This window comes from Burkholderia lata (assembly GCF_902499025.1).
Lineage (GTDB): Bacteria > Pseudomonadota > Gammaproteobacteria > Burkholderiales > Burkholderiaceae > Burkholderia > Burkholderia lata_C.
Genome location: NZ_CABVPW010000002.1, coordinates 1 through 229,117, shown reverse-complemented (window position 1 = coordinate 229,117; position 229,117 = coordinate 1). Strand labels below are relative to the sequence as shown.

Genomic DNA, 229,117 nt, shown 5'->3' with positions numbered 1-229,117 from the left:
CTTCCATGATCCATGTGTTCCTGTAATGGCAGCGATAACCGGGTCGCCGTAGCCGAGGGCGGGGAGGATCGCTCACTATACGAGCCGTTCACTACCGAGGAAAGCCAGCCATGACCCAGACCCAAGCTGTCGTCGCTTTGATCGACGATTATTTCAATTTGGCTTATGAGCCGAAGAGCCGTGACTTCGACAAGATCTTTCACCCGAGCTGCCGGATTCAGTGGGTGGATGAAGGCGAATTGCGCACCCTGTCGTCGCAGGAGTATGGGGCACTCGTCAACGGGAGGCAGAGTCCTCGATCGACCGGCGCGCCCAGGGACGAGGCGATCCTGTCGATGGCGCATGTCTCGGACGGCCTTTCAACAGCTACCGTGCGGGTGCGGATCGGAAACAGGCTGTTCAACGATCACTTCGTCATGCATAAGGTAGAGGGCAACTGGCTGATCGCCACCAAGGCATCCGCCGTGGTGCGTACGTTCGACTGACGCGATATGCGGCGGATGCGCATCAATGTCCGGATTCGTGAGCGCGCGACAGAATGCACGCAAACACCGGCGAACAAAAAACCCGGGAAACACTTCGATTTCCCGGGTTTTTTACGCCATCGAACATTGACTGACTTGAAACGGGTGCCGGGGACCGGACTCGAACCGGCATCCCTCAAACATGCCCCTCGTGCTCGATCGCCCCGCCGTGCGTCGTCCTTGCCGCGACCCTGACCGGCGCCCCTGACAACCTCGCCGCCCGCTTCGCCCACATCGCCGTCAATATCGGCACGAGAATCGCCGTCACAAGGCAAGCCGTCGCGACGATCGCCGTCGCGGCCGGCACCATCGGCTTGAACTTCGGAATCATCTCGCCGATGATCGCGGGGTTCGCGACCGCGGCGCCGGCCGTCGACGACGCGGCAAGCCCGGCGGTGCCGTTGCCGCCCCCCAGAAGCTTGTCCGCGAGCATCAGCGGCACACCCGTCACGACGATCACCGCGAGCCCGAGCGCGATGCCCGGCAGCCCGCTCTTCGCGATCACGTTGAGATCGATGCCGTTGCCGAGCGCGAAGCCGAAGAACGGGATCAGCGGATGCACGCAGCGCCCGAACAGCTCGCGCAAGTCCTCATCGAGGTTGCCGAGCGTGAAACCGATCAGGAACGGCAGCACCGCGCCGACGAACAGCCGCGTCTCGAACACCGCGACACCGGCCGCGCCGAGGATCAGCATGCTGACGAGCGGCCCCGATTCGATCGACATTAGCACGAATGCGCCGGCTTCCTCCTTGCTGCCGTACTGCTGCATCACGGCCGCATAGAGGCCGCCGTTGGTCATGTCCATCGACGTCGTGATCGCGAGCAGCGACAGGCCTGCGAACAGGCCCGTGCGGATGCCGTCGTCGGGGATGAACTGCGCGGCGATCACAGTCGCGAGCCACGCGACCACGAGCTTCGTCGCGAGCAGCGTGCCCGATTTGCGCAGCACGACGCCGGTCGCGCGCAGGTTGATCGTCGCGCCCATGCAGAAGAACCACACGGCGAGGATCGGCACCGTGCCCGCGATCAGGCCGTTGGTGAACGAGCCGAAGTACTTCCCGGCGTTCGGTGCGAACGTGTGCACGCACGCGCCGAGCAGCATCGGGACCAGCATGAGCCCGCCGGGGATGCGATCGATGGCCTGTTTCAGCTTCACGTCTCCTCCGTGGACGTCGATGCGTCCCGTTGTCGAATGATGTCTGCTGACTGACTATAGGATACGAATCGGAACGGTGGTCCATTTTTATTGATTGGGTGGGTAGTCGTATACCCGGATAGGCATAGATGCATGATTGAAAAGGGAATATCAGGCGCGGTGAGCCGAACGAAAAATTCGGATCGACGTTCCGAATTTCATGAATCTATGCTTCAATTCATCGTATGACCGCCGTCGGCGCGCATGCCGGCGGCGTACTCATCCCCACGGAGAACCGGCATGGAAGTGCGGCAAGGCATCCACAGCGAACACGCGAAGACGCTCGATACGGCCGGCCTGCGCCGGCATTTCCTGATCGAGAACGTCTTCGCGCCCGACGCGCTGTCGCTCACCTACAGCCACATCGACCGCATCGTCGTCGGCGGCGCGTGGCCGGCCACGCGGCCGGTCGAGGTGCCCGCATCGCTCGGCGCGTCGATGGGCGTGAGCCATCTGCTGGCGCGGCGCGAACTGGGCGCGATCAACATCGGCGGGCCCGGCTGGGTCGAGGTCGACGGGCAGCGTCACGCGGTGGGCACCGAGGAAGCGATCTACGTCGGGCAAGGCGGGCAGGGTGTCGTGTTCGGCAGCGACGATCGTGCGCATCCCGCGAAGTTCTACCTGAACTGCGCACCGGCCCACACCGCGTATCCGACGCGCACCATCACACTCGCGCAGGCGTCGCCCGACACGCTCGGCGATGCGGCCACAAGCAACCGCCGCACGATCTACAAATTCATCGTGCCCGACGTGCTGCCCACCTGCCAGTTGTCGATGGGGATGACGAAGCTCGAGCCCGGCAGCCTGTGGAACACGATGCCGTGCCATACGCACGAGCGCCGGATGGAGGTGTATTTCTACTTCAACCTCGCCGATGACGCAGCCGTGTTCCACCTGCTCGGCGAGCCGCAGGAAACGCGCCACGTCGTCGTGCACAACGAACAGGCGGTGATCTCGCCGAGCTGGTCGATCCATTCGGGCGTCGGCACGCAGGCCTACACGTTCATCTGGGGGATGGTCGGCGAGAACCAGGTGTTCAAGGACATGGACCCTCTCGCCGTTGCCGACCTGCGCTGACACCATGAAACGCGATACGTCCGATCTTCCTGCCGCCGATGCGCGCACCGCGCCCGCCGGCCTGTTCGACCTGACCGGCAAGGTCGCGATCGTCACCGGCTGCAACACGGGGCTCGGCGCGGCGATGGCCGTCGCGCTCGCGTCGGCGGGATGCGACATCGTCGGGGCGAACCGGTCGGTGCCCGACGAGACGTCGGCGCGCGTCGAGGCAGCCGGGCGACGCTTCGTCGACGTGCGTGCCGATCTGTCGACGCTCGAACCGGTCGAGCGGATCGTCGGCGGCGCGGTCGATGCGTTCGGGCACGTCGACATCCTCGTCAACAACGCCGGCATGATCCGCCGCTGCGATGCGCTCGAATTCACCGAAGCCGACTGGGACGCCGTGATCGACGTGAACCTGAAGAGCGTGTTCTTCCTGTCGCAGGCCGTCGCGCGGCAGATGGCGCGGCAAGGGCGCGGCGGCAAGATCGTCAACGTCGCGTCGATGCTGTCGTTCCAGGGCGGCATCCGCGTGCCGTCGTACACGGCGTCGAAGAGCGGCGTGCTGGGGCTGACGCGCCTGCTCGCGAACGAATGGGCCGCACGCGGCATCAACGTGAACGCGATCGCGCCCGGCTACATGGAAACCGACAACACCGCGCAGTTGCGCGAGGACAGTCGGCGCAGCGACGCAATCCTCGGCCGCATCCCGGCCGGCCGCTGGGGCGTCCCCGACGATCTCGCGGGCGCGGCCGTGTTTCTTGCCTCGCGCGCGTCGGACTACGTGCACGGTCACACGCTCGCCGTCGACGGCGGGTGGCTCGCGCGCTGATCGCGGCGCGCGGCGGACGCGTTATGCTCTTCCGATTCGCACTCACGGATTCACGGACATGACAGCAACGCCCAGGCAACGCAAAGGCGAGCAGGCGAACCACGGAGCCGAAGCCGACCCGTCGGCGGCCGGCGGCGCGGAGAAGGCCGACTCGGTCGCGGCCGTCGGCAAGGTCTTCACGATCCTCGCTGCGCTCGGCGATCGCCGCGAGATCGGCATCAGCGAACTGTCGCAGCATCTCGGCATGTCGAAGACGACGGTGCATCGCTTCCTGCAGACGCTGAAGACGCTCGGCTACGTCGCGCAGGAAGGCGAGACCGACCGCTACCGGCTGACGATCCGGCTGTTCGAACTGGGCAGCAAGGCGCTGGAGAGCGTGGACCTCGTGCGCGAGGCCGATCTCGAGATGCGCCGCATCGGGCAGTTGACGCGCGAGGCCGTGCATCTCGGCGCGTTCGACGAGGACGCGATCATCTACATCCACAAGATCGACGCCGATTACGGGCTGCGCATGCAGTCGCGGATCGGCCGGCGCAATCCGCTGTACAGCACGGCGATCGGCAAGGTGCTGCTCGCGTGGATGACGCCCGGCGAAGCGCGCACGGTGCTGGCCGGCGTCGAGTTCAGGAAGTCGACCGCGAAGACGCTCGCGTCGGCCGATGCGGTGATGAGCATCCTGCCGCATGTGCGGCAGCAGGGCTATGGCGAGGACAACGAGGAGCAGGAAGATGGCCTGCTGTGCGTCGCGGTGCCCGTGTTCGACCGTTTCGATCGCGTGATCGCGGGATTGTCGCTGTCGTTTCCGACGATGCGGTGCGGCGCGGATACGAAGGCGCATTATGTCGCACTGCTGAAGGAAGCCGGGCAGGCGATTTCCGCGCGGCTTGGACATCGCCCGGAGGCGGCTGGTGTCGAGCAGGCGACGGTCGCGCAGGATTGAGCACGTGCCGGTCGCGAACCGGCATTACGAAACGACAATACGACGTTATCAACGGATCATGCAGATGAAAATGACGATGCTCGCCGGCATCGCGATGCTTGCGATCGGCGCGAACGGCGCGCAAGCAGGAAACGCAGTGGACTGCGCAAAGCTCGACGCGGCCACGAGCGGCCCGGACGACAACTTCCGGCCGCCGGCGTCGGGCACGGTCATCGGCGCGGGGCGCGCGTACTTCTACTCGGCGCCCGACGCGGAATGCATGACGAAGCGAATCTTCATCATTCCCGGCGATTCGGTGACCGTCTACAAGCCGCACGGGCGCTGGTACAACGTCATGTACATGAACGGCAAGACCGGCGAGGACTTCGAAGGCTGGGTCGAGCAGGACCGCGTGCGCCTCGAGTAGCAGCCGACGCGTATGCGCCGGCGGCAACGCCGCTACACCGACGCCCACGCAAAACCCTGCTTCAAGTGCTCCACGCGCTGCGGCCGCTGATACAGATACCCCTGCGCATACTGAATCCCGACCGTATGCAGCGCGCGATGCTGCACTTCCGTTTCCACGCCCTCGGCGATGATCTTCAGGTCGTAGTGGTGCGCAACCGAGGCGATCCCTTCGATCAGCCCGGCACTCCCGCCGTTCAGTTGCGAGACGAACTGGCGATCGATCTTCACGTAGTCGAACGGAAAGCGCGACAGCATGTCGAGATTGCTGTGATGCGTGCCGAAATCGTCGATCGCGAACTTCGCGCCTTTCGCTCTCAGCGCATGGAAGATCGCGGTGGTCCGCGCGTTCTTCTCCAGCAGGATGCGCTCGGTGACTTCGAGCACCAGCGTAAAGCCGGGCGGTAGCGCGCGGATCGCCTCCTCGACGACGGACACGAACCGCGTGCGCTCGAGATCCTTCGGCGCGATGTTGACGGCGATGCGCAGCGGCGCGCACGGCGTCAGCGCGGACAGCTCCGATACGGCTGTCCGCAGCACGAATTCGGTCACTTTCGGCAATACCGCGCTCGATTCGACCTGCGGGATGAACACGGCCGGGCTGATGGCCCCCCACTTGGGATGCTGCCAGCGCAGCAGCGCCTCGACGCCGACGGTCCTGCGCGTCTCGACATCGACGATCGGCTGGTACACGACATGGAGTTCGTCGCGCCTGAGTGCGTTGCGCACCGCCTTCAGCAACAGCCGGCGCGGCGCCATCGCGAGCAGGTAGGCCGCCATCACGAGGCCGTCCGCCAGCAGCACGATCGTGATGCCGATCAGCCGATCGTGCTGCCGGACCTGCGACGCATAGTGCGCGGATGCGGCAACCCGCACCGTGAACGGCCAGCGGGGCGACACGATCGTGCTTCCGCCGGTGGGTTCGGTGGCCGACTCCGGCGTGAACTTCCCGTGCTGGTCGAGATGGCCCGAACCCGCGATCGACAGCGTCGCGGTTTCCGTCCCGTAGCGGGCGCCGTGTGCGAGCGCGTCGGCTACGTAGTCACCTTCGATCAGGTAGAGCACGCCTGCGCCGGGCGCGGTGGCGTAGAACACGGGCAACACCGGGATGCCTTGCTGGAACGGTGTCTGGCGCAGCAGCGTGACGAGCGTCGAGCCCGGTTCCGGCTCGTGGGTGTACGCATCGAGCGGCAAGTCGATCGCGCCCAGCGCCGACGAGCACATGACGCGGCCGTCGTGCACCAGCGCGACGGCGCGCAGGTAGCGCAGGCGCGTGCCGATCTCGGCGAGCGTGCGGAATACCGCCGGGCATGGCCGCCCGACGAGCGCGGTCAGTTCGTCCACATGTCGCAGGCGTGCGCCGTCCAGGATGCGGTCCACCGATGCGACGATGTCGTTCGCGATGACACGTTCATGCTCGGTGACGGTATCGCGCGCATAGCGGTCGGCAAGCGCGATCGCGAATGCCGGCACGAGCACGCAAACGATTACGGCGACGAAAAAGGCAACCCGCGGCCATGCGCCGCTGCGCTGGAAAACTGCCTTCGAGCCTGGCGTGAACGCTGACATTCCCGCGGTCGCCTTTGGTGTTGTGTGTATGGAGAGGCGAGTCGAACCGGTCGATACACCCACGGCGCGCATGCGTCATGCCCGGGTTCGGGTCATGCGCTGTGCGTACCGGTATCACAATGCAATCGATGCGACGGTCGCGACGGGCATCTGCGGCAGACCCGTTGCAATCGGCCAATCATGCCGGAGGCTTGCGTCTGGAAACATGCGTATATGGCGCATGTATATTGACGTAGCACACCGAAAAAACCCCCGGCCGCATGGTCTTGCGGCCGGGACGAAAAACACCGTCTCTTGGCACGAGGATGGTGCGCGGCAAGTATAAGATGTGATGAGAGATTACGAAATATTGTTATTCAACTATTAGTGTATTTTTGTCATTGCGTCTCGACACGAAAGATTCTTTCAGGACGCAGTTTCGTCGACTTGCCGGCGGCGTTCGCGCGGTTGCCGCGCGGTACGGTCGCGCTTCTCGCTGATGGTTCGGAATGGAAGAAAATACCGTGCCCACGGTCATCGTGACCGATGGTGCAGCCGCAGCGGACGGCGGCTCGCTATGGATCCAGGTTGCCGTGAACGGGCAAGCCCGCCACTATTCGCTCGACCGCGCGCTCGCTTCGCGCGGTACGCCGCGCTACAACACCATCAGCGGCACACATGGGCCGCTTTCGAAAGGTCAACGAAAGGAGTTGCTCGCGCTGCTGCGCAGCATTGCCGATCCCGCGATGTGGGCCGGCATGGTCGGCACGTTCGTGCAGGTGCTGCAGGCGTCTGAAGACGAATGAACGATGCGGCGCCGGCGCGTCGCGCGGGCCGCGTTCAGAAATCGTTGCGCATCTTGCGTAGCAGGTCGCCGCCCGACTGATGCGTGTCCACCGCGGTGAGGACATCGGTCAGGAACCACGGCAGGTTCAGTTGCGTATTGGAATCGCTGACGCATACGCGGATCGGCGGCGCCTTCGATGGCGAGCGGGCGTCGGGCGTGGCGTCGCGGGACGGCACGCAGTTTCTGGCGTGCGCTTGAACGGGAGCCGGCTCGGCGCTGCCGGCGGGTGTGCCGGCGGCGGCAGGCAAGCTGACGGCGGCAAGCAGGGTCAGGACAGCGACAGGGGCAACGCGTTTCATGGGATTCTCCGGCGATGCTCGTTCGACCGCACGGGCGGGCACGAGTTCGTCGGCGGCACGCTGGTGCGCCGCGCTCAGCCGCGCGCGACGTTCGCTGGCCGCGCAGGTTGCCGGCTGCGCCACTGCTGCGGCGATTCGCCGGTCCAGCGCCGAAAGGCGCGCGTAAAGGCGCTGTGTTCCGAATAGCCGAGCAGCCACGCGACTTCCGCGAGCGTCAGCCGCGGATCGTTCAGGTGGTCGATCGCGAGCCGCCGCCGCGTGTCCTCGCGCAGTATCCGGAAGTTGAGCCCGAGTTCGGCAAGGCGCCGATGCAGCGTGCGTGACGACACGTGCAGGTCCGCGGCGATCTGCTCGATGCTCGCTTCGCCTTGCGTCAGCAGGCGCGCGACGGCTTCGCGTACCGACTGTTCGAGATCGTCCGTCTGCCGCAGTTCGGCAAGCAGCGCGCTCGCCTGGCGTTCCATCATCTGCAGCAGTGCGTCGTCCGGTTGGCGCAGCGGCTGCATGAGCAGGTGCAACGGGAAGGCGAGCCGGTTCACCGGCTGGCCGAACCGCACCGGGCAGCCGAAATAATCGATGTACGGTTGCGCGTCGCCGGGTGACGGGTGCACGAAGCAGACCTCGTCGGGCCCGTGATGCGTGCCGGTGATGTTGCGCGCGAACTGGACGATGGCCGTCAGCGCCACTTCGTCGACGAGCGGGCCGAGCGGCTCCGGCGCGTCGTGCCATTCGATCGCAACCGACGTCGCCTCGACCCGCACTTCCATGCGCGCGACGTTCGCGATCAGGTGTTCGTATTGCTGCCAGCGCGCGAGTGCGGCGCCGGCATCGCGGCACGCATGCAGCGCGTAGCCGAGTGCGCCGAGGTGGGCGGGCGTGATCCGCTGGCCGACATGCAGGCCGAGCAGCGGATCGTCGAGCGCGCTGACTGCGCATTCGAGCAGGCGCCGCCAGTGCGCGCTCGCGTACAGCGTGAGCCCGCGATCGTCCTCGGGCGGCCGCGCCTCGCCGAGCACGCGCGGGGCATCCTTGCCCTGTTCTGACAGATAGTCGAACAGCAGCCGCACGTAGGTGCTCGAGTAGTAGACGCGCTGCGTCGATAGCGGGGAGGCGGCGGGCATGGCGGAAAGTGTCAAGTAATCGTCGGCAAGTGTCAACGCGGGGCGACCCGGGCGCGACCATACTGCCGGTCAGTTCTTGATCGAGGCCGTGAACATGCCGACCGAGTTGATGACGTGGCTCCATGCGTTCCTGGGTAACGACGTGGACTGGAAGCAGGTGCTGCTGATCGGCATGACGCCGGTGTTCCTGATCGCGTTCGCGATCGAGTACGCGGTGATGACCGGGCGTGGCCGCCGTGAGCCGTTTCGCTGGAAGGAGATCGTCGCGAACCTGTCGCTCGGCGCCGGCTATCAGGTGGCGGAGACCGTGATGGGGCTCCTGTTCACGGGCGCGATCTTCGCGTGGGTCTATCGGCACCGCTTGTTCGATGTGCCGGTGAACGGCTTCACGATCGTGCCGATCTTCGTCGTCGTGGAGTTCTGCTACTACTGGTTTCATCGCACGTCGCACCGCGTGCGCTGGTTCTGGGCCGCGCACGTGCCGCATCACAGCGGTGAAGTGATGAACTTCACGACGGCGATGCGGCAGTCGCTGCTGAATGCGTTCGTCGGCGTGTTCGTGTTCTACCTGCCGCCGGTGTGGCTCGGCGTCCCGCCCGCCGTCGTGCTGTTCCTGCTCGCGGTCGATCTCGCGTACCAGTACTTCGTGCATACCGAAGCGATCGGGCGGCTGCCGCGCTGGTTCGAGTACGTGTTCGATACGCCGTCGAACCATCGCGCCCATCACGGCCGCAATCCGCGTTACATCGACAAGAACTACGGCGGCGTGCTGATCGTCTTCGATCGCCTGTTCGGCACGTATGTCGAGGAGACGGAGCCGGTCGACTACGGGATCACGCAGCAGATTCGTTCGTACAACTTCCTGGTACTGAACCTGCACGAATTCGTCGACATGTGGCGCGACGTGTTCGCGTCCGGGCCCGTCCTGCAGCGGCTCAAACACCTGTGGATGCCGCCCGAATGGGAGCGGCCGGGGCATCGGCCGATCCATACGTGGAGTGTCGAGCGCAAGGGCGAGGATGAAGCAGGCCGGGTCGAAAGGGCCGAGCGCGGGACATCACCGCGCATGCCCCATTTTTAGTTGATCCGTGGCGAGCGATTGCGGAAGTAAAGATAGGCGAGGCCAAGCGGCGCAATAAAAATGGCGAGGTACCAGCACAGGAACATGGTCATGAACTTGACGATGAGCATCAGTACTGCGTTCACGAAGAACATATTGCGTCCGACGATGTAGTTCACGACGCTTTCGTAGACAAATCGGGCGTACGGGTAGAGGAGGCAACTGACTGCCATGAAACTCAAGATGAGCGCGAGCAGCCCGCCCGGCACGCTTTCTTTCCCGAAGTTGGAGATGAAGATGAATAGCGCGGGAAAGATCAAGCTGAAAAGAAAGTTGCGGATATAGTAGGCGCGCGTGAGTCCACCAAACGAGCGTGCAATGATTGAATGCATGTCATTCCCGATCAAAATTCAGAGTAACGACCACGCGCGCTAAAACTTTATAGATCACGAACACCTATTTTTATTGATTGCGGTGTTCGCGATTAGCGGTTATCGGTATTGATGTATTCGGCGCATTGTTCGGCAATCAGGCGTCACTGATACCCGTAACACTGCTTCAACCCCGCGTAGTCGTAGAAGTGACTGCCCGGCGCGATTTTCGCGCCGTCGCACGCGGCCTGGAAATCCGTTTCGCGCTCGTTGTACAGCATCTTCACGATGAGCCGCGACCCATTGCGATAGACATCCCATTGCATGTTCGCGGCCATCGGCGACACTTGATCGCCGCGCCACGGATTGTTCGCATACGTGTAGGTCTGCGCCTGCGGCGTCGGCACGAACACGTTCTTCAGGTTCATGATCGACGCGAACGGAATCACGATCTCCGCATGCGTGAAGCGCAGCTTCGCGGCGCGGGTCAGGTCGCCGCGCGCGATTGCATCGACTTCACCGAAGAAATCGTCCTGCAGCACCTTCGCCATCCGGTACGTGACGGGGTTCGCTTCCTGGAGGCCGGGGCCCTTCTGGTAGTAATCCTCGGCGTCCTGCAGATACGCGAGATACTGCGCCTGCTCCGCGCCGATGTACTTCTCCATCGTGACGCTGCCGGTTTCCGCCGTCATCGCGGGCGCGACCTGCAGCAGGTTGTACAGCACGTTCACCGCATCGACGGCCGTCGCGATCTTCGTCTTGCCGTCGCCCTTCAGCGTGTTGGTGAACTTGCCGTCCGCCGACGTGAACGCATAGGTGCCCGTGTTCGCGAACGTGTAGCCGTCGGTGCCGAGCTTCGCGATGAAGGCCTGCGACACCAGCGCGGACAGCACCGTTTGCGCGACGTCGGCCGCCTTCGGCGCGGCCTTGATCGCGTTGAGCTTCGCGGCCACCGCCGAGTCGTTCGAATAGGCCTGGTACGCCTGGCTCGCCTGGTAGGTCGCGTAGTACGGATTGCCGGTATCGGTCACGAGATCGGTGGCCGGCTTCAGCGAGTGGAAATACAGCAGGAAGCGGTTGGTGCCGGCCGGCTGCGCGACCGGCGCGTTCGCCGGATAGCCGGACGGCGCGGCGGGCAGCGTGATCGCCGGGGCCAGCGCGGGCTGCGCGGCCACGAGCGACGCGGAGAAATACGTCGAGCTGTCGACCGCGCGATCCTGGCCCGAGTTGACGACGACGACCTGCCGGTTGCCAGCCGAGAACAGTGCGGGCAGCCGCTGCGCGAGACGTGCGGCGAGCTGCTGGTGTTCGCGGATGCCGGTTTGCGTGAGGTTGCCGTATCCGGGCGTCGAGATGCCTGACACGCCATACCCGAGCAGCGCATTGGCCTTCATCATCGCGTACGTGTCGGCCTTGAGCTGTGCGCCGAGCGCGGTCAGCGCGCCGTCGGCGTCGGCCTTGACCAGCATCGCGTAGATCGCGCCGTCGTACTTGAAGCCGGACAGCCCGCGCGAGCCGTGGCGCGCGACGAGTTCGGTATAGACGGGCGCGTAGCCGGCGGGCGGCGCTTCGTACGTCGCGGCGTCCTGCTGCGGACGGTACGGCGTCTTCGTCTGGTAGTAAGTCGCGGGTGTCGGCGTGGGCTGGGGCTGCGGCTGCGGCTGCGGCTGCGGTGCGGGCGTCGAGCCGCTGTTGTCGGCGGAGGCCGCGGGCGGTGTCGAGTCGTCGCCACCGCAAGCGGCGAGCAGCAGGCAGGTAATCGCGAGGGCGGTGGCGGTGCGGGTCGGGCGTGTCATCGTGGCGTGCAACGGGCGGGACGAGGCGGGTTCGCGTCGTCCCGTCTCCGGGAGTGATCGATCAAGCCCGGAAGTGTTGCAAGCGACTTTGACAGCAGAATGTCAGGATTTGGTCGGGCAATCGTCGGATTGCCGCCGGATTGCGGAGGGCCGGCCACCGCCGGCCCGTGTGCCGGCGTTCAGTGCAGGCCGGCCGATGCGATCGAGCGCACGGTATCGGTGATGTTCACGCAGCGCGACAGGCCGAAATGCTCGGCTTCGCGGCGCTCCGGTTCGCTGCTCGCAATCGCCACCGCGCGTTCGGGCGGCACGCCGAGTGCCTGCAGCGCAACGTCGAAAGGATGCTGATTTGATCCGGAGTCCTGCTGATTGGCGTCCGTGACGACGACCGAGAAGCGGTCGAGGTTCGCGCGGCCGAACTGGCCTTCGAACATGTCGCTGAGCCGTGCGGCCGGCAGCGTCGTGACGAGACCGAGTCGATATCCTTCTTCCGATGCTCGGTCGAGCCACTGGATGATCGCGTCGCGTTGATGGCGCGATTCGTGCGAATCCGGTGTTGCTTCGATTTGCGCGAATGCTGCGTCGAGACGGGTGACGATGGCTTCGATAACCACGGTGATTCCTCTTCAGAGACGTGATGATCCGTTCGCCGACGGGAATGCCACACACCTTAGCGTCGATCCCGAAATCGCGACCAATTAATATTTATATCCGACCCATACGATTCGACTAATGAATGGGGTGGCGAGCCAATGTGGGCGCGGGATGCGTGTCGCACCGCATATTCCGCGCGAATCGCATCGCATCGACGGCCTTCGATGTGATGCACCAGATTCGCGCACGCAGTGAATGCACCGCGCAAGTGCATATGAAAAAACGGCACATCGAGCGATGCACGCCCGATATGCCGTCTTGCGATGCCGCGTGTGAATCGACGTGATCAGTGCAGCTTGATCGACGGCTGGTTGCGGCTTTGCAGCCAGTGGCTCAGCGACTGGAACAGCGCGCGCTTCACGCCGACCACGCTGAACAGGTGCTTGCGATACAGGAACTTGTACAGGCCGATCGCGGCGAGTCCGTCGACGATCAGCGAACGCGAACGCACGCTGATGTCGGCCTGGTACACGGCGCCAGCATGCCCGAGCGACACGACGGTGCCCGCATCGCGGAACGTGAAGCCGGCCACCGGCTTGCCGGCGACGCGGCGCGCGAACGCGTTGACCAGATACACGGCCTGCTGGTACGCGACCTGTGCGCGCGGCGGCAGGAAGCCGCTCGCGCCGGCCGTCGGGCAGGCGGCGCAGTCGCCGAACGCATACACGTGCGGGTCGTCCGGCGTCTGCAACGTGTCGGTCACGATCACCTGGTTCGAACGATTGAGCGCGATGTCGCCGATCTGCCGCAGGAACGCGGGGCCTGCCACGCCGGCCGCCCAGATCGTGATGTCGCTTGCGAGCCGTTCACCGGTCGAGGTCGTCACGGCGTCCGCACCGACTTCCGCCACGCGGGTATCGGTCAGCACGTCGACGTTCAGCGCGCGAAGCTGCGCGTGCATCTTGCCGGACAGCCGCTCGTCGAGCGCCGGCAGGATGCGCGGGCCGCCTTCGATCAGCCGGATGTGCACGTCGCGTGCGGACACCAGCGCCTTGAAGCGGTACGTCGTCAGTTGCTGGATCGCGTCCCGCAATGCCGCTGCCAGCTCGACACCCGTCGCGCCCGCACCGATCACGTTGATGCAGATCGGCGCCGCACGCCGCGCGGGCTGCTGTTCGGCCTGGTGATTCGCCTTCGTGCACGCTGCGAGGAACTTCCGGCGGAAATCCTCGGCCTGGTCGAGGTTTTCGAGCGGCAGCGCGTGGCGTGCCGCACCCGGCACATTGAAGAAGTTCGTCACGCTGCCGACGGCGAGCACGAGGTCGTCATAGCCGAGTTCGCGCTGCGGCAGGATTTCCGTGCCGTCCGTGTCCTGCACGGCCGCGATCGTCGCCGTGCGTGCCGCGCGGTCGACCTGCTGCAGCGCGCCCTGCACGAAGCGGAAGCCGTGGCGCTTCGCCTGCGCCGCGTATTCGATCGTGTGCGAGGCCGGGTCGCGATGGCCCGATGCGGCTTCGTGCAGCAGCGGCTTCCAGAAGTGCGTGGGGTAGCGGTCGACGAGCACGACTTCGGCTTGCCCGCGGCGTCCGACCGTATCGCCGAGACGCGTGGCGAGGTGCAGGCCGCCGGCGCCGCCGCCGACGATCACGATGCGCGGCAGGCGCGGTGCGCGGTCCGTTGCAAGGTTGGGCGTGGTGTTGTCCATGGTGGGCTCCCGCTTTAATGACGATTCGGATGACATTGCTCAAGAACCGACGATATAGTTTCGAACCCACTCGAACAATTTAATGTTTATAAGCGACTCATATGTATTCACTTATAGGAAAGACCGCGACGTTCCGGCAGCTGAAGGCGCTGGACATGATTGCGCGGCTCGGCAGCGTGTCGCGAGCGGCCGAGGAACTGAACCTGACGCAGCCGGCTGTTTCGCTGCAGGTTCGCCTGCTCGAGGAGGCGGTCGGCGCCGCGTTGCTGCAGCGGGTGGGGCGCGGCGTGCAGCTCACTGCGGCCGGCGAGATCGTGTCGCGCTATGCGCGCGAGATCCTGCATCTGTGGAGCGAGGCCGGCGACGAAGTGGCCGCGCTGACGGGCGATCTCGGCGGCACGCTGCGGATCGGCGCGATCACGACGGCCGAGTACCTGATTCCGCCGTTGCTCGTGAAATTCACCGCGACGCGTCCGCATGTGAAGACTTATTTCAAGGTTGGAAATCGCGACGACATCATCCGCATGCTCGCAACGCATGAAATCGATCTCGCGGTGATGGGCAGCGCGCCGAAGGAGCTGCGCACGCATGCGGTCGAGTTCGCGAAGCATCCGATGGTGTTCGTCGCGGCGCCCGGCCATCCGCTGATGCAGCGCAAGCGCGTCGCGCTGAAGGATCTCGAATCCGCGCACCTGCTCGTGCGCGAACGCGGCGCGGGCACGCGCTCGACCGTCGAGAGCCTGTTCAAGAACGCGGGCTACCGCTTCCATGTGGGCTCCGAACTGTCGAGCAACGAGGCCATCAAGCAGATGGCCGAAGCGGGGCTCGGCGTGGCGTTCCTGTCGTTGCACGCGTGTGCACTCGAACTGCGTACCGGGCTGCTCGGGCAACTGCCGTTTCCCGGCAACCCGATCGAGCGCGAATGGTATGTGGTCACGCTCGCCGACCGGCGCATTTCACAGGTCACGGGGCTGTTCCGCGATTTCCTGATCAAGCAGGGCGCACCGGTGATCGACGGCGCGACGGTGGCGCCGCACGAGCGGCGGCGCAAGTAGGCGGCGCAAGCAGGTGGACAATGTCGGCCGCCCGGCCGGTCAGACGAGCCCGAAGTCGTCGTTGCTGTCGGGGATCGACGCGAGCAGCCGTTCGAGCCGGTACCAGCCGACGATGCGCAGGCACCATGCGGCGATCGGGGTGCGGGCGTTGCGGGCGCTGGGGCCGGATGACGAGTGGGTGGGGGTGGCGGGCGACGGCGCGGTGAGCGCGGTGCGCTGCGCAAGGCAATGGGGCATGACGGTCTCCGTAGGTGTCGGATGGGGCCATCGTAAGCGGCGCGACGCCCGCCGGCGCACACGCAAGGATGGCCTAGAGCAGGAACGGATGATCTTTTTCTGCTCGGCCCGGGCGCGTACCGGGCAGGCCGGCAGGCGGCCCGAAAACGCGTCACAATGCGCGTTCGACATCCCGATCCACTGGAGGAAGGCCATGAGCGATGCGATTCTCGCGGCGCCGACGGACAACGGCGTCCCGGTCAGCCTGCGCTCCAGCCGCGGGCTCGGCTGGCAGGGCTTCGGCGCGTCGCTGCTGGAGATTCGCGCGGGTACCTACCGGATTCCGGCGGCCGAGCATCACCGGATCGGCGTGCATATCGGGCCGCCCGTTCGCGCCGATTGCGTGTGCGACGGCGAGCGCGTGTCGCGCATCCAGGCGCACGGCGATGTCGACGTGATTCCGGCCGGCCTGCCCGGCCAGTGGACCGACAGCGCCGACTGCCGGATCCTGCATATCGCACTCAGCGACACCTTCGTGCGGCGGACCGTCGAACAGCTCGAGCTGAAGCCGTCGCAGGGGCAGATCCGCCGCCGGCTGCAGGTGCGCGATCCGCGCCTGCAGCACATCGCGTGGGCGATGGCCGCCGAACTCGAAGCGGAAGACGCGTCGGATCCGCTCTATGCGGAAAGCCTGTGCACGGCGCTCGTCGCGCGGCTGGTCGACGGCCAGCCGGCGTTTCGCGAGCGCCGCCGCACGCTTGCGCCGAAGGCGGCCGCGCGCGTGATCGACTACGTCGAAGCGAACCTCGACCGGCGCATGACGCTGGCCGAACTCGCGGCGCTCGTGTCGATCAGCGTGCCGCATTTCAAGGTGCTGTTCCGCGAAACGCTCGGGATGCCCGTGCATCAGTACGTCGTGCGGCGCCGGGTCGAGCGCGCGAAGGCGTTGCTGCTCGAGGGCCGGCTCAGCATCAGCCAGATCGCGCTCGAAGCCGGGTTTGCCCACCAGAGCCACATGGCGAACTGGATGAATCGCGTACTGGGCGCGACGCCGACCGAGATTGCACGGTCGGGGGCGCGGGGCGGGCTGCGGCTCGCTTATGACGGCGATGAGGACGCGAAGCCTTCGCGTCGCTAGCCTCGGCATCGTGACGGGTGGGCGGGCCACTGCGCGATCCGTGCGCGGTCCCGCATCCCGTCATCCTTTCCTGCTGTATTCATCTCTCCCTGCGCGCCGTTCCCTCCGCCCAACCCGACAATCACCTCACTTTCATCCCCCCAGGAGCGAATCGTGTTCGTGATCTTCGGTGCATCCGGCAACGTCGGCCAGTCGACCGTGACGGCCCTACGCAACGCCGGCCATCCCGTGCGCGCGGTGTTGCGCGACGCACGCCATCGTGAGCGTTTCGCGCAGCTCGGCTGCGACGTCGTGATCGCCGAGCTGACGGACGCGAACGCGGTCGCATCGGCAATCGACGGCGCGCGGGCCGTGCAGATCCTGTGCCCGGTGCCCGTCGCCGATCCCGATCCGGCCGCGACAATGACGCGGACGATCGACGTGGCGACCGCCGCGCTCGCCGCCAACCCGCCGCCGGTGCTGCTCGCGCTGTCGGACTACGGTGCGGAGCGCGACGGCAATACGGGCATCACCCGGCTGTTTCATCACTTCGAGGAGCGGCTGAAGGCGATCCCGACGCACCTGACGCTGCTGCGTTCGGCCGAGCATCTGCAGAACTGGACGCGGATCCTGCCGGTCGCGCTCGGCACCGGCGTGCTGCCGAGCTTTCACCATCCGGTCGGCAAGGTGTTCCCGACGGTCTGGGCGCCCGATGTGGGCGTCGTCGCGGCGCGGCTCTTGCTCGATGCGCCCGAAGGCGGCAACGGGCCGCGCATCGTCAGTGTCGAAGGGCCGCGGCGGGTGAGCGTGACGGCGATCGCCGATACGCTCGCCTCGGCGGCCGGCCGGGCAATCGTCGCGCATGAGCTGCCGCGCGACACCTGGACTGCGACGCTGCTGCGCGCGGGCCTCAGCGAACGCCATGCGCAGTTGATCGTCGATCTCTACGACGTGCATAACGCCGGGCAGATCGACGTCGAGGAGGGCGTGTCGGAGCGGCTTTACGGCACGACGACGCTGACCGATGCGCTCGCGCAACTGGTGCGTCAGCACGCGCGATGACAGTGGCGGCGACGCGCGTGGCGCATCACGCCAGTCGCCGCACCTTGTTCAGTACCGCATACGAAAGCGACCCGATCACGATCCCCCAGAACGCGGAGCCGAGCCCGAGCCACGTCATGCCCGACGCGGTCGCGAGGAACGTGATCAGCGACGCCTCGCGGTGGTTCTCGTCATCGAAGATCCCGTGCACGTTCGCGCCGATCGCACCGATCAGCGCGAGCCCCGCGAGGATCGCGACGAATGCCTTCGGCAGCGCGAAGAACACCGTGACGATCGTGCCCGCGAACAGCCCGCCGATCAGGTAGATCGCCCCGTTCGCGAGCCCGGCGACGTAGCGCCGGTCCGGGTCCTCGTGCGCGTCCTTGCCGGTGCAGAGCGCGGCCGTGATCGCCGCGACGACGATCGTGATCCCGCCGAAGCACGCGACTACGAGCGACATCACGCTGGTCGCCGTGATGATCGGCCGTGCGGGCGTGTGATAGCCGGACACGCGCAGGATCGTCATGCCCGGCAGGAACTGGCCGGTGAGGCTGACGACGACGAGCGGCAGCGCGAGGCTGAGCGTCGTGCCGAGCGTCCATTCGGGCGCGATGAAGATCGGGTGCGCGATGCTCGCCGACACGTTGCCGAGGTGCGTCATCCCGAGCAGCGTTGCGAGCGCGGCGCCCGTCAGCAGCACGAGCACGATGCTGTAGCGCGGCAGCAGGCGCTTGAAGATCACGTAGGCCGCGATCATCCCGAACGCGAGCGCAGGCTGCTCCGACGCGGCGGCGAACGCATGCGTGCCGAACGGCAGCAGGATGCCGGCCATCATCCCGCACGCGATGCCGCGCGGAATGTGGCGGACGAGCCGGTCGAAATAGCCGGTCACGCCGATCACCAGGATGATCAGCGCGGCCGTGAGGTACGCGCCGACCGCCTGGTTCAGCGTCAGTTGCGGAAACAGGCCGACGAGCAGCGCGGTGCCGGGCGCCGACCATGCGGTGATGACCGGCACCTTCAGCTTCCAGCTCGCGAACAGGCCCGATACACCCGCGCCGATCGAGATCGCCCAGACCCACGACGACACCATCGCATTGGACGCATGCGCCGCCTGCGCGGCCTGGAAGAAGATCGCGAGCGGGCCCGCGTAGGAAATCAGTACCGCGAGAAAGCCCGCGGTAATCGCGGAAACGGACCAGTCGTTGCCGATCGCGCGGATTGCGCCGGGCGGGGTATTCGGTTGCATCGTCGTGGGGGAGTGCGGCGCGCGGCCGGGGGCAGAGCCGGGGCGAATGATTGTTGGAAGCCCCGGACGAGCCGTCATTCTGGGCATTGCCGGCGCAATTGGCAATGCGCGGGTACGAGCAGGAGTGTCGGCGTTTCGTAAGGAATGCGCAGCGGGACGGACGAATCGTCGGCTTCGCCGAACGTCACGTACTGATCTGCAACACCTTGTCGACCACCACCACCTTCACGCCACTCCCCGTCGACAACGACGCCGTGCCCTGCTCGAACGGATGCACGGGTGCATCGGTCGGCGTCCACGCATGGCGCGCCAGCAGTTCGCGATACCCGCCGCGAATCACGAAGCCGCCGCACTTCTGCGCATACGCGTCGCGACGCATCCGGTACGCGCGCGGCAGGTCGTACCACGGCAGCTTCGGCAGGTCGTGATGGACGAGGTGATAGTTGTTGTTCAGGTACAGCAGTCGCATCGCGAAGCCGGCTTCATTGATCGCGATGCGCGCCTTCGGATGTGGCGCAGCGCGGTGCTCGTACAGCGAGCGGATCATCGCGATCGACAACGCGGGCCACGTGATTGCGAGCAGGTAATACCACCACGGCACGCCGATGGCCCATTGCAGCCACGCGAGCAGCGCCACCACGCAGGCGACGTGCGTCGCCCACATCGGCAGATAGCGGAAGTCGCCACGCCGGAATGCGGTGAATGCGTCGACGCCCATCGCGGCGATGCTCAGCGGCGGCCCGGCGATGAAGCGCCCGACGAAGGTCTTGCGTGCGAGCGTCAGCACGCGGCGCCAGCGCGGCAGCCGCGCCCAGTGTTCGCGCGTGACGTAGTTCGTTTCGGGATCGACGCCCGGCACGGTCAGGTCTTCGTCGCGGTGATGGTCGAGATGCGTGTCGCGATACAGCGTGTACGGATACCAGACCGTCAGCGGCGGATAGCCGAGCAGCTGGTTCACGCGCGCGGAGCGCGTCGGGTGGCCGTGCAGCAGCTCGTGCTGCAGCGACAGGTGCCACGCGCCCAGCAGGATCAGCGGCGGCGTCGCGGCCGCGAGCGACAGGGTGCCGTCGCGCACGAGCAGCAGCACGGCGAGCCAGCCGCCGTAGATCGCGACGACCAGCAGCCAGGTCGGCCACTCGGTGCGGGCGGTGAAGCGGGTGTCGAGCGCGGCGATCGCACGCGCGTGGTCGACGTCGAAGTATTCGGCCATGGCGTTGAGGCGGGATTGAAAACGGGCAGTGCGGGGAACAAGCGGTAGAACCGGTGCGCTCGGCCCAGGTGCGCAGGTGTCTCGCGGATCACGGTCGGCCTGTCCGTTATCACGTGCGAAGGCGATGCTCGGGCAGGCATCAGGACGGTACCGGGATCACGCCGCGCGGCCAACCAATCGATTCGGATTTGCTTATCGTCGCTTGGCCGATAAGCTTCAGGCGCACCGCGCCACGTTCGGCCCCCGTTTTGCCGGGATCGAACGGGGTTCCGCTGGGCGAGCGTCGATGCGTAGAATGCCCGCATGAGCCCCTGGATCGCCGCCCTGCCGATGTACAACGTGACGCCGCGCCACGACGCGCTGTGGCGCGCGCTGCTGAGCGATGCGCTCGATGCGTTCGCGAACGCGGGCGGGCCCGCCGATGTCGCGCTTCCCGACGCACCGTTCGACGACCTGCATGCGCTGTGGCGGCGCGACGATCTGCTGCTGTCGCAGACCTGCGGCTACCCGTACCGGATGCTGGGCTTGCGCGATGAAGTGCGATTGATCGCGACCCCCGTGTTCGATGCGGACGGCTGCCACGGCGCGCACTACCGCAGCGTGCTGGCCGTGTCGGCACGCGCGCATGCGGGCGGCGCGACGACGCTTGCCGCATGTCGGGGGCTGCGGGCCGCATTCAACAGCGGCGATTCGCACAGCGGGATGAACGCGCTCCGGCATGCGGTTGCGCCGCATGCGCGCGACGGACGATTCTTCGGTTCGGTTGCGGCGCTCGGCTCGCACCTGAATGTGCTGCGTGCGCTCGCTTCGAGGGAAGCCGATTGCGCGGCGATCGACTGCGTGACGTTCGCATACGTGCGCGACGCGCTGCCCGAATTGCTGAAGGACATCCGGATCGTCGGGATGACGGCGCTCGCGCCGGGGTTGCCGTTCATCGCATCGCGAGCGCTCGAAGCCACACAGGTCGCTGCGTTGCAGGATGCGCTCGACCGCGCGGTCGCGGCCGATGCGGAACGGGCACGCGTGTTGCGGCTGAAGGGATTCGAACGGTTGTCGCCAGCCGACTACGACGCGATTGCGCGGTTCGCGGAGGACGCGGCCGCGCACGGATATCCGGAACTGGCGTGATGCGGGGGTAATGTGAGGGAATGCAGGGCGGCGCGGAACGGTGCGACCGTCCGCGCCGCGTTCCATCACTCTTCGTCCATCAACCGGACCTTGACCCGCTTGCCCTTGATCTTGCCCGCATTGAGCTTGCGCAGCGCGTCGCGCGCCACGCCGCGCTCAAGCGCGACATAGGTCGAGAACTCGGTCACGTTGATCTTGCCGATCTGCTTGCCGTCGAACCCGGCGTCGCCGGTCAGCGCGCCGAGCACGTCGCCCGGGCGGATCTTGTCCTTGCGCCCGCCGAGGATCTGCAGCGTTTCCATCGGCGGCGTCAGCACGCCGTCGTCGGCCGGCGTCAGTTCCGCGAGCGGATGCCATTCGACGTCGCGCTTCTGCGCCTGCTCGATCCCGCCGACGCGGCCCATCTCGTCCATGCTCGCGAGGCTCAGCGCCCAGCCGTCCTGATCCGCGCGGCCGGTGCGGCCGATGCGGTGCACGTGCACTTCGGGGTCGGGCGTCACGTCGACGTTGATCACCGCCTCGAGCTGCGCGATGTCGAGCCCGCGCGCGGCGACGTCGGTTGCCACCAGCACCGAGCAGCTGCGGTTCGCGAACTGGATCAGCACCTGGTCGCGCTCGCGCTGGTCGAGCTCGCCGTGCAGCGCGAGCGCGTGGAAGCCCTGCGCGTGCAGCACGTCGAGCAGGTCGCGGCACTGCTGCTTCGTGTTGCAGAACGCGATCGTGCTCACCGGCCGGTAGTGGTTCAGCAACTGGCCTACCGCATGCAGCCGCTCGTCTTCCGTCACTTCATAGAAGCGCTGGCGGATCTTGCTGTTGTCGTGACGCTCTTCGAGCTTGATTTCCTTCGGGTTGCGCAGGAACTGCTGGCTCAGCTTCGCGATGCCGTCCGGATAGGTCGCGGAGAACAGCAGCGTCTGGCGCGTGGTCGGGCACATCCGCGCGACCTTCGCGATGTCGTCGAAGAAGCCCATGTCGAGCATCCGGTCGGCTTCGTCGAGCACCAGCGTATTCAGCGCGTCGAGCTTCAGGTTGCCGCGATCGAGGTGATCCATGATGCGGCCCGGCGTGCCGACGACGATATGCGCGCCGTGCTCGAGGCTCTGCGCCTGCGGGCGCATCGGCGTGCCGCCGCACAGCGTCAGCACCTTCACGTTTTCTTCGGCGCGCGCGAGGCGGCGCACTTCCTGCGCGACCTGGTCCGCGAGTTCGCGGGTCGGGCACAGGATCATCGCCTGTACGTCGAAGCGGCGCGCGTCGAGGCGCGCCAGCAGCGCGAGCGAGAACGCGGCGGTCTTGCCGCTGCCCGTCTTCGCCTGCGCGATCAGGTCCTGGCCGGCCAGCGCGACCGGCAGGCTCGCGGCCTGGATCGGCGTCATGTCGACATAGCCGAGCTGCGCGAGGTTGGCGAGCGTGGCAGGCGTCAACGACAGCGCGCTGAACGGCGTGGCGGTCGGCTGGGTCATTCCAGGTCTCCGAGGTAGGGGCGGCCTTCCATCTGCTCGTAGACGACCTTGCCTTCGTCGTCTTCGAAGCGTTCGAGGTAGTTGCGCGCGCCGCACAGCGGGCAGCGGAACAGCAGCCCCTGGCCTTCGTCCTTGATGACGACGTCGGACTGTTCCCACTGCGTGCCGCAGCTCTGGTTTCGGCAGGTAAACACGGTCTTTCTCCAGCTGAATTCGGTTGATGGCGCGCCCGGGCGGGCGCGGCAACGGCGGGCGGCGCTCGCGCGGCTCGGGCGCGGGCCGCACCGGGCGTCGCTTGTATGCGTCGATGCGGATGATGGATCGGGCGGCGACTGGGTCGCGCGTGCCGCAATTCTAGCGGAAGCGGGCGACCGGCCGGGCGGTTTCGCCCGCTACCCGCCAAGAAAAACGGCCGCCCCGGAGGGCGGCCGTGTCAGGCGGCGCGACGGTGTCGCGCGGCGCTCGGCGCGTTACAGCGCCATGTCGGCCGAGGCCTTCGCCGGGCGGGCCGGCGCGGTGCCGGTGGCCTGCGACGGCGTGCTGACGTCGATCTTCGGCGGCGGCGACAGCTGCAGCACGTCGCTGGTGTACGTCCATTCCTCGACGACCTTCGCCGGGCTGTCGTTCAGCTTCGTGCCGTAGCTGGGCACGATCTGGCGGATCTTCTGCTGCCACTCGGGCGTCGCGACCTTGTCCTTGAACACCTTCTTCATCAGGTTCAGCATGATCGGCGCGGCCGTCGACGCGCCCGGCGATGCGCCGAGCAGGCCCGCGATGCTGCCGTCCTGCGACGCGACGATCTCGGTGCCGAGCTTCAGCACGCCACCCTTCACCGGGTCGCGCTTGATGATCTGCACGCGCTGGCCGGCCTGCCACAGGCGCCAGTCTTCCTTCTTCGCGTTCGGGAAGTATTCCTTCAGCGCGTTGAAGCGGTCGTCGTCGGACAGCATCAGCTGGCCGGCGAGGTACTGGACCAGCGGGAATTCGTCCACACCCACGCGCATCATCGGTGCGACGTTGTGCGTGTTGGTGCTCTTGAGCAGGTCGAAGTACGAACCGTTCTTCAGGAACTTGGTCGAGAACGTCGCGAACGGCCCGAACAGGATGATCTTCTTGCCGTCGATGATCCGCGTGTCGAGGTGCGGCACCGACATCGGCGGCGAGCCGACCGACGCCTTGCCGTATGCCTTCGCCAGATGCTGCTTCACGACTTCCGGGTTTTCCGTCACGAGGAACGAGCCGCCGACCGGGAACGCGCCGTAGTCCTTCGCCTCGGGGATGCCCGATGCCTGCAGCAGGTGCAGCGCACCGCCGCCCGCGCCGATGAACACGAACTTCGCGTCGACCGACTGCGCCGGTTCATCCGAGTGCAGCTTGACCCACGTCACGTGCCACGTGCCGTCGGCATTGCGCGAGATCTCGCGCACTTCGCTCGACAGCGACAGCGTGAAGTTCGGTTGCGTCTTCAGGTAGCCGACGAACTGGCGCGTGATCTCGCCGAAGTTCACATCGGTGCCGATCGGCGTCCACGTTGCCGCGACCTTCTGGTTGCGGTCGCGGCCTTCCATCATCAGCGGCACCCACTGCTTGATCTGGTCGTAGTCTTCCGAATACTGCATCCCGCGGAACAGCGGGCTCGCCTGCAGCGCTTCGTAGCGCTTCTTCAGGAAGCGGACATTGTCGTCGCCCCACACGAAGCTCATGTGCGGCGTCGAGTTGATGAACGAGTGCGGGTTCTTCAGCACGCCCTGCTTGACCTGCCACGCCCAGAACTGGCGCGAGATCTGGAACGACTCGTTGATCTCGATCGCCTTCGAGATGTCGATCTTGCCGTCTGCCTTCTCCGGCGTGTAGTTCAGCTCGGCAAGCGCCGAGTGGCCGGTGCCGGCATTGTTCCAGCCGTTCGAGCTTTCCAGCGCGACGCCGTCGAGGCGCTCGACCATCGTCATCGACCAGTCAGGTTGAAGCTCGTGCAGCCAGACGCCGAGCGTCGAGCTCATGATGCCGCCGCCCACCAGCAGGACGTCGACCTTCTTCGTATCGGCGGCATGCGCGGACGACGCGGCGACGCACAGCGCGAGCGCCGACAGTATTACCCGTAACGTTTTGATCACAGCAGATCCCTTTTTCAACTTGGATGCATCGGTTTGCCAGGCCGCCCGGCACGGGTGTCGATCGCGGAGAAACGCGGATCCGGAGATCCGGATCGCGAATCCGGAATTCCGGATCGACGCCGCGCGCCGTTGCATTTGCGCACGCGAAACCGTCGGGAAGGACACCTTCGGATCGGCTTCCTGCGGGCAGGCAAGCGCCTGCGTCACAGTGGCGCACAACGCGCCCGGGCCCTTGCGGCAAGCCTGAGCGGAACGCGCTTCAGGCTGCGTGGAAAGAGGCCGCGCGCGACGCGTTTTGCGGGGGCGGGATGGCAAGGGGCGCGTAATGTAACCGAACTCGTTTGCTGTGTCACAAACGAAAAATACCGTTGTTTTCGTGGGGTTTTTTGTGTGTCCGGGTTTCCGGAATGACGGTCGCGGGAACCGGGAAAGCTGGGGATAACTGCGCGGGATCGGGAGGGTATTTCGAGGGGTGCTGCGTCGTGTCGCGGCAGCGCGCCGCGACACGAACGCGTGACGTCAGGTCACTTTACTTCGCGGCGGCGTTCCGGCAGAACTGGTCGTACGCTTGCGCCGAATTCGCGAAGCCCTTCTGTTTCGCGAGTTCCCACGGGCGCTCGCATTGTTGCGTTGCTTCGCACCACGAATAGCCGGCCGACGGGATGCAGCCGTGCGCATCGCGATCGCTGCCGGGCATCGGCGGTACGGCCGGCGCCGACGATTGAGCGGGCGACTGAGCCGGCGGCGTGGATGGCGCGGCACAGGCGCTCAGTACAAACGCGCAGGCCAGCGTGGCGGCCAGCGAAGCGGAAGGGATGAAACGCTTCATAGGGTAGTGCTCCATGGGATGAGTTTCGGAGAATCAGAGGACGGCCTGTACGTTCGCCGCATCGTTCAGTCGCCCGGCACCGGCACGCGCGACGAGAACTTCACTTCGCGCAACGCGAGGCTCGACTGGATCGACGACACCCCGGCCTGCTTGCGCAGCACACGCTCGACGAATTCCGCATACGCGTCGAGATCGGCCGCGACGACCTGCAGGATGTAGTCGGCCGCGCCGGTGATCTTGTGGCAGGACGTCACTTCGTCGTGACGCCGCATCACGTCCTCGAAGTGATCCGAATCCTGGTCGGAATGCATGTTGAACGTCACCTGCACGAACGCGAACACGTTCATGCCGAGCGCGCGCCGGTCGAGATTCGCCTGGTAGCCGGTGATCACGCCCTCGTCCTCGAGCCGCTTGCGGCGGCGCCAGCACGGCGTGACGCTCAGCGACAGCTTCTCGCCGAGCGTCGCGTTCGACAGCGCGCCGTCGTCCTGCAGCAGGCGCAGCATGGCGCGGTCGACGCCATCCAGTTCGGCCGAAGCGCGATTTTTGCTCATTTCAGGAATTCCGTAGGCGGTTTTCTCAAAATTGTATAAAAGCCGCGCGTCGAAAGCAAAGCTATTGCCGGTTGCCGTCAATAAACTGTTGCCACCCTCACTGCAACGGTCAACCATGCTCACGGTCTACAGCAGCGATCACCAACTGCATCGCGGCGTCGAACTGAAGGACGGCGCGATCACCGATTCGTTCGAAAACCCCCTTCGCGCCGAAACGGTGCTTGCGCAGGTGCGTGCCGCCGGCCTCGGCGACGTGATCGCGCCGAAGCCGTTCGACCGTGCCCACTACGCGGCCGCGCACAGTGCGCGCTACGTCGATTTCCTCGCCGGCGCGTGGGACGAGTGGACCGCGACGGGCCGCACCTGCCAGGCGCTGCCGCTCGTGTGGCCGGTGCGCGCGATGCCGGCTGCCGCGACGCCGCCCGCGTTCATCGACGGCAAGCTCGGCTTCTACGCGATGGACGCCGGCGCGCCGATCAACGCCGGCACGTGGGATGCCGTGAGCGCGAGCGCGAACTCGGCACTCACCGGCGCCGACCTGCTGTCGAGCGGCGCGGCGCGCGCGGCGTTCGCACTGTGCCGCCCGCCCGGCCATCACGCGGGCCGCGAGTACATGGGCGGCTATTGCTACCTGAACAACGCGGCGATCGCCGCGCAGCACTGCGTCGCGCAGGGCGCCGCGCGCGTCGCGGTGCTCGACGTCGATTTCCACCACGGCAACGGCACGCAGGACATCTTCTACGACCGCGCGGACGTGCTGTTCGCGTCGCTCCACGGCGAGCCGCCGGTGTCGTACCCGTACTTCTCCGGCTATGCGGACGAGCGCGGCATCGGCGCGGGTGAAGGGTTCAACCTGAACCTGCCGCTGCCGAAGGGCACGCTGTGGGACACCTACTCGGCCGCGCTCGACCACGCGGCCGCCGCGATCGCCGCGCATGCGCCCGACGCGCTCGTCGTGTCGCTCGGCGTCGATACCTTCGAGCACGACCCGATCAGCCATTTCCGACTGCGTTCGCCCGACTACCTGCGCATCGGCGCGGCGCTCGCGCGCCTGAACGTGCCGACGCTGTTCGTGATGGAAGGCGGCTACATGGTCGACGAGATCGGCATCAACGCGGTCAACGTGCTGCTGGGATTCGAAGGGCGCGCGTAACGCGCGGCGCTGACCGTTTCAACGGCGGCCGTGCCCCGTGCCGGCCGCCGCAACCGTGGAGCAAAGGCATGACGCGATACCTGGATGTGACGAGCGTGTCGACGCTCGTGGCCGAAGTCGGGATGACGCAGATCCTGACGACGATGGCCTCGTATATCGAGCAGGACTACCGGCGCTGGGAGACGTTCGAGAAGACCGCACGCCTCGCCAGTCATTCGACCGACGGCGTGATCGAGCTGATGCCGACGTCGGACGCGCGACTGTATGCGTTCAAGTACGTGAACGGCCATCCGAAGAACACCAAGGCCGATCTGCTGACCGTGATGGCGTTCGGTGTGCTGGCCGACGTCGATACCGGCTATCCGCTGCTGCTGAGCGAGATGACGCTGACGACGGCGATCCGCACTGCCGCGACCTCTGCATTGGTCGCACGTTTTCTCGCGCGCGCCGATGCGCGTTCGATGGCGCTGATCGGCAACGGCGCGCAGAGCGAATTCCAGGCGATCGCGTTTCACGAGATGCTCGGCATCGACGAACTGCGCGTGTTCGACATCGATCCGGCGGCGACCGACAAGCTGATCCGCAACCTCGCGCCGTTCACGGCGCTGCGCGTGATCCGCTGTGCGTCGGCGGCGGACGCGGTGCGCGGCGCGGACATCGTGACGACGGTCACGGCCGACAAGACCAACGCGACGATCCTGACGCCGGACATGATCGAGGACGGGATGCACGTGAACGCCGTGGGCGGCGATTGCCCGGGCAAGACGGAGCTGCATGCGGACGTGCTGCGGCGCGCGCGTGTCGTCGTCGAATACGAGCCGCAGACGCGCATCGAAGGCGATATCCAGCAGATGCCGGCGGATTTCCCGGTGATCGAGTTCGCGCGGATCGTGTCGGGTGCCGAAGAAGGCCGCGAATCGGATGCGCAGGTGACGGTGTTCGATTCGGTCGGCTTCGCGCTCGAGGATTTCTCGGCGCTGCGCTACCTGAACGCGGCGGCACGCGAACGCGAGATCGGGATCGAGCTCGACCTGATTCCGGCGCCGCGCGATCCGAAGGACCTGTACGGCGTCGCGACGCGCGGCGAGCACGCGGTGCTGCCGGCCGGGATGGGCCGTGCGGTGCAGGACGCGCTGCACCACTGACCGCAACCGATTCGTCATCCGAACCACAACACGTCCCGCATTGCACGGGGCTCACAAGACTGACCAGGAGACAGACATGTTTCGACATTCCATGACGGCATTCGCGGCAGCGGCGGCGCTCACGTGCGCGCTGTCGGCGCACGCGGACGAGATCGTGCGCATCGGCCACGTCGCGCCGCTGACCGGCGCGATCGCGCACCTCGGCAAGGACAGCGAGAACGGCGCGCGCCTCGCGGTCGAGGAAATCAATGCGAAGGGCCTGACGATCGGCGGGAAGAAGGTCACGCTGCAGCTCGACGCGCAGGACGACGCGGGCGATCCGCGCACCGCGACGCAGGTCGCGCAGCGGCTCGTCGACGACAAGGTCGTCGGCGTCGTCGGCCATCACAACTCGGGCACGTCGATCCCGGCGTCGCGCGTCTATCGCGACGGCGGCGTCGTGCAGATCTCGCAGGCCGCGACCAACCCGACGTACACGCAGCAGGGCTTCAAGACGACCTATCGCGTGGTGGCGACCGACGCGCAGCAGGGGCCGGCGCTCGCGATGTATGCGGCGAAGAACATGGGCATCAGGACGGTGGCCGTGGTCGACGATTCGACCGCATACGGGCAGGGCCTCGCGACCGAGTTCGAGAAGGCCGCGAAGGCGGCCGGGATGAAGGTCGTGTCGCGCGACGCGACCAACGACAAGGCGATCGACTTCCGCGCGATCCTCACGAAGATCAAGGGTGCGAATCCGGACGCGATCATGTACGGCGGCATGGATGCGACCGGCGGCCCGCTCGCGAAGCAGGCACGCCAGCTCGGCATGCGTTCGAAGATCCTCGCCGGCGACGGCGTGTGCTCGACCGACCTGCCGAAGCTCGCGGGCCCGGCGTCCGACAACGTCGTGTGCTCCGAGGCCGGCATCGCGCTCGAGAAGATGCCGGGCGGCGCGGCGTTCGCGAAGCGCTACGAGGCGCGTTATCACCAGCCGATGCAGGTGTATGCGCCGTTCTCGTATGACGCCGTCTACATCATCGTCGACGCGATGAAGCGCGCGAACTCGACCGATCCGGCGAAGGTGCTGGCCGCGATGCCGGCCACCGACTACAAAGGCGTGATCGGCGAGACGAGCTTCACGCCGCAGGGCGACCTGAAGCACGGCGCGATCTCGGTGTTCACGTACAAGAGCGGCAAGAAGGCGCTGCTCGATATCGTGCAGATGTGATGTGACGTTGCGTTGACGTCGCGGGGGCCGCGAAGCAGGAGGTGCTTCGCGGCCTTCGCCGTTTACAGCGCGCGCGTTTGCGCGCGGTCGGCGCGACGCTCCGCGTCGTGCACGATGTGCAGCTCGCGCGTGCGGATCGGCAACGCGCAGTGCGCGTCGGCGAGCGTCTTGCGCACCTGGCGCGCGAGGCGCCAGCGCATCGCCCAGAACTTGTCGGTGTGCGTCCATACGCGCATGTTCGCGACGACCGTGCTGTCGTCGAAGCGCATCACCATCACGTCCGGCGCGGGATCCTGCAGCACGTCGGGATCGGCCGCGGCCAGCGCGCGCAGCGCGTCGAGCGCGCGATCGATATCGTCATGCACCGACACTTCCACTTCGAGATCGAGGCGGCGCGTCGGGTTGCGCGTGTAGTTGCGGATTGAGCTGCCCCACAGTGCGCTGTTCGGCACGTATTCGCAGATGCCGTCCGGCTTCGTCAGCCGCGTCATGAAGAGCCCGACCTCGTCGACGGTGCCCGCGACGCCCGTGCCGCCGTCGATGTAGTCGCCCACCTTGAACGGCCGCAGCAGCAGAAGCATGATGCCGGCCGCGATGTTCTGCATCGTGCCTTGCAGCGCGAGGCCGATCGCGAGGCCGGCCGCGCCGAGCACCGCGACGATGCTTGCGGTTTCGATGCCGAGCTGCGACAGCGCGCCGACGATCGCGACGATGCGGACGCCCCACGCGGCGACGTCGCAGAGGATCGGCCGCAGCGTGTCGTCGACGCGCTCCTTGTTCGAGAGCAGGCGGTTCAACCAGTTGCCGATGCGTTTCGACAGCCACCAGCCGGCGACGAGCAACGCCAGGCCGGCGCATAGCTTGATGGAGAGTGTGGACAGCGCGTTCCACAGGAACGTCCAGCGTTCCGGGTGCAGGTGATCGAGCAACATGACGGGATTCCGGTTTGAAGAAACAGTGCGCGACGCGTGGCGTGCCCGCCGTGGTCGCGGCAGGCTTGCGCTCATGCGCCGGCAGCGTTCGACTGTACAGGGGGCATGATGGTTCGCGCGAATGAGTGGGGTCGAATGCCGCATAGCCGTGCCGCCAGGCCGTGAAATCGCGATTTCGACTTAGTACGAAGCGGCTTTTCGATCAAATGAGACTAGTCCTATTCAGCCGCTTCGATCGCGCCGATACACTCGTTTTCACGTTGCCGGGTCGCGACGATCGTTCCTCCGCGATACCCGGTTCTTTCCCGATTTCATTGACAGACAGCGAGTGACGACGTCATGCGGTTAGACCTGCGTTTCCGTCTCGCACGCGAACAAGGTCAACCCGCACAGCGCGGCGTTCACGGTTTCCCGATGCGCCGCGCGCTGCTGCGCGGTGTCATCGCGGCGGCCTGTGCGGCCGGCGCACCGGGTGCGGTGGCACACGCGTCTCATGACGCCGCGCCGTTCTCGCCCGCGATGGCCGACCTTGTCGACGTGCCCTTTTTCAACGCCGCGCGCACGACGTGGGGCGGTTTGCATGCATCGACGGCCGCGCCGCTCGACGTTGCCTATGCGTCGCATGCGTTGTCCGTGCCGACGGCCGGCGATCGCGACGACCCCGTTGCGCGCTTCGGTGCCTGCGTGGCTTACCGCGTGCTGTGCGACGCGGCGCGCGGGGCGGTCGAACGCGCGTACGCGTCGAGGTTCGATTACGGTCTTGCGTCAGCGTTGCCTGCAGCGGGCGAGCAGGCCGCGTTCGCGCGGCGTCCCGTCGATCTTGCCGGCGCCGAGCCGTTCGTGCTCGCGGAAGCCGAGCGCGGCGCGCGGGCCGGCGCGATCGTCGGCAGCCTGCACGCGTCGCTGGCGCGCGCCGATCTGCCGGCCGGCGTTACCGCGCAGATCACCCGCATGCTCGCCGGTCGCATCGACCTGAAACAGCGCGGTGCACTTGGCGACACCTTCCGCGTCGCATACGAACCCGACGGCAACGCCAGGCTGCCGGGCGGCGTGCGCGTGACGGCGCTCGAGCTTCGCTTTCGCGGCCGGCACGTCGCGGCAGTGTGGTTTGCGCCCGATGCCGGCTCGCCGGGCGCCTATTACGACCTCGGCGGCGTGCCGCTCGCCGGCGCGCGGTTTGCGATGCCGGTCAGCGCAACGCGGATCAGTTCGCCTTTCGGGACGCGCGTGCATCCGGTAACCGGCGCGCGCCATGTGCATTCCGGCGTCGATCTCGCGGCGCCGGCCGGGCGCGCGGTTCACGCGTCGGAGCGCGGCGTCGTGACGTTCATCGGTACCGAGCCGCGCGGCTACGGCAAGTACGTGGTGATCCGCCATGACGGCGGCTATGCGTCGTACTACGCGCACCTGTCGGCATTCGAGCCGACGCTGCGAACCGGCACGCGGGTCGAGCGTGGCCAGCGGGTCGGCGCGGTCGGCAGCACGGGAACGGCCACCGGGCCGCATCTGCACTTCGAGGTCCGGCGGCATGCGCGTCTCGTCGACCCGGTCGCGCTGGTACAGGCAGGCAAGGCGGCGAAGCTGAAGGGCGAACGGCGCGTCGCGTTCAACCGCGTGGTGCTCGACGCGCGCACGCGCCTGGCGTCGGCTGCGTGGTCGCAGCCGGTGGCAATGGCGCAGCCTGCCGGATCTCGGGCTGGTTGACGATTGGCGAGGTGCGGGCCGCGACGCGCCACGTCGCGGCCGATCAGGGCCAACCGCTTACACAGCGGGTTCGACAGGCAACCAGATTTCCAGCACGCCGGCGCCCGTTACCGGATCGTAGTCCGCGCTGTAGCGCTCGAACTCGGGCGCGTCGACCGCCTTGAATCCCGACGTCGGCAGCCAGCCGTTCCAGATGCTGTAGATCGTTTGATACAGCGTGGAAATATGCCCGACGTGTTCGAAGACCGCATACCGCTGCGGTTCCAGTTCGACGTAGCGCAAGGGGGCGGTCAGCCGGTCGCGGCTGGTCACTTCCACGCCCGCGATGTACTCGAAGCTGCCATCCGCATCCGGGTTGCAGCACACACCGTAGGTCACGCAGTCGACCTGGCCGGGAAGGGTACCGATGTATGGGATGAACGCTTGCCACAGCGCCGGAATGCCTTCGTTGGTCTCGAAGGTGTAGCGGTCGCTCATGCCGGCGATCAGCCGCTTGCCGGCAGTTTCGAAGCGTGACGGTACAACGTCGATGATCTTCAGTTCTTTCATGCGAAGCGGCTCCACAAGAGACAACCCGTCGAGAGTGCGCCGTGCCCGCACGTCTTCGGGCGTCATGCCGAAGAGATCGCGGAAGGCGCGCGTGAACGCCTCATGGGAACCATAACCGGCATCGAGCGCCACATGCAGGATGTCCGGCGCGCCTTGCGCCAGCGCGCGCGCCGCACGCGTGAGCCGCCTCGACCGCACATAGCGCATCACCGGCCAGCCGGTATTCATCGAGAACAGCCGCGAGAAGCCGAAGCGCGTCATGTCGCAACCGGCGGAAATCCTGTCGAGCGTCAGTTCGCGGTCCAGCTCGGTTTCGATCAACCAGAGTGCTTTTCCAACCGGATTCATGGTGTGCCAATGAGTGTGTCGGGCGGACTATAGGGTATCGGCGGCGGAGGCATTTGATCGTTCTTGCGGGCCGGCGGATGCACGCGACCATCTCCCTCCGACGAAAAAGGAACGGATGGCGCGACGGGTGACATTGTCGCCGTCCTGCGCTACGCTCCCAACTCCGATACCCCGAGTCGCAATAGCATGTCGTTCATCAGCACCGGCGTCGAGTATGGCCTGCATTGCCTGCTCTATCTCGCCGACACTTCCACCGGCGTGCGCGACGCGAGCGTGCGCGACCTGGCCGAGATGCAGGGCGTCTCCGTCGATTACGCGGCCAAGCTTTTCACGCGTCTGGCGAAGGCCGGGATCGTCGTGTCCAGCGAAGGCATACGCGGCGGCTTCGCGCTGGCGAGGCCCGCGCGCGACATCTCCGTGCAGGACGTCGTCGAAGCGATCGACGGCGACAAGCGGCTGTTCGACTGCCGCGAAGTGCGCGGCCAGTGCGCGGTGTTCGAAGGCGAGCCGCCCGCGTGGGCCACGCGCGGTACCTGTTCGATTCACGCGGTGATGCAGGCGGCGGAGCGGGCGATGCGGGAGGAACTCAGGAAGCAGTCGCTCGCCGATCTCGCCGGGCAGGCCTGGGCGAAAGCACCGGCCGGATACGGCCCCAAGGTGGTCGGCTGGTTTGCCGATCGCGCGGCCAGCCGCGGCGGCGAGCGCTGATCCGCGTCGCGCCGCGGCGGATCGGCACGGTACGACGACACGCGGGGCGCCTCTCTCGCACTCCGCGCATCGCGCAGGCCAATGCGCCGCTCAGGCCACGACGATCCGCAGCGGATCCGCGGCGGCCAGCGCTTCCGCGCGATCCGCACGCGGCGGATAGATCCATTCGGAATTGATCCGGTGCTTGAGCTGCTTCGCTTGCGCACCCGTCAGCTTCACTTCGCGATCCCAACCTTCCGTATAGACCGCGCCCCACGGGCCGAGATCGAGGCACGTCACATACTTCGGCTGGCTGTACGGGATCGGTTCCAGCCCCAGCAGATCGGCTGCCACGTTGTGTCCCGCCGAACGGCCCAGGTTCATCGCGTGCTGGCACGACATCATCGTGTGGTTGCCTTCGTCGTCGGTGGCCGCATACGCGACGTCGCCCGTTGCGTAGACGCCCGGCACGCCTTCGACCGCCAGATTGCGATCGACGTGCAGGCGTCCCGTCGCATCGCGGCGGCCCGGAACCTGTTCGGTCAGCGTGCTGGCGCGCAGGCCGGCCGTCCAGATCACCGTGCTCGACTCGATCCGCTCGCCGTCCGCTGTCGTGATGCCGCCCGCGTCGACCGATGCGACGCCGGACCCGAGCTTCCACGTCACGCCGAGCGTGCGCAGCGCCTCTTCGATGACGGGGCGCGGGCCCGCGCCCAGATCGGGGCCGATGGCGTCGTTGCGCTCGACGATCACGACCCGCACGTTCGCCTGCTCGCCGAGCGCGGCGCGCAGGCGGGCCGGCATTTCCGCTGCCGTCTCGATGCCCGTGAAGCCGCCGCCGGCCACGACGACCGTATCGCGTGCCGTGGAGGCCGGCTGCAACGCCAGATCGCGCATGTGCGCTTCGAGTTCGACGGCTTCGTCGGTCTGATCGACGCTGAACGTATGCTCCGCGAGGCCCGGAATCGCGGGGCGGAACAGGCGGCTGCCGGCCGCCAGCACGAGGCGGTCGTAGCCGAGCGTCGTCGCTTCACCGTCCGTGCGCAGCACGTCGGCGGTCCGGCGTGCGACGTCGATGCGCTCGACCGTGCCCTGGACGAACGTCACGCCCACCACGTCGAAGATCTCGCCGAGCGGCGCCCGGAAGTTTGCCGGGCCTTCTTCATAGAGGCGCGGACGGACGTGCAGATGGGCGTCGGGCGCCACCACGGTGATCTCCACGTCGGTCCGGCCGTGCGCGTCCAGCACACGTGCCGCGCTCAATGCACTCCACATGCCGGCAAAGCCGGCCCCGATAACAAGAATTCGTTGTGCCACTGTTCCACTCCGGTTGATTGATGCACGAGGTCGGTAGAACACCGACTTTGTCTGCCGCATCGATGCGCTCCATAACTACGATTCTATGAGTCGTAGTTATGGAGCGCAAGTCCTGTGTTCGGAATGGCGTGTCGATCAATCAGGGCGCGACCCGACGAAGGGCGGTGCCGGGAACGGGAAATCGCAGCGAGGCCATGGCGATCGATGCGGTGGCGTCGCAGTACCGCGATCGGGCGCAGTCGATTCGGTTAGGCCGATGGGTGACAGAGGCGGGACGCGTTTGCAGCGTCAGGTCCGACGTGCCGAAGCGAATCGCCACGCCGGGCGGCGTGGCGAGGGGGCTGCGTGACGCTGCTTAGCCCAGCGGCCAGTTCAGGAACACGATGCCGTCGTTGTAGTCGTCGTCGGTGCCGTCCTCCGAGCCGACGATCCCGAAGTACGTCTTCTTGAAGAGGTCGACCTGCCGCGAGCCGAGCCGCGACGGCTTGCCGTTCGCCATCACGATCACGCGCACGCGCCCCTTGCCGGAGTCGAGCACCTTGGTGCCGAGGTTCTGGTCCTGCACGCCGGCGCCCTTGAACGTGGCGGCCGGCTTCGGGTTGTCGTCGACGTAGATGTCGATCGTCTGGTCGTTCGCCGCGTTGGTGAGCGCGGTGACGCCGAACTTGATGTTCGGCGGCAGGTTGAACGTGCCGTCGCGCTCGCCGCCGCCGCCGATCGTGCCGCTACCGGTGCTACCCGTGCCGCCCGGGTTGCCGCCCGCGCCGGTTTCGCCGCTTCCGCTGCCGGGCGACGACGATTGCGCGGCGGTGTCGCCGATCGCGGACAGGCTCGCGTACGAATCGATGTGCATCGCGCTGCCGCGCACGCTTTTCCACTGGCCCTTCACGAACGTGACGCCGGTGCCGACGTCGATCGTCGCGACGAGCGTGAACGGCATGCGCCCGGTGGCTTCGGGCACTTTCGACGAATAGGTGAAGCAGCCGTCCGCGACGACGCCCTTGTCGGTCGCGATCGCGAAATAGATGCCGGGGAAGTTGTTGCCGGTCGCGTACGGCGTCGGCACGTTGAGGATGACCTGCAGTTTCCCGTCTCGAATCTTTGCCTTGGCGATGTCGATGTACAGGCCCGGGATGTCGACGTAGGTTTCCGATGTCGCCACGGGGGCGCTGACGATCGAAGCCGAAAGGAGGGGCATGGATGTCTCCGTTGGTAGGGCGGGTTTCGATGCAAAAGGGGGGCGGTGCCGCCGAAGGCGGCGCGCAACCGCCGGCCGGCCCGGAGGCGGCCGGCGGTGGTGAGTGGCCCGGTGCACGTCAGGTCAGCCGATCGGCCACTGGAGCACGACGATGCCGTCGTTGTAGTCGCTGTCGTGGCCGTCTTCCGACACGACGATCCCGAAGTTGACCGTGTACGGCGAGCCGTCCGATTTCTTGCCGTTGATCGGCGCGAGGCGCGCGTCGGTGGCCGACGGCTTGCCGTTGACCGTCACTTCGAAGCGGATCTTGCCGTTGCCGGAATTCAGCGTCGCTTCACGGGTGCCGTCGCGCGTCGTCAGCTTGTGATACGCGGCGGGTTCCTTGCTGTCGCCGATAAACAGCTTGATGTGCTGCTGCTCGGCGGCATTCGCGAAGAAAATCGCGCGGAAATCGGTATTCGGCGGAATCGAAAACTCGCCGGCGCGATTGGATGACGTTTGAGAATCGGCCATGCTTTCCTCCTGAGGAACGATGGGTAGGGCTTCGAGTGTTGTCGCGCAAACGTTTGCCGTTTGAAATGCGACATACTGAGCATGCCGAAAAATAAACAAGAAAATATTCGCCGGGGAATGGCCATTGTTCAGTAAATCGAAAACGACGGTTAATCGATTTAATGAGGTGTGTTTAATCGAAGATATTTCGATATATTCAATAAACTATATCGATGTGTGTATCGCTTTTCTGAATGATGCGCGGTTGCGCGGGCGGGGCGGGCTGGCAGGCGGGGGCAATCGGGCTTCGGCGCGGACGCTCGGCGTTCGCATATGGCAGCGTTGGTTTCAACATCAGCATCTCGGTCGTGGCCGCGCCCACCGGCCACCACCGAACGCCCACACCGAAACCCGATTGATTGCAACAGGAGGGGGTGCGGCACCGGCGAAGTACTTTGACCAACTCACTCCGAACGTGAACAGGGCCCTCACCGGCGCCGCACCCGTGAAGGATATCGACGGGGCGGCGCGCCGCCTATCGGACAGGACTGATTCCGAGCGATCAAATTCGGCGCCATTTACATTCCGCCCGTTGACAGCCCCCATCCGCCTGTGATTTGATTTCGGCCATGCAAGCCGCCCAGCTCCTCTTCTCGCTACGACTACTAGCCCGTTTCTCCGGGCTGGGTCTGCGGCTGCGCGCTTTCCATCTGCTTCTTTCCTGAAGCGCCAGATTTCCCCCGCATCACCGACCTGGCCCCGGTTGTCGACCGGCGCCTGAGATCGTCCTTCTTCCGAATCGCTCCGCTCCGTCCCGGTCGCTCAACCGCCAAGGCTGTCGTTCGCCGTACCGCTTTGCCGTTGTGCCGCTTTCACCCGTTTTACCGCTGCGCGCAGCCTGCCACCCGATCGATGGCCACCGCGCCGCGGATTACCGACAAACCGACCGAGGACCGAACATCATGATGCTGAAGAACCCCGCCACGAAGTACCGACCGTTCACGCCCGTCAACCTGCCGGACCGCACGTGGCCGACGCGCACGATCACGCAGGCGCCGATCTGGATGAGCACCGACCTGCGCGACGGCAACCAGGCATTGTTCGAGCCGATGGATGCGGCGCGCAAGATGCGGATGTTCAAGACGCTGGTCGCGATCGGCTTCAAGGAGATCGAGGTGGCGTTCCCGTCGGCGTCCGAGACCGACTTCAACTTCGTGCGCGAGCTGATCGAAGGCGGCCACATTCCCGACGACGTGACGATCGAGGTGCTCACGCAGGCGCGCGACGACCTGATCGAGCGCACCTTCGACTCGCTGCGCGGCGCGAAGCGCGCGATCGTGCACCTTTACAACGCGACCGCGCCGGAATTCCGCAAGATCGTGTTCGGCCTCGACCGCGACGGCGTGAAGACGCTCGCGGTGAACGCCGCGCGCACGATCAAGCGCTGCGCCGACGCCGCAACCGGCACGCATTTCACGCTGCAATACAGCCCGGAAACCTTCACGGCGACCGAGCTCGATTTCGCGAAGGAAGTCTGCGACGCCGTGTTCGACGTCTGGAAGCCGACGCCGGAGCACAAGGCGATCGTGAACCTGCCGGCCACCGTCGAAATCGGCACGCCGAACTTCTACGCGGACCAGATCGAATGGATGCACCGCAACCTCGCACGCCGCGATGCGCTGATTCTGTCGGTGCATCCGCACAACGACCGCGGCACGGCGGTCGCGGCGGCCGAGCTCGCGGTGATGGCCGGCGCGGACCGGATCGAGGGCTGCCTGTTCGGCAACGGCGAGCGCACCGGTAACGTCGATCTCGTCACGCTCGCGCTGAACCTCTACTCGCAGGGCGTCGATCCGGGCCTCGATTTCTCGCAGATCAACGAAGTCGCGCGCACGGCCGAGGAATGCACGCAGTTGCCGATCCACCCGCGCCATCCGTATGTCGGCGACCTGGTGTTCACCGCGTTCTCCGGCTCGCACCAAGACGCGATCAAGAAGGGCTTCGCGGTGCAGCGCCCCGATGCCGTGTGGGAAATGCCGTACCTGCCGATCGATCCGAGCGATGTCGGCCGGACGTACGACTCGATCATTCGCGTGAACAGCCAGTCGGGCAAGGGCGGTATCGCGTTCCTGCTCGAGCAGAGCCATGGCGTCGCGTTGCCGCGCCGCCTGCAGGTCGACTTCAGCGCGGCCGTGCAGCGCCTGACCGACGACAGCGGGCTCGAAGTGACGAGCGCGCAGATCTGGTCGCTGTTCCAGCAGGAATATGTGGAAGGCGATGCGCCGCTGCGTTATGTCGGCCATGAACTGACCGAGCGCGACGGCCGCGAGACGATCGTGCTGACCGCCGACGTGCACGGCGAGCGCCGCGTGCTGCGCGGTGAAGGCAACGGCCCGCTCGATGCGCTGATGCACGCATTGCGTACGCCGCTGCGGATCCAGCACTACGAGGAGCGGGCGTTGTCGCAGGGCGCCGACGCGAAGGCGATCGCGATCGCTGAGCTTTCCGGCACGGGCGTGCGCGGCAGCGCGTTCGGCGTCGGCATCGACGCGAACCTGACGACCGCGTCGATCCGCGCGGTGATCAGCGGGGTGAACCGCGCGTATGCCCGTGCGGATGAGGTTGTGCAGGCAACGTTCTTTGGTGCGCAGCCGGCGGTGCAGGCCGTCGCGTAAGCGGATCGAGGCCCGGGCGGCGTGGCCGGCCCGGGCTTCGTTCCTTCAGGTCACGGCGCGCATGCGCGCGCCGTCAGGGCAGCAGCCCGAGCATCGCGGCCTTGGTGGCCGCATGCGTCTTGTTCATCGCGTCGAGCTTCACGACGGCGTTCTGCAGGTGGAACTTCACCGTCCGCTCCGCGATCCCGAAAATCATCCCGATCTCGTAGGCCGTCTTGCCGTCGGCCGTCCATGCCAGCACCTCGCGCTCGCGCAGCGTCAAGCCGCTGCTGGTCGGCGCGATCGGATCGACGAGGCGCGGCATCAGGTACGCGTGAGCGGCATGCGCGAGGCTCGCACACGGGGCGCGCAGCCGCGAGATCTCGTCGGCGTCGAGCGGCGTCGTGTCGCGCACGAGCGTCAGCACGCCGAGGTTGCCGGCACGATCGTAGCCGCCGTTCGACCAGCCGTAACGCATCCCGAAGCATGCCGCGTCGTGCCAGAACGCGGTGTCGCCCGGTTCGTCGAACGCATTCCACACGACCGGCCGCGGCTGGCTTGCCACGCGCTTCATGATCGGGTCGATGGTGACGTACCCGAATTTCACATAACGATGTTCCCATTCGGGTGGATGATTGCCGACGATCTGCATGTCGGGCCGGGCGAGCGGCAGGGTGCGGCGCAAGCCGTAGACGCAATATCGGAACCCGAGCGCCGCCGCGGCGGCGGCGATGGGCGGAAATGCGGCTTCCGCCGTGGGTGCGCGCTGTAGTGCGTCGAAACAGTCGTGCAGTATTGTCAGGTCCATCGGTGTTCCTCGTCGGTGTGGGCGGGCCGTGCATTGCGGCCCGCGCGTATCCTGTTCAAAAGGACAGTTTTTAAGCGAAGCCGACGCCGGTTTAATGGCGGCTGTTCGCGTCAGGTGCCTTTTCGTACGGATGCCTGACTCCGTCGTTTCAAGTGTTGCGGTACCCCTCTGGTTTCGTATCAGGACGATCGACCATGACCAGCGTTCAAGACGTGCCTTTCCTCGCACGCGCCGGTGCGCGCGCGTTCGCCTTCGGCGGGATCCGTGCGATCGAACCGCCCGGCGCGTCGGCCCCCGACCGCGCGCTTGCTCACGAGTATGCACCGCACGCGCATCAGGCCGGGCAACTATTGTTTACGACGCGCGGCGTATTAGTACTCGACGTCGAAGGCCAGCGCTGGATCACGCCGCCGCTGCGCGCGATCTGGATTCCGGCGCGCACCGTCCATGCGATGCGCGTGGCCGACGACGTGCAGCTCTGCTCGCTCTATCTCGGCGACGCGCTCAGCGCGCGGCTGCCGGACGTGCTGTGCGCGTTGACCGTGTCGCCGCTGCTGCGCGAGCTCGCCACGCGCGTGTCGTATCCGCTCGACAGCAGCCTCGACCACGACCCGCTGGCGCGCCTGTTCGCCGACGAACTGCACGAGCTCGCGCAGACGCCGCTCACGCTGCCGCTACCGCGCGACCGGCGCCTGCTGAAGCTCTGCGAGCGGTTGCAGCGCGAGCCGCACTGCGAGTTGCCGCTCGACACGCTCGCACGCGACGCCGCGCTGAGCGCGCGCCACCTGGCGCGCCTGTTCCGCAGCGAGACCGGCATGAGCGTCGCTGCCTGGCGCCAGCAATTGCGGCTGTCGATGTCGCTCGCGTTGCTGGCAAGCGGCATGCCCGTCACGCAGGCCGCGCACCAGGTCGGCTATCGCAGCCCGACCACGTATGCGGCCACCTTCAAGCGCGCGTTCGGCGTCACGCCGAGTCAGTACCTCGCGGTGGCCGAAGCGGCGGCGCGCTGAACGCCGCCGCCGCAACCGCGTTCAGCGCGCGGCCGGGCGCGGCACGACTTCGAACGCATGCTGGACCGCGTGCACGATCCGGTCGACGTCCTCGCGACCGATCACGAGCGGCGGCGCGATCGCGAGGCGGTTGCCGAGCGAGCGGATCAGCACGCCCGCATCGCGCGTCGCGTCGGCGAGGGCGGCCGCATAGCCGTCCGACGGATCGATCGATTCGCGCGTCGCCTTGTCCTTGACGAGGTCGATGCCGACCAGCAGGCCCTTGCCGCGTACGTCGCCGACGGCCGGATAGCGGTCGACGAGCGGCTGCAGCCGCTCGAGCAGGTACGCGCCTTCGCGCGCCGCGTTGCCGGCGAGATCTTCGTCGACGATGATCTGCAGGTTCGCGAGCGCGGCCGCGCAGACGATCGGGTGGCCCGAGTAGGTGTAGCCGTGCATCAGCGTGCCGATGCCGCCCGGGTTGGACGCGAACGCGTTCTCGATCCGGCGGTTGACGACGGTCGCGCCGAGCGGCAGGTAACCGGACGACACGCCTTTCGCCAGGCACATGATGTCCGGCGCGACGCCCCAGCCGCGGCTGCCGAATGCCGCGCCGGTCCGGCCGAAGCCCGTCACGACCTCGTCGGCGATCAGCAGCACGCCGTGGCGGTCGCACACCTCGCGCACGAGCGGCCAGTAGTTCGCGGGCGGCACGATGATGCCGCCCGTCGCCTGCACGGGTTCCGCGATGAAGGCGGCCACGGTGTCAGGCCCTTGAAACAGGATCTCGCGCTCGACGAGCGACGCGCACAGCCGGCCGAGCTCCTCGGGATCGTGCGTGAACGGGTTGCGATAGATCCACGGCGTCTCGACGTGGAAGCAGCCGGCGAGCGTCGGTTCGTAGTTGCGCCGGTAGACGGTGTTGCCGGTGACGGAGCTGCCGCCGAAGTGCGAGCCGTGATAGGCCTGGCGCAGCGCGATGAACTTGGTGCGCTCGGGCTGTCCGGATACCTTCCAGTACTGGCGCGCGATCATCAGCGCGGCCTCGACGGCGTCCGAGCCGCCGGAGCCGAAGATCACGCGGCTCATGTCCTCGGGCTGCAGCATGCCGACGAGGCGTGCCGACAGCTCTTCCGCGCGCGGATGGCTGAATCCGGCGAAGACCGGATGATATTCGAGCTCGTCGAGCTGGCGGACGATCGCTTCCTTGATCTCCGGCCGGCCGTGGCCGACGTACACGTTGAACAGCGACGCGACTGCGTCGAGGTACGGCCGGCCCGTGTCGTCATACAGGTAGCAGCCTTCGCCGCGCGTGATGCGCACCGGCGGGCGCGATGCGGCGAGGGGATGTTGCCGGGGATGCCAGAAGCGCGATTCAGAGTAGGACATGAAAGGACTCCATAGTGATTCGGTTGGGCTGGGCAACAGGGCGATGCAGGTGACGTTCAGCCGGAGAGCGCCACCGATTGAAAGTCGAGCCGGCTTTCGAGCGTGCCGAGCGTCGCGAACGGTTCGTCGAGCGCGACGCGCATGAAAGTCAGGAACTGTTCGACGTGGGTGTTCAGCGCGTTGCGGCTGTAGTACTGCGGGCTCGCGTCGAAGTCGAAACGCATCGGCTCGCCGTTGCGGCGGTCGGTCAGGTTCACCATCAGGTCGTCGGTGGTGCCGACGGAGAGGTTGTGCGACGTCGCCGGGCAGTCGCCGAAGCGCAGGTCGTAGTCGAACGCCATGATGTTGATCTCGGGACCGAATACGCCCTGACCGTTGTCGAGCGACGTCAGCTCGCGGTGCAGGTCGCCCATCCGGTAGCGTTGATGCTGGCGCAGCGCGGTCATCTCGCGGTTCGCCTGGTGGCACAGATCGTCGAGCGTATGGCCCGGCTCGACGTGCAGGCGCAGCGGCAGCATGTTCGCGCACTGGCCCGGCGTGCGGCGCTCGCGCGCCGACGTGCGCGCCATCGCGGCGACCGACAGCACGATGTCGTGCGCGCCGGTGTTCAGGTACAGGTACGCGGCGCTCAGCGCGGTGACGAGCCGCGGCACTGTCGACGTGAAGAGTCGCTTGGCGACGTCATCGATGCGCGCGCTCTCGATGAGGGTTGCGATGCGCGTCTCGCGCAGGTCGGGCCCGTCGCCGCGCTCGGGGGACAGCGCGGGGCCGGCGAGCGTGACCGTGCGCGGCTGGTCCGCGAAGCGCTCGAGCCAGTAGCGGCGGTCGTGTGCGAATTGTTCGGACGCACGATACGCGTCTTCGTCCAGCTGCAGCTCGGCGAGCGATGCGAAGCGCGCGGGCGGCGCCGTGACACCCTTCACGAACGCGCTGTACAGCTCGGCGGTGCGTGTGACGATCAGGCTGGCCGCGTAGCCGTCGACGAGGATATGCGCGTAGCTCTCGAACCAGTAGTAGCGTTCGGGCGCGACGCGGTACAGCGTATGGCGGAAGAACGGCCCGCGTGCGAGGTCGATCGCGCCGGTGCAGTGCTTGCGCATGTCGGCGAGCGCAACGTCGTGCGCATCGGCCGTGCCGGCGAGGTCGACGTATTCGAGCGTCCAGTCGTCGGCGATCGCGGCGTCGAGCACGCGCACGGGCGTGTCGCCCTGCAGGACGATGCGCGTCGTGTGCAGTGTCTGCGCCTCGCGGATCACCTGCCGCAGCGCGCGTTCGAACGCGCCGGTGTCGAGCACGCCGCGAATTTCCACATACTCGGCCGCATAGATATGCGTCGACGGGACGGGATACGCGAGCGCGGCCTCCCAGAAATCGCGCTGCGGCGCGGACAGCGGCAATTGATGCGTCGAATGGGTCACGTCGTTCTCCTGGAAACCTTATTCCGGTGGATGAATTGGATGCGCGTATTTGTTTAACAAAAAATACTTATTCGCATCGTGCATTCAATTTTCGATGAATCGCAATTCTTATCCTAGACAGCTGGATTTGAGGCTGTCAATTCCATGCGGCTTTTTTGGTAATTCTTGAAATCCTTTCTGGTAAAGGCTTTGGTGGGTGTGCGCGCGGTCTGGTCTGGAAAGAATATGAGAATGTCCGTTTTGAATAGGCGACAAATTGTGAGCTTATTTAGCATCGGTGCCTGAAATTGCTGCGCGGGCCGAATACGGCATGCGGGCAATTCGCCGGAAACGGTTTCCGGCGACGGAGGCCGGCGCGGTTGGCCGGGGCGAGCGCACATCACAAGGAGAGTGCCGTGAATCAACTGGAAGGGCTGGAGCGAAAAATCGGCGAGCAGCACGAGCGGCTCGCGCATCATCCTGTGTTCGGATCGATCCGCACCATCGACGAACTGCGCGTGTTCATGGAATGGCACGTGTTCGCCGTGTGGGATTTCATGTCGCTCGTGAAGCGGCTGCAACTGGACCTGACGACTGTCGCGGTGCCGTGGGTCGCACCGCGTAACGCGAACGCGTCGCGCCTCATCAACGAGATCGTGCTCGGCGAGGAATCGGACGAAACGCCGAACGGCCACATGAGCCACTACGACCTGTACCTGCACGCGATGCGCGATGTCGGTGCGTCGACGTCGCGCATCGAGGAAATGGTGTCGCTGGTGCGCTCGGGCTTCTCGGTGTCGGCCGCGCTGAAGGCCGTCGATGCACCGGAGCCGGTGATCCGCTTCGTCGAGGCGACGATGGTCGCATGCACGTCGGGCGCCACGCACCAGGTGCTGGGCAATTTCTTCTACGGCCGCGAGAACGTGATTCCCGACATGTTCCGCACGCTGCTCGACGAATGGAAGATCGAGCGCTCGTCGATTCCGCTGCTCGTGTATTACCTCGACCGCCATATCGAAGTGGATTCGGGCGAGCACGGCCCGGCGGCGCGCGCGATGATCCGCGAGGCGGCCGACGGCGACGCGGCGAAGCTCGAGGAAGCGCTGCAGGCCGGGCTCGATGCGATCGACGAGCGGATGCGCCTGTGGGACGGGCTGCTCGCGCATCTCGGCCAGACCCGCAACGTGGTGCCGGCATGAACGCGCGCGGGCTGTCCGAGCGCATCGTCGATTTCGCCGCGCTCGATTGGGAGCACCCGGCGGCCTTCGACGACGGCATCGACCAGGTCGTGCTCGTCGATACGCTGGACGAGCACGCGAAGCGCGGCATCCGGACGCGGATCGTCCGGTTCGATCCGGGTGCGGGCACGCGCGTGCCGTTCCTGCACGACTACCACGAGGAAGTGCACCTGATCGACGGCGACCAGAGCCTGATCGATGTTGCGACGCGCGAGTATCGCGCGACCTATCGCGAAGGCAGCTACTTCGTGCGTCCGGCCGGCACGCCGCATGGCCCGTTCCGCAGCGACGCGGGCTGCCTGTTGCTCGAAATCCATTACTACGGTTCCCCGGAGGGCACGCGATGACCACCGCCGTGACATACGTGAGCCACGTCGATCGCTGGGAGGCGCGCGCGACCGTACGATCGCGCCCGCGACGGATCGTCGAGGACGACGAACTACGCTACTACCCGCTCGAACGCCAGCCGTTGTGCGCGCACCCGGCGATCGTCGACGCGGGCGATGCGGTACGCGACTTCGTGCTGCTGCAGAGCTTCTACAAGTACATCCAGGACGTGATCATCTTCGAGACGGAGATCGTCAACGCCACCGCGTTGCGGATCGCGCGCGGCCGCTTCGCGCACCCGTTTCCGTTCGCGTGCCGGCAGGACGCGATGACCGTCGTGATCGACGAGGATTACCACGCGTACGTCGCGATGGACTACCTGCGGCAGGTCGAGGACGCCACCGGCATCGCGCCGCTGCCGCCGAACAGCGAGATCGAGCTGTCGCGTGCGATTCCGCGCGCGGTCGAGCGGGTCGGTGCGCAGTACCGCGACGGCATGGAGCTGTTGTGCGTTGCGATCTCGGAGAACACGGTCACGGCGGAAGTCGCGGCGTTTTCGCGCGACGCGACGCTGAAGCGCTCGGTGAAGGGCGTGATGGCCGATCACCTCGCGGACGAAGGCCGTCACTCGGCGTTCTGGATCAGTCTCGTGAAGCTGTACTGGTCGGAGATCGATGAACCCGCGCGGCTCGCGCTCGGCGAAGGGCTGCCGTGCTTCCTGCGCGAATACCTGAGCGCGGATCTGCAACTGCAGTTCGATCGCCGCCTGATCGACGCGCTCGATCTCCCGGCCGCCGAACGCGCACGGATCGCGGACGACATGGTCGGCGCGTATCCGATCACGAGCCAGCATCCGATGATCGTGAACATCCGGCAGTTCTTCCGGATGAGCGGCCTGCTCGATCACGCGCCGACCCGCGCGGCCCTGTCCGACTACCTGTGAGTCAAGTCGATGAAAGCGATCATCTTTGCGATCGGCGGCCAGACCCGTCTCGCCGCGCGGCTGGCGGCCGAACTCGAGGCGACCGGCCATACCGTCCATATCGCCGACGGACGTGACGGTCCGTTGCGCGACGCGGCCGATGCGCTGCTGTTGCCGGCGCCGGCACCTGACACGTTGCGCAACGCGGCCGAGTGGTCGATCGTCTGCGGTGCGCCGGACCCTGCCGTGCATTGCGCACAGGCGCGGCCGCTGCATTGCGAGATCGTCGCCGATGCGTTTCCGCCGCGCGAGGTCCGCGTCGCGTGGCTGACGGAAGCGGCGCCGGGCGACACACGCGTGCTGGCCGACATGACGCTCGCGTTCGGCGAGGCGCTCAACGGCGCCGATCTCGCGGACGAGATCGCCGCGTGCGCGGTCGACCTGATGCTCGAAGTCGCGAGCGGGCTCGCGCGCGAGCTGGGCGATCCGCACGACGCGCCGCGCGCAACGCCGCCCGGGCCGGCCGACATCGCGCTCGATCTCGAGCGGCTGGCCGGCTGGCACGCATCCAACGACACGGCTGCTGCGTGGCCGTGCGAACCGTCGCTACCGGAACTCGTGTCGCGCGCGGCGGCCGGGTCGCCCGACGCCTGCGCGCTCGTCGCGGCCGACGGCCAGTTGACCTATCGCGAGCTCGTCGCACGCGCTCGCGACGTCGCCGCGCGCATCGCCGCACGGCCTGCCGTGCCGCGCGTGGTTGCCGTCAGGCTCGACAAGGGCGTCGCGCTGTATCCGGCGATCCTCGGCGTGCTGGGCGCCGGTGCAACCTGCGTGCCGCTCGATCCCGCGTTTCCGCCCGAGCGTGCCCGCACGATCCTGCGCGAATCCGGTGCGCAGGCGCTCGTCGTCGGCGGCGCGGTCGATCCGGCGCTGCTCGACGGATTCGACCTCGACGTGATCGACTGCGGCACCCACGCGGAAACCGACGCTGCAACCGATGCGCAGGCCGCCGCGTGGCCGCTCGAACGCGATGCCGGCCGCGATGCGCGCTGCGCGATCGCGATCTACACGTCGGGCTCGACCGGCGTGCCGAAGGGCGTGATGCTGTCGCACCGGAACCTCGTGCAGTTCTGTCACTGGTATCGCGCGCACGTGTCGCTCGATGCGTCGTCGCGCGTGCTGCAGTTCTCGACGGTCGCGTTCGATGCATCGCTGCTCGACATGTTTCCGACCTGGCTCGCCGGCGCGACGCTGGTCGCACCGACCGAGGTGCAGCGCCGCGAACTCGATGCGCTCGCGGCGCTCGTCGCCGACGCGCGTATCACGCACGCGTTCCTGCCGCCCGCGCTGCTCGCGGCGCTGCCGGACTGCGACTGGCCCGCGCTCGCCCATCTCGTGACGGGCGGCGACGTGTGCGACCCAGACACGATCGCGCGCTGGAGCGCGAACCGGCGACTGCACAACATCTACGGGCCGACCGAATGCACGGTGCTCGCGACGACGAGCGAACTGCGCGCCGGCGACAGCAACCGGCGCATCGGCCGGCCGATTGCGAACGCGCGCTGCCATGTGCTCGCGGCCGACGGCCGTCCGGCGCTCACCGGCGAGGAAGGCGAGCTGTGCATCGCCGGCGCGGGCGTCGGGCTCGGCTACCTCGGCAGGCCCGACCTGAGCGCGGAGCGCTTCGTCGCCGATCCGTACGGCACGCCGGGCGCGACGATGTACCGGACGGGCGACATCGCCAGTTGGGAGCCGGACGGCACGCTGCGCTACGTGGGCCGCCGCGACGCGCAACTGAAGATCCGCGGCTTTCGCGTCGAACCGGGCGAGATCGAGACGGCCGCGCTGGCGGCGGGGCTGTACCGCCAGTGCGCGGTGGTGCCCGACGAGCGCAAGCGTATCCGGCTGTTTGCCGCGAAGCCGGTCGACGCGGCGGCGACGCCCGACGCGCTGCGCGCCGCGCTGGCCGCCGCGCTGCCCGACTACATGGTGCCGTACGACGTGACGGCGCTCGACGTGCTGCCTGCGACGCCGAACGGCAAGATCGACCGGGCCGCGCTGGCGCGCCTGCCGGTGTCGCGTGCGGGGAGCGACACGCGCGATGCGCCGCGCGGCCCGCTCGAGACGCGTCTCGCCGAAATGTGGTCGACGCTGCTCGAACTCGCGCCGGAAGAGATCGGCCGCGATGCATCGTTCTTCGAACTCGGCGGCCATTCGCTGCTGGTGTCGCGGCTGATGCTGGCGGTGAAGCGTGAGCTGGGCGGCAACGCGGCACTCGCGCGTTTCATGGAACGGCCGACGGTCGCCGCGCTCGCGGGGCTGCTCACCGACGAGACGGTCGAGCGCGGCGCGAACGTGCCGGCGCGCGTGCACGACGATCGCCGCCTGCCCGACGACGTGCGGCTGCCGGCCGGCCAGCCGGCCGGCGACGGCCCGGGCGCGGTGTTGCTGACCGGTGCGAACGGGTTCCTGGGCAGCTTCATCCTCAGCGAGCTGATCAGCCGCACGAACCAGGTCGTCTATTGCGTCGTGCGCGGCGACGACGACGCAAGCGCGCGCCGGCGGCTCGACGAAGCGGCGTTCGTCAACGGGCTCGGCCATCTGTGCGGGCATCCGCGCGTGCGGGTGCTGCGCGGCGATCTCGGCGCCCCGCGCCTCGGGTTGTCGGACGCGATGTGGCAGACGCTCGCGGCCGAGGTCGGCGCCATTTATCACAACGGCGCACACGTGAACCACGTGTACGACTATCCGTACCTGCACGCGGAGAACGTCGGCTCGACGCTCGAGCTGCTCCGTCTGTGCTGCAGCGGCCGTCGCAAGGCGCTGCATTTCGTATCGACGCTATCCGCGGCGAGCGCGACGGGCCCGACGGGCCGCCTGATCGAGGCGGCTCCGTCGGAGGCCGGCCCTGCTTTCGTCAACAACGGCTACAACCTGACGAAGTGGGTGTCCGAGCATCTCGTTGCCGAAGCGGCTGCGCGCGGGATCGACACGACGATCCTGAGGCCCGGCAACATCACGGGCCATTCGCGCACGGGGCTGTGCCAGCCGGGTCGCAACCGGATCCTGCTGTTGCTCAAGGGCGCGGTGCAGCTCGGCTTCGCGCCGCTCGCGAGCGAGGGCGGCCTGTTCGACCTGAGCCCGGTCGATTTCCTGGCGCGCGCGATCGTCGCGTGCACGCTCGACGCCGCCCGCACCGAGCGCGTGTTCCATCTGCACAACCCGCGCCCGCTCGATTGGGCCGGCTACCTGCACGCCCTCGCGCGCCGTGGCTATCCGCTGCGCTTCGAGGCGCCCGAGGTGTGGCGTGAGCGGCTGTTGTCGATCGACGAATCGAATGCGCTGTTCGACGTCGTCGCGTTTTATCTCGACGACCGGCAGGACGATATCGGCGACATGGCCGTGATCGACCACGCGCGCACCGAGGCGGCGCTGCACCGGCTCGGCGTCGCGTATCCGGACAAGGACGAGCGGCTGCTCGAAGCGCATTTCGGCTATCTCGCCGAATGCGGATTCATGCCGCCGCCTGCCGAACCGGCGCCGCGCGCGAACGACGCACGCCGCGACGCCGAGCCCGAACCCGCGTGGTGAAGACGTATCCCAGTTTGATCAATCGCTGTCATCGCATCATTCATCAAGGAGGCATCATGCTGCAACGTACTGCAACGCAACCCCGTCCGTCCACGCTCGTCTATGCACCGCAGACGCCGATCCTGTCCGGCTCGGCCGAACTCGACGTGCCGGCCCGCGACGCGTGGCGCGTGGTCGGCGATTTCGCAGGCTTCTCGCGCTTCATCACGGGGCTCGACCATACCGACATGATCGGCGAAGGCGTGCGCTCGCTGCGCATCAAGCGTTTCGCGGACGGCAACGTCGTCGTCGAGCAGCTCAACAGCCACGACGACGACGCGATGGTGATGACGTGGAGCCTGATCCACACGTCGTTCGACATCGGCAATCTGTGGGCGCTGATGCGCGTCGAGCCGCGCGGCGATCACGCCTGCACGGTGACGTGGGACATCGCCGGTGAACCGTCGCATGGCGGCGCCGAGCGCCAGCCGGAATTCGACGCGTTCGTCACCGGCTTCCTCGACATGGCGATGACGAACCTGCGTGCATTGTTCAAGCCGCAGTAATCGTGCATCGACCGCCGGCGCGGCGCCGCTACGCGGCCGCGCCGGCCCACGCGCCGGCCTTGCCCGGTGCGTGGCCCTGTTTCCCCACCGGTTGCGCGCACGCATCGTCGTGCACCTGCGCGAATGCGTCGCGCAGCGCGGCCTTCATGAAGTCGACCCATGCGCGCGTCTTCGCGTCGAGATGCTGGCGCGACGCATACACCAGGAATACGCCGATTTCCTCCGCCTGATAATCGGGCAGCACGTGCACGAGCGCGCCCGAGCGCAGGTCCGCCGCGGCGACGAAATCCGGCAGCAACCCGATCCCCGCCCCTTCGCGCACCGCGATCGCCAGCGACGCGGCGACGTCGGCCGTCATCGACGGATCGACGTCGATCGTCTGCGCTTGCCCGCCGTTCCACAGCGTCCAGATGCGCTCGTGATAGGCGGGCGCGACGAGCTGCACGCAGCGGTGTTGAACGAGCGCGCTTGGCGATTCGGGCATGCCGTGCGCATCGAGATACGCGGGCGATGCGCACAGCACGCTGCGGATCCGGCCGACGTCGATCGCGATCTGCTCGGAACTCGGCAGGCTCGGCATCGCGATCACCGCGACGTCGTAGCTGTCGCGCACCAGCTTCGGCAGGTGCGGCGCAAGCGTCAGGTCGACGCTGACGTCCGGGTAGCGCGCCTGGAATTGTCCGATGAGCGGAATCACGAAGTGGTTGGCGATGCTCGCGCTGCAGTGCGCGCGCAGCCGGCCGTGCGGATGCACGCGCGCGTCGCGCGCCTCGCGCTCGCTCGCGTCGACGGCAAGCGTGATGTCCCGGGCGCGGGCGAGATAGCGCTCGCCGGCTTCGGTCAGGCACATCGAACGCGTCGTGCGGTTCAGCAGCCGGATGCCGAGACGATGCTCGAGCGATGCGACGAGCCGGCTGACGTGCGCGGTCGTGATGCCGAGCCGTTTGCCGGTCTCGGTGAAGGTGCCCGCGTCCGCGAGCGTGACGAAGGCCTGCATGCTTTGAATCAGATCCATCGGGGTAGCGGAATCTCCGGCCGGCCGTGTGGCGATGCCGCTACTGTAGCGACGCCCGCGAGACGTCGCGCGCGCGCATCAGCGTTCGATCGTCGCGAAACGGACAGTCGGTGCGCGATTCAGCGCCGCCGGAAGTAGTCGCTCGGTGCGACGCCGAGCGCCTTGCGGAACATTGCCGCGAACGCGCTGGGGCTGTCGTAGCCGTGTTCGAGCGCGAGTTCGAGGATCGGCGTGCCGGCGGCGAGGCGCGGCAGGCTCAGCAGCAGCCGCGCGTGGCGGCACCACGCGCCGTGCGTCATGCCCGTCTCGCGCTTGAATGCACGCGCGAGCGTGCGCTCGTTCATGTGTGCATCGCGCGCCCACGACTGCAGCGTGACGACCGACGACGGCTCGTTGATGAGCCGCGTGCACAGCGCGACGAGCGCGGGATGGCGCGGCATCGGCACATGCAGCGACAGCGGCGGCGCGATCTCGATCTCGTCGAGGATCAGCGCGAGCACGCGACCCGTGCGGTGCGACAGATCGTAATCGGCGGGCAGGTCGCAGGCCGTCACGATCAGTTCGCGCAGCAGCGTGCCGACTTCGATCACCCGGCATTCGTGCGGCAGGCTCGGCCGCACTTCGGGGCTGACGAACACGGTGCGCATCTGCACGTCGCCGGCCGAGCGGATCTCGTGCTGCGTGCCGCCCGGCACCCACACCGCGCGGCCCGTCGGCACGACCCAGCTGCCCGCGTCCGCGTGCACGATCATCACGCCGGAAATCGCGTGGATCAGCTGGCCCTGGCGATGCGAATGCGGCGGGTACGACATGCCGGCCGGCGAGTCGGACGCGACGATGGCGATCTGCTTGTCGCGCGCCTGGCGCTCGAGTGCGATGAAGAAATTTTCCAATTGATCTGAATTGTCCTTTTCTCGACGACGAATGCGCTTTACGCGCGAGATCGACCACGCAGGTCGAAATTACCATGAACCCATCGTTTGTTCGACTTTTCTTGCCACCCGATGCGCGTTCCGTCCATTCCGTCCGCTTCGTCCGTTTCTTCCGCTTCCGGCGCGCGCCTGCCGCGCGCTCGACGCGCCACCTGTGCGGCCATGCTGCTGGCGTCGGCCGCGCTTGCCGCGTGTTCGGTCGGCGAGCCGTACCGGCCGCCCGCGACCGATGCGGCGCGCACCGGCCCGTTCGACGCGCTGGCCGACGTGCCGGCCGCCGCGGCCGGCGAGCCGCCGGAGCGCTGGTGGCGGCTCTACGACGACCCTGTGCTCGACGGTCTCGTGCGCGACGCGCTCGCGCAGAACCGCGATCTCGCGGCGTCTGTCGCGCGGGTCGAGCGTGCGCGCGCCGTGTTCGACGAGGCCGGCGCCGCGCGCCTGCCCGAGACGACTGCCGGGTTCGGCGTCGACTACGGCAAGCACGCGCCCGACCAGATCGTGGCGGCGGCCAAGGGCACCGATGCGCGTACGCGCTGGGGTTACGCGCCGTCGTTCTCGCTGTCGTGGGAGGTCGATCTGTGGGGCCGCGTGCGCCACCTGGTCGACGCCGCGCGCGCGGATGCCGATGCGGTGCAGGCTGCGTCCGACGCGATGCGCGTCGTGGTGGCCGCCGAGACGACGGCCGCGTATGCGCAGGTGTGCGCGTACGGCGAGCGGATCGACGTGGCCCAGCAGTCGGTCGGGATCGCGGACCGGCTGGCCGCGCTGACGGCGAAGCAGCGCGCGCACGGGCTCGTGTCCGACCTCGAAGTGGCGCGTTCGCGCGCGTTCGCCGACGACACGCGCGCCGATCTGCCGGCGCTCGTCGGCTCGCGTCGCGCGGCGCTGTATGAACTCGCGGTGCTGACCGGGCGTGCGCCCGGTGCGTTGCCCGACGCCGCCGCGCACTGCCGCACGGCGCCGGTGCTCGCGCGGCCGTTCCCGGTCGGCGATGGTGCGTCGCTGCTGCGACGCCGCCCCGACCTGCGCGAAAGCGAGCGCCAGCTGGCCGCCGCGAATGCGCGGATCGGCGTGGCGACGGCCGAGCTGTATCCGTCGATCTCGCTCGGCGGCTCGGTGAACTGGCTGTCGACCGGCAGCGATCCGTCGACGCTCGGCGACAAGTACGCGATCGCATGGGGCGTCGGGCCGCTGATCACGTGGCGCTTTCCGAACCTGGCGGCGAGCCGGGCGCGACTCGCGCAGGCGCGCGCCGACGACACGCTCGCCCGTGCGCAATTCGATGCGCAGGTGCTTCGCGCGCTGAAGGAAACCGAGCAGGCGCTCGCGCAGTACGGCGCCGCGTGGCGCCGCCGCGCCGCGCTCGAAACCGCGCGCGCCGAGCATGCGCGCGCCTATCGCCTCGCCGAGCTGAACTACGAGGCCGGCGCACTCGATTTCCTCGGCGTGCTCGATGCGCAGCGCAGCCTCGTCGCGGTCGATTCGGCGCTGGCCGAGTCGACGCAGCAGGTCGCGCTCGACCAGGTCGCCGTATTCAAGGCGCTCGGAGGCGGCTGGCAACCGTAGCCGCCGCGTTCGCCGCGCACCTGTCCGTTCTCTTGCACGCCAACTTACCATTCCGATCATGAGCACGACTGCCGTACCCGAAAAAACCAAAACCGCCCGGTTCTCCCGGCGCCAACTGATTGCCGCGGGCGTCGTGTTCGCCGTCATCGCGCTCGCCGTGTTCGGCTGGCACTGGTGGACGGTCGGCCGCTTCATCGAGGGCACCGACGACGCGTATGTCCGCGCCGACGTCGTGACCGTCAGTTCGCGCGTATCGGGCTATGTCGCGCAGGTCGTCGTCGACGACAACCAGCCGGTGAAGCGCGGCGACGTGCTCGTGCGGCTCGACGATCGCGACTATCGCGCGAAAGTCGACGACGCGCAGGCCGCCGTCGCGGCGGCCGATGCGACGCTGCAGGCCGAGCAGGCAGCGGCCGCGACGCTCGACGCGCAGGTTGGCCAGCAGCGCAGCCAGATCGCGCAGGCCGATGCCGACGCGGCTGCCGCGCGCGCCGAAGCCGTGCGGCGCGACGCCGATGCGACGCGCTACAAGCAACTGCTGGCCGAATCGGCTGCGAGCGGCCAGCGTTGGGAGCAGGCTCACGCGGACGCGCTGAAGGCGCGCGCCGAGCTGGCCCGCGCGGGCGCGGCCGTGCGCGTGCAGACCGATCAGCAGACGGTGCTGCAGCGCCGCCGCGAGCAGAGCACGGCGGCGATCGCGCAGGCGCGTGCGCGGCTCGCGGCCGCTCAGGCCAAGCTGGCGCTCGCGCAGCTCGATCTCGACCATACGGTGATCCGTGCGACGCGCGACGGCAGTGTCGGCCAGCGCGCGGTGCGGGCGGGCCAGTACGTCGAAGTCGGGATGCCGCTGCTCGCGGTGGTGCCGCTGAGCGACGTGTACGTCGTCGCGAACTTCAAGGAAACGCAGCTGGGGGCGATGCACGACGGCCAGCCCGTCGAGATCGCCGTCGACACCTATGCCGGCCACACGCTGCACGGCCGCGTGATCGGCCTCGCGCCGGGCTCCGGCGCCCAGTTCGCGCTGCTGCCGCCCGACAACGCGACCGGCAACTTCACGAAGATCGTGCAGCGCATCCCGGTGAAGATCCGTGTCGATGCGCCGCCGGCCGGTGTCGTGCTGCGGCCCGGGATGTCGGTGATCGCGCGCGTCGACACGCGCGGCACGCAGGGGGCCGGCTCGTGACCGCTACGACCGCGCAGGCTGCGCACGAAGATACCGTTTCGCTGCGCGCGTGGGTCGCGGTGCTCGGCGGCGTGTTCGGCTGCTTCATGGCCGGCATGAACGTGCACGTCACCAACGCGTCGCTGCCCGACATCCGCGGCTCGCTCGGCGCGAGCTTCGAGGAAGGCTCGTGGATCACCACGGCGTACCTGGTCGCCGAGATCGTCGTGATTCCGCTCACCGGCTGGCTCGTGCAGGTGTTTTCCGCGCGGCGCGTGCTGCTGGTTGGCGCGACCGGGTTTCTCGCGTTCTCGCTCGCGTGCTCGATCGCACCGAGCATCTCGACGATGATCGTCGCGCGGGCGCTACAGGGCGCTTTCGGCGGCGTGCTGATTCCGCTGTCGTTCCAGCTGATCGTCACTGAATTGCCGTCGTCGAAGCACCCGCTCGGGATGGCGTTGTTCGCGATCGCGAACAACGTCGCGCAGGCGGCCGGGCCTTCGGTCGGCGGCTGGCTGACCGACATGTATTCGTGGCGCTGGATCTTCTACCTGCAGATTCCGCCGGCGATTGCGCTGGTCGCGGCGATCGGCTGGGCGATCAAGCCGTTGCCCGTGCAGCTCGGGATGCTCAGGCGGGCCGACTGGTTCGGGATCGCGACGATGGCGATCGGGCTGAGCGCGCTGCAGATCGTGCTGGAGGAGGGCGGACGCAAGGACTGGTTCGCGTCGAACCTGATCGTGGAGCTGTCGATCGTCGCGGCGGTGGGCCTCGTCGCCTTCATCGCGATCGAGCTGCGGCGCAAGGAGCCGTTCATCAACCTGCGCCTGCTGGGCCGCTACAACTTCGGGATCGCGAGCCTGATGCAGTTCCTGTTCGGCGCGGTCGTGTTCGGCGTGGTGTTCCTCGTGCCGAACTACTTCGCGGAACTGCACGGCTACAGCGCGCGCGACATCGGGCTCGCGATGATTCCGTACGGGCTCGTGCAATTCGCGATGTCGTTCCTTACGCCGCCGCTGATGCGTCGCACCAGTCCGCGCACGACGATCGTGCTCGGCTTCGTGCTGGTCACGGCCGGCTGCCTGATGAACATCCACCTCGACGTCGACGCTGCGTCGAACGTGATCGTGCCGTCGCTGATCGTGCGCGGGATCGGGCAGTCGTTCGTCGTGATCGCGCTGGCCGTGATGGCCGTCGACGGCATCGAGAAGGCGCAGCTCGGCTCCGCGTCGGGCGTGTTCAACATGGTCCGCAACGTCGGCGGCGCGATCGGCATCGCGGTCATGAGCCAGATCGTCGTCGAGCGGCAGAAGCTGCACGCGATGCGTATCGGCGAGGCGGTCACGCCGTTCTCCGAAGCGTTCCAGGAGCGCATGGCGATGCTCGCGCGGCTGCTCGCGCGCGTGCATGCGCCGCGTGCGGACGTGCTGCCGGGCGGGTCGGTGTCCGGCGTGCACGAGATCGCGCTCGGGCTCATCAACCAACGCGTGATGCGCGAGGCGCTGTTCATGGCGTACAGCGATACGTTCCTGATCGCCGGGATCGCGATGATCGGATGTACGGCGGCGGCGTTCGTGCTGAAGGGGAAGAAGAAAGCGTGATGGGGACAGACGCCCGATATTGAAGCCTGCCATACCTGACAGGCGAAGTATTTCAACAATGGGCGTATCGTTACCGGCTCGGGCCGGGTACCCGCCCGGCGTCGATCAGGGTGCGGACCGATCCGCACCGCCAGGCCGGCCCGTGTGGCCGGCCTGTCATTCGTGGCGGCCCCGGCGTCAGGGGCGAACCCAACCGTGTTTCGGGCCGCCCGTTCTCCGAAGTCCCTGTCCATTCAACCGGCTCGCTGCCGGACCCATCGCGAGGAAAGCGTCATGACGAAACCCGATTCCCTGAAAGGCAACATCAAGGGCCAGGCCCAGGCCGCGGATCGCCACGACCTGGAGCGGCCGGATGGCGACAGCGCACTGTGGGCGCGCAGCCTCACGACGCAGCGCGTGGCCGACCTGTTCCGGACCTTGCCGGGCCTGCCGGGTCACTGGATGCAGCTGCAGATGCAGGTCAACGCCGGGAATCGCCATTTCTGCGGCGGCCAGACCGGCCATCAGACCACCGAAGAGGGCAAGGTGCTGATTCGCTGGATCGCCGATGCGGTGATCAAGGCGGCCGAGCGGGCGCCGTTCGATTTCAACCTGCAGCAGCTGCGTTTTACCGCAGACATGGGTTGGCTCAAGCTGCATCGGGTCGGCGGGCGCGTGCTGGTGTTGTCGCGTCCCTGAGCGGCACGCATCGTGCATCGACCGTAGATCGGCCCCGCAAGCAAGCAGCCGTTTGATCACGCGCGCGTTCGCGATGTCGATGAAGAATGCGCTGTCCATCGGCACGATCAGGCATGCCATGTGCGACAGGTCGCGCCACGCGGTGACGGCCTGCATGTTCGCAATCGCCGCGGCCATTTCAGCACGAACGCCATCGGCACGCCGAACAGCAGGATCCAGCGCACCGTGTAGTACACGAGCACGTTCGAGTCGAACAGGAAGAACAGGAACGGCAGCGGCCACAGCACGGCTCGCAGCGGCAGCCACTTGCGGGCGCGCTTGCCCGTGTTGTTCTGCACGACGAGCAGCAGGGCGGGAATCACGAACGCCAGTACGAATCCCGCGATGCCGAAGTTCACCAGGAATTCTCCCGGCATGCCGAACAGCAGCGTCGTCTTGTCGAGCGCGGTGCGTTCGAGATCTCGAACGATGTCGGATTTCTCCAGCGCGAACGTATCGGGCCGATCGCTCCACAGCGCGCTCGGGACGACCGACGCAACCGCGCCGACGAAGCTCCGCCCCATCGGAAATTCGTAGCCCGGTTGCGTGACCGCGTCGATCGCGAGCGTCTGCACGTCGAAGCGCGACAGGTCGCGGAACAGGAACGCGCTGACCGGGCCCATGCTCAACTCGAGATCGCGCTGCTCGGCAAACCGCTGCGACAGATTCGCGACGTCGTCGTAGCCGAGACCGAACTTCAACGGCATCAGCAGCAGCCCGACCAGCGCCACGCCGATGCCGGCGGTCCGGATCGTGCGTGGGCCGATTCGCGCGACGAACGCGTGATGGACGAACAGCGCGAACACCAGCACGAAGACGATGCCCTGACGGCTTCCAGCGATGCCCGACGAGAGCCAGCCCAGCACGCCGAGCTGAACGAACGCCACGGCGGTGAGCAACGTACTGCGGCGGCGGCGCATCGTCAGGCAGACGAAGACCCACAGCGGCGATGTGTTGGCCAGCGCCTGGATCACGCCCAATCCGCGAAACGGATCGTTGTCGGTGCCGGTTTGCTCGACGCGCGTGTCGTACAGTTCGGCGATCCGCGCATAGCCGCCCAGCTTGATGTAGATGAACACCAGCGCGCCGAGCGACAGCAGTGCGAACAGGTACGCGAGTCCGCCCGCGCGCACGCCCGGTTCGAAGTGCCACTCGGGTTCGCGAAGACGGCTCGCATACGCATCGAGCGTCAGCTTGACCACCAGCACGCCGGCGATGCTCAGGCCGTACCAGAGCGCGACGGCCAGGCTGTCCTGCGGCAGCAGGCGAAGATAGATCTCGTCGCCGGCCAGCAGCTGCCAGAGCGGAAACACGCCCAGAAAGAAGAACAGGAAGATCCGGAACCAGCGCACGGTCGGGTTGCTCGGCCGGATGCCGGCGATGGCCAGCAGCAGCGCGCCGTTCAGCAACAGCAGCATGCCGTGCATGCGCTCGGTCAGCAGGAGCGTCACGACGATCGCCGCGAGCGTGCCGACGACGAACGTCGTTCCGAGCACGCTCCAGCCGCCGCGTTGGCCGTGCGCGCCGAGGGGCGAGCGCCGCGTATTCATCGCGAAGGCGCGCCGGTCGCCCAGCCGCTGTAGCAGCCGTACAGGCTGCTGAAGTCGTGTTCGGTGATCGCCAGTTCGCCGGTGCGATCGATGACGACATGCCCGTCGCGAACGAGCGTGAACCTCGGCTGCCCGGGCAGGCTCGGGACGTCGACGAACGAAATCCCGGCGGGCAGCGTCCGGTGGTCTTCGCGCCCGTCCTGGCGGATGGTCAGCCGCGCGGGATGCGTCAGGAACACGCACGCGAAAACGCGATCGACCAGCGGCCCCTGCGGCATGCTCGGCGGCTCGTTGGTTGGCGCTACCGGGCCGTCGGCGTCGATCTCGCCTTGCGCGGCCGGAGACAGCCGATAGAAATAGAACAGTTCGTCGCGCACGATCGGTGGCGGGCTGCCGGTCTTGAACCAGTGGATGTAGTGGCGCGACGCGCGCAGGTACCCTTCGTGGCTCAGGATCGGTCCGAAACGCGCGCTGTAGACGACGGACTGCCGGGCGCCGCCGGTCGGCACGACGTACGTCGATTCCGCCCAGTCGTTCCAGGTCACGATCTGCACCCAGGTCGCGCGCGACTCGATCGCCGCGCGCCATTCCTCGGCCATGCCGGCAAACCCGTCCGTCTCGAATGCACGGTAGTTCGTGCCTTGCGGCAGGCCACGGTAGTACGGCGTCACCGGGGCCATGAAGACCTTGTCGGCGTTGTGCAGCGCCGGGGCCAATGCGCGTGTGGAGCGGGCCAGCAGCGACGGCGAGCCGGCCGCGCCGAAGTAGAAATAACCGTCCGCCGGACCGATCCGCTCGACGATGTCGGCCGCCACGTTCGCATCGATTTCCCGTTCGCCGGTGCTCGGGAACAGGTGCGGAACGAAATAGGCGCCGAGGCGCCGCGCCGTTTCCAGCAGCGACGGCGCGTGGGCGCCGTCGAGCCCGCCCAGCGCGTACGCCGACAGCAGGGGGCGACCGTCCACCATCAACTGCGCGCGGCGCCCGCGGACGGTCCGGACGATGTCCTCGAGTTCGTCCTGGGCGCGACCGTCGGCGGACACGAACAGCGTGAATGCGCCGTCGAACCGGTCGGCCGCATCGTATATCGTTTCGACCCGCCGCTTGTAGTAAGGCTCGAACGCACTCCAGCCGCCGCAATTCAGCGCGAAGCCGTCGATGCCGGCTGCCATCGCGTCCTGCATCTCCCGTGCGTACTGATCGGGGCCGGCGTTTTGTCCGCTTCTCGGCCACGCGACCATGTAGTGCGCGAACACCTTGCGCGTGATCGGGGCACCGCTTGCTTTGGCCGTACGTGCGCGAAGCAGCTCGCCCGGGGCCAGTGCAGCGGCGACCGTCGTCGTGATGAAGGATCGTCGTTTCATGGAAGCTCCTGTTCAGTGCTCGCCGGCCTGGCCCGTTGCAGGCAGCGAGGTGGCTCGAGTGGCGTGACGCGTCAGCAGCACACACGACGACGTCAGGATGACGAGCGCTGCCGTGCCGACGCCGCAGATCGCACCGTAGACGCCGAATTGCCGGCCGAGCGCCGCAACCAGCGCGAGCGTGAGCGCGGCCTCGAATGAAGCCATCTTCACGAACGCGTGCCGGCTGCGCGCATACAGCCACAGCGACAGGATCCGGCAGAGAAACACGAGGCAGGCGCCGAGCAGCACGGCGAACACGAATGCAAACTGATGCGCCCGGCTGCCGGGCGACTGAACCGGAAACAGCCGGACTTCCAGCAATGCGTACGACGCGGCGGCCAGCGCGACACCGCACGCCAGCAGGCCTGCCGTGAGCTTGCGGCCGAACCCGGCTCCTCCGATCAGCCGCAACACACGCCCGCCGTTTCCGCTGATCGCCAGCGAGAACGACTGCCCGAAGTTGAAGGCCAGATTGTTGAAGCCCTTGGCGACGCGATACAGCGCGGCGCCGGCCGGCCCGACCACGGCGGAAACGATCAATACATCCAGGTGCTTGGCGCCCGACAGCACCGCGTTCGCATACCAGCTGCTCAGCATTTCGCCGCGTGCCTGCGCGATGAAGTCGCGATACCAGCCGAGCCCGACGCGCGCGCGGGCCTGATGGCGGTCCGGTTCATGATCGCCCGCGTCGCGGCGCCTCAGCCACAGGTACGCGGCGAGCAACATCGCGCCATACGCGGCCTCGACCAGCAGCAGCAGGTCGGGAAGATGGTTGCGCACGCCCGCGCATTCGGCGAGCAGCGCGATCACGCCCAGGCGCGAAAACGCCGAGATCGTCGAGATTGCCAGCACCACGCCGTTGCGCCTCGTCATCCTGAAGAACCCGAGCGCGAAATGCGACAGCCCGTAGCACACGGGTGCGATCACCAGCATCGCGGCCGAGTTCGGCAGCGCGATCGAGCCGGTCCTGCCGATCACTGCGCATGCTGCGCAGAACAGCGCGGTCGAGCCGATCGCGCTGACGCAATCGAGCCGCAGCAGGCTCGGAAACCGCGCGCGGATGCGGTCGATCGTATAGATACGCGCGGATCCGAAGTTGAACACGTCGATGGCGACGTAGAACAGCGCCAGCAACGCATACGAGCGCCCGACCAGGACGGGATCGAAGAGATGCAGTGCCAGCGCCGCCACGGCGAAATTCACCAGCGCGGGCAAGCCGGCGCTGGCGACGACGTGGATCAGGTCGGCGTTCAGGCGGCGCATCGTTCGATCAGGTAACGACAGTACGCGTCGTACTTTTCCTGCAGCGCCGAACGAGAGAAACCGGCGACCTTCGCTTGCTGGCGGGCGCTCATGTCGACGAGCCGGGACGGATTGCGCGCGATCGCCTCGATCGCGGCCTCGATCGCATCGACCGAGCCGGCCCGGATCTGGTCGCTCGCCGGCAGCACTTCCGGGATTCCGCCCACGCACGTACCGAGCACGGGTGTGCCCACCGCCATCGCTTCGAGCATCGCGCGCGGCATGCCTTCCTGCAGCGACGGCAGCACGAACAGGTCGTGTTCCGCGACGGTCGCGCAGGCTGTTTCCGACGACACCTGCCCACGAAACACCACCGCGTTCGCGATGCCCAGCGTGTGCGCCAGTGCCTCCAGTTCCGCGCGCAACACGCCGTCGCCGACGAGCGTGAGGACAACGGCCACGTGCTTGCGCTTCAGGCGCGCCACGGCGTCGAGCAGCGCGACGTGCCCCTTGCTCCGGTTGTGCATCATCGATACGTTGATCAGCCGCAACGACCCGGGCCGCGCGAGCGAAGCGGGATCGCGCGCGGCAAAGAGCCCGTCAGGCAGGAATGCGTCGCTGAAGCCGAACGAAGCGGCGCGCGTGCGGGGCGGATATTTTTCCTGCAGATACGCGTCCGTCACGTAGCGCACGCTTTGCGCATGCCGTGCGGCGAATGCGGTCGAGCGGCAATGAAGCGATTTCGCGACGCGGCGCAGCGGATGGTTCGACGCTTCCCTGCTGAAGTAGTCCTCCGGATCGGCCACGATCTCCGCCGAAAACGGCTTTCTCATGATCCAGCACAGCAGCAGCGCGAGCGTCGCCACGTTGCCGGGAAAACGGATCATCAGCGTTTGCGCGCCGCGGATCGCGCGGGCCAGCCGTGCCGCGGTGCGCGGCAAGCCCAGGAGCCAGTTGCGGCCGCCGCGAATCGCACCGAGGTCGACGAACGACGTATTCGGCCCGGTCACACGCGAGCCGATCGGCCGTGCCTGCGGAAACGCGCGCGCGACGATCCGAACCGCAGCGAAGTGCGGCGCGAACCGGCCCGCGAACTTCTCGTGGCCCATGTGGGGACTGTAGATTTCGCGGTCGACCCGCGAAAAATTACCGTCCATCACAAACGTGATGGAACTGCTCGATTTCATGACGGATCCTTTTCACCATCTCGTTGTAGCGGCTCGTGCCTTCCGCGTGCATCGCCTGCCAGTACGCGCTGTCGTCCGCCGCGATCTCGCGCGCCAGCGCGGCGACACGATCGGCGTCGAAGTCGCTGGCGTGCGCGACGTAGCGCGACAAGCCGAGGTCGTCGTAAGCGGCGTGGCCCTTTCGTTCGTAGGCGATATGAATGCTCGGCACGCCGGCCAGCACGCTTTCGAGGCTGCCGTGCAGACGGACGGAGACGACCACCGGGCGCTCGCGCGCCACGAGCGTCACCAGATCGTCGACTTGCCCGATACCGAACGTGTCGCGATAGAACGTGTCGTCGCCGTTGCCGCGGCCACGGCTTTGCAGCGCGAATCCCGCTTCCGGTAGCAGCCGCGCGAGACGGCGCAGGTTGACGACATAGTCGTCGCGATACGGCTTGCCCTTCAGGTCGCGAAACACGAACCGGATCGGGCGGACATGTTCGGCACCGCGCTGCGCATCCGGCGCGCTGCGCGGCGCACGGCCGATCTCGAGCACGACGAGATCGCCGGTGCGGATGCCGTGCGGATGCGCGAGCTCGTCGACGCTCTGGTCGTCGCGCAGGAACACGACGTCGACGCAACGCCGCACCAGCGCCGCCAGCAAGCGGCCGGGCAGCGACTTCAGCGGACCGATGCTCTGCGGCAGGTAGACCGACCGCTTCGCGCGCCGCAATGCCGTGCAGGCCAGCTGGCTGCCGTGCGCGATCAGCGATTTCCAGCCTTCGATGCCGCTCGACGCACGCAGGTAACCGCCCCCCACGCCGAAGAACAGCGCGGGCCGCGCACGGCCGATACCGCGCACGGATTCGATGCAGAAGCGGGCCAGCGACCAGAGGCGGACGTTCGTATCGTCGAGATAGCCGTCGAACGAGGCCGGATCGAGACAGACGATCGTGACGACGTCGTTGATACCGGCGGCGCGGATCGCCTTCAGGCTCAGCTTGACCAGCAGGCCATCGCCGCTGTTTCGCGAGCTGTACGCGTGCAGGAGGTAGACGTCAGGCTTGTTCATAGATCCGCATCAGCGATTTCAGGAAATGTTCCTGTCTGAAAGTCTGGTCGAACACGTGCCGCGCGTTGTCGCCCATGCGCTGGCAGCTGTCGTCCGTCAGGCGGTTCAGGTTGTCGGCGAGGCAGGGCCCGGTGAGCTCGGTGAGGATGATTCCGTTGTAGCCGTGGATCACCTGCTCGGGCAGCGAGCTTTCGCCGGATACGACGAGTACTTTGCCGGCGCGCATCGCCTCGATCGGCACGAGGGCGAGCCCTTCCCAGCGGGACGGCACGATCACGACGTCCATGGCCTGCATCGCGGCCCTCGTTGCCGCGGCGTCGACCCAGCCGTGGTACACGATCCGCGGATCGTCGGTCCGACCCGTCTCGACGCCGCCGCGCACCGCCATGCCGTACACGTTGATCTCGATGCCGGGTTTCAGTGCCGGCAGTGCATCGAGCACGATGTCGAATCCCTTCTGGTAGTCGAGACGCCCGAAGTAACCGACGCGAATCGTCGCGCTGCGGGACGGACGGTTGGGGACCGTCCCGGCGTCGTCGCTGGCGATGCCCGTATAGACGAGATCCACCTTCGACATCGGCATCCCGTACTTGCGCGCGGCCCGCAGTTCTTCCAGCGACATGCAGACGATGCGATCGCACCGGCGCGCCAGCAGGCGCTCGACCGCCGCATAGCCCAGCCGTGTCACGGTGCCGACGTCCTTCTTCAGGAACGCCCACGCATGCGGTGTGTACAGGACTTTCGCGCGGCGATGCCGGAGCAGGCGCACGTACACGCCGGGGAACGTGCTGTGGCAATGGATCACGTCCGGATCGACGGCCTTCAGCAACGCGCGGACCTCGCGCGCGACCCGTGGGACGCGCGCCGGATGGCGGGTCGACCGGTAACCGATCAGCGTCAGTCCTGCCACGCCGGTCGTGCCGGACATCTTGTCGGGATCGCAGATCAGCAGGACTTCGTTGCCCAGCGCAATCTGCTCGCGGGCCAGTGCGCCGACGTAGGTGGCGATGCCGCCTACCCAGGTTTCCACGACGTGCACGATCTTCATGACGCCTCCCGCTGTTCGCGCGACCGCCGGCGGGTGGCGGCACGCGCATCGTCGTTTGTTTCGGTGGAGCCGTATGGCGCATAGCGATACGCGCCGTAGCGGGAGCGATAGCCGAAGGCGCGCGTATCGACACCGTTGAAGAGGACACCGAGCAGGCCCGACGAGACCCGGTTCAGTTGCTTCGACGATTCGGCGATCTCGCCGATCGTCGTCTGTCGGGCGCGCGTGACGAGGAACGTCGTCGCGCAATGCGGTGCCAGGATGCTGGCGTCCGACACGGCGAGAACCGGCGGCGTATCGATGATCACGACGTCGTAGGCGGCGCTCATCTCGTCGAGCAGGCGGAGTGTCGGTTCGCCCAGCAGCAGCTCCGACGTGCGCGACGACGCGGTGCCCGTCGGGATGAAATCCACGCCCTCCGACACGCGTCGCACGGCGCCGTGCAGCGACACGCTTCCCGTCAGCACGTCGGACAGCCCCGGCAAGCTCGGCACGTCGAAGGCTTCGTTCAGGTGGCCGCGCCGCATGTCCGCGTCGACCAGCAGCACGCGCTGGCCGGCGGCGGCCATCACGGCTGCCAGGTTGGCCGACACGAACGATTTGCCGACGCCGGGGCTCGGCCCCGTCAGCATCACGCGGTTGTTGTCCGCGTCGAGCAGCGCCAGACCGAGGGCCGTGCGCAGGCTTTTCAGGCTTTCGATGGAAGGGTCGTACGGGTTCTCGTCGGCGAGCAGCGACGGCACGTACCCGCGTCGGGCGGCCGTGGCCGCCGCCGCGCGCTGCGCCGCCGAATCGGGGATCGTGCCGTAGACGGTCACGCCGGTGCGTCGCTCGATGTCGCTTGCGTCGGTCACGCCGCCGAAGAGCGATTCGCGCACGACTGCCGCCGTGATGCCCAGCATCACGCCGAGAATGGCGGACAGCGCGAGAATCAGCGCCTTGCGCGGTTCGACCGGTTCTTCCGGCACGGGCGCGTGGTCCACTTCGCGCACGTTGCCGACCTTGCCGGCCGACACCAGCTTGAGCTGCTGGATGTTGTTCAGCACACCGACGTACATTTCGTTTCCGACCTCGACGTCGCGCCGCAGCCGCAGCTCGTCCTGCTCGATATCGGGGAACGCGTGCAGGCGTGCCGACAGCCCGTCGATCTTCTGTTGCGCGCCGTCGATCTGCCGATCGAGCGCCTGCATGTCGGGATGGCCGGCCGCGAACCGCGTCGATGCTTCCGCGCGCTTCTGCTGCAACGCGAGCAGTGTCGCCTGTGTGGCGATGCTGTCCTGCAGATAGGCCTGCGCCTCGATGCCGAGATTGAAGGTGCCGCGCTTGCGGCGCATCGCGTTGTATTTCGCCTCGGCCTGCTCCAGGTTCTGCTTCAACTGCGGCGCGACGTTCTCGAGAAAGGCGAGCGACTTCTCCGCTTCCGCCGATTTCCGCTTGACGTTCTGAGCCACGTACGCGGTGCCGATCGTATTGAGGATGTTCGCGACGGTGTCCGGGTCTTCACCCTTCAGCGACACGTTGATGACGTTGCTCTGCTTGCGGATTTCCGACACGTTCAGGTGCTTTTGCAGCTTCTGCAACGTCTTGAGTTCGGAGTGACGCTCCACCCGGAACGCCGCACCCGGCCGCGCATGGAGCGTATTCACGCGGATGCGGAACGTGCCGCCGGCCTGCGTCGATTCGACGAGCTGCCCGAGCGCGCCTTCGATCGGCTGGTCGAGATCGCCGTTCTCCAGCCGGAAGCGGCCGTCGGGCAGCGCGGTCAGTTCAAACGATTCGCCTTCGAGCGCCTTAGGGACGTCGAGCGTGCCGATGTCGATCGATTCGTTGCCCCAGCCGTAGCCGCCGAACCCGAGCAGCCCGGGACGGGACAGCCCGTGCGCGCGGCCGGAGATCGCCTTGCCGACCAGCGGGAAGCGCTTCGGTGTCGCGTCGATATACAGCCGCAGGTTCTCGACGGCGTGGCCGACGACCATTCTCGACTTGAGGATTTCGATTTCGGCGGCCGCCTGGATCTTCGCGTCGAAGAGCGACGACACGCCGCCGAGCAGTGAATCGGCCGATCCCGTGTTGTCTTCGACCTGGATCAGCAGATTCGACTCGTAGACCGGCCGCGCCAGCAGTGCATAGGCGGTGCCGGCGGCGAACACGAGCGCCGCCACGCCGGCCACCAGCCAGCGGTTCGTCAGTATCAGGTCGGCGTAGCGCACGAGTTCCGGTTCGTCGCCGAGGTCTGTTTCGGGTAACGGGCCGGATGCCCGATTCATGAAAATTCTGTTCATTGTTCAACACTCATTTCAGCGCCACGAACTTCGGCACCCACGCGTCCACACCGCGTTCGATCTGGGAATAGGCGTGCCGGAATGCCTCGACCGGCTTCATGTACGGATCCGGCACATCCAGGCCGCTTTGCTTGTCGAGCTGGAACACGCGCCCGAGCGCAAACGGATAGCGCTCGACGATCGCGCGCTTCTGGCGGGCCTCCATCGTCAGGACGACGTCCGCACCGCGAACCAGTGCCGCGGTGAGCTGTTGCGCACGGTGCGCGGAGAGGTCGATTCCCGACTCGGCCGAGACGGCCATGGCGAAGTCGTCGGCCGGTTCCCCGACGAGCGCAGACGTGCCGGCCGACGCGACTTCGACGCCCGGCAGTCGCAAACGCAGCAACCCTTCGCCGATCGGGCTGCGGCAGATGTTTCCGGTGCAGACGACGAGAACGCGGCGAATCATGTTTGCTCCGGCTTTTGTGGCGCGTGGGTCATGGCGAGGGTCCCGGGTCATTTCGTGACGATCGCGCCGGTGAGGCCGGCATTGATCGCCGGCAGCAACAGGTTCAGCACGCGGCTGGCGCGCACGAGGCTGTTGCTGTCCACATAGACGACGTCTTTCGGTTGCAGGTCGAACTGATTGGCCAGCACCATCGCGACAGGCGAGCGTGCGTCGAGGTGGAACACGCGCGGCGCGTCGCTCGTCGCGCCGCGAATCACGTAAAGCTGAGCGGCGTCGGCGCTTGCGCTGTTGAAGCTGCCGGCCTGCGACAGTGCGTCGCTCAGTGTCAGCCGGCCCGTGCGCAGCGGCAGCGCGGTGGTCGGCCGGCTCACTTCGCCCATCACGTACACGCCGTTTTCCTCGCGCGGCGCCACGCGCAGCAGATCGCCATCGCGCAGCACCAGGCCGGATGGATTAACGCCGCGCGCGAGCATGCCGGGCAGGTCGAGTGGGTAGGACGTGCCGCCGCGCACCAGCTCGAGTCGGCTCTGGTCGGCCGCGGTCGTGAAACCACCCGCGCGGCCAACAGCTTCGTACAGCGTCAGCGGCACGTCATTGACCTGCACGGTACCCGGCGCGCGGACCTCGCCGTCGACGTGAATCTGCTTCGCACGGAACGACGCGACGCGCACCGTGACCTTCGGTGCCACGAAGTAGCGCGCGAGCGCGGTCGAGATCGCCAGGCGCGCGCCGTCGACCGTCAGGCCGGCGACCTGGACGTTGCCCGCATACGGCATCTGCACGTTGCCGGCTTCGTCGATCACGAAGCCTTGCGGCGGATCGGACGGGCGCGCGTTGGTCTGCTGCTGCGGGCCTTGCGCGAGCGCCAGCTCGGGGTGATCCCAGACGGTGACCTGCAGCACGTCGCCCGCGCCGAGCGTATAGGCGGTGGCGCGACCGGCGAGCGCGGCGGCCTGGTTCACGGCGGCGGCGCGTGCGCCGGCTTTCAACTGGCGGATCAGCGTGGCGTTGATTTCAGCGATCGATACCGGCAGCGTCGTGGCCGGCGTGTTCGCATCGCCGCTCGCCACCGGCAGGCTGGCCGCGGCAGGCATCTGCATCCCCGGCGCGAACGCGCAGCTCGACAACGCCGCGCAGCAAAGTACACCGGCGCACGCGCGCACGATGCCGGGCGTGGGTGGCGGAGCGATTGCGGTCGCGCGATGGCGGCGGCCGCCGAAGGAGCGGGAGAAAGAGAACTTCAACGTATGACCTATTGATTCGGTTAGGGCGTCGTGACGACGCGCGTGGCACGCTCAGTAAGCGTTCTGGTGACCGAAGCCGTGCAGCACCGTCGCGCCGATGATTCGCAGATCCAGCGCGAACGACCAGTTGCGCAGGTAGTACAGGTCGTACTCGACGCGCGACTGCATGCTTTCGAGTTGCTCGGTCGCGCCGCGCAACCCGTTGACCTGCGCCCAGCCCGTGATGCCGGGCTTGATCCGGTAGCGGTGGATATAGCCGTCGACGAGCGTGCGGTACTGCGCGTCGTGCTCCACTGCATGCGGGCGCGGGCCGACCACCGACATGTCGCCGAACAGCACGTTGACGAACTGCGGCAGCTCGTCGAGGCTCGTGCGGCGCAGGAACGCGCCGACCTTCGTCACGCGCGGGTCGTCGCGCGTGGCCTGCGCGACCGTGCCGGGTTGTTCGACATGCACGCGCATCGTGCGGAACTTGTAGATGTCGAACGTCTGGCCGTCCGCGCCGCGTCGCCGCTGCGTGAACAGCACGGGGCCCGGCGACGTCAGCTTGATGGCCGCGGCGATCACGAGCAGCAGCGGCATCAGCACAATCAGGACGGCAGCCGCGAACACGCGGTCGAAGATCGCCTTCGCCATTCGCGCGCCGCGCGACAGCGGCGGCGCGGCCAGCGAGATCGCCGGTTCGCCGAGGATGTCCTCGACGCGGCTGCCGAACAGCGCGTGCTTGCTGACGTCGGGCATCAGCCGCAGTTCGACGAAATCGTTACGGAACTCGTCGATCACGCGCGTGATCGCGGCATCGTCGTCGAGCGGCAGCGCGATCCAGATCTCGTCCGCGCACTCTGCACGGGCGGATGCGGCGAACGACGCGAGATCGGTCGCGACGAAGGCGTTATCGCCGAGCGCGACGGCCTGGTCCGTCGTGCGATATGCGCCTAGGAACCGGTAGCGCGATGCGCCGGACGTGCCGAGTGATTCGACGACGCGCTCGAGCCATTCGCCGCCACCGACGATCGCGATGCGCGACGGCGTGCCTGGCACGTGCAGGCTGCGGCGGAATACGACGCTCAGTACGAGCCGGAATGCGACGAGCGCAATCGCGACACAGAACGTCCACCTGAAGAACCACGCGAGCAGCGATACCGTGACGTCCGTTATCGCAATCATTTTCAGGAATACGAAACCTTGAACGACAAACCAAAGCGCGAGCGTTCGAAGGGCATAGCGTGTCGCCGGCCGCGTGCGGCCATCGAGGCCGATGCCGGCGAGTCGCAGCACGAATGCCGCGAGCAGCGCGCTGACCCCGATCAACAGCCATTCGATGCGGAGTGCCGCGAGATTGAAAAGGGAACCTTGATGCACGATCGCCGCAATGACGACGATCAGAAGGGTATCGATCGCGCATACGAAACGCGTGCTGCCAGTTGCCCGCTTGCGCTGCATGGCTGTATTCATTCGGCTTGACCCCTGGTCATTCCGGTCCTTCTGGCGCGGCGTAACTTCATGCGTGTTGTGGGAAACCGGACAGGACATGGTGTTTGAAAATGACAGTTGGCAAGAAAGACGAGTTTATGAGTGGCTCGACCGCTGAACTATGGGACGACGACGGATACGGCCTTCACGGGGCATAGGACAAGAACTAAATCTTTGCCCGTGCCCGAATGCGTCGTCGAGGGCGCGCGATCGCGGAACGCGCGACACAAGCAGGCGGCACGAACGATTCGTGATGCGTCGCGACCGCGACGATCGAGACGGCATCGGCCGTGCTGACGACAGTGACGTGGTGAGACGCGTGTTCGTTCTTCATGCTGTCCGTTCGTCCTTGCCTTCGCATGCGTGTTCGTGGCACATGCCGCGAGCGGCTTCGTTCGTTCGATTGCCGGCATCGCGGCGCGTTGCCCGACGCATTCGAGCAGTACGGCGAGTCTAAGAACGATGACGGTGCATGGCCATCGGACGCGCATGAGAATGGCCGCACAACATGTTCAGACCGGTCCTAGATGGATTCGGACTCCGGAGCGAACGGGTCAAGGATGGTTAAACGACCGGTGGAAGCGGAAAATTTGCAGGTTGCGCGAGCGCGAAACCGTGTGGGGAAACTGCTTGTGCCGATTCGTCGGGAGTCGAGAAATCGACGAACGGGGCGACGCGCGTCAGCGCGTTGCAAGGATGCGGCATGAGATTGACGACGTGCGGGCATCGGCTGGCTGCAAGCGATCTGTCGCCCGCCGGTCGAACCACCCGCCGTGCGCGATTACCTGCGTAGGGCGTGCCGTTGCATCCGGACCGAGATGCGCCGGGAAGACTTCATGCAGCTTGTGCTTGCCTGCTGGCCACGCGGAACGGAGTGGGAAACAAGACGCCGCCGGCGAGAGGCGGCGTTGAAAGCGGAGCAATTTGCTGCGTGTCGATGGCCGGTGAAGTGGCATCGGGCTATCCACCTCGGCATTGTCGTGACGGGCGTCGCGACAAGAACCACGACCGGCCGGATTGGCGCGCTTGCTGCTGGGCGGGCACCCACCGGCTTTCAGGTGGCGAGATCGCGAAGATCCGTGGCGACCGCGTCGAGCACCGGCCGCCAGTCGGCGAAGGTCTGCTGCCGATACAGCGCCGCGCTCGGATAGAACGGGCTGTCGCGCCGGTCGTGTTGCCAGACCCAGTGCGGATTCGCATCGAGCAGCACCCACGTGGCCTGGCCGAGCGCGCCGCTCAGGTGCGCGACCGACGTGCATACGGTAATCACGAGATCGAGCGCGCCGACGAACGCGGCGGTGTCGTCGAGCGTTTTCCATTCGCGCGTCATGTCGGTCACGTCGAACCCGGCCGCTTTCGCGGTTTCGACGTCGTGCTGCGCGCCCGGTTGCAGCGAGTAGAACGCGACGTCCTTCTGCATGCCGGCGAACGCATCGGCGTAGCGCGCGAGCCCGACCCGGCGGAAGCTGTTGCGCTGGTGCGCGAGGCTCCCCGTCCACGCAAGGCCGACCTTCAGCCGCTTTTCGCCGGACAGCGCGTGACGCCATGCGTTGGTCGCGGCGGCGTCCGCATGGAGGTAAGGCACGGACATGAAGAGGGCGTCCGAGTCGAGACCGAGCATCCACGGAATGCTCATCAGCGGCAGTTCGTAGTCGAAGCGGGGCAGATGCTCGATGCGAGTGCTGGTATCGAACACGTCGGCGTGATCGCCGAGGCTGCGCTCGATCAGTGCGCCCATCTGCGGATACGCATTCCACACGAGCCGCCCGCCTTCACGATGCACGCGCTCCGCGAGCAGCGGCACGTAGCGGCTGAACTGCAGCACGTCGCCGATGCCTTGCTCACCCCATACGAGCAGCGTCTTTCCGGCAAGCGATTCGCCGCCCCAGCGCGGCCGGGGAAACCCGGGCAGCGTGCCGCGCAGTTCCCCCGCGCCGTGCCAGCGCGTCTCGTAGTCATTCCATCCCGATGCGAAGTCGCCACGCGCGAGCCGTAGCAGCGACAGGTTGTGACGGTGCGTCGGGTTGTGGGGATCGAGGGCGCACGCGTGCTGCACGTACTGCTCGGCTTCGTCCCACCGTTGCGCTTCCTTGAGCACGGTGGCCGCGTTGTTGGCCGCTCGCGGGCTGTCCGGCGCAAGCGTCACGGCACGGGTGGCCGCGCGCAGTGCGCCGTCCAGGTCGAAGCGGTTGATCCGCGTGATGACCGCGTTGGTCCACGCCTGCGCGTCGTGCGGATCGTCGTCGAGTGCGCCTTCGATGAAGGCGTGTTCCAGGTCGGGATCGCCGGCCGACAACCGGATTGCGAGCGCGAGATTGTTCTTCAGCGACGGCCATGCGGGGGCGAGTTCGAGTGTCTTGCGATACGGCACGATCGCTTCCGCGTTGCGCCCGGCCATCTGAAGTGCATAACCGCAATTGAATGCCGCCCCGGGCGACGCGGGATGCTGTTGCCAGTGCATGAGCGCGAGCTCGGCAGCACGCGCGAGATCGCCGCGCTCGATCAGCGTTTGCGTGGCTGCGGCGACGGACTCGTCGAGCATGCCGGGCGCGGCCTCCGCTTCGATCGATGCGGTTTGCGTCGTATCGGCGAGATCGGCCGGCAGTCGGGGGATGTCGGCGAGCGTGGGCATGTCGTGCGTGGTGATCTGCATGTGAGTTCTCTCCGGAAAGCCGTTCGCGCATCGGGCGGCGATCGGCTGCATCGTGAATCGGGGAGGGCTGACAACACTTCGCAACGCGAAGCATGGCGCCGGATGGCATTGCGGGCTGTCGTTCCGGTCGTAGTGGAAGGCCCGGTGCCGTGATGCACTCCACTTTATGCAGGTGCCGCCGGCAAATGAATCGGATAAGTCCTAAACGGATTGAGATACGGGTCGTAGTCGTCCGGAATTCGTGCGCATGTCACCAGGAGGCCTGTTGGGCGTGGCCGTGTAAGCCCAGTCCGATTCACGCGTGGCGAGGGGGCAATGTAAGACCTGTCCGATGGAGATCGATGTCGCCTGCGTCTTTAATGCAAGACATTCGGGGCCGGGATGGTCGGCTTCAGCTTGATTGGGAGGGCAGACGATGATCGATGCGACGACGACGAACCTGCCTGCGTTGCCGACGGGCGTAGTCGCATGAACACGGATGCCTCTGCTGCGCGAACGATCGAAGAATTCATGCGGATTAGGACCCGGCCGATTGTGCGGCCGCCCGTCGTTCTTCGACAATGCACCGGTCGGGCGGCCGCATGGTATGTGCCCGATACCTCGTATCCGAAGCATGGCTTCGTTCAATGCGCTGCCCGGTTTCGGGCAGCGTCTTTTTCCCGGCCGCATGCACGCGCCGATCGAACCGATTGCGCGATGAGTGTCGCGCGGACACACGTGAATGCCTTGCGGCGGCCGGTGGGCTCGGCCGTTCATCGACCCTTCAGGTCGCAGGTTGGGAGAACGCTGCCTCATGCGAGCGCAGGGCATTCACGTTTGTCTGCGGGCGTCCGCTTCACGTTCCCGACCTGCCGTCGCGCATTCGCTTGCGTGCGGCCATCCCGGCACCGACCCGCTCGTTTGCCGGAAGCGGCCCCGCCGCTTTCCCTGTTGCCGCGATTGCGCGGCTTTTCCACTCCACAATGAAGGACACTTCATGAAGAAGCATCACCTTTCCATCGTATCCACCCTGATCGCACTCGCGTGTGCCGGCGGCATGCCTGCTGCGCGCGCCGCCGGCCCGAAACCCGATTCGTCATTGCCGCCGGGCGTCGAGGCAGTCGTCAACAACGTGCCGATTCCGCACGCCGATATCGACAACGCGATCAAGGTATCCGGCGAAGCCGACACGCCTGCGCTGCGCGCACAGGTCAAGCAGAACCTGATCATCCAGCAACTGATCGAGCAGGCCGCCGACAAGGCGGATTACGGCAGCCGCCCGGAAGTGAACAAAGTCGTGATGCGCGCCCGCACGGTGGCAGCGACCGATCTCTATCTGCACGAGATGGCCCGCCCGCAGCCGGTGACCGACGCGCAGGTCAAGGCACGCTACGTCCAGATCGTCGGCAGCGCCGCGCCGTTCCAGTACCGCGCGGAAGTGATTGCGGTGCGCGGCCCTGCGGAGGCGAACGAAGTGGCTGCGGAACTGAAGAAGGGCACCGCGTTCGACGTGCTCGCGAAGAAGTACAACACGGCCCCGAACGGTGGCGTTGCGGAGTGGGTCGATCTGCACGCGCCGGCGGCTGAAGGGAATACGGGCGGTTTGCCGGTCGCACTTGCACAGACGATTACGTCGCTGCAGCCGGGCGCCGTTGCGGCCCCGATTCGGATCGGCGATGCGTTTGCGTTCGTGAAGCTCGATCAGAAGCGGAAGACCGTCGTGCCGACGTTCGACGCGTCGAAGAACGTGCTGCGCCAGCAGCTCGAAGCGCAGGCGGATCAGCGGGCGATGGCCGCGCTGGTCGAGAAGCTTGCGGCGCAGGCGACGATTCAGCAGTAAGTCGGTGGTGTGAGAAGGGCTGCCTGGTGTGTCTGACGACGTCCGGCAGGCAGGATGGCAGCCCGCCTTTCGTTCAAGTGGAATTCCCCGCTCGGTCTGGCCGAGCAGGTGTGAGTCTGGCGCGGGTTATGCGCAGACTCCGTGAATGGCTCGCATCAGAAGCGTCCGTATGCGGTCGTGACCCTGATCCGTATCCAAACATTCAAGCGGTTTCAGCCCGGCAAGCTCAGCGTGTGGCAGCTGCATCCATTGGGCGGCCAGCGCTTCGCATTCGAACAATTCAACCGCGAGCTGGAAGGTGTAACGCAGGCTGGCGAGACGATCAGATTCCGTAGGTGACACGCGCGCTGCGTGCGCAAGCTTGCGGAGGATCGATTGGTTCGGGAGGCGGAGCATCGCAGAATCAGCCTGGTCTGATAGGTTGTGACAGTCGTTCACGCTAAATTGAACAGGTGTGGTATCGGAGGGGCTTCGGCGGCGACCGTTGGGCCCGGTCGCAGTCATGCTATCCATTGATGGCGCTACTCCTAACGCTGCCTTATGCGAGCGCCGAGGATTTTCCGGTGCCACACACCGCTTTTCTTGGATGGAAGGTTCGTCACGCAGCAACCGTGATGCCGGCCGAACGCGAGCGTCTCGCCGGTTGCACCACGATTTCCACATGCTGGCCCAGCGACACCAGCGCTTGCATCAGCCGCTCCAGAGAAATGTTCTGGAGTTTGTAGCGACGCACCTGGGACACCTTCGGTTGTGTCATGCCGATGATGGATGCCGCCTCGAACTGAGTCAGGCCACGCTGGTCGATCAGTTCGTTTAGCTTGAGAGCGAGCGCGGCCTTGGCCGTCAGTTCCTGGGCATCATCGAATTCCAGGTCGACAAGCACGTTGTCGGTGCGCTGAGGGTATTCTTTGCGATTCATCACTTATCTCCTGCTCGCCCATGACGGGCAAGCACTGCTTTCAATCGTTTCCTGATCAATTCCACATCCGGTTGCGGTGTGGCAATGCCAGACTTGGATTTCTTCTGAAATGCATGAAGTACATGAACTGCATCGCCGATTTGCACGATATACACCACCCGGAATGCATCGCCACGATGGTCGTCGATCAGCTCGTACACACCGGAAACCAGGCCTTCCCAGGGCTTTGCTGACTCCGGTGTACGACCTGACTGGACGATGAACAGCGCTACACCCATGTCCTTCTGTACCTCAACGGGAAAGGCCTTGAAGTCCTTTTTCGACGCACCTTCCCAGTAAAGCAACTTCCGTTTTTGCTCCATGAATTATATCCGTTCGGGTATATGTTGCAAGAGCCGAAATCGTTGCGACAGGGTTACCTTTCATCGCAGAGATCGAAGAATTGATTGGTCGGCGGATTGCCGGTGGAACGGTATTTTGAGAACGCCCTTCCGCACGCTCGGCATGCTTTATCGCGCGGAGCGTTTGAGCAGTACGGCATGGTGTCATGCCGTTAGCCTGCGGCGCTTGCTTCCGGCGAGCATCGGTGCTCGCTCGTTCCAGGTATTGAAAGTGTGTGGTGCCGAAACTGCTACGGCGGCGGCCGGGTCACACCCGACCGCCGCACCTTTCGTTTCCGTCTACTTCACCAGCCTTCAGACCGAAACCGTGATACCCACCGGCCCCGATTCCCCCGCGGGCCGCACCACGATTTCCACATGCTGGCCGAGCGATGCGAGCGTCACCATCAGCGTTTCCAGCGAAACGTTCCGAAGCCTGTCGCGCTGCTCGGGTGTGACCGCCGGCCGGGTCATCTCGGCCAGCGCGGCAGCCTCGTCCTCACTCAGGCCGCGCGACGCGATCAGCGTATTGAGCTTCAGGACGAGCGCGGACTTGGCAGCCAGCTCACCGACATCGTAGAAGTCGAAATCGGCCGGCACGTCGTCGGGGTATTGATCCGGGTCGTTGTGATTCATTGTGCCTCTCCTGCCATCACCGATTCCAGTTGCCGTCCCGTTGCGGGATCGTCATCGGGGCGTTCGTGCTTCGCACCATGATCGCTGCCCGCATCATCGATCGGCGTAATCACCAGCCGCTTGTGCGATACCTCGATCTGCAAGCGCTGCTCGGGATCGAAACCCGCTGCCTCGATCCACCGGCCGGACAATTTCGTCCACAGATACATGATTGGCGGCGCCATGTCGGTCAGCCTGAGGTGCGGAACGAGACGGCCAGATTGAAAGGACGATTGCGGGGAGAAAAAACAATCGCGGAAATACGTCGGTGCGTTATGATTCGCGCCAGCCATGGTCAACTCCTCGTTGAGTTGGTTGTGGTCAGCGGCCCGCAGGTGTTGTTGTCACCTGCGGGCCGCGCTCGTTTACGCAGCGGATTTCGATCGCTATTCCGTTACATGATTGGCATGTCGAAATGACTGAACCTTCCTCGCGAAAACGTGCAACCACTCTACCGAGATTGACCGCTGTCTGATATCGGTCTTGTACGGTTTTATCGACATTGGCCATTCGACCGATGTCTTGCATGCTTGATGCTCAACGATTCCAGGGCAGTTGCGCCGGCGAACCACTTCATCACTTCATCGCAGATATGTCAGAAAACGTGTCGGCCGGTTGTTGCGACTCGCCAGCCGCACGTCGCACGAGGATTTCTTTCGCGTCGAGCCGGTATCGCTCGAACTCACGCGCGAACGCCGCAGCGTCGCCGGCCAGCGCCAATGCTTCCATCGATGCGCAAAGACCGGAGATGTCATGCTCGCCGATCATCGCGAACGCGCCGCGCATGCTGTGGATCTCCGTGCGGGCAGCCTTCAAGTCACCATCCTGGAGTGCCCGTGTGATCGCGCCATTCGACCGGTACGCAGTGTCGGAAAGCACCTTGTGCAGATCGTGAGGCAATGGTCCATGCCGGCGCGACGGCGGCGGAGAATGCGGCGCCTGTGATGGGCCCGTGTGCTTCGTGATCGCCAGTTCAAGCGACTTCAACGACGTCGGCTTAGCGACAATCTCGTCGATCCCCGCTTCCCGCGCGAGACGCAATTCATCCGGCTCGGCATGCGCCGTCACCGCGAGAATCGGCCGCGCACGGCCTCGCTCACGCAACACCCGCGCAAACGCATAGCCATCGAGCCCCGGCATGTTGAGATCGGTCATCACGAGCGCATAGTCGTGTCGATCGACGAGGTCGAGCGCCTCAGCGACGCTCGACGCAACATCGGCCGGATAGCCTAGGACGTCGAGCTGGTCGTGGATCAGCGAACGGTTCACCGCGTTGTCGTCGACGAACAGCACGCGGGCATTGGGGGCATCCGCGTTCGCGTCGGCGCGCGCGGCGCCCGGACGGTGATCGAGCGGCAGCGGCAGCGTAATGACGAACGTCGAGCCGACGCCCGGCACGCTGTCCACCACGATGCTGCCGCCCATCGATTCGACGAGCTTGTGGCTCAGCGCGAGCCCGATGCCGGTGCCGCCGAAACGTCGCGCGATCGACCTGTCGGCCTGCGCGAACGGTTCGAAGATGTGCGCGAGCTGGTCGGTCGTCATCCCGATCCCCGAATCGCTGACGCGGATCGTCACCGGCGTCGCATCGACCGCCGATGCCGATACGGACAGCGCGACCGTGCCGCGATCGGTGAACTTGATCGCGTTGCTGACGAGGTTCACGACGATCTGCCGCACACGCATCGGATCGCCGACATACGCATGGGCGACGGCCGGGTCGATGTCCACCCGCAGCGCGACGCCCTTCGCCGCGGCCATCGGCTCGAACAGGTCGGCGAGGTCGCGCATCAGTTCGTCGATGCGGAAGCTGGTGGCTTCGAGCGTCATCCGGTCGGCTTCGATCTTCGTCATGTCGAGCACGTTGTTCAGCATGTCGAGCAGCATCCGCGCGGCCGACGTGACCGCATGCAGCCGGCGCTTTTGCCGGCTCGGGTCGGGCGCCTTGTCGAGCAGCTCGAGGTTGCCGAGCATCGCGTTCAGCGGTGTGCGGATCTCGTGCGTGATCGTGGCGAGGAACGTCGATTTCGCGCGATTCGCGCTGCCGAGCGCGCGCTCGGCGTCGGCGCGCGTCGTGATGTCGGAGAAGCTGCACATCAGCGCGTCTCGCCCCTTGTAGCGTGCGCGGACGAAGTTGACGAGCAAGTCGCGCGTGCGGCCGTCGCTCAGCGTGATCGGCAGTTCGACGTCGAGCTGAAATGCGTCGCCGTCCTGGCGCTCGCGATAGCGCGCCAGCAGGCGTTCATGCAGCGGCGGTGAGCCGGCTTCCTTCTCGTAGAGTTCCATCATCCGGTTGCGCAGCAGCACCTGGCGCGAGCCGAGCGAAACGAGGCCGATGCCGAACGGAGCGGTCGCGATGATCGCGCGGCTCATTTGCTCGCTTTCGAACACGCGGCGAGAGCGGCGGAACAGCGGTGCGAACAGTTTCAGGTCGAACATGATGACGAGTGACCACAGCACGACGAGCATCAGCGCGGTCGTGCCGAACTCGCGCAGCATCGCCGGCCAGATCGCGTGCGCGATCATCCGCCACGAATACGCGTAGACGATCGCGAAGCCCGTATCCGAAATCCGGTCGCTGACCGTGAAGATTCCGTCGCGGTAGTTCGCGGTGAGTCGGTCGAAGCCGTGCCGCCAGTCGCCGCTGTCGAGCGCATGACGCATCAGCGCGGCGCCGTCGGTCGATGCATTGGTGCGGTCCGCGCTCAGCAGGATGCGGCCGCTTTCGTCGACGAGCATCGCGACCGTATCGTCCGGCGCGTGATCCATCCGGTCGACGATCACGTCCACGTCGAGATCGCTGACGAAAGTCATCACGTGATCGGGGCCGCCGAATACCGGCTCGACGAGGCGAAACACCGTTTTGCCCGTGAGTGGATCGACCGCGGGCGGCTGCCATGCAATGTGGCGAGTGAGACGCCAATGGCGTGCGATCGCCGGATCGCGCCAATCGGCGACGTCGAATGCGAGCCGATCGATCAGCGCATGCGTGTCAGGTACGCCCATGCGTGCGAGCAGATCGGGATACGGCGTGTTCGGCGGCGGCGTGATCGCGATCACGCGATGATCGGGGCTGTAGGCATAGCCGGTGACAGGGCGTCCGGTCTGACGCTCGGCGGCCGCGATCGAGATCGTCTGGCGTTCCATCAGCTGTACGTAGCGGTCGAATTCGCCGTTGGCCGTGGCGTCGGGCGTGGCCGCGACGAACACCTCGGTCGCGCCGTGCATCGGCGACAGCAAGACATGTCCGTCGCGCCGAAGCGTGTCGGATGAAACCCGCGCATGCGGTGGATGCCCGTTCCACAGCAATTCCGCGTTGATCACCGCGCGGCGCATGGATGCCTGCTTCGCGTCGATTTCGAGCTGGACGAGCGCCTTGTGCGTCGTGAGCAGTTCGCGCCGCTTTGATATGTAGTCGCGCACCGACCCGGTGAGCAGGATGCTCGCCGCGAACAGCATCACGAGCGACAGGAGCACGGCGCCGCCATACAGCGTGAAACGCTGGTAACGGTGCAGCAGGCCCAGGTCGCGCGGCTCGCCGCCGATCGAAGCGAACGGCGCGCTGGCGTCGGCCGGGGACGCGAAGAGATGTCGGATGGGCATGGAGCGAATATCGGTAGAACGATGCGCAAATCAGGAGCCGCGAGCGGTTCGGGCGGCGCGGGCCGCGCGGAAGCCGGGACGTGGGGCGATATCCGTAAGCCGTGTGGTGAGGCAGGCGATTGCGCTGCCGGCTCGGGGAACGAGCGAATTATCGGGATGGCAGGCTGGCGAGTATGTAGGGCAGTCCGAAATAGAAAGCGGAGATGACTAGGACTAGTCCGATTCGGTTCGCTGGGTGCGCGATGCGTTTATACGGCGCACGTGCAGGGTATGTCAAACGGAATGGTGGAAGACGCGAGATCACGCGATGCGATTGGCATACCTGATTGTCAATGAAAGTCAGATTAGGACTGGGCCTACAAAATGAGTCGAGACCTGTCCCGGCGTCTGATTAACGAATTGACAGCGGAAAAATATATTGCCTCATGTGGACGAAGACCGTCCCTCTACTTCTTCTCTTACTGAGGCAATCGACATGAACAAGTCATATCGGACCGTCTGGAATGCGTCGACAGGCACCTGGGGTGCCGCTGACGAACTGGCACGCGGGAAAACGAAAGGATCGTCGCGCGTCGCGCGCAACGCATTTGCGGCCATCGCGCTCGGCGGCGTGATGGTGGGTGGCGCATCGGCGGCCGATGTGCTCGAGTCTGCTGATGCGCTGGACGATGCGAATGGTACGAGCCAGACGGTTGGCGAGAAGTCGAGCACTTCCGCTGACGCGAAGATCGGCAGCCTGACGGTGGACGATTCGACCAACGTCGGCGGCGACGATTCGACCCGTGTCGATTTCTCCCGTGTCGTGAACTCGCCCGCAAGCACGAATGTTGGTGTCATGTCGGACTCGTCCGCAAGCAACAGCATTCAAACGAACGACATTGGCGTGATGGGTGGGCTGGATGGTGGCTCGGTGGTAGGGACGACGAACGTGGCGATCGGACCTGGCGCGTCTGTGAGAATGACGAATACAGCCAATCCTACGAATGCCATCGCCATCGGAAACAACGCCTTGGTGGGTGATGGGCAAGTCGTTGACCCTAGCGGTGGGATCGCTATTGGTGCGTTTTCGCGTGCCGGCGGTGGCGGCTCGATCGTGGTTGGCCAGAGCGCAAGCAACGATGGATCAGGCTCTGTCGCGATTGGCTCTTCAGCCTACTCGCAACGAGGAGTGGCAGTGGGCAGTGCGGCTCGCGGTAGTGGGAACGGCTCGACTGCAGTGGGCAACAGCGCATCGGCGAGCGGTACAAATTCTGTCGCATTGGGGGCGTCGAGCGTTGCGAATCGCGGCAACAGCGTATCGGTGGGTTCCGATGCGATTCAACGGCAAATCGTGAACGTTGCGGCCGGCACGGAAGACACTGACGCCGTGAACTTCGCCCAGATGAACGCCGCAATTGCGGCGAGCGGTGCCAACAACCCCCTCAGCCAGATCCGGAGTATCGGCGCCACGCCGGCGACGGCGGCCACCGACAACGCGATTGCAATCGGTGGCAGTGCCTACGCCAGTAATGCGTATAAGGGCGGCACCCTCGTGAACGGCGGCGCGGTGGCGATCGGCGAACACGCGTCGGCTACGGCGGGCGGGGCCACGGCCGTAGGCGGGTATTCCTATGCGAACACCTTCAGCTCTGCATTCGGCGACATGGCGAGCGCGTCGGGCGAGAACTCGTCGGCATTCGGCTCGTATACCACGGCAAGCGCAAAGGACTCGGTGGCACTCGGCTCAGGCTCGGTCGCAGATCGCGACGGCACCGTGTCCGTCGGCTCGACCCGATTCGCACGCCAGATCGTCAATGTCGCGGCCGGTACGCAGCAGGGCGATGCAGTCAACGTCGCCCAGCTTGCCGGCGTGGTCGGCGCGTTGGGCGGTGGCGCGGCAGTTAACCCGGATGGCACGATCGAGGCACCGACGTACACCGTCGGCGGCACGAACGTCCGCAACATTGGCGATGCACTGTCGAACCTGGACGACCGCACGACGGATCTCGCTGACAGACTCGCGAACTCGGGTCTCATCGATCCGGTGACGGGTGCGCCGATCGCAGCGGTGACGTATGACGATCCGACGAAGGCCAGTGTGACGCTGGGCGGCGCGGACGCGACCGGTACGGTCACGCTGAAGAACGTCGCAGCAGGCGTGGACGATCACGACGCGGTAAACGTCGCGCAGCTGAAGTCGTCGGGCCTCGTCGGCGAAGACAAGGACGGCAACCTGACGTCGCTGGCCGTTTCGTACGACAACACAACGCGCAACCAGATCACGCTGGGCGGCGCGGGCGCGACCACGCCGGTCGCACTGAAAAACGTCGCAAAGGGCGTCGACGGCACGGATGCCGTCAACGTCGACCAGCTGACGGGCGCGACGCAGTCGATTCGTGACGACCTTGCCACCGGCACGCTCGACATGCGCTACATCAAGGTCAATGCGACGGGTGTGCAGGCCAATGCGGCGGGTACGAACGCGGTCGCGATCGGCTCGGGCGCGAACGCGAACGGCGTGGGTGCGCTCGCGCTCGGCACGGGTTCGCGTGCACAGGGCGTGAACTCGGTCGCGCTCGGCTTCAATTCGGTCGCCACGCAGGCGAATACGGTCTCGGTCGGCCGCGCGGGCGCGGAACGGAAGGTCGTCAACGTCGCCAATGGCGATGTGAATGCCGACAGCACCGATGCGATCAACGGCTCGCAGCTGTACGACGCGCTGAATTCCCTCACCAGCACGTTCGACCAGAAGACGCAGCAACTCGCGTCGAACTCGCTGAATTCGATCGGGGTCATGGACGTCACCGATCCGCTCGTCGCGATCGAAGGCGTGCGCGGCAATAACACCGCGTCGCTGAACGGTTCGGACCCGGCGACGACGACGGCAGTGGCCGTTGGCTCGTCGTCGGTGGCGGCCGGTGGCAACGCGGTGGCGGTCGGTCTGCAGAACGTTGCAGGGTCGAACAATGCCGTGGCGATCGGTAGCTTCGCGCAAACGGGCGCGGACTCCGACTACGCGACGGCAATCGGCTCGAACGTACAGGCAACCGGATCGGAAGCGGTCGCGATGGGTGCGAACGTCGAAGCCGGTGCGGACAATGCGCTGGTGATCGGTAGCAACAATGCGCGTGCGATTGGCGCAGGCTCGGTCGCGCTCGGCAATAACGCACGGGTGAACGGTGGTGCTGCCAACAGTATCGCAGTCGGTACGAACGCGGCCGTTGCGACGAACGTGACGAACGCACTTGCGCTCGGCGCGGGTGCGACCGTGGCTGCGGGTTCGAATGGTGGCGTGGCGCTCGGCCAGGGTTCCGTCGCGAACCGCGGCAACGCTGTGTCGGTAGGCTCCGCAGCAACACAACGCCAGATCGTCAACGTTGCGGCCGGTACGGCGGCGACCGATGCGGTCAACGTTAGCCAGCTGTCGAGCTTGACGTCGGCGCTTGGTGGCGGCGCGGCGGTTGGCGCGGGCGGCACCGTCACGCAACCGACCTATACGGTGGGCGGCAAGGATTATCGCAATGTCGGCGATGCACTCGCGGCGCTCGCGGAGAACGGCGGAGCCGACCCGAATGCAGTCGCGTACGACGACGACACGAAGAGCAGCGTGACGCTGGGCGGCACGGCTGCAACGGACGCGGTCGCGCTGAAGAACGTGGCGGCCGGTGCGGTGAACGCGACGAGCACGGATGCGATCAACGGTTCGCAATTGCACGGTACGGCGCAGAGCGTGGCAGATGCGCTGGGCGGCGGCGCAACGGTGGGTGCGGACGGCAAGATCGAAGCGCCGACGTACACGGTCGGCGGTACGGACGTGCGCACGGTTGGCGACGCGCTGTCGAATCTCGACGGCCGAACGACCGCGAACACGGGCGACATCTCGGACTTGAAGGACAAGCTGGCCGACAGCGGCCTGGTCGACCCGGTGACAGGCAAGACGATCGCGGCAGTGACGTACGACAAGGACGCAACCACCGGCGCGGCGAACTTCGATTCGCTGACGCTGGCTGGCGGTGCAAACGGCACGGTGATCCACAACGTTGGCGCGGGTGAACTGTCGTCGACGAGCAAGGACGCGGTGAACGGCTCGCAGCTGTTCGCGACGAACCAGCAAGTGGGCGACCTGAAGGACAAGCTGTCGGAAGGTGGCGTGTTCGACCCGACGACGGGTGAGTCGCTGGCGGTGACGTACACGAGCGCGGACAAGACCGAAGTGAAGCTCGGTGCTGACGGCACGCCGGTGCGCGTGACGAACGTGGCGGATGCGCAAGCCGACAACGATGCGGTGAACCTGAAGCAACTGAAGGACGCAGGCCTGGTGGGTGTTGACCCGACGGACCCGGATGGCGGTCTGAAGTCGCTGGCAGTGACGTACGACAAGGACCCGAGCGGTGCGGCGAACTTCGATTCGCTGACGCTGGCTGGCGGTGCAAACGGCACGGTGATCCACAACGTTGGCGCGGGTGAACTGTCGGCAACGAGCAAGGATGCCGTGAATGGTTCGCAGTTGTTCGAGACGAACGAGCAAGTAGGTAACCTGCGTGACAGGCTGGCCGATAGCGGCCTGGTCGACCCGTCGACGGGCAAGACAATCGCCGCAGTGACGTACGACAACGATGCGAAGAGCAGCGTGACGCTGGGTGGTACTGGCGCGACGACGGCAGTCGCGCTGAAGAACATCGCAGATGGCGTGGACGATCACGACGCAGTGAACGTGTCGCAGCTGAAGGCGGTGGGCAACGTTGTCGACGACGGCAAGGGCAACCTGACGTCGCTGGCAGTGGCGTATGACGGCATCGAGAAGGACAAGGTGTCGCTGGCGGGCGCGGACGGCACGACGATCACGAACCTGAAGGCCGGTGCGGTAAACGCGACGAGTTCGGACGCGATCAACGGTTCGCAATTGCACGGCACGGCACAAAGCGTGGCAGACGCGCTGGGCGGCGGTGCGACGGTGGGCGCGGACGGCAAGATCGAAGCCCCGACGTACACGGTCGGCGGCACGGACGTGCGCACGGTTGGCGACGCGCTGTCGAACCTCGACGGCCGCACGACCGCGAACACGGGCGACATCTCGGACCTGAAGGACAAGCTGGCCGACAGCGGCCTGGTCGACCCGGTGACGGGCAAGACGCTCGCGGCGGTGACGTACGACAAGGACGCAACCACCGGCGCGGCGAACTTCGATTCGCTGACGCTGGCTGGCGGCACGAACGGCACGGTGATCCACAACGTTGGCGCGGGTGAACTGTCGTCGACGAGCAAGGATGCGGTGAACGGCTCGCAGCTGTTCGCGACGAACCAGCAAGTGGGCGACCTGAAGGACAAGCTGTCGGAAGGTGGCGTGTTCGATCCGACGACGGGCGAATCGCTGGCGGTGACGTACACGAGCGCGGACAAGACCGAGGTGAAGCTCGGTGCTGACGGCACGCCGGTGCGCGTGACGAACGTGGCGGATGCACAAGCCGACAACGACGCGGTGAACCTGAAGCAGCTGAAGGACGCGGGCCTGGTGGGTGTTGACCCGACGGACCCGGACGGTGGCCTGAAGTCGCTGGCGGTGACGTACGACAAGGACCCGAGCGGCGCGGCGAACTTCGATTCGCTGACGCTGGCTGGCGGCACGAACGGCACGGTGATCCACAACGTGGGCGCGGGTGAGCTGTCGGCAACGAGCAAGGACGCTGTGAACGGCTCGCAGCTGTTCGCGACGAACCAGCAAGTGGGCGACCTGAAGGACAAGCTGTCGGAAGGTGGCGTGTTCGATCCGACGACGGGCGAATCGCTGGCGGTGACGTATACGAACGCGGACAAGACCGAGGTGAAGCTCGGTGCTGACGGCACGCCGGTGCGCGTGACGAACGTGGCGGATGCGCAAGCCGACAACGACGCAGTGAACCTGAAGCAACTGAAGGACGCAGGCCTGGTGGGTGTTGACCCGACGGACCCGGATGGCGGCCTGAAGTCGCTGGCGGTGACGTACGACAAGGATCCGAGCGGCGCGGCGAACTTCGATTCGCTGACGCTGGCTGGCGGTGCGGACGGCACGGTAATCCACAACGTTGGCGCGGGTGAAGTGTCGGCGACGAGCAAGGACGCCGTGAACGGTTCGCAACTGCACGGCACGGCGCAAAGCGTGGCAGACGCGCTGGGCGGCGGTGCGACGGTGGGTGCGGACGGCAAGATCGAAGCCCCGACGTACACGGTCGGCGGCACGGACGTTCGCACGGTTGGCGACGCGCTGTCGAACCTCGATGGCCGTACGACCACGAACACGGGCGACATCTCGGACCTGAAGGGCAAGCTGGCCGACAGCGGCCTGGTCGACCCGGCGACGGGCAAGACGATCGCGGCAGTGACGTATGACGACGCGACGAAGGGCGCGGTGACGCTGGGCGGCACGGGCGCAACGACCGCGGTCGCGCTGAAGAACGTTGCCGATGGCGTGGACGATCACGACGCAGTGAACGTGTCGCAGTTGAAGGCGGTGGGCAACGTTGTCGACGATGGCAAGGGCAACCTGACGTCGCTGGCGGTGGCGTATGACGGCATCGAGAAGGACAAGGTGTCGCTGGCGGGCGCGGACGGCACGACGATCACGAACCTGAAGGCCGGTGCGGTAAACGCGACGAGTTCGGACGCGATCAACGGTTCGCAACTGCACGGCACGGCGCAAAGCGTGGCAGACGCGCTGGGCGGCGGCGCGACGGTTGGCACGGACGGCAAGATCGAAGCACCGACGTACACGGTCGGCGGCACGGACGTGCGTACGGTTGGCGACGCGCTGTCGAACCTCGACGGCCGCACGACCGCGAACACGGGCGACATCTCGGACCTGAAGGACAAGCTGGCCGACAGCGGCCTGGTCGACCCGGCGACGGGCAAGACGATCGCTGCAGTGACGTACGACAGCGCGGCGAAGAACAGCGTGACGCTGGGCGGCACGGGTTCGACGACCCCGGTCGCACTGAAGAACGTGGCGACCGGTGTCGACGGCACGGACGCAGTCAACGTCGCTCAGATGCAGTCGGGCCTGTCCAACTTGCGCGAAGACCTGACCAACGGCGGTATCGACCTGCGCTTCATCAAGGTCAACGCTGACCAGACGAACGTCGCCGCGATCGCCAACGGTGCACTGGCTGTCGCGATCGGCAGCGGCGCGGGCGCGACGGGTGCGCATGCACTCGCGCTCGGTACCGGTGCGCGCGCCAGCGGGCTGGACTCGGTGGCACTCGGCTACAACTCGGTCGCGACCCAGGCGAACACGGTGTCGGTCGGCCGCGTCGGCAGCGAGCGCCGGATCGTGAACGTGGCGGACGGTAACGTCGGCTTCGAAAGCAAGGACGCGGTCAACGGTGGCCAGTTGTACGATGCGATGAACGGCCTGACGACGTCGGTGAATGCGACGACGCAAAAGGCGATCGACGAGTTCTCGTCGTCGCTCGATGCGAAGACGCAAGCCGCGATCGACAAGATGAACACGAATTCGACGCAGGTGATGGCAGCGTCCGATTCGCTCGTCGCGATCGAGGGCGTGCAGAGCCCGAACTCGGCGTCACTGAACGGTGCGGATCCGACCACCGATACGGCAGTTGCGATCGGTTCGGGCGCAGTGGCTGCAGGCGGTAACGCTGTGGCCAACGGCTTGAACGCGATGGCGATGTCCAACAACGCGACGGCGATCGGCAGCTTCGCGCAAGTTGGCGATGCATCGGATTACGGTGTGGCGATGGGCTCGAACGTGCAGGCGACCGGCAAGGAAGCGGTGGCGCTCGGCGCGAACGTCGAGGCGGGTGCGGACAACGCGCTCGCGATCGGCAGCGGCAACGCGCAGGCGGTTGGTGCAGGCTCGATCGCGCTTGGCAACCATGCCGTCGTGAATGCGGGTGCGGCCAACAGCATCGCGGTCGGCTCCAACACGAACATCGCACGTAATGTGTCGGACGCGCTCGCGCTCGGCTCGGGTGCGAACGTGGCGGCAGGCGCGAACGGCGGCATCGCCCTCGGCGCAGGCTCGATCGCGAACCGTGGTAACGCGTTGTCGATCGGCAGTGTCGGTGCGGAACGCCAGATCATCAACGTTGCGGCGGGTACGCAGCAGACGGACGCGGTGAACGTGGGCCAGCTCGCCGGCGTCACTGACGCGCTTGGCGGCAGTGCGAGCGTGGGCGCGGACGGCAGCATCGTCAAGCCGACGTACACGGTCAACGGCAAGACGTACAGCAACGTCGGCGATGCGATCGTCGCGGCGTCCGAGAGCGGTGGTGGTGCGCCGGCGGAAGGCACGGTTGCCTACGACGACGCGGCGAAGTCCAGCGTGACGCTGGGCGGCGTGGGTTCGACGACACCGGTCGCGCTGAAGAACGTGGCGAACGGCGTGGATGATCACGACGCAGTCAACGTGTCGCAGCTCAAGTCGGCGGGTCTTGTCGGCAACGACGAGGACGGCAACCTGACCTCGCTGGCGGTCGGCTATGACGACGCGACGAAGAGCAAGGTGACGCTGGCTGGCGGCGCGGACGGCACGACGATCACGAACGTGGCGGCGGGCGCGGTGAACGCAACCAGCAAGGACGCGATCAACGGTTCGCAGCTGTTCGGCACGGCGCAGAGCGTGGCGTCGGCGTTGGGCGGCGGTGCATCGGTGAACCCGGACGGCACGATCGGCGCACCGACGTTCAGCGTCGGCGGCACGAACGTCCATACCGTCGGCGACGCGCTGACGAACCTGGACGACCGCACGACGGCCAACACCGGTGACATCGGCGATCTGCGCAAGCAGCTTGGCAGGACCGGCCTGGTCGATCCGTCGACGGGCGAAAGCCTCACGGCAGTCACGTACGACGTCAATCCGGACGGTACGGCGCCGCGCTCGGTCACGCTGGGCGGTGCGGATGCAACGGCACCGGTCGCGCTGAAGAACGTGGCGGACGGCGTGGACGATCACGACGCGGTGAACGTGTCGCAGCTCAAGGCGACGGGTCTCGTCGGCGAAGGCGACGACGGCAAGCTGACGTCGCTGGTGGTGGCGTACGACGACGCGAACAAGGACACCGTGACGCTGGGCGGCACGGATGCGACGGCGCCGGTTGCGCTGAAGAACGTGGCGGCCGGCGCGGTGAATGCGTCGAGCACGGACGCAGTCAACGGTTCGCAGTTGTACAACACGGCGCAGGGCGTGGCGAACGCGCTCGGCGGTGGCGCGACGGTGAACGAGGATGGTTCGGTGTCGGCTCCGTCGATCCATATCGGCAGCGAGACGTATTCGAACGTCACGCAGGCGATCCAGGCGGCGGCGGCTTACGGCGCAACCGACTCGATGGCGGTGAAGTACGACGTCAACCCTGACGGGTCGACGGTGCCGCTGTCGGTCACGTTGGGCGGGCCGGGCAGCACGCCGATCATCCTGACGAACGTCGCGGACGGCAAGAACCAGTACGACGCGGTCAACTACGGCCAGCTGTCCGACCTGCAGTCGAATCTCGAAGGCAAGATCGGCGAGATGGACGGGCGCGTGGGCAAGCTTGAATCGGGTGTCGTCCCTGGCCCGGGTGACGGCTCGGGCGGCGGCTCCGGCAGCGGGGTCGTCGGCGGCACGGGTGGCTCCGGCGACACCAGCGGCCCGATCGTTACACCGAATCCGGGCACCGGCAACGGCAACGTCGCGATCGGCTCCGGCTCGGTGGTCGCGGACGGCGCGAACAACGGCACCGCGATCGGTTCGGGTTCGAACGTCGGCGGCACCGGCGGCACGGCGATCGGCTCCGGCTCGAATGCGAAGGCCGAGAACTCGACGGCCATCGGCCAGGGTTCGAGCGCTTCGGGTTCGAACTCGGTGGCGATCGGTGCCGGCTCCGTGGCGACCGAGGCGAATACCGTCTCGTTCGGCAACGGTACCGACAGCGGCAACCGCCGGCTCGTCAACATCGCGGACGGCGTGAATGCGTCGGACGCCGCGACGAAGGGCCAGCTCGACCGCGCAATGGGCGGCATGCAGAACCAGGTCAACGACCTGTCGCGCAACGCTTATTCGGGTATCGCCGCAGCCACCGCGCTGACGATGATTCCGGGCGTCGATCCGGGCAAGACGCTGTCGTTCGGTATCGGCGGTGCGACCTACAAGGGCTATCAGGCCGTGGCGTTCGGCGGCGAAGCCCGCATCACGCAGAACCTGAAGATGAAGGCCGGCGTGGGTATGTCGAGCGGCGGTAACTCGGTCGGCGTGGGCGCTTCGTATCAGTGGTAACGCGCAGGGCGGGGCGCAAGCTCCGCCCGTCCCGGCTTCCGATCCCTTTCCTTTAATCCGATCTTTATCGTCCGCCTTCGGGCGGACGTTTCACCATGAAAATTTCCACCTTGTTGTTGCGCGCCGCGTCGATCGGCGCAATCGCGATGGCGCTCGGTGCGTGTACGACGCAATCGGGGCTCACCTACGACATCCGCGCGGTATCGATCCCCGGCAAGTCGGACAATGTGTTCCGCGTGAGCTGCGACGGTTTGCTGGGCAGCGTGAATGCCTGTGCGAAGGCTGCCGAGGAATTCTGCCGCGGCCAGGGCTTCACACCGCTCGAGATGATCGACCGCGTGCACAGCCGCGCGCCGATGAAAGATCCGCGTGAAATCACCTTCATCTGTGGCAAGCCGCAGCCGGCACCCGTAGCGGCACCGGCCGCACAACTGCAACCCCAGCCGCAACCCGCGCCGCAGCCGGTCCCGCAGCGCCAGGTGCTGCTGCAGGGCGACGCGAATTTCGGCCTCGACAGCGCGGCGCTCACGCCGCAGGCGAGCAACCAGCTCGACCGCTTCATCGACATCAATCGCGGCATCGAATTCCGCCGCGTGAGCGTGACGGGCTTCACCGATTCGACGGGCGGCAAGACGCACAACCTCGCGCTGTCGGCTTCGCGGGCGCGCAACGTGATGAACTACCTGAGCAGCAACGGCCTGAAGGCGCAGTCGTTCGTTTCCGAAGGCGTGGGCGCGGCCGATCCGGTCGCCACCAACGCAACGGCCGAAGGCCGCGCGCAGAACCGTCGCGTCGAGATCCGGATCGACGCGCGATGATGCGCTGAACGGCGGGCGCCGCTGACGCGCCTGCTTCCTCCGCCCGGCAGATGCCTGAAGCCGCCGGCTCGTCACGAGCCGGCGGCTTTTTTGTGCGTCCGCACAACCCGCCTCAGGGCCGTTGGCCCGATCCATGGATACCACCCCGGTTTCATGCGAAGATAGCGCCCAACTACGATCCACGACGCGCGCAAGCGCCGTCGCCGGCCGGCGCGTGGCAGTTTCCGCCACGACACCAGGCCGCGCAAATCTGGACGACTATGGGAAGCTATCTGATACGCGTGGTACTGGCCGACGACCATCCGGCGATGCTCGCCGGCGTCGAGCACGGGCTGTCGTCGGTGCCGACGATCCAGTTGACCGGCAAGGCCGGCAACTCGACCGAACTGATCCGGCTGCTCGATGCGGGCGCGTGCGACGTCGTGGTGTCCGATTACGCGATGCCCGGCAGCGCGCACGGCGACGGCATCACGCTGTTCTCCTACCTGCAACGCAACTACCCGGTCGCCAAGCTGGTCGTGCTGACCATGCTCGACAACCCGGCGGTGATCGGCGCGCTGACGCGGCTCGGCATTACCTGCATCGTCAGCAAGTCCGATACGGTCGATCACCTGATTCCCGCGATTCACGCGGCCGCGACGGGCGGCACCTACTACTCGCCGTCGGTCGAGAAGGTCGTGCGGACGCTGACCTCGCATTCGAGCGCGCGGGCCGCCGACCAGAAGCGCGAGTTGAGTGCGCGCGAAATCGAGGTCGTGCGCCTGTATGCGTCGGGCCTGACGGTGAACGAAATCGCGGAGAAACTGAGCCGCAGCAAGAAGACCATCAGCACGCAGAAGGCGCGCGCGATGGAAAAGATCGGCGTGGAAAAGGACATCGACCTGCTGCGCTATGCGATCGAGAACGGGATCGTGGCTGCCGCGGGCAGCGAAGGGCGCAGCGGAGAAGCGGAAGGCGCACAGGGCGGCGACCCGGCCTGACCGGGCGCATGTTGTCACGCGCCGCAGGATGGCGGCGCGCAGCGGCCCATCCGCGTCGCGATGCGATGCGTCGGCGCGGGAAAACACATCGGCACCGCGCGGGTGCCGATGCTTTCATCTCAAGGTTTCGGTTTCGTCAGTCCGTTTCGCCGGCAGCCTGTGCCGATGCATACCCGTAATCGGTCACGAGCCCGCATGCGATCGCATAGCGCACGAGATCGACGTCGCGCTCGATGCCGAGCTTCTGCATCGCCGAACTCTTCTGCGTGCTGATCGTTTTCTTGCTGCGATTCAGCTTCTCGGCGATCTCGTTGACCGACAATCCCGACGCAAACAACCGGATCACTTCGACTTCGCGCACCGACAGCGCCGGCGCCTTGCCGGTCACGCTGCCTGCGTTGCGCAGGATCTTGTCCATCGACGGCGACAGGTAGCGGCCGCTCGTATAGGCCGCGTGGATCGCCATCGTCAGGTGGTTCGGCAAGTCCGACTTGCTGACGATGCACGCGATGCCGAGATTGATCAGCGCGCGCAGCGCGACTGCGTTTTCCATCATCGTCATCACGACGATCTTCAGGCCGGTGTGGCGCTTCAGGATCGTCGTGAACAGCGCGAGCCCGTCGCCGTAGTCGCTGCCGGGCATCGCATAGTCGGATACGAGTACGTCGCACGGATGGTTCGCGAGCGCGTCCATCAGTTCCGTCGAATTGTGCGCGGTCGCGACGACCGCGACGGTGTTCGTCGCCGACAGTTCGTAGCGCGCGCCGATGACGATCGCCGGATGGTCGTCGGCGATCACGATGCGGATGGGGAAGGTCTTGTTCATGAGGGTCTCACGCGTTGCGCGGCGCGGGGCGACACGCGTTCGGCGTTGTTGAACGGGGGGGGCCGGCGCTGGGGCGCCGTCGCGGGCGGCGAGACGGCTGGCCGGACGCGACGCCGTCGCGCCGACGGCCGGTGGCAACTCGGAGGAATCGCCACTGGCCGTCGGCCGAAAAGCGGGGGAATCGCTTCCCCCGCTTCGGGTCGACGCTCCGCTTGCGCGGAGCCGTCCGGTCAGAACTCGTAGCCGACTTGCGCACGGATGCCCACGTCGCCGACCGAGGTGACCGACGTCGCGCCGTTCACCAGCCAGTTGCCGTTGCGCGAACGGTAGGTCGCGCCCGCCGCGATGGCCGAGCCGCTCTTGAAGTTCGCGGCGCCGACCGCGACGACCGTCTTGCCCGGCTGCGACGGCGTCATGTTCGGCATCGCCATTGCGGCCGCGATACCTGCATACGCGTTCTTCGCGACGTCGTTGATCGCGCGGTTCGTGTCGTTGAAGCGCTGGTCGACCGATTCCATCGCGCGGTCGAGCTGGCCCTTCGTCGCCGCGTCGGACGCGTTGATGCCGTCCGCGATGTTGACGAGCCGGCGGTTGCCTTCCGCGGTGCCGTCGCCGAACGAGACGGTGTTCGCTTCCGTTGCGACCGAGCCCTGGCCGATCGCGACCGAATTGTTGCCCGAGGCCGTCGAGCCCTGGCCGATCGCGGTGCTGCCTTCGCCCGATGCGACCGAGCCTTGGCCGACGGCCGTGCTGTTGTCGCCCGACGCGACCGAACCGTTGCCGATGGCCGAGCTGTTGTCGCCCGACGCGACGGAGCCGTTGCCGATCGCCGAACTGTTCTTGCCCGATGCGTCCGCGCCTTCGCCGACGACGGTCGAACCGTCGCCCGTGCCGGGGCCGCCAGCACCCGGGCCGCCCGTGCCGGGGTCGCTCGGGCCGGGGCTGGTTTCGAGTTCGCCGACCCGGCCGGACAGATCGTCGTAACGGTTCGACAGATCGTCGTACTGCTTCGCGAATTGCTCTTGCAGTGCGTAGAGCTGGCTGCCGTTGACGGCTTCCATGCTGGTCGCGCTGATCATGCCTGCCGCGACCTGCCGCAGTACCGTGCCGTCCGTGCCGGCGAAGGTCACGGTATCGAACGAGAGGCCGCTGTCGTAGGTGACGGCGCCGACTTCCTTGCCCGTGTAGTCGATGAGGCCGGTCGCGCGCAGTTGCGAGACGGTGACGACGTCGTCGTCGTGCACGCCGTTCGCGACGCCGGTCAGCACGCGCGGGCCGCCGCTGCCGGCGAAGTTGACTACCGAGCCGGCACCGCCTGCGCCGACCGTGATCATGCCGCTTGTCGCGTCCTGCTGAACGAGGCCGACAGTACCGCTGCTGAGCTGCTCGGCAAGGTTCTTGATGCCGCCTTCGTTGCTCGTCACGCGATCATTGAGGTTGGTGACGACGTCGCCGACCGTGCTGACGATCTTCGTGCCGCCGCTGCCGTCGCCGACGGTGAAGCTCGGTGCCGAGAGGGAGCCGTCCGCGTTGACGGTCGAGCCGCCGCCGATCGCCGATGCAACGCTGTCGGCGACCCCGTGCAGTTGCGAGCCGTTGACCGCTTCGGTGCTGGCAGCCGATACGTCGCCTGCCGCGATGCCCGTCAGCTTGCGGTTGCCCGCCGTGCCGGCGAAGTTCACGGCTGCGCCGTCGGTGTTCGCGCCGACCGTGAGATCCGCACCGGCAGCCGATTGCTGGACGAGGCCGATCGTGCCGTCCGACAGTTCGTTCAACTGGTCGTTGATGGTGTCGATCTGCGTCGTGTGCGTCGCGATGGTGGTCTGCGCGGTCGACAAATCCGTTTGCGTCGATGCGAGCGAGACATTGGTGGTCGACAGCTCGGCCTTGGTCGCATCGACAGCGGCATTCGTGGCGCTCAGCTGGCCGAAGTTCACGGCGTCCGAATCGGCGGTGCCGTTGGCGACGCCCGTGAGCTTGCGATCGCCGGCCGTGCCGGCGAAGTTCACGGCAGCGCCGTCGGTGTTGGCGCCGACCGTGAGGTCCGCACCGGCAGCCGATTGCTGGACGAGGCCGATCGTACCGTCCGACAGCTCGTTCAACTGGTCGTTGATGGTGTCGATCTGCGTCGTATGCGTGGCGATGGTGGTCTGTGCGGTCGACAGTTCCGTTTGCGTCGATGCAAGCGAGACATTGGTGGTCGACAGTTCGGCGTTGGTCGATGCGAGCGAGACGTTGGTGCTCGACAGCTCGGCCTTGGTCGCGTCGACAGCGGCATTCGTGGCGCTCAGCTGGCCGAAGTTCACGGCGTCGGAATCGGCGGTGCCGGCGGCGACGCCCGTGAGCTTGCGATCGCCGGCCGTGCCGGCAAAGTTCACGGCTGCGCCGTCGGTGTTCGCGCCGACCGTGAGGTCCGCGCCAACAGCCGATTGCTGGACGAGACCGATCGTGCCGTCCGACAACTCATTCAACTGGTCGTTGATGGTGTCGATCTGCGTCGTATGCGTGGCGATGGTGGTCTGCGCGGTCGACAGTGCCGCGTTCGTCGACGCGAGCGAGACATTGGTGGTCGACAGTTCGGCATTGGTCGATGCGAGCGAGACGTTGGTGCTCGACAACTCGGCCTTGGTTGCATCGACAGCGGCATTCGTGGCGCTCAGCTGGCCGAAGTTCACCGCATCCGAATCGGCGGTACCGGCGGCGATGCCCGTCAACTTGCGATCGCCGGCCGTGCCGGCGAAATTCACGGCTGCGCCGTCGTTGTTCGCACCGACAGTGAGGTCCGCACCTGCAGCCGATTGCTGGACGAGGCCGATCGTGCCATCCGAAAGCTCATTCAACTGGTTGTTGATGGTGTCGATCTGCGTCGTATGCGTCGCGATCGTGGTCTGTGCGGTCGACAATTCCGTTTGGGTTGACGCGAGCGAGACGTTGGTGGTCGATAACCCGGCGTTGGTCGCATCGACAGCGGCATTCGTGGCGCTCAGCTGGCCAAAGTTCACGGCGTCCGAATCGGTGGTACCGGCGGCGACGCCCGCGAGCTTGCGATCACCGGCCATGCCGGCGAAGTTCACGGCTGCGCCATCGGTGTTTGCGCCGACCGTGAGGTCCGCACCGGCAGCCGATTGCTGGACGAGGCCGACCGTGCCGTCGGACAAACCGGCGAGTTGGTCGTTGATCGTTGCGATATCGGCGGTGTGGGTCGCGATATTGCCCTTGGCGGTCGTCATGTCGCTATCAAGCGCAGCAACATGGGCGTTCGTGGTCGACAGTGCCGTATTCGTCGACGCGAGCGAGACGTTGGTGGTCGACAGCTCGGCGTTGGTTGCGTCGATGGCGGCATTCGTCGTGCTCAGCTGGCTGAAGTTCACGGCGTCCGCATCAGCGGTACCGTTGGCGACACCCGTTAGCTTGCGATCACCGGCCGTGCCGGCGAAGTTCACAGCCGCGCCGTCGGTGTTCGCGCCGACAGTGAGGTCCGCACCGGCAGCCGATTGCTGGACGAGACCGATCGAGCCGTCGGACAGGCCGGCGAGTTGGTCGTTGATCGTTGCGATATCGGCGGTGTGGGTCGCGATGTTGCCCTTCGCGGTCGTCATGTCGCTATCAAGCGTGGCGACCTGGGCATTCGTGGTCGAGAGCTCCGTTTGCGTCGACGCGAGCGAGACATTGGTGGTCGACAGCTCGGCCTTGGTTGCATCGACAACGGCGTTCGTGGCGCTCAACTGGCCGAAGTTCACGGCGTCCGAAGCGGCGGTACCGTTGGCGACGCCCGTCAGCTTGCGATCGCCGGCCGTGCCGGCAAAATTCACGGCTGCACCGTCGGTGTTCGCGCCGACGGTGAGGTCCGCGCCCGCAGCCGATTGCTGGACGAGACCGACCGTGCCGTCCGACAGCTCGTTCAACTGGTTGTTGAGGTTGTCGATCTGCGTCGTATGCGTCGCGATGGTGGTTTGCGCGGTCGACAGTGCCGTGTTGGTTGCGGCGAGCGTGGCGTTGGTGGTTGAAAGGTTCGTGTTCGTCGAGGCCAGCGAGGTGTTGGTCGTAGACAGCGCCGTGTTCGTCGCCGCGATTGACGCATTCGTCGTCGAGAGGCCGGCATTCATCTGGCCAAGGTTCACGGCGTCCGTATCTGCGGTGCCTGCCGAAACGTTGACAATCCGGCGCGTGAACGTCGCTCCGTCGATGTTGGGAATACCCGCGCCGACGGAGATGGTGTTCGCTTCATGTGCAACGGAGCCCATACCGAGGGCGACGGCGTTGTTGGCGTCACTGGTGACATGGGTAATCGTGCCGATTGCCACTGAACCCGTACCTTCCACGACCGCTCCCCGGCCTGTCCGCGTGGCAGCACCAATAGCGAGTCCATAGCTCGCGGTAGACGTCGAGTTTGCACCGATCGCGGTGCCCGCGCTGGTTCCTACGGTTGCCCCGTTGCCCAAGGCCGTGGAAGTGCCGCCGAGAGCGCTACTCCCGTTACCGATCGAGATATCGCTGGCCGTAGCGGCGTTCGCTGCCGTTCCGCTGCCTGCCCAGGCCGAGATACCATTGCCCGAACTCCAGCCGCCCGCCATGGTGCCGATCGATCCCATGGTGCCGATTTCGCTCTGATTCACCATCCGGCACACACCTGCATCGTCGACCGTACCGCTCGCCCCGTCCGCCGTCGTGCATACATCCGCCGCAGCCGCGCTGCCGATGACCGCGCCACCCAGCGCGATCGCGATCACGGCCTGCCGCGCCGCACGCGACGACCCCTTCGAATGCGACTTCGCCGTCTCGGCCACGGCCGTCCACGTGCGGGTCGTTGCGTTCCAGATGTTGCGATAGGTCTTGTTCATTTGCCCTACTCCTTACGGTTTGTCAGTTCACAAACCGATGGTAGGGATCGGCCTCGTCCTAATCAGTCGTCCTTGGCTGATTCGAGATAGCGCCTGTGTAGGCCCAGTCCTACAAGCGTGCAGTGGCCTTGCTGGGCAAGGCCCGCGTGTTGATTTAGGGAAGGGGGAAAGACCGACCGGAAACGGCCGGTCGCGTCTTGTTCAGACGGACGGCGCCTGCGCCTTGCGCCGTTGCAGTGCATCCCGCGCAAGGCGTTCAGCCTCCGCGAGCCGGCCATCGAACGACGTCAGATTGCCGCCGTGCGCGACGGCCTGCAGTTCGCCGACCGCATCGGCCACCGCATGCTCGTGAATCGTCGCGAACGCGCCGCGCAGCGAATGCAGTTCGTGACGCAGCTTCGGCACATCGCCATTCGTCACAGCCTCACGCACCGCCGCCAGCGACTGCGTGAGACTCGTGTCGAGCAGCGCATGCACATCGGGCGGCAGCGGCCCTTCCGCGAGATCGACCAGCGTTCGCCGCCCCACTGCCTGCGCGGGCACCGCGTGCGCATGGCGCCGCACGGTTCGGTCGATCGTCTCGAGCAGCACCGGCTTCACCAGCACGGCAACGATCCCCGCTTCCGCGCATCGTGCATGTTCAGCGGCACTCGCGTGTGCGGTGACCGCGACCACCGGCAGATCCGGATACTGCGCACGCAGCACGCGTGCAAGCGTATAGCCGTCCATGCCCGGCATGTTGAGATCGGTCATCACGAGGTCGTAGCGCGTATCGGTACAGCGCCGCAATGCCGATGCACCTTCCTCGGCCGCATCCGCCGCATAGCCGAGCGTGACGAGCTGCCCCTGCAGCAGCGTGCGGTTCACCGGATGATCGTCGACCACCAGCACGCGCGCGGTGACGGCCGGCAGCGCCGCGTCGTCGGCGCGCGCGGCCTCCTGCGTGGCGATCTGCTCGCCGGTCGCCGGCTTCAGCGGCAACGTGACGACGAACGTGCTGCCGTGGCCGGGCTCGCTCTTCACGTCGATCGCGCCGTGCATCATCTGCGTGAGCTGCTTCGTCAGCGCGAGCCCGAGGCCCGTGCCGCCGTAGCGCCGCGTGATCGACGTGTCGGCCTGCGTGAACGGGCGGAACAGCGTCCCGCGCTGTTCGTCGGTCATCCCGATGCCCGTGTCGCTGACGCCGATCGCGATCGGCGAATCCGGATCGGTGTCGTCGCGCAGGTACACCTCGAGCGTGACTTCCCCGTGGTTCGTGAACTTGATCGCGTTGCCGAGCAGGTTGGCCGCGATCTGCCGGATGCGCGTCGGGTCGCCGAGATAGCGCGCAGGCAGCGCATCGTCGACGAACACGTCGAATTGCAGCCCCTTCGCGGTGGCGAGCGGCTCGAACATCGCGCCGGTTTGACGGATCGTCTCCGCAAGATCGAACGGGATCGCCTCGATCGTCATCTGGCCGGCCTCGATCTTCGACAGGTCGAGGATGTCGTTGATCAGGTCGAGCAGCACCGACGACGCGCCTTCGACGGTGTGCAGCCGTTCACGCTGCGTATCGGCGAGCGGCTCGCGGCCGATCAGTTCGAGATTGCCGAGGATCGCGTTCAGCGGCGTGCGGATCTCGTGGCTCATCGTCGCGAGGAACGCGGATTTCGCATTGTTCGCCGCGTCGGCCGCTTGCCGCGCGTTGTCGAGTGCGCGCTCGACATTCTTCTGCGACGTGATGTCGGAGAAGTTGGCCAGCACGACGTCCGCGTCGCGGTAGCGCGTGCGCACGAGGTTGACGAGCAAATCGACCGCATCGCCGCGGGTGGTGGGCAGCGACACGTGCAGGCCGGACTGCCATGCGTCAGTGCCGGCCGAGCGGTCGAAGCGTTCGAGCAACCGCACCGGCAGCGACGGTTCGCCAGCGCGGCGCGCATCGTAGTCGCGCATCGTGTCGTTCTGCAGCAGCACCGTGCCGTCGGCGAGCGACAGCAGCGCGATGCCGGACGGCGCGGCCTCGACGATCGTGCGGTTCAGGTTCTCGCTTTCGATCGTGCGGCGGCGGCGCGTTTCGTCGGGCTTCAGCACGCGGCGGTCGAAGCGCACGAGCAGCCACCACACCAGCGCGATCACGGCCAGCATCAGCGCGGCGTAGCCGCCCGCGCGCAGGCCGAGCGTCGCGAGCAGCGAGCGCAGCGTGAAGGCTTGCACGAGCGTCCAGTCGGTGTCGGGGATCGGCTGGCTCAGCGCGAACAGGCCGTCGCCGTATGCGGTGCGCGGGCCGCCGTTGTTTGCCGCAGCGCGCATGTGTGTGCCGAGGCGTTCGACCGACGCGAGCGTCGCGTCGTCGCTGGCGGCGGTGCCGGCACGCAGCAGCGTGCGGCCGCCTGCATCGGCGATGATCGCGGCGTCGGCCGTGTCGCCGGTGGCCAGCCGCGTGCGCAGCGTGTCGCAGGGCAGCGTCGACAGGAACACGACGCTCGGCGTGTGCCCGTTATAGACGGCGCCGGCGACGCGGAACACATCGCGCCGCTGCACCGGATCGTAGACGGGCGCATGCCATTGGTATAGCCCCGGCGGCGGCGTGTCGATGCCGGCGGCGACTTTCGCGACGAGCGTCTGCGCGTCGGTGGCCGGCGATGCGGTCAGCGGATCGGGCGGCACGGGTTCGGGGATGACGACGCCGAAGCTGCGGTCGGGGCGGTATGCATAGCCGGCGATCGCACGGTCGGCATCGTGCTTCGCGACATACGCACCGACGCGATAGGCCATGTCGCTCGCCATCGCGAGATCGTGCGCGTAGGACATGGCGGGGCGCTCGGGCGACAGGTCGGCCAGCACCAGCGTGGGCGGGAAGGTCGGGCTCCCCTGGATCACGAGCCGGCCGTGCCCGGCCGCGAGCGCGGCCACGCGTGCGGGGTCGGTCGGGCGCGCATTCCACACGGCTTCGTCGTGTGTGACGAGCGTGTCCATGCCCGTCGTGCGCATCTTGAATTCGAACTGGACGAGGAACTGGCGCACCGCGAACGTCGTATAGCGCGTCTGGATCGCCTCGCGCGCCATCGTGTAGAGCATCAGCCCGCTGGCGAGCAGGATCGCGATGGTCACGGCGATGCCGCCGCCGTATAGCAGCGCGCGCTGGCGGCGGCCGGCCGGCGTGGGATCGGCGGACGGGCGGGGGCGGTCGGGTGCGGCGCAGTGGTCCATCGGGAGCGGGGCGGTCGGCCAAGGTGCCCCCATGATAATGGAGTCCGATCACCGCGCAATGGGGCCTGTCAGGCTTGCGAGGGCGCGCGCGGCGCGCGGCGACGCGTTGATCGTTACGGGGCGGGGGCTGCCGGGGCAGGTGCTGTCGGCTCGCAGGTCACGAGCCGGTAGCCGAAGCCGTACATCGTCATCATCTTCACGCCATGCCGCCCGTCGAGTTCGAGCCGGTCGCGCAGGTACGCGACGTGCGTGTCGAGCCGCCGGCTCTGCGACGCGATGAGCGAACCCCACACGAGCTGGCTCACGTGCGCGCGGTCGAGCGCACGGCCCAGGTTCAGGAAGAACGCGGTCGCGATCTGGAAGTGCTTCTCGGTCAGCACGTGCTCGCGACCGGCGACGCGCACGATGCGCGCGGCCGCGTCGAATTCGAAGCAGCCGACCTGCCAGTGGCGATGATGCGTCGCGCGGTGATGCGACCACCTGAGCCAGGTCGCGATGCTCGCGATCAGCGTATCGGCCGGCGACACGTAGGGCAGGTGCTCGTTCGAGCCGGCTGTGAAGCACGCGCTGCGCGATGCGTCGGCATCGCGCTGGCTGATCGACACGATCGCGACCGTGCCGGCAAAGCGCGCGCGCAGTGCACGGATCGCGTCGAGCGTGCGGTGGCAGGCCGTTTCGCACTGCACGATGAACAGGTCGAACGATTGCGTGTCGCAGGTCGCGAGCAGGTCGGACAGATACTCGAAACGCGCCGGACGGTAGCCTGATTTGCGCAGGATGTCGTCGATGCGCAGGCGGTCGTAGCCGTAGCCCGCACGACGCAGGCGATCGTCGAACGCGCCGCGGCTCGGGTGGTCGATCGTCAGGATCGCGATGGAAGTGGAAGGCGTGTCGATCACGATGCGGACGGGTGAAGCCGGCGCGAAGCGGTCGCAGCGCGCGTTCGCGATCGGACGAAGGGAAGCGGGATCATGACCGGACGGGTTCCGGGCGGTATCGGCGCGATGCCGTTCAAAAAAAGTCCCGCCGGGGTGGGCGGGAAAATATCGACTATGGAGCCTGTACTCCCGGAGGCCACGGAGAACAAGCAGGCCGATTGTGGTCGGTTCGGAGTCTGAAGAAAATCAGCCCAGTCTGAAACTGCATGCCGTGCTGCTGGTGAGCGCCATGTTTGGGACGGGTCTGACAGGAAACATAACGGCAATCGGACCACAGGCCGTGCGGACTTGCCGACAATGGAGCGCGTTGTGCGTGGCGGCTGGATTCTCGTGCCGTGTGCCGAGTCTGCCGTGTTCGCCGCCTCGCGTCGACCGTGCGTCGCGTTGCCCGCGATGCATCATCCATTGCCGAATCCGCCCTTGCCCATGAAACCTTCCGTTCGACTCGTCGCGCTGCTTGCGTGGCTCGCGCTCAGCCTCGCCGGCACGGCCTTCGTCGTGTCGCGCGCCGTCGCCGACGCGTACGGCCGCTTCTTCCAGGATTCCAGCATCACGATCCGCCTGCTCGCGCAGAAGGCCGCGCAGCACGAGGCGATTCTAGCGACGCTCGGCGCATCGTCGCTGACGGCGCCGCCAGCCCACATGCTCGACAACCTGCGCGAACGCATGCCGCAGCTCGACGGGCTCGCGTACTGGCGGCACGGCACAGGCTGGCAGGCCGACGGCGGGCCCGCGCCCGTCATGACGCCGCAGCCGAGGCCCGGGAAGCCGTTCGCGCTGGTGTTCGACGGCCCCGCAGCCTACTGGCTGGTGGCCAATTCCGGCTGGGCCGTGCGCGTCGACCCGCGCCAGATGATCCAGCCGGGCGACTGGTCGTCGGCGATTTCATCGGCGGCGCTGGAGCTGCGCGATCGTCGTATCGACTTGCTGTCGCGTGAGTCCGGCAGCGCGCTGCCCGTCTGGACGATGCATCTGGAGAAGCACCTGCCGGCGCAGCCGCAGGCGTTCGTACTGCGCACGACGCGCACGCTGACGATCGCCGATCTCCCGTGGCTGCCGATCGCGCTGTGGAACGCGGTGGCCGCGCTGCTCATCGCGGGTGCGTTGGTCGCATGGCGGTTGCGCGAGGCACGCCGCCGCGAGGATGCACGCGCGCGGCTCGACCGCTTCGGCCGGCTCGACACCTTCGGCGAAATGGCGGCCGGCCTTGCGCACGAGCTGAACCAGCCGCTCACCGCGATCGTCACGCACACGCGTGCAGCCGAGCGCCTGCTGGATCGGCCGGCCGAACACGACAGCGTGCGCCGCGCGCTGCAGACGAGCGTCGCGCAGGCGAAGCGCGCGGCTTCGATCCTGGAGCGGCTGCGTGCGGCGGTGACGTCCGCGTGCGCCGGCCAGCGCGACGCGATCGATCCGGATGCCGTGATGAACATGCTGCTGTTCCTGTACCGCGACGACTGCGCACGCGAGCACGTCGCACTCGCCTGGCACAACGCGGCGCCGCGCGAGCGGCCGTTCGCCGAACAGGTCGCGGTCGAGCAGATCCTGCACAACCTGATCCAGAACGCGCGCGATGCGCTGGCTGGCACACCGCGCGGCGAGATCCGCGTGAGCGGTGCGCGGGTCGGCCGGCATTACCGCTTCAGTGTCGTCGACAACGGCCCCGGCGTGCCGGACGATGCGCTGCCGCGCCTGTTCGAGCCGTTCTTCACGACGCGCACGCACGGGCTCGGCCTCGGGCTGCCGCTGTGCGACACGCTCGCGCAGCGGCAGGACGGCAGGCTGACGGTGCGCAATGTGCCGACGGGCGGCGTCGAGGCCGTGCTGCTGTTGCCGCTGGCCGAGGAGGCTGCATGAACGAAGCGCTTCATTCGACACCGGACGCTTCGGTCGTCGCGATCGTCGATGATGACGAAGCCGTGCGCGACGGCCTCGCGTTGCTGCTGCGCTCCGTCGGCCTGCCGACGCGCTGCTACGCGGATGCGCAGGCGTTCCTCGTCGACGCCGAGGACGCGGCGCTCGGCTGCGTGCTGCTCGACATCCGGATGCCGGGGATGAGCGGCCTCGACGCGCTCGACGAATTGCGCGCGCGCCGCGACCTGCCCGCGATCGTGATGACGGGCCACGGCAACATCGACGCGTGCCGGCGCGCGTTCAAGCGCGGCGCGCTCGATTTCCTGCGCAAGCCAGTGGACGACGACGAGCTGATCGACGCGGTCCAGCAGGCGATCCGCCGGCACGCGGCGCAGCGCGAACAGGGCGCGCACGGCGGCACGGACCCGGCGCGCGCGGCGCGCATCGCGACGCTGAGCATGCGCGAACGGGAGGTGCTCGACGGCATCGTGCGCGGCTGGAGCAACAAGGAGATTGCCCGCGCGCTCGGGCTGTCGCCGCGCACCGTCGAGACTTATCGCGCGAACGTGTTCGACAAGCTGCAGGCCGCGTCGCTGGTCGAGCTCGTGCGCGACTATGCGGCGTTCGCGGGTGTGTCGTCGCCCTAGCGTTTTCATCGCACCTCCGTAGCGCTACGGAGGTGCAACCCGTAGCCGAACGGGTTCAACGATCGCGGCGCGATTCCTACGATGACGGCTTCTCCGACAAGTCATCCATCGTCAAGGAATCGAACTCATCATGATCAAGCGCTTTGCCCTGCCGTCCACGCTCGCCCTGCTGTTTTCGGGTGCCGCTTTCGCCGACACCGTCGCCGCACCGGAAACGAAGAAGGCGGCCGATCTCGGCGACGCCGGCTACTACGCGACGGGCCGCATCATCGGCGCGTTCGACAACGCGGTGAACATGGAGCTGACGAGCCCGCGCGTGGCAAGCCGCGTCGGCGGCCCGGACACCGGTTCGAACGTCACCGGCTCGCTCGGCCTCGGCTACCAGTTCGGCAACGGCTGGCGCGCGGAAGGCGAATACGTGTTCAAGCGCACCAACAACTTCACGAGCTACTGGGCGCCGTTCGACGCGAACGCGAACGAATTCCACGTGTCGGCGCAACGCCTGATGCTGAACGGCTACAAGGATTTCGATCTCGGCCGCGGCTTCTCCGTGTACGGCACGCTCGGTATCGGTGTCGCGATCGTGTCGGCCGACGGCTGGCAGACCAACGATTCGCGCCGCTTCGCATCGAAGACGCAAACGAACCTCGCGTACTCGGCCGGCGCCGGCGTCAGCTACGCGATCAACAAGCGCTTCTCGATCGACCTCGGCTACCGCTATGTCGATATGGGCAACGTCGAGACGGGTTTCAACACGTTCGCGAACCGCATCAACGCGCGTGACGAACAGCTGAAGTCGAAGCTGTCGTCGAACGAAGTGTTCATCGGGTTGCGCGGCCGGTTCTAAGCGCAGGCTCGAAGCGATCCGCGAGGAGGCAAAGGAGATGAAGGACGTCATCGATACCAACGCACCGGACGGGCTGCTGGACATCGTGCCCGTGCGTTTTACCGTGACCGATCCGGCGCAGCACTATCACGTGCCGTTGCTGTGTACGCCGTGGTACGCGTCGGTGTATCGCGGGAGTTGAGCGGCAGGGCAGCGCATGGCAGGCCGTCGGCCCCGCGGGGATTCGACCGTCCGGTTCTCCGCGACGCCGACAGGATGGGGCCATCGCAACGAACCGGACGCTGCAGGACACCGTGCCGATGCGCTTGACGATGATTGACACGACTGTAGGACTGGGCCGATCTCCATGCCGCGTCCGATACGGCCTGGTCCGATTGTCCGGTGGCGGCCCGACGGCGATACTCGAAGCCGACCATTCAACTACAGGAGCACGTACGGATTGCCGCGGCGGAAGCTGCGCGATACGTCGCCGACATCATGAGCATGCAGGACATCACCGGGAATTACGCGATTCCGCTGGCACTTCCGTTCTCGGATGTGCCGCCGCCGTATGGCCGGCGACGTCGGCCGTTCGTGGCGAGCCGGCGCGCGCGACAGCACGTGTTCGACATTTACGGCGCGCACCGTGTGCCGGCACCCGTGCCGGACCGCGGCCATGTCGCCAGGGCCGCACGGCCCGTCAAGATCGTGCGCGCCGAGGATTTCGGTTCGGATAACCGAGCATGGGTGCGCCCGCATCCGCTGCGCCGCCGCTGGCGGCTGACGCTGATGGCCAGCGCGTTGTTCGGCGTCGCATGCGTCGCGGCGACGCACTGGTTCGACGAGCGTCAGCATGACGCGGCGCATGGCGCGTTCTACGAGGCCGCGATTTCGGCCGCGCCGACGGCGGCCGTCGCGGCAGCCGAGGTGGCGCACGCGACCGGTCGGCCGGCGGAGGTGGCGATCGTGCCGGCGGATCGCCCGGCACCGACGGATGCGCGGGTGACGACGGCGGCGCAAGCCGTCTCCGAGGAATCCCGAGCGTTGCATGCCGGCGCGGATGCGTCGGCGAGCGCACCGGTGGCCGTTGCGATGGTCGTCGCGTCGGATGCCGTCGTGGCGGAAGTGGCGGCACCGGCGCCGGCACCGCTTGCGGGCCGTGCATCGTCGGCGGGCAAGCCGGTTGCCGTGAAGTCACGCGCGGCGGCGCAGCCTGCGGTCGCATCGCGCGGCAAGACGGCGCGCGGCACGCCAGCGAGCGCCCGTGCCGGGCAGAACGGAGCGGTTGCGGCTCACGGTGCGGTGGCGCACGCGCGGCAGGCGGCAACGGCGGCCGATGCGCCGCCGGCTGCACCGGCATCGAGCTCGGCGCAGGCGGTCGGCATGACCGCGTCCGAATTCACGCAATGGCTCGCGGCGACGCGGGACACGGCGCGACCGGCGGCAGGCAGCACGGATCTCACGGTCAACTTGCCCGGACACACGCGTCTGACGGAACGCTGACGGGCGCGTAAGGAGCGATGCATCGCGAATGTCGACAGCCCTTCGCTCCCGGTCGGGAGCGAAGGGCTGTTCGGACATCGTGGTGTCGGCCGCGTGGCGCGGCCGCCGGTCAGAACGACTGACCGAGCGCGCGAATGATCAATTCGCTGACATCCACGTGGTCGGGTTGCTTGAGCACCCACATCACGACACGCGCGACGTCGTCCGGCTTCATCATCGCATCGGGCGTCTCGGCCCACAGCGGCGTGTCGACATGGCCAGGCGCGATCACCGATACGCGCACGCCACTGCCGACGACCTGTTGCCGCAGGCTCTCGGCCAGCCCGGTGACGGCCCATTTCGTTGCGGTGTACAGATTGCCCGGATAGACCTTGCGCCCGGCCGTGCTGCCGGTAAACAGAAAATGCCCGCGCCGTTCCGTCAATGCCGGCAGGGTCGCCTTGATCAGCAGCGCGGCACCCAGCACGTTGGTCATCACCATGTCGCGCCAGCTTTCCGGATCGCCGGTCAGCAGGTCGCCGCGCGACGAAAAGCCGGCATTGGCAAACGCGACGTCCAGCCCGCCGAAGCGATCGATGCAGGCCTGCACCGCGTGTTGCGTCTGCTCCCACGACGACGCATCGACGATGTCGCCGGTAATACGCTCGCGTGCCTGCGCATCGAACGAGCCGAGGAAAGCATCCAGCCGCTGGCGCTGGCGACCGGTGACAACCACCCGATGCCCTTCGGCCACGGCCAGTCGGGCCGTGGCTTCGCCGATGCCGCTCGTACCGCCGGTAATGAAGATGGTTTTCATGCGTGTGCTCCGATTGAAGTGTGACGGGTCCCGGGCAATCTAACCCGCATCGGGAAGCCGGTTCAATCGGACCAGTCGGATAAGCAGAGGGGCGATCCCCGCGCGCATGCCGGTTTATTTGGGGGGGCTTGTGCGCGTCCGACGGGATCCGCGCGTTGCGCGTACAAAATCAGACCCGACTGATTTCCCGCACGCCGCGCTTCATCGACAATCGGGGTTCTGCGGCCGGCGCGCCCCCCGTGCGCGCCGGACTTTGAGGAATGTCCTCTTGGCGGCCGGTCTTCTCGACCGGTCGCCTTTTTTTATTCCCTGTCCGTTACCGAGGAGCACGATCGCAATGCCGGTCGGCCGCCTGATCCCTGAAATCTTGTTCGGCTTCACCGGCCTGATCGGCATCATCAATCCGTTCGGCATGGCGTTCGTGTTTCTCGAACGCACGCAATCGCTGACGGAGGCCGAGCGCGCGACGCTGTCGAAACAGGTCGCAACGAACGTGTTCTTCACGCTGCTCGTGATCTTTTTCATCGGCGCGCCGGTGCTGAACTTCTTCGGGATCTCGATGGAAGCGCTGCGGATCGGCGGCGGCTTCGCGGTGGCCGTGGCCGGCTGGTCGATGCTCAACGCGCCCGACGTGCCGGGCGGCGACAGCGCCGCGCAGGGCGACGATCTGCCGAAGCTGATGGCGCGTGCATTCTTCCCGCTCACGGTGCCGCTGACGATCGGCCCCGGCTCGATCGCGGCTGGCATCGCGCTGCATGCGAACCGGGCCCGCACGGCCGCCGAGTATCTGGCGTCGGGCGTGGTGTCGGTTGCGGTCGCGGCGCTCGTCGCGTTCGCGATCTGGCAGATCTACAGCCGCGCGACGACGCTCGCGCGCTATCTCGGCAGCGAGGGAACGAAAGTGGCGATGCGGGTGTCGGCGTTCCTGCTGCTGTGCGTGGGCGTGCAGATCATGCTGACGGGCTTGGCGGCGTTCGCGCAGACGCTGGGCGGGCAGGCGGGGTGAGGGGGCGATAGCGCGTTTGTGCGCGGCCTGTGAAAAGAAGCAGGGCCGAACCTGGAACGGTTCGGCCCGCCGCGTTACAGCAACTTCGCCTGAACGCGCGCGATCCCCTGCTGCGCACAGGCTTCATCGAGATGCCCGCCCGGCGCGCCGCCCACACCGACCGCGCCGATCACTTCGTCGCCGGCCCTGATCGGCACGCCGCCGCCCAGCACCAGGAACCCGTCGATCGCCGTCATCTGCGCGGCGGCCGGGTTCTTCTGCAGGTTCGTGGCGAGCGTGCCGGTCGGCGTCTTCGTCGACAGCGCGGTGTAGGCCTTGCGCTTCGATGCGTCGACGGTATGCAGCCCCGCGTTGTCGCCGCGCAGCACGACGCGTGCGAGACCGCTGCGATCGACGACGGTGACGGCCACGTTGTAGCCGTTGGCGGAGCAGGCCTGCACGGTCTGATGCGCGATTTCGCTGGCGAGGTTCAGCGACAGGTTCTTTTCCTGCAGGACTTGCGCGGAAGCGGCGGTGGTCAGCGTGGCGGCGGCGAGCGTCACCAGGGTCGATCGAATTATCACGTGAACTCCTTATCGAAATGGCAGAAAGGCGAGCGGCGAATCTGCGGTGCACATCGCGTGTCGTGATGACCGGCGCTGCAGCGACCGAACCGCTCGATGAGTCCAGTTTCGACTAGGGAGAGATGAAGCTGAATAGGACGGGGCTTATTTTGGATGCGGCGTGTCGGTAGCGCCAGGCCGAGGCAGTGCGACGCCGCAATGCGGGCAGCACGGCTCATCGCCCACGGCCGGCCGCGTGTCGGCACGCGTGCGCTCCAGCGCCGACGCCACCAGCTCCGCGCCCATGATCCCGGTCGGAAACGCGATGATCCCGTAGCCGAGCAGGATCGCGCACGACGTGATGAGCCGGCCGAGCGGCGTATGCGGCGTCAGGTCGCCGTAGCCGGTCGTGCTCATCGTCACGGCCGCCCAGTACACGCCCACCGGAATGCTCGTGATGCCGTTCTCGGGCCCTTCGACGAGAAAGATCACGGTGCCGAGAATCACCACCAGCACGAACATCCCGCCGATGAACACGAAGATCTTGCGGCGCGCGCGGGTCAGTGCACGCATCAGCATCTGCCCTTCCTCGAGGTAGATCGACAGCCCGAGGATGCGGAACACGCGCAGCAGCCGGAGCAGCCGCACGTCGATCAGCGCATGCAGGCCGGGGAAGAAGAACGCGAGATAGGTGGGCAGGATCGACACGAGATCGACGATGCCGAAGAAGCTGCGCGCGTACTGCAGCGGCTTCGGTGCGGACAGCAGCCGCACCGTGTATTCGGCCGTGAACAGCAACGTGAACGCCCATTCGGCCGCATAGAGCGCGTGGCCGTACCGTTCATGCAGGTCGTGCACGCTGTCGGCCATCACGACGAGCACGCTCGCGACGATCAGCGCGAGCACCACGATGTCGAGGTTGCGGAGGAACGAAGGGCGCTGGGTGCATCGCGCGACGGTGTCGCGCAGCGCGTCGAAGGTGGACTGGATCGGCGTCATCATGCGCCGGAGTTTACGGATGGCATCCGGCAGGGCCAATCGGACGCGTCTGATTTCCGCGTCGCGCTTTCCGCCGCGGTCGATCCGACCTTACGCGTGCAGCGCGTCCATCTGCCGGCGTGCGTTCGCGAGCCCCGCGTCGAATCCGTGCGGCCTCATGTCGAGCCCTTCCGCATAGACGAATTCCACGTCGACGATGCCCATCAGGCCGAGCACGGCACGCAGGTACGGCGTGACCGCATCCGTGTCCTGGCCGACGTGCACGCCGCCGCGGGAACTGAACACGATCGTGCTGATGCCTTCGACGAGCCCCACCGGGTAGGTCTCCGTGTACCGGAACGTCACGCGTGCGCGAGCGACGAGGTCGAACCAGTTCTTCAGCTGGGTCGGCACGTTGAGGTTGTACATCGGCGCGCCGATCAGCAGCAGGTCGCTGCCCTTGAGCTCGGCGATCAGTGCATCGGACAACACGATCGCCCGTTGCGCGCGCTCGCTCGGGTTGGCCGCGCCGCGCAGCGCGTGAAACAGCTCGCTGTCGAGAATCGGCAGCTCGGCGTCGACGAGATTGCGCACGATCACGTCGTCGGCATGGCCGTTGGCCTGGCGCTCGGCCAGGAACGTGTCGATCAGCGCGCCGGTTTGCGACTGACTGCCGTTGATGCTCGATTTGAGGACAAGGATCCGGGCCATGGGAGGTGCTCCGTTGCGAATGTGAGGACTGGAATCGATCCTAGCATTCACTTTTTATCGCCAAAAGCGATAAGATCGACGCACTGTGTAGCGCATTTGTCCCCAATCGCATGCGAAACAACCTGAAGGGCATCGACGTGTTCGTCGCCGCGGCGGAAGCGAGCAGCTTCGCGGAAGCCGCGGAGAAACTGCACATCACGCGGTCCGCGGTCGGCAAGAGCATCGCGCGCCTCGAGGAGCGGCTGGGCGTCGTGCTGTTTCAGCGGACGACGCGCAGCCAGAGCCTGACCGACGAAGGGGCGTTGTTCTACGACCATTGCCTGCGCGCGATGGAGCAGATCCAGGCGGGCGAGGCGCTGCTGGAAACCGGCAAATGGCAGATGAAGGGGCGCCTGCGCGTGTCGATGCCGACGCTGTTCGGTCATCTTTGCGTGGCGCCGATCCTGATCGACCTGGCGAAGGCGCATCCCGAGCTCGATCTCGACCTGTCGTTCAGCGATCGTTCCGTCGACCTGGTCGAAGAGCGTTTCGACCTGGCGGTGCGCGTCGGCACGTTGCCGAACAGCAGCGAGCTGGTGGCGCGCCCGCTGGGCGAGCACCGGATGGCGTTCTGCGCATCGCCGGCCTATCTGAGCCGCTGCGGCGAGCCCACGACCTATGAAGAACTCGAGCGGCACAAGGCGCTGGCCTATACGCGGTTCGGCCAGGTGCATCGCTGGCGCGTGATCGTCGACGGTCAGCGCGAGGAACTGCAGCCCGCCGTTCGTCTGCTGTCCGACGATTTGAGCGCGCTGATGGATGCGGCCGTCGCGGATCTGGGTGTCGCGTGGCTGCCGTACTGGCTGGTGCGCGAGGCGCTGCGTGGCGGCACGTTGCGGGAGCTGCTGCCCGATCGGCCGGGCGTGATCTTTCCGATCCAGGCAGTGTGGCCGTACACGCTGCATCTTCCGCTGAAAGTCCGGGCCGCCGTCGATGCGCTGCTGGAACATCTCCCGGCGCGGCTGGCCGCGGTCGAAGCGCGGATGTGACGCGCGGCGCTTCTGCCTGTCGGCAGGTGCGCGTTACTGGCCGAAGCGGTCCGCCACGGCATCCTTCAGCCGCGCGGCGGTGATCTCGCCCATGTGCGATTCGACGAGATTGCCTTTCGCGTCGAAGAAGAGCGTCGTCGGCAGCCCGCGCGAACCGTAGGTCTTCATCGCGTGCAGCGTGCGATCGAGCAGCACGTGATCGAACCGCAGCCCTTTCTGTTCGAGGAACGCGCGCACCGCTTGCGCGTCTTCGCCCTGGTTGACCATCAGCACCGTCATCCCCGGATGATCCTGCTGCGCTTGCGCGAGGATCGGCATTTCGCGCTGGCACGGCGGGCACCACGTGGCCCACAGGTTCACGACGACCGGCTTGCCCGCGAAGCGTTGCACCGGCACCGGCGTGGCATCGAGCGCTTCGAGCTGCAACGCGGCGAGCGGCGGCGCGCTGTGCTGCAACGTGGCGAGCGTGCCCTGCGCGATCCCCCATGCGGCAACACCGGCGAGCATCCCGGCCATCACCGGGCGACGCAGCGCGGGCAGGCGGCGCAGGCGCCAGCCCGCGAACACGATTCCCGCCGCGAGGCCGATGCGCCAGTCGAAGCCGCCGTCGCCGAGCGCGATGATCGAGCGCGGCGCGGCGGCGTATTCGTGCCACCACTGCGCGACGTAGCCGATACGCGCGGCGAGCAGGCCGAACAGCAACGCATCGAGGATCAGGCTCGACGCGCTCTTGTGGTGTCCGTCCGGCGGGCGACGCTGGATGAAACGGGCGACGAGCCACGCGAGCAGCGCGGCGATGGCTACCGCGACGACGCGGATCGAGAAGGGACCAATGCTCAGCATGAAAGGGCGGGACGTGATCGAGCGGGGCTGGAGAGGGGATTGTCCGCCACGGCGATGAAGCCGTCGACGGTCGTGCGGCGATTCGACAGGTCGCCGCGTATGGGGGTTCCCGTCGAGAACGTAACGGCGCGTTGCGGATTCGTCGGAGGAGGCATGCTCAGGACGCCGTGATTTTCGTGCGAAAGGGCAGCGAATCAGACCCGTCTGATGGTCAGTGGCGCACCGGTTATCAACAATACGCATACCGGCGAGATGTGGTGTCCTCCGGTATCCCGAACAGGGATCTCTCCTTGACGGCCGCTCCTCCCGCGAGCGGCCGCTTTTTTATCGTCAAGCGTGCGGGCGTGAATGCCTGGTGGCGGCCGGTGGGCGCGGCCGCGAACCGACCCATGTCGGCTGATTAAACGGAATAGGACCGCTGCCAGATGCGAGCACCGGGCATTCACTCGCGCACTGCATGACGCCGGCCGACAGCCGGCGGGGACTACCCGATGGAGGAGACACATGACGAACCATGACGCGGCACTCCGCACCGCGCCCCCCGGCGACACCGCCACGACCGCATCGACGGGCCGCTTTGTGCAGCTTGCGCTGCTCGTCTGTGCGGCCGGCGCGATCTATCCGATGCTGTACCTGCGCCAGTTCTACCAGGACACGATGCTGGACCTGTTCCAGATCACGCGCACGCAGCTCGGTTATCTCTATTCCGCACTCGGCACCACCTTCCTCGTCTGCTACCTTCCGAGCGGCTGGCTCGCTGATCGGCTGTCTCCGCGCTGGTTGATCAGCTTCTCGCTCGCGGCGACGGGTGCGCTCGGCTTCTGGTATGCGAGCGCACCGTCGTATGCGACGTTGATGGTGATCTTCTGCGGCTGGGGTGTAACGACGGGCCTGACGTTCTGGGCGTCCGTGATCAAGCGCGTGAAGACGATCGCGCGGCCGAGCGAGCAGGGCCGGTTCTTCGGGTTTCTCGACGGCGGCCGCGGGTTGATCGAAGCGCTGCTTGCGACCGCGTCGCTCGCGCTGTTCGCGTGGCTCGTCGACACGCGCGGCGTGTCGCACGGCGGTGCGTTCCGGCAGGTGGTCGTCGGCTATTCGGCGGTCTGCATCGCGCTCGGCGCGCTGCTGCTGTTCGTCAGGGATGCGGGCGGATCGACGGCGCACGATGCGGTGAAGGCAGAGAAAGGCCACCTTGGCCGCGACCTGCTGACGCTCGCGCGCAATCGCCGGCTGTGGGTGTTCGCGGTGATCGTGTTCTGCGGCTATCACCTGTCGTGGGCGACCTACAGCATCTCGCCGTATCTGCAGCAGAAGGGCGTCGGCATGTCGATCGTCGCGGCCGGTTTCATCGCGTCGCTGAAGCTGTGGATGCGGCCGATCGGCGGAATCGGCGGCGGCTTCATCGGCGATCGCATCGGCACGCTGAACGTGCTGGGTGGCGCGCTGTTCTGCGCAGCGCTCGCGTTCGTCGGGCTGATCGTGTTTCCGTCGCTCGACCAGCTTGCGCTGCTCGTGGGTGTCGTGATCGTGATCGGCCTGCTGACGTATGCGGTGCGCGGCCTGTACTGGAGCGTGCTCGAACGCTGCGACGTGCCGGCGCGCATCACGGGGCTCGCGATCGGCATCATCTCGCTGCTCGGCTATTCTCCGGACGTGTTCCTGCCGTTGCTGAACGGCTGGCTGACCACCGCGTATCCGGGCATGCACGGTTATCAGCTGTACTTCGGCTATGTCGCGTGCGTGAGCGCGGTGGGTGGGGGCGCGTGTCTGCTGCTGAAGGGCATGCTGAAGGACGAACACGCCCGCTGAACGTCGCCCCGCTCGATATCCGCTTCGTCGTCGAAGCGGCGAGCGCCGTGGTGACCGCCCGACGGGCCGCGCATGCGTAGCCCGTCGGGCGTCGACGATTACAGCTTCTTCGCCGGTGCAGCGTCTGCCTGTTGCTGCGCATCAGCCGCCGGTTCGAGCGTCGTCAGCGTCTTCTCGGTGAACTTCTCGTACAGCCAGTTCAGGCGCGTATCGTCCATGCCGCCGGCGATACCGCCGAGCGCATACGAAGCCGACACCTTGAAGCGGTCGATCTGATGATTGTCGGCGTCGACCAGCGTCACGGTGCCGTCGACATGATCGTTGCCCGCCATGAAGCCGAACATGACGGCCGAGAAGCTCGAGCGCACGCGAATGCCGTTGACTTCGACGTTCAGGTGCATGGCATCGGTCGAATCCGCCTTGGCCAGCAGCTTGCGTGCGGCCAGTGCGCTTTCGATTTTCCCTTTCAGGTTCTCGGGGCTGAATTTCAGATTGTCTTTCAGCGCTTCCTGCGCGGCATTGTCGAGCGTGACTTGCACGATCACGGGCTTCGAGCCGAATTTGGACGTCGATGCCGTTGCGATGGCCCCCGCCTGATCGCTGGCGTCGCGTGTCACGCTGCTCGCGCAGCCCGACAGGAAGCCGATCGTCACCAGTGCCAGAGCGGCATGACGGAATACAGATTTCATGATTTGGTCTTTTTTAGTTCGGGTTATTTGAGATGGCTCTGTGGCCGGAGGGCAATCTAACACCGGACGATTCGATTCAAAAGGTCGAATAGATCGACAATCGATTCGGCATGTATTGATCGCGGGGTGATACGCGGATGAAAAACCGGCCGACCGCATTGCGAGAGCGTGCGGGTACGGGCGATCGGGCGTTGCTGTCGCGGCGCTGACCCGCGCAGGCGATCACGGTCCGTTGCCGGACACGGCCCCGCCGAGCCGGTACGCGGTGAAGAACTCGTACCAGGGCGAGCCTTCCCCGACCGGCACATTCAAAGCCGCCGTCCGCCGCTTCAACGCGCCGAACACGTCGTTGATCCGCGCCGTCTGCCCCGCATCGTTGAACGGATAAGGCCGCGCCCGGCCGGCCGCGAATGCGCCGTACGCGATCGCAAGCAGGCGCGCGCTGTCGTCTGTCGACGCGATCGAGCCGTTGATCATTTCCGCGAAGCGCGGCCGGTCTTCGGCGCGTGATCCGGACAGGCACAGGAACACGATCGCCGACAGTTCGTGCAGATCCTTCACCCGCAGCAACGCGGGCAGCCGCGCAACGATCCGCTCGACCGGTTCATCGCGTAACGCGTCGCTGAAGTCGAGCACGGCGGTCATCGGATTCGTGTCCGCTTTCAGGCGATCGAGTGCCGACGATTCGGCCGACGCGCTGGCCCCGTCCGGCGGCGAGGCTGGAGCAGCCCGCAATGCATCGGCCACCTGCTGCGTCCATTCGGGAAAGATCATCCGCACGTTGCCGAACTGTTCGCCGCCTTCCGCGGCCGGATTCCATCGATACACGATCGTGCCGCCGCGAATGAACGGCGAATACAGGTGCTCGGGCGTTTGCGGCAGCGGCCGCCGGTTGATCGGCAGCCACGCGAGCGTCAGCCAGTCGTAGCGGCCGGTGGCGGGCACGGAAGGGCTCGAACTCGCGACGACCTGCCAGGTGCCGCGATTCGCATAGCGGCGTCGCGCGTCGGGCACCGGGACGGTCCGGCCTTTCGCGGTGTCGAAGTAGGTCGTGCCGGTCACGTTCGTGCCGCTGTCCGCGGCCGGCGTGACGGTGGAGATGACCCATGACGCGCCGTCCGCCGCACGGTAGTCGGACGGCTTCAGCGTCGCGACGTCGTGCACCATGCGCGTTTCCGCCGCGACGGGGCTCGGGGGGAGATTGACGGGCGCGGCCAGGATGCTCGGCATGGGATTTCCTCGGAATCGGGTGCGCATCGTCGAGCGGCGGCGACGCGCAACGGCGCAGCTTGTTTTATGTCACTGTAGAACGTCGCAGCCGGAAACGGAAACCGGCTGCGCGGCGCACCGCGCTCACGCGTTCCGCCGCTTCGGCTTACCATGCGCATCCTGAGCCAACGACGCCCACCGGGCGGGAGCGCACATGACCGACACGACAGCCATCACCGAACACTGGACGCAGGTCGCCGACCAATGGATCGGTTGGGCCGGCAAGCCGGGGCACGACGCGTTCTGGAAATACCGCGCGGGGCTCGCGGCCTATATCGGCCGCGACACCGGCCGCGCGCTGGAGATCGGCTGCGGCGAAGGCCGCGTGAGCCGCGAGCTGAAGGCGCTCGGCTACGACGTGACCGCGACCGACGTGGTGCCCGCGATGCTCGACGCCGCGCGTCACGCGGATTCCGCGCATCGCTACGAGCTGGCCGATGCGGCGTCGCTGCCGTTCGATTCAGCCAGCTTCGATCTCGTGATGGCGTACAACGTGCTGATGGATCTCGACGACATGCAGCGTGCGTTGAACGAGGCGCGCCGCGTGCTGAAGCCGGGCGGGACGCTGTTTGTCTCGCTCGTGCATCCGTTCCGCGATCGCGGCGGCTTCGCGGGGCCGCAACCCGATGCGCCGTTCGTGCTGAAGGGCAGCTATTTCGGGCGCGAGCACTTCGATGGCGTGGAAACGCGCGACGGGCTGTCGATGCACTTCGCGGGCTGGTCGCTGCCGCTGCAGGCGTACATGGAAGCGCTGGAAGCGGCCGGGTTCGCGATCGTGTCGCTGCGCGAGCCGCCGCCCGACCAGACCGATACGGACCAGTTGAAGCAGTGGGCGCGCGTGCCGCTGTTTCTGTGGCTCAAGGCGCGGCCGGTGGGTTGAATTTCGCCGGGCCTCAATTCCCCTTGTCGGGATTTGCGAGCAATTCCGAGCGACCAATGACCTCTCTCGCGGTATCGGCCCGATCTGCGTCCGAGAATCCGGCAGCCTCGATGATCGGCGTGAGCGCTTTGAATGCCACCTGTGGTTTGGCGCTCCGCAGCGATCCCATTCCTTCGTTCCATGCATGCAGCATCTGCTTGGCGATCCAATGCCACCGCGTCTCGTTTTTTGCCGCTTCGACAATGTCTTTTCCGGTCGATACGGCGGAGTCACACAGCGCTTCGACCATTTCCCGGTACCGCTTCGGCGGGATGCCGAGGCGGGTGTTGAAAAACCGCTCCAGCGTTTTTCCAGGGGCCCAGGTTTTGCGACCTTCGATGCTCAGCCCGGGCGGATTGTTTGCAAAGCGCGGATAGGCTTCCGTGGTGACGATGTCGTAGGCGGGCGTATAAACGACGTCGTCGATGCCCGAGTAGAGAAGCGCGATGTTCTTGGCGTGGCAGTCCGCGTTGCGCACGACATAGTTTGTGATGAGCTGCCAGCCGAGCTGCTCGGCTTCTCGTCGCCAATTCGCAGCGGCGATGTAGGGTTTCGTTGCGTTGAGGATCTGCTCGGTCGACGGGCGGTACTTTTCGTGCGGAGGCAGGCCGAGCAGGCTGCAGGCGTCTTCCAGGCCGAACGCCGGCTGGCCTTGCCCGTCGATGTCGAATCGATCGACGACGAGCACGCGGCCGTCATCCGACATCGTGGTTTTCGCGACTCGGGCGACGTCGAGTCTTGCCAGCACCTGCATCGAGTAATGCTCGTTGAAGCCCAGGTAGGGCGTTTGCTCGTCGGATCCCTTGATGATGTGCCGGCTCGTGCGTAGCGTTTGCTTGCCGACTGGTGCTTGATCCGACGAGCGTTCGGGGGCAAGGAATTTGGGCACGGCGCCTGAGATTGCGGCGCGCGCGTAGTACCGTACGAGTTCCGCAAAGCGGGCGGTTGTGATGTCCTCGTGCAGCAGGCTCTTCAGGTCGAGCGGATCGAGTTCTCCGCCTGGCGTACCGCCCTCGGGCGCGACGGTGACGCGGCCGATGCCGGAGCCGCCGATGATGGCCAGGAGCGAGAGGTCCGTTCCGTCGAGATACGGGCCGAATTCTTCCCGAATCACCTGAAAGAGAAACCCTTCCGGCAGGTTCTGCCGGAAGAACGGATGCAGGTCACGCGGCCAGACCCAGGCATCTTCACGAACGGGCATGGTCAGGCTGGCAAAATCGCCGTCGTCGGCGTCCTCGGTGTAGCGCAACGCATAGTCGTCCGCCTGTCGATAGAGATCAGCGACGCGTTTGCCTTTGACATGGACGTGAAGGCGCATGTCACGCATCTCCCATCGTGCGTTGCTCGGCCAGCACGTCGTCGAGCGTGCGCACGTGTCCGCGCTTCACCGCTCGAAGGTCATAGCCGGCGGCCTCAAGGAGACGGATGAGCGCAGATACGCTCATGTCCCCTCGCGCAAGCGTTTCCATGCGTGCGAGTGTCGTACGTGCGACGCCAGCGTGCTCGGCCAGCGCTTTCTGTGAAAGCCCCGCTGAGTGGCGAGCATCTTTCAGCATTTCTCCAACATCGGCCAATGTCGTCATTTGTAGCCCCAGGGCATCAAGAATTGCCAGATTGGCTTTGATTGTAGCCCTTCTGCTACAAATTGGCAGATGAGGATTGTAGCCCTAGGGATACAAAAAATGATCCAACGGGCGATTTTGTGTCCCTTGGGCTACCAAATTGGTCGAGGTGACCGTTCCGAGAGGAGATCGCGACATTCCATCAGGCGGGGCGATTCAGGAGGGCGCGCTGATCCGCGTCTCGCCTTCAGCTCAGCGCGACAACTCCTTCCGATAGAGCACGGCTCCCGGTTTTGTCGCGACGGTGTCGTAGAGCCGCATCGCCGTGTGGTTCGTCTCGTGCGTCTGCCAATACACGCGTTCGGCGCGATGCGCACGCGCGGTGTCGTACACGGCTTCGATCAGCGCGCGGCCGACGCCCTTGCCGCGTTCGCTGTCGAGCGTGAACAGGTCCTGCAGGTAGCAGGTCGGCCCGGCGAGCGTCGTGCTGCGGTGATACAGGAAATGCACGAGCCCGACGAGCCGGCCGGCGCGCTCGGCGACGAGCGCATGCACCGGTTCGTAGACGTCGAAGAAGCGCGACCAAGTGAGTTGTGTGACCCGCAGCGGCAGGGCCGTATCGTCGAAGCGGCCGTAGAAGCGGTTATAGCCATCCCACAGGGGCAGCCACTGGTCGTAGTCGTCTTCCGTGACCGCGCGTACGGTCAGTCCGGTGTCGTTGGCGTTCATGTTGGCGGACCTGTCGATGAGAAGAGGGCGCGCCGCCGATCCGGCCGGCGCGTCGCAGGTCTCTACGATAGGAAGTTCGCGGCCCCATGGGTAGGCCCATGCCGACGGCATTTCATGGTGCCACGAGCCGCACAATTCTCACGATATCGACCGTCAGCCAGAACCTGCGGCGATCACGTCGATTGCGCCTAGGGCTGTCGGGTTTGGCCCCTGCGCAACCCTGATGCTCGCGGCGCATTGCGAATCACGGACAGTTCGCTACGGTCAACACGCGAGAAAAAGGTCACGCCGCTTGAGCGCCGACACCCCGTTCGGGATGAACCGACGGCTCGACCGCAATCGCGATTTTTCCTCGAAGCCCGTTGTTGGGACGCTCCAGCAGCGCATGCGCGAGTGGAACGTCGGCAAGGGAATAGACGGCGCCAATGTGTGGCCGCAACTGTCCGCGCGCAATCAACGCACTCAACTCATCCAGCTTGCCGCGATTCTGTCGCGTGAACACGAAGTGATAACTCGCGTTCTTGCCCCAGGCCTGAATGACGTTTTGCGGCTGAGCGATGTCCACGATCGTGACGACGCGGCCAAGCTGGGCGAGCGCATCGGGGCTGCGCGACAGGGTGTTGCCGCCGATGGTGTCGAACACGACATCGACGCCGCGGCCCCCGGTGTTTCGCATGACGGCGTCGACGTAATCGTCCTTTTCGTAGTCGATGACCACATCCGCACCCAGGCTCCGGGCGAACTCGACGTTTGCTTCGCGCACGGTCGTGAACACCCTTGCACCGATGGCTTTGGCGAGCTGGATCGCCACATGGCCGACGCCTCCTGCGCCGCCGTGTACCAGAATGCTTTCCCCAACACGAAGCGCTGCACGCACGACCAGTGCTTCCCAAACCGTTCCGCCGACCAGGGTCAGGCTGGCCGCTTCGAGATGACTGAGCGAAGGAGGCTTCTTCCCGACGATGCTTTCGGCCGCCACGTGGTACTCGGCGTAACTGCCCGGCCCGTCGAAGATCTGCGGGGTGTACCAGACTTCGTCTCCCGGCGAGAAGGCCGTCACACCCGGCCCGACGGCTTCGACCACGCCCGATACGTCGTGTCCGGTAATGGCTGGCAGTGGCACCAGGTCCGGATAGTCGCCCCGTCGGACCTGGTAATCCAGTGGATTGATGGAGGTGGCGTGAACCCGGACCAGGACTTGTCCCGCGTGCGGCACCGGCTTGGGTACGTCACGTAGTTCGAATGATTCCGGGCCGCCAAATGACTTGAGCAACAGCGCTTTCATTGCATCTCCGCGTTTCGGTAAATAGGGATATCGGGAATTATCGATATCATGGGGCAAAAAATTACAGGTCTTTCCCGATGGTCTTGGCCAGCGCGCTGATCGCCGCTTCGTTCCGCTTGTAGTAGGTCCACTGGCCAATGCGCCTGACTTCCACCAGGCCTGCTCGTTGCAGCGTCGCAAGGTAATCGGATACCGTCGACTGCGACAGCCCGACGCCTTCCTGAATACTGCTGACGCAGACGCCCACCGTGTGAACGTCCCCTTCATCCTGCGGCGGGAAGTTCTTCACGGGATCCTTCAAGCCTTGCAGGATTTCAAGGCGTGTCCGGTTCGAGAGGGCTTTGAAGATGTCGAGCAATTCCATGGGGGGCGAGTATATCGAGAATTACCGATATGTCAATGTGAGCGCTGACCGCCGTTCGGTCGAGCCGGCCCGGCTCAGGCACGACACTCAGCATGGCAAGCGCTCCCTGGAACGGAAGTCATCAACCGCTCAACGGTCTTTTTGAACGGAAAGGGCCGCCAGGAACCGTGCAGCACATGCCGCCATCCCGCCCGAACGACACCACGCCATTCCTTTCACTCTGTTAGACTTTTTCGCCCATCGCTGCCATCCGGGCTGCGTCGTACCCGGTTCATTCCGTCATGAACGAAACCCGTGCGTCGCATCCGATCACCGAGGTCTTGCGGGCTTACTGGAAAGCCGATCGCCTGATGTTGCTGACGGTCGTGGCGGTCGTCCTCCTGTCGAGCGCGAGCACGGTTGCCGCGCCTTATCTGTTCTCGCGCCTGATCGACGCGCTGTCGCACCGCGACGTGTTCCACGCGCTGATCCCGGGCTTCGTGCTTTACGCGGCGCTGCTGGGCCTCTCCAGCGCGCTGCAACGCGTGGTGCAGTACCTGGCGTTCATGAGCTCGGAGAATCTGGGCTTCATCACCAGCACGCGCTTTTTCGAGCGCATCCTGAAGAAGACCACGGCGTTCTTCGTCGAGCACAATCCCGCCGAAATCCAGAATGCGAACCAGCGCGGCAGCCGGGCGCTGTCGGTGCTCGTGCTGCTGAGCCTGATGGACCTGATCCCCGGCGCGCTGCAGATCGTGCTGACGCTCGTCACGCTCGGCGCATTGATCAATGTCGAGGTCGTGGCCATCACCGCCGCCTACGGCGCGGTCGCGGTGACGATCGCGATCGTCGGCGCGCGGCGCTCACGCGCGTTCCTCGATCGCGCGATCGAGGCCGGACAGGAGAATGCGCGCTTCGTCGGCGGCGCGATCAATGCGATGGAGACGCTCCGGCATTTCGGCAGCCATCGCTGGATGAACGAACGTTTCTCGGAGAAAGCGCGCGTCGAGCGCGACAGCTGGCGCGCGTATGTGCTGCAGCACGTCCGCTATCTCGTGGTGCTGGGTCTCGGCCTCGCGATCCAGTTCGCGGTGACGTTCTGGCTGCTGCTGCCGCGCCATGCGGCGGGCGCGCTGTCGATCGGCGACATCGTGCTGTTCAACACGTTGCTGCTGCAACTGAACCAGCCGTTCGAAATGATCGCGCGCGCGGTCGACGAGTGCGCACGTTCCCGCGCGGCGCTCGTACCGTTCGCGGCGCTGTGGACGGCGCCCGAGGAGCGGCAGGTGTCGCACGCGTCGGCGTTCGCGCCGCGGGACGGGCGCATCGTGTTCGACCGCGTCGCCTATGCGTACGACAACGGCCGCGGCGTGACCGACGTCGACTTCGTCGCCGAACGGGGGGCGATCACGTTCCTCGTCGGCGAAACCGGTGCGGGGAAATCCACCGTCTTCAAGCTCGCGCTGAAGTCGATCGAGCCGACCGGCGGGCGCATTCTCGTCGACGGCGTCGATCTCGCGGCGATCGATCGCGCCGACTGGTACGGCGCGGTTTCCGTCGTGCCGCAGGATGTCGTGCTGCTGAACGAAAGCCTGGAAGACAACATCCTGCTCGGCCGGCCGCGCGATGCGCGGCGTCTGCGCGAAGCGGCCGCGAAGGCGACGATCCTGACGTTCATCGAGCGCCTGCCGGACGGCTTCCGCACGACGGTGGGCGAGCGCGGGCTGAAGCTGTCCGGCGGCGAGCGCCAGCGCATCGCGATCGCCCGTGCGCTGTACGGCGACCCGACCGTGCTGTTTCTCGACGAAGCGAGTTCCGCGCTCGATGAAGTCACCGAGCGCGACATCATGGAACACGTGCGGCTGCTGGCCCGCGACGTCACGGTCATCGCGATCACGCACCGCCGCTCGGTCATCGGGCCGGCCGACAAGGTCGTGCGGCTCGGCGATGCGCGTGTGCCGGCGTAGCGCTGCACGCCGTCGCCCTTACCCGCGCAGCGGCGGATTGAGCTGCGCGAACGCCTGCTGGCGGCGATACGGGAAGTACGGATAAGGCGCCTCGACCGCGCTCGCCGCGTCGAGCTTCGCGACCTGCGCGTCGGTCAGTGCCCAGCCGACCGCGCCGAGGTTTTGCCGCAACTGTTCCTCGTTGCGCGCGCCGATGATCACCGACGATACCGTCGGGCGCTGCAGCAGCCAGTTCAGCGCGATCTGCGGCACGGTCTTGCCGGTTTCCTCGGCGATCGCGTCGAGCGCATCGACCACGTTGTACAGGCGCGCGTCGTCGACCGGTGGCCCGTAGCTGGCCGTTTCATGCAGGCGGCTGCCTTCGGGCAGCGGCGCGTTGCGCCGGATCTTGCCGGTGAGCCGGCCCCAGCCGAGCGGGCTCCAGACGAGCGCGCCAAGCCCCTGGTCGGCACCGAGCGGCATCAGGTCCCACTCGTAGTCGCGGCCGACGAGCGAGTAGTAGACCTGGTTCGCCACGTAACGCGACCAGCCGTGCCGATCCGCCGCCGCCAGCGACTTCATGATCTGCCACCCCGCGAAATTCGACACGCCGATGTAGCGCAGCTTGCCCGCGCGCACGAGATCGTCGAGCGTCGACATCACTTCCTCGACCGGCGTGCTCGCATCGAACGCGTGGAGTTGCAGCAGGTCGATGTAGTCGGTGTCGAGGCGGCGCAGCGCGTCGTCGACGGCGCGGACCAGCCGCGCGCGCGACGTGCCCGCGTCGTTCGGGCCGCTGCCGGTCGGCAGGCCCGTCTTCGTCGAGATCAGCACCTGGTCGCGGCGTCCCTTGATCGCGGCGCCAAGCACGCGCTCGGATTCGCCGTCCGAATACACGTCGGCCGTGTCGAACAGGTTCACGCCGGCTTCGACGCAGATGTCGATCAGGCGGCGCGCTTCGTCGACGCCGGTGTTGCCCCATGCGCTGAACAGCGGGCCGGTGCCGCCGAACGTGCCGGCGCCGAAGCTCAGGACGGGAACCTTGAGGCCGGAGCGGCCGAGGGTGCGGTATTCCATGGCGGGTTTCCTTGGGGTGATCGAAGTGTCGACGGGCGGCCGCGAGGCCGGCGTTGGCACACTGTATCGCTTGCGGATATTTCGGATAATTGGGCAGACTTCGAAAATATCGTTCGGAAGGGGCGAATAATGCTGCTCGACAATCTCGCGCTGTTCCTGCGCATCGTGGAGAAGGGTGGACTGGCCGCGGCGGGCCGCGAATTCGGGCTGTCGCCGGCCACCGTGTCCGAGCGGCTGACGGCGCTCGAGCGCCACTACGGCGCGGCGCTGCTCACGCGCACGACGCGCGCGATCAGCCTGACCGACGAAGGCCGCACGCTCGTCGACGGCGCGCGGCGACTGCTCGCCGAAGCCGACGAACTCGAAAGCCGCGTGCGACTCGGCGTGCAGACGCTGTCGGGCCCCGTGCGCTTCAGTGCGCCGGCCGATCTCGGGCGCGAGCGCGTGGTGCCCGTCGTCGACGCGTTCCTCGTCGAGCATCCGGGCGTCACGGTCGACCTGCATCTCGGCGACGGTTACGTGGATGTCGTCGGGCAGGGGCTCGATTTCGCGATCCGCCGAGGGGTGCTCGCCGACAGTTCGCTGCGCAGCCGTTCGCTCGGCCGTGCGCGGCGCGTGGTGTGCGCGTCGCCCGCGTATCTCGCGGCGCACGGCACGCCGCGGCATCCGGACGATCTCGCCGCGCACGACTGCATCGTGATGCGCTTCGGGCAGGACCTGTATGCCGAATGGCCGTTCAGCATCGATGGCGAACCCCGGCGCGTGACGGTGCGCGGCCGGCGTGTGGCCAACGACGGTGCGCTCGTGCGCGCGTGGTGCGTCGTGGGGCACGGCGTCGCGCTGAAGTCGCTGGTCGACGTCGAGCAGGATCTGGCGTCCGGCGCGCTCGTCGAAGTCCTGCGCGCATTCTCGCCGGGCGACGTCGATTTGCAGATCGTCTATCCGGGCAACGCCGTGCAGCCGAGGCGCGTGCGTGCGCTGATCGACAGGTTGGCGCAGGCGCTGGGAGGCGCGTAAAGGAACCGGCAGGGTTCACGCGATCCGGCGAGCGTTGCGGCAGTGTGTCTTGCCACGATCGTATCGAAGGCCGACGTGACGATCGGGCGTGCGACGTCGTGGGTTGAAACCGGTGTTCGATCGATTGCATACATTTCGTCATTTAGCTAATATTCGAAACGTTAATCGAGCTCCGCATTCTCATGGACGACGTCACCCGCATCAGCGCACTGGCCAACGAAAGCCGCCTGGCCGTGATGCGCTGGCTCAAGCAGCCGCGCAAGCATTTCCCGCCGCAGCCGCACGGCGATTTCGACGAACTCGGCGTGTGCTGCACGTACATCACCGAGAAGCTCGGCATCGCGCCGGCCACCACCACGCGCCACATGCGCATCCTCGCGGATGCCGGGCTCGTGCAGGCGACCCGCGCCGGCAAGTTCACGTACTACAAGCGGATCGACGGTGCGCTGCAGCAGCTCGGCCACGATCTCTCGCAACTCTGATTCCTACCGAGGCAACCGACATGGACGAACTTGCATTGCTGGCCGACGCCGACCGGCGCGCGCACGCGTATCTGGCCGCGACGAACGAGCGGCGCGCGTTTCCCGATGCGGCCGCAGTGGCCGGCCTTGCGGCGTTCGACGAGCCGCTGCCCGATACCGGCCGCCCCGCCGACGACGTGCTGCGCCTGCTCGACGAGCGCGGCACGCCCGCAACCGTCGCGTCGAACGGCCCGAACTACTTCGGCTTCGTGATCGGCGCCACGTTGCCGGCCGCGGCAGCGGCCGAGCGACTGATGCTCGCATGGGACCAGTGCGCGTCGTCGTATGCGAATTCGCCGGTGGCCGCGACGATCGAGCGCCAGGCCGCGCGCTGGGTCGTCGACGTGCTCGGGTTGCCTGAAGGCAGCGCGGTCGGTTTCGGCACGAGTGCGACGGCCTGCACGCTCGTCGCGCTGGTGGCCGCGCGGCGCGCGCTGCTTGCGCGAAAGGGCTGGGACGTCGACGCTGACGGTCTCATCGGCGCGCCCGAAGTGAAGGTCGTGATCTCCGAGCTCGCGCACATCACGGTGAAGAAGGCGCTGCGCGTGCTCGGTTTCGGGATGAAGCGCCTCGTCGTCGCGCCGGTCGACGCGCACGGCCGCATCGATCCGGCCCAGCTGCCGCCGCTCGACGACATGACGATCCTCTGCGTGCAGGCCGGCGAAGTGAACACCGGCGAATTCGATCCGTTCGCGGCGCTGATTCCGCCCGCGAAGGCGGCCGGTGCGTGGGTGCACGTCGACGGCGCGTTCGGCCTGTGGGCCCGCGCCTCGTCGAAGCGCGCGCTGACGGACGGCATCGACGGCGCGGACAGCTGGACGACCGACGGTCACAAGTGGCTCAACACGCCGTACGACGGCGCGATGGTGATCTGCCGCGACGCGGCCGCGCTCGCGACCGCGATGAACAGCGACGCCGTCTACCTGAGCGGCGCGCAGGACGCGCAGAAGAACCTGAACCTCGAATTCTCGCGGCGCGCGCGCGGCATTCCCGTGTGGGCCGCGCTGCGCTCGCTCGGCCGCGCCGGCGTGGCCACGATGGTCGAGCGGCATTGCGCGCAGGCGACGCGGGTCGCGGACGGCCTGCGTGCCGCCGGCTACGACGTGCTGAACCGCGTCGTGCTGAACCAGGTGCTCGTGCGTGCCGGTACCGACGACGAAACGGCGGCGATCCTCGCGGCCGCGCAGGCATCGGGCGACGTGTGGTTTGGCGCGACGGTGTGGCAGGGGCGGCCGGCGTTCCGGATCAGCGTGTCGTCGTGGCGTACCGAAGACGCGCACATCGATCGTCTCGTGGCCTTGCTGACGCAACTGCGCGGCGTGCACGTGCGCTGAGCGGCAACGGCGCGCGGAGGTTCACTCACGCGCGCCGCGTTCCTCGCAAAAGCGTCGCATCCCCAGCCTCGTCATCGCACCGAGTCGGGAAACGCATGCATCGAGAACTCGAACGCCGCTTCCGCCAGCGCCTCGATCTCCGCCTCCCCGCCTTCGAGATGACCGTCGATCCACAGCATCGCGAAGCCATGCACGAAGCTGCGCACGCCGACGCTGAACGCGCGGATCTGCTGTTCGTCGATGGTGGATCCCACCATCCTGCGGATCGCCTGCGTCGTCACCTCGCTGTTGTCGCGCCGCGCCTGGACGAGTTCGGCATCGTCCCGGTGCTGGACCGCAAAGCCGCCGTACATGAGCCGGAACAACTCGGCATGTGCGTGCGCGAACTTCACATGGGCCAGCCCGCCGGCCCGAAACGCGTCGCGCGCCGACGCGCCGCGTGAGATCTCCGCGGCAAACGCGTCGATCTGCACTTGCGTCAGGCGCCGGAAGCCTTCGACCACCAGCGCGACCAGCAACGCATCCTTGTTGACGAAGTGGCGATAGACGGCCGAATCCGACACGCCCAACTGCGTCGCCAGGTGGCGCACGCTCAACTCCCGCCCGTTCGCATGCTCGAGCGCGGCAAAGGCCAGATCCAGCACGGCCTGCCGCAGGTTGCCGTGGTGGTAGCCCGCTTTCTGATTCCCGGGGTTTCTACTCATTTGACAGTGTTCAATGTCACGTTCGACAATGTTTGCAACTCAAACATTGTCGGTTCTGGCGATGCCCGCCCTTGATACGTTGACGAAGGATATCTGGACTGCATCAGTCCCTCATTCTTTCATGGGGCTGCATGTCGGTACGCGCATGACCGTCGTCCGGCTGTCGTCGGGCCGGCTGCTGCTGCATTCGCCGGTGCCGCTGGACGCCGGATTGCGCGCGGAAATCGATGCGCTCGGCGAGGTCGGCCACATCGTCTGCCCGAACCTGTTTCACCACCTCTATGCGGCCGGCGCCGTCGCCGCGTATCCGCGCGCGGTGCTGCACGGCCCCGCCGCGCTGCAGCGCAAGCGCAAGGACCTGCGCTTCGATGCGGTGCTGACGGAGGTGCCGCATCCGGAGTGGGGCGGCGACTTCGAGCTGCTGACGATCGAAGGCTGCCTGCTGCGCGAGACGGTGTTTTATCACCCGGCCAGCCGCACACTGATCGCCTGCGATCTCGTCGAGAACTTTCACGCGTCGCCGCACTGGCTGACGCGGCACTACCTGCGCCTGGGCGGCGTGCTCGGGCACGTTGGCTGGCATCCGTTGCTGCGCGTGGTCTATCGGGACCGGCGCGTGGCCCGCGCATGCATCGACCGGCTGCTGGAATGGCCGTTCGAACGCGTGGCGCTTGCGCACGGCGACCCGCTGACCGAGCGCGCGCACGACGCGGTGCGGCAGGGCATGGCGTGGCTTTGAATCCATCGATAACGACGCACGATCAGGGAGAGACGGGATGGCAGGATCGAATGACATCGGGCACCCGGCGGCGAAGGCGGCCGCCATCGCGGCGGCGCGTGCAGGCGACGTGCCGGGCGGCCGCCTGCGCACGTGGGCCATCGTGGTGTTCGTGGCGTTTGCCATCGTCACTGTCCTCTACGCGCTGACGGCCATCGCGACCGGGCAGGCGAATTTCGGCGCGGTATCGGGCGACGCGCTGCTGCATGCGCGCGAACAGCTTCGCGCGATGTCGATCGCCGGGGCCGATCCGGGCTGGGGGCAGGTGCTCGGCACCGACGATCCGTTCATCTGGATCGCGGCCAGGCTGACGTCGGCGCGGCTCATGTTCGGCGAGAATGGCTTCTACGACACCGTGCTGTACTACGCGCAGATGCCGAAGGTGAACATCGTCATCCTGTCGCTGCACAACATCCTGGGCGGCACGTGCATGCTGCTGGGCGCGCTGCAGTTCTGGCCGGCGCTGCGCCGCAACTATCCGCGCTGGCATCGCACGGCGGGCGTGGTCTACATGGTGTCGTCGCAGCTCGCGATGATCGGCGCGATGACCTACATGGTGCGCACGCCGGTCGCGATGATGTACGACACGCTGACGTTCGCGACCGGCCTCTGGTTTCTCGCGCTGGGCGTCACGGCATCGCTGTGGATGTCGATCCATCACCTGATCCGCCGCGAGATTGCCCAGCATCAGGCGTATATGGCGATCAACTACGGCTTCCTGCTCACGGCGCCGTTCACGCGCATCGACTGGATCTGGGCCGCGATGGTCTATCCGGACGTCAACCAGAACACGTCCAATTTCTCGGCGGTCGCGGTGCTGATCGCGCAATGCATGCTGTTCGGCTACCTGCTGCTGTGCATGAACCGCTGGTTCCAGAAGTCTCGCCCGGCCACGGGCCGTGCCGCCCCGGTTGTCCCGGCGGCGTTGACGGAGACGGTTGCCAAAGTGGGCGTCGCCGTTCTGTCGGTGTTGAGCATCGCCGCGCTGGCCGCCGTCGTCGATCACTACCTGGTGACGCCCGGCCTCGACCGGTTCCAGGCCGGCAAGGACTGGATTCCGGCCGGACTCGCCGCGTTCCAGGGCAGCGTGCTGCGGGCGGCGCCGGGCTCTCGCTGGCTCTATGCCGCCAGTGCGATCGGCGTGTGCGCGCTCGCACCGTTCCTGCTGCGCGCCGCGTTCATCGGGAAGCCGCAGCCGGCGCGGATGATGCGGCTCGCGACTGCGACCGGCGTGCTGACTGCCGCAAACGGCGCCGTGTTGCTGTACTGGGGGCAACTGCTGGGCGGGCCGACTGCGATCACGTCGTCCGGCGGGACGCCGTTCCAGATGAACGGTGCATTCGAGCTGTTCTTCGCGGTGCTGCTGCTGTGGGGTGTGATGCGTGAGCGTCATGCGCTCGTCAAGGAGTGGAGCCTGTTCGCCGTGCTCTGCGTGCTGGCGCTGCCGAGTTTCTATGCGCTCGTGCCGCTGATCGGGTGGATCTATCTTCAGATCGGCATGCCGGATCTACAGCACTACGTCGACATCACCAGCATCTATCGCATCGCGATCAGCATCGGCCTGATTCTCGCGATGCTGGCGGGCTCGCTTTACGCGGTCTACGGCAGTGCGACGCAGGAGAAATTCGCACGCTAGTCGCGTTTGCGCGAAGCAGGCCGGAGCGGGGCGGGGCGCGTTCGCAAGCGGCGCAGATGCAGAGCGTTCGCGCCATCGCGTCGCCGACGTCCGTTACCGGCCGTCGGCGCTGCCCGTGACCGCTGCGGCCGCCACCTTCAGGCACTCGATGAAATGCAGCGCGGCCGGCGTCAGCAACGCATGCCGCCGCATCACGATCGCGACCGTCAACGCGGGCATCGGCTCGGCAAGATCCAGCACGACGATGCCGCGTGACTTGCGTTCGACGTCGGCGAGCGGCCGCGCGAACACGCCGAGCGCATCCGTCTGCGACACGAGCCCGAGCGTCGCGGCAAACGACGGGCAGTGGACCACCCGCTTCGGCACGTCGATGCCGAACGGCATGAAGATCGAGCGCACCAGATCGTCTCCCCCGTCGCCGTAGCGCGGCACGCACCATTGCGCATCGACGAGCTCGCGCAGCGAGCGGGCGCGCGCGAGCCGATGCCGGCTTCTCGCGACGACCGCGAACGCCGTCCGGAACAACGGAATGCTCGCGAATTCGTCGGGGTCCGGCATCGCGTTCGATAACTGATGCGTGACGATGAAGTCGAGCGAGCCGTCGCGCAGCCGCGCGAGATCCGTCGCGGTCAGCGCATCGTCGACGTTCAGCGTCGCGCCGGGCAGGTCGCGCGAGAACGCGGCGAACGCGCGCGGCAGGATCGTCAGTGCAACGGTCGGACTCACCGCGATCGACACCGAGCCGGTCGTGCCCAGCCGCAACTGCTCGATTTCGTCACGCGTGCGCTGAATCTCCTCGACGATCAGCCGCGCGCGAATCGCGAACGCGCTGCCGTAATCGGTCAGGGCAATTCCCTTCACGCTACGCACGACGAGCGGCACGCCGAGTTCCTGTTCGAGTTCGCGCACGATGCTGCTGATGGCCGGTTGCGTGACGCCGAGTACGCGCGCCGCGCCGCGAATGGTGCGATTCTCGGCGACCGCGAGAAACGCATCGAGCTGCTTGAGCTTCATGAATGACCGATCCGGAGGCGAAGGAAACACGGGGTTCCGGGCGGAACACCGGGTGACAAGAAAAAGTTATCGTCCACAACGAAATCTTGGATTTTTCTTATTGGGTCGAGTGTATATGCTCGGTGCTTTTCAGGAGCGGTCACGATGATTCTCGTAAACCAGCAACGGCTGTGGAATTCGCTGATGGAGATGGCGACGATCGGCGCGACCGCGCACGGCGGCAGCTGCCGGCTCGCGCTGAGCGACGACGACGCGCTCGGCAGGCGCCGCTTCATCGCGTGGTGCGAAGCAGCCGGCTGCGAGATCCGCATCGATCCGATCGGCAACGTGTTCGCTCGCCGGCCGGGCACGGAACCGGGCTTGCCGCCCGTGACGTGCGGCAGCCATCTCGACACGCAGCCGCTCGGCGGCCGCTTCGACGGCGTCTATGGCGTGCTGGCGGGCCTCGAAGCGATTCGTACGCTGAACGAGCACGGCATCGCGACACGGCATCCGATCGACGTCGTCGCGTGGACCAATGAAGAGGGTTCGCGCTTCACGCCGGGGATGATGGGCTCGGCCGTCTATGCAGGCGCGCTGGATCTCGACTACGCGCTGGATCGCCCGTGCATGCAGACGGGCGCGCTGCTGCGCGACGAACTCGAACGCACGGGTTTCGCCGGTCCCGCGCGCGAGCGGCAAATGCCGAAGGCTTATTTCGAAGCGCATATCGAGCAAGGGCCGGTGCTGGAGCAGGCCGGTTTGCCGATCGGCGTCGTGACGGGCGTGCAGGGCATCTACGAACTCGACGTCACGGTGACGGGCTTCGAGTCGCATGCGGGCACGACGCCGATGAGCGTGCGCCGTGACGCGATGGGCGCGGCGGCCGCGATGATCGCCGCGATCGTCGAGCACGGCCACACGTTCGACGCCGATGCGCGCGTGACGGTCGGCCATGTCGCGTGCCAGCCGAATTCGCCGAGCACGATTCCGGGCAAGGTCCGGTTCAGCGTCGACGTGCGCCACCCGTCGCGGCCGGCGTTGCAGCAACTGGTCGCCGACATCGAAGCGATCTGCCTGCAACGCACCGCGCTGCGCGGCACGAGCGTGCAGGTGCAGACGATCGCCGAATACGAGCCGGTGGTGTTCGATGCGGAATGCGTCGAGCGCGTGCGGCAGGCCACGGCTGCCGCCGGTTATCCGTACAGGGAGATGTGCAGCGGCGCGGGGCACGACGCTGTGAACCTGTCGTACGTCGCGCCTTCCGCGATGGTGTTCGTGCCGTGCAAGGCCGGCTTGAGCCACAACGAAGCGGAAGATGCCGATCCGGTGCACCTCGCGCAAGGCGCGTCGGTGCTGGCGAACCTGCTGGCCGATTGCGCGCGCTAGCCGCGTGCGATCGCGGGGCTCGCAACCCCTCTGCAAGCGTGAAAATGTCGGACAATGGCCGCTGCGCGCGCCATGCCGGCGCCGCATTCAACCGAAGCATTCACGCTTGCGAGATCCCCATGTCGACTCCCTTTCCCCGGGAACTGCTGAAGGCCGCCGATATTGCGAAGATGGAACCGACGCGCGCGGTGCATTCGCTGAATCCCAATGCCGTTCGTCTCAAGCGACAACTCAGCGACCTGACCGGCCTGACGCAATTCGGTGTTCATCTGCTCACGCTGATGCCCGGTCACGAATCGGCCGAGTATCACCGTCACCTGTACGAAGAAGAGTTCGTGTACGTGCTGTCCGGTACGGGTGCGGTCACGATCGGCGAGCGCACCGAGGCAATCGGGCCCGGCGATTTTCTGGGCTTTCCGCGCGGCGGTGAAGCGCATACGGTGCAGAACACCGGCGATACGCCGCTGGAGCTGCTCGTCGGCGGGCAGCGGCTCGAACACGACGTCTGCGAATACCCGCGACTCGGCAAGCGGCTCTATGTCGCGGGCGACCTCGAGGACTATGTCGATCTGCCGAAGCAGCGTTGATCACCAATCGTGCATTCACTGTCTCATTCCGCATAAAAACCGAATCAATAACCTCTTGTTTAGATAAACAAAATAAAAATTCGTAAAAACACGGGGTAGAGAAAACACGTTTATTTGGGCACGCTTGTGCGCATTGTCCGTTCCTGGGCGCCGGTATTTCGACATGCCGGCGCGTCTATTTCCAGGTGCGCGAATTCGGAAATAACGACACGCACCCGGGATTTTCGACCGATCGGCCGGGCAAGCGGAATTCATCGAAAGCATCCTGATTTAAAGCTCAGTAGTTCGAATCAACATCCTGATTCAAGAACGATACGGAGACGGGCGATGTCCAGGAACTGGGGGTTGGGAACGGCGCTGCTGGCGCTGTGCGTTGTCTTGGCTTCTTGCGGCGGCGATGGCGATTCGCCGTCGGCGGCCGCTGCGAACATGGCGGCGTCCGCGCAGTCGCAAGGCAATGAAAACGGCAACGGCGGCAACGACAACAGCAACGGCAACGAAGCGTCGAAGAAAAACGCCGACATCCGCGTCGCGCAGTACGTCAATCCGCTGATCGGTACCGACTACGCGACCGACCAGCCGGCCGACCCGGTCGGCTCGGGTCTCGGCGGCGGCACGTTCCCGGGGCCGACGGTGCCGTTCGGGATGATGCAGTGGAGCCCGATGACACCGACCGCCCAATACGACAGCAGCAAGGGCGACGGCTCCGGCTTCTCCGGCGGCTACTGGTACGGCGACACGTCGATCAACGCATTCAGCATCCTGCACCTGAGCGGCACCGGCTGCTGGGCGAACGGCGGCTACCTGAACGTGATGCCGCAGCTCGCGCCCGGCGATGCCGGCACGCCGGCCAGCTTCAGCCACGCGAACGAAACCGCGCAGGCCGGCTATTACGGCGTCACGCTCGGCAACGGCATCAAGGCCGAGCTGACGACGACGCTGCGCACCGGCTTCGCACGCTTCACGTATCCGGCGCTCACGCAGGGCCAGCAGGCGACGATCGCGATCGATCCGACCGTGCTGAACAACCGCGCGCAAGGCACGACGAGCGACACGGTCAGCCAGGTCGGCGACCGCGCGTTGTCGGGCACGATCGCGGGCGGCGGATTCTGCTGGGCCGGGCATGCGGTGCCCGTCTACTACTACGCGGAATTCAGCCAGCCGTTCGCGGCGAAGCCGGCGCTGTCGAACAACAGCCCGGTGACGGTCACGTTCAAGGTCGACAGCACGCATCCCGACGTGATGATGAAACTCGGCATCTCGTTCGTCAGCGAAGCGAATGCGAAGGCGAACCTGCGCGCCGAGAATCCGGAAACGGATGCGCAAGGCAGCCGGAACTGGCGCTTCGACAAGGTGCGCAGCGCGGCGAGCGCCGCGTGGAACGCGCGGCTGAACGCGATCCAGGTCACGGGCGGCAGCGATGCCGACAAGACGAAGTTCTACACCGCGCTGTATCACGCGTCGCTGCACCCGAACGTGTTCAACGACGTGAACGGCCAGTATCCGGATTTCTACGCGTCGAACGGCGCAGCGGCCGCGCCGACGCGTCAGGTCGAGAAAGGCCGCACGATGTACGCGAACTTCTCCGGCTGGGACATCGACCGCTCGTTCATCCAGTTGCAGGCGCTGCTCGATCCGGTGCGGACCAGCGACATCGTGCAGTCGCTCGTGCTCGACGCGAAAGCGTGCGGAGCGTTCCCGCGCTGGGCGTACTTCAATACCGAGACGGCCGTGATGCCGGGCGATGCGGGCTCGATCATCGTCGCGAACGCGCATGCGTTCGGCGCGACGAACTTCGACACGCAGGCCGCGCTGTCGATCATGAAGCGCAGCACCGCGCCGGGCGCCGCGTGCGCCGGCACGCCGGTGATGGGCAGCCGCGCGGACTACGACCGGCTCGGCTACGTGCCGTCGTCGGGCTCGGGCGACAACCAGACCGCATCGAACACGCTCGAATATGCGGTGCGCGATTTCGCGGTGTCGCGCTTCGCGACGGCGCTCGGCGACACGGCGACGGCCGGCACGCTGCTGAAGTCGAGCGGCAACTGGCAAAACCTGTTCGACCAGGGCGCGATCCAGCCGAAGACGTCGGCCGGCGCATGGGTTACCGACGGCACGGGCTTCATGGAGGGCAACTCCGAGCAATACACGTGGTACGTGCCGCACGCTCTCGCCGGCGTGGTCGCGCAGGCCGGCGGTGCCGCACCGGTCGTCAAGCGGCTCGACACGTTCTTCACGCACCTGAACATCGGCACCGTGCAGCCGTATTTCTACGTCGGCAACGAAGTGACGATGGCCGTGCCGTGGGTCTATGCATGGGCCGGTGCGCCGTCGCATACGCAGCGCGTGCTGCACGCGTCGTTCGCGAACGAGTTCGGCACCGGCGCGGCCGGGCTGCCGGGCAACGACGATCTCGGCGCGATCTCGGGCTGGTACGTGTGGGCTGCGCTCGGTCTTTATCCGGTCGTGCCGGGCGTGAGCGGCGTCGCGCTGTCGAGCCCGCAGTTCGAGAAGATCACGGTGCGCGTCGGGCAGAAGGACGGCAGCTACCGCTTGCTGCACATCGTCGCGCCGGGTGCGGGCTCGGGCGACAGCGCGTCGTTCTACGTGAAGTCGCTGAAGCTGAACGGCGCTTCGTACTCGACCGCGTGGCTGCCGTTCGAGCAGATCGCGAAGGGCGGGAAGCTGTCGTACGCGATGACGGCCGACGCGAGCGCCACGTCGTGGGGCACCGACGCATCGGCGATGCCGTCGTTCCCGCAGGCGGCCAGCGCGCCGTAACGGTCAGGGAGATCAACGAGCGGTTCTTGCCAACAGGATCGACGCAGAGAGAGGGAGGGACGAACGGATGAAGCTACGTCATGTGGTGGGTATCGGGTGCCTTGCCGTGTTGTCGGGGTGCGGGGGCGATCAGGGTTCGACGGATGCGAGCGTGCTCGCGCAGATCTCGAACGCGCAGGGCAACCAGAACGACCAGGGCAACCAGAACGACCAGGGCAACCAGAACGACCAGGGCGATCAGAACGGGAACGGCGGTGCAGTCAAGCGGTCGGTGCTGCACAGCGTCGACCCGATGATCGGCACCGCGAATCTCGACATCAATGCGGACTGGAGCAGCGGCGTGCGCGGCCACGGCCACGTGTACCCGGGCGCGACCGTGCCGTTCGGGATGGTGCAGCTCGGGCCGGACACGACCGGCGGCGCGCACACGCTGCCGTGGAACTGGGATCGCACGTCGGGCTACCAGTACGACGATCCGTTCATCACCGGCTTCACGCATACGCACCTGTCGGGCACCGGCATCGGTTCGGGCGGCGAAGTGCGGTTCCTGCCGACGCTGGCGCCGGTCGACACCGCGACGCTGGCCAAGGTCGCCGCCGATGCGTCGATCACCTACAACGCGTCGTTCAGCCACGACGACGAAACCGCGAGCCCCGGCTACTACCGTGTGAAGATGGCGCCGGTCGGCAGCGGCAACACGCCGTGGAACGTGCAGGGCGCAAAGATCCTCGCGGAGATGACGGCCACCGCGCATGCAGGCGTGCATCGCTACACGTATTTCCCGAGCGCGGCCGCGCAGAAGCGCAGCATGATCGTCAGCATCGACAACCCGATCGGCGGCTCGACCGCGAGCGGCAAGATCCAGGTCATCGATGCACAGACGATCGCCGGCTGGGAGATCACGAACAACTGGGCGAACAACAAGCCGACGTATTTCGTCGCGCGTTTCTCGAAGCCGTTCGATACGAAGCACGTCGCGTTCAGCGCCGACGGCTTCAAGGCGTACCTTACGTTCGCCGACGGCAACGACAGCGGCGGCGCGGTCACGGTGAAGGTCGGCATCTCGCCGTCGAGCATCGCGGATGCGCAGGCCAATCTCGCATCGGAAGTCGGCGCGAAGTCGTTCGACCAGGTGCGCGGCGCGGCCGAGCGCGTGTGGAGCACCGCGCTCGAGCGGATCAAGATCAAGGGCGGCAGCGCCGACCAGCGGACGATGTTCTACACGTCGCTGTACCGCACGATGCTCGCGCCGACCGTCTACAACAATGCGGACGGCAGCTACGTCGGCACCGATTCGACCAACGACGGCACGACGTCGCCGCCGACCACGAGCAAGCATGCGAATCCGGGCTTCGACTATTCGTCGACGTTTTCGCTGTGGGACACCTTCCGCGCCGAGTCGCCGCTGATGACGCTGGTGCAGCCCGAGCGCGTCGACGGCTGGGTGAAGTCGCTGCTCACGCAGTTCAGGCAGAACGGCAAGGGTGAGCTGCCGGTGTGGCCGCTCGCGCAGACGGAAACCTTCACGATGGCCGGCCATCCGTCGATCCCGCTGATCGCCGATGCGTACCTGAAGCACCTGACGAGCGCCGGCATCGACGACATCTGGACCGCATTGACGACCACGCAGGGCGCGAGCGCGCACGGTTTCGACCAGTATCGCCAGAGCGGCTACGTGTACGCGGGCGACAACGCATCGGTGTCGACGACGCAGGACTATTCGTTCGACGACTGGGCGACGGCCGCGGTCGGCAAGGCGGCAGGCAAAAGCACGGCCGACTACCGGCCCTACCTGCAACGCAGCCAGAACTACCGGAACGTGTTCAACCCGGTGCCGAACAACGGCTGGAAATTCTCGCAGCCGAAGGATTCGCAGGGCAACTGGGTGGCGGGCTTCGACCCGACGGCGGCGGAGAAGACGGACTTCTCCGAATCGAATTCGTGGGTCGATACGTGGAACATCTTCCACGACTTCCCCGGCCTCGTTGCGTTGCTCGGCGGCAAGAGCCAGTTCATCGCGCAACTCGATCGCACGTTCGATCCGGCCAACCCGCTCACCTTCCTCAACAACCAGGGCTTTCCGGACCTGACCGGCCGCAGCGGCCAGTTCTTCGCGGGGAACGAGCCGGCGAACCACCTGCCGTACCTGTACGACGTCGCGGGCATACCGTCGAAGACGCAGGACCGCGTGCGCACGGTGATGGACGACATGTACTCGCTGACGCTGACGGCCGGCGATCGCGCGCTGTTGAGCGGCGACAGCCTGAAGGCCGCGCTGGCCGACCCGCGCCGCGTGCGCGATGCGGCGATTCCCGGCAACGACGATTGCGGGCAGCTGTCGGCATGGTACGTACTGTCCGCGCTCGGCATCTATTCGCTGAATCCGGTGGGCGGCGTGTTCTACCTCGGCACGCCGCTGTTCGAGGAGGCGACGATCGACATCCCGGTTGCATCGGGAGGCGGGGCAAGCGGCGCATTGAAGTTCGGCGCGACGCGGCGTTTCAAGGTGACCGCGCATACGGCCGGCGGCGGCGCGCCGTCATCGGTCAATCGCTATGTCCAGTCGGTCAGCCTGAACGGCACGCCGCTGCATCGGCCGTACATCACGTACGATGAGATGAAGGCCGGCGGCACGCTCGACTTCGTGATGGGCTCGACGCCGAACGACGCATGGGTCGGCACCTGGAACGGGCAGGATCCGAACAGCGCGCTCGCGCCGTCGCTGGCGCTGGCCGGCAAGTAACCGGCAAACGGCCCGCTTCGACGCGGGCCGTGTTGCTTCATCCGGCGGCGCCGGTCTCGACCGCGAGGCCGGCCGCCTTCCACTCCGGAAATCCGTCTTCCAGTCGCACTGCGTTGAAGCCGCGCGCGCGCAGTGCGGCGACTGCTTCGACCGCAAACACGCAATACGGGCCGCGACAGTAGGCGACGATCTCCGTCCCGGCCGGCAACTCGCTGACGCGCGCATCGAGCTCGGACAGCGGGATGTTCAGCGCACCCGGCAGGTGGCCCTCCGTGAATTCGTCGTTCGGACGCACGTCCAGCAGTGTGACGAGGCCGTCCGCGAGCCGTGCGGTCAGCTCGTCGCGCGACACGGGCTCCAGCGCATCGCGCGCGTGGAAGTAGTCGCCCATCACCTTGTTGACCTCGGCGACGTTGCGCTCGCCCACGCGGCCGAGCGCCTTCATCAGCACGACGACCTCGCTGTCGCCGGCGAGGCGATACACGATGTGCTTGCCGCGCCGCTCGGTATCGACGAGGCGCGCGCGCCGCAGGATCTGCAGGTGCCGCGACGTGTTCGCGAACGTCATCCCCGACAGCGCCGTCAGTTCCTCGACCGACCGCTCGCGCTGCGCGAGGTGCTCCAGCAATTCGAGCCGGTTCGGATGGCCGAGCGCCTGCGCGACCTCGGCGAGGCTCGCATAAATCGCTTGCTTGGGTCCCGTGCTTGACACGTGGCCTCTCCTCGATCAATCATTCATCAAATTGATTGAATGTTACCGCATTCGCGGGACGGAGGCAATTCGATGGTTCTCAGACCCTTCCTGCATCCCGATACGGGAGGCATTTCAACCCTGTTCGGCTGCGGCGGCAAGGCGACCGGCGCGGCAGGGGGCTGATGCGATGGTAAACGTAGCGATAGCGCGCGGCGGGCGCGCCGTGGCGCTCGGGCTGCGCGAGAACTGGCGGCAATTCGCGCTGCTCGTGCTGGTCAATGCGTTCGTCGGCGGGATGGTCGGCATCGAGCGGACCGTCGTGCCGCTGATCGGCGCCGAGCAGTTTCATCTCGAGTCGACCGCGCTGATCACGTCGTTCATCGTCAGCTTCGGGCTGGTCAAGGCGTTCGCGAACCTCGTGTCGGGCCAGCTCGCCGATACGTGGGGACGCAAGCGCGTGCTGATCGCCGGCTGGCTGCTCGGCCTGCCGGTGCCGTTCATGATCATCGCGGCGCCGAACTGGGAATGGGTGATCGCCGCGAACGTGCTGCTCGGGTTGAGCCAGGGGTTCGCGTGGTCGATGACGGTGATCATGAAGGTCGATCTCGTCGGCCCGAAGAGCCGTGGCCTGGCGGTCGGTCTGAACGAATTCGCCGGCTATTTCGCGGTGGGCGTGACCGCGTTCGCGACCGGCTATCTCGCGAGCCGCTACGGGCTGCGGCCGACGCCGATCTATCTCGGCGTGTTCTATGCGATCGCGGGCCTGCTGCTGTCGATCCTCGTCGTGCGCGACACGCGCGAGCATGTGCGGCTCGAAAGCGGCCAGCCGGCCGGCGCGTCCGCGCTGTCGTTCCGCGAAGTCTTCATGCTGACGTCGTTCCGCAACCGCAACCTGTTCGCGGCGTCGCAGGCCGGCATGATCAACAACCTCAACGACGGGATGAGCTGGGGCATCTTCCCGCTGTTCTTCACGACGCTCGGGCTCGGCATCGAGCGGATCGGCATCCTGAAGGCCGTCTATCCGGTCGTGTGGGGCAGTGGCCAGATCGTCACCGGGCCGCTGAGCGACCGCTGGGGGCGCAAGGGGCTGATCGTCGCCGGGATGTGGGTGCAGGCGGCCGCGCTCGCACTGACCGCGCTGACGGGGCAGTTTCGCTGGTGGTTCGTCGCGAGCGTGCTGCTCGGTCTCGGCACGGCGATGGTCTATCCGAGCCTGATCGCGGCCGTGTCCGACGCATCCGAACCCGGCTGGCGCGCGCGTTCGCTGAGCGTGTACCGGTTCTGGCGCGATCTCGGCTATGCGATCGGCGCGCTGTCGGCCGGCCTGATGGCCGACCGCTTCGGCTTCGCTGCCGCGATCCTGGTGGTGGCCGTCGTCACGTTCGTGTCCGGGGGCGTCGTCGCGCTTATGATGCGGGAACGCCACTGACAGGGTTCCCCGATATGGACGCGCCGCTCCCGCCGATGTCTGCCCCGATTCCCGAAACGGAACCTGAAACCGAAACCGTCGCCGAGCCGCGCGCATCGCGCGTGCATCGGCCGGTCGCGCTCGTCACCGGATCGACGTCGGGGATCGGCGCGGCGATCGCACACCGCCTGGTGGCGGACGGCTACGCGGTGATCCTGCATTCGCGCAGTTCGGTCGACGTGGGGCGCGCGATGGCGCGCGAACTCGGCGCGGCCTATGTGCAGGCCGATCTCGCCGACGATGCCGAACGCGTGCGGCTGGTCCGCGAAGCCGTTGCCGTGCACGGGCGGCTCGACGTGCTCGTCAACAACGCGGGCGTCAGCCGCGTGATTCCGCATGACGACCTCGCGGCGGCGACGCCCGACGTGTGGCGCGAGATGCACGAGATCAACGTGATCGCACCGTTCCGGCTCGTCGCCGAGGCGGAGGCCGCGCTGCGCGAAGCGGCATCGCACGGGCGGGCCGGGTGCGTGGTGAACGTCAGCTCGCATGCGGGCGTGCGGCCGAAGGGCGCGTCGATTCCGTATGCGGCGGCGAAGGCGGCGCTCAATCACACGACGCGGCTGCTCGCGAAAACGCTCGCGCCGGCGATTCGCGTCAATGCGGTCGCGCCGGGGCTCGTCGATACGCCGCTCACGGCCGACTGGACGGACGCGCAGCAGCTCTGGCGCGAGCGCGCGCCGATGCGCCGTGCGGCGACGCCGGACGACATCGCGCAGACGGTCGCGATGCTCGTCGCGTCCGACTACGTGACGGGCGAGATCGTGATGCTCGACGGGGGAATGAACCTGACGTGACTCGGTGAAGCGGTGACGGGGAATGCGGCCGCGCAACCGCGCGCAGGTGTCACGCGCGCGATTGCCGCGACCGCTTGCTTGCCGAACGACGCGATCAGCCGAGGCGCGACCGCAGTTGCGCAAGTGCCTGATCGTGCGTGCGCTCGAACTTCAGCGGCGTGACGGCGACATACCCTTCGGCGAGCGCGACCGTTTCCGAGTCCGCATCGTCGTCGCGCGGCGCGCGGGCGAGCTTCAGCCAGTGATATTCGAAGTCGCGCGGGTCGCGCGCCGACACGATCTCGACCCCCTGCAGCGTGCCGGCGCCCTGGTTCGTCACCTTCAGGCCGCGCACCTCATCGGCGGGCCGCGGCGGGAAATTCACGTTCAGGCACGCGTCGCTGTCCCAGCCGGCGGCCACGAGCCGGCGAATGACGTCCGGCGCGTGCGTGCGTGCCGTGTTCCACGGCACCGCGTTGCGATCGGTGAAGGCCTGGCTCAGCGCGATGGCCGGCACGCCGACCAGCATGCTCGTCATCGCGGCGCCGACCGTCCCCGAAAACACCGTTTCGGTGCCGAGGTTCCCGCCGCGATTCACGCCGGACAGCACGATGTCGGGCCGTGCGTCCTTCATCAGGTGGCTGATCGCGATCGCGACGCAATCGCCGGGCGTGCCGCGCACCGCGAAGCGGCGTTCGCCCTTGCGATGCACGCGCGGCGGGTCGTGCAGGCTCAGCGAATGCGACGTGCCGCTCTGGTCTTCCGCCGGTGCGACGATCCACACTTCGCGCGCCAGTTGCATGGCGACCTGTTCGAGCACGTCAAGGCCGGGGGCGTCGATTCCGTCGTCGTTGGTGAGCAGGACACGGTCGAACAGCGGGCGGGTTTCTTGCATCGGGACGATCCTCGCGGAGATGGGCAGTGAGAGGGAGGTGCAGCGTGGCGCAAGCCACAAGGCTAGCATTCCCGCGTGAGGATCGTCGTGTCGCGGGGGCGGCGCGGATGTGAAAACGGGCGCATCGCGCGCCCGTTCGTCGGTGGCTGTGCCGCGGCGTGCGCGGCGGGTCGGAACCGCTCAGCCGAGCAGGTGCCGCAGCAGGCCGGCCGACACGACGCCGACGATGACGGTCGGCAGGATCGAGAGGCGCGTTGCCGCGATCAGCGTAACGGCCAGCGCAAGCAGGTCGGCCGGGCGCGTCGACACGAAGGCCGGCGCGATCACCGAGATCAGCACGCAGCCGGGCACGTTCTCCATCACCGACGCCATCCGCGGGCTCAGCGTGCGATTGCGCAGCAATACGTAGCCGAGGATGCGCGACAGATAGGTGGTCGACGCCATCAGCACGATCGTCGCGACCGTGCTGAAATCCGGGAAATCAGGCATCGCGCGGCTCCCACAGCAGCGCGGCGATCAGCCCCGCGCAGGCGCCGGCCGCGACGTACCACGCGCCGGGCACGGCCAGGTGCGTGGCCGCTGCGACGACGAGGCTCACGAACCACGGTCGGCTCGCCCGCATCCCTTTCCACATCCCGCGCAGCAGCACCAGAAACACGGCCGTGAACGCCATGTCGAAGCCGTACTGCTCGACGTTGCCGATCGTCGGGCCGACCGCCGCGCCGAGCGTGGTCATCGAGATCCACGTCAGGTAGAGCCCGATGCAGATGCCCGCGTAATACGGCACGCTGATGTGCGTGGCCGAGCGCGCCCAGGCGTCGGCGAGCGACATCGCCCAGCTTTCGTCGCACATGAAGAACAGCGCGAAGAACGCGCGGCGGCGCGGCAGGCGGCGGATATACGGCTCGAATGCGGCGCCCATCAGGATGTGGCGCGAATTCACGAGGAACGACATCGCGACGATCAGCGCGATGTGCGGCGGCGATGACCACAGGTGGATCGCCGCGAATTCGGAGCCGCCGCCGAAGTTCATGCCGGTCATCATCGGCACTTCGAACAGGCTCAGCCCTTTTTGCGCGGCCTGCGCGCCCAGCACGAGCGCGAACGGCACGAAACCCAGCATGACGGGTAGCGCCGCGCGCAAACCGCGACCCATCTCGGCGACATAGGCGGGCTTGTCGCGAAGCCCTGACGACGTTGAAACGCTACTGCTCATTACTCCTCCTTCGGGGGAGGAATTGTCTGCTTTTTTGACTCGAATCGGGTTGCGTTGTGGCCAGATTTTTCTCAGAATTTGGCATTGAACGCGTGATACGCGATTTTTTTGGAATCGAATGCCAATGAAACTTGACGCCATCGACCGCCGGATCCTGAGCGCGCTCCAGCGCGACGGCCGCATGCAGAACGTGGAACTCGCGCACGAGGTCGGGCTGTCGCCGTCGCCGTGCCTGCGGCGCGTGCGGCTCCTCGAGGAAGCCGGCGTGATCGAGAAATACGTGGCCGTGCTGAATCCCGCGAAAGTCGGCAAGGGCCTGACGATCTTCACGCGCGTGTGGCTGAAGGGGCAGGACGCGGAATCGGTGAACCGCTTCGCCGAGGCCGTCCAGCAGATGCCGGAAGTCGTCGAATGCCACCTGATGGCCGGCGACTGCGATTTCCTGCTGCGCGTCGTCGCGGCCGACATCGACGACTACCGGCGCTTCCAGATGGAATACCTCACGCGCATTCCGGGCGTGCTGAGCGTGAAGACCGACATTCCGATGCAGAAGGTCAAGCTCACGTCCGCGCTGCCGACCTAGCGTGACGCGGGTGCATGGCCACGCGACGACGGGTCGACGAACGGTCACGGCGCGGTGACAATCGTCCGATAGACTGACGAATCAACGCGCATCGAACTTGTCGCCGGTGATGTCGCGCGACGTTCGATGCGCAAGCAACTAACGGTCAATGCCGAGGCGATCGGGCAGGCGGCGCTGCGCGCCGGGTCGTGCGTCGGCGCGGATGCGTTTCCTCTTGTCGGGCCATTCATGCAGCCAATCAACAATCCGTGGAATTCGCTGGAAATCGTCAAGCTCGTGCTGGGCGTGCTGACGCCGTTGTCGGTCGCGTGCCTTGGCTGGCTCGTCGCGCGCCGGCTGAAGCGGCTCGAACTCGTGCAGTGGACCAACCAGCGATTGATCGAGAAGCGGCTCGCGCTGTACGACGCGGTCGCGCCGCAGCTCAATGCGTTGCTGTGCTTCTACACGTGGATCGGCTACTGGAAGGACATCTCGCCGGACGACGTGATCCGTGCGAAGCGCGACCTCGATCGCACGTTCCACATCTACCGTTACCTGTTCGACGACGACGTGTACGACGCGTATCACACGTATATCCACGCGCTGTTCGACATGCATACGGGCCCGGGCCGCGATGCGCGGATCCGCTCGCTGATCCAGGCGCCCGACGGCGACCGCAGCGTGCACGGCTCGTATGAATGGAAACCGGCGTGGTCCGACCGTTTCGCGACCGCGAATGTCGTGCCGAAGGACGACGTGCTGCGGCACTACACGCAGTTGATGGAGCGGCTGCGCGTGGCGCTGGGCGCGACGCGCTGAAGGCTGCGGCGCCTGCACGCCGCTTCACGCCGGTATCGAAATCCGCCACTGGGTGGCGCGAATACCCACCCTCGCACAGGAAGCAGATGCAGCGGGCTGCGGCCGCTGACATGCTCGCGCCATCTCCACTCGCGCGAGGTCCGTATGGTTGTCGATACCGGCTGCCAGCCGCTCATGATCCGCTCGCCTGAAGCGGGCCGGCGGCGTCTCTTCTCCGTTGAATCTCACGATGCGCATCACATGCCGTTGCCGGTCGAGCCGGCGATCGGCGACATCGTCTTCATCCGCGTGACCGTGCGGCCGTTTCTCGAAGTGGCAAGCGCGACGCGCTCGTGGACGAATCACGTCGGGATCGTCGTCGGCGAGCGCGGCGGCGAGCCGCTGATCGCGGAGAGCACGTTTCCGCTGTCGCGCGTCACGACGATGTCGCGGTTTCTCGCGCGTTCCGATCGCGGTGCGTGCGTGATCGCGCGGCTGAAGCAGCCGCTCGATGCCGCGCAGCGGCGCCGGCTCGTGGACGCCGCGATGCGCCGGATCGGCGTGGTCTACGACACGGGGTTCAATCTCGCGTCGCGCCGGCAGTTCTGCTCGCGGTTTGTGCGCGAAGTCGTGCGCGATGCGACGCGGATCGTGCTCGGCGACGTCGAGACCTTCGACATGCTGCTGCGCCGGAATCCCGACCATCCGCTCGGCTTCTGGAAGATCTGGTACTTCGGCCGGATTCCGTGGCGCCGCCGCACGGTGACGCCGGCCAGTTTGCTGGGGAGCGGGGCGTTGCGGGTGGTGGTGGATACGCGCGCTGGTGACGCAGGATGACGGAGTGGGAATCGGTGATGCCCCTGCCTGCCGACGTGGTGGAATGTAGCGCTTCGATGCGTCGGCTTGCGGGCGCTTCAGGCGAACGAGATCACGAGCCTTTTACCGCAAGCCGCCGCATACTTGCGCAGCGTATCGATGGATGGTGAATGCTGGCCCGTTGCGAGCGCGCGCTCAAGCCGCGTTATAGCCGGTGCCTTCGTGCCCATACGCTCCGCCACATCGGCTTGAGACAGGCCGGCCTCTCGTCGGGCAGCCAGCATTGCGTCGAGCAGTGCGAATTCCTCGCGGTTCAGTCGTTCGAATTCAGCGCGCACCTCGGGGTCGGTCAATGCACGCTCGCGCAGTTCCTTATACGTTGCCATCTCGAACCTCCTTCAATCGACGGCGTGCCGTTTCCAGTTCCTTCTGTGGCGTCTTTTGCGTCTTCTTCACAAAACAATGAAGCATGACGATACGCCTCTCGACGATCGCACAATAAAACACTCGAGCGATACCTTCCGCGCCCTTCAATCGCATTTCGTACAGTCCATTGCCCATCGATTGCGTGTGGGGTTCGCCCAGGTTCGGGCCGTACTGCTCCATGCGGTCAACGAGCGCAAAGAACCGGGCGACGAGTGTCTTGGGTAATGCTGCCACTCCCTCCTCGACACGCTCATTGAAGAACCGTATTTCGTACGCACTGTTCACCATAGTAACAAATATGTTATGTTGATGCAAGAACTGTGGCCAGCCGCGACTGCGGATGAGGGCGGCTGGTCAGACGTGCAGGAGGGTTGGAGTCGCCGTTACGTAAGCTGGGGGCTTCGGCGAGGATGTGTGCGCCCGACTGTTCTCAGGCAATCCGGAATCGGCAAGGTGCGCAATTCGTTGCCGGCGCGTGCTACGCGCGATGGAAGAGTGGTGGGATTAGTTCCGCCCCGCCACCGCCAACCGCGCCGCCAGCCCCACGAACACCGACCCGAGCAGATACTGCGGCAGCTTCGACGGGCGGCGGCGCGCACCGATCCGCTGGCTCAGCCGGCTCGCGGACAGAATGACCGCGCCGTTCACGATGAGGCCGATCAGGTTCAGCACCGTCGCGAGCACGAGAATCTGCACGGCGATCGAACCGTGTTCGGGCCGCACGAACTGCGGAAACAGCGCGAGCACGAACAGTGCCATCTTCGGGTTCAGCAGGTTCGTCGTCAGCCCCTGGCGGAAGATCGCCGCGGTCGAGTGGCGACGCTGCGACGCGACGGGCGACAGGGCGGTCGCATCCGAACGGAACGTCTTCCACGCGAGATACAGCAGATAGGCGGCGCCCGCGAAGCGCACGGCGTCATAGGCGAGCGGCACCGCGACGAAGAGCTGCGACAGCCCGAGCGCGGCCGCCAGCGCGTGGCAGTAGGTGCCGGCCTGGATGCCCGCGAGTGTCGCGAAGCCTGCGCGCCGGCCCTGGCTCACGCTGCGGGACGCGATCAGCAGCATGTCGGGGCCCGGCGTGGCGGTCAGTGCGAGACACGCGCCGGAGAACAGCGCGAGCGTGGAGAAGTCGATCATCGGAGTCCCTTTTGTGGATGCAGCGTAAAAGGGAGGTCAGTTTAAGAGGGCGCCCGAGGCCGGTCAATCGAGCGAACGGACGATGGTCCGGCAGGCCGTCGAGGCCGATCGTCGACGCACATACGCTGCCTTGGGCACGCACGTTAGTGTCCGTCGCTGCTTCAACGGCGCACGCCGATGCAGCGCGTTGCGTGCGCGATCGCCGCATGGCTCAACGCTTGCGGCAGGCCACCTGATAATCGATCACGGTGTTCTCCGACGGTTTGTCCGGCTCGCCGCCCACCGTCGTCACGCCGAGCACGCCGGCCGCGCTCCGGTAGCGCAGCGCGCAATAGCCCATTCCTGTGCCCGAACACGCTTCGGCTTCGATGATGCCGTGCTTCGCGAGCGTCGCCGCGCCGTCCATCGCGTCCGGCTTCTCGCGCGGGCGCAGCGGTTGCCAGCCTTTCGCGATCAGGATCCGGCGCGCGACGTCGAGCGGCTTGCCGTACACGTTGGGCACGACCGCGCGGCCCTGGCAGTAGCTGCTTTCAGCCGCGACGCGGGTCAGGCGCAGGCCGCCGTTTTCTTCGTGGAGTTCGCCGACGGGCGGCGCCGGGCCGTCGCCGCCCCAGATCAGCAGTGCGCCGTTTTCCAGCCGATCGGCCGTGCCGAGCTGCCAGCCTGCCTTGCGCGCCGTGTAGCCGAGCGCGACGAGCGTCGTGCCGTCGAACACGCCGACGTTGCCGTTGCGCGCGAAGCAGATTGCGCTCGTGCCAGCGCTGAATCCGCTCGCGAACGTGACGACCGTGTAGCGGCCGAGCGGCGCTTCGGACGTCACGATCCAGTCGCGCTTCGCGACTTCACGGCCGGCTGCGGTAGTCGTCTTCGCGCGGTATTGCGTGCAGAACGCGTCGAGCGAACCGTTCTCCGGCGAGTGCGGCAGCACGCCGAGCGGCACCAGCGACGCACCGGCGATATCGGAGGCCGTCCGCAGCGGATCGGCCGATGCGGTGCCGCCGAGCGCGGCACACGCAACGGCTGCGATCGAAACGATCGAAGCAAGACGGCGGGCAAACGGCAACGCAACGAAGCGGGACACGCAGGCTGTCTCCGGGGAAAGGGATACGGGCGCGATGATCGCGGGTTTTCGCCCGCGTGTCACGGTCGCGCGCACCGGCCGGCAGCGCACCACCGTGCCGCCGGCGACTCAGCCCTTCGCGACGACGTCGATCCGCAGCGCTTCGCCGCCTGCGACGATCGCCAGCAGGCGATCGACGTTCGGATGCGCGCCCGGGCGGTTGCGTGCGTCGGCCGTATGTTCGGCGAACACCGCGAGGCCGTGCTCGGCGGCTTTCGCGTCGAGCGTGCCGAATGCCTGCTTCAGGTAGTGGTACACCGCGAGCGAGCCTTGCTTGCCCGGCTGGTTCTCGATGGTCGCGACCACGTCGCCGTTCGCGCCGACGAGATCAATATGCGCGACGCCGTCGATGGCCGGCAGCTGTGCGAGGTTGTCCTTGAATACTGGGGTCGGTTGAATCACTGAAAACACTCCGTCGGTTCGGTCATGGGCCAATGAGCATGGCCGGCCGTATCTTATCCGATCGGCCTTTGCGCACCGGCCGCCGCGCGGCTCGCGCCTCGACGGCGGGCCGTGTTTCACCAGCGTCGTCCAGGCGCGCAACTGTGCGATCGACCTCCCCGTTCAGTGCAGCCGCTCCGTCAGGTCGAGCCGTCCGAGGTGACGCCGGCCATCGCGCCGGCCGGTACGCCCGCGTCACGCGAGCGCTCGATGTCGGGGCTGCGATACGCCCGCTCGGGAATCTCGGCGAGCCGCGACGCGTGCACCTGATGCGGCGCGAGGCCGTAGAACTTCTGGAAGCTCATGATCAGCGGCGACCACTTGTCCGGATCGATGCGGTCAGGATCACCGTCCATCAGCAAGTCGGGATGCACGTGCACGCGCTGGATGCGCAGCTCGAACACACGGATAAGACCGCGCACGTCGGGCGCTTCTTCGCCGATCCCATGCGTGGCCGCGACGACCGCTTCCATGTGCACCGGGCATTCGAGCGCGCGCGGCGGCGCGACGGTGTGCGAGGCCGCCTCGGTGAGCCCGGCCGTGCCGAACTTGTCGGGTTCGTACACGTAGCCTCTTGCGCGCTTCCTTTCGGGTACCGGATACGTGCCGGTCGTGCGTGCGATCCGGTCGACCGCGTGCGCCTGCGCCGACGACGGCAGGTTCAGCACGCATTCGCCGGTGCGCAGCAGGTTGCGGGTGGTCTGCGAACCGGCGCCGATGCCGATCACGCCGCGCCAGCCGAGCCAGAACGCGGACGAGATCGGCGCGAGATTGGCGGTGCCGTCCTCGTTCAGCGTGCTGACCAGCACGACGGGCGTGCCGAAATAGAGGATGTTCGGTTCGGTGACGCAATGCGGAGCGTTCATGGTCGGGGCCTTCGTTGAGGGATCAGTCCGCATGCTGATCCTGTCGCGACGGCGCGGCGCTCCGAATCTTGTCGTGTCATTCCGGAAGGGGCGCGGAGACGGCATTTGCGCCCGGCAGGACCGCCCGGCACCGCGTGCGCTTTTCCGCTACAGTAGGAGATCGCAGGCTGCGCCCGCCGCACCGCACGGGCGTGCGCGGCCCTGTTCCGCCAACGCACACGAGGGCCTGATGGATACCGAGCAACGCTACACCGCCGACGCGCCGACGCGCGCGGAAGTCGACGCACTGGGCGGCCCAACCGTCATCGAATTCGGCGCGAACTGGTGCGGGATCTGCGCGGGCGCGCAGCCGGCGATCGTGTCGTCGTTTTCCGCGCATCCCGCCGTGCGGCACCTGAAGATCGAGGATGGCCCGGGGCGCCCGCTCGGCCGCTCGTTCGGCGTGAAGCTGTGGCCCACCTTGGTGTTCCTGCGCGACGGGGTCGAAGTCGCGCGCGTCGTGCGCCCCGCCGACGCGAAGCAGATCGAAGCCGACGGCTTCGCCGCGCTGGCCTGAGGACACGGCGATGCAACAGGCGCTCACGCACATCGGTATCGACACGCGCGGCAGCGGCCTCGTCGAATTCACGTCGCAGGTGCGCGCGTTCGTCGACCAGCAGGCCATCGGTACCGGCCTGCTCACCGTGTTCTGCCGCCATACGTCGGCGTCGCTGCTGATCCAGGAGAATGCGGATTCGTCCGTGCAGCGCGATCTCGAACGCTACTTCGCGACGCTCGCACCCGAGGACGCCACGCGCTACGAGCATGACACCGAAGGCACCGACGACATGCCGGCACACCTGCGCACGGCGCTCACGCAGGTGCAATTGTCGATCCCGGTCGAGCACGGGCGCATGGTCCTCGGCACCTGGCAGGGCATCTATCTGTTCGAGCATCGCCGCGCGCCGCACCGGCGCGATATCGTGCTGCACCTGATCGGCGAGTAAGCGGGCGCGCGCGGCAACACGCGGCACATCGCTAGCGCACCGGCTCAGGCGAGCAACTTCTCGACGAGCGCGCCGAGTTCGCGCAAGTGGACGGGCTTCGGCAGGAATGCGTCGAACACCCGCTTGTTCTCGCGCAGCGCGGCCGATTCATACGCGCTGACACCGAGGATGGCTGGATGCCGGCCGTCGTCGTCCGGTACCGCAACCGCGCGCATGCGCCGCGCGACCTCGAAGCCGCTCAAGTCCGGCAGCTCGAGATCGAGCACGACGATGTCGTAATGGCCCGTCCCGAAGCGCGCGACGCCTTCCTGCCCGGTGCCGCACAGATCGGCGTCGATGCCGAGCGCCGACAGCATGGCGCCGAGCGTTTCGCGCGCGTTGTCGTCGTCGTCGACCACCAGCGCGCGCCGGTCGCGGTGCACGGACGCGTGCGGCAGCGCGAGCGCGTCGCCGGCCGCGTTGCCGGCGGTGTCGATGCCGGGCACTTCGGCCGGTAGCGTCACGACGAATTCGCTGCCTTCTCCCACTACGCTGCGCACGTCCACATGCCCGCGCAGCGTCGTCACGATTTCGCGCACGACGGCGAGCCCCATGCCGATCCCGTCCACGTGCAGCCCGACCGCGTCGTTCGCGCGGTAGAACGGCTCGAAGATCTTCGACAGGTGCTGCTTCGCGATGCCGGCGCCCGTGTCGCGCACGGCGATCTTCAATTGCGGGCCGGCCGGCGCGTCGGCGAGCGTGATCGACACGTCGATCGATCCGCCGAGCGTGTACTTGACCGAGTTCTCGATCAGGTTCGACAGTACCTGGCGCAGCAGCTTGCGATCGGAACGGATCGCGAGACCGTGCGGTTCGACCTGCTGCGCGACCGCGATCCGCTTGGCCGCGATCTTCTCGCGCAGCGGGTCGAGCACCTCGGCGAGCAGCGACGCGATGCCGACGGTTTCCCGTTCGGCGAGCCGCTTCGTCGAGCGCAGCTTGATGTAGTCGGTCAGGTCCTTGACGAGCGCTTCGAGCGACAACGCGGAATTCTGCAGCCGCCGGATCGTCTTCAGGTTCGCGTCCGACTGCGGGCGCGCGAGCAGGATCTCGACCGACCCGCAGATCGCCTGCAGCGGCGTGCGCAACTCGTGGCTGACCATCCCGAGGAACGCGTTCTTCGCCTCGATCATCTCGAACGCGCGGTCGGACGCCTTGCGTTCGGCGTCGAGCGCCGCGTCCTGCCGTTCGAGGAGATCGTCACGCGTGCGCATCGTATAGAACAGCAGCAGGAACAGCGCGCACAGGATCACGCCGAGCACGATGCCGAGGATCAGGATCGCGCGCTGCTTTTCCTTCAGCTGATGGAACGTGAAGTCGCGCTGCGCCATTTCGATCGCGCGGAAATAGTTCGCGAGGCCGTTGACCTTCGGCCAGTACGCATTGACCTCGTCGATCATCTGCTGCGCATTTTTCGGCGCGCCGCGCAGCAACGGCACGTCGTGCTTCAGGCGCGTCATGAATTCGCCGAGCGCGTCGATCTCGTTGCGCGCGCGCGGGATGCGCAGCCAGTATTCGGACACTTCCGACGGCCGCTGCAGAAAGCCGAACGACACCGACAGGCTGTCGAGCTGCATCTGCACGTGCTCGAAGTCGTCGTCCTCGCGCGTCGCGTAGAGGATCAGTTGCCGGTCGAAGCGCGTATAGACGTTCCGGTATTGCGCGGCGGTCCAGAACACGCCTTCGCGCGGCCCCTCGAGCACGCCCTCGTTGACCGAGGTAGCGAGGAGGTCCCACAGCAGGAACGCCCACGCGGCGAACCCCATGATCCACAGCGAGCCGAGGACCAGGATGATTTTTCTATTTTTCCATCGCCCGCGTTTCATTTCACCGTCAGGCCGATGATCTGCCACGCGAACTTGGCTTCGCCGAGCGGCGTCTTCAGTTCATCGGGATACTGGTCGCGCGGGTACATGATCCACAGCGGGCCGTAGTTGTCGTTGCCGAGCACCTTGCCGTTCATCGTCCGCGCGAGGATCACGCCGTAACGATCGACGTCGGACACGGGAATCGTGAACGTGTACTCGTCGACGCAGCGGAACTCGATCTGCGTGCCGTGCGCGCCGACGGTCTTCAGGATGTCGGACAGGCGCGGGCCGGTGAAGGTCGCCTTCGGCGTCCAGCTCGTCGACGTGACGATCGTGTGCTGCGGCAGCGCCATCAGCGCCTGCTCGGAAAACACGTACGCCGCGTTGCCCTGCTGGTTGTGCTTGTCGATCTTGCCGTCGACGGTGAACGTAAACGACGAAGCGGCCCAGGTCGCCGCCGCCATGCCGAGCAGGCAGGCCGTCAGCAGGCTCTTGGTCCAGATGGTCGAAATTCGCATGTCTTGCCCTCGGTCGTGCGGTGGTGGTTTGTCGTTGTGGTCTCAGTTCGCGGCGGCGGCGGCCGGCAGCGTGATCTTCAGTTCGCGCGCCACTTCGGCGAACAGGATCGGCAGGCGCACCGGCTTTTCCTCGCAGCGCGCGTTGTAGTGCGACACGATGTGCGCGATTTCGTCCTCGCTGGCTTCGCCGGTCGAGATCTTGCCGGTCAGCAGGAAGATCGGCGCGCCGCTGTTCTCGCTCGAGCGGATGCCGCGCACGAGTTCGGCGGCCGTCTGGTCGCCGAGCATCCAGTCGAGGATGTAGCCGTCGAAATCCTCGACCTCCAGTGCCTTGCGGAACGCCGCGCCGTCGAAGTACGGGATCGCGTTCACGCCTTTTTCGATGAAATATTCACATACCGTTTCGGCGACGTCCTGCGAATCGTCGACCACGGCGATGCGCGCCGCATACACGTTCGGCTGGGCCGAGCGCAGCTCGATGACGTCGACCGGATACGTGCGGCCCTCGCGCGCGTGCTGACGCTCGGTGATGAGCCACTCGCCCTGCCACTGCAGCGCGACGAAATCCGTCTCGCTCTGGCTGCTGGCCTTGGTCGAGATCGCGGCGCGGCAGCGAAAGCGCCGCGACTCGATCACGAGCGTCGCGTCGATCATCTCGGCGGCGGCCGGCTGCGTGCCCTTGTCGTCGAGCAGGATCGCGGGCGGCACGCCGAAGTGCGTCGCGATGTCCTGCAACTGCGACAGGTTCCACGGGATCAGGCCTTTCATCTTGCGCGTGACGACCGAGAAGCTGAGGCCGAGCACGTTCGCGATCGTCGTGTTGTGACTTCGCGGCGGAATGCCGTTCCGGTTCAATAGGTCGCGCACCTTGTTGGCGGTGATCAGATCGACGTTGGCCTGCTCGCTGTTGGACATCTCGATGGGGTCTCCAGGGGTTTTTGGCGAGGGTGAGCATATCAAAACTGACGTGTCATGCAAGCTTTGAAAAAGCGAATGACCTTGACATGCCTTTTTTCTTCATTATTATTGCTCACCACGTCACTATTGTTTGTCGCGTCATGTTTGGAGATCGATGCCGGCATCAGTCGGTACAGCGAAAAGCGACAACAATGAAGCAGTGACGGAACGATTCGAAGAGAGAACCTGAGAGAGCCTTGGAGTGCGTGTCGGCGTCGGCGGATTGTATCCGTTGCGCCGCGCGCCACCGGGTGCGAGCTCGCGGGGGTGGGATAGCTCGAAGAATTGCGGCGCCAATAAAACCTGAGGAAAGTAACAATGTACCGCCGTTTACTCGCACCGGGGCTGCTGTTGCTACTGGCCGCGTGCGCGCAGGATCCGTCCGTCACCGGCAACACGGTGCGGATCTGCGACGACACAGGTTGTTCCGACCGTCCTAAAGATCAGGTGTCCTATCAAAAAAGGGACGATTCGGAAGATCAGGAAAGCCCGCGCATCGCTGCGCTGAAACAGACCGCGAAGACCCAGCCGAAGGCCGCCTACGACCTCGGCCTGCGTTATTTCCGCGGCGACGGCGTACGCCAGGACAGCTACCAGGCACTCAAGTGGATGCGCGAGGCCGCCGAGCGTGGCGACCTGCAGGCGCAGAAGGCGCTCGGCAGTTTCTACCTGTTCGGCCTCGAGGAAATGGGCTCCGATGCGCGTGAAGCGGAGAAGTGGCTGTCGATCGCGGCCGGCCGCGGCGACAAGGAGTCGAAGAAGCTGCTCGACCTGGCGCGCAAGGCCAAGAAGGAAGACGAAGAAGACTGGAAATGGCGCACGGAATGGCGTGACCGCTATTACGGCTACTGGTACTCGGGCTATCCGTACTACGGCGTCTGGCAGCAGACGTACTGGTACTACTGACCGGGCCTGAAGCAACGGGGGCAGCAGCGGGGAGACCACCATCGCGCGCCAGCCGGGGGGGCTTATCGAAGTTCGCACGAACACATAAGCCGAACAACGACTCTAATCGATCGACAACGACATGAAGACCATCCTTTCCCAACGTCTCACTCAAGGTGCGCTGGTGGCAGCGCTTTGCGCGTCCGTGACGGGCTGCGGCGGCGTGGTGACGCCCGGCGGCCAGAACGCGGGCGTCACCGGTGCCGCTGCGGGCGGCACGAGCGCCGGCGCCGATTCGGGGCTGCAGCGCTGCGCGTCGCCGCTCGGCACGATCGCCGTCGACGACGGCCGCAACGCCGACTGGTGGGGCCCGTTCGGCAGCGCGACCAAGATGACGACGATCGACCCGCTGCTGCGCCTGGCCGTCCAGCAGTCGAACTGCTTCGTGATCACGTCGATCGGCAACCAGAAGAGCGACGCGCGCCTGTCGCGCATCACGCAGCTGCAGCGCAACTCGGGCGAGTACCGCGCGGGTTCGAAGCAGCAGAAGGGCCAGCGTGTCGCGGCCGACTACTACATGGAACCGCAGATCGTCATCAACGATTCGCCGATCGGCGGCATCGGCAGCATGATCGGCGGGCTGATCGGCAACGGTGCGGTCGCGGCGGTGGCCGGCCACCTGCAGACGAAGGCATCGGTCGTCACGCTGACGCTGTTCGACGTGCGCTCGGCCGTGCAGATCGCGGCGTCGGAAGGCAGCTCGACGGCGACCAACTACGGTGCGGCGCTGGGCGGTTTCGGCGGCGGCGTGGGCGGCGCGCTCGCGGGCTTCTCGTCGACGCCGGAAGGCAAGGCGACGGTCGTCGCGTTCATCGACGCGTACAACAAGATGGTTGTCGCACTGCGCAGCTACAAGGCGCAGGACGTCAAGGGCGGCCTCGGCCGCGGTGGCCAGCTCCAGGTCAACTGACGCCCCCGGGCCGGCGGTGCGCCGCCGGCCGATTCGTGATTCGTGACTGTCCGTGCGTGCGGCGTGATCCGCGCGTACCGGCTTCGTTCGTCCTTTTTGCATTGAGGTGATCCCGATGAAAGCCGTTGCTCTGATCGCATTGACCTGTCTGGCGCTGACCGCTTGCGGCGGCGACGATTCCTCGCCCGCGGCGTCCGGTGGATCGGGCACGAGCAACAACGGCGGCACCGGCGGGACCGGCGGCACGGGATCGGGCGGGACGGGAAGCGGTGGTTCGGGTGGCACGGGTGGTTCTGGCGGCTCGGGCGGCAGCACGCTGACGCTGCGCTACGACGCACAGCCGCCGGCGACGGATCAGGCGAGCTTCCTGACGTTGCTCAACGGCGAAGGCGCGAAGGGTTATCGCTATCTGGGCGACTACTACTACAGCGCGAGCAACGGCGGTTCGCGGTCGATCTTCGTGAGCGACGGCACCGTGCAGACCTACACGTACGTGCTGCAGTCGGCGCCGGCCGACATGACGGGCTTCGTCAGCCAGGCGAACGCGCAGGGTGCGAGCGGCTACCGCTACGAAGGGCCGCTCGCTTACGGCTATCTGTATCGCAAGGACGGCGGTTCGTCGGCCACCTATACGTACACGACGACCGGGCTGCCGGCCGACACCAATGCGTTCCTCACGCAGGCGAACGGCCAGGGGCAGTCGGGCTACTGGTTCCTCGGGCCGATGATGGTGGGATCGGTGCAGGCGAACGTGTACATGAAGAACAACGCGTCGAACGCGACCTATACGTACGATGCGCTGGTGCCGACGACGACCGTCGCCGATTTCATCGCACAGGCCAACAGCGAGGGCGCGAAGGGCTATCGTGCGAAGGGCGGGATGCTGTTCGGCAGCACGATCTCGTGGGTCTATGTGAAGGACCAGACGCAGTCGCCGACCTTCACGTATCAGTCGGCCGCGATCCAGACGACCGGCGCCAGCTTCGTCCAGCAGTCGAACACGCTCGGCGCGCAGGGTTCCGCCTATCTGGGCGATCTCGCGCTCGGCACGCCGACTCCTGTGCTGGCGTCGTTCTATTTCACGCCGAAGAACTGCACGGGCTTCCTGTGCACGACGCTGAATCCGCTCACGCAGAACTGAGCGAACGACGCGGCTGCGTCGGGCAGCCGCTTTTCTGTTTATTTTCCGAAGCGGGGCGGGTACCGGTAAGACGGTGTCCGCCCCGCTTGCTTTTGCTCGCCTTCGATCGGGCCAGCGCGCGCCCATCGTTCCGGCCCCTACCGTCGGAATCGGCGCGCAAATATCGTTCAAGTTCAAATCTTCTTTAAAACGATATTGGACATGTACTAAATCGTTCATTCCGGACTGATTTTAGGCAGACCGTTTGGCATGATCGTGGCATTCCAATCGTCCTGGGCCACCTTCCTGCACGACGCCGGAGCCGGATGCGCACGCACGCCGGGATCCGGCGTCGTCGCATCGCGCCATGCCTTACAGTCCGCTCCAGTCGATCCGCCGCTATCAGAACATCTCGGTGTTCGGCGGCGGGATCGTCGTCACGATCCTGATCCTGATCGCCTGCGCGCTCGGGATGGGTTCGATCGTGTACGGCTATCTCGATGGCGAGCGGCACAATTTCCTGACGGGCATGGTGCAGACGCTCAACGAGATCAAGGTGAGCGAGACGTCGTTCCGCAACGGCGTGACCAATGCGCAGCTGATCTGGCGGGAAACGGAGCCGGCGCCCGGCCGCGTGGTCGACGCGTTCTACGAAAACGGCGAACGGGCCGCGATCAAGCCTTATCCGTCTGTCGTGTTCGGCGTGTCGAAGCAGCCCGCCGATCGCACCGAGGTGGCTCGCTATCTGTCGCTGTCCGTGCTGCTGGCGCGCATCTGCGCGGCGAGTTCGATCAATCGCGGGCAGACGCTCGTCGGCTATCACTACAGCACACGCACGAGCCTGCTCGGGCTCGTGCCGAATTCGGGCCCGGGCGGCGGCGCGCTCGCGACGCCGGAAGGCCGTGCGCGCGTGATGGATGCGCTGCGGATCGATTTCGGCACCGCGCCGGCACAGCCGTCCGACGCGACGGGGCGCCCGCACGTGCGATGGCTGCCGCCGTTCATCGATCCCGTATCGGGTGCCGCGCGCATCCGGCTCGCCGCGCAGGCACAGGTCGACGGCGATCCGTTCGCTGTGCTCGTCACCGAATATGCCCCCGAGCATCTGCTGTCGTGGCTGCCCGAGCATCCGGTCGACGGCGTGTTCTTCGTGACGACAGGCGACAACCGGCTCGTTGCGGCGAGCCGCGGCGTGGCCGGCGACGAAGCACGCGCCGGCCGACTGCTGGCGCTCGACGTGTCGCGCGAACGCACCCCATCCGAGCAGGCCGCATTCCGCGACGGCTTCGTGATCTTCCACGGCACGCTCGACGCGACGGGCTGGACCCTTGCGTATGCGCTGCCGTGGACGGACGTCGTCGCGAACGTCGCGCTGCGCGCGAGCCTGCTGCTCGGCGCAACGCTGCTGACGATCGCCATCATGTGGATCCTGCTCGTGCGTTTCCATCGCCGTGTGTTCTCATCCGTCTATGCGCGCTCGCAGCGCGTGTTCGACAGCGAAGCGCTGTGCCGCAGCGTGATCGAGACTGCGCCGGTCGGCCTCGGGTTGATCTCGCGTGCCGACGGGCATTTCATGCTCGTGAGCCCCGCGCTGGCCGAGATGATCGCGCGGCTCGGCAGCGACTACCGCGCGCTGTCCGCGCAGGCCGTCGCGCGCTACGACGCGTTCGTCGCGGGCGGCGCGGCCGGCGGCACGCTGCAGACCGATTTCGTGCTGGCCGATGCGGATGCCGGCGCGGTGCCGCTGCATCTCGAGGTGAGCGCATGCGGCGCGCGCTATCAGGAGATCGACGTGCTGATCGTCGCGGTGGCCGACGTCACGGCACGTCGGCAACTCGTTCAGCAGCTCGAGGAAGCGGTGAGCGCGGCCGATTCGGCGAATGCGGCAAAGTCGGCGTTCCTGGCGGCGATCACGCACGAGATCCGCACGCCGTTGAACGTGATCCTCGGCAATCTCGAACTGTTCGACCGTTCCGCGCTGGATGCGGCACAGCACGGCCGCGTGCAGACGCTGCGCGAAGCCGCGTCGGGGCTGCTCCGGCTCGTCAGCGACATCCTCGATTTCTCGAAGATCGAAGCGGGTGCGATGACGGTCGAGGCGATCGAGTTCGACGTGATCGGCGTGATCGAGCGCACGCTCGGCGCGTTCGCACCGGTCGCGAAGGCGAAGGGGCTGCCGCTGTTCTACGAAATCGACGCGAGCGACACGCAGCGGATGCGCGGCGATCCGACCCGGCTCGGGCAGGTGCTCGGCAACCTGCTGAGCAACGCGATCAAATTCACCGCCAGCGGGCACGTGCTGGTGCGTGTGTCGGTTGCGTCGGCCGGATGCGGCAGCGCCGAGCTGTCGATCGCGGTCGAGGACACCGGCATCGGCATCGCGGGCGCCGATCGGCACAAGCTGTTCAAGGCGTTCTCGCAGGTCGATGCGTCGATCACGCGCCGCTACGGCGGCACCGGGCTCGGGCTCGCGCTGTGCGATCGCCTCGCGGCCGCGATGGGCGGACGGATCGACGTGGCGAGCGTGCCGGGCACCGGTAGCCGTTTCACGTTGACGGTGCCGCTCGGAATCGCGGTCGTGCCGCTCGATGCGCATCCCGCGCGCGGCGTGCGCGTGCCGCTGATCGTCGTCGCGCGCACGGAATGGCAGCACTTCGCGTTACCGCATCTGCGTGCATGGGGCTTCGACGTCGACGCGTACGCGCGCCCGGCGCGGATTCCAGCCGACCGTCGTGCGCGGGCCGCCGCGATCGTTCTGTTCGGCGATTCGGATGCGTGGTCGCGTGCGGAACTCGATACCCTGGGCGGTGGCGGCCCTGTCGTGCTCGCCACGCCGGATGGCCCGCCGCAGGCATACCGGGCGGGCAGGACGATACGCGTGTCGAGTTATGCGCTGGGAGGCTTGAAGGCTGCGCTCGCGCAGGCGATGGCCGACACCGGCGGCCGGGCTGCGCAACGGGCGGCGAGCACCCACGCGGAAGCCGCTCGTCCGCACGCACTGCGCGTGGCGCTTGCCGGCATCGACTCCGTCAGCAGCACGCTCTTGCGGGAGCAGCTCGACGTGCTGGGCTGCGAGGTGCAGACGGCGGGTTCGGCGGAAGCGGCGCTCGATCTGCTGGCCACCGGTGCGTGGCACGTATTGCTGGTGGATGCCGGCCTGCCGGACATGTCGGTCTGCGCACTGGCTCACGCCGCGCGCGATCTCGGCGCGGGTTGCGACGTGGTGGTCGTGACGTCGCATGCCGCGCCCGGCGACAGGCAGCGGTATGCCGACGCGGGAATCGGCTGTGTGCTGACCAAACCGGTGACCCTCGCGCATTTGCGCGGCGCGCTGGCAGGCATCGCTCGACGTCGGCGTGTACCGGGGAAGGGAGCAGGAATACAAGAACGGGGCGTCGCGCGCTTCGCGTACGGCAGTACGACATGAACGCATGTCGATTGCCGTCGTCGGTGACGACGAGGTCCGAAGAATGGAAGGCAGCGCGACGCATCGGCAACGGCGGCGCAGATCAATCTGGTGAGAAGAGGGGGAGACCGTGCGCTACATGGTGAAAGTCTTCGTAATGCTGCTCGATTTCGCTACGCTTCCCGAGAAATCCAGAAGGGACTTTCTCGGCAGGATGAACGAATTCCTGATCATGTCGCCGATGCAGAAGCGGCGCGCGGTCAACGAATGGAAGCAGGCGCTCGAAGAGCGGGGCGAATCGGGCGAGGGTGTGCACCGACCATAGCGACGATCCGGGCGCCGGTGCCCGGTCGATGCTCGGCAGGTTCGCTGCTGCGAGGGGCGTTGCGACAGCAACGGATCGATGCCGCGGCGAGGCATGAGCGGTGCGGCGTAGCGCTTGGGGAAACCGTCGTACGTATCGATGCGTGTCTCGCTTACGTCCATCGCGTCGGCGCCGGACGCGCATGCCGATCGGCAACGCCCGCCGCGTTCGGCCGCCGCAGCCTTGCCCTGCCGGGCGCGCTGCCGGGCGGCGCGACATGCGGCTTGCCTCTGCCGGTTGCCAGATGCTCACGGCCTTGACCACGTTTTATCTTAAAATCGAGTCGCGCTTGCATTCTCCGATGAGCCGGATGCGACGGGTCGAATCGACGGCCTGTCGGCTGGATGGAACGGAACCGGAACGGTGGCCCGCATCCTGCGGCTGTCGGCGAATGCGCGATCAAATGCCTCGGGGAGAAATGGGACGATGGATGAATTCTTTGTGCGAGTGATGGTGGCGGACGACCACCCATCATCCGCGATTGGGATGTCGCAGGCCCTCGCCGAAAGCAGCACGATCCGGCTCGTCGGCTCCGTGTCCAATTCGACCGACCTCGTGACGGCGCTCGACGAGAAGCCGAGCGACGTGCTGGTGGTCGACTACGTGATGCCCGGCGGCAAGTTCGGCGACGGGCTGGTGCTGCTGTCGTTCCTGCAGCGCCGCTATCCGGCGCTGAAGCTCGTGACGATCACGATGATCGACAACCCCAGCGTGCTGCATGCGATCCGCAAGCAAGGCGTCGGCTGCATCCTGAGCAAGTCGGATGCGATTTCGCATCTCGTCGGCGCCGTGCACGCGGCGTACGTCGGCGCGAACTACCTGTCGCCGCATATCAAGCAGTTGCTGGAATCGACGGGCACGACCGATACGGCTCGCCCGCTGACGACGCGCGAGATCGAGGTGGTGCGGCTGTTCGGCGCCGGCTATACGGTGGGCGAGATCGCCACGCAGCTCCATCGCAGCAAGCAGACGATCAGCTCTCAAAAAACGAGCGCGATGAAGAAGCTTGGCATCGTGCGCGATGCCGACCTGATCCGCTATGCGGGCGAAGGCCAGTTGCCCGATGGGCCGGACGATACGCCGGCGGCCGGTGAATAGCCGGTTTGCCGACCGTGGCCGGGCGTCGCGCATCGGCGATCGCATTGCGCGACGGCATGCGATCCGGCTTCCCGGCATCTGCGTATCGGCTGGCTGTGCGCGGTGTACCGCATGCGTGCGTATTCGCCGCGGTTTTCCTGGCCGGTACCAACCATAACGATCCATGCCCGCAAAACTGAAACGACTTCTCGCGCACGCGGCAGCGGTAGGCCGCAAGCCCTTCGATCCGGGCAGGGTCCGGCGGCAGCAGCAAGTGCTGCTGTACGGCGGCGGGAGCGCGGTCACGGCGTTCATTCTCGTTTGTGCGGCGCTGGTCGTCCGGCTCGATGTGCAGGACAGCGTGGCACGGGAGCGGTCGACCTTTCTGCAGCGGGAAGCGCAGTTCTACGCGAGCCTGCAGACGGCAGACCGGGCGCTTACGACGTATGGCATGCAGACGGAGCAGCTCTGGAACCAGGGTGTGCAACCGCCGCCGGAAATGCTCCGGTCCTTCGCGGCGGAACACGGCAGGCTGGTGGTTAGCAACATCACCGGCTGGGCGCCGGTCTTCGCGATGGCCGGGATCATGCCGAACCGGCCGGCCGAGTCCTATGCACGTTATATCGGCGCCATGCTCGGGCAAGTCGATCAAAGCTCGCGCTATCCGGCGCGTCCGGCGAACACCGAGCCGATCGGTGGCTACCTGATCGGGCTCGATGGCCCGTTTCTTGGCGTAGTGGGCGCGGGAATCGTCGCGCGCGCCCGAACGCTCCCCCCCGATACCGACTTGCCGGCGCTGATCGCGGGCCTGATGCCGACCGGCGCGGCGACGCAGAAGCCCGAGTTGCAGGGCCGCACGTTCATGCTCGACCGTCGCTACGACCCGCTCGTCGGTCGCTCCGTCGTGCGGTTCGCGCGACGGCTCGACGATACGGCCGGTCGTCCGTTCGGATGGCTCGTGTTCAACGGCCTGTTCCGTCTCGACGACATCATGTCGCCGCGCTCCGACGACGAGGACGTGGCGGTCGTGGATGCGCGCGGCAGGATCGTTGTCGGGCGGCAGCGCGATCCGGCGATGATCGAACGCGCGATGAACGACACGCGTGCTTCATCCGGTGGGCATGTCGTCGTGCAGCGGGTCGGCACGCGGTTCGTCATCAGCGACCGTTTGCCCGCTTCCGGCCTCGCCCTGATGACGACCTTTTCGTGGCGCAGCGTGGTGAGGGCGACCGCCGTCGGCGTGAGCGTGACACTGGCGGCCGCGCTGCTCGCGATCGCCGCGCTGTGGATCACGATCGTGATGTTCGATCGCCGCGCGCTGCGCCCTGCGAACCGGCGCGCGATCCGGCTGATCGAAAGCGAGGCGTTCAACCGGACCTTGATCCGCACCGCGCCGGCCGGCTTGCTGTTGCTGTCGGCAGCCGACGGCGAAACGATGGTGCGCAACGATGCCGCGCTTGCGTACGACGACGGTGTATCGGGGCTTTCGCTCGGCAAGCGCATCTGGCACGCGTATCGTGAGCGGCATCCGGCCAGCACGAAGGAGCGGCGCTTCGTGATGCAGCAGGAGCTGGCGATCGAGCGTGCCGATCGGGGCATGACCTATCTCGCGGCGCACATCGTCCGCACCAGGTTCCGCGGCGTCGACGTGCTGCTCTGCACGCTGACCGACATCACGGCGCGCAAGCTGACCGAAGACAAGCTGCGCGAAGCGCGCGTGGCCGCGGACGACGCGAACAAGGCGAAGTCGACGTTCCTCGCGACGATGAGCCACGAGATCCGCACGCCGCTCAACGCGATCGTCGGCAACCTGGAGCTGATGGAGCGCGCCGACCTGCCGGCGGTCGAGCGGCGCCGCCTGAAGACGATCGTGTCATCGTCGGATGCGCTGCTGCGCGTGATCAACGATGTGCTCGACCTGTCGAAGGCGGAATCGAACCAGATGGCGCTGGAGCACATGCCGTTCGATCTGCGGCGCGTGCTGCGGGACATCGCGGCGATCTTCCGGCCGCTCGCGGAGGCGAAGGGGCTCGCGCTCGAATGCCATGTCGCGACGGAGCTGGCCGACGGATATGTCGGTGACCCGACGCGTTTGCGCCAGCTCGTGTCGAACCTTGTCGGCAATGCGATCAAGTTCACGGAACATGGATCCGTCGCGATCGACGCGCGGCTCGCGCGCGGCGACGCGAGCGCCGGTTGCGTCGAGATTGCCGTGCGCGACACGGGCGTCGGCATTCCCGACGACGCGTTGCCGACGCTGTTCGACGTCTACATGCAGGCCGACGCGTCGATCTATCGCCGTTTCGGCGGCACCGGGCTCGGCTTGCCGCTGTGCCGCCGCATTGCGCGGCTGATGCAGGGCGAGCTGACGGTCGACAGCCGGGTGGGCGAAGGCTCGACGTTCGTGGCGAAACTGCTGCTGCCCGACGCGTCGGCTGGCTGGCGGGGTACCGAGCCCGAACCGGATGCGGCACACGCCGCGCAAACGCCGGGCCAGCAGGATGACGTGGAGCCGCTGCGCGTGCTGGTGGCCGAGGATCACCCGGCCAGCCGCGCGCTGCTGCGGGATCAGCTCGATGCGCTCGGTCATGACGCGACGATCGTCGAGAACGGCGCCGAAGCGATGCGCGCGTATTTCGAACACCCGTTCGACGTTGTGCTGACCGATTTGAGCATGCCGCAGCTCGACGGCTTTGCATTGGCGAATTTCCTGCGCGAACAAGGCGCGCAGGTACCGGTAATCGCAATGACCGCGCATGCGACCGATGAAGACCGGCGCCGCTGCGCGCAGGTCGGTGTGGCCGAGGTCGTGCTCAAGCCGTTGTCGATCGACAGTCTTGGTGCGGCGCTGCGGCGGCAGGGCGGGCACGGTGGAATGGCGGCTGACGCGGCGGAGCGTGAGGCACGCGAGGCCGGGCCGGCGATGACCGATGAAATCCGGCGGACGTTGCGCGACGCCACGTTACGCTCGCTGGCTGCGATCGAAGCGGCATTGTCCGGCGACGACACGGATTCGCTCAGGGTGGAGCTCCATTCGATGCGCGGCGGCTTCGCGCTGGCTGGAGACGACGCTGCGCGCGATGCATGCGCGATGATGGAAGCAGTCATGGATGCTGACGGCGTAGAGGCGTTCAAACTGCGCTGGCCGGACTTCCGATGCACGATGGAGCGTGCGCTGGAACGGATCGACGGTTAGCGAGGCGAGTGGGTGCCGGGCACAGCTTCAGTTTCGCCGCAACGGGCATCGCCCTGTCGGAGAAGTGGCCGCGTAACTTCGGAAATCTGCGATCTGCTCCGGAAATTCCGGACACAAATGAGTGTGAGTGTTTCGGATGCCGAACGAACGCATCATTGATACGAGAACGTGATCGTACTTTGTGCATTGACCGTGCCGGGCGTGATCTTTGGCTGGGTCTTCACATAACCGGCCGTGAATGACAGCCCGACTCGCCCGCCCGTTTGCTCGGTGGCGGTGCCGACATACCACTGATTGAGGTTCCCTTTCAGCGGCGAATCCGGCCCAAAACTCACCGGAGTCGAAGTGTCCTCGCGGTAGATCTGGATGCCGACGCCCTTTGCGCTCGAGCTATTGGCCAGGCTCAACACGTTGGCCGTATTCAGAGGCGCGGACACATCCGTCATCGTTGCGAAAACCTTCGTGCCCGTGGGCCACTGCACGGCCATCGAGAACGGCGCGGTGCGCATGTCGTCGACTTCATAGACTGGCACGGACGGCAGAACGACCGACTGGTTCGCACCGCTTGTCAGCGTGCACGCCGACGCTTGAACGTTGATCGCTCCTTTAAACGCGACGGGCGAATTGCCCTGCGGAAATCCCGGCGTCCTCACCGTCCAAAGTGTCACGAGCGTCGGAATGTTGAACGAGTAGTTGCCGGTTTTCAACCGCCCGGTAAAGACCAGGGTTGCCCTGTACTCGATAGGCATTTATACCCGACAAAAGCGATCACGGCACGCGAGTTCGAGCGAATATCAGTTGTGCCCGGGCACGTCATTCGTCGTCGCATCCCCAAACGGGAAATGCTCCGCACCGCAACCGCATCGGCCGCGCATGACATGGCCGATACGCGTCCCGACATCGCTACTCCCGAGCACGGGAAGCATCCGTCATTGATAGGAGAACGTGATCGTACTCTGCGCCTTGACATTGCCGGCCGTTACCGTTGGCGCGGTCTTCACGTAGCCGGCCTTGAACGACAGCCCGACGTTCCCCCCCGACTGCGCCGTGGCCGTACCGACATACCATTGGTTGGTATTCCCGTTCGCCGACGAATCCGGCCCGAAGCTCACAGGAGCCGAGGTATCCGCGCGGAAGATCCGGACACCGACTCCCTTTGCGCTCGAGCCGTTGCCCAGGCTCAGTACGTCGGTCGTATTCAGCGGGTTGGACGCATCCGTCATCGTTGCGAAAACTTTCACGCCCGTGCCACATTGCAAGGCCATCGAGAACGGCTGGGACATGGCGCCCCCGTCATCGACTCGGTAGGCGGACACTTTCGGCAAATCAACCGACTGGTTCGCGCCGCTTGACAGCTTGCATGTGGAGGTCTGAACGGTGAAGGTTCCCTTGACAGAGGTGGCCCGGCTACCCAGTTGCTTTCCCGTTGATGACTCCCTCCAGGACAGTTTGAGTCCCGTTATATTCACCGGGTAGGTCCCGGACTTCAACCGTCCGGTAAATACCAAGGTCGCCTTGAACACAATCTTCATGATCTGTATGTTAGGCGCATCTTTCAGCGATCCGAGATCCTGGCTTGCGCTAGTGATAGGAATCCATATGCTTGGCGCAGAATCCACCGTGGCAGCAAAAGCGACTCCGATGCCAGGTACGCCAGTCTCCCAAACCGCATGGTTTTGTCCGTCTTGCTGATAAACGACGTCAGTCAGGGGCGCGGTGCCATCCACCGTCGCCATTACATCAATCCCTGAACTATCGTAGCAAGTATGGCTGTTCGCGGTCTTATTGACACCGACACTTCCAATTATGTCAGTCAGGCTGAAAGAAACGGCCGTGCCTGGAACCTTTGCGTCTTGCGCACCGGATACCACCGCCGACGGAAAGGTTACATTTGGATTGCCCGTGAGCGGCGGGAGGCAGTCCGCCGCATGGGACGATGCGGAAAAAGCTGCGAGAATGAAAAACAGCAGTGCACGGGTGCTCATTATGGATTTCCAAAAAAAGGATTCATCGGGTTCACATCCGCTACCGGTCACTTGCCCCGGGTAGTCGTGTCGCCACGCATGCAGCTCGCCGGCTGCCGCTCGTAAGCCAGTTCCTTGTTCTTCAATGGCAGCGCATAGCCGATCGTGCATTGCTTGTCACCCCAGCGCACGTCGATGCTGCCCTTGTCCTCGATGCCGAACACCAGCAAGCGCGACTGGTTGTCCACCATGCCGAGCAACTTGCCCTTCGCGTCGTACGCCTGCGCGCCGAACGGCACCTTGGCGCCTTCGTCACTGCTCAGCTCGAACTGCACGCGACGGCCCGACTCCGCTTCGAAACGCGTCGAGACGATCGCGCCGCGCGTGGGCACCACGCTCTTCGCGTTGTCGGCGATTTCCGTGTCGGTGCCGATGCTCGACGGATCGAGGTTCAGCCAGTTCTGCCGATACGGTTGCAGATACGGCACGATCGCGTAGCCGCGCCGGTCGGTGCGCATCGTCGGCGAGCCGAACGTCGCGCCGGACACGCCCGGCACCTCGACCACCGCGAACGTCTCGCCCACCGGCTGCGCCGTTGTGATGCCGCCTCGGTGCAACACCACCGAACCGGCCGCACCCACGTCGAGATGTCGCCCGACGCGGTCCTGCGCGAAATTGCCGGTCAGCTTCGCATTCGGCGTGTCCCAGCCTGCGTTGACGCTGCCCGAGCCACCACCGTTTCGGCTGTAGCCCGCCTGCACGCCGTAGTTGATCGTGTTGGCTTCGTTCAGATAGCCCGACACGCCGGTCTGCATGTTGAAGTCGCCGCTCGTCGACGACACCGCATTCGCATAGACGCGATGCGAACTGGACGCCTTGCCCAGCGGAATGCTGACCGACACGTTGAACTGCGTGTCCGGACGCCCGAACGCGCCCGACTCCTGCGTATGCGACGCCGACACGCTGTAGCTGATGTTCTTGTAGCTGTTGCTGTAACCGACCTGGAAACGGCGGCTACGGCCTTCGCCGTTCCAGTACGTCGTGTCGCCCACGCCGAGATACATCGAGCCGCTCGCCAGCGGCTGGTTGACGTTCAGATCGACGCGGCTTTTCTGGCGCATCAGGCGCGGGCTGTACGTGCGATCGAGTTCCTCGACGTGTTGCGCCAGCGTCCGGTAGCCGTCGGTCGAATAGCGGTAGCCGACCATCGTGAACGTCGTGCTGGTCGGATAGAACGTCTTCGAATACAGGAACCGCACACTCTGGCCTTGCCGCGTGCCGGCCGACGTGCGCGACCGGCTGTGCGTAACGTCCAGCGACATGCCGCCGATGCGCGTGTTCATGCCGACGCCGAGGTTGGCCGCCACGTAGTTGTCCGCGGCGAGCACGCCGCCGTAGCCCGTGAAGTTGTCGGACAGGCCATAGATCATCGTGCCCTGCGCAAGCTTCGGCTTCGCCTGCTCCGTGGAGCGATATTGGCCGACCGAGAACGAATAGCGCAGGCTGCCGCGACGCACCATCACCGGCAGGTACGAATACGGTTGCGTAAACGTGCGCACGCGCCCGTCCGACTCGGTAATCCGGATCTCGAGGTCGCCGTTCGAGCCGCTCGGATAGATGTCGGTGATCTCGAACGCGCCGGGCGGCACCGGCGTCGAATAGATCACATAGCCGCTCTGCCGCACCTCGACGATCGCGTTGCTTTCGGCGATGCCGCGCACGACCGGCGCGAAGCCGACTTCACTGTCCGGCAGCATGCCGAGATCGGTGCCGATCTGCGCGCCGACGAAACGCACGCTGTCGAAGATGTCGCCCGACGTGTACAGCTCGCCGGCCGCCGCCTTGCTGCGCAGGCCGCGGATGTCGCGTTCCACGTAGCTGCGGTTGCTGGTGAAACGGCTCTTGGTGCCCTTGCTGCCGGTGAGCGTCGATTCGTTGCGCAGCCGCCAGCCGCCGACGTTCAGGCCGTTGCGCAGGCCGACGAAGTAATACGCGTTGTTGTAGTCGTGACCGTCGTTGCGGCTGTAGCTGACCTGATAGCTGCTATACAGCGCGGGAACGCCATCGTCCCACAGCGATCGATCCACGTAGCCGCGCGACTTGCGCGACACGTACAACTGCGGAAAGCTGATGTTCAGCGACAGCGTATTGGGTTCGAACTCCACCGTGGCGCCATCCACTACGCTCGCCATGTCGACGATCGTCTCGTCGTCAGCGCCGGCGGTCATGCGCCCGTCCTTCTCGAGCCGCGCGATGTTGACACCGGCCGCACGCAGCATCCCGAGCGTCACTCGCGGCTTGACCACACCCTCGGCGTCCGCGAGAAACGCCACGTTGCCGCGCTTGATCAGCGTGTGATTCAGGTAGACATCGACGTCGTAGCTGCCCGGCTGGACCGCGCTGCCTTTCTCGAAGTAACGCAGGTCGACCGGCCCTTCGTCTTTACGCAGGAAGGAATCGTTGAATTCCGCGGCATGGCCCGACGCAGACAGCACGAGCCCGAGCAACGCGAGGCTCGGCACACCGATCTGAGCGGCCATATGAATATCGGCGTCCTTCCTGACGTTTTCCATACCTTTTTCTCTCTTTTGCATCACCTCCTGAGCATTCGCAGCGCGAACACGCCCCTCCCCGAAGCCAGCGCCCCGGGGTAACGAAGATGAATAGGAATACGACGTGTCGAGTCGGTTGCCTCAACCAGCCGTGGTGCTGTCGTGGGATTCGATCGCGCCGTAATCGTTGATCGATTCGAAATGGACCTTCGCGCCTGTGCCAGCGGCGCCGGCCGGCAGATCCTTCACATCGAAGTAGCGCGTCGCGGACGGCGCCACCATCTCGGCTGCCGCTTTGTAGTTGCGACCTCCGCTTTGTACTTTTACCGACGCCAGCGAAATGAAATAAGACGACGGGTTGTTCACTTCGAGCTGCGCCCGGCCATCGCGCTGCACGAGCCGCCAGCGAAGCTGCGCAGGGGCCTGCTCCACCTTGCCCGGCAAACCCGCGGGCCGGTAGAAGAACTTGATGCGCTGACGCACGGCGATCTGCAGCGTGTTGTCGCCCTTGGCCTTCTGCGGAATTTCCTGCACGTTGAGCCAGAACACCGACTCGCGATCGGCTGGCAAGCCCTGGCCGTAATAGAGAATGCGCAGCGTCTGCTGCTTCTCGCCACCGAGGCGAGTCAGTGACGGCGTAATGGCGAACGGTACGTCCACCTTCGCGTCTCCATCGCTCACATCCATCCAGGTCTGGATCATGACGTCGTCCGCTGCCTTGTTCCGGACCATGAGCGATGCTTCCTTGCCCGGCGCAGCCAGCACGACGCGGGTTCCGTCGAGCGTGATGCCTGCGAACGAGGCGCCGGAAGAGAACAACAGCGAGCCAGCCAGGGCCAGCCCGGCAAAGGAGAATCGTTTCATAGGGATTGGAATCCGGTTGCGGGCGGGGAATCGCTCCCCCGCCCAGGGGGAGAGGCTGATTTACTCGTAGGTCAGCGTGAACGGCAGCGTACCGTCCGCGGTACCGGCCACGACGGACTCGGCCTTGCCGCTCAACACATAGCCGGCGCGCATCGCGAGGTCGGCCTTGTAGGTCGGCACATCTTCCGTACCGCCCTTGACCAGCGCTGCGTCGAACGTCTCGTTGGCGCCCAGGTTCAGCAGCGTGCCGTCGGTGGAGTAGATACCGATGCCCACGCCCTTGGCCGTGCCCGTCGTCTTCAGCAGCTTGTTGTTGCCGCCGTCCACGCCCGAACCACCCGTCGGGTCGAAGCGAACCTTGACCGTGGTCAGGCCCTGGGCGGTCGCGCCGCAATCGAGGCTCAGGTTGATCGCCGTACCTGCTGCAATGCCGCTACCGCTCGTGCCGCCGAGTGCGTCCACGCTCACCTTGCCGAGCTTGACGTCGATCGTCTGCGCACCCTTGCCGCCGCCAACGGTCGTGCCGTTGCCGCCGGTGATCGCGCACGATGCCGTAGTGATCTCACCCTTGAAGCTGATCGTGCCGTCTGCCGCGTGAGCCGCGTTCATCGCCACGAATGCCACACCCGCTGCCGCCATCATCATCGTAATTTTTTTCATTTCGAGTTCGCTCAGTTTTAATAAAAAAGAAAATATCCAGCGGAAACTTCCCGTCATGGTGATTTCCGAGAATTATTTATGGATAACTAAATTAAGTGATTTATTTGTTTTCTTGTTCTCCCTTCGAAATCTGTCAATAATGCCTCGACACTCGGGTCGAGGTTCTAAATGGCGCCTGAGCAGTTGCTTCCTGGTGAAGCAATCCAGGTATGGATAACCGATCCAGGTAAAGAAAAATCGCGCACTTGATCAGCGAGATATCAATCCCGGTTCCGAGCTTTTCATCGCATTCGGCGTCTGTACCCTGACTGCTTGTTTTCCCTTATTCAGCCGATGCACGGTCTCGTTGGTCGACAACCGGGATAGATGCAACTGAAAGATTCCGATCTCGCGCGGCGATGGTATCGATCCGTCCGGGCTCTCGTTAGTCCGAATTTCACCGAACGCGCTTGATGTTCGGAGACGGATGGTTGCTTCTCCCCGCTACGCCGTGCTCGCGGCCATCAATTTCGGATCTGCTCCGGACTGGTCTCTGCCGGAGAGCGACAAACATCAGTGTTGAATCAATGGGTGAAATTTTAAAAATCAATGACGCGGAGCGATATATGACAATCTCTGAAGTGACCGTTAAAAGGTATAGGACTAGTACTATATTTTCCGTCGTCGCGAGCATTGATTTGGCGATCAAGGATGTGCCGGATGCGACTGCGCTGTCGAAATTCAGGCTTCTGCCGCTAGAGCGCGACCTGACGCGCACGCTGCTCGATGAGATCTACATTGCGTTGCGCGGGCGCGGGTTGCCGATGAAGGGACGCCGTTGGGGCGGCGCCAGCTCGGGGTCGGTGCGTAGTCTGGTTGACACGTTGGTCGACGCATCGGATGTGTTGCCGGCCCACGCCTTGTTGAACAGGCATGAGCAGGAAGCACTCGGCAATGCAGGCTGCCTGCGCATCATTTGCCGCCCGGCGTGCGTAAAAATGATCGAGGCAACGGCCGGTGTCGCGCAACGTGTCGCTTGCGGTCGTCACGTGCTATTCCGCGATCGGGCCGCCTATCGTCGGATCACGCGTTGTTCCTGCTTGTCGGTCTGCATCCGGCGCGCGAAATGTAAGGGACCGGATGCATCAAGCGAATCGTGAGTCCGCCGCTTGGCGTGACCCATGCATGGTACGGAGGCCGGCATCGCATCACGCGACGCCGGCCTCCGTCCATCCAACCGCTTAGTCCTTCAACAGACCGCGGTTGCTGCCGACCAGCACGACACTCTTGTCACTCGCGAGATTGCCGCTCAGCACCCCGAAGTTGATGCCAGCGAGCGCACCGTAGTTCTGCGTATCGGCGTTGGTGAGCGAGAGGCGGCTATTCGTCGTCGAACGCTCGACGCTGCCGAGGTTGATGCCGACCAGCCCGCCCAGGTTCGAATAACGGCCGCCGGAGACGGTGCCGTTCGACGACGATTTGGCGATCGAACCCACGTTGATCCCGACGAGGCCGCCAACCTGGCTGTACGCACCAGCGTGAACCGAACCGCTGGCGCTCGATGCTTCGACGATACCGCCGGCACGGCCGATCAAACCACCGGCCATGCTGCTGTCGCCGGCTTCCACGTCGCCCGACGCGCTCGATTGCGTCACACGGCCGCCTTCGCTGCGGCCGATCAGGCCACCGACGTCGGATTGCCCGCCTGCCGCGACGTTGCCTGCCGCGCTCGACGCCAGCACGGTTCCGGCGTTATGGCCGATCAGGCCGCCAGCCGTGCTTCTCGCGCCAGCCGTGACGTTACCGGATGCGCTCGAGCGCTCGACGCTCCCCCTGTTGAAACCGACAAGGCCGCCCGCGACACTGTCGAAGCCGGCCTGCACGTTGCCGGATGCGCTCGACGATGCGATCGAGCCGGTATTGCCGCCGACCAATCCGCCCACGGTGCTGCCGTTGCTGCCAACGACTTTGCCCGACGCAGTGGATTTGGCGATCTTGCCGGCGTTTTCCCCGACGAGGCCGCCTGCGTTACCGCCATTGACGGCGGTGACGATGCCTTCGGCCGTGGAGGCGTCGATGGCCCCTTCGTTGACGCCGACGAGACCACCGAGCGCCCCCCGGCCGTTGACCTGCACGTTGCCGCTTGCGGTCGATGCCTGGATGTCGCCGGTGCGGGCGTTGCGGCCGACGAGGCCGCCCGCGCTGCTGTTCGTCCCGGTCACCACGCTGCCTGCAGCCGTTGCACGCGCGATGACGCCCTCGTTCAAACCGACCAGACCGCCTGCGCGGCTGGATGCCCCGGTCTTCACGTTGCCGTTCGCCTGCGAAGTCGTGATGCGGCCGCGGTTCTGCCCGACGAGCCCGCCCGTCGAGCCGGCATTGCCCGCCACGACGTCGCCGTCGGCGCGGGATACGTCGATGTCGCCGTCGTTGAGGCCGACGAGGCCGCCAGCGTTGTTGCCATGACCGGCCGCCACGAAGGCGGACGACGACGAGCCGGTGATGACACCCCCCTTCCGGTTGACGCCGACCAGGCCGCCGACACTGATGTCATTGCCGTTGGCAAGGACGCGGCCTGCGCTCGACGAATGCTCGATCACGCCGCTGTTGACGCCGACGAGGCCGCCAACGCTGTTGCCGCGCGGGGTGCGGACAGTGACGTTGGCGTGGCTGTTGCTGATCTTCGCAGCGGGTGACCACGTCATCGCGTGGTTTTCGCCGACCAGCCCGCCGATCGCGAGGGTTTCCCGATCGCCGTCGACCTGGCCGCTCACGCTCGAGCGATCGATCGTGCCGCTGAAGTTTTCACCGACCAGGCCGCCGATAGTCGCGCGGCCATTGGCGGACACGGTGACGTCGCTCGCCTTCACGTTCGAGATTTCACCGAAGTTCCAGCCAGCCAGGGTGCCGATGGAGACCGGCAAGCCGTAACGATAGGTCAGTGCCGTCGTCCTGATGTCCTTCAACGACAGGTTCGCGAGGCGCCCGAAGTTCATCGCGAAGAGGCCGACCATTCCGCTGCCGGGGTTGGTGACGTTCAGGCGGCTGATCGTGTTGCCGAGGCCGTTGAACGTGCCGTAGAACGAGCCGTATTCGCCACCGATGCTGGTGAAGCTGGTGTGCTTGCCGTCGATACCGTTGCCGAGCACGTAGCGGCCATCCAGATCCGCATCGACGTTGCGCAGATCGGCGAGCGTGTGCAGCACCTTGTAGTCTTCGCCATTCGCGCTGAACGACGCGTTGTCGCCGGACAGCGTGACGATCGCATTGTCGTTCGCGAACGTGTGGCCGTTCTTCGAATTCAGCTCGAGATGCGCGTTGCCGCCCGTGAGTTTCACGGCGTCGTTCACGCGAATCCGGTTCGCCGCGTTCAGCAGCAGGCTCGCATGCTCACCGCTGGCCGACACCGCCTTGTTCAGGTTCACGTTGCCGTTCTTCGCGGTCAGCGTCAGCGCGTTGTCACTCGTCCACGCGACCGGGCCACCCACGGTCAGGTCGCCCTTCGTGTTCGTCAACGCGATGTTCGTCGTGTCGAGGTTGCGCGACAGCGTATCCGCATTGATCGCCGATTCGTCGGCGGTTCGATATCCGCCAATGTTGTTGCCGAGCGGTTTCCCGCCGTTGGTGCCCGCGCCTTCCTTGCCGAAGCCGATGTTGACGTCGCCGTTACCGTCGCCCTTCGCGTTGTTGCCCGAGAGGCCCGAATTGTTGTTGAAACCGCGCGATTTCGGCGTCTTGTCGGCCTCGCCGATATTGGCGTTGGCCGCCTCGATCGTCCACGTACCGGCGGCGTTGCCCGCGCGCGTGTCGACCTGCGTGTTGTTCGCCACGTAGACGTGTTCGCCGCGCGTGGTGACCGACCCGGCCGGCGCGCCGGTTTCGCTCGCGCTCGCGTCGAGCTTGCCGGCGACCTTCACGGTGCCGCCGTCGAGCGTGATCTTGCCGCCATGCGCGTTCAGGCCGCGCGCCTCGATCGTGCCGGTGTTGTTGACCACCGCATCGAGCAGGTTGCCGGCCGCGCGCGCGGTCATCAGCACTGCGCCGCCGTCGGCCTTCAGCAGGCCGCCGTTGGATACCTGCGCATCGACCGCGCCGCTGTCGACCTGCAGGTTCAGCAGGCCGTTGCCGTCGAAGTTGACGGTGAACGCGGTGCCCGCGCCCAGCGCAACGCTGCCGAGCTTCGCCTGGATCGTGCCGTTGTTGGCGACCCGCGCGCCGAGCAGCGCGACGCTGCCGCCGTCGGCGGCGGTGATCGTGCCGTCGTTGACGACGGATTGCGTCGACGTACCGGAGAAACGATAGTTGCCGGCTAGGAAGTCTGCGTCGGACAGATTCTGGGTGGAGGCAACGAGCCCGCCGACGTTGACTTGCGCGCCGGAGCCGAACATCACGCCGTTCGGGTTGACGAGGAACACGCGGCCGTTGGCGGAGATCTGGCCGTCGATGCGGCTGCCGGTGGCGCCGATCACGCGGTTCAGCGCAAGCGACTGGCTGGTCGGCTGGTTGAACGACAGGCGTTCACCGCCCGCCACGCCGAAGTCCTGCCAGTTCGTGATGAGCTTGTCGGTATGCTGGTTGATGTTCATCGTGCGGCCGTCGTCGGAGCGCACGATGTCGGCCTTGCCGGACGTGATCGATTCGCCGGACGGCAGCGCGAAGGCGGGCAGTGCGGCAAAACCGAGCAGCGAGACGGCGGCGACGGCGGCATGCTTGCCGCCGCTTGCCTTGCCGCGTCGGCGTGCGGTTTCCCCTACCGCGGTCCAGCATCGCTGCGCGCTGTTCCATACGAGTGCATAGGTCTTGTTCATCTTGGTGGTTTCCTCATGGTTGAACTGACTCACCGGCAAGCCATCGATATGGATGCCTGATGAATCGAAGGAGGAGAACGGAGCGACCCGGTCTCCCCGATGACGACGGCATCGCGATTGCCGCCCATCGTTGTTGTCCGGCCCGGACGTCACCCCAAGCCGGTCATATCCCGAAGGCAGCTCAGAAATACTGCGCGGCCTGCAACCAGACGCTCGGCGAACGCGTGACCGTCGGTACGTCGTCGGCCGAGCCCAGCGGCCAGGCGGCGGTGACGCTGACTTGCCGGTTCGTGCCGTACCAGCTCACGCCGACCCCGGCCGCCGAAAGCTGGAGCGTGTTGAGTTCGTTGCGCCACGGCTGCTTGTTGATCTGCATCCGGCCGGTATCGACGAAGGTGCTCACCTGCCATCCCGGCGCGGCGAGGTAGCGAAGCTCGGCGCTGGCTTGCCAGCCCTGGTCGCCGCTACCTGCGCCGAGCGCATACGCGCGCACGCCGTAAGGGCCGCCGAGGCTGAATTTTTCGGATGCGTCGAGATTGCGCGACGCAAGCTGCGCGCTGAATTGCGTATGGAGCTGGAGCCGTGCGCCGAGCGATTGCAGCCGCAGCGCATTCAGGTTCAGCTTCGTGAAACGGCCGAACGTCTTCGCGTAGGTGTTCATGTCGAGCGCGTCGTTGCCGCGTGCCCGCCCGATGCCGAGCGTTGCGGAGAACGCCGTGCGGCCGCCGCCGAATGCGTCGTCGTTGCTGTTGCCGTTGACGGTGAACGACCACAGGCCGATGTTCTTGCTGTTGACCGACTCGAACACGCCGTAGTCGTCGTGCAGGTTCTTGTTTTCGTAGAGCACCTGCGCCGTGAGGCTGGCGCGACGGCCGCGCAGCAGCGGCTGCGTGACGAACGCGCTCTGCACGCTCGCGCGGCCGTGGAAGCCGAGCGGGCGAAACTCGCGGCCCAGCCGGTAGTTCATCTCGGAATAGCCGACGCCGATCCGGGTCGAAGCCGGGCCGACCGGCGCCTGGTAGCCCGCGCGGTAGTAGCGCTGGTTCGTGTTGCTGGTGAGGCCGCGCAGCGTGAGCTGATCGCCGAGCCGCAGCGGCGAATTCACGGCGAGGCTGCCGGTTGCGCGGTAGCGCCCGGTGAGCGGATCGCCGAAGTTGTCGAGTTCGAGCGAGCCGGTGGCGAACGGGCCGGGCTCCGCATCGATCAGCAGCTCGGTCGTGCCGGCCTGCCGGCCTGCACGCAGCGTGCCCTTCGCCGCGACGCCGGGCAGTTCGTCGAGCAAGGTCAGCGTGCGTTCGAGATCCGCACCGCGCACGATATCGCCGGCCTGTATCGCGCCGAGCGGTTGCCGCAGCACGCCGTCGAGCACGCGCGAGCGATTGCGCAGCTCGACCTGCCCGTAGCGGCCTTCGATGACCGCAATGCGGACGACGCCGCCCACGATGTCCTGATGCGGCAGGTAGGCGCGGGCCAGTACGTAGCCGTGCTCACGGTAATAGGTTGTGATCCTGCCGGCGGCTTCGTTCAGTGCGGCGAAGTCGAGTTCACGGCCGACGAGATCGACAAGCAACGCGTGCAGCGGCGCGGCGTCGATCGCATGGTTGCCTTCGATGTCGAAGGCGCTGACCGGGATGCGCGGACCGTCGGTATCCGCAGGTACGGTTTCGTCGCGTTGTGCGGGAACGGCGAGATCAGGTGCGGCGGGGGCCGGCAGCGTGGGGCGGACGGTTTCGACGTCGCGCAACGACTGCCCTGCATTGGGCACTTGTGCGTGAGCGAAACCGGGGAGCAACAGCGCGAGGGCGCTCAGGCAGGCAAGGTAGAACGGGCCGGATATCCGGCCGGCGCGCCGGTCGGGCCGACGAAGCGCACGGGGGGCCGCGTGCGGGGCCCGTGACGTGACGCGGGGGAAAGCGGATGCCGGTGCCCTCGGTGGGGGCGTGCCGGACAAGATGATAAGCGGACGAGCGGAGCGGATTTTCGACCTCGGACGAATGGGCCTTCAAGCCGATGCGTGGTCCCTCGCTCCGGCCGTTTGGAATGCCGGGGATGTTACGGAATGGTTCTCTGGACGAATATTGAACAAGTACGAGTCGCTTGTTCCAACTATTCATTCTTGTCGGATTTTTCGATTTAATCGCATTGGAGCGCGTCGAGCGACGCGTCCACGCCTGGAACGCCGGCTCACGGCCCGCGGTGAGTCGGCGTGGGTTCCAGTGCAATTCCGTTACCCGTTCCTGAAGATCTCGTTGTACGCGCTCAATGCCGGGACACCACCGAGATGCGCATACAGCACCTTCGACCCCGGTTCGAATTCGCCGAGCCGTACCTTGTCGATCATCCCGTGCATCGATTTCCCTTCGTAGACCGGATCGGTCAGCATGCCTTCGAGCCGCGCGCACAAGCGAATCGCTTCGAGCGTGCCGTCGTTCGGCAGCCCGTATTCGGGGCCGGCGTAGCGCGTGTCGAGTACCACGTCGGCCGCGGTGATCGGCCGGCCGAGATCGACGAGTTCGGCGGTGTGCCTGGCGATGCGTGTGATCTGCTCGTGCGTGCGCTCGGGCGTGGCCGATGCGTCGATCCCGATCACGCGGTCGGCGCGCCCGTCGGCCGCGAAGCCGACGACCATCCCCGCCTGCGTGCTGCCCGTGACCGAGCACACGACGATGTAGTCGAACTTGAAGCCGAGTTGCGCCTCCTGCGCGCGCACTTCTTCCGCGAAGCCGACGAAGCCGAGCCCGCCGAGCGGATGCTCGGAACAGCCGGCCGGAATCGGGTAGGGCTTGCCGCCCGCCTGTCGCACGCTCTCCATCGCTTCTTCCCAACTGCGGCGAATGCCGATGTCGAAGCCGTCGGACACGAGCCGCACGTCCGCGCCCATCATGCGCGACAGCTGGATGTTGCCGACCCGGTCGTATACCGGATCTTCATAGTTGACCCAGTGCTCCTGCACGAGCACGCATTTCATCCCGAGATGCGCGGCCACGGCCGCGACCTGGCGCGTCTGGTTCGACTGCACGCCGCCGATCGACACGAGCGTATCCGCGCCCTGCGAGAGCGCGTCGGGGACGAGATATTCGAGCTTGCGCGTCTTGTTGCCGCCGAACGCGAGGCCGCTGTTGCAGTCCTCGCGCTTCGCATACAGCTCGACCTTGCCGCCGAGGTGCTCGCTCAGGCGCTTGAGCGGCTGGATCGGCGTCGGGCCGAACGTCAGCGGATAACGGGGGAAACGTTGCAGGTTCATCGGCGTGCTCCGGAAAGCGGTGGACAGGGCGGGAAACGGATTCGTTCGGGTGCGGCCGGCTGGCCGCGTCCCGACGAGAAAAATGATAGGCAGAAGCGTGAGAAATGAGCTTGCGAAATAAATTGCGGTGGCCTACGTTATCGACGATACGAGAACGTCATGAGCAATTTTGAATCGTTGAGCTGGAGGATGACGCAATGAAATTAAATCGAGGCAGTGCATCGCCGGCCGACGCCGCACCGGCGCTCGATCGCATCGACCGCGCGATCCTGCGGCAACTGCAGCAGGACGCGTCGATCTCCAACGTGAGCCTGGCGGCAAAGGTGAAGCTGAGCGCGCCGGCGTGCCTGCGGCGCGTCGAAAGGTTGAAGGAAATGGGACTGATCCGCGGCATCGTCGCGTTGCTCGATCCGAAACCGCTCGGCGCGGGGATGCTGGTCGTGATCGGCTTCGTGCTCGATCGCTCGACGCCCGAAGCGTTCGCCGCGTTCGAGAAGGCCGCACAGAAAGTGTCGGGGTGCGTCGAGTGCCACGTCGTGACCGGCGAATTCGACTACTTCATGCTGGTGCGCACGCGCGACAACGACAGCTTCAACCGGCTGCACGCCGAGCAGCTGCTATACCTGCCGGGTGTGCGGCAGGTGCGTTCGTTCATGGTGCTCAAGGAGATTCTGTCGACGCATGCGCTGCCGTTGTAGGCGTGTGCAAGCGGTAAAGGCGCGACCGACGGATGCGTCGGTCGAGGTGGGGGTTTCAGCGGGTGGGGTGCGCGAGCGGCGTCACGGTGCGCGGGTGGGGGCTGTTTGCTGGCGATGCTCGATGGAATGCGCTTACGTTGTGCCGATGGAGGGCGCTCGACGCCTGAGCGCTCGGACGTTCAGACGCCCCGCACGAAGACAAACGACGCACCGCTCAGCGCTGCCACGGTGCCGCACCAGACTGCTGCTCGATCTTGCCAAGCCGCTCGCGCGCATCGCGCACGATCTGCGCATCGATCTCGCCTTCATCGGCAAGCGCCTTCAACGCGGCAAGCACGATGCTCGCCCGATCGACTTCGAAGAACGCACGCAGTGCCTCGCGCGTATCGCTGCGACCGAACCCGTCGGTGCCGAGCGTCACGTAGCGGCGCGGCACGTACGCACGGATCAGTTCAGGCACCGCGCGCACGTAGTCGGTCGCGGCGATCACGGGGCCTTGCGTCGTGGCAAGCCTCTCTTCGACATACGACCCGCGCGGCGCATCGCCGAGCCGCGACAGCCGTTCGGCTTCCATCCCGTCGCGCTGCAGTTCGCTGAAACTCGTGACGCTCCACACGGCGGCATCGATGCCCCAGTCGTCCTTCAGCATCCGCTGCGCGGCGAGCACTTCGCCGAGGATCGCGCCCGCGCCGAGCAACTGCACGCGCGCCGTTGCGTTCAAATCCGACGGCAGCCGGTGCATGCCCTTCAGGATGCCTTCGCGTCGCGCGACCGGATCGTCGTCGGGCATCGACGGCTGCGCGTAGTTCTCGTTCATGACCGTCACGTAATAGAACACGTCGCGCTGTTGCTCGACCATCTCGCGCATGCCGGCATCGACGATCGTCGCGACTTCGTATGCGAACGCCGGATCGTACGCGCGGCAGTTCGGGATCGTGGACGCCGCCAGATGGCTGCTGCCGTCCTGGTGCTGCAGCCCCTCGCCGCCGAGCGTCGTGCGGCCCGACGTCGCGCCGACGAGGAAGCCGCGCGAGCGCTGGTCGGCAGCGGCCCAGATCAGGTCGCCGATGCGCTGGAAGCCGAACATCGAGTAGTAGATGTAGAACGGCAGCATCGGCAGGTCGTGCACGCTGTACGCGGTCGCGGCGGCGATCCACGACGACACCGCGCCGGCCTCCGAGATGCCTTCCTCGAGAATCTGTCCGCGCGTGTCCTCGCGGTAGTAGAGCATCGAGCCGAGATCCTCGGGTTCGTAGCGTTGCCCGAGCGGCGAGTAGATGCCGACCTGCCGGAACAGGTTGGCCATGCCGAACGTGCGCGCTTCGTCGGCGACGATCGGCACGACGCGCGGGCCGAGCGCCGGATCCTTCAGCAGCGCGGCCAGCATGCGCACGAGCGCCATCGTCGTCGACATCTCGCGGCCCGCCGCGTCCAGCGCGAACGCACCCCAGGCCGGCATCGGCGGGACGGTGAGCCCCTCCGACGCCGCCATCCGCCTTCTGGGCAGATAGCCGCCCAGGGCAGCCCGGCGAGCGTGCAGGTAGCGCATCTCGGGGCTGTCTTCGGCTGGTTTGTAGAACGTGAGCTGCTCGACGTCGAGATCCGACAGCGGCAGCCGGAAGCGGTCGCGGAACGCCTTCAGGTCGTCGACGTCGAGCTTCTTCTGCTGGTGGGTCGTCATCCGCCCCTGGCCGGCCGTGCCCATTCCGTAACCCTTCATCGTCTTCGCGAGGATCACGGTCGGCTGGCCGCGATGGGTCAGTGCCCGTGCATACGCGGCGTGCAGCTTGCGTGCATCGTGGCCGCCGCGGCGCAGGCGGTCGATTTCCGCGTCGGTGAGTTGCGCGGCGAGTGCGTCGAGCGCCGGGTCGCGGCTGAAGAAACGCGCGCGGTTGTACGCGCCGTCGTTCGCGGAGAAAGTCTGGAACTGGCCGTCGACGGTGTCGGCGAACGCGCGGGCGAGCGCGCCCGCATGATCTTGCGCGAACAGCGGATCCCAGTCCGAACCCCACAACACCTTGATCACGTTCCAGCCCGCGCCGGCGAACAGCGCCTCGAGCTCGTCGATCACACGGCCGTTGCCGCGCACCGGGCCGTCGAGCCGCTGCAGGTTGCAGTTGATCACGAACACGAGGTTGTCGAGCCCCTCGCGCGCGGCGAGCGACAGCGCGCCGAGCGATTCGGGCTCGTCCATCTCGCCGTCGCCGAAGAAGCCCCACACCGTCCGGGCGGCCGTGTTCGCGAGGCCGCGATGCTGCAGGTAGCGCATGAAGCGCGCCTGGTAGATCGCGTTGATCGGGCCGATCCCCATCGAGCCGGTCGGGAACTGCCAGAAGTCGGGCATCAGCCACGGGTGCGGGTACGAACACAGGCCGGGCCCGGCGATCTCGCGGCGGTAGTGCTTCAGGTGCGCCTCGTCGAGGAAGCCTTCGAGATAGGCACGCGCATAGACGCCCGGCGACGAATGCGGCTGGAAGTAGACGAGGTCGCCGCCCGTGCCGCGTTCACCGGGCTCGCCGTGCTCGCGGCTGCCGTCGGCCGTTGCCGCGCGGAAGAAATGGTTGAAGCCGACTTCGAACAGGTCGGATGCCGACGCGTAGCTCGCGATGTGGCCGCCGAGCTCGCCGTACGCGCGGTTCGCGCGCACGACCATCGCGAGCGCGTTCCAGCGCAGCGCGGCCGACAGCCGCTCTTCGAGCTCGGCATCGCCCGGGTACGGCGGCTGGTCGTGAGCGGCGATCGTGTTCACGTACGGCGTGACGGCCCCGCGCGCCGCCGCGAGGCCGTTCGCGTGTGCATGCGCGGCGAGCCGGTCGAGCAGGAACTGCGCGCGATCCTTGCCGACGTGCGCGACGACCGCGTCGAGCGCGTCGAGCCATTCGGCGGTTTCTTCCGGGTCGGCGTCGGCGTGCGCGAGGTTCGCGCGCCGCGTGGCGTCGAGTCCGTTCGACAGGTCCGTCATCGCAGGTCTCCCGCGCACCGGTTCGGAGCGGCGCGCAATCAGTGGCAATCGGTCGGATCATGCTACCCGCCGATCCGCAAAATATGCGTCTGATTTCATTGGGAATTCTGCTGTGGATAGTGTAAATATTCCGGCTACGGCCACTCTTCCGGAATATTTCGACCATGAGCGCAAACCCGCGGCGGCTCGACCGCATCGACATCGGCATCCTGAACCAGCTTCAGCAGAACGCGCGGATCACGAACGCGGAACTCGCCCGCGCGGTGAACCTGTCGGCCACGCCGTGCTTCAACCGCGTGCGCGCGCTGGAGAAGCTCGGGCTGTTCCGGCAGCAGGTCACGCTGCTCGACCCGGAGCCGCTCGGGCTGCGGATCAACGTGTTCATCCAGGTCAGCCTCGAGAAGCAGGTCGAGGATGCGCTGCAGCGCTTCGAGGAAGCGATCTCGCAGCGGCCGGAGGTGATGGAGTGCTACCTGATGTCGGGCGACGCCGATTACCTGCTGCGCGTCGTGATGCCCGACATGCGCACGCTCGAGCGTTTCATCATCGAGCGGCTGACGACGATTCCCGGTGTGTCGAACATCCGGTCGAGCTTCGCGCTGAAGCAGGTGCGCTACAAGACCGCGCTGCCGCTGCCGTCGGCGGGGCTGACGCTGGTCGATCCGGACGAGTCCGCTTCCGACTGGAGCTGAACAAGCGTTGACCGGCGACACCGTCGGCTGGCCGACGAAACGGCGACGATTGCCCGACACCGCCGAAAGGGATCGAACAAAACGCGCGCAAGCGCGTCGCACGTTCACGACGCCGCGCGAAGCGATCGCGTATGCTCGTCCGTTCGGTGGCGCAGGTGGCCACCGCAGCCGATTCATTCGTGTGACGACCCATCAACGAGCGAGGGCATCATGGCAAGACAGACGATGGCGGAATACCTGGCGAAGACGCTGGCGGCAGCGGGCGTCGAGCGCATCTGGGGCGTGACGGGCGACAGCCTGAACGGCCTGTCGTTCAGCCTGAGCCAGATCGGCTCGATCCGCTGGATGCATACGCGGCACGAGGAAAGCGCGGCATTCGCGGCCGGCGCGGATGCCGCGTCGACCGGGCGGCTCGCGGTGTGCGCGGGCAGTTGCGGCCCCGGCAACCTGCACCTGATCAACGGGCTGTACGACTGCCACCGTAATCACCAGCCGGTGCTCGCGATCGCCGCGCACATTCCGTCGACCGAAATCGGGCTCGGCTATTTCCAGGAAACCCATCCACAGGAGTTGTTCCGCGAATGCAGCCATTTCGCGGAGCTCGTGACGAACGCGTCGCAGTTCCCGCGCGTGCTCGCGCGCGCGATGCGCACCGCGATCGACGAGCGCGGCGTCGCGGTGATCGTGCTGCCGGGCGACATCGCGCTCGGCGACGGCCCGGAAGAATTGCCGGCGTGGAGCGAATCGGCACCGCCGTCGATCCTGCCGGCCGACGCCGATCTCGACCGGCTCGCGGCGCTGCTCAACGCGTCCGACGCGGTCACGCTGCTGTGCGGCAGCGGCACGCAAGGCGCGCACGATGAAGTGGTCGCGCTGGCCGACACGCTCGGCGCGCCGGTCGTACATGCGCTGCGCGGCAAGCAGTTCGTCGAATGGGACAACCCGTTCGACGTCGGGATGACGGGGCTGATCGGCTTCAGCTCGGGCTATCACGCGATGGAATCGTGCGACACGCTGCTGATGCTCGGCACGGATTTCCCGTACCGGCCGTTCTATCCGTCGAATGCGAAGGTCGCGCAGATCGACTGGAAGGGCTCGCAGCTCGGCCATCGCGCGCCGCTCGCGCTCGGCCTCGTCGGCACCGTGAAGGAAACGATCGCGGCGCTGCTGCCGCGCCTCACGCGCAAGACGCAGCGGCGCTTCCTCGAGAACGCGCTGAAGCACTACGCGGCGGCGCGCAAGGGCCTCGACGATCTCGCGGTGGCCGAGCCGCCGGGCCGCGCGATCCATCCGCAATACCTGACGAAGATCGTCGACGAAGTCGCGGCGGAAGACGCGATCTTCACGGCCGACGTCGGCACGCCGACGCTGTGGGCCGCGCGCTACCTGACGATGAACGGCAAGCGGCAACTGCACGGCTCGTTCAATCACGGGTCGATGGCGAACGCGATGCCGCAGGCGCTTGGCGCGCAGGGCGCGCATCCGGGGCGGCAGGTGGTGTCGCTGTCCGGCGACGGCGGGCTGTCGATGCTGCTCGGCGATCTGCTCACCGCGCGCCAGCTCAAGCTGCCGATCAAGATCGTCGTGTACAACAACAGCCTGCTCGGCTTCGTGTCGATGGAGCTGAAGGCGGCCGGCTATCTCGACACGAACGTCGACCTGAGCCCGACCGATTTCGCGGCGATCGCGAAGGGCGCGGGCATCTTCAGCGTGCGCGTCGAGCATTCGGAGAACGTCGAAGAAGCGCTGCGCATGGCGTTCGCGCATGACGGGCCGGCGGTCGTCGACGTCGTCACGTCGAAGTACGAGCTCGCGATGCCGCCGAAGATCGAGATCGCGCACGCGAAGGGCTTCAGCCTGTTCATGCTGCGCGCGATCCTCAGCGGGCGCGGCGACGAGATCGTCGAGCTGGCGAGAACCAACCTGCGGTAATGCGGTGCCGCGCGCGAGGCTTCAGGCAGCGCGCGCGGCATACCGCATCGACGAATGCGCCGGGGTGCGTTCGTCGTCCGCAGCACGCATTGAGCAACACCAAAACATGGCAATCGAGATTCGCGCTTACGAAGCATCCGACCTGCACACGCTGTCGGCCATCTGGTTCGACGCATCGCTGCTTGCGCATCCGTTTCTCGGCGATGCGCGGCTGCGCGAGCAGCGCAAGCTGATCGAAGAGATCTATCTACCCAACGCGGAGACCTGGGTTGCGTGTCGTGCCGGCGAACCGGTCGGGTTCATCGGCCTGCTCGACGCGTCGATCGGCGGCTTGTTCGTCGCGCCGGCGATGCAGGGCCACGGGATCGGCCGCGCGCTGGTCGAGCATGCGCTCGCGCTCAAGGGCTCGCTCGAACTCGAGGTGTACGCCGACAATCGCGATGCCCATGCGTTTTACACACGGCTCGGCTTCGACGAAATTTCGCGGCGCGACGAGGACGACGATGGTTTGCCGTTCGCGAACATCCTGATGCGCGCCACGCGTTGAGCGTGTGCCGCGCGGCCTGACATTCATCGCGATGATGTGCGTAAGCGCTTGCGCATGCGCTCAGGCCGGCACCGCTTCGCGCCCCGCGGCCACCCACTCGCGCACGGCTTCGACGAACAGCCGCAGCGCCGCCGGCGGATGCCGGTTCGCCGGATAGTAGAGGCACAGCGCGCCGAAATCCTGGCTCCATTCCGGCAAGACCTGCACGAGCCGCCCGGCGGCGACGTGATCGGCCACGCGCGATTCCGTGACCCACGCGATGCCGATGCCGGCCAGCGCGGCGTCGATCATCAGCCCCTGGTTGCCGAGCGTCATCGGCCCGTCGACATCCACGCTGACGCGCTTGCCCTTGCGGATCAGGTCCCATCGATAGAGCGCGCCGCTTTCGAACCGGTAGCGGATGCATCGATGATCCACGAGGTCCTGCGGTCGCGCCGGCGGCGCGTGCCGTGACAGGTAGTCGGGCGACGCCACCGCGACGAAGCGGATCGTGTCGCCGAACTTCACCGCGATCATGTCGCGCGGCACGTCTTCGTGAACCCGGATGCCGGCGTCGAAGCCGTGCTCGACGATGTCGATGAGGCGCGAATCGGTGACGAACTCGACGTGGATGTCCGGATAGCGGGTGACGAACGCGGGCAGCACATGCCGGATCAGCGGGCGCGCCGCGGCTTCCGACGCGCTGATCCGGATCTGGCCGGACGGCCGGTTGCGGGCGGTGGCCGCGTCGTTCAACGCATCCTCGAGATCGGCCACCGCGGGCCGCACGCGCAGCAGCAACTGCTCGCCGGCCTCCGTCAGTGCGACGGAGCGCGTGGTGCGGTTGAACAGCCGCACGCCGAGCCGCGCTTCGAGGTGACGGACTGCATGGCTCAGCGCCGACGGCGATACGCCCAGGATGCGGGCCGCGCCGCTGAAGCTGCGCTGTTCCGCGATCGTGATGAAGGTCGTCAGTTCGCCGATGCCGGTGCGGAGCATTTGTGAATTTTCCTCAGTAACGCATGAAATGGTACGCCGATTGTTGAGCCGTATCCATCAACCTACACTGGCCTCCTCGGCATCCCGTCGATCCTTTTCATCTTCAGCAGGAGAGCGTCATGCAAAAACGCATGCTTGGTAAGAGCGGCCTCGAAGTCTCGGCAATCGGGCTTGGCTGCATGGGATTGAGTTACGGCTACGGCCCCGCGACCGACACCGCGAGCGGCATCGCGTTGATCCGCGCGGCGTTCGAGCGCGGCGTGACGTTCTTCGACACGGCGGAAGCGTACGGCCCGTTCGTCAACGAGGAACTGGTCGGCGAGGCGGTCGCGCCGTTTCGCGACCAGGTCGTGATCGCCACCAAGTTCGGTTTCGAGGACGGCCAGCCGATGAAGGGCGTCGACAGCCGGCCGTCGCATATCCGCGACGTGGCCGACGCGGCGCTGAAGCGGCTGAAGATCGATCGCATCGACCTGTTCTACCAGCATCGCGTCGATCCGAACGTGCCGATCGAGGACGTGGCCGGCACGGTCAAGGACCTGATCCGCGAAGGCAAGGTCGCGCATTTCGGGTTGTCGGAAGCCGGTGAGCAGACGATTCGCCGTGCGCATGCGGTGCAGCCGGTTGCCGCGCTGCAAAGCGAGTATTCGCTGTGGTGGCGCGAGCCGGAGGCGCGGATCCTGCCGACGCTCGAGGAGCTCGGGATCGGCTTCGTGCCGTTCAGCCCGCTCGGCAAAGGTTTCCTGACCGGCGCGATCGATGCGAACACGACGTTCGCGGAGAACGATTTCCGCAATGTCGTGCCGCGCTTCTCGGAGGAGAACCGCAAGGCGAACGCGGGCCTCGTCGACCTGCTCGGCCGGATCGCGACCGACAAGGGCGCGACGCGCGCGCAGATCGCGCTGGCCTGGCTGCTGGCCCGCCAGCCGTGGATCGTGCCGATTCCGGGCACGACGAAGCTGCACCGGCTCGACGAGAACGTGGGGGCGGCCGCCGTCGTGCTGACGGCCGACGATCTCGCCGCGATCGAGGCCGCGCTGCAGCAGATCAGGATCGTCGGCGAGCGCTATCCCGCGCATTTCCAGCAGCGCATCGATCGCTGATCGGGCATCCGGCGGCCGATCTGGCGCGAATTGATCAGTGGAATCAGGGACAATCTTCACGTCGCCTTAAGTTTGCGTTTCCTAGAATCGATTTGAACGTCGCTCTTCCTGCGACGGACCGATTCGTCCAGGAGGATGCGCATGCCCAAGCCCCGTGTCGCCGTAGCCCTGTTCCACGCAGCCATCGGCACGTCGCGGCCGACGGTGCAACCGCTCGAGGGCTGCGCATGATGTGGCCGAACGCGTGGCGTGTCTCGGCACTGTTCGTGCGCGAGTGGGTCGGCCGTCCGGCCTCGGTGGGCGCGTTGTGCCCGAGTTCGCGGCAGCTGGCGCGCGAGATGGCCGATGCGGTGCCGGACGGCGACGGGCTGGTCGTCGAGCTCGGCGGCGGCACCGGCGCGATCACCGCAGCCTTGCTCGAACGCGGCGTCGCGCCACGGCGCCTCGTCGTGGTCGAGCGTTCGCCGGCGTTCGTCCAGCATCTGCGGCGACGCTTTCCGGGTATCTCGATCGTATCGGGCGATGCGCGGCAGCTCGAGCGGCTGCTGCCGCCCGACGCGCGCGTCGACGCGATCGTGTCGTGCCTGCCGCTGCGCACGCTGCCGCGGCAGGACGTGACGGCCATCGTCGATCAATGCCATCGCGTGCTGTCGGCCGACGGCGTGATGATCCAGTTCACGTACGACCTGCGGCCGCCCGGCCGTCATCCGCTCGGCGATTCGGCATTTGTTGCCTGCGGCAGCCGGATCGTGTGGGCAAACATACCGCCTGCGCGCATCGTGACCGTGCGCAGCGCCACCGCCGAACACACGGAATGACGCCGTAGCACGCGGGGCGCCCGATCGTGGCGCCTCGCTTTCTCCTTTCGAAAGTCCTTCGAATCCTTCCAATTAGCATTCATATTGCCGTCACATCAGGTTCCTACCATCGCCTTTCATTTCGAAAGCATCAATGGCGGGGGGAACCGGCAACATGAATCGAATCAAACTGGCGGCGCTGCTGTGCGCGGGCGCCTTTGCACTGGCCGGATGCGGCAGCGACGACGGCCCGACCAGCAGCACGTCGCCCGCGCCCGTGCAGGCGGCGGCGCGCAACGTGATCTTCTTCCTCGGCGACGGCATGGGGATCACGACGATGACGGCCGCGCGCATCTATGCGGTCGGTGAAGACGGCGCGCTCACGATCGACACGCTGCCCGAAACCGCATTCGTGAAGACCTATTCCAACGACGCGCAGGTGACGGACAGCGCGCCGTCGATGTCGGCGTACATGACCGGCGTCAAGACCAACAACGAAGTGATCTCGATGTCGCCCGACACGAAGGCGATGGAGCCGACCGCGAGCCTCACCGGCAACTGCGGCACGAACAACGGCAAATCGGCGACGACGCTGCTCGAGATCGCGAAGGCGAAGGGGCTGGCCACCGGTGTCGTGACGACCACGCGCGTCACGCACGCGACGCCGGCCGCGACATACGCACACGTGTGCCATCGCGACGCCGAGAACGACATCGCCGCGCAGCTCGTGCCGGGCGGCGCGGGCTACAACGGTGCGCTGGGCGACGGCGTCGACGTCGTGCTCGGCGGCGGCACGCAATTCTTCGTGCCGAAGGACGGCGGCGGCAAGCGCACCGATGGGCGCAACCTGGTCAACGAACTGAAGGCGAAGGGTTATGCGTTCGCGCAGAACCGCGACGACCTGCTGGCCGCCGATGCGACGAAGGGCGGCAAGCTGGTCGGCCTGTTCTCGTCGAGCCACATGAGCTACGACCTCGATCGCGGCGCGACGAAGGAGCCGAGCCTCACCGACATGGCGACGCGCGCGCTCGACGTGCTGCAGAAGAACCCGAACGGCTATTTCCTGATGGTCGAGGGCGGCCGGATCGATCACGCGCTGCACGACACCAATGCGAAGCGCGCGCTGCAGGACACGGTCGCGTTCGACAACGCGATCAAGGCCACGATCGACAAGGTGCGCAAGACCGATCCCGACCTGAAGAACACGCTGATCGTCGTCACGGCCGACCACGACCACACGCTGGTGCTGAACGGCTATGCGGCGCGCACCGGCAAGACGGAGGCGGGCAAGCCCGGCGTGCTGGGCGTGCTGCGCAGCTACCAGACGGGCGCGGTCGCGAAGGATGCGGACGGCGCGCCGTACACGATCATCGGCTTCGGCAACGGCGAGAACCGCGTGCAGGGCAGCCGCGCGGGCACCGCGCTCACCGACGCGGTGACGGGCGCCGACGATTATCGCCAGGAGGCGGTCGTGCGCATGGACAAGGGCAACGAGACGCACGGCGGCACCGATGTGTTCCTCGGTGCGATCGGCCGCGGCGCGGATGCGTTCCACGGCGTGATCGAGAACAACAAGGTGTTCGAGCTGGTGCGCACCGCGGTGCAGCTGTGAGCGCCGACCATACGGGTACAGGGGAATACAGGATGTCGACCATCAAGTGCATCGCGGCGGCGCTGGCCGTCGCGGGTTTCGCATGCGGCGCGGCGCAGGCCGCCGGCCAGGCGAAGAACGTGATTTTCTTTCTCGGCGACGGCATGGGGCCGACGACCGTGACGGCGAGCCGGATCTACAAGGTCGGTGAGTCGGGACAACTGACGATGGAGAAGCTGGCCCGCACCGCGCGCGTCAAGACCTTCTCGAACGACGCGCAGACCACCGACAGCGCACCGTCGATGGCCGCGTACATGACCGGCGTGAAGATGAACAACGAAGTGCTGTCGATGTCGTCCGACACGCGTGCGGTTGCGCCGGGCAACGACGCGAACGGCAACAAGACGGTCAACAACTGTGCGCCGGGCAACGGCCAGCCGGTCGCGACGCTGCTGGAGCTGGCGAAGGCGCGCGGCAAGGCGGTCGGCTCGATCACGACGACCGAGCTCACGCACGCGACGCCTGCCGCGACCTATTCGCACATCTGCCATCGCGATGCGCAGTACGACATCGCCGCGCAGGCCGCACCGGGCGGCGCGGGCTACAACGCGGCGCTCGGCGACGGCGTCGACGTGCTGATGGGCGGCGGCCGCAATCACTGGACGCCGTTCGATCCGGTGGCCAACAAGCGCGGGCGTGCGGACGGCCGCAACCTGCTCAACGAGATGAAGGCGAAGGGCTACACGGTCGTGGCGACCCGGGATCAACTCGCGCAGGCCGGCAACGGCAAGCTGGTCGGCCTGTTCAGTTCGACGAGCCATCTCGAGTACGAGCTCGACCGTGTCGCGGGCAAGGGCGAAGGGCCGTCGCAGCCGAGCCTTGCCGAGATGACGTCGAAGGCGATCGACGTGCTGTCGAAGAATTCGAACGGCTACTTCCTGATGGTCGAGGGCGGCCGGATCGATCACGCGCTGCACGGCACCAACGCGAAGCGCGCGCTGGAAGACACGGTGGCGTTCGACGAAGCGATCCGCGTCGCGCTGTCGAAGGTCGACCTGTCGAACACGCTGATCGTCGTGACGGCCGACCACGACCACACGATGACGATCAACGGCTATTCGAAGCGCGGCAACCCGATTCTCGACATCAGCCGCAACTATCGCGACGGCCAGCCGAGCAAGGACGCCGACGGCAACACCTACACGACGCTGGTGTTCGGCAACGGTGCGAACCGGCCGAACGTGCGCGCGTCGGTCGATTCGGCCACCGCGACGAACGAGGCGTATCTGCAGGAAGTCGGCGTGCGGATGGGCAGTGCGGGCTCGGAGACGCACGGCGGCGGCGACGTGATGCTGTTCGCCGATGGTGCGGACGCGAAGGCGTTCAAGGGCACGATCGACAACACGAAGGTGTTCGGTCTCGTGCGCTCGGCGTTCGGTTTCTGAGCGCGGCGGCTTGACGATGAACGGGACGACTCGATGAAACACCGCCTTCTTGGTGCCATGGTGTGCGGGCTGACCGCGCTCCCTGCCTTTGCCGCAGCGGACCTCGACGCCGTGCTGCTGCACGAAAGCCGCACGGTGTCGGCCGACGGCGTGACGCGCACGACGACGTATCGCGAACGGATGGTGCGGCGCGACGGGCATGTGTGGGTCGAACGCGTGCTGCCCGTCGCGGCGGCAGGGGGGCACGGTGACGATCACGACCACGATCACGACGCGGGCGCTCGCGCCGGCGTGCAGCCGGCCGCCGCCCACGCGGGCCACAAGCACTTCAACTTCCAGGCGGCCGCGCGGCACGTGACGTACGACGGCAAGACGGCGCGCATCGAGTACGTGGACGCGGCGAACCGGACGGTTGTCGGCGTGCCGCCGGCCGAGTACGAAACCACGGGCTTCGACGGCTCGTGGGACAACGCGTACTACGTCACGCCGCCGTCGCAGTTGAAGCGGCTCGCGGTGGCGAAGCGCGGCGATACGCCCGGCACCCGCTGGTACGAGCAGGCGGTCGACACGCCCGGCGCGCGCGGCATGAACCGGATCCTGTGGAGCGAGAAGCTGCAGGCGCCGCTGTCGGTCGAATACCGGAGTGCCGACGGCCGCGTGGTGCGCAAGCTGACGTTGACGCCGGCGCCGGCCGCGCGGCGCGAGACGTTGCCGTGGCAGTCGCTCGCCAGCTATACGCGCAAGGAATACGCGGACTATCTCGACTGATCGACGATTTCGATCGACTGTACGCGGGGCTTGCGGTCAGGCCGGCCGGTATCGTCAAGCGATACGGCCGGGCCCTGGCCGATTTTTTCTTGTTCTCCCGGCTACCCGGCAGCGATTGCCGATGGCGCGCTAGAAGCGCGCGCCGTCTGGCACGCGCGTCGACGGCCGCGACGCAACCCGCTTGATGAAGCGGTCGAGCGGTGTCGCATAGCCGCGCCCGATCGCCGTGCTCAGCGCCGCCGACAGCACCAGATACGCAATCAGCAACAGCAGCTTCGCGTCGCCATGCGTGGCCGACGGCGGCCAGAACGTGCGCAGCCCGCCGAGCACGATCAGGTGGAACAGGTACAGCTCGTAGCTCAGCTTGCCGGCCCGGCACAACGGCGCGAGCAGGCGGCCCGGCACGCGCTCCCCGTTGACGCGCGCGCCGATCAGCAGCACGGCCGTGCCGAGCGCCATCGCGGTGACGCCGGCGACATGGCTTTCCGCGATCGGCCACGCGAGATAAAGCGCGGCCATCGCCGCCGCGACGGGCCACTGCACGAGCGGCGCGGCCAGCCGCTGCCAGTTCGCGCGCTCGGCCAGCAACGCGGTGCAGCAGCCGATCGCGATGCCGTCGAACGATGCGAAGTACGCATAGAGGAACCCGCCTTCGTCGCCGGCGTGCGTGAAGCGGTACACGGGCCCGATCGCGGCGATACCCACCCAGAACGCAACCAGCCGCGCATCGCGGCGCAGCCCGATGCACAGCAGCGGGAACGACAGGTAGAACACTTCTTCGACCGACAGCGACCACAGCACGCCGAGCGCGTAGTTGACCCACCCGTACGCGCCGATCAGCACGTTCATCCAGAACGTCAGCGACGCGAGATTCACGAGCCAGAACGACACGGCGATGCCCTCGGGCGCATGGTTCTGGAAGATCGGCACGCCGGCCGCCGCGAGGCCGTTGACGAGCGCGAGCAGCAGGAGCAGGCACGGGACGATGCGCGCGACGCGCGACACATAGAACGAACGCACGTCGACCGCGCCGAGGCTGCCCCAGCGGCGGCGCGCATTCGACGTGATCAGGTAGCCGGAGATCACGAAGAACATCGTCACGCCGTAGTTGCCGTTGCGCGCGACCGCGTGCACCGCGTCCCAGCCGAATACGCGTGCGAGCGCCGTGTCGCGCAGCGAGTAGGGGATGTTGAAGTGATGCAGCAGGACGAGCACGATCGACACGCCGCGCAGCAGGTCGATCCGCGCGTTGCGCGGGCCGGTGCCGAGGGTGGTGGCCGGGGTGACGGCGAATGCGGGCTGCACGCGGTGCCGATGCTTCAAGTGACGCTCCTTCGGATGGGGGGCGGCACACAGTGTATCGACGGATGGCCGTCTGTCGACCTGTTACGGTTGACGGGACGGGCTGGCGCATCACGAGCCGGGATGGCCGGATCGCGACCGGATCTTCGCGGAAATCGTGCCGTCACGACGCCATGCGCTGCTGCTCAATATCCGGCGATGACGTAGTAGATCCCGAGGCACGCCACGGCGATGAGCGGGAGCGCGATGACGATGAAGGCGACTCGACCGATGCCGCGCAGGCGCGCCACGCCGACATACAGGCAGAGGGCCCCGAAAAAAAGCGTCAACGGCCAGTAGATGGCGCCGACAATGACCGGCACGATCCAGAGCGGCAGGTCGATGCCGATGTCACTCATTCCGGCTTCCTCACATCGGCTCGGTGCCGTCCATCGTGGCCCATTCGGCAGGCGAGCGACCCATGAAAAACTGGTTTCGCCACGTCGCAATGCCAAGATTGACCGCGCGGACGCTCACCACGGTGACGAGATCCTGTTTTCGCAGCCAGGCCGATGTGGAAAGCGCTGCGTGCGCGACAGCGGTCGCCCCGGCCTTGTTCAGCAGTGTCGGCGTGTTCGAGAGCACGGTGATGGTGGCGATGGCTTTCGGCATCTGGCCCGCCGGGCCGCTCCCCCGCATGTTGGCGATCCAGACGCCGCTCTGGATCACGCCCGGAACGGTGGCGGTCGCACGCTGGATCTGACGGATATCGGCCATGCGATCGTCGTCGATCAGCCGCGTTGCCGCAAAACGACTGCCGGCGAACATAAGCAGGCCAAGGACGGCCAGGATCGCCCAGTGCTTCCGGCCAACCGGAGTGGCCTCCTCGACGGGGGCCGCGACATGCACGACCCTGCTGGCGGTGAGCAGGTCATGCACGGACTGGCGGCTCGGCCGGTTGAAAACGAACAGGTACAGCAATGCCAGGACCCAGAAGAACATGACCGCGCCGTTTGCGGTGGCGAGCCATTCCATGCCCGGATCGCGAAGCGCGGGCAGGTCGATAAAGCCGATGCCGCCGAGTATCAGCGGAACGGCGATCAGCGTGTACCGTGCCCACGCGCGAACGTACCCGGGACCGGATCCGTCAGGGGCGGCGCTATCGGCAACACGGATCTTCATCACTCGCTTGCCGAGCGACTGGTGCCGATTTCCCCCCTCGAGCAGGCCAAAGTAAATGGAACCGATCAGGAAGCCGATCAATCTTCCCCATTCGCCAATCGTCGAAAGGGCATCGAAGAACAGGATCGCGATCGCCAGCCCGATCAAGCCGAGAAGGATCGAATCGATCGAAAACGCGGCGGTGCGTCGCCAGAAGCCCGCGGCACCGTGCGATTTTTGGTTTTCATTGCGCTCCATTGCCGTGGCCCCCGATGCGTTATGTTCGTCGAGCCGTTTGGGCTCGTGGCGGCGCGCGGCCGCAGGATTGCGTCGGCCGACACCGATCCGATCGTGACTGTCAGATCATATCGACCGGCTTGACGCCCAATTGCAAACTATTGTGAGCAATGCGCAAGCGTGAACGGCCTTCGTGTCGCCTGCGGCTGATCGGCGATCGACCCGAACGCGGTGCGGCGTGCGCTGCCGGACGGGCAGCGCAAGCGCGGCGAGCGTAGCGGCCGGGCGCGGGATCGAGACGGGCGCAAGCGGACATGAAAGGCTGGAAGCGATTGTCGGGGATTTTCGTACGGCCGTCGAACGCGTGGGTCCGGTCGACGCGGTAGCCGCTGTCGCGCCCGCGCGCCGCAAATTGGCGAGGCACCATGAAAAAGCCCGCCGGCAGGCTTGCGCTTGCGGGCGGGCAAAGACACCTCGGGCCAACCGGCGCGGGTGTCGCGTGAAGAACGGAGAACCGGGTTACATCAGAACTTGTGGCGCAGTGCGACGCGCACGGCCACCTGGTTCGACGTCGACGACGGCGCATCGGTACCGGGGATGAACGCGTTGTCGAGGATCGAGTTCGTCTTGTCGCCGGCGATGTGCTGGTACGCGGCCTGCACGTACACGTCGGTGCGCTTCGACAGGTTGTAGTCGGCCATCAGCCCGGCCGAGTGGATCTTCGGCTTCGCGTTGCCGGTCGATGCGTCGTACTTCTCGAGCGACAGCACGTACTGCGCGCCGACCATGAACGCCGGCGTGATCTGGTACGAGCCGTTCAGCTCGAAGTTCTGGTACTTGATCGCGCTGACCGTCGCGCCCGGTGCAATGATCGCGCCCGGATTGCCGAGGTAGCCGTTGCCGGTCGGGTTCTTGTAGTTCGAGTTCGTGTACGCGAAGCCGACCGTTGCCGGGCCGAACGTGTAGTTGATGCCCGCGCCGAACACGCGCATGCGCTCGGCGATGTAGCTCGCGTCGTTCGCGGTGATCGCGCCGGCCGAGCCGTCGCCCGGATGGTTCGCCTGCAGGTACGCGGCGCCGATCAGCAGGCCGTTGTTCTGGTACTGCGCGCCGAAGCTGTACGCGCGGTTGTCCGAGAAGTTCGTGCTGTTGCTGAAGCTGTACGCGCCGCCGAACTGGAAGCCGCCGAAGTTCGGGCTCGCGTACTTCACCGTGTTGTCGAGGCGGAACGAGTTGTCGGTGTTGTCGTTGTCGAACGGGTGCGCGAGCAGGTAGCCGCCCCAGTTGCCGTTCGCGGTGGTCGGCGCGAGATAGTCGACGACGGAGTCGTACTGGCGGCCGAACGTCAGCGTGCCGTACTGCGTCTGGCTCAGGCCGACGTAGGCCTGGCGGCCGAACATGCGGCCGCCCTGGTTGAGCCGGCCGGTGTTCACGTCGAAGCCGTTTTCGAGCTGGAAGATCGCCTTCATGCCGCCGCCGAGATCCTCGCTGCCCTTCAGGCCCCAGCGGCTGCCCTGCGCGTAGCCGCTCGCCATCTCGTAGACGTGGCCGGTGCCGACGTTGTTCGTGTAGTTCAGGCCTTCGTCGATCACGCCGTACAGCGTGACGCTGCTTTGCGCGAACACGGGGGCTGCGAAGGTTGCCGTTACGGCGAGCGCCGTCAGGGTCTTTTTCATTGAGAGATCTCCGGGATATCCAGCTTGTATCGGTTGTCGTGAGCGCGTCCGGCGAGGCGCGCCCCGTCATCCGGGGCGACCCGATGCAGCGCGCGGCGCCGGGTCGCGCAAGGCGCGGCGGCGCGGCAACCGGCAGCGTCGGGTCGTGTCTCCTCCGATGACTCCGCGCATTCTTCCCAAGCCGAAAAGGAATCGAAAGCGAGTAATTTCGATGGATGGGATCGGGTTCGCCAATGGGGTCGCGACAGCCCGTTTCGACAGTCGAAACGGGGTGCGCGGCGCCGCGCCGCAACGCCGGTCGCGCAACGGTCGAACGGGGGTGCGACGCCGCCCGGGCCGGGCCGTTCGCGGGCGGGGAAAATCGGCTGCGAGGCCCGTCCAGTGGGCCTGACGGGGCGACCGGAGATCGATTGACGCTGCCGATTGCAATGATCGGAATTACTCGTTTCCCTAAACAAATTGGCGGCTGAAACATGCAGACTGACCGGACGTGGATGCGTTCACGATTCGCCGGTCGCCGCGCATGCCGCGACGCACAAACAACAGATTCGATTTGGAGACGACCCACCATGCAGATTCGACGACTGAAAACGGTCCTTCTCGCCGCCGCGGCGATCCTGTCCGCGCCTGCGGCCCATGCGGCCGGCGGCGCGTGCGCCGACGGCAAGACGGTCCATTTCGCGGGCATCACATGGGAGAGCGGGTCGTTCGCGACCGAAGTGCTGCGGCAGATCATGGAGAAGGGCTACGGCTGCAAGACGGACGTCGTGCCGGGCAGCACGGCCGCCACCGAAACGGCGCTCGCGCGCAACGACCTGCAGATCTGGGCCGAGCAGTGGACGGGCCGCAGCGAGATCACCGCGAAGGCCGTCTCGTCGGGCGCCGTGAAGCTGATCGGCGACACGCTGCCGGGCGGCACGACGGAAGGCTGGTTCGTGCCCGACTACGTGGTGAAGGGCGATCCGGCGCGCAACATCAAGCCGGTCGCGCCGGGGCTCGTGTCGGTCGACGATCTGCCGAAGTACAAGCAGGTGTTCGCCGACGAGGAGGAACCGGACAAGGGCCGCTTCCTGAACTGCCCGACGGGCTGGGACTGCGAGCGCGTGAACACGCGCCTGTTGCGCGTGCTGAAGCTCGACCAGTCGTACACGAATTTCCACCCGGGCACCGGCGCGGCGCTGGACGCGGCGATCGCATCCGCGTACCAGCGCGGCGCGCCGATAGTGTTCTATTACTGGGGCCCGGCTGCGCTGATGGCGAAATACAAGTTCACCGCGCTGAAGATGCCGGCCTATAACGAAGCATGCTGGAAGACGTTGCGCGACGAGAGCAGCACGCACCAGTGCGCGTCGTCGTACATGGTGTCGCGGCTGACGGTCGGCGTGTCGAAGCCGTTCGCCGATGCGAATCCCGATCTGATCGGCGTCTTCGGCAAGGTGCGTTTCCCGATGGACTTCCTGAACCAGACGATCCTCGAGATGACGACGAAGAAGATCGACGGCGCGGCGATGGCCACGCAGTTCCTGAAGACCCGCCCGGACATGTGGAAGCAGTGGGTGCCGGCCGACGTCGCGCAGAAGATCGCCGGCAGCCTGAAGGGCGCGTAACCTGCGCGCGGCGGCGGGCTCGCGCCTGTCGCCGCCGTCACGCGCCTTCGCGGCGCGACGGAGAATCATCATGAACGGCTTCTTTCTGCACCTGTCGATCGCCGACTGGGTGAACAGCGCGCTCGAAACATTCGTCGCGCAATACGGCGACAGCTTCCATCACTTCAGCGTGCTGGTGCTGCGCTACCTGCTCGTGCCGCTCGAAGGCGCGCTGCGCGTGGCGCCGCCGTGGCTCGTGCTGCTGGTCGTCGGTGCGATCGCGTGGAACGCGACGCGCCGCATCGGCCTCGGCGTGCTCTTCATGCTGCTGCTCTACGCGATCGGCTGCTTCGGCCTGTGGGACAAGCTGATGCAGACGCTCGCGCTGATGCTCGTCGCGACGGTGCTGTCGGTCGCGATCGGCGTGCCGGTCGGCATCCTTGCATCGCGCAGCGCATGGCTGCGGCGGATGCTGCTGCCGGTGCTCGACGTGATGCAGACGCTGCCGAGCTTCGTGTACCTGATCCCGGTGCTGATGCTGTTCGGCCTCGGCAAGGTGCCTGCGATCCTCGCGACGATCATCTATGCGCTGCCGCCGCTGATCCGCCTGACCGATCTCGGCATCCGCCAGGTCGATCCGGACGTGACGGAAGCCGCGCGCGCGTTCGGCACGACGCGCTGGCAACTGCTCGTCAACGTGCAGCTACCGCTCGCGCGGCCGAGCATCATGGCCGGCATCAACCAGACGACGATGATGGCGCTGTCGATGGTCGTGATCGCGTCGATGATCGGCTCGCGCGGGCTCGGCGAGGACGTGCTCGCGGGCATCCAGACGCTCGACGTCGGCAAGGGTACGCAGGCCGGCCTAGCGATCGTGATCCTCGCGATCGTGATCGACCGGATCAGCCAGGGCTTCGGCCAGGAGCGTCGCGCCCGGCGGCGGCTCGCGCAGCAGCGCCGGCAGAAGGGCGCGTCGCGCGTGCCGTACCGGCTGCCGCGCAAGGCGCAGTCGGCGGGCGTCGATTCGAATCAGGCGACGCAGTCGTCGCGTGCATAGGAACGGAGACAGACATGGCGACCATCGACGTCAAACACGTGTACAAGCTGTTCGGGCCGCAGGCCGCGCATGCGCGCGTGCTCGACCTGCTGCGCTCGGGCAAGCGCAAGGCCGACGTGCTGGCCGAAACGGGCTGCAACGTCGGGCTCAACGACGTGAGCCTCGGCATCGAGTCGGGCGAGATCTTCGTGATCATGGGGCTGTCGGGCTCCGGGAAATCGACGCTCGTGCGGCACTTCAACCGGCTGATCGAGCCGACGGCCGGCGAGATCGTGATCGACGGCAGCGACGTGATCAAGCTCGACGCGCACGGGCTGCGCGAGCTGCGCCGCTTCAAGGTCAGCATGGTGTTCCAGAACTTCGGGCTGCTGCCGCACCAGACCGTGCTCGACAACGCCGCGTATGCGCTGCGCACGCGCGGCGAGAAGCGGCACGACGCGGCCGAAGCCGCGCGCAACTGGCTGACGAAGGTCGGGCTCGACGGGTATGGCGATCATTACCCGGACGAGCTGTCGGGCGGGATGCGGCAGCGTGTCGGGCTGGCGCGCGCGCTGGCGGCCGATACCGATGTGCTGCTGATGGACGAGGCGTTTTCCGCGCTCGATCCGCTGATCCGTACCGAGATGCAGGATCAGTTGCTCGAATTGCAGGCGACGCTGTCGAAGACGATCGTGTTCATCACGCACGATCTCGACGAAGCGCTGCGCATCGGCGACCGGATCGCGATTTTGCGAGACGGCACGCTCGTGCAGGTCGGGACGCCGGACGATATTCTGTCGCGGCCGGCGGATGAGTATGTGCGAAGGTTCGTGGAGAAGCGCACGAGCGTGAATTGACGTATCGCAGCGCAAGGCGAAAGGGCGGCACACGCGGTGCCGCCCTTTTGCGTTCATGTGCGCCGCATCTTCTCGCGTGACCCCGTGTCGCCGGTGCCCGCGCCGCGCTTGCCCGCGCGCGGCTCAGGCAGGCGGGATTCGTTTCTTCGTCGGCGAGCCTGCGCTTGAGCGCATCCATTCAAGTTTCTGCGCGACGCACCGTTAATTCCGGCTACGAAAGAGCCTAACGGGACCGCCATGAAAGTAGTCAGCCTGATCTGCGCCGTCGGCGCCACGCTCGCATTATTCGGATGCGGCGGCGGTGACGGCGCATCGGCAACGAGCACGGCCACGCCAACGTCGAATGCGCCGGCCGCCGGCGCGCCTGCAGCCAGCGCCCCGGCCGCATCGACACCGGTCGCCGCGCAGGCCAGACAGGTGCTCGGCTACTTTACCGGCACCAGCGATTCGATGAATTCCGCCACTGCTGCCGCCACACCGATCACCGCCGTGTCGCTGGACGTCATCCTGGTGGCGGCCGACGGCACGCTGAGCGGCACGCTTCCGGCGAACCTCATCGCGAGCGACGCGGCTGCCGGGCGGGCGTCGTACGCGAGCCTCTCCAATTTCGGCGCGACGGACTTCGATCCGGCGATTGCCCACGGCGCCCTGGTGACCAACCGCGCCGCCGCGCTCCAGAACATCGTTGCGCTTGCCAGGACGGCGAACCTGACCGGCATCAATCTTGATTTCGAAGGCATCGATCCTGCGGACCGCGATGCGTACACCCGCTTCGTGACCGACCTCGCTGCGCAATTGCACGCGATCCACTCCACGCTGGTGCTGAGCGTGCCGGCCAAGACGAGCGACGATTCGACCAACACGTGGACGTGGCCCTACGATTACGCGGCGCTCGGCCGGAGCGCGGACCTGATCCAGGTGATGACCTACGACGAGACGGTTCCCGGCCGGGCTCCGGGGCCGGTCGCGGGTAGCGACTGGATGCTGGCGTCGCTGCAATACGCATCCGGACAGATCCCGGCGAACAAGATCCTGCTGGGCTTGCCGGCTTACGGTTACGACTGGAACCTGACTGCCGGTACAGGGACGTCGGTCGCGTACAAGGACACGCCGGCGCTGCTCGCTTCGGCCGGCGCGACGCCGCAGTGGGACGCGGCGACCCAGGCCGCTCATGTCCGCTACACCGCGGCGGACGGCAGCGCACATGAGTTCTGGTACGAGACGGCGCAGGGTATTCAGGCGAAAGCGCAGTTCGCGAAGACGCTCGATCTCGCCGGCGTGTCGATGTGGGCCCTGGGCGATGAAGACCCGACCTTCTGGAGCGCAGTCACGGCAGCGCTCAATTGAGCTGCCGTGAACCGGCGTGAAGCGGTGAGATTGCGCGGCTACGGCTCGATCGACCCATACCGCGGATAGCGCCCGCTTCTGTAATTTTCAGGCATCCTGCATTTCTGGTAACTCTGCATCAGCCGGAACGCGGATTTCTCCCGGTCCGTCTCGTCGCCTTCCTGAAGCCACAGCGCATGGCTTTTCTCCGCGAGCACGATGAGCAGGCGCCGTCTGGCGGCCGACAACGCCGAACGATCCAGCAGGTCGCACACGAGATTGGCCGTGACCACGCCGAACAGCCTGCGGTACTCATGGCAGTCGTTCGACGCGAGCAGTTGCATCGCTTCGGCGAAGGCCGTTTCTGCTTCCTCCACCGATCGCTGCAGCGTGATCGCGGGAAGGGCAAGTGCCGTGATGTAGACGCGATCGTCGGCGTCGAACCTGTCGAGTGACGCATTCACGTCCTCCAGTCGTTCGAGCACCGCATGCTGGCGATCGATGCGCCGGAGCGAGTCGGCCGGTGCGTCGTTGTACGCGTCCACGAGTTGGTCGAGATAGCCCATTCCCGCCTGCCAGTCGCCGAGATGCTCGCCGAAGACGTGCGTCGCGAGCTCAGCCAGTTCGACGAGATCCTGCTCACCCAGCGGGAACGCAAGCCGCTCCCGCAAGCGCGCGGCGACCGCGGTCGGCTGCTTCGTATGGTCCTGCCAGTCCCGTAACAGCGACTCGCGCAACTGTTCGTCGTACGCCTGCGTCGTCTCCATGCGTTCCTCCATTCGATTGCCCGAATGGTAGGAGCGAGGATGGCGTGTGTACAGTGCAGGTTTGGCAGATATATGATGCATTCGGTGCAAATCTGCGAGGAGTACGGCGTTGAACCGGATCGACCTGAACCTGCTGCTGGCGCTGAAAGCGCTGATCGACGAGGAAAGCGTGTCCGGCGCGGCGCGCAGTCTCGACCTGAGCCCGTCAGCGATGAGCCGGACCCTTGCCCGCGTCCAGGACGCGATCGGCGACAAGGTGCTGGTGCGCGCGGGAAAGGGCATGGTGGCAACCGAAACGGCACGTCGGTTGAAGGAGCCGCTCGACCGCATCCTGCAGGATGTTGAGCTGTTGCTCGGCGCACAGCACCGGTCGATCGACGCGCAGCGCGTGTTCAACATCAGCGCGAACGACGGGTTCATCGATTCGTTCGCGGTGCCCATCATCGCGCAGGCGCACGATGCATGGCCGCATGCGCGGCTGCGCTTTCTGCCCAAGCACGAGAAGACCGTGGCGCGCCTGCGCAGCGGCGAGATCGATATCGAAATCGGCGTGATTGGCGAGACCGGTCCGGAAATCATGATCCGCAAGCTGTTCGACGACCGCATGGTCGGCGTGCTGCGAAAGGGCCATCGGCTGGCGCGGCGCCGGATGACGCTGGATGCTTACTTGTCCGTGCCGCACATCAGCGTGTCGCGCAAGGGGCGCTTTCACGGGCCGATCGACGATGCGCTGAGCGAGCAGGGGCGCGAGCGCAACGTCATCGCGGTGGTGCCGAACTTCAAGTCGGGCATCGAGCTCGCCCAGCGCTCGGACTGGATCGCTCACGTGCCCGAGAAGCACACCGCGCAGGCGCGGCACGACGTCGTGACGTTCGACCTGCCGGTCGCGACGCCCGCGCTCGCGATCTCGATCATGTGGCATCCCCGCTTCGAACGCGACGCGGTGCATGCCGGGCTGCGGGATCTGATCGTGAACGTGTGCCGGCAGGTCGTGGAAGCCACGGTGTGAATCGACGTGTCGAAGAAATGCGAGAGGGGCGGCACACCGCGCCGCCTCTCTCGCGTTCACGCAGACCGGGTTCGGGTTCAGTCGGCGCGTGTATCGAATTCGTAGGTGCCGACGTAGTCTACCGACGCATTGCCGGGCGTCGTGGCGATGTTGGGCGAGTACACGCAGATTGCGCTGTCGGCCACGAGGTCGGCAGGAACGGCATGCACCCACGCCGATCCCCAGGAAGCGCCGTTCAGCAGTTGCGGGACAGGAACGGGCTCGTCCGAATGAATGGCCTCGATGCATCCGGGCTCGTAGTCGCGCAGCGCGATTTCCGTCATGAACGCCGAAGGAATGCTGTCGCCGTCCTCGGTGTAGCGTGCGTCGATGAACGTGCGCATGTCGGTGAACGAGTGGAATCGTCCGCTGGACACGAACAGATGAACGGTAACGATCATGGGGTGGCCTCCCCGGAATGAGGTGGCCGGCGGGGAGCGCCGGCACGCGCGCACGATGATACGCGTGGCGCGTGCCGGGTGCTTCAGTGGGCGACCGTCTCCTGCCGGATTGCCTGCGCGCCCGTCATGTCGCCGCGCAACGCATCCGCCAGAATCAGATCCGCGCCCTTCTCCGCGACCATCATCGTCGGCGCGTTGATGTTGCCCGACGTGATGTTCGGGAACACCGACGCATCGACGACGCGCAGCGCCTGCAGCCCGTGCACGCGCAGCGACGCATCGACCACCGACGTCGCCGCGTCGGGCCCCATCGCGCACGAGCCGCACAGGTGGTAGATCGAACCCGACTGCTCGCGGAAATACTGCAGCATGGCTTCATCCGAATCGACCTGCGGCCCCGGCGAGATTTCCTCGACGGTCATCGACTTCAGCGCCGGCGCGCGCATCAGCGCCCGAATCACCTTGCTGCCCTGCACGGCTTCGTCGAGATCCTTCTGCGTGGTGAGCGCGTTGACGTGGATCTTCGCGGCATCTTCCGCGCGGTTCGACGCGATCTCGATCGTGCCGCGGCTCGTCGGCCGGCACGGGTTGAACGCGATCAGGAAGCCCGAATAGGGCTCGGGCTTGATGCTCGCGCGGTCGCTCTTCGGGATGCGGTACGACAGCGGGTTGAAGTAGAGCTGGAGGTTCGGCTCCGGCGCATCGTCCGTGCCGCGGAAGAAGCCGCCCGCCTGGTTCACGCTCATCGCGAGCGGGCCGCGCTTCGTCAGCAGGTAGCGCAGCCCGATCTTCATCTTGCCGAGGAGCGTACCCATCTCGTCGTTCAGTGTCGGACGGTTCGCCTTGAAGTAGAAGCTCACGCACAGGTGGTCCTGCAGGTTGCGGCCGACGGCCGGCAGCGCATGCACGAGCGGCACGCGCTGGCGTGCGAGCAGCGCCGGATCGCCGACGCCCGACAGTTGCAGCAGCTTCGGCGTATCGACCGCGCCGGCCGCGAGGATCACCTCGCGCGCGGCGGCGAGCGTTTCGTCGCCATGTTCGCCCGCGACGACCACGCCGGTCGCGCGCGTGCCGTCGAACGTCACGCGCCGCACGAGCACGCCGGAGCGCAGCGTGAGGTTCGCGCGGCCCAGCGCGGGGCGCAGGTACGCGAAGCTGCTGGAGCAGCGTTCGCCGTTCTTCGTGTTCAGGTCGTAGATGCCCGCGCCTTCGAACTGCGCGCCGTTGAAATCGTCGGTGCGCGGCAGGTTCAGTTGCCCGCAGCCCTTCAGGAATTCGTGGACGATCGGATGCACATCGGCCTTCATCGACGTGATGTGGATCGGCCCGGTCGCGCCGTGATGCTGCGGATCGGTCGTGCCGGCCGCATGGGTTTCGAGCTTGCGGAAGTACGGCAGCACGTCGTCGTACGCCCAACCCGGATTGCCGGCGTTCGCCCAGTCGTCGTAGTCGCTGCGCTGGCCGCGCACGTAGACCATCGCGTTGATCGAGCCCGATCCGCCGACCACCTTGCCGCGCGGGCAGTACAGCTTGCGGTCGGCGAGCTGCGCCTCGGGCTCGCTGTAGTACATCCAGTTGTAGCGCCGGTTGTAGTAGGTCTTCGTGAAGCCGACCGGCACCTTGAACCAGAACGACGCGTCGCGTTCGCCCGCTTCGAGCAGCAGCACCGAGTGCCGGCCCGATTCGCTCAGGCGGTTCGCGAGGATGCAGCCGGCCGAGCCCGCGCCGACGATGATGTAGTCGTAGCTCATGTCTGTCCTTTGCGCTCAGCCCTTCGCGGGAGCGAGATCCTTCACGTCGACGGGGTGTTCGCCCATCTGCAGGTGAAGCCGTTCGCCGGTGTACGGCGTGTGACGGCGCACGACGTCCATGTCGAGTTCGATGCCGAGGCCCGGTTCGTTCGACGGGATGATGTAGCCGTCTTCCCAGCGGATCGGCGTCTTCACGACTTCCGCGTGGAAACCGCCCCACGTCATGATGCTTTCCTGGATCAGGAAGTTCGGCGTGCAGGTCGCGAGCTGGATGCTCGCGGCCGCGCCCACCGGCCCGTTGTACAGGTGCGGCGCGATCTGCGCATAGTGCACTTCGGCGAGCGTCGCGATCTTCTTCGCTTCGAGCAGGCCGCCCACGCGCGCGACGTTCAGCTGCAGGATCGACGCGCCGCCGGCTTGCAGCAGCTTGTGGAATTCGTACTTGGTCGTCAGGCGTTCGCCGGTCGCGATCGGAATCGACGTGTGCTTCGCGACTTGCGCGATCGCTTCTTCCTGGCCGGGGGGCACCGGCTCCTCGAACCACAGCGGGTCGTACTTCTCGAGCCGCTTCGCGAGCCGGATCGCCGACGACGGCACCATTTGCCCGTGCGTGCCGAACAGCAGGTCGGCCTTGCTGCCGACGGCCTCGCGCACCTTGCGGCAGAACAGTTCGCAGCGGTCGAGCACTTCGAGCGACAGCTGGTGGCCCGAGTAGGCGGTGTACGGGCCGGCCGGGTCGAACTTGACGGCCGTGAAGCCGAGCTTCACGTTCTCGGCCGCGCATTCGGCCGCGAGATCGGGATCGTCGTAGTCGTATTCGCCCTTCGCGTTCTTCGGATACAGGTACGTGTACGAGCGCAGCCGCTCATGGATCTTGCCGCCGAGCAGTTCGTACACGGGTTTGCCGGCGGCCTTGCCGATGATGTCCCAGCACGCCATTTCGAGGCCGCTGACGACACCCATCATCGTGAGATCGGGGCGCTGCGTGAAGCCGCTCGAATAGGCCTGGCGGAACAGCCGCTCGACGTGATGCGGATCGCGGTTCAGCAGGTGGCGTTCGAACACGTCGTCGATGATCGGGGCCATCGCCTTCGGGCCGAACGTCGCCGAGTAGATCTCGCCGACGCCTTCGATGCCGTCGTCGGTCTTCAGCTTCACGAAGATCCAGTACATCCCGCCGACATGCGGCGGCGGCACGGCGACGATATGGGTTTCGAGCGAAACGATCTTCATGCGGACTCCTGGATGCGGTTGAGGCGGTACTTGAGGAATGCGGCGGCGCCCGCGCCGCAGAGCGCGATGGCCGCGATATAGCCGAAATAGAGCTGGTAGCCGTGCGCGCCCGGATAGGTCTGCGTCACGTAGCCGTTGATCAGCGGGACGAACACGTCGGGCGAATAGCCGAGTACCGAGATCAGGCCGATCGCGAGACCTGCGCAATGCGTCGGCACCTTGCAGTCGTCGAGCAGCGACCAGTACAGGCCGCGGATCGCGTAGGTGAGGATGCCGATGAACAGCACGAGCACGACGAGCATCGCCTGCGGGCTGTGCGCGGGCGCCGCGATCAGCCCGACGAGCGACAGCGCGGCGAGCACCAGCGCCCAGAACAGTACGGACACCTTCGATACGCGGTCGCCGAGGAAGCCGCCGCCGATGCCGCCGACGGGGCGCATCCACAGCTTGAGCGTCGTGATGAAGCCGGCCGCCGTCGCGCTGAGCCCGAAATTGCCTTCGTGCAGGTACGCGGAGAAGCTGTAGGTCGCCCAGAACACCTGGTAGCCGCAGAACACGATCGCGGCGACCAGCCACAGCTCGGGGATCGCCGCGAGCGTCTTCAGGTCGGTCAATACGTTGCCTTGACGGCGCTTCGTGGCCGCCGCGCGGTCGCCCGTGCGCGACGGATCCTTCACCAGGGCCAGCAGCACGCCGAGCGCGATGCAGAAGAACGCGTACAGGTGCACGACGAGCTTGAAGCCGGCTGCATCGGTGCCGCCGCGCGCTTGCGTCACATAGGCGAACAGCGTGATCGCGATCGTCGCGAGCAGCGCTTCGACGAGCCCGCGGCCACCATCGAGCAGGCCGAAGAAGCGGCCCTGTTCGTCGGGGCCCGCGATCATGTTCACGCGCTTGATCACGGCTGCCCAGAACGTAAGGCCGGTGGTCAGCCCCCAGCCGCCGAAGATCAGCACCAGCATGTCGAACGACGGCCTGGTCGTGTAGACGAGCCCGAGCGCGCCGGTGGCGAGCAGCGAGAAGCAGATCAGCCAGCGCGGCGACAGGCGGTCGGCAAGCCAGCCGCTCGGCAAATAGCTGATCAGGAAGATCGTGCCGAGCGACGAGTACAGGTAGCCGAGCTGCACGTCGTCGATACGGAAGAACTGCAGCATCGTCGGCTGGTACACCTGCCGCAGATACAGCATCGGGTAGATCGCCCCGGCGGCGATCACGAGCAGCAGCAGTTGCAGGTAGCGTTGTGCGCGCGATTGCTGCGACGCATGCGCGTCGAGCGCTGTGTCGTGCAACGCGAGCGACGCGGCGGGCGTCGACGGTTGGGTCGGCATGATGTCTTCCTCCATCAGGCGTCCTCGATACGGAGGCCTGCAGATTTTTTATGTTCTGGTTGGGTCAGGGGCGGCGCGCGCGGCGTGGTGTTTGAGTGCGCGCGCCGGAAACGGTGCGTTGGCGTGACGTCGTCAGTACTTCATGACGACGAGGCGCGTCTGCGTGAATTCGAGCATCCCGTGCTTGCCGTCGTCGCCGCCGAGGCCCGAGCGCTTCCAGCCGGCGTGAAAGCCCTGGTACGGGTCGGCCGGCGTGCGGTTCACGTACAGCTCGCCGGCTTCGATCGCGTTCGCGACGGTCATCGCGGTGCGGTAGTGCTCGGTGTAGAGCACCGACGACAGGCCGAACTGGTGGTCGTTCGCGAACCCGATCGCTTCGTCGATCGTCGTGTAGCGCAGCACCGGCATGATCGGGCCGAAGGTTTCCTCCTGCACGATCTCCATGTCCTGCCGCACGCCGGTGAGCAGCGTGGCCGGGTAGAAGAAGCCGGGGCCGGCGGGAATCGCGCCGCCGGTTTCGAGCGTCGCGCCGGCCGCGACTGCGCGTTCGACCATTCCGTGGATGTGCGCGCGCGCCGATGCGCTGACGAGCGGGCCCATCCGCGTGGCGTCTTCCGCACGGTCGCCGATACGCACGGCCGCCATCTTCTCCTTCAGCAGCGCGACGAAGCGGTCGTGCACGCTGTCGTGCACGTACACGCGTTCGATGGCCGTGCAGAGCTGGCCGCAATGGGTCGTTTTCGACGCGACGAGCGCGGTGGCCGCGCGTTCGAGGTCGGCGTCCGGCTCGATGATCGCGGGCGTCTTGCCGCCGAGTTCGAGCGACGGCTTCGCGATGTTCGCCTTGCAGTAGTCGAGCACCTTGCGGCCCGCGTTGACGCTGCCCGTCAGCGTGATCATCCCGACGGCCGGATGCGTGCACAGCGCTTCGGCCGTTGCGTGGTCCATCGTCAGGATGTTGACGACGCCCGGCGGGAAGCCCGCGTCGTCGGCAGCCTTCGCGATCTCGAACGCGGACACCGGCGTGTGGTTGCTCGGCCGCACGACCACGGTGTTGCCGGCGATCAGCGCGGGCGCGATCTTGCGCAGCAGCGTGTAGACCGGGTAGTTGAACGGGATCAGGCACGCGACGACGCCGATCGGCTCGCGTTGCAGGAACAGGTTCTCGTCGGGCGTGTCGCTCGGGATGATCTCGCCCTCGATCCGGCGCGCCCACTCGGCGTGGTAGCGCGTGATCTGGCCCGCGTAGACGGCTTCGTTCGATGCGTCCTCGACGCTCTTGCCGGATTCCTGCGCGAGCGCCGCGCCGATGGCGGGCGCGCGCGCGGTCAGCGCGTCGGCGAATCGGTGCAGGTATGCGGCGCGCTCGGCGCTCGGCAGCTTGCGCCACGCCTTCTGAGCGGCGGCCGCGGCGTCGACGGCGGCGAGCGCGTCGGCCGGCGTCGCGGCCGGCACGCGCGCGAACGGCGCTTCGGTGGCGGGATTGTGGACGACGATGAACGCGTCGCTTTCCGGGGCGACGAAACGGCCGTTCACGTAATTGCGTTCGGTGCGCATGAAGTGACTCCTCCGATGAATGCAGGCGGATCGCTTCGAGTGGCGACACGCGTGGCACGGGACAGAGGCCATTCTGTTCATGCGTTTAGCGCACGACAAACGACTTATTTACGCGCCGAGCATGAGAAAAATGCACGTTACTCGGCGGATCGGCCGGAGTCGCCCGTCCGGCAAGGCTGCTGCGGCGCGGGTGGGTGGCGGGGCGGGCGAAGGCCTGTCGTATTTTCCGACTGGTCCGAATGCGGCCGGGCGTAGAAGCCGGTAAGGTGTCGCCCGCGGCCGGTGGTCGAAGCCGGCCGGCGACGGTTCGCGCGCTAGGCCAGCGGCACGGGCGGCAGTGGCGACGACGGCTCGAGATGGCGCTTCGCGAGCCACACTTCCTGCTGCAGCCAGTCGCGGAACTGGACGATATGCGGCAGATTCGTCTGCTCGGGCCGCGTGACGAACCAGTACGACTGGTGGCCGTCGACGTGCACGTTGAGCACCTGCATCAGTTGCCCGGTCGCGAGTTCGCGCGCGACCATGTGGCGGTCGGCGATCGTGATCCCGAGGCCGTCGATCGCCGCGCGGATCGCATGGTCGAGCAGGTCGAATTCGTAGCCGCCGCGCGTGTCGACGTCGGCGATGCCGGCGGCCTTCAGCCAGTGCTGCCAGGTCAGGTAGCGCTGGTCGTCGGTGGCGAGCACGTGCAGCAGCGTGAAGCGGTTCAGGTCGATCGGCGCGCCGTCCTGTCGCAGCCGCGCATACAGCGCGGGCGCGCAGACGGCGATATGCTGCTCCTGCATCAGCAGGGCGTTGTCGAAGCCGTCCCATTCGCCGTCGCCGAACCGGATCGCGCAGTCGAGCACGCGCGATTCGCCGAGGCTGTCGTGGATGCGGGTCGTGAGGCTCAGCTCGAATTCGGGATGCGCGTCGCGCAGCCGGCCGAGGCGCGGCATCAGCCAGCGCGCGGCGAAGGTGGGCGGCACGTTCGCGCGCAGGCGGTTCAGGTGGGTTTTTTCCTGCAGGCTGCGCACGGTCAGCTCGATCTTGTCGAACGATTGCTGCAGCGCGCGCAGCAGCACGCGGCCGGCCGCGGTCAGTTCGAGCTGGTGATGGCGGCGCTCGAGCAGGGTTTCGCCGAGCTGGCCTTCGAGCTGGCGAACCTGCCGGCTCACCGCGCTCTGCGTCACGTTGAGCAGTTCGGCGGCGCGCGTGAAGCTGCCGGTGCGGCCGGCCATCTCGAAGGCTTTCAGCGCATTCAGCGCCGGCATCTTGCGTCTCACGGGGCGGTGTCGTGTTTGGTGCGGGATGCTTATTGTAGGCGGGTGGCCGCGGGCGCGGGGACGATGAATGGCGGCGACGGAGGGTGCCGGGGTTTGGCGGTATGGCAGTCGGCGCGCCTTGCTGTGACAAGGCTGCCCGCAGGAGGGCCGGCGGTGCCGGCCGGCAACGATACGAACGATACAAACGAAAGGGACACACATCATGCGACGCCTGCCATCGTTGATCGCGCTGCGATTTTTCGAGGAGACCGCGCGTCACCTGAGCTTCAACCGCGCGGCGGTCTCGCTGTGCGTGACGCAGGGGGCGGTCAGCCGGCAGATCCGGCTGCTCGAGGAAGCGCTCGGCGCGCGGCTGTTCGAGCGCGATCACAAGGGCGTGCGCCTGACCGATGCCGGCGAGCGGTTGCTGCCGTTCATCGGGCAGGCGTTCGACACGATCGAACGGGGCGTCGGCGAAATCGCCGCCACGCGGCCGGGTGCGAAGCGGCGGCTGACGGTGTCGCTGCCGCCGACGTTCGCGACGCAGTGGTTCTCGCCGCGGCTCGGCACGCTCGCGGAGGCGCTGCCCGACGTCGAGCTGTCGATCCGCACGGAGCCGGCCGACGATTGCCATTGCCACATCCGCTTCGGGCGCGCGGCGCGGGCCGGGATGCAGTCGGAGCTGCTGATGATGGAGCGGCATGCGCTCGTCGGCGCACCGCGTTATCGCGGCGATGCGCTCGACGTGCTGCTCGGCCGGCTGCCGTCGCTGCATGTGCTGCACGAAGGCAAGCGCCTGACGCTGTGGGCCGACTGGTGCGAGCAGGCGGGCGTGCCGCTGGCGCGGATTGGCGACGGCATCGAGTTTTCCACGCTCGAACAGGCGATCCGCGCGGCGCGCAAGGGCGCGGGGCTGGCGGTGGTCGACCTGAACATGATCGAGGAAGAGATCGGCGAAGGCAGCCTCGTGCGGCTGTCGCCGGTGCAGCCGATCGGGCCGTTCGGGTACTGGCTCGATGTGGCGCCGGAGAGTGTCGCGGTCGAGCCGGTGGTCGCGTTTGCCGCGTGGTTGCGGGAGCAGGCGGGGAGGAGGGGGTAGGGCGGGTGCCTCGATGTTGAGACGCGGCTGATCTTTCTGTGGAAACAATCGGATCAGTCCGCGCCTGTCGGGCTGTTCTCGCGGTGTTGGCGTCTGTCAACGATCGTTACCGGGAACGGCGATAGTCACGATCGTTGACGGCTTGGGCCATGCGGCTTCGTCGTCGTTGCCGGCTACCGGTCGGGGTCGTGCCCGAAGTGCATGAGTGTTTCCCGGCGCCCCCAGAATTCTATGTCGGCGATCGTTTCGACAGGCATCTGGCACTTCGAGAGATCGATGCGCCCGACGTTGAAGACGGCGCGGCGCGGCGGGGATGCCGGCATGTTGGCCGTCCGTGTGTCGTGCCCGACGGCGGACTTGCGCATGACGCGCGCCAGGCTGTGATGGAGTTCGGTTGCGACCAGCGCGTCGAGGAGTTGCCTGGCTTCGGAGCTGAGGGCGAGGCGATGCCGGGCCGCCGGCCGGCCGCGCTTCGCCGTGGGGCGCGTGATCCGGAATCCGGCGATCGGCGTGTGCTTTGCGTTCATTCGTAAATTCCCTTTTCGATCAAGTATCTTTGCAGCGCCTGCACGGACGTGCCGTGCGGTGTGACGTCGAATGTCATCCAGCGATGTGATCCCGCCACGCGCCAGAAATCTCGGCCGAATCGCGTCGCATAGAGCGCGCGCAGCGACCGGAGCGATCCGTCGGCAAGACCGACCGGGTGCCCCTGGAAATACTGGAACAGCGCCGCTTCATCGCCGCACTTGTCGGGAATGGGCGCGTCGAAACCGAACCGTGGCCATGCGTAATACCCGAATAGCCGGCGGCCGCCCGGTTTTGGCGCTGCCTTCCGGCCCCCTGCTGCGAATGCAATGATTCGAGTGATATCCAACGTATCAGACGCCCTGACGATCCGCCACAGCATCGCCGCGCCGAATCCCGCGATTGCGTGATCGACGAGATCGATTGTCTTGAGTTCGAGTAGGGACGTGTCCGATTCTCGACGGACCGACACGCGGTTTTCGGATCGGATCCAGGTGGGGTTCGTGACCGAGAAGGTCAACTGGCCTCTGCTGTCGAGATAGGCTTGAATGTCCGATCCGGCAGGCGCTCCGCGCAACGAAACGAGCAGTTCGTCGGGGACGTCGCCGTTCACACCAAGCAACGCGGAAATATCCAGATCGTTTCGATCGACCTCGAGCCGATCGTCGAAGTACGACGTTTCGTATGGCAGAACATGACTGAGATCGACAGGTCGAGCGCGCATGGCTTCCGGCAATGAATGGAAAGCCCCCAGCATATCGGCGCGAATCCGGCGGGCGGAGTCCGCCAAACGGCCAATCGCGAGACGGAGCGATCGCCCGTCCCGCCCGCCTTACGACCAGTCGAACGTCAGCAGCGCTACGCGGCTGATCGGCTCGTAAAACAGGAGAATCGAGTCCGCGCCCATCGCGCGGTATTCCCAGCCGGTGACGCTGGCGACGAAGCGAAAGCGCGCACCGTCGGGGCCGATCGGCCGGATGTTGTCGGGATCGCTGTCGTCGACCGGAAAATCCGACGTGCCCGACCAGTTGCCCCAGCCGACCGATCCACCGAGCTGGTCGATCAGGTTGCACGGTTCTTCCTGGCTGAAATCGCGCTCGTCCGGCGCGTACTGGTTGGACGAGTAGAGCACGCCGTATTCGGCGAACCGCTTGCGCGCGGTTTCGATGCTGGCCTGTTGCTCGGCGTAGTGCGCCTCCAGTTCCGCGCGATAGCCCGCGTCATGCGCGCCGGGCGGGTTTTCCAGATAGAAGTAGCGCGGGTCGCCGAGCAGCGTGTAGCGGTTGTCGTCGTCGAGCCGGAACCCGATCCAGTTCGCGCGCAGATAGTCGTTGTGATACGCGGCCGTGTCCTGCCCGACGAGCCCGTCGTACGGCTCGACGGGGCTGAGCAGGTGGATCCAGCCCTCCCACGACGGATTGACCATCGACAGGTCGATCGACACGAGCGGATGCAGATGGCGCGCGAGTGCGGCGTCGGACTCGGCAAAGACGTCGGCGTCTGGCGGGTAGACCTTCAGGCCGGGTTGTGGCGTGACGATGTCTTCAATCATGATCGGTGTCCGCACGGTGAGGGTCCGGTAAGGCTACACGAGTGAAGGCGGAAACCGGATGAATGCCGGTGCCGCAGCAACCCGCCACCCTCGTCAATGCCCCGACGCCTCCTCCAGCGTCAGATGCTTCGTCTCCGGCGCCCACGCGATCGACACGATCATCCCCACCAGCAGCACGCCCGCAAGCGCGAACATCGTCGCGTGAAAGCCGAGCGTCGCGATGCCGACCGGCAGCAGGAACGTGCCGATCGCCGAACCGAGCCGGCTGCACGCGATCGCGAGCCCCACGCCGCTCGCGCGCACTTCGGTCGGGAAGCACTCGGGCGGGAACACGCCGACGAGGTTGCTGAATGCCGACATCGTCAGCGTGAAGATCGCGAAGGCGACGATCATCGCGAGGGCCGCCGACGACGGCAGCACCGCCAGCGCGACGAGCGACGCACACGTCACCGCGAACGAGCCGATCAGGAAGCCGCGCCGCGACAGCCGGATCGTCAGCCAGATGCCGATCAGCGCGCCCAGCACGAGGAAGCCGTTCAGCAGCAGGTCCGCGCCGAAACCTTCGGCAAGGCCGATCGTCTTCAGGATCGTCGGCAGGAACGTGTAGATCGCGAAATACGGAATCACGAGGCACACGAAGAACGCACAGTTGAACACCGTGCGGCGGATCAGGTCGCGCTGGAACAGCCGCGAGAAGCCGCCATGCGCATGCGGCTCCGTCGAACCGTCGAGCATCACGTGCGGCCCGAAATGCTTCGCGACGATCGCACGTGCCTCCTTCTCCCGGCCTTTGCCGAGCAGCCAGCGCGGCGATTCGGGCGTGCCGATCCGCAGCACCAGCACGATCAGCGCGGGCAATGCCGCCGACGCGAGCAGCCAGCGCCACGCGTCGGGCGCGGCGTCGCTGTACGCGAGGCCGAGCACGTTCGCGGCGACATAGCCGATCGTCCAGATCACGCTGAACGATCCGAGCAGCGCACCGCGATGCTTGCGCGGCGAGAATTCGGCGAGGATCGCATGGCCGACCGTGAAGTCGCCGCCCATCCCGAAGCCGATCAGCACGCGCAGCAAACACAGTTCGAGCGGCGACGTGACGAAGAACTGCGCGAACGCGGCCGCCGTGATGATCACGAAGCTCGTCAGGAAGATCTTCTGCCGGCCCATCCGGTCGGACAGCCAGCCGAACACGAGGCTGCCGAAGAAGATGCCGATCAGCGCCGAGCTGCCGATCATCCCCATCCAGAACGCATCGATCGGCATCTGCTTGCCGAGCGCGGCCAGTGCGTAGCCGATCGTGCCGAGCGTGTAGCCCTCGGTGAAGTGCGCGCCGAACGTCAGGCCGGCGATCTTCACGTGGAAACGGTTGAGCGGCACGTCGTCGAGCGCGACGGGGCGGTGCGGCGCGTCGGCGCCGCGCGACAGCGGCAATGCGCGCGCGGAGCCGGATTGAACGTTGGCTTGAGTCAAGCTGCCTCCTGGATTGTTATCGGATGCGCAGCGGCGCGCGCAGGCGGAACGCCGCCGCGAGCGTCGTGCGAGGCGCCGCGCGGCCGGGCGGCGCGCGGCGCGGGTCGACCGCGGGGAGCGGCCGGTGGTCAGCGGCCGAGACCGGCCATCAGCGTGTACTTGAGTTCCACGTATTCATCGAGACCGTACTTCGAGCCTTCGCGACCGAGCCCCGATTGCTTGACGCCGCCGAACGGCGCGACTTCGGTCGAGATGATCCCGTCGTTGACGCCGACCATGCCGCTCTCCAGCGCACCCGACACGCGCCACGCGCGGCCAAGATCGCGCGTGTAGAAGTACGCGGACAGCCCGAACGGCGTGTCGTTGGCCGCGGCCACGGCCTCTTCCTCGGTCGAGAAGCGGAAGCAGCCGGCCACGGGGCCGAAGGTTTCCTCTTCGGCGATCAGCATGTCGGCCGTCATGCCGGTCAGCACGGTCGGCTCGTAGAACGTGCCGCCGAGCGCGTGACGCTTGCCGCCGGTGAGCGCGTGCGCGCCCTTCGCGGTGGCATCGGCCACGTGCCGCTCGACCTTGCCGAGCGCCGCTTCGTTGATCAGCGGCCCCTGGTCGACTTCACCCGCGAGCGCGTTGCCGACGCGCAGCTTGCGCACGGCGTCCGCGAGCTTGCGCGTGAACGCGTCGTACACGCCGTCCTGCACGAGGAAGCGGTTCACGCACACGCAGGTTTGCCCGGTATTGCGGAACTTCGATGCGATCGCGCCTTCGACCGCCGCATCGAGATCGGCATCGTCGAACACGATGAACGGCGCGTTGCCGCCAAGTTCGAGCGACAGCTTCTTCAGCGTGTCGGCGGACTGCTTCGCGAGCAGCTTGCCGACGCGCGTCGAGCCCGTGAACGACAGCTTGCGCACGACGGACGAACTCGTCAGCGTTTCGCCGATCGCGACCGCGTCGCCCGACACGACGTTGAACACGCCGGCCGGCACGCCCGCGCGCTCGGCGAGCACCGCGAGCGCGAACGCCGACAGCGGCGTTTCCTCGGACGGCTTCAGCACCATCGTGCAGCCGGCCGCGAGTGCGGGGCCGGCCTTGCGCGTGATCATCGCGAGCGGGAAATTCCACGGCGTGATCGCCGCGACGACGCCGACCGGCTCGCGCGTGACGACGATCTGCGCATTCGGTTTCGGGCTCGGAATGACGTCGCCGTACATGCGCTTCGCTTCTTCCGCGAACCATTCGAGAAAGCTCGCCGCGTACGCGACTTCGCCACGCGCTTCCGCGAGCGGCTTGCCTTGCTCGCGCGTCAGCAGCTCGGCGAGCGCGTCGCGATTTTCCAGCATCAGCTCGCCCCAGCGCTTCACGCGGGCGCCGCGCTCCTTTGCGGTCAGTGCGCGCCACGCGGGAAGCGCGTGCGCGGCCGCATCGATCGCGCGCTGCGTGTCGTCGGCGCCGCCTTTCGCGACCTTCGCGATCGTCTCGCCGGTCGCCGGGTTCAGCACCGGATAGGTTGCATCGCTCGCGCCATGCGATTCGTGCCATTCGCCGCCGATGTAATGGCCGGTCCTCAGAAATTCATTCATGGTGTGTCGTTCCTTCAGTGCCTCGGTCCTTCAGTCCGCCGCGAAACTGCCCTGCGCCGGACGCGACTCGCGCGCGATGCGCTTGCCGGCCGTGTAGTCGTTGATCAGGTCGCACGGCGTGTAGTTGCGTTCCAGCTCGTGCAGCTCTTCTTCGGTGAGCTGCGTTTCGAGCGCGCCGAGCGCGCTGTCGAACTGCGCGACGGAATCCGCGCCGACCAGCATGCTCGCGATGCCGGGGCGGCTCAGCACCCACGCCTGCGCGATCTGCGCGGGCGGCACGCCGCGCCGCTTCGCGACCTTCGCGACCGATGCGGCGATCGCGAGCGATGAAGCATCGCCGTACATCTGCGCGGTGAAGAAGTCGGTTTGATTACGCGTCGATTGCGGCTCGCAGGTGAGCAGGCCACGTGCGAGCGGGCTGAACACCGATACGCCGACACCCTGGTCGATGCAGTACGGCACCATCTCGCGCTCTTCCTCGCGATACGCGAGGTTCAGCTGCAGCTGCATGTTGATCGGCTTGTCCCAGCCGTTTCGTTCGCAGGCCTGCATGATCTTCGCGAACTGCCATGTGTACATCGTCGATACGCCGATATAGCGCGCCTTGCCTGCACGCACGATGTCGTGCAGCGTGCTCATCGTTTCCTCGACGGGCGTGTTCACGTCGAAGAAGTGCAGCATGAAGATGTCGACGTAATCCATCCCGAGGCGCTTCAGCGACCCGTCGATGCCGTCGAGCACGTGCTTGCGCGAATGGCCGCCGGCGTTCGGATAGCTGCCCATGTCGTAGCCGACCTTGGTCGTCACGACGAGTTCTTCACGGCGCGCGTTGCGCTTCAGGATGCGGCCGACCACTTCCTCGCCGACGCCCGTCGAATAGAAATCCGCGAGATCGATGAAGTTGACGCCGGCGTCGAGCGCGCGGCGCACGATCGGCTCGCTCTGCGCTTCGTCGAAGATCCAGGGCTTCCATTCGGGGGTGCCCATGTTCATCGTGCCGAGACACAGGCGGGACACCTTCAGGCCGGACTGGCCGAGGCGGACGTATTCCATGTTTCCTCCAGGTGCGGCCGTGTGTCGGCCGCTTGTCGTCGTCAGTTTTTCTTCGGGGTGTAGAACGGGTTCGATACGTCGCGCGCGGCGGCGAACACCGCGTCGCGATGCGGCAGCCCTTCCATCGCGGCGACGATCGCGTTGCGGCACGCGCGGTAGTTGTTCTCGAACACGGCGTCGAGATCGTCGGTCTGCGGGTTCACCCAGTTCGCCGACACGACGACCCAGTCGTTTTCCGCTTCGGGCGGCAGCGTGCCGTTCTCGAGCGCTTCGGCCACGGCCTTCGCGATGCCGGCCTGTGACGCGCCCCACGTGGCATTGCCGTGGAAGTCGCTGGCGATCTGCGCCTTGTTCACGTACAGCGTGAGCGGCTTGGTCGGCACGCCCGGCTGCGCGATCACGACGAACGGCGCATGGCCGGCCGACGGCGTCGCGAGTGCGGTGGCGAACGCCTGGCCCGCCGGGCCGTTGCGCGGGCCGACCAGCACGTTGATGTGCGCGAGGTTGACGCCGGGGCCTTCGAAGCCTTCGCCGATGAAAAGCTGCCTGGGTTGGGATGCGGTCATTGCGGTGTCTCGTCGATAAGGTTGGTGTGAGGCGATTGTGGTGGGCCGTGGCGCGGCCGGTGAATCGATGTTTCCTGATCGGGCTATGAGTTTTCGTCGTCTCCGGGAAAGCCCTGAATCCGGCACGCGAATGCCCGCCGGGCGGGCCTCGGCCGTCGTCGTGACGGCGAGCGGGGCGGGATCGGCGGGTGGGCATTCGCGTACCGGCTCCGGGTTTGTCATACCCGGGCAGGGGTTGGAGGGCCGAGCGCATCTGGACAACAATCGGCGTACTCCGAGCCCTATCTTTCGTCTTCCCTTCTTTTTTCGAAAGCGAGTAATTTCGATGGCTGCCATTCAAAAGCCCGATTGGTCGAAGCTCAGTTCGCTCGATCCGGAACTGATCCGGGCATTCGTCGCGGTCGTCGAGAGCGGCGGCTTCACCGCGGCGGCCCGGCAACTGCATCGCACGCAATCGACGATCAGCCTGCGCATCCGCACGCTCGAGGAGCGGCTCGACACGCACCTGTTCATGCGCAACAGCCGGCGGCTCGAGCTGTCGCGCGACGGCGAGAATTTCCTGATCCACGCGCGGCGGATCATCCAGGTGCAGAACGACGCGATCCTCGCGCTGAAGCAGGCGAGCAGCGACCGCGGCGTCGTGCGTTTCGGACTGCCCGAGGACTATGCGGAGCTATGGCTGCCCGACCTGCTGAAGTCGTTCTATGCGATGCGGCCGGGTGCGCGCTTTCACGTGCATTGCCGCACGTCGCTCGAACTGCTCGAACGGCTGCAGGCCGGCGAGCTCGACGTGGCGCTCGTGGTGCGGCACGGGTCGAACGCGGGCGGGCGGCTGCTGGGCCGTCACGACGTCGTGTGGGCCGCGCACCGGGATTTCGCGCTCGGCCCGCAGGCGTCGGTGCCGCTCGCGCTGTTTCCCGAGACGTGCTGCTACCGGCAGCGCGGGCTGCAGGCGCTCGCGACCGCCGAGCGGCCGTATCACGTCGTCTATACGAGCCAGAGCCCGACCGGCATCAAGATCGCGGTGAACCACGGCGCGGCCGTGACGATGATCGATCGCTGCACGCTGCCCGAGAACTGGCGCGTGCTCGACGAGACGGACGGCTTTCCGCCGCTGCCGGCGGCCGATCTCGAACTCCATCGTTCGCCGGGCATCTGCGATCCGCTGACCGACGATCTGGTGTCGCTGATCGAATCGATGGTCGACGAGCGGCGGCGCGCATCGCTCGAGGCGTTTGCCGCGTAACGGGAAGAACGCATGGATTAACGCAGGGACGAACGCGGCGCAGTCGAGGTTGACGCACGCCGTGGCGCGCAACCACGGCGCGCGCATGCCGCACACGCGGCCGGCCGCCGGCCAGTGGCGTGTTGTGTCCCCCATGCCGTTTTTTGCATCGGCGGCGCGTTTTTTTGCACGACGTTTATGTCGTCTCTTCTAAGCTGGGCATGTGTCGAACAGCCGAGACGGCTTCCGTCCGCTCCATGACCTTCATTCATCCCGTTCCCGCCTTCGATGTCGCCGGCCGCCAGTTGCGCGCCGGCGCACGCAACAACGTCATTCCTTTCCCGCCGCCGCGCCCGCGCCTGCAGTTGCCCGTCACGATGACGGCCGACTCCGGCGAACACGCGCACGCCCGGCTCGCGGCGCTGCTGCATTCCCCGCTCGGTGTGTATGTCGTCAGCGCGCGCGCCGTGCGCGACGTGGTTCACGTGCACTTCGACATCGCGCCGGAAGACCTGGATTTCACGCTGCACATGCTGATCGCGCAGCAGGCCGATGCGGTGATCGGGCCGGTCGCGCGACGGTTGCGCGTCGGACCGACGGTGCGGTGAAACGGGGAACGGTTGTTGCTCGTTCCTGAATGGCTAGTTCGATCCGCCGCCCGATTGCCGGTCGCCGCGCGATTCGCCGGCTAGCGGCAGATATGCGTGCGACACCGCGTGCGCGGCGCCGATCCTGAATACGGAGGGGTCATGGACCTCATGGAAGCAGTCCCTGTCGCGCGGCCGGAAAGCCGCCGCGCACGGACGGCGTCGTTGCCGTCGGGCCAGCAGCTCGCGCGTCAGCTCGTGACGACGGTGCGGGTGGCCGAAGTGCTGCTGCATCAGGCGATCGTCATGCCCGACGGGCATCAGTGGTCGGTCGACACCGAGCGGGTCGACGCGGCCGGCGGGCCGCTCGCGGCGTGGGAAACCTGCGTGACCTGGCGGATCGGCAAGGTGTTCGCGTCGACGGTCAACCCGGCCGCGCGCGTCAACGATCCCGGCCAGGTCGCGGTCGAGATCCGGCTCTGCCTGCCCGAGCAGGCGTATGTGGCCGAGCAGCGCGTGAGCATTTTCGGCCGCCGCCACGGCAACCGTTTCGGCGCGACGCTGTCGGTCGCGTCGGGTGCGCAGTGGGGCTGGCAACGCACGGAGCACGTCGCGCCGGAACACCGGCAGGTGCGCGGCGATACGCTGGAAGCGCTTGTCGATGGGGTGGCCGCGAACGTCAATGCGGCGCTGGGCGCGGCCGGGTTCGGTGCGACGCGCTGATTACGCGTCGCCGGTCTGCCCGGTCTGGCGCTGCAGGTCTTCCATCAACTGTTCCGCGAGAAAGTCGCACGGCGGCCGCTTCGATTTGGTGCTGCGCGCGAGGATCAGCTCGAGCGGCGGCAGGTCGGGCAGCCCGTGCGAGCGGCCGAGCATCGACAGTTGCGCGGGAATCGCGCAGCGCGCGAGCGGTGCGACGGCCAGGCCGGCCTCGACCATGCTGAGCAGCCCGAGCAGGCTCGGGCTTTCATAGGACGTGCGGTAGGGCACCTTCGCGCGTTCGAGGCTGCGGATCGCGTTCTCGCGCGCGACGCTGCCCGGCATAAACACCGCGATCGGCAGCGGCCGCTCTTCCCACACGCGCGGCCCGTTGGTCATCGCGGCCCACGCCATCGGCTCGTGGCGGATGAAGTCGCCCGACAGCCCCTTGATGCGCGTGCCGCACACGAGATCGACGGTGCCGTCCTTGATCAGCGGCGCGAGCGCGCTGCTCGGCAGCCCCATCACCTGGATCTCGACCTTCGGGTAGGTCGCCGAGAATTTCTTCAGGACCGACGGCAGCAGCGACGACGCATAGTCGTCCGGCACGCCGATCACGACCTTGCCGGTCACTTCCGGCCGCACCACGGCCGCCCATGCCTCGTCGCGCAGCGCCAGCATTCGTCTGGCGAATCCCAGCAGCACCTCGCCTTCGCGCGTCAGCACGATGCTGCGCGGCTTGCGCACGAACAGCGGCCGCCCGATTGCGTCTTCCAGGCTCTTGATCTGCATGCTCACGGCCGACTGCGAGCGGTTCACGGCCTCGGCGGCGCGGGTCATGTTGCCGGTTTCCGCGACGGCGACGACGGTGGCCAGCACGTCGTGATCGAGCATCTTCATGGGTATCAGGAAAACTGAACGTAACGATCAGCATTATGCGTTTTTATTGTTGCTGTGTGTCTGCCATAGTGCGATCACGCTGACGTTGCACCCGAGGGTGGCGCGGCGCTCGGGCCGGTCGATCCGGCGTGCGGCACTGAACAGGAAAGCGTGGTGTATCGATGATGGACCATCCGTTGCGCGCCGCACTGGCCGCGGAATTGCATGCCCGGCCGTTCCTGCGGCTCGCCGAAGCCGTGTCGCTCACGCATTACGCGATCTATGCGGACGGCCAGCCCGACATCCACGAAACGCTGCTGCACGCGCTGTGCCGCGATACCGGCATTGCCGCGCCGCATGAAGGCGCGACGCACTACGCGGTGCAGTCGCCGAGCGGCTGGCACCTGAAGTGGGAACGCCACACCGAATTCTCGACCTTCACGTTCGTCGCGCCGCGTCGCGACACCGGCTATTTCGACGATCTCGCGATCGAAGGCATTCCGGCCGCGTGGTTCGCGCGGCTCGCCGGCATCCGCTTCGTCGCGGTGCGCATGGAACTGCTGTCGGGCGACGCCGCGCGGCTCGTCTGCGGCGACCTGCGCCGCTGGATCGACGGGCCCGCGCTCGTCGGCAGCAACGTGCTCGGCGGCGGCAAGGTGTTCTGCGACTGGCATGTGCGCGACGACGGCTTCATGCGCTTTCTCGTCGTCGACGAGGATTTCCGCGAGGAGCAGGGCGGCCGGCTGCTGCAGCGCCTGTATGAAATCGAAACGTACCGGATGATGGCGCTGCTCGCGCTCCCCGTCGCGCGCCGGATGAGCCGCGAGCTCGACGAAATCCATGCGGCGCTGCACGTGTTGATGCAGCGGATGGACGCAAGCGGTGCCGACGGCGACGACACGGCGCTGCTCGTCAAGCTCACGCATCTCGCGGTGCGGGTTGAAGCGCTGTCGGGATCGGGCGCACGTTTCAGCGCGTCGCGTGCCTATGAAAAGCTCGTGCTGGCACGCATCCACGAGCTGCGCGAAGAGCGGATCGAAGGGATGCCGACGATCGCCGAATTCATGGAGCGCCGCTTCGCGCCGGCGATGGAAACCTGCCGCAGCGTATGGGCGCGCCACGAGCAGATCGCCGCGCGGATCGCGCGGGCGGTCGACCTGCTGCGCACCCGCGTGAACCTCGCGCAGGAAAAGGACGTGACGCGCCTGCTGGCGGGCATGGAGCGCACCGCGCGCAATCAGCTTCACTTGCAGCATGCGGTCGAAGGGCTGTCGGTGGCGGCCATTTCGTACTACGTGCTGTCGCTCGCCACGGCGGCGTTCAAGGCGCTGCACGTGATGAACCTGCCGGTCGATCCCGAGCTGGCGGAAGGCCTGCTGATCGCGCCGGTCGTGTTCGCGGTGATTCACATCACGCGGCGCACGCGCGCGCAGCTGGCGCAATCGGAGGCCGCGCATGACGGCACGCCGGTGCCGGCGGCGGCGTTGAAGCAGGTCGGTTAGAACATCTAAAACACAATCAGGTCAAGGAGTGGAGATGACTTTTTCGCAGACACAAGCAGGGTATTACAGCGGCTTCGATGCCGCGTTCGACGAACCGGCACCGGATGAGCGGGGCGCGCCGGAAGAGCCGCGCGTGACGTCGTATCAGGCCGTGCTGCAGGAGCCGATGACGTCGCTCGTCGGGAATACGATCGATCGGCCGGACGTCGCGTCGGTGGCGATTCTCGGGTACAACTGACGCAACGCCGGGCGCGTATCCCGCCCGGCCGCGCGGCGTCCTCACGCTGCCGTTTCCCGATCAACCGCCGGCGCGCATGCGCGGCATCGTCGGGTACGCGACCCATCGGGCGTCGATCTTGCGGCCGGGCAGGAAATGAAACTCGAGATAGCCGTCGTGCCGGTTCGGCAATGCCGGCACGGCGACGTCGGTTTCGACGATTTCGGGCGCCTGGTTCCGGGCGTCTTCTTCTGGCGTCAGATCGTACGTGATCCTGACGTGCCAGGTTTTCTTGCCGCGCGGCACGCTCATGCAGCACACGGTCCCGCCCCCGCCGCCGAACTGGCGCGCGTGCACGCTGCCGGCGCCGAAGCCGTCGACCACAAAGCTGTAGACGCCACGATCGGTGTAGTTGAATCCCACGACCCGATACGGGCCGTCGGCACGCGTCTGTGCGTGGACCCACCAGGCGGCGCCCACCAGCAGCGCTGCAATGGCAAGCGGGTTGAGCGTCATGCGGCGTAACAGGTTCGACATGTCGATGTTCCCGTGAGTCGGTTTGCTTTCGACGCGTGGTTGCGGGCGGTGCCCAGGCGCGTGACGCGTGCCCCGGCGGCCGAGATCATCGCGCGCGCCCGGCAGGCTCGGCCCCTTGCGCCAGCGCCAGTTCGACGAACGCGCGCGCAGCTGCGCTCCGGTACGCGCCCTTGCGCTGCAGCAGCACGGCCGTGCGCCGCAGGACGGCCGGATCGAGCGCGACGGCGACGAGATCGTCGTGCCCGGTCGCGATCGTCGCGGGCAGCAGCGTCGCGAGGTTCGTCCGGCGCACGATCTCGATCACCGCCCCCAGCGAATTCGCTTCCATCAACACGCGCGGCCGCACGTCGTGCTCGCGGAAATAGCGGTCGATCTGCACGCGTGTCGCGAACTCGGCCGTGAGCAGCACGAGCGGCGCATCGTGCAGCGCGCGCAGGCCGGCCTTGCGTTTTCCGGCGAGCGCATGCTCGCGGCTCACGACGAGTGCGAGCGTTTCGACCAGCAGCGTTTGCGCTTCGATATCCGCCGTCTGCACGTCCTCGAACGCGATACCGACATCGAGCTCGTCGTCGACGAGCAGCGCCTCGATGCGTTCCTGCGACATCTCGCGCACCGACAGCGACACATCCGGATAGCGGGCGTAAAACGCCTCGACGAGCGGCCCGACGAGATAGCTCGTGAAGGTCGGCGTGACCGCGATCCGCAGCGAGCCGCGACTCAGGTCCTGCACGTCGTGAATCGCGCGCCGGCCTTCCGCGAGATCGTGCAGCGCCTGCCGCGCATAGCGGAAATACACGTCGCCGGCATCGGTCAGCCGCGTCACGCGCCCGGTGCGGTCGAACAGTTGCGCGCCGAGCGTCTCTTCCAGCTGGCGGATCTGCTGGGACAGCGCGGGCTGCGACACGTGCAGCGCAGCGGCCGCGCGCGTGAAGCTGCGGTGCTCGGCGACGGCCAGGAAGTAGTGGATATGGCGCAGCAGCATGGCGGTTCCTATAAGTCCTGCTTATCCGGTAGATCATAAATCAGTCTTTTACGTTATTGGAAGTCCGGCGTAACCTGCCCTTCATCGATTCCAACCGCACCGGAGAACACGCGATGAAGGACATCATCGAAGGCTTCCTGAAGTTCCAGCGCGACGCCTATCCGGAACGCGCCGCACTGTTCCGCGATCTCGCGCGCAGCCAGAACCCGCGGGCGCTGTTCATCTCGTGCTCGGACAGCCGGCTCGTGCCCGAACTCGTCACGCAGCGCGAACCGGGCGACCTGTTCGTGATCCGCAATGCCGGCAACATCGTGCCGTCGTACGGCCCCGAGCCGGGCGGCGTGTCGGCGTCGGTCGAATACGCGGTGGCCGCGCTGCGCGTGACCGACGTCGTGATCTGCGGCCATTCCGATTGCGGCGCGATGACCGCGATCGCCACCTGCCAGTGCATGGATCACATGCCGGCCGTCGGCCACTGGCTGCGCTACGCCGATTCGGCGCGCGTCGTGAACGAGGCGCGCACGCATCGCAGCGAACGCGAGCGGATCGACTCGATGGTGCGCGAGAACGTCGTCGCGCAACTCGCGAACCTGAAGACGCACCCCGCCGTGCGGCTCGCACTCGAGGAAGGGCGGCTCGCATTGCACGGCTGGATCTACGACATCGAATCGGGCTGCATCGACGCCTACGACGGCGCGAGCGGCCGGTTCGTCTCCCTGGCGGACCATCCCGACGTCCGCGCCACGCCCGCGACGCTCCCCGTCGCGGCCTGAATCGCTCCCACCCAACCACGAGGAATTGCCATGATCCAGTCCCAGCACAGCCAGACCGCCCGCCACGCGCTCGCGGAGACCATCGTGCTCGCAAAGGCGCGCAAGAACCTGTCGTTCGCGCAACTTACCGAAGGCACGGGCCTGAGCGAAGCGTTCGTGACGGCCGCGCTGCTCGGCCAGCATGCGCTGCCGGCGGACGCTGCGCGCCGCGTCGCCGACAAGCTCGGTCTCGACGACGACGCAGTGCTGCTGCTGCAGTCGATCCCGCTGCGCGGCAGCATCGACGATCGCGTGCCGACCGACCCGACCATTTACCGCTTCTACGAAATGCTGCAGGTGTACGGCACGACGCTGAAGGCGCTCGTCCACGAGAAGTTCGGCGACGGCATCATCAGCGCGATCAATTTCCGGCTCGACGTGAAGAAGGTCGACGATCCCGAAGGCGGGTCGCGCGCGGTGATCACGCTCGACGGCAAGTACCTGCCGACCAAGCCGTTCTGACGCCTGCGCGGCGCCGCGGCAGCGGTGCCGCGCAGGTTCCCGCCAACCCGTTTCAACGAGGACGCAGCCATGGATTTTGTGAAACGCACGATCGATCTTGCGATGAAGAACGTGGAAGAGGGCGGTCGCCCGTTCGCGACGGTGATCGTCCGCGACGGCGAGATCGTCGCGGAAAGCCCGAACCTCGTCGCGCAGACCAGCGACCCGACCGCGCACGCCGAGATCCTCGCGGTGCGCGACGCGTGCCGCAAGCTCGGCACCGAGCACCTGACCGATTGCGAGATCTACATTCTCGCGAGCCCATGCCCGATGTGTCTCGGTTCGCTGTACTACTGCAGCCCGAAACGCGTGATCTACATCACGACACGCGAGGACTACGCGCCGTTCTACCGTGACGACCGCAAGTATTTCGAGCTCGACACGTTCTATGCCGAATATGCGAAGCCGATCGACGAGCGCCGGCTGCCGATGGTGCAGCAGAAGCACGGCGATGCGATCAATGTCTACCGGCGCTGGCAGGAACTGAACGCGAAGTGAGGTGATCCGCGCGGCGCACCGGCCGCGCGTGGCAGCCGCCCGGCTGCTCGTTTTCCCCACCCTCCGTATCACCCGGCGGCGCCCGTGCCGCCGGGCGCCCGCGCTGCTGCTCGGGGCTGGCTCGTGCCCCCGTTTTCTTGCCTCCCCAAACATCGATCCCGTTCAATGTCCGGAACGGAAATCCGCGATCCAAAAGGTTTTTGACGGGTTTAAAAATTCGCACTGGAGACGACAGAAACGTGCGGAAAGCCCGATGAAAACCAATGCAATCTTCATGACAGCCAGCGCGGCGACCCCGGTCGGTCGCGACTGATGGCCGCCGATCGCCGTGCGAGACCCCACACCTGTTTCGTTGCGCCATTCGTTCCGGACGAGGAATCGCTCGATCCCTCCCCGCCAGCACCGCACGACCGCCCGGCCGGTCGCGCCTGACGCCTGAGATTCGCTTACCTGCTTACAACGGACCATCATGAAACGGGATTCATTCAGTACACCTGATGCGATGCATCGCCCGACGACGGACATGCTCAAGCCGAACGACGCATTCGTGCGCATCGAAAACGTCGTGAAGAAATTCGGCGACAGCACGGCCGTCGACAACGTGAATCTGACGATCGCGAAGAACGAGCTGTTCGCGCTGCTCGGCAGCTCGGGCTGCGGCAAGTCGACGTTGCTGCGCATGCT

At 66.5% G+C, this 229,117-nt stretch carries 194 protein-coding genes and 4 pseudogenes (1 of these 198 cut by a window edge); 90 read left to right on the top strand and 108 right to left on the bottom strand.

What is annotated here, in order from left to right; translation table 11 throughout:
* Positions 1-7 carry the beginning of a LysR family transcriptional regulator gene (locus BDI24065_RS02630; RefSeq protein ID WP_175029891.1) on the bottom strand. 980 nt of this gene lie to the left of the window's left edge, so only the first 7 of its 987 coding nucleotides appear in the window; the start codon lies at positions 5-7; its stop codon lies beyond the left edge, outside the window.
* Between the two features lie 103 nt (positions 8-110).
* On the opposite strand from BDI24065_RS02630, the gene BDI24065_RS02625 reads away from it, so the two are divergent.
* On the top strand, positions 111-485 hold the full coding sequence (locus BDI24065_RS02625) for a nuclear transport factor 2 family protein (protein WP_175029890.1): 375 nt from the start codon (positions 111-113) through the stop codon (positions 483-485).
* Positions 486-660: 175 nt separating this feature from the next.
* Here BDI24065_RS02625 and kdgT read toward each other — a convergent pair whose 3' ends face one another.
* Positions 661-1,680, bottom strand: a complete 1,020-nt coding sequence (kdgT, locus tag BDI24065_RS02620; RefSeq protein ID WP_175029889.1) for a 2-keto-3-deoxygluconate transporter — start codon at positions 1,678-1,680, stop codon at positions 661-663.
* Between the two features lie 279 nt (positions 1,681-1,959).
* Between kdgT and kduI the strand changes: the two genes are divergently transcribed.
* The 4 genes from kduI to BDI24065_RS02600 all read left to right on the top strand — a co-directional run bounded on the left by kduI (position 1,960) and on the right by BDI24065_RS02600 (position 4,953).
* Entirely contained in the window at positions 1,960-2,796 is an 837-nt protein-coding gene (gene kduI, locus BDI24065_RS02615) for a 5-dehydro-4-deoxy-D-glucuronate isomerase (protein ID WP_175029888.1), read from the top strand.
* Positions 2,797-2,800: 4 nt separating this feature from the next.
* Positions 2,801-3,607, top strand: coding sequence for a 2-dehydro-3-deoxy-D-gluconate 5-dehydrogenase KduD (gene kduD, locus BDI24065_RS02610; RefSeq protein ID WP_175029887.1), 807 nt, complete (start codon positions 2,801-2,803; stop codon positions 3,605-3,607).
* A gap of 58 nt (positions 3,608-3,665) precedes the next feature.
* A complete protein-coding gene (gene kdgR / locus BDI24065_RS02605) occupies positions 3,666-4,547 on the top strand; it encodes a DNA-binding transcriptional regulator KdgR (RefSeq protein WP_175029886.1) in 882 nt (293 codons plus the stop codon).
* A gap of 64 nt (positions 4,548-4,611) precedes the next feature.
* Positions 4,612-4,953: a hypothetical protein gene (locus tag BDI24065_RS02600; protein WP_175029885.1), complete on the top strand. Its 342-nt coding sequence runs from the start codon at positions 4,612-4,614 to the stop codon at positions 4,951-4,953.
* A 32-nt stretch (positions 4,954-4,985) separates the two neighbouring features.
* Here the strand turns inward: BDI24065_RS02600 and BDI24065_RS02595 are convergent, their stop codons facing one another.
* A complete protein-coding gene (locus BDI24065_RS02595; RefSeq protein ID WP_175029884.1) occupies positions 4,986-6,632 on the bottom strand; it encodes an EAL domain-containing protein in 1,647 nt (548 codons plus the stop codon).
* 416 nt (positions 6,633-7,048) lie between these two features.
* Here BDI24065_RS02595 and BDI24065_RS02590 point away from each other — a divergent pair, with 416 nt between their 5' ends.
* On the top strand, positions 7,049-7,345 hold the full coding sequence (locus BDI24065_RS02590) for a hypothetical protein (protein ID WP_175029883.1): 297 nt from the start codon (positions 7,049-7,051) through the stop codon (positions 7,343-7,345).
* A gap of 34 nt (positions 7,346-7,379) precedes the next feature.
* On the opposite strand, the gene BDI24065_RS02585 is transcribed toward BDI24065_RS02590, so the two are convergent.
* Both BDI24065_RS02585 and BDI24065_RS02580 read right to left on the bottom strand, forming a co-directional pair.
* Positions 7,380-7,685 carry a hypothetical protein gene (locus tag BDI24065_RS02585; RefSeq protein ID WP_175029882.1) on the bottom strand — a complete coding sequence of 102 codons (306 nt, stop codon included), beginning with the start codon at positions 7,683-7,685 and terminating at the stop codon, positions 7,380-7,382.
* Positions 7,686-7,759: 74 nt separating this feature from the next.
* Positions 7,760-8,806, bottom strand: a complete 1,047-nt coding sequence (locus BDI24065_RS02580; RefSeq protein ID WP_175029881.1) for an AraC family transcriptional regulator — start codon at positions 8,804-8,806, stop codon at positions 7,760-7,762.
* 94 nt (positions 8,807-8,900) lie between these two features.
* On the opposite strand from BDI24065_RS02580, the gene BDI24065_RS02575 reads away from it, so the two are divergent.
* Complete coding sequence (locus BDI24065_RS02575) at positions 8,901-9,887, top strand: sterol desaturase family protein (protein ID WP_175029880.1); 987 nt, start codon at positions 8,901-8,903, stop codon at positions 9,885-9,887.
* Here BDI24065_RS02575 and BDI24065_RS02570 read toward each other — a convergent pair.
* The 4 genes from BDI24065_RS02570 to BDI24065_RS02555 form a co-directional block, all read right to left on the bottom strand.
* Positions 9,884-10,258: a hypothetical protein gene (locus BDI24065_RS02570; protein ID WP_175029879.1), complete on the bottom strand. Its 375-nt coding sequence runs from the start codon at positions 10,256-10,258 to the stop codon at positions 9,884-9,886. The genes BDI24065_RS02575 and BDI24065_RS02570 overlap by 4 nt on opposite strands.
* 143 nt (positions 10,259-10,401) lie before the next feature.
* On the bottom strand, positions 10,402-12,033 hold the full coding sequence (locus tag BDI24065_RS02565; protein WP_175029878.1) for a histidine-type phosphatase: 1,632 nt from the start codon (positions 12,031-12,033) through the stop codon (positions 10,402-10,404).
* Positions 12,034-12,212: 179 nt separating this feature from the next.
* Positions 12,213-12,647: a phosphatase gene (locus tag BDI24065_RS02560; RefSeq protein ID WP_043178987.1), complete on the bottom strand. Its 435-nt coding sequence runs from the start codon at positions 12,645-12,647 to the stop codon at positions 12,213-12,215.
* A 326-nt stretch (positions 12,648-12,973) separates the two neighbouring features.
* Complete coding sequence (locus tag BDI24065_RS02555; RefSeq protein ID WP_175029877.1) at positions 12,974-14,332, bottom strand: NAD(P)/FAD-dependent oxidoreductase; 1,359 nt, start codon at positions 14,330-14,332, stop codon at positions 12,974-12,976.
* Between the two features lie 101 nt (positions 14,333-14,433).
* Here BDI24065_RS02555 and BDI24065_RS02550 point away from each other — a divergent pair, with 101 nt between their 5' ends.
* Positions 14,434-15,387: a LysR family transcriptional regulator gene (locus tag BDI24065_RS02550; protein WP_046548935.1), complete on the top strand. Its 954-nt coding sequence runs from the start codon at positions 14,434-14,436 to the stop codon at positions 15,385-15,387.
* 39 nt (positions 15,388-15,426) lie between these two features.
* On the opposite strand, the gene BDI24065_RS02545 is transcribed toward BDI24065_RS02550, so the two are convergent.
* Complete coding sequence (locus tag BDI24065_RS02545; protein WP_175029876.1) at positions 15,427-15,624, bottom strand: hypothetical protein; 198 nt, start codon at positions 15,622-15,624, stop codon at positions 15,427-15,429.
* Positions 15,625-15,817: 193 nt separating this feature from the next.
* Between BDI24065_RS02545 and BDI24065_RS02540 the strand changes: the two genes are divergently transcribed.
* A complete protein-coding gene (locus tag BDI24065_RS02540; RefSeq protein ID WP_175029875.1) occupies positions 15,818-16,741 on the top strand; it encodes an AraC family transcriptional regulator in 924 nt (307 codons plus the stop codon).
* 153 nt (positions 16,742-16,894) lie between these two features.
* Entirely contained in the window at positions 16,895-17,782 is an 888-nt protein-coding gene (locus BDI24065_RS02535; RefSeq protein ID WP_175029874.1) for an NAD(P)H-binding protein, read from the top strand.
* Positions 17,783-17,807: 25 nt separating this feature from the next.
* Here BDI24065_RS02535 and BDI24065_RS02530 read toward each other — a convergent pair whose 3' ends face one another.
* Both BDI24065_RS02530 and BDI24065_RS02525 read right to left on the bottom strand, forming a co-directional pair.
* The gene (locus BDI24065_RS02530) at positions 17,808-19,010 is read right to left on the bottom strand and encodes a benzoate/H(+) symporter BenE family transporter (protein WP_175029873.1); all 1,203 of its coding nucleotides are present in this window, start codon (positions 19,008-19,010) and stop codon (positions 17,808-17,810) included.
* Between the two features lie 184 nt (positions 19,011-19,194).
* Positions 19,195-20,220, bottom strand: a complete 1,026-nt coding sequence (locus tag BDI24065_RS02525) for a fatty acid desaturase (protein WP_175029872.1) — start codon at positions 20,218-20,220, stop codon at positions 19,195-19,197.
* 303 nt (positions 20,221-20,523) lie between these two features.
* On the opposite strand from BDI24065_RS02525, the gene BDI24065_RS02520 reads away from it, so the two are divergent.
* The gene (locus BDI24065_RS02520) at positions 20,524-21,348 is read left to right on the top strand and encodes a phosphate/phosphite/phosphonate ABC transporter substrate-binding protein (RefSeq protein ID WP_175029871.1); all 825 of its coding nucleotides are present in this window, start codon (positions 20,524-20,526) and stop codon (positions 21,346-21,348) included.
* Positions 21,349-21,413: 65 nt separating this feature from the next.
* Here the strand turns inward: BDI24065_RS02520 and dbpA are convergent, their stop codons facing one another.
* From dbpA to BDI24065_RS02495, 5 genes are all read right to left on the bottom strand, one after another.
* Entirely contained in the window at positions 21,414-22,811 is a 1,398-nt protein-coding gene (gene dbpA / locus BDI24065_RS02515) for an ATP-dependent RNA helicase DbpA (protein ID WP_175029870.1), read from the bottom strand.
* Positions 22,808-23,005, bottom strand: a complete 198-nt coding sequence (locus BDI24065_RS02510) for a hypothetical protein (protein WP_039344264.1) — start codon at positions 23,003-23,005, stop codon at positions 22,808-22,810. Before BDI24065_RS02510 ends, dbpA begins: the two co-directional genes overlap by 4 nt.
* A 276-nt stretch (positions 23,006-23,281) precedes the next feature.
* On the bottom strand, positions 23,282-24,943 hold the full coding sequence (gene mqo, locus BDI24065_RS02505; RefSeq protein WP_175029869.1) for a malate dehydrogenase (quinone): 1,662 nt from the start codon (positions 24,941-24,943) through the stop codon (positions 23,282-23,284).
* 511 nt (positions 24,944-25,454) lie between these two features.
* Positions 25,455-25,754, bottom strand: coding sequence for a hypothetical protein (locus tag BDI24065_RS02500; protein WP_175029868.1), 300 nt, complete (start codon positions 25,752-25,754; stop codon positions 25,455-25,457).
* 65 nt (positions 25,755-25,819) lie between these two features.
* Complete coding sequence (locus BDI24065_RS02495; RefSeq protein WP_175010758.1) at positions 25,820-26,308, bottom strand: Lrp/AsnC family transcriptional regulator; 489 nt, start codon at positions 26,306-26,308, stop codon at positions 25,820-25,822.
* A 115-nt stretch (positions 26,309-26,423) separates the two neighbouring features.
* On the opposite strand from BDI24065_RS02495, the gene BDI24065_RS02490 reads away from it, so the two are divergent.
* The 3 genes from BDI24065_RS02490 (at position 26,424) to BDI24065_RS02480 (ending at position 29,816) form a co-directional block, all read left to right on the top strand.
* Positions 26,424-27,461, top strand: coding sequence for a histone deacetylase family protein (locus BDI24065_RS02490; protein ID WP_175029867.1), 1,038 nt, complete (start codon positions 26,424-26,426; stop codon positions 27,459-27,461).
* Positions 27,462-27,529: 68 nt separating this feature from the next.
* A complete protein-coding gene (locus tag BDI24065_RS02485; protein ID WP_175029866.1) occupies positions 27,530-28,606 on the top strand; it encodes an ornithine cyclodeaminase in 1,077 nt (358 codons plus the stop codon).
* Positions 28,607-28,682: 76 nt separating this feature from the next.
* On the top strand, positions 28,683-29,816 hold the full coding sequence (locus tag BDI24065_RS02480; RefSeq protein ID WP_175029865.1) for a branched-chain amino acid ABC transporter substrate-binding protein: 1,134 nt from the start codon (positions 28,683-28,685) through the stop codon (positions 29,814-29,816).
* Positions 29,817-29,878: 62 nt separating this feature from the next.
* On the opposite strand, the gene BDI24065_RS02475 is transcribed toward BDI24065_RS02480, so the two are convergent.
* Positions 29,879-30,748, bottom strand: a complete 870-nt coding sequence (locus BDI24065_RS02475; protein WP_175029864.1) for a mechanosensitive ion channel family protein — start codon at positions 30,746-30,748, stop codon at positions 29,879-29,881.
* Between the two features lie 339 nt (positions 30,749-31,087).
* Between BDI24065_RS02475 and BDI24065_RS02470 the strand changes: the two genes are divergently transcribed.
* Positions 31,088-32,452 carry a M23 family metallopeptidase gene (locus BDI24065_RS02470; RefSeq protein ID WP_175029863.1) on the top strand — a complete coding sequence of 455 codons (1,365 nt, stop codon included), beginning with the start codon at positions 31,088-31,090 and terminating at the stop codon, positions 32,450-32,452.
* Between the two features lie 57 nt (positions 32,453-32,509).
* On the opposite strand, the gene BDI24065_RS02465 is transcribed toward BDI24065_RS02470, so the two are convergent.
* Positions 32,510-33,349, bottom strand: a complete 840-nt coding sequence (locus BDI24065_RS02465; protein ID WP_175029862.1) for an AraC family transcriptional regulator — start codon at positions 33,347-33,349, stop codon at positions 32,510-32,512.
* A 186-nt stretch (positions 33,350-33,535) separates the two neighbouring features.
* Here BDI24065_RS02465 and BDI24065_RS02460 point away from each other — a divergent pair, with 186 nt between their 5' ends.
* Positions 33,536-34,057 carry an RrF2 family transcriptional regulator gene (locus BDI24065_RS02460; RefSeq protein ID WP_175010767.1) on the top strand — a complete coding sequence of 174 codons (522 nt, stop codon included), beginning with the start codon at positions 33,536-33,538 and terminating at the stop codon, positions 34,055-34,057.
* Positions 34,058-34,147: 90 nt separating this feature from the next.
* Here BDI24065_RS02460 and BDI24065_RS02455 read toward each other — a convergent pair whose 3' ends face one another.
* The 3 genes from BDI24065_RS02455 to BDI24065_RS02445 all read right to left on the bottom strand — a co-directional run bounded on the left by BDI24065_RS02455 (position 34,148) and on the right by BDI24065_RS02445 (position 37,064).
* Positions 34,148-35,353, bottom strand: coding sequence for an NAD(P)/FAD-dependent oxidoreductase (locus tag BDI24065_RS02455; RefSeq protein ID WP_175029861.1), 1,206 nt, complete (start codon positions 35,351-35,353; stop codon positions 34,148-34,150).
* Between the two features lie 355 nt (positions 35,354-35,708).
* On the bottom strand, positions 35,709-36,551 hold the full coding sequence (locus BDI24065_RS02450) for a fucose-binding lectin II (RefSeq protein WP_175029860.1): 843 nt from the start codon (positions 36,549-36,551) through the stop codon (positions 35,709-35,711).
* A 123-nt stretch (positions 36,552-36,674) separates the two neighbouring features.
* On the bottom strand, positions 36,675-37,064 hold the full coding sequence (locus tag BDI24065_RS02445; protein ID WP_048243048.1) for a fucose-binding lectin II: 390 nt from the start codon (positions 37,062-37,064) through the stop codon (positions 36,675-36,677).
* A gap of 944 nt (positions 37,065-38,008) precedes the next feature.
* On the opposite strand from BDI24065_RS02445, the gene leuA reads away from it, so the two are divergent.
* Complete coding sequence (leuA, locus tag BDI24065_RS02440) at positions 38,009-39,718, top strand: 2-isopropylmalate synthase (RefSeq protein ID WP_175029980.1); 1,710 nt, start codon at positions 38,009-38,011, stop codon at positions 39,716-39,718.
* Between the two features lie 73 nt (positions 39,719-39,791).
* Here leuA and BDI24065_RS02435 read toward each other — a convergent pair whose 3' ends face one another.
* Positions 39,792-40,505: an autoinducer binding domain-containing protein gene (locus tag BDI24065_RS02435; RefSeq protein WP_175029859.1), complete on the bottom strand. Its 714-nt coding sequence runs from the start codon at positions 40,503-40,505 to the stop codon at positions 39,792-39,794.
* 194 nt (positions 40,506-40,699) lie between these two features.
* On the opposite strand from BDI24065_RS02435, the gene BDI24065_RS02430 reads away from it, so the two are divergent.
* Positions 40,700-41,515: a helix-turn-helix domain-containing protein gene (locus BDI24065_RS02430; protein ID WP_175029858.1), complete on the top strand. Its 816-nt coding sequence runs from the start codon at positions 40,700-40,702 to the stop codon at positions 41,513-41,515.
* Between the two features lie 21 nt (positions 41,516-41,536).
* Here the strand turns inward: BDI24065_RS02430 and BDI24065_RS02425 are convergent, their stop codons facing one another.
* Positions 41,537-42,883 (bottom strand): aspartate aminotransferase family protein, encoded by a 1,347-nt coding sequence (locus BDI24065_RS02425; protein ID WP_175029857.1) that lies wholly within the window; start codon positions 42,881-42,883, stop codon positions 41,537-41,539.
* Positions 42,884-42,939: 56 nt separating this feature from the next.
* Positions 42,940-44,301: a condensation domain-containing protein gene (locus BDI24065_RS02420; RefSeq protein ID WP_175029856.1), complete on the bottom strand. Its 1,362-nt coding sequence runs from the start codon at positions 44,299-44,301 to the stop codon at positions 42,940-42,942.
* A gap of 395 nt (positions 44,302-44,696) precedes the next feature.
* Between BDI24065_RS02420 and BDI24065_RS02415 the strand changes: the two genes are divergently transcribed.
* The 5 genes from BDI24065_RS02415 to BDI24065_RS02395 are packed head-to-tail and all read left to right on the top strand — an operon-like array spanning position 44,697 to position 50,903.
* Complete coding sequence (locus BDI24065_RS02415; protein ID WP_175029855.1) at positions 44,697-45,479, top strand: DUF3050 domain-containing protein; 783 nt, start codon at positions 44,697-44,699, stop codon at positions 45,477-45,479.
* Positions 45,476-45,865 (top strand): cupin, encoded by a 390-nt coding sequence (locus BDI24065_RS02410; protein ID WP_175029854.1) that lies wholly within the window; start codon positions 45,476-45,478, stop codon positions 45,863-45,865. Before BDI24065_RS02415 ends, BDI24065_RS02410 begins: the two co-directional genes overlap by 4 nt.
* Positions 45,862-46,788, top strand: a complete 927-nt coding sequence (locus BDI24065_RS02405; RefSeq protein WP_175029853.1) for a diiron oxygenase — start codon at positions 45,862-45,864, stop codon at positions 46,786-46,788. Before BDI24065_RS02410 ends, BDI24065_RS02405 begins: the two co-directional genes overlap by 4 nt.
* A 9-nt stretch (positions 46,789-46,797) precedes the next feature.
* Positions 46,798-50,358 (top strand): amino acid adenylation domain-containing protein, encoded by a 3,561-nt coding sequence (locus BDI24065_RS02400; protein ID WP_175029852.1) that lies wholly within the window; start codon positions 46,798-46,800, stop codon positions 50,356-50,358.
* Between the two features lie 56 nt (positions 50,359-50,414).
* A complete protein-coding gene (locus BDI24065_RS02395) occupies positions 50,415-50,903 on the top strand; it encodes an SRPBCC family protein (RefSeq protein WP_175029851.1) in 489 nt (162 codons plus the stop codon).
* Between the two features lie 28 nt (positions 50,904-50,931).
* Here the strand turns inward: BDI24065_RS02395 and BDI24065_RS02390 are convergent, their stop codons facing one another.
* Positions 50,932-51,918, bottom strand: a complete 987-nt coding sequence (locus BDI24065_RS02390) for a LysR family transcriptional regulator (protein WP_175029850.1) — start codon at positions 51,916-51,918, stop codon at positions 50,932-50,934.
* Positions 51,919-52,037: 119 nt separating this feature from the next.
* On the bottom strand, positions 52,038-52,811 hold the full coding sequence (locus BDI24065_RS02385) for an AraC family transcriptional regulator (protein ID WP_175029849.1): 774 nt from the start codon (positions 52,809-52,811) through the stop codon (positions 52,038-52,040).
* Positions 52,812-53,012: 201 nt separating this feature from the next.
* Between BDI24065_RS02385 and BDI24065_RS02380 the strand changes: the two genes are divergently transcribed.
* The 4 genes from BDI24065_RS02380 to BDI24065_RS02365 all read left to right on the top strand — a co-directional run bounded on the left by BDI24065_RS02380 (position 53,013) and on the right by BDI24065_RS02365 (position 57,857).
* The gene (locus BDI24065_RS02380) at positions 53,013-54,416 is read left to right on the top strand and encodes an efflux transporter outer membrane subunit (RefSeq protein ID WP_254609661.1); all 1,404 of its coding nucleotides are present in this window, start codon (positions 53,013-53,015) and stop codon (positions 54,414-54,416) included.
* A 58-nt stretch (positions 54,417-54,474) separates the two neighbouring features.
* A complete protein-coding gene (locus BDI24065_RS02375) occupies positions 54,475-55,599 on the top strand; it encodes an HlyD family secretion protein (protein ID WP_175029847.1) in 1,125 nt (374 codons plus the stop codon).
* Complete coding sequence (locus BDI24065_RS02370) at positions 55,596-57,179, top strand: DHA2 family efflux MFS transporter permease subunit (protein WP_175029846.1); 1,584 nt, start codon at positions 55,596-55,598, stop codon at positions 57,177-57,179. The genes BDI24065_RS02375 and BDI24065_RS02370 overlap by 4 nt, the downstream gene beginning before the upstream one ends.
* A 273-nt stretch (positions 57,180-57,452) precedes the next feature.
* Entirely contained in the window at positions 57,453-57,857 is a 405-nt protein-coding gene (locus BDI24065_RS02365) for a peptide ABC transporter ATPase (RefSeq protein ID WP_175029845.1), read from the top strand.
* A 107-nt stretch (positions 57,858-57,964) separates the two neighbouring features.
* On the opposite strand, the gene BDI24065_RS02360 is transcribed toward BDI24065_RS02365, so the two are convergent.
* From BDI24065_RS02360 to BDI24065_RS02310, 11 genes are all read right to left on the bottom strand, one after another.
* Positions 57,965-59,446, bottom strand: coding sequence for a hypothetical protein (locus BDI24065_RS02360; protein ID WP_175029844.1), 1,482 nt, complete (start codon positions 59,444-59,446; stop codon positions 57,965-57,967).
* A complete protein-coding gene (locus BDI24065_RS02355; RefSeq protein ID WP_175029843.1) occupies positions 59,443-60,810 on the bottom strand; it encodes a glycoside hydrolase family 71 protein in 1,368 nt (455 codons plus the stop codon). The genes BDI24065_RS02360 and BDI24065_RS02355 overlap by 4 nt, the downstream gene beginning before the upstream one ends.
* Before the next feature lie 12 nt (positions 60,811-60,822).
* Positions 60,823-62,112, bottom strand: coding sequence for a hypothetical protein (locus tag BDI24065_RS02350; protein WP_175029842.1), 1,290 nt, complete (start codon positions 62,110-62,112; stop codon positions 60,823-60,825).
* Positions 62,100-63,278, bottom strand: coding sequence for a glycosyltransferase (locus tag BDI24065_RS02345; RefSeq protein ID WP_254609660.1), 1,179 nt, complete (start codon positions 63,276-63,278; stop codon positions 62,100-62,102). The genes BDI24065_RS02350 and BDI24065_RS02345 overlap by 13 nt, the downstream gene beginning before the upstream one ends.
* Positions 63,238-64,332: a polysaccharide pyruvyl transferase family protein gene (locus BDI24065_RS02340; protein WP_175029841.1), complete on the bottom strand. Its 1,095-nt coding sequence runs from the start codon at positions 64,330-64,332 to the stop codon at positions 63,238-63,240. The genes BDI24065_RS02345 and BDI24065_RS02340 overlap by 41 nt, the downstream gene beginning before the upstream one ends.
* Positions 64,319-65,380, bottom strand: a complete 1,062-nt coding sequence (locus BDI24065_RS02335; RefSeq protein WP_175029840.1) for a glycosyltransferase family 4 protein — start codon at positions 65,378-65,380, stop codon at positions 64,319-64,321. Before BDI24065_RS02335 ends, BDI24065_RS02340 begins: the two co-directional genes overlap by 14 nt.
* A complete protein-coding gene (locus BDI24065_RS02330; RefSeq protein ID WP_254609659.1) occupies positions 65,377-67,647 on the bottom strand; it encodes a polysaccharide biosynthesis tyrosine autokinase in 2,271 nt (756 codons plus the stop codon). Before BDI24065_RS02330 ends, BDI24065_RS02335 begins: the two co-directional genes overlap by 4 nt.
* Positions 67,648-67,672: 25 nt before the next feature.
* On the bottom strand, positions 67,673-68,110 hold the full coding sequence (locus BDI24065_RS02325; RefSeq protein ID WP_175029838.1) for a low molecular weight protein-tyrosine-phosphatase: 438 nt from the start codon (positions 68,108-68,110) through the stop codon (positions 67,673-67,675).
* Positions 68,111-68,157: 47 nt separating this feature from the next.
* Positions 68,158-69,204, bottom strand: a complete 1,047-nt coding sequence (locus BDI24065_RS02320) for a polysaccharide biosynthesis/export family protein (RefSeq protein WP_175029978.1) — start codon at positions 69,202-69,204, stop codon at positions 68,158-68,160.
* A 201-nt stretch (positions 69,205-69,405) separates the two neighbouring features.
* Complete coding sequence (locus BDI24065_RS02315) at positions 69,406-70,797, bottom strand: undecaprenyl-phosphate glucose phosphotransferase (protein ID WP_368040770.1); 1,392 nt, start codon at positions 70,795-70,797, stop codon at positions 69,406-69,408.
* A gap of 1,084 nt (positions 70,798-71,881) precedes the next feature.
* Positions 71,882-73,480, bottom strand: coding sequence for a tetratricopeptide repeat-containing glycosyltransferase family protein (locus BDI24065_RS02310; protein WP_175029836.1), 1,599 nt, complete (start codon positions 73,478-73,480; stop codon positions 71,882-71,884).
* Positions 73,481-74,456: 976 nt separating this feature from the next.
* On the opposite strand from BDI24065_RS02310, the gene BDI24065_RS02305 reads away from it, so the two are divergent.
* Positions 74,457-75,299, top strand: a complete 843-nt coding sequence (locus tag BDI24065_RS02305) for a peptidyl-prolyl cis-trans isomerase (protein ID WP_175029835.1) — start codon at positions 74,457-74,459, stop codon at positions 75,297-75,299.
* Between the two features lie 126 nt (positions 75,300-75,425).
* Here the strand turns inward: BDI24065_RS02305 and BDI24065_RS41465 are convergent, their stop codons facing one another.
* The 6 genes from BDI24065_RS41465 to BDI24065_RS02275 all read right to left on the bottom strand — a co-directional run bounded on the left by BDI24065_RS41465 (position 75,426) and on the right by BDI24065_RS02275 (position 80,876).
* Entirely contained in the window at positions 75,426-75,545 is a 120-nt protein-coding gene (locus tag BDI24065_RS41465; RefSeq protein ID WP_368040769.1) for an antitoxin Xre/MbcA/ParS toxin-binding domain-containing protein, read from the bottom strand.
* A 352-nt stretch (positions 75,546-75,897) separates the two neighbouring features.
* On the bottom strand, positions 75,898-76,218 hold the full coding sequence (locus BDI24065_RS02295; RefSeq protein WP_175029833.1) for a helix-turn-helix domain-containing protein: 321 nt from the start codon (positions 76,216-76,218) through the stop codon (positions 75,898-75,900).
* Positions 76,218-76,580, bottom strand: coding sequence for a type II toxin-antitoxin system RelE/ParE family toxin (locus BDI24065_RS02290; RefSeq protein WP_175029832.1), 363 nt, complete (start codon positions 76,578-76,580; stop codon positions 76,218-76,220). Before BDI24065_RS02290 ends, BDI24065_RS02295 begins: the two co-directional genes overlap by 1 nt.
* A gap of 333 nt (positions 76,581-76,913) precedes the next feature.
* Positions 76,914-77,234 (bottom strand): helix-turn-helix domain-containing protein, encoded by a 321-nt coding sequence (locus tag BDI24065_RS02285; RefSeq protein WP_175029831.1) that lies wholly within the window; start codon positions 77,232-77,234, stop codon positions 76,914-76,916.
* Entirely contained in the window at positions 77,231-77,566 is a 336-nt protein-coding gene (locus tag BDI24065_RS02280) for a SymE family type I addiction module toxin (protein WP_175029830.1), read from the bottom strand. The genes BDI24065_RS02285 and BDI24065_RS02280 overlap by 4 nt, the downstream gene beginning before the upstream one ends.
* A 283-nt stretch (positions 77,567-77,849) precedes the next feature.
* Positions 77,850-80,876, bottom strand: a complete 3,027-nt coding sequence (locus BDI24065_RS02275) for an ATP-binding protein (RefSeq protein WP_175029829.1) — start codon at positions 80,874-80,876, stop codon at positions 77,850-77,852.
* 475 nt (positions 80,877-81,351) lie between these two features.
* Here BDI24065_RS02275 and BDI24065_RS41615 point away from each other — a divergent pair.
* The 4 genes and pseudogenes from BDI24065_RS41615 to BDI24065_RS02260 form a co-directional block, all read left to right on the top strand.
* Positions 81,352-81,420 (top strand): annotated as a pseudogene (locus BDI24065_RS41615) (ESPR-type extended signal peptide-containing protein); the annotation flags it as partial.
* Positions 81,421-82,074: 654 nt separating this feature from the next.
* A pseudogene (locus tag BDI24065_RS02270) lies at positions 82,075-91,101 on the top strand (YadA-like family protein); the annotation flags it as partial.
* 95 nt (positions 91,102-91,196) lie between these two features.
* Positions 91,197-91,919, top strand: coding sequence for an OmpA family protein (locus BDI24065_RS02265; RefSeq protein WP_175029827.1), 723 nt, complete (start codon positions 91,197-91,199; stop codon positions 91,917-91,919).
* Positions 91,920-92,179: 260 nt separating this feature from the next.
* Positions 92,180-92,899, top strand: a complete 720-nt coding sequence (locus BDI24065_RS02260) for a response regulator transcription factor (RefSeq protein ID WP_175029826.1) — start codon at positions 92,180-92,182, stop codon at positions 92,897-92,899.
* A gap of 136 nt (positions 92,900-93,035) precedes the next feature.
* On the opposite strand, the gene BDI24065_RS02255 is transcribed toward BDI24065_RS02260, so the two are convergent.
* From BDI24065_RS02255 to BDI24065_RS02240, 4 genes are all read right to left on the bottom strand, one after another.
* Complete coding sequence (locus tag BDI24065_RS02255; RefSeq protein WP_175029825.1) at positions 93,036-93,725, bottom strand: response regulator transcription factor; 690 nt, start codon at positions 93,723-93,725, stop codon at positions 93,036-93,038.
* Positions 93,726-93,955: 230 nt separating this feature from the next.
* Positions 93,956-98,566: an ESPR-type extended signal peptide-containing protein gene (locus tag BDI24065_RS02250; protein ID WP_175029824.1), complete on the bottom strand. Its 4,611-nt coding sequence runs from the start codon at positions 98,564-98,566 to the stop codon at positions 93,956-93,958.
* 201 nt (positions 98,567-98,767) lie between these two features.
* Positions 98,768-101,788, bottom strand: coding sequence for a sensor histidine kinase (locus BDI24065_RS02245; RefSeq protein ID WP_254609655.1), 3,021 nt, complete (start codon positions 101,786-101,788; stop codon positions 98,768-98,770).
* Positions 101,789-101,868: 80 nt separating this feature from the next.
* Positions 101,869-102,654 (bottom strand): response regulator transcription factor, encoded by a 786-nt coding sequence (locus tag BDI24065_RS02240; RefSeq protein WP_254609654.1) that lies wholly within the window; start codon positions 102,652-102,654, stop codon positions 101,869-101,871.
* 465 nt (positions 102,655-103,119) lie between these two features.
* On the opposite strand from BDI24065_RS02240, the gene BDI24065_RS02235 reads away from it, so the two are divergent.
* The 5 genes and pseudogenes from BDI24065_RS02235 to BDI24065_RS02215 all read left to right on the top strand — a co-directional run bounded on the left by BDI24065_RS02235 (position 103,120) and on the right by BDI24065_RS02215 (position 107,523).
* A complete protein-coding gene (locus BDI24065_RS02235) occupies positions 103,120-104,550 on the top strand; it encodes a sensor histidine kinase (protein ID WP_175029823.1) in 1,431 nt (476 codons plus the stop codon).
* Positions 104,547-105,194, top strand: a complete 648-nt coding sequence (locus BDI24065_RS02230) for a response regulator transcription factor (RefSeq protein WP_175029822.1) — start codon at positions 104,547-104,549, stop codon at positions 105,192-105,194. The genes BDI24065_RS02235 and BDI24065_RS02230 overlap by 4 nt, the downstream gene beginning before the upstream one ends.
* Before the next feature lie 130 nt (positions 105,195-105,324).
* Positions 105,325-106,041 (top strand): outer membrane protein, encoded by a 717-nt coding sequence (locus BDI24065_RS02225; RefSeq protein WP_175029821.1) that lies wholly within the window; start codon positions 105,325-105,327, stop codon positions 106,039-106,041.
* Positions 106,042-106,105: 64 nt separating this feature from the next.
* Positions 106,106-106,222 (top strand): annotated as a pseudogene (locus tag BDI24065_RS02220) (hydroxyisourate hydrolase); the annotation flags it as partial.
* A gap of 302 nt (positions 106,223-106,524) precedes the next feature.
* Positions 106,525-107,523, top strand: a complete 999-nt coding sequence (locus BDI24065_RS02215; RefSeq protein ID WP_254609653.1) for a serine protease — start codon at positions 106,525-106,527, stop codon at positions 107,521-107,523.
* Positions 107,524-107,632: 109 nt separating this feature from the next.
* Here BDI24065_RS02215 and BDI24065_RS02210 read toward each other — a convergent pair whose 3' ends face one another.
* The gene (locus BDI24065_RS02210) at positions 107,633-108,319 is read right to left on the bottom strand and encodes an SDR family oxidoreductase (RefSeq protein WP_175029818.1); all 687 of its coding nucleotides are present in this window, start codon (positions 108,317-108,319) and stop codon (positions 107,633-107,635) included.
* A gap of 337 nt (positions 108,320-108,656) precedes the next feature.
* On the opposite strand from BDI24065_RS02210, the gene BDI24065_RS02205 reads away from it, so the two are divergent.
* Entirely contained in the window at positions 108,657-109,325 is a 669-nt protein-coding gene (locus tag BDI24065_RS02205) for a MarC family protein (RefSeq protein WP_175029817.1), read from the top strand.
* Positions 109,326-109,399: 74 nt separating this feature from the next.
* Here the strand turns inward: BDI24065_RS02205 and BDI24065_RS02200 are convergent, their stop codons facing one another.
* The 3 genes from BDI24065_RS02200 to BDI24065_RS02190 form a co-directional block, all read right to left on the bottom strand.
* A complete protein-coding gene (locus tag BDI24065_RS02200) occupies positions 109,400-109,882 on the bottom strand; it encodes a heme-binding protein (RefSeq protein WP_175029975.1) in 483 nt (160 codons plus the stop codon).
* 150 nt (positions 109,883-110,032) lie between these two features.
* The gene (locus tag BDI24065_RS02195; RefSeq protein ID WP_175029816.1) at positions 110,033-110,869 is read right to left on the bottom strand and encodes an ion transporter; all 837 of its coding nucleotides are present in this window, start codon (positions 110,867-110,869) and stop codon (positions 110,033-110,035) included.
* A gap of 87 nt (positions 110,870-110,956) precedes the next feature.
* The gene (locus tag BDI24065_RS02190; RefSeq protein WP_175029815.1) at positions 110,957-111,556 is read right to left on the bottom strand and encodes an NAD(P)H-dependent oxidoreductase; all 600 of its coding nucleotides are present in this window, start codon (positions 111,554-111,556) and stop codon (positions 110,957-110,959) included.
* A 110-nt stretch (positions 111,557-111,666) separates the two neighbouring features.
* Between BDI24065_RS02190 and BDI24065_RS02185 the strand changes: the two genes are divergently transcribed.
* Positions 111,667-112,584: a LysR family transcriptional regulator gene (locus tag BDI24065_RS02185; RefSeq protein WP_175029814.1), complete on the top strand. Its 918-nt coding sequence runs from the start codon at positions 111,667-111,669 to the stop codon at positions 112,582-112,584.
* Between the two features lie 33 nt (positions 112,585-112,617).
* On the opposite strand, the gene BDI24065_RS02180 is transcribed toward BDI24065_RS02185, so the two are convergent.
* Entirely contained in the window at positions 112,618-113,427 is an 810-nt protein-coding gene (locus BDI24065_RS02180; protein WP_175029813.1) for a TlpA disulfide reductase family protein, read from the bottom strand.
* 504 nt (positions 113,428-113,931) lie between these two features.
* Here BDI24065_RS02180 and BDI24065_RS02175 point away from each other — a divergent pair.
* Entirely contained in the window at positions 113,932-115,236 is a 1,305-nt protein-coding gene (locus BDI24065_RS02175; RefSeq protein ID WP_175029812.1) for an MFS transporter, read from the top strand.
* A gap of 98 nt (positions 115,237-115,334) precedes the next feature.
* Here the strand turns inward: BDI24065_RS02175 and BDI24065_RS02170 are convergent, their stop codons facing one another.
* Both BDI24065_RS02170 and BDI24065_RS02165 read right to left on the bottom strand, forming a co-directional pair.
* A complete protein-coding gene (locus BDI24065_RS02170; protein ID WP_175029811.1) occupies positions 115,335-115,925 on the bottom strand; it encodes a DUF4410 domain-containing protein in 591 nt (196 codons plus the stop codon).
* Between the two features lie 222 nt (positions 115,926-116,147).
* Complete coding sequence (locus BDI24065_RS02165) at positions 116,148-117,155, bottom strand: hypothetical protein (RefSeq protein WP_175029810.1); 1,008 nt, start codon at positions 117,153-117,155, stop codon at positions 116,148-116,150.
* 193 nt (positions 117,156-117,348) lie between these two features.
* On the opposite strand from BDI24065_RS02165, the gene BDI24065_RS02160 reads away from it, so the two are divergent.
* Positions 117,349-118,074: a class I SAM-dependent methyltransferase gene (locus BDI24065_RS02160; protein WP_175029809.1), complete on the top strand. Its 726-nt coding sequence runs from the start codon at positions 117,349-117,351 to the stop codon at positions 118,072-118,074.
* A gap of 13 nt (positions 118,075-118,087) precedes the next feature.
* Here BDI24065_RS02160 and BDI24065_RS02155 read toward each other — a convergent pair whose 3' ends face one another.
* The 5 genes from BDI24065_RS02155 to BDI24065_RS02135 form a co-directional block, all read right to left on the bottom strand.
* Positions 118,088-119,431, bottom strand: a complete 1,344-nt coding sequence (locus tag BDI24065_RS02155; RefSeq protein ID WP_175029808.1) for a type II toxin-antitoxin system HipA family toxin — start codon at positions 119,429-119,431, stop codon at positions 118,088-118,090.
* Between the two features lies 1 nt (position 119,432).
* A complete protein-coding gene (locus BDI24065_RS02150; protein WP_175029807.1) occupies positions 119,433-119,696 on the bottom strand; it encodes a helix-turn-helix domain-containing protein in 264 nt (87 codons plus the stop codon).
* Positions 119,697-119,927: 231 nt separating this feature from the next.
* Positions 119,928-120,404 carry a GNAT family N-acetyltransferase gene (locus tag BDI24065_RS02145; protein ID WP_175029806.1) on the bottom strand — a complete coding sequence of 159 codons (477 nt, stop codon included), beginning with the start codon at positions 120,402-120,404 and terminating at the stop codon, positions 119,928-119,930.
* 283 nt (positions 120,405-120,687) lie between these two features.
* Positions 120,688-121,689: a zinc-dependent alcohol dehydrogenase family protein gene (locus tag BDI24065_RS02140; protein WP_175029805.1), complete on the bottom strand. Its 1,002-nt coding sequence runs from the start codon at positions 121,687-121,689 to the stop codon at positions 120,688-120,690.
* A 61-nt stretch (positions 121,690-121,750) separates the two neighbouring features.
* Complete coding sequence (locus tag BDI24065_RS02135; RefSeq protein ID WP_174914313.1) at positions 121,751-122,053, bottom strand: ArsR/SmtB family transcription factor; 303 nt, start codon at positions 122,051-122,053, stop codon at positions 121,751-121,753.
* Positions 122,054-122,334: 281 nt separating this feature from the next.
* On the opposite strand from BDI24065_RS02135, the gene BDI24065_RS02130 reads away from it, so the two are divergent.
* Positions 122,335-123,999 (top strand): ABC transporter ATP-binding protein, encoded by a 1,665-nt coding sequence (locus BDI24065_RS02130; RefSeq protein ID WP_175029804.1) that lies wholly within the window; start codon positions 122,335-122,337, stop codon positions 123,997-123,999.
* Positions 124,000-124,017: 18 nt separating this feature from the next.
* Here the strand turns inward: BDI24065_RS02130 and BDI24065_RS02125 are convergent, their stop codons facing one another.
* Positions 124,018-125,055, bottom strand: coding sequence for an aldo/keto reductase (locus BDI24065_RS02125; protein WP_175029803.1), 1,038 nt, complete (start codon positions 125,053-125,055; stop codon positions 124,018-124,020).
* A gap of 129 nt (positions 125,056-125,184) precedes the next feature.
* Between BDI24065_RS02125 and BDI24065_RS02120 the strand changes: the two genes are divergently transcribed.
* From BDI24065_RS02120 to BDI24065_RS02110, 3 genes are all read left to right on the top strand, one after another.
* Positions 125,185-126,072 (top strand): LysR family transcriptional regulator, encoded by an 888-nt coding sequence (locus BDI24065_RS02120; RefSeq protein ID WP_175029802.1) that lies wholly within the window; start codon positions 125,185-125,187, stop codon positions 126,070-126,072.
* Between the two features lie 182 nt (positions 126,073-126,254).
* Positions 126,255-126,554 carry an ArsR/SmtB family transcription factor gene (locus tag BDI24065_RS02115; protein ID WP_174956723.1) on the top strand — a complete coding sequence of 100 codons (300 nt, stop codon included), beginning with the start codon at positions 126,255-126,257 and terminating at the stop codon, positions 126,552-126,554.
* A 20-nt stretch (positions 126,555-126,574) separates the two neighbouring features.
* Positions 126,575-127,927, top strand: a complete 1,353-nt coding sequence (locus BDI24065_RS02110) for a pyridoxal phosphate-dependent decarboxylase family protein (RefSeq protein WP_175029801.1) — start codon at positions 126,575-126,577, stop codon at positions 127,925-127,927.
* Positions 127,928-127,998: 71 nt separating this feature from the next.
* On the opposite strand, the gene BDI24065_RS02105 is transcribed toward BDI24065_RS02110, so the two are convergent.
* Complete coding sequence (locus BDI24065_RS02105) at positions 127,999-128,631, bottom strand: TetR/AcrR family transcriptional regulator (RefSeq protein WP_175029800.1); 633 nt, start codon at positions 128,629-128,631, stop codon at positions 127,999-128,001.
* A gap of 13 nt (positions 128,632-128,644) precedes the next feature.
* On the opposite strand from BDI24065_RS02105, the gene BDI24065_RS02100 reads away from it, so the two are divergent.
* Both BDI24065_RS02100 and BDI24065_RS02095 read left to right on the top strand, forming a co-directional pair.
* A complete protein-coding gene (locus BDI24065_RS02100; protein WP_368040766.1) occupies positions 128,645-129,370 on the top strand; it encodes a DUF4336 domain-containing protein in 726 nt (241 codons plus the stop codon).
* 37 nt (positions 129,371-129,407) lie between these two features.
* Positions 129,408-131,045, top strand: coding sequence for a DUF2306 domain-containing protein (locus BDI24065_RS02095; RefSeq protein WP_175029798.1), 1,638 nt, complete (start codon positions 129,408-129,410; stop codon positions 131,043-131,045).
* Between the two features lie 93 nt (positions 131,046-131,138).
* Here the strand turns inward: BDI24065_RS02095 and BDI24065_RS02090 are convergent, their stop codons facing one another.
* Complete coding sequence (locus tag BDI24065_RS02090; protein ID WP_175029797.1) at positions 131,139-132,059, bottom strand: LysR family transcriptional regulator; 921 nt, start codon at positions 132,057-132,059, stop codon at positions 131,139-131,141.
* Positions 132,060-132,203: 144 nt separating this feature from the next.
* On the opposite strand from BDI24065_RS02090, the gene BDI24065_RS02085 reads away from it, so the two are divergent.
* The 4 genes from BDI24065_RS02085 to BDI24065_RS02070 all read left to right on the top strand — a co-directional run bounded on the left by BDI24065_RS02085 (position 132,204) and on the right by BDI24065_RS02070 (position 139,538).
* A complete protein-coding gene (locus BDI24065_RS02085) occupies positions 132,204-133,427 on the top strand; it encodes a Zn-dependent hydrolase (protein WP_175029796.1) in 1,224 nt (407 codons plus the stop codon).
* Between the two features lie 119 nt (positions 133,428-133,546).
* Positions 133,547-134,014 (top strand): cupin domain-containing protein, encoded by a 468-nt coding sequence (locus BDI24065_RS02080; protein WP_175029795.1) that lies wholly within the window; start codon positions 133,547-133,549, stop codon positions 134,012-134,014.
* Positions 134,015-134,341: 327 nt separating this feature from the next.
* Complete coding sequence (locus tag BDI24065_RS02075; protein WP_175029794.1) at positions 134,342-136,795, top strand: GH92 family glycosyl hydrolase; 2,454 nt, start codon at positions 134,342-134,344, stop codon at positions 136,793-136,795.
* Positions 136,796-136,862: 67 nt separating this feature from the next.
* The gene (locus BDI24065_RS02070) at positions 136,863-139,538 is read left to right on the top strand and encodes a GH92 family glycosyl hydrolase (protein ID WP_175029793.1); all 2,676 of its coding nucleotides are present in this window, start codon (positions 136,863-136,865) and stop codon (positions 139,536-139,538) included.
* Positions 139,539-139,575: 37 nt separating this feature from the next.
* On the opposite strand, the gene BDI24065_RS02065 is transcribed toward BDI24065_RS02070, so the two are convergent.
* Positions 139,576-140,250: an ArsR/SmtB family transcription factor gene (locus tag BDI24065_RS02065; RefSeq protein WP_175029792.1), complete on the bottom strand. Its 675-nt coding sequence runs from the start codon at positions 140,248-140,250 to the stop codon at positions 139,576-139,578.
* A 169-nt stretch (positions 140,251-140,419) separates the two neighbouring features.
* Here BDI24065_RS02065 and BDI24065_RS02060 point away from each other — a divergent pair, with 169 nt between their 5' ends.
* Both BDI24065_RS02060 and BDI24065_RS02055 read left to right on the top strand, forming a co-directional pair.
* The gene (locus tag BDI24065_RS02060; RefSeq protein ID WP_175029791.1) at positions 140,420-141,661 is read left to right on the top strand and encodes an MFS transporter; all 1,242 of its coding nucleotides are present in this window, start codon (positions 140,420-140,422) and stop codon (positions 141,659-141,661) included.
* 14 nt (positions 141,662-141,675) lie between these two features.
* Positions 141,676-142,497 (top strand): SDR family NAD(P)-dependent oxidoreductase, encoded by an 822-nt coding sequence (locus BDI24065_RS02055; RefSeq protein ID WP_175029790.1) that lies wholly within the window; start codon positions 141,676-141,678, stop codon positions 142,495-142,497.
* A gap of 94 nt (positions 142,498-142,591) precedes the next feature.
* Here BDI24065_RS02055 and surE read toward each other — a convergent pair whose 3' ends face one another.
* The 3 genes from surE to BDI24065_RS02040 all read right to left on the bottom strand — a co-directional run bounded on the left by surE (position 142,592) and on the right by BDI24065_RS02040 (position 144,587).
* On the bottom strand, positions 142,592-143,371 hold the full coding sequence (gene surE / locus BDI24065_RS02050) for a 5'/3'-nucleotidase SurE (RefSeq protein WP_175029789.1): 780 nt from the start codon (positions 143,369-143,371) through the stop codon (positions 142,592-142,594).
* A gap of 180 nt (positions 143,372-143,551) precedes the next feature.
* The gene (locus tag BDI24065_RS02045) at positions 143,552-143,860 is read right to left on the bottom strand and encodes an AzlD family protein (RefSeq protein ID WP_069250570.1); all 309 of its coding nucleotides are present in this window, start codon (positions 143,858-143,860) and stop codon (positions 143,552-143,554) included.
* A complete protein-coding gene (locus tag BDI24065_RS02040; RefSeq protein WP_175029788.1) occupies positions 143,853-144,587 on the bottom strand; it encodes an AzlC family ABC transporter permease in 735 nt (244 codons plus the stop codon). The genes BDI24065_RS02045 and BDI24065_RS02040 overlap by 8 nt, the downstream gene beginning before the upstream one ends.
* Positions 144,588-144,711: 124 nt before the next feature.
* Between BDI24065_RS02040 and BDI24065_RS02035 the strand changes: the two genes are divergently transcribed.
* The 3 genes from BDI24065_RS02035 (at position 144,712) to BDI24065_RS02025 (ending at position 146,784) form a co-directional block, all read left to right on the top strand.
* On the top strand, positions 144,712-145,170 hold the full coding sequence (locus tag BDI24065_RS02035) for an Lrp/AsnC family transcriptional regulator (RefSeq protein WP_006486309.1): 459 nt from the start codon (positions 144,712-144,714) through the stop codon (positions 145,168-145,170).
* A 228-nt stretch (positions 145,171-145,398) separates the two neighbouring features.
* Entirely contained in the window at positions 145,399-145,968 is a 570-nt protein-coding gene (locus tag BDI24065_RS02030; RefSeq protein ID WP_175029974.1) for a hypothetical protein, read from the top strand.
* A gap of 144 nt (positions 145,969-146,112) precedes the next feature.
* A complete protein-coding gene (locus BDI24065_RS02025) occupies positions 146,113-146,784 on the top strand; it encodes a YebB family permuted papain-like enzyme (protein WP_175029787.1) in 672 nt (223 codons plus the stop codon).
* A gap of 77 nt (positions 146,785-146,861) precedes the next feature.
* Here the strand turns inward: BDI24065_RS02025 and BDI24065_RS02020 are convergent, their stop codons facing one another.
* The 6 genes from BDI24065_RS02020 to BDI24065_RS01995 all read right to left on the bottom strand — a co-directional run bounded on the left by BDI24065_RS02020 (position 146,862) and on the right by BDI24065_RS01995 (position 150,753).
* Entirely contained in the window at positions 146,862-147,149 is a 288-nt protein-coding gene (locus tag BDI24065_RS02020; RefSeq protein ID WP_174939525.1) for a helix-turn-helix domain-containing protein, read from the bottom strand.
* Entirely contained in the window at positions 147,136-147,423 is a 288-nt protein-coding gene (locus BDI24065_RS02015; RefSeq protein WP_438819994.1) for a type II toxin-antitoxin system RelE/ParE family toxin, read from the bottom strand. The genes BDI24065_RS02020 and BDI24065_RS02015 overlap by 14 nt, the downstream gene beginning before the upstream one ends.
* Positions 147,424-147,693: 270 nt before the next feature.
* Entirely contained in the window at positions 147,694-148,326 is a 633-nt protein-coding gene (locus tag BDI24065_RS02010; protein WP_175029785.1) for a LysE family translocator, read from the bottom strand.
* Positions 148,327-148,537: 211 nt separating this feature from the next.
* Entirely contained in the window at positions 148,538-149,407 is an 870-nt protein-coding gene (locus tag BDI24065_RS02005; protein ID WP_175029784.1) for a hypothetical protein, read from the bottom strand.
* A gap of 108 nt (positions 149,408-149,515) precedes the next feature.
* Positions 149,516-149,848, bottom strand: a complete 333-nt coding sequence (locus tag BDI24065_RS02000; RefSeq protein WP_175029783.1) for a DUF2322 family protein — start codon at positions 149,846-149,848, stop codon at positions 149,516-149,518.
* A gap of 179 nt (positions 149,849-150,027) precedes the next feature.
* Entirely contained in the window at positions 150,028-150,753 is a 726-nt protein-coding gene (locus tag BDI24065_RS01995; protein ID WP_175029782.1) for a flavin reductase family protein, read from the bottom strand.
* A gap of 229 nt (positions 150,754-150,982) precedes the next feature.
* On the opposite strand from BDI24065_RS01995, the gene BDI24065_RS01990 reads away from it, so the two are divergent.
* Positions 150,983-151,309 (top strand): thioredoxin family protein, encoded by a 327-nt coding sequence (locus BDI24065_RS01990; RefSeq protein ID WP_175029781.1) that lies wholly within the window; start codon positions 150,983-150,985, stop codon positions 151,307-151,309.
* 10 nt (positions 151,310-151,319) lie between these two features.
* Positions 151,320-151,739 carry a secondary thiamine-phosphate synthase enzyme YjbQ gene (locus tag BDI24065_RS01985; protein WP_175029780.1) on the top strand — a complete coding sequence of 140 codons (420 nt, stop codon included), beginning with the start codon at positions 151,320-151,322 and terminating at the stop codon, positions 151,737-151,739.
* A gap of 44 nt (positions 151,740-151,783) precedes the next feature.
* Here the strand turns inward: BDI24065_RS01985 and atsR are convergent, their stop codons facing one another.
* Genes atsR through BDI24065_RS01970 form a run of 3 tightly spaced genes read right to left on the bottom strand, consistent with a single transcriptional unit; the run spans position 151,784 to position 155,019 of the window.
* The gene (gene atsR / locus BDI24065_RS01980; RefSeq protein WP_175029779.1) at positions 151,784-153,604 is read right to left on the bottom strand and encodes a hybrid sensor histidine kinase/response regulator AtsR; all 1,821 of its coding nucleotides are present in this window, start codon (positions 153,602-153,604) and stop codon (positions 151,784-151,786) included.
* Complete coding sequence (locus BDI24065_RS01975; protein ID WP_175029778.1) at positions 153,601-154,104, bottom strand: molybdopterin-dependent oxidoreductase; 504 nt, start codon at positions 154,102-154,104, stop codon at positions 153,601-153,603. Before BDI24065_RS01975 ends, atsR begins: the two co-directional genes overlap by 4 nt.
* A 42-nt stretch (positions 154,105-154,146) precedes the next feature.
* Entirely contained in the window at positions 154,147-155,019 is an 873-nt protein-coding gene (locus BDI24065_RS01970) for a response regulator (RefSeq protein ID WP_175029777.1), read from the bottom strand.
* Positions 155,020-155,379: 360 nt separating this feature from the next.
* Between BDI24065_RS01970 and BDI24065_RS01965 the strand changes: the two genes are divergently transcribed.
* From BDI24065_RS01965 to BDI24065_RS01935, 7 genes are all read left to right on the top strand, one after another.
* Complete coding sequence (locus BDI24065_RS01965) at positions 155,380-155,967, top strand: tetratricopeptide repeat protein (RefSeq protein ID WP_175029776.1); 588 nt, start codon at positions 155,380-155,382, stop codon at positions 155,965-155,967.
* Positions 155,968-156,088: 121 nt separating this feature from the next.
* Positions 156,089-156,916: a hypothetical protein gene (locus BDI24065_RS01960; protein ID WP_175029775.1), complete on the top strand. Its 828-nt coding sequence runs from the start codon at positions 156,089-156,091 to the stop codon at positions 156,914-156,916.
* Positions 156,917-157,031: 115 nt separating this feature from the next.
* Positions 157,032-158,057 carry a hypothetical protein gene (locus BDI24065_RS01955; protein ID WP_175029774.1) on the top strand — a complete coding sequence of 342 codons (1,026 nt, stop codon included), beginning with the start codon at positions 157,032-157,034 and terminating at the stop codon, positions 158,055-158,057.
* A 346-nt stretch (positions 158,058-158,403) separates the two neighbouring features.
* Positions 158,404-161,463, top strand: a complete 3,060-nt coding sequence (locus BDI24065_RS01950) for an ATP-binding protein (protein WP_175029773.1) — start codon at positions 158,404-158,406, stop codon at positions 161,461-161,463.
* Between the two features lie 109 nt (positions 161,464-161,572).
* Entirely contained in the window at positions 161,573-161,767 is a 195-nt protein-coding gene (locus BDI24065_RS01945; RefSeq protein ID WP_175029772.1) for a hypothetical protein, read from the top strand.
* Positions 161,768-162,232: 465 nt separating this feature from the next.
* Positions 162,233-162,904 carry a response regulator gene (locus BDI24065_RS01940; RefSeq protein ID WP_175029771.1) on the top strand — a complete coding sequence of 224 codons (672 nt, stop codon included), beginning with the start codon at positions 162,233-162,235 and terminating at the stop codon, positions 162,902-162,904.
* 163 nt (positions 162,905-163,067) lie between these two features.
* Positions 163,068-166,079, top strand: coding sequence for an ATP-binding protein (locus BDI24065_RS01935; protein ID WP_175029770.1), 3,012 nt, complete (start codon positions 163,068-163,070; stop codon positions 166,077-166,079).
* Between the two features lie 152 nt (positions 166,080-166,231).
* Here the strand turns inward: BDI24065_RS01935 and BDI24065_RS01930 are convergent, their stop codons facing one another.
* The 5 genes from BDI24065_RS01930 to BDI24065_RS01910 all read right to left on the bottom strand — a co-directional run bounded on the left by BDI24065_RS01930 (position 166,232) and on the right by BDI24065_RS01910 (position 172,176).
* Entirely contained in the window at positions 166,232-166,828 is a 597-nt protein-coding gene (locus BDI24065_RS01930) for a fimbrial protein (RefSeq protein ID WP_175029769.1), read from the bottom strand.
* Positions 166,829-167,008: 180 nt separating this feature from the next.
* On the bottom strand, positions 167,009-168,064 hold the full coding sequence (locus BDI24065_RS01925) for a fimbrial protein (RefSeq protein ID WP_175029768.1): 1,056 nt from the start codon (positions 168,062-168,064) through the stop codon (positions 167,009-167,011).
* A gap of 47 nt (positions 168,065-168,111) precedes the next feature.
* Positions 168,112-170,583, bottom strand: coding sequence for a fimbria/pilus outer membrane usher protein (locus tag BDI24065_RS01920; protein WP_254609651.1), 2,472 nt, complete (start codon positions 170,581-170,583; stop codon positions 168,112-168,114).
* A gap of 153 nt (positions 170,584-170,736) precedes the next feature.
* Positions 170,737-171,459, bottom strand: a complete 723-nt coding sequence (locus BDI24065_RS01915) for a fimbrial biogenesis chaperone (protein ID WP_175029766.1) — start codon at positions 171,457-171,459, stop codon at positions 170,737-170,739.
* A 60-nt stretch (positions 171,460-171,519) separates the two neighbouring features.
* Entirely contained in the window at positions 171,520-172,176 is a 657-nt protein-coding gene (locus BDI24065_RS01910; RefSeq protein WP_254609650.1) for a fimbrial protein, read from the bottom strand.
* A gap of 608 nt (positions 172,177-172,784) precedes the next feature.
* On the opposite strand from BDI24065_RS01910, the pseudogene BDI24065_RS40945 reads away from it, so the two are divergent.
* A pseudogene (locus BDI24065_RS40945) lies at positions 172,785-173,060 on the top strand (IS5/IS1182 family transposase); the annotation flags it as partial.
* 279 nt (positions 173,061-173,339) lie between these two features.
* Here BDI24065_RS40945 and BDI24065_RS01900 read toward each other — a convergent pair.
* The 3 genes from BDI24065_RS01900 to BDI24065_RS01890 form a co-directional block, all read right to left on the bottom strand.
* Positions 173,340-176,906, bottom strand: a complete 3,567-nt coding sequence (locus BDI24065_RS01900) for a GLUG motif-containing protein (RefSeq protein WP_175029764.1) — start codon at positions 176,904-176,906, stop codon at positions 173,340-173,342.
* Positions 176,907-177,087: 181 nt separating this feature from the next.
* The gene (locus tag BDI24065_RS01895; RefSeq protein WP_175029763.1) at positions 177,088-178,650 is read right to left on the bottom strand and encodes a ShlB/FhaC/HecB family hemolysin secretion/activation protein; all 1,563 of its coding nucleotides are present in this window, start codon (positions 178,648-178,650) and stop codon (positions 177,088-177,090) included.
* Between the two features lie 483 nt (positions 178,651-179,133).
* Positions 179,134-180,150 carry a 1-aminocyclopropane-1-carboxylate deaminase gene (locus tag BDI24065_RS01890; protein ID WP_175029762.1) on the bottom strand — a complete coding sequence of 339 codons (1,017 nt, stop codon included), beginning with the start codon at positions 180,148-180,150 and terminating at the stop codon, positions 179,134-179,136.
* Between the two features lie 197 nt (positions 180,151-180,347).
* On the opposite strand from BDI24065_RS01890, the gene BDI24065_RS01885 reads away from it, so the two are divergent.
* The gene (locus BDI24065_RS01885) at positions 180,348-180,848 is read left to right on the top strand and encodes an Lrp/AsnC family transcriptional regulator (protein WP_175029761.1); all 501 of its coding nucleotides are present in this window, start codon (positions 180,348-180,350) and stop codon (positions 180,846-180,848) included.
* 214 nt (positions 180,849-181,062) lie between these two features.
* On the opposite strand, the gene mdeB is transcribed toward BDI24065_RS01885, so the two are convergent.
* Positions 181,063-183,810, bottom strand: coding sequence for an alpha-ketoglutarate dehydrogenase (gene mdeB, locus BDI24065_RS01880; RefSeq protein WP_175029760.1), 2,748 nt, complete (start codon positions 183,808-183,810; stop codon positions 181,063-181,065).
* Between the two features lie 164 nt (positions 183,811-183,974).
* On the opposite strand from mdeB, the gene BDI24065_RS01875 reads away from it, so the two are divergent.
* From BDI24065_RS01875 to BDI24065_RS01865, 3 genes are all read left to right on the top strand, one after another.
* Complete coding sequence (locus BDI24065_RS01875) at positions 183,975-184,502, top strand: Lrp/AsnC family transcriptional regulator (protein ID WP_174939848.1); 528 nt, start codon at positions 183,975-183,977, stop codon at positions 184,500-184,502.
* A gap of 210 nt (positions 184,503-184,712) precedes the next feature.
* Positions 184,713-186,434, top strand: a complete 1,722-nt coding sequence (poxB, locus tag BDI24065_RS01870) for a ubiquinone-dependent pyruvate dehydrogenase (protein WP_043178803.1) — start codon at positions 184,713-184,715, stop codon at positions 186,432-186,434.
* A gap of 106 nt (positions 186,435-186,540) precedes the next feature.
* Entirely contained in the window at positions 186,541-186,981 is a 441-nt protein-coding gene (locus BDI24065_RS01865; protein ID WP_175029759.1) for a GNAT family N-acetyltransferase, read from the top strand.
* 60 nt (positions 186,982-187,041) lie between these two features.
* On the opposite strand, the gene BDI24065_RS01860 is transcribed toward BDI24065_RS01865, so the two are convergent.
* On the bottom strand, positions 187,042-187,959 hold the full coding sequence (locus BDI24065_RS01860; RefSeq protein ID WP_175029758.1) for a LysR family transcriptional regulator: 918 nt from the start codon (positions 187,957-187,959) through the stop codon (positions 187,042-187,044).
* A gap of 119 nt (positions 187,960-188,078) precedes the next feature.
* On the opposite strand from BDI24065_RS01860, the gene BDI24065_RS01855 reads away from it, so the two are divergent.
* The 5 genes from BDI24065_RS01855 (at position 188,079) to BDI24065_RS01835 (ending at position 193,663) form a co-directional block, all read left to right on the top strand.
* Positions 188,079-189,062, top strand: a complete 984-nt coding sequence (locus BDI24065_RS01855) for an aldo/keto reductase (RefSeq protein WP_175029757.1) — start codon at positions 188,079-188,081, stop codon at positions 189,060-189,062.
* A gap of 227 nt (positions 189,063-189,289) precedes the next feature.
* Positions 189,290-189,880 (top strand): class I SAM-dependent methyltransferase, encoded by a 591-nt coding sequence (locus BDI24065_RS01850; RefSeq protein WP_175029756.1) that lies wholly within the window; start codon positions 189,290-189,292, stop codon positions 189,878-189,880.
* 154 nt (positions 189,881-190,034) lie between these two features.
* Positions 190,035-191,471, top strand: a complete 1,437-nt coding sequence (locus tag BDI24065_RS01845; protein WP_175029755.1) for an alkaline phosphatase — start codon at positions 190,035-190,037, stop codon at positions 191,469-191,471.
* Positions 191,472-191,503: 32 nt separating this feature from the next.
* Positions 191,504-192,895, top strand: a complete 1,392-nt coding sequence (locus BDI24065_RS01840; RefSeq protein WP_175029754.1) for an alkaline phosphatase — start codon at positions 191,504-191,506, stop codon at positions 192,893-192,895.
* 33 nt (positions 192,896-192,928) lie between these two features.
* The gene (locus tag BDI24065_RS01835; RefSeq protein WP_175029753.1) at positions 192,929-193,663 is read left to right on the top strand and encodes a hypothetical protein; all 735 of its coding nucleotides are present in this window, start codon (positions 192,929-192,931) and stop codon (positions 193,661-193,663) included.
* Between the two features lie 129 nt (positions 193,664-193,792).
* Here the strand turns inward: BDI24065_RS01835 and BDI24065_RS01830 are convergent, their stop codons facing one another.
* The 4 genes from BDI24065_RS01830 to BDI24065_RS01815 form a co-directional block, all read right to left on the bottom strand.
* Positions 193,793-194,986: an acyltransferase family protein gene (locus BDI24065_RS01830; RefSeq protein ID WP_254609649.1), complete on the bottom strand. Its 1,194-nt coding sequence runs from the start codon at positions 194,984-194,986 to the stop codon at positions 193,793-193,795.
* A 164-nt stretch (positions 194,987-195,150) separates the two neighbouring features.
* Positions 195,151-195,363 (bottom strand): hypothetical protein, encoded by a 213-nt coding sequence (locus BDI24065_RS01825; protein ID WP_175029752.1) that lies wholly within the window; start codon positions 195,361-195,363, stop codon positions 195,151-195,153.
* A 10-nt stretch (positions 195,364-195,373) separates the two neighbouring features.
* Positions 195,374-196,363, bottom strand: a complete 990-nt coding sequence (locus tag BDI24065_RS01820; RefSeq protein ID WP_175029751.1) for an RDD family protein — start codon at positions 196,361-196,363, stop codon at positions 195,374-195,376.
* 503 nt (positions 196,364-196,866) lie between these two features.
* The gene (locus tag BDI24065_RS01815; protein WP_175029750.1) at positions 196,867-198,018 is read right to left on the bottom strand and encodes a porin; all 1,152 of its coding nucleotides are present in this window, start codon (positions 198,016-198,018) and stop codon (positions 196,867-196,869) included.
* 569 nt (positions 198,019-198,587) lie between these two features.
* On the opposite strand from BDI24065_RS01815, the gene BDI24065_RS01810 reads away from it, so the two are divergent.
* The 4 genes from BDI24065_RS01810 (at position 198,588) to BDI24065_RS01795 (ending at position 202,844) form a co-directional block, all read left to right on the top strand.
* Positions 198,588-199,625 carry an ABC transporter substrate-binding protein gene (locus BDI24065_RS01810; protein ID WP_175029749.1) on the top strand — a complete coding sequence of 346 codons (1,038 nt, stop codon included), beginning with the start codon at positions 198,588-198,590 and terminating at the stop codon, positions 199,623-199,625.
* Positions 199,626-199,695: 70 nt separating this feature from the next.
* Positions 199,696-200,661 carry an ABC transporter permease gene (locus BDI24065_RS01805; protein WP_175029748.1) on the top strand — a complete coding sequence of 322 codons (966 nt, stop codon included), beginning with the start codon at positions 199,696-199,698 and terminating at the stop codon, positions 200,659-200,661.
* Between the two features lie 14 nt (positions 200,662-200,675).
* Positions 200,676-201,497, top strand: a complete 822-nt coding sequence (locus tag BDI24065_RS01800) for a quaternary amine ABC transporter ATP-binding protein (RefSeq protein WP_175029747.1) — start codon at positions 200,676-200,678, stop codon at positions 201,495-201,497.
* A 417-nt stretch (positions 201,498-201,914) separates the two neighbouring features.
* Positions 201,915-202,844: a glycosyl hydrolase family 18 protein gene (locus tag BDI24065_RS01795; RefSeq protein ID WP_175029746.1), complete on the top strand. Its 930-nt coding sequence runs from the start codon at positions 201,915-201,917 to the stop codon at positions 202,842-202,844.
* 38 nt (positions 202,845-202,882) lie between these two features.
* On the opposite strand, the gene BDI24065_RS01790 is transcribed toward BDI24065_RS01795, so the two are convergent.
* Positions 202,883-203,590, bottom strand: a complete 708-nt coding sequence (locus BDI24065_RS01790; RefSeq protein ID WP_175029745.1) for a hypothetical protein — start codon at positions 203,588-203,590, stop codon at positions 202,883-202,885.
* 109 nt (positions 203,591-203,699) lie between these two features.
* On the opposite strand from BDI24065_RS01790, the gene BDI24065_RS01785 reads away from it, so the two are divergent.
* Positions 203,700-204,599, top strand: coding sequence for a LysR substrate-binding domain-containing protein (locus BDI24065_RS01785; RefSeq protein ID WP_175029744.1), 900 nt, complete (start codon positions 203,700-203,702; stop codon positions 204,597-204,599).
* A gap of 77 nt (positions 204,600-204,676) precedes the next feature.
* Here BDI24065_RS01785 and BDI24065_RS01780 read toward each other — a convergent pair whose 3' ends face one another.
* The 6 genes from BDI24065_RS01780 to BDI24065_RS01755 form a co-directional block, all read right to left on the bottom strand.
* Complete coding sequence (locus tag BDI24065_RS01780; RefSeq protein ID WP_175029743.1) at positions 204,677-205,039, bottom strand: immunity 22 family protein; 363 nt, start codon at positions 205,037-205,039, stop codon at positions 204,677-204,679.
* Positions 205,040-205,122: 83 nt separating this feature from the next.
* Positions 205,123-206,790 (bottom strand): GMC family oxidoreductase, encoded by a 1,668-nt coding sequence (locus BDI24065_RS01775; RefSeq protein WP_175029742.1) that lies wholly within the window; start codon positions 206,788-206,790, stop codon positions 205,123-205,125.
* A 15-nt stretch (positions 206,791-206,805) separates the two neighbouring features.
* Positions 206,806-208,023: a mandelate racemase/muconate lactonizing enzyme family protein gene (locus BDI24065_RS01770; RefSeq protein ID WP_089443495.1), complete on the bottom strand. Its 1,218-nt coding sequence runs from the start codon at positions 208,021-208,023 to the stop codon at positions 206,806-206,808.
* A complete protein-coding gene (locus BDI24065_RS01765) occupies positions 208,020-209,351 on the bottom strand; it encodes an MFS transporter (protein WP_175029741.1) in 1,332 nt (443 codons plus the stop codon). The genes BDI24065_RS01770 and BDI24065_RS01765 overlap by 4 nt, the downstream gene beginning before the upstream one ends.
* A 132-nt stretch (positions 209,352-209,483) precedes the next feature.
* Positions 209,484-210,908, bottom strand: a complete 1,425-nt coding sequence (aldA, locus tag BDI24065_RS01760) for an aldehyde dehydrogenase (protein ID WP_175029740.1) — start codon at positions 210,906-210,908, stop codon at positions 209,484-209,486.
* Between the two features lie 314 nt (positions 210,909-211,222).
* A complete protein-coding gene (locus BDI24065_RS01755) occupies positions 211,223-212,161 on the bottom strand; it encodes a LysR substrate-binding domain-containing protein (RefSeq protein WP_175029971.1) in 939 nt (312 codons plus the stop codon).
* Positions 212,162-212,375: 214 nt separating this feature from the next.
* On the opposite strand from BDI24065_RS01755, the gene BDI24065_RS01750 reads away from it, so the two are divergent.
* On the top strand, positions 212,376-213,251 hold the full coding sequence (locus tag BDI24065_RS01750) for a LysR family transcriptional regulator (protein ID WP_175016717.1): 876 nt from the start codon (positions 212,376-212,378) through the stop codon (positions 213,249-213,251).
* A gap of 173 nt (positions 213,252-213,424) precedes the next feature.
* Here BDI24065_RS01750 and BDI24065_RS01745 read toward each other — a convergent pair whose 3' ends face one another.
* The 7 genes from BDI24065_RS01745 to fae form a co-directional block, all read right to left on the bottom strand.
* On the bottom strand, positions 213,425-213,778 hold the full coding sequence (locus BDI24065_RS01745; RefSeq protein WP_175029739.1) for a hypothetical protein: 354 nt from the start codon (positions 213,776-213,778) through the stop codon (positions 213,425-213,427).
* Complete coding sequence (locus BDI24065_RS01740; protein WP_175029738.1) at positions 213,775-214,533, bottom strand: hypothetical protein; 759 nt, start codon at positions 214,531-214,533, stop codon at positions 213,775-213,777. The genes BDI24065_RS01745 and BDI24065_RS01740 overlap by 4 nt, the downstream gene beginning before the upstream one ends.
* A gap of 75 nt (positions 214,534-214,608) precedes the next feature.
* Complete coding sequence (locus BDI24065_RS01735; RefSeq protein ID WP_175029737.1) at positions 214,609-215,328, bottom strand: hypothetical protein; 720 nt, start codon at positions 215,326-215,328, stop codon at positions 214,609-214,611.
* Positions 215,329-215,421: 93 nt separating this feature from the next.
* Positions 215,422-216,756, bottom strand: a complete 1,335-nt coding sequence (locus tag BDI24065_RS01730; RefSeq protein ID WP_254609668.1) for an MFS transporter — start codon at positions 216,754-216,756, stop codon at positions 215,422-215,424.
* A gap of 167 nt (positions 216,757-216,923) precedes the next feature.
* Positions 216,924-218,375: an NAD-dependent succinate-semialdehyde dehydrogenase gene (locus BDI24065_RS01725; protein ID WP_175029735.1), complete on the bottom strand. Its 1,452-nt coding sequence runs from the start codon at positions 218,373-218,375 to the stop codon at positions 216,924-216,926.
* 30 nt (positions 218,376-218,405) lie between these two features.
* Positions 218,406-219,428, bottom strand: a complete 1,023-nt coding sequence (locus tag BDI24065_RS01720) for an aldo/keto reductase (protein ID WP_174378424.1) — start codon at positions 219,426-219,428, stop codon at positions 218,406-218,408.
* 41 nt (positions 219,429-219,469) lie between these two features.
* Positions 219,470-219,994: a formaldehyde-activating enzyme gene (fae, locus tag BDI24065_RS01715; protein ID WP_175029734.1), complete on the bottom strand. Its 525-nt coding sequence runs from the start codon at positions 219,992-219,994 to the stop codon at positions 219,470-219,472.
* Between the two features lie 325 nt (positions 219,995-220,319).
* Here fae and BDI24065_RS01710 point away from each other — a divergent pair, with 325 nt between their 5' ends.
* The 3 genes from BDI24065_RS01710 to BDI24065_RS01700 all read left to right on the top strand — a co-directional run bounded on the left by BDI24065_RS01710 (position 220,320) and on the right by BDI24065_RS01700 (position 222,529).
* Positions 220,320-221,240: a LysR family transcriptional regulator gene (locus BDI24065_RS01710; protein WP_175029733.1), complete on the top strand. Its 921-nt coding sequence runs from the start codon at positions 220,320-220,322 to the stop codon at positions 221,238-221,240.
* Between the two features lie 236 nt (positions 221,241-221,476).
* Positions 221,477-221,827 carry a hypothetical protein gene (locus BDI24065_RS01705; protein WP_175029732.1) on the top strand — a complete coding sequence of 117 codons (351 nt, stop codon included), beginning with the start codon at positions 221,477-221,479 and terminating at the stop codon, positions 221,825-221,827.
* A gap of 141 nt (positions 221,828-221,968) precedes the next feature.
* Positions 221,969-222,529, top strand: coding sequence for a hypothetical protein (locus BDI24065_RS01700; protein ID WP_175029731.1), 561 nt, complete (start codon positions 221,969-221,971; stop codon positions 222,527-222,529).
* On the opposite strand, the gene BDI24065_RS01695 is transcribed toward BDI24065_RS01700, so the two are convergent.
* Positions 222,530-223,405, bottom strand: coding sequence for a LysR family transcriptional regulator (locus BDI24065_RS01695; RefSeq protein ID WP_011356411.1), 876 nt, complete (start codon positions 223,403-223,405; stop codon positions 222,530-222,532). It lies immediately after the preceding gene.
* A gap of 161 nt (positions 223,406-223,566) precedes the next feature.
* Here BDI24065_RS01695 and BDI24065_RS01690 point away from each other — a divergent pair, with 161 nt between their 5' ends.
* Both BDI24065_RS01690 and BDI24065_RS01685 read left to right on the top strand, forming a co-directional pair.
* Positions 223,567-224,886: a DUF3422 family protein gene (locus BDI24065_RS01690; RefSeq protein ID WP_175029730.1), complete on the top strand. Its 1,320-nt coding sequence runs from the start codon at positions 223,567-223,569 to the stop codon at positions 224,884-224,886.
* A 34-nt stretch (positions 224,887-224,920) separates the two neighbouring features.
* Positions 224,921-225,124 (top strand): hypothetical protein, encoded by a 204-nt coding sequence (locus tag BDI24065_RS01685; RefSeq protein WP_175029729.1) that lies wholly within the window; start codon positions 224,921-224,923, stop codon positions 225,122-225,124.
* Positions 225,125-225,184: 60 nt separating this feature from the next.
* Here the strand turns inward: BDI24065_RS01685 and BDI24065_RS01680 are convergent, their stop codons facing one another.
* Both BDI24065_RS01680 and cynR read right to left on the bottom strand, forming a co-directional pair.
* Positions 225,185-225,640: a DUF3304 domain-containing protein gene (locus tag BDI24065_RS01680; protein WP_175029728.1), complete on the bottom strand. Its 456-nt coding sequence runs from the start codon at positions 225,638-225,640 to the stop codon at positions 225,185-225,187.
* Positions 225,641-225,725: 85 nt separating this feature from the next.
* On the bottom strand, positions 225,726-226,622 hold the full coding sequence (gene cynR, locus BDI24065_RS01675; protein WP_175029727.1) for a transcriptional regulator CynR: 897 nt from the start codon (positions 226,620-226,622) through the stop codon (positions 225,726-225,728).
* A 113-nt stretch (positions 226,623-226,735) separates the two neighbouring features.
* On the opposite strand from cynR, the gene BDI24065_RS01670 reads away from it, so the two are divergent.
* The 3 genes from BDI24065_RS01670 (at position 226,736) to BDI24065_RS01660 (ending at position 228,433) form a co-directional block, all read left to right on the top strand.
* Positions 226,736-227,395: a carbonic anhydrase gene (locus tag BDI24065_RS01670; RefSeq protein ID WP_175029726.1), complete on the top strand. Its 660-nt coding sequence runs from the start codon at positions 226,736-226,738 to the stop codon at positions 227,393-227,395.
* A 30-nt stretch (positions 227,396-227,425) separates the two neighbouring features.
* Positions 227,426-227,896 carry a cyanase gene (gene cynS, locus BDI24065_RS01665; protein WP_175029725.1) on the top strand — a complete coding sequence of 157 codons (471 nt, stop codon included), beginning with the start codon at positions 227,426-227,428 and terminating at the stop codon, positions 227,894-227,896.
* Positions 227,897-227,965: 69 nt separating this feature from the next.
* Positions 227,966-228,433, top strand: a complete 468-nt coding sequence (locus tag BDI24065_RS01660; protein WP_175029724.1) for a nucleoside deaminase — start codon at positions 227,966-227,968, stop codon at positions 228,431-228,433.
* Between the two features lie 162 nt (positions 228,434-228,595).
* Here BDI24065_RS01660 and BDI24065_RS01655 read toward each other — a convergent pair whose 3' ends face one another.
* Complete coding sequence (locus BDI24065_RS01655; RefSeq protein ID WP_175029720.1) at positions 228,596-228,958, bottom strand: hypothetical protein; 363 nt, start codon at positions 228,956-228,958, stop codon at positions 228,596-228,598.
* Here BDI24065_RS01655 and BDI24065_RS01650 point away from each other — a divergent pair.
* On the top strand, positions 228,936-229,117 hold a 182-nt coding region (locus BDI24065_RS01650), incomplete at its 3' end, for an ATP-binding cassette domain-containing protein (protein WP_254609667.1). The genes BDI24065_RS01655 and BDI24065_RS01650 overlap by 23 nt on opposite strands.

What these genes read in the sequence shown, in the direction of transcription:
- BDI24065_RS02625 (WP_175029890.1), top strand. Translation starts at nt 111, where the DNA reads ATGACCCAGACCCAAGCTGTCGTCGCTTTGATCGACGATTATTTCAAT.
- kduI (WP_175029888.1), top strand. Translation starts at nt 1,960, where the DNA reads ATGGAAGTGCGGCAAGGCATCCACAGCGAACACGCGAAGACGCTCGAT.
- kduD (WP_175029887.1), top strand. Translation starts at nt 2,801, where the DNA reads ATGAAACGCGATACGTCCGATCTTCCTGCCGCCGATGCGCGCACCGCG.
- kdgR (WP_175029886.1), top strand. Translation starts at nt 3,666, where the DNA reads ATGACAGCAACGCCCAGGCAACGCAAAGGCGAGCAGGCGAACCACGGA.
- BDI24065_RS02600 (WP_175029885.1), top strand. Translation starts at nt 4,612, where the DNA reads ATGAAAATGACGATGCTCGCCGGCATCGCGATGCTTGCGATCGGCGCG.
- BDI24065_RS02595 (WP_175029884.1), bottom strand. Translation starts at nt 6,632, where the DNA reads ATGCGCGCCGTGGGTGTATCGACCGGTTCGACTCGCCTCTCCATACAC.
- BDI24065_RS02590 (WP_175029883.1), top strand. Translation starts at nt 7,049, where the DNA reads ATGGAAGAAAATACCGTGCCCACGGTCATCGTGACCGATGGTGCAGCC.
- BDI24065_RS02585 (WP_175029882.1), bottom strand. Translation starts at nt 7,685, where the DNA reads ATGAAACGCGTTGCCCCTGTCGCTGTCCTGACCCTGCTTGCCGCCGTC.
- BDI24065_RS02580 (WP_175029881.1), bottom strand. Translation starts at nt 8,806, where the DNA reads ATGCCCGCCGCCTCCCCGCTATCGACGCAGCGCGTCTACTACTCGAGC.
- BDI24065_RS02575 (WP_175029880.1), top strand. Translation starts at nt 8,901, where the DNA reads ATGCCGACCGAGTTGATGACGTGGCTCCATGCGTTCCTGGGTAACGAC.
- BDI24065_RS02570 (WP_175029879.1), bottom strand. Translation starts at nt 10,258, where the DNA reads ATGCATTCAATCATTGCACGCTCGTTTGGTGGACTCACGCGCGCCTAC.
- BDI24065_RS02565 (WP_175029878.1), bottom strand. Translation starts at nt 12,033, where the DNA reads ATGACACGCCCGACCCGCACCGCCACCGCCCTCGCGATTACCTGCCTG.
- BDI24065_RS02555 (WP_175029877.1), bottom strand. Translation starts at nt 14,332, where the DNA reads ATGGACAACACCACGCCCAACCTTGCAACGGACCGCGCACCGCGCCTG.
- BDI24065_RS02550 (WP_046548935.1), top strand. Translation starts at nt 14,434, where the DNA reads ATGTATTCACTTATAGGAAAGACCGCGACGTTCCGGCAGCTGAAGGCG.
- BDI24065_RS02545 (WP_175029876.1), bottom strand. Translation starts at nt 15,624, where the DNA reads ATGCCCCATTGCCTTGCGCAGCGCACCGCGCTCACCGCGCCGTCGCCC.
- BDI24065_RS02540 (WP_175029875.1), top strand. Translation starts at nt 15,818, where the DNA reads ATGAGCGATGCGATTCTCGCGGCGCCGACGGACAACGGCGTCCCGGTC.
- BDI24065_RS02530 (WP_175029873.1), bottom strand. Translation starts at nt 19,010, where the DNA reads ATGCAACCGAATACCCCGCCCGGCGCAATCCGCGCGATCGGCAACGAC.
- BDI24065_RS02525 (WP_175029872.1), bottom strand. Translation starts at nt 20,220, where the DNA reads ATGGCCGAATACTTCGACGTCGACCACGCGCGTGCGATCGCCGCGCTC.
- BDI24065_RS02520 (WP_175029871.1), top strand. Translation starts at nt 20,524, where the DNA reads ATGAGCCCCTGGATCGCCGCCCTGCCGATGTACAACGTGACGCCGCGC.
- dbpA (WP_175029870.1), bottom strand. Translation starts at nt 22,811, where the DNA reads ATGACCCAGCCGACCGCCACGCCGTTCAGCGCGCTGTCGTTGACGCCT.
- BDI24065_RS02500 (WP_175029868.1), bottom strand. Translation starts at nt 25,754, where the DNA reads ATGAAGCGTTTCATCCCTTCCGCTTCGCTGGCCGCCACGCTGGCCTGC.
- BDI24065_RS02495 (WP_175010758.1), bottom strand. Translation starts at nt 26,308, where the DNA reads ATGAGCAAAAATCGCGCTTCGGCCGAACTGGATGGCGTCGACCGCGCC.
- BDI24065_RS02490 (WP_175029867.1), top strand. Translation starts at nt 26,424, where the DNA reads ATGCTCACGGTCTACAGCAGCGATCACCAACTGCATCGCGGCGTCGAA.
- BDI24065_RS02485 (WP_175029866.1), top strand. Translation starts at nt 27,530, where the DNA reads ATGACGCGATACCTGGATGTGACGAGCGTGTCGACGCTCGTGGCCGAA.
- BDI24065_RS02480 (WP_175029865.1), top strand. Translation starts at nt 28,683, where the DNA reads ATGTTTCGACATTCCATGACGGCATTCGCGGCAGCGGCGGCGCTCACG.
- BDI24065_RS02475 (WP_175029864.1), bottom strand. Translation starts at nt 30,748, where the DNA reads ATGTTGCTCGATCACCTGCACCCGGAACGCTGGACGTTCCTGTGGAAC.
- BDI24065_RS02470 (WP_175029863.1), top strand. Translation starts at nt 31,088, where the DNA reads ATGCGGTTAGACCTGCGTTTCCGTCTCGCACGCGAACAAGGTCAACCC.
- BDI24065_RS02465 (WP_175029862.1), bottom strand. Translation starts at nt 33,349, where the DNA reads ATGAATCCGGTTGGAAAAGCACTCTGGTTGATCGAAACCGAGCTGGAC.
- BDI24065_RS02460 (WP_175010767.1), top strand. Translation starts at nt 33,536, where the DNA reads ATGTCGTTCATCAGCACCGGCGTCGAGTATGGCCTGCATTGCCTGCTC.
- BDI24065_RS02450 (WP_175029860.1), bottom strand. Translation starts at nt 36,551, where the DNA reads ATGCCCCTCCTTTCGGCTTCGATCGTCAGCGCCCCCGTGGCGACATCG.
- BDI24065_RS02445 (WP_048243048.1), bottom strand. Translation starts at nt 37,064, where the DNA reads ATGGCCGATTCTCAAACGTCATCCAATCGCGCCGGCGAGTTTTCGATT.
- leuA (WP_175029980.1), top strand. Translation starts at nt 38,009, where the DNA reads ATGCTGAAGAACCCCGCCACGAAGTACCGACCGTTCACGCCCGTCAAC.
- BDI24065_RS02435 (WP_175029859.1), bottom strand. Translation starts at nt 40,505, where the DNA reads ATGGACCTGACAATACTGCACGACTGTTTCGACGCACTACAGCGCGCA.
- BDI24065_RS02430 (WP_175029858.1), top strand. Translation starts at nt 40,700, where the DNA reads ATGACCAGCGTTCAAGACGTGCCTTTCCTCGCACGCGCCGGTGCGCGC.
- BDI24065_RS02425 (WP_175029857.1), bottom strand. Translation starts at nt 42,883, where the DNA reads ATGTCCTACTCTGAATCGCGCTTCTGGCATCCCCGGCAACATCCCCTC.
- BDI24065_RS02410 (WP_175029854.1), top strand. Translation starts at nt 45,476, where the DNA reads ATGAACGCGCGCGGGCTGTCCGAGCGCATCGTCGATTTCGCCGCGCTC.
- BDI24065_RS02405 (WP_175029853.1), top strand. Translation starts at nt 45,862, where the DNA reads ATGACCACCGCCGTGACATACGTGAGCCACGTCGATCGCTGGGAGGCG.
- BDI24065_RS02400 (WP_175029852.1), top strand. Translation starts at nt 46,798, where the DNA reads ATGAAAGCGATCATCTTTGCGATCGGCGGCCAGACCCGTCTCGCCGCG.
- BDI24065_RS02395 (WP_175029851.1), top strand. Translation starts at nt 50,415, where the DNA reads ATGCTGCAACGTACTGCAACGCAACCCCGTCCGTCCACGCTCGTCTAT.
- BDI24065_RS02390 (WP_175029850.1), bottom strand. Translation starts at nt 51,918, where the DNA reads ATGGATCTGATTCAAAGCATGCAGGCCTTCGTCACGCTCGCGGACGCG.
- BDI24065_RS02380 (WP_254609661.1), top strand. Translation starts at nt 53,013, where the DNA reads ATGCTGCTGGCGTCGGCCGCGCTTGCCGCGTGTTCGGTCGGCGAGCCG.
- BDI24065_RS02375 (WP_175029847.1), top strand. Translation starts at nt 54,475, where the DNA reads ATGAGCACGACTGCCGTACCCGAAAAAACCAAAACCGCCCGGTTCTCC.
- BDI24065_RS02365 (WP_175029845.1), top strand. Translation starts at nt 57,453, where the DNA reads ATGACGAAACCCGATTCCCTGAAAGGCAACATCAAGGGCCAGGCCCAG.
- BDI24065_RS02360 (WP_175029844.1), bottom strand. Translation starts at nt 59,446, where the DNA reads ATGAATACGCGGCGCTCGCCCCTCGGCGCGCACGGCCAACGCGGCGGC.
- BDI24065_RS02355 (WP_175029843.1), bottom strand. Translation starts at nt 60,810, where the DNA reads ATGAAACGACGATCCTTCATCACGACGACGGTCGCCGCTGCACTGGCC.
- BDI24065_RS02350 (WP_175029842.1), bottom strand. Translation starts at nt 62,112, where the DNA reads ATGCGCCGCCTGAACGCCGACCTGATCCACGTCGTCGCCAGCGCCGGC.
- BDI24065_RS02345 (WP_254609660.1), bottom strand. Translation starts at nt 63,278, where the DNA reads ATGAAATCGAGCAGTTCCATCACGTTTGTGATGGACGGTAATTTTTCG.
- BDI24065_RS02340 (WP_175029841.1), bottom strand. Translation starts at nt 64,332, where the DNA reads ATGAACAAGCCTGACGTCTACCTCCTGCACGCGTACAGCTCGCGAAAC.
- BDI24065_RS02335 (WP_175029840.1), bottom strand. Translation starts at nt 65,380, where the DNA reads ATGAAGATCGTGCACGTCGTGGAAACCTGGGTAGGCGGCATCGCCACC.
- BDI24065_RS02330 (WP_254609659.1), bottom strand. Translation starts at nt 67,647, where the DNA reads ATGAATCGGGCATCCGGCCCGTTACCCGAAACAGACCTCGGCGACGAA.
- BDI24065_RS02325 (WP_175029838.1), bottom strand. Translation starts at nt 68,110, where the DNA reads ATGATTCGCCGCGTTCTCGTCGTCTGCACCGGAAACATCTGCCGCAGC.
- BDI24065_RS02320 (WP_175029978.1), bottom strand. Translation starts at nt 69,204, where the DNA reads ATGCCTGCCGCGGCCAGCCTGCCGGTGGCGAGCGGCGATGCGAACACG.
- BDI24065_RS02315 (WP_368040770.1), bottom strand. Translation starts at nt 70,797, where the DNA reads ATGCAGCGCAAGCGGGCAACTGGCAGCACGCGTTTCGTATGCGCGATC.
- BDI24065_RS02310 (WP_175029836.1), bottom strand. Translation starts at nt 73,480, where the DNA reads ATGCAGATCACCACGCACGACATGCCCACGCTCGCCGACATCCCCCGA.
- BDI24065_RS02305 (WP_175029835.1), top strand. Translation starts at nt 74,457, where the DNA reads ATGAAGAAGCATCACCTTTCCATCGTATCCACCCTGATCGCACTCGCG.
- BDI24065_RS41465 (WP_368040769.1), bottom strand. Translation starts at nt 75,545, where the DNA reads ATGCAGCTGCCACACGCTGAGCTTGCCGGGCTGAAACCGCTTGAATGT.
- BDI24065_RS02295 (WP_175029833.1), bottom strand. Translation starts at nt 76,218, where the DNA reads ATGAATCGCAAAGAATACCCTCAGCGCACCGACAACGTGCTTGTCGAC.
- BDI24065_RS02290 (WP_175029832.1), bottom strand. Translation starts at nt 76,580, where the DNA reads ATGGAGCAAAAACGGAAGTTGCTTTACTGGGAAGGTGCGTCGAAAAAG.
- BDI24065_RS02285 (WP_175029831.1), bottom strand. Translation starts at nt 77,234, where the DNA reads ATGAATCACAACGACCCGGATCAATACCCCGACGACGTGCCGGCCGAT.
- BDI24065_RS02280 (WP_175029830.1), bottom strand. Translation starts at nt 77,566, where the DNA reads ATGGCTGGCGCGAATCATAACGCACCGACGTATTTCCGCGATTGTTTT.
- BDI24065_RS02275 (WP_175029829.1), bottom strand. Translation starts at nt 80,876, where the DNA reads ATGCCCATCCGACATCTCTTCGCGTCCCCGGCCGACGCCAGCGCGCCG.
- BDI24065_RS02265 (WP_175029827.1), top strand. Translation starts at nt 91,197, where the DNA reads ATGAAAATTTCCACCTTGTTGTTGCGCGCCGCGTCGATCGGCGCAATC.
- BDI24065_RS02260 (WP_175029826.1), top strand. Translation starts at nt 92,180, where the DNA reads ATGGGAAGCTATCTGATACGCGTGGTACTGGCCGACGACCATCCGGCG.
- BDI24065_RS02255 (WP_175029825.1), bottom strand. Translation starts at nt 93,725, where the DNA reads ATGAACAAGACCTTCCCCATCCGCATCGTGATCGCCGACGACCATCCG.
- BDI24065_RS02250 (WP_175029824.1), bottom strand. Translation starts at nt 98,566, where the DNA reads ATGAACAAGACCTATCGCAACATCTGGAACGCAACGACCCGCACGTGG.
- BDI24065_RS02245 (WP_254609655.1), bottom strand. Translation starts at nt 101,788, where the DNA reads ATGGGGGCACCTTGGCCGACCGCCCCGCTCCCGATGGACCACTGCGCC.
- BDI24065_RS02235 (WP_175029823.1), top strand. Translation starts at nt 103,120, where the DNA reads ATGAAACCTTCCGTTCGACTCGTCGCGCTGCTTGCGTGGCTCGCGCTC.
- BDI24065_RS02230 (WP_175029822.1), top strand. Translation starts at nt 104,547, where the DNA reads ATGAACGAAGCGCTTCATTCGACACCGGACGCTTCGGTCGTCGCGATC.
- BDI24065_RS02225 (WP_175029821.1), top strand. Translation starts at nt 105,325, where the DNA reads ATGATCAAGCGCTTTGCCCTGCCGTCCACGCTCGCCCTGCTGTTTTCG.
- BDI24065_RS02215 (WP_254609653.1), top strand. Translation starts at nt 106,525, where the DNA reads ATGCAGGACATCACCGGGAATTACGCGATTCCGCTGGCACTTCCGTTC.
- BDI24065_RS02210 (WP_175029818.1), bottom strand. Translation starts at nt 108,319, where the DNA reads ATGAAAACCATCTTCATTACCGGCGGTACGAGCGGCATCGGCGAAGCC.
- BDI24065_RS02205 (WP_175029817.1), top strand. Translation starts at nt 108,657, where the DNA reads ATGCCGGTCGGCCGCCTGATCCCTGAAATCTTGTTCGGCTTCACCGGC.
- BDI24065_RS02195 (WP_175029816.1), bottom strand. Translation starts at nt 110,869, where the DNA reads ATGATGACGCCGATCCAGTCCACCTTCGACGCGCTGCGCGACACCGTC.
- BDI24065_RS02190 (WP_175029815.1), bottom strand. Translation starts at nt 111,556, where the DNA reads ATGGCCCGGATCCTTGTCCTCAAATCGAGCATCAACGGCAGTCAGTCG.
- BDI24065_RS02185 (WP_175029814.1), top strand. Translation starts at nt 111,667, where the DNA reads ATGCGAAACAACCTGAAGGGCATCGACGTGTTCGTCGCCGCGGCGGAA.
- BDI24065_RS02180 (WP_175029813.1), bottom strand. Translation starts at nt 113,427, where the DNA reads ATGCTGAGCATTGGTCCCTTCTCGATCCGCGTCGTCGCGGTAGCCATC.
- BDI24065_RS02175 (WP_175029812.1), top strand. Translation starts at nt 113,932, where the DNA reads ATGACGAACCATGACGCGGCACTCCGCACCGCGCCCCCCGGCGACACC.
- BDI24065_RS02170 (WP_175029811.1), bottom strand. Translation starts at nt 115,925, where the DNA reads ATGAAATCTGTATTCCGTCATGCCGCTCTGGCACTGGTGACGATCGGC.
- BDI24065_RS02165 (WP_175029810.1), bottom strand. Translation starts at nt 117,155, where the DNA reads ATGCCGAGCATCCTGGCCGCGCCCGTCAATCTCCCCCCGAGCCCCGTC.
- BDI24065_RS02160 (WP_175029809.1), top strand. Translation starts at nt 117,349, where the DNA reads ATGACCGACACGACAGCCATCACCGAACACTGGACGCAGGTCGCCGAC.
- BDI24065_RS02155 (WP_175029808.1), bottom strand. Translation starts at nt 119,431, where the DNA reads ATGCGCCTTCACGTCCATGTCAAAGGCAAACGCGTCGCTGATCTCTAT.
- BDI24065_RS02150 (WP_175029807.1), bottom strand. Translation starts at nt 119,696, where the DNA reads ATGACGACATTGGCCGATGTTGGAGAAATGCTGAAAGATGCTCGCCAC.
- BDI24065_RS02145 (WP_175029806.1), bottom strand. Translation starts at nt 120,404, where the DNA reads ATGAACGCCAACGACACCGGACTGACCGTACGCGCGGTCACGGAAGAC.
- BDI24065_RS02140 (WP_175029805.1), bottom strand. Translation starts at nt 121,689, where the DNA reads ATGAAAGCGCTGTTGCTCAAGTCATTTGGCGGCCCGGAATCATTCGAA.
- BDI24065_RS02135 (WP_174914313.1), bottom strand. Translation starts at nt 122,053, where the DNA reads ATGGAATTGCTCGACATCTTCAAAGCCCTCTCGAACCGGACACGCCTT.
- BDI24065_RS02130 (WP_175029804.1), top strand. Translation starts at nt 122,335, where the DNA reads ATGAACGAAACCCGTGCGTCGCATCCGATCACCGAGGTCTTGCGGGCT.
- BDI24065_RS02125 (WP_175029803.1), bottom strand. Translation starts at nt 125,055, where the DNA reads ATGGAATACCGCACCCTCGGCCGCTCCGGCCTCAAGGTTCCCGTCCTG.
- BDI24065_RS02120 (WP_175029802.1), top strand. Translation starts at nt 125,185, where the DNA reads ATGCTGCTCGACAATCTCGCGCTGTTCCTGCGCATCGTGGAGAAGGGT.
- BDI24065_RS02115 (WP_174956723.1), top strand. Translation starts at nt 126,255, where the DNA reads ATGGACGACGTCACCCGCATCAGCGCACTGGCCAACGAAAGCCGCCTG.
- BDI24065_RS02110 (WP_175029801.1), top strand. Translation starts at nt 126,575, where the DNA reads ATGGACGAACTTGCATTGCTGGCCGACGCCGACCGGCGCGCGCACGCG.
- BDI24065_RS02105 (WP_175029800.1), bottom strand. Translation starts at nt 128,631, where the DNA reads ATGAGTAGAAACCCCGGGAATCAGAAAGCGGGCTACCACCACGGCAAC.
- BDI24065_RS02100 (WP_368040766.1), top strand. Translation starts at nt 128,645, where the DNA reads ATGTCACGTTCGACAATGTTTGCAACTCAAACATTGTCGGTTCTGGCG.
- BDI24065_RS02095 (WP_175029798.1), top strand. Translation starts at nt 129,408, where the DNA reads ATGGCAGGATCGAATGACATCGGGCACCCGGCGGCGAAGGCGGCCGCC.
- BDI24065_RS02090 (WP_175029797.1), bottom strand. Translation starts at nt 132,059, where the DNA reads ATGAAGCTCAAGCAGCTCGATGCGTTTCTCGCGGTCGCCGAGAATCGC.
- BDI24065_RS02085 (WP_175029796.1), top strand. Translation starts at nt 132,204, where the DNA reads ATGATTCTCGTAAACCAGCAACGGCTGTGGAATTCGCTGATGGAGATG.
- BDI24065_RS02080 (WP_175029795.1), top strand. Translation starts at nt 133,547, where the DNA reads ATGTCGACTCCCTTTCCCCGGGAACTGCTGAAGGCCGCCGATATTGCG.
- BDI24065_RS02075 (WP_175029794.1), top strand. Translation starts at nt 134,342, where the DNA reads ATGTCCAGGAACTGGGGGTTGGGAACGGCGCTGCTGGCGCTGTGCGTT.
- BDI24065_RS02070 (WP_175029793.1), top strand. Translation starts at nt 136,863, where the DNA reads ATGAAGCTACGTCATGTGGTGGGTATCGGGTGCCTTGCCGTGTTGTCG.
- BDI24065_RS02060 (WP_175029791.1), top strand. Translation starts at nt 140,420, where the DNA reads ATGGTAAACGTAGCGATAGCGCGCGGCGGGCGCGCCGTGGCGCTCGGG.
- BDI24065_RS02055 (WP_175029790.1), top strand. Translation starts at nt 141,676, where the DNA reads ATGGACGCGCCGCTCCCGCCGATGTCTGCCCCGATTCCCGAAACGGAA.
- surE (WP_175029789.1), bottom strand. Translation starts at nt 143,371, where the DNA reads ATGCAAGAAACCCGCCCGCTGTTCGACCGTGTCCTGCTCACCAACGAC.
- BDI24065_RS02045 (WP_069250570.1), bottom strand. Translation starts at nt 143,860, where the DNA reads ATGCCTGATTTCCCGGATTTCAGCACGGTCGCGACGATCGTGCTGATG.
- BDI24065_RS02040 (WP_175029788.1), bottom strand. Translation starts at nt 144,587, where the DNA reads ATGAGCAGTAGCGTTTCAACGTCGTCAGGGCTTCGCGACAAGCCCGCC.
- BDI24065_RS02035 (WP_006486309.1), top strand. Translation starts at nt 144,712, where the DNA reads ATGAAACTTGACGCCATCGACCGCCGGATCCTGAGCGCGCTCCAGCGC.
- BDI24065_RS02030 (WP_175029974.1), top strand. Translation starts at nt 145,399, where the DNA reads ATGCAGCCAATCAACAATCCGTGGAATTCGCTGGAAATCGTCAAGCTC.
- BDI24065_RS02025 (WP_175029787.1), top strand. Translation starts at nt 146,113, where the DNA reads ATGGTTGTCGATACCGGCTGCCAGCCGCTCATGATCCGCTCGCCTGAA.
- BDI24065_RS02020 (WP_174939525.1), bottom strand. Translation starts at nt 147,149, where the DNA reads ATGGCAACGTATAAGGAACTGCGCGAGCGTGCATTGACCGACCCCGAG.
- BDI24065_RS02010 (WP_175029785.1), bottom strand. Translation starts at nt 148,326, where the DNA reads ATGATCGACTTCTCCACGCTCGCGCTGTTCTCCGGCGCGTGTCTCGCA.
- BDI24065_RS01995 (WP_175029782.1), bottom strand. Translation starts at nt 150,753, where the DNA reads ATGAACGCTCCGCATTGCGTCACCGAACCGAACATCCTCTATTTCGGC.
- BDI24065_RS01990 (WP_175029781.1), top strand. Translation starts at nt 150,983, where the DNA reads ATGGATACCGAGCAACGCTACACCGCCGACGCGCCGACGCGCGCGGAA.
- BDI24065_RS01985 (WP_175029780.1), top strand. Translation starts at nt 151,320, where the DNA reads ATGCAACAGGCGCTCACGCACATCGGTATCGACACGCGCGGCAGCGGC.
- atsR (WP_175029779.1), bottom strand. Translation starts at nt 153,604, where the DNA reads ATGAAACGCGGGCGATGGAAAAATAGAAAAATCATCCTGGTCCTCGGC.
- BDI24065_RS01975 (WP_175029778.1), bottom strand. Translation starts at nt 154,104, where the DNA reads ATGCGAATTTCGACCATCTGGACCAAGAGCCTGCTGACGGCCTGCCTG.
- BDI24065_RS01970 (WP_175029777.1), bottom strand. Translation starts at nt 155,019, where the DNA reads ATGTCCAACAGCGAGCAGGCCAACGTCGATCTGATCACCGCCAACAAG.
- BDI24065_RS01965 (WP_175029776.1), top strand. Translation starts at nt 155,380, where the DNA reads ATGTACCGCCGTTTACTCGCACCGGGGCTGCTGTTGCTACTGGCCGCG.
- BDI24065_RS01960 (WP_175029775.1), top strand. Translation starts at nt 156,089, where the DNA reads ATGAAGACCATCCTTTCCCAACGTCTCACTCAAGGTGCGCTGGTGGCA.
- BDI24065_RS01955 (WP_175029774.1), top strand. Translation starts at nt 157,032, where the DNA reads ATGAAAGCCGTTGCTCTGATCGCATTGACCTGTCTGGCGCTGACCGCT.
- BDI24065_RS01950 (WP_175029773.1), top strand. Translation starts at nt 158,404, where the DNA reads ATGCCTTACAGTCCGCTCCAGTCGATCCGCCGCTATCAGAACATCTCG.
- BDI24065_RS01940 (WP_175029771.1), top strand. Translation starts at nt 162,233, where the DNA reads ATGGATGAATTCTTTGTGCGAGTGATGGTGGCGGACGACCACCCATCA.
- BDI24065_RS01935 (WP_175029770.1), top strand. Translation starts at nt 163,068, where the DNA reads ATGCCCGCAAAACTGAAACGACTTCTCGCGCACGCGGCAGCGGTAGGC.
- BDI24065_RS01930 (WP_175029769.1), bottom strand. Translation starts at nt 166,828, where the DNA reads ATGCCTATCGAGTACAGGGCAACCCTGGTCTTTACCGGGCGGTTGAAA.
- BDI24065_RS01925 (WP_175029768.1), bottom strand. Translation starts at nt 168,064, where the DNA reads ATGAGCACCCGTGCACTGCTGTTTTTCATTCTCGCAGCTTTTTCCGCA.
- BDI24065_RS01920 (WP_254609651.1), bottom strand. Translation starts at nt 170,583, where the DNA reads ATGGCCGCTCAGATCGGTGTGCCGAGCCTCGCGTTGCTCGGGCTCGTG.
- BDI24065_RS01915 (WP_175029766.1), bottom strand. Translation starts at nt 171,459, where the DNA reads ATGAAACGATTCTCCTTTGCCGGGCTGGCCCTGGCTGGCTCGCTGTTG.
- BDI24065_RS01910 (WP_254609650.1), bottom strand. Translation starts at nt 172,176, where the DNA reads ATGACGGGAAGTTTCCGCTGGATATTTTCTTTTTTATTAAAACTGAGC.
- BDI24065_RS01900 (WP_175029764.1), bottom strand. Translation starts at nt 176,906, where the DNA reads ATGAACAAGACCTATGCACTCGTATGGAACAGCGCGCAGCGATGCTGG.
- BDI24065_RS01890 (WP_175029762.1), bottom strand. Translation starts at nt 180,150, where the DNA reads ATGAACCTGCAACGTTTCCCCCGTTATCCGCTGACGTTCGGCCCGACG.
- BDI24065_RS01885 (WP_175029761.1), top strand. Translation starts at nt 180,348, where the DNA reads ATGAAATTAAATCGAGGCAGTGCATCGCCGGCCGACGCCGCACCGGCG.
- mdeB (WP_175029760.1), bottom strand. Translation starts at nt 183,810, where the DNA reads ATGACGGACCTGTCGAACGGACTCGACGCCACGCGGCGCGCGAACCTC.
- BDI24065_RS01875 (WP_174939848.1), top strand. Translation starts at nt 183,975, where the DNA reads ATGAGCGCAAACCCGCGGCGGCTCGACCGCATCGACATCGGCATCCTG.
- poxB (WP_043178803.1), top strand. Translation starts at nt 184,713, where the DNA reads ATGGCAAGACAGACGATGGCGGAATACCTGGCGAAGACGCTGGCGGCA.
- BDI24065_RS01865 (WP_175029759.1), top strand. Translation starts at nt 186,541, where the DNA reads ATGGCAATCGAGATTCGCGCTTACGAAGCATCCGACCTGCACACGCTG.
- BDI24065_RS01860 (WP_175029758.1), bottom strand. Translation starts at nt 187,959, where the DNA reads ATGCTCCGCACCGGCATCGGCGAACTGACGACCTTCATCACGATCGCG.
- BDI24065_RS01855 (WP_175029757.1), top strand. Translation starts at nt 188,079, where the DNA reads ATGCAAAAACGCATGCTTGGTAAGAGCGGCCTCGAAGTCTCGGCAATC.
- BDI24065_RS01850 (WP_175029756.1), top strand. Translation starts at nt 189,290, where the DNA reads ATGATGTGGCCGAACGCGTGGCGTGTCTCGGCACTGTTCGTGCGCGAG.
- BDI24065_RS01845 (WP_175029755.1), top strand. Translation starts at nt 190,035, where the DNA reads ATGAATCGAATCAAACTGGCGGCGCTGCTGTGCGCGGGCGCCTTTGCA.
- BDI24065_RS01840 (WP_175029754.1), top strand. Translation starts at nt 191,504, where the DNA reads ATGTCGACCATCAAGTGCATCGCGGCGGCGCTGGCCGTCGCGGGTTTC.
- BDI24065_RS01835 (WP_175029753.1), top strand. Translation starts at nt 192,929, where the DNA reads ATGAAACACCGCCTTCTTGGTGCCATGGTGTGCGGGCTGACCGCGCTC.
- BDI24065_RS01825 (WP_175029752.1), bottom strand. Translation starts at nt 195,363, where the DNA reads ATGAGTGACATCGGCATCGACCTGCCGCTCTGGATCGTGCCGGTCATT.
- BDI24065_RS01820 (WP_175029751.1), bottom strand. Translation starts at nt 196,363, where the DNA reads ATGGAGCGCAATGAAAACCAAAAATCGCACGGTGCCGCGGGCTTCTGG.
- BDI24065_RS01815 (WP_175029750.1), bottom strand. Translation starts at nt 198,018, where the DNA reads ATGAAAAAGACCCTGACGGCGCTCGCCGTAACGGCAACCTTCGCAGCC.
- BDI24065_RS01810 (WP_175029749.1), top strand. Translation starts at nt 198,588, where the DNA reads ATGCAGATTCGACGACTGAAAACGGTCCTTCTCGCCGCCGCGGCGATC.
- BDI24065_RS01805 (WP_175029748.1), top strand. Translation starts at nt 199,696, where the DNA reads ATGAACGGCTTCTTTCTGCACCTGTCGATCGCCGACTGGGTGAACAGC.
- BDI24065_RS01800 (WP_175029747.1), top strand. Translation starts at nt 200,676, where the DNA reads ATGGCGACCATCGACGTCAAACACGTGTACAAGCTGTTCGGGCCGCAG.
- BDI24065_RS01790 (WP_175029745.1), bottom strand. Translation starts at nt 203,590, where the DNA reads ATGGAGACGACGCAGGCGTACGACGAACAGTTGCGCGAGTCGCTGTTA.
- BDI24065_RS01780 (WP_175029743.1), bottom strand. Translation starts at nt 205,039, where the DNA reads ATGATCGTTACCGTTCATCTGTTCGTGTCCAGCGGACGATTCCACTCG.
- BDI24065_RS01775 (WP_175029742.1), bottom strand. Translation starts at nt 206,790, where the DNA reads ATGAGCTACGACTACATCATCGTCGGCGCGGGCTCGGCCGGCTGCATC.
- BDI24065_RS01770 (WP_089443495.1), bottom strand. Translation starts at nt 208,023, where the DNA reads ATGAAGATCGTTTCGCTCGAAACCCATATCGTCGCCGTGCCGCCGCCG.
- BDI24065_RS01765 (WP_175029741.1), bottom strand. Translation starts at nt 209,351, where the DNA reads ATGCCGACCCAACCGTCGACGCCCGCCGCGTCGCTCGCGTTGCACGAC.
- aldA (WP_175029740.1), bottom strand. Translation starts at nt 210,908, where the DNA reads ATGCGCACCGAACGCAATTACGTGAACGGCCGTTTCGTCGCCCCGGAA.
- BDI24065_RS01755 (WP_175029971.1), bottom strand. Translation starts at nt 212,161, where the DNA reads ATGCCGGCGCTGAATGCGCTGAAAGCCTTCGAGATGGCCGGCCGCACC.
- BDI24065_RS01750 (WP_175016717.1), top strand. Translation starts at nt 212,376, where the DNA reads ATGCGACGCCTGCCATCGTTGATCGCGCTGCGATTTTTCGAGGAGACC.
- BDI24065_RS01745 (WP_175029739.1), bottom strand. Translation starts at nt 213,778, where the DNA reads ATGAACGCAAAGCACACGCCGATCGCCGGATTCCGGATCACGCGCCCC.
- BDI24065_RS01740 (WP_175029738.1), bottom strand. Translation starts at nt 214,533, where the DNA reads ATGCTGGGGGCTTTCCATTCATTGCCGGAAGCCATGCGCGCTCGACCT.
- BDI24065_RS01735 (WP_175029737.1), bottom strand. Translation starts at nt 215,328, where the DNA reads ATGATTGAAGACATCGTCACGCCACAACCCGGCCTGAAGGTCTACCCG.
- BDI24065_RS01725 (WP_175029735.1), bottom strand. Translation starts at nt 218,375, where the DNA reads ATGAATGAATTTCTGAGGACCGGCCATTACATCGGCGGCGAATGGCAC.
- BDI24065_RS01720 (WP_174378424.1), bottom strand. Translation starts at nt 219,428, where the DNA reads ATGGAATACGTCCGCCTCGGCCAGTCCGGCCTGAAGGTGTCCCGCCTG.
- fae (WP_175029734.1), bottom strand. Translation starts at nt 219,994, where the DNA reads ATGACCGCATCCCAACCCAGGCAGCTTTTCATCGGCGAAGGCTTCGAA.
- BDI24065_RS01710 (WP_175029733.1), top strand. Translation starts at nt 220,320, where the DNA reads ATGGCTGCCATTCAAAAGCCCGATTGGTCGAAGCTCAGTTCGCTCGAT.
- BDI24065_RS01705 (WP_175029732.1), top strand. Translation starts at nt 221,477, where the DNA reads ATGACCTTCATTCATCCCGTTCCCGCCTTCGATGTCGCCGGCCGCCAG.
- BDI24065_RS01700 (WP_175029731.1), top strand. Translation starts at nt 221,969, where the DNA reads ATGGACCTCATGGAAGCAGTCCCTGTCGCGCGGCCGGAAAGCCGCCGC.
- BDI24065_RS01695 (WP_011356411.1), bottom strand. Translation starts at nt 223,405, where the DNA reads ATGAAGATGCTCGATCACGACGTGCTGGCCACCGTCGTCGCCGTCGCG.
- BDI24065_RS01690 (WP_175029730.1), top strand. Translation starts at nt 223,567, where the DNA reads ATGATGGACCATCCGTTGCGCGCCGCACTGGCCGCGGAATTGCATGCC.
- BDI24065_RS01685 (WP_175029729.1), top strand. Translation starts at nt 224,921, where the DNA reads ATGACTTTTTCGCAGACACAAGCAGGGTATTACAGCGGCTTCGATGCC.
- BDI24065_RS01680 (WP_175029728.1), bottom strand. Translation starts at nt 225,640, where the DNA reads ATGTCGAACCTGTTACGCCGCATGACGCTCAACCCGCTTGCCATTGCA.
- cynR (WP_175029727.1), bottom strand. Translation starts at nt 226,622, where the DNA reads ATGCTGCTGCGCCATATCCACTACTTCCTGGCCGTCGCCGAGCACCGC.
- BDI24065_RS01670 (WP_175029726.1), top strand. Translation starts at nt 226,736, where the DNA reads ATGAAGGACATCATCGAAGGCTTCCTGAAGTTCCAGCGCGACGCCTAT.
- cynS (WP_175029725.1), top strand. Translation starts at nt 227,426, where the DNA reads ATGATCCAGTCCCAGCACAGCCAGACCGCCCGCCACGCGCTCGCGGAG.
- BDI24065_RS01660 (WP_175029724.1), top strand. Translation starts at nt 227,966, where the DNA reads ATGGATTTTGTGAAACGCACGATCGATCTTGCGATGAAGAACGTGGAA.
- BDI24065_RS01655 (WP_175029720.1), bottom strand. Translation starts at nt 228,958, where the DNA reads ATGTCCGTCGTCGGGCGATGCATCGCATCAGGTGTACTGAATGAATCC.